Genomic DNA, 230,686 nt, shown 5'->3' on the forward strand with positions numbered 1-230,686 from the left:
TCGGCCGCGGTCAATCCAGCAGATTGTTCTTCATTGCATAGTAGGTCAGGTCACTATTGGACTGCAAGCCCATCTTCTCCATGATCCGGGTACGGTAGGTGCTGACTGTCTTGATGCTGAGCGACAGCGCGGTACCGATATCGGACACGGTGGCACCGCGCGCCAGCCGCAGGAAGACCTGGAATTCGCGGTCCGACAATTCCGTGTGCAGCGCGGTATTCGGGTCGCGGTCGAAGCTTTGCGCCAGCAATTCGCCGACTTGCGAACTGACATAGCGGCGCCCCTGGAACACGGTGCGCACGGCAGTAATCAGTTCATCCGCCTCGCATTCCTTGTTCAGGTAACCGTTGGCCCCCATCTTGAACAGGTTCAGCGCATATTGCTGTGCCGGGTAGCCGGACAGGATCAGCACGGGAAGATCCGGCTGGCCCTGGCGAATGGTACGCAAGGTGTCGATACCGCTCTGGTCGGGCATGGCGATATCGAGCAGCAGGACGTCGCAAATCTCGCGGCGCGCAATGTCCAGTGCTTCGCGCCCGGTACTGCCTTCCGCAACCACGGAAAATTCTTCGGATTGCGAAAAGATCTGTTTGAAGCCTGCTCGTACTATCTGGTGATCGTCACAAATGGCAACGCGTATCATTGTTTCCCTCGTATATCCCTGGCTTGGGAAATTGGCCGTGGATCGCTCGCCGAGCGTCTGTATTTTTCACTAACAGAATTATAACGTTGATATTGTAACACCAATCATTTAACGTTCTGGCCCGTTGTCGCGCCTACAAATGGGGACGAAGGTGGTAAAAAAAAGATGCAGGGCGCGCCGTGCGGCGCAGCCCTTATTTCAACAGGCCAAGAATCGCCAGCAACTCGTTGCGGATCATTTCCCGGTCGAGCGGCGGTGGCGGTGGTGGCATATCGTTATCATACGCTTCCTGGGCGGCGACGCCACGGCTGTCCAGCTTATTGCGCGCACCGCTGATCGTGAAGCCCTGCTCGTAGAGCAGCTCACGGATCCGGCGGATCAGCAGCACTTCATGGTGCTGGTAATAGCGGCGGTTGCCACGGCGCTTGACCGGCTTGAGCTGGGTAAATTCCTGTTCCCAGTAGCGCAGCACATGCGGCTTCACACCGCACAGCTCGCTGACCTCGCCGATCGTGAAGTAACGCTTGGCCGGAATCGGTGGCAAGCTGACCAGTTCGGTCTTGCTGAGGCGATCGTTCATGCCTACCCTTTATCAGGCTGCTCGTGCCAGCGCGGCACTTTCTTCCACCATGCCCTTGAGCTTCTGGCTGGCGTGGAAGGTCACGACGCGGCGCGCCGTGATCGGAATTTCTTCGCCCGTCTTCGGGTTGCGGCCCGGGCGCTGCGGCTTGTCGCGCAGCTGGAAATTGCCGAAACCGGACAATTTGACCGCTTCGCCGCGCTCGAGCGCGTTGCGAATCTCGTCGAAGAAGGTTTCGACCATATCCTTTGCCTCGCGCTTGTTCAAGCCGACTTGTTCGAACAGCAATTCGGCAAGTTCTGCTTTGGTGAGCGTAGGCAAGCTCTTCTCAGCTTCCTTGCGGACCTTTGCAACCTGCATGGCGCTGTGCAACTCGGCATCCAGCGCTGATTGCAAAACCGCGGTGTCGTTGTTGTTAATTTTGCTGCCCTGCCTTTACAAAGTACGTGGGTCCGGCAATGCCGGACCCGCTTATGTGAACCGAATGTTGACTATTCTGAATGAATGCTGCGGTGCGCGAAAGAGCCACACCGCACTTACTGCCCATTTACCGCGCATTTACTGCTGAGCTTAAGTCCACCCTAAGATAGGGGCGCCCGACAGCAAAACAAGTTATCACAACAATCTTGTCATAACAAACTGCCGGCCAGCCCGGCGCCGGCGGAACCGGGCCGGATCGGACCGATGCATCTGATCCGATCGAGTCAAGCGGAGCTGGAACGAGCCGAAGTTGAACTTGAACTCGAACTTGAACTTGAACCGAGCCGAGCCGAGCCTGAACCGAGCCGAACTTGAACCGGGCCGAGCTTGAACCGAGACTTGAACCGCGACTTGAACCGCGACTTGAACCGAGCCAAATTTGAGCCGAGCCGAGGCGGCTTCGACCTCAGCTTGGATCGGCTCGCCTCAGCGACCGTTATTTTCGGGCTTTCGCACCCAGTTTCTGCGCCGCCGCATCGACCAGCGAACCCATCAAGGCATCGACGATTTCGTCCTGCAGGGTTGTTTGAGTATCTTGCAAGCTAAAGCGGAAAGCAAGTGATTTCTCGTCCGACGCGAGGCCGGCGCCACGGTATTCATCAAACAAAACAATGGCTTGCACGATGCGCGCGTGTTCGCTGGCGGCCACCGCGGCGGCGAACACGTCCAGCAATTCCTGGGTTGCCACCGTTTGCGGAACGACCAGCGCCAGGTCGCGGCTGGTGCCCGGGAACTTGGAGATTTCCGTGTAGGCCGGTACCGCACGTTGTTGCAACGCAACAGCATCGACTTCGAAGACCACCGGGGCCTTCGGCAAGTCGTACTTTTGCAGCCAGCGCGGATGCAGTTCGCCGATGAAGCCGATCACCTTGCCCTCGACCGCCACGGATGCGGCACGGCCCGGGTGCAGCGCCGGGTGCTCCAGCTTGGCGAAGCGCAGCGGGACGGGGGCGAACAGCGCTTCCAGGTCGGCCTTGACGTCGAAGAAATCGGCGTCGCGGGTCGGCAGGCCCCACTGCTCATCGGCCTGCGGGCCATAGGCAATGGCGCCGACGCGTTGCGGCTGGTCGTAGCCGGCCACCGTCAGCGGGCCATCCTGCACGCCGGCGTCGCGCTTGTACACGGCGCCCACTTCGAACGCCCGCACGCGCGGCGCCTTGCGGTTGACGTTGTAGCGCACATTGGCGACCAGGCTGCCGATCAGCGACGAGCGCATCACCGACAGCTGGCTGGCGATCGGGTTCTGCAGCTTGATCGGGTCGTCATTGGCGTTGAAGTCCTGCTCCCACTGCGCTTCCACGAAGCTCATGTTGACCACTTCCTGGTAGCCCAGGTCGGCCAGCTGGTGGCGCACGGCGAAGATCGAACGCTCGTTTTCCGGCGCGATCCGCATCGTGTTCTCGGCCACCGGAGGCCTGGCCGGGATGTTCTCGAAGCCGTACACGCGCGCCACTTCCTCGATCAGGTCTTCCTCGATCTCGATGTCGAAGCGGTAGCTCGGCGCGGTCACGCTGAACACGCCGCCGCCCTGGGCATCCTGCTGCAGCGTGAACGGCAGCGCCAGGCGCGTGAAGATGTCGGCGATGACGTCGTCCGTCAGTGGCACGCCGATCACCTTCTGGGCACGCGCGGTACGCAGTTGCACCGGCTTGCGCTCGGGCAGGTTGACGACCTGGTCGTCGATCGGGCCCACTTTCGTCTCGGCCGTGCCGCAGATTTCCAGGATCAGCGCCGTGATGCGCTCGATGTGCTCGGGAATCGTCGCGTAATCGACGCCGCGCTCGAATCGGTGCGCCGCGTCGGTGGAGAAGTTGTACTTGCGGGCGCGGCCCTGGATCGCGTTCGGCCACCAGAACGCCGCTTCCAGGTACACATTGGTGGTGTCGAGCGACACGGCCGTGGCATCGCCGCCCATGATGCCGGCCAGCGATTCGACCTGCTCGGCGTCGGCGACCACGCCGACCCATTCGTCGACGGAAACGGTATTCCCGTTCAGCAGCTTCAGGGATTCGCCGGCCTTGCCCCAGCGCACCTCGAGGCCGCCATGGATCTTGTCCAGGTCGAACACGTGCGACGGACGGCCCAGCTCCAGCATCACGTAGTTCGAGATGTCGACCAGCGCCGACAGCGAACGCTGGCCGCTGCGCTCCAGGCGCTGCTTCATCCAGTCCGGCGTCGCCGCCTTTGCGTTCAGGTTGCGGATCACGCGGCCGCCAAAGCGGCCGCACAGGTCCGGCGCGCCGATCTTGACGGCCAGCTTCTCATCCAGCGTGACGGCGGCGGCGGCACCTGCCGGCGCGTTCAGCGGCGAACCGGTCAGTGCCGCCACTTCGCGGGCAACGCCCAGCACGGACAGGCAGTCGGCCTTGTTCGGCGTCAGCTTGATGGTGAACTTCAGGTCGTTGAGCGCGTAGTAATCGCGGAAATTCGTGCCGACCGGCGCATTGTCCGGCAGTTCCAGCAGGCCGCCGTGGTCCTCGGACAGCTTCAGTTCGCGTGCCGAGCACAGCATGCCCTGCGACTCGACGCCGCGCAGCTTGCCGACCTTGATTTCAAACGGCTTGCCGTCGGCGCCCGGCGGCAGCACGGCACCCGCCGTCGCGCATGCCACTTTCAGGCCTTCGCGCACGTTCGGCGCGCCGCACACGATGTTGAGCAGCGTGCCAGTGCCCACGTCGACCTGGCACACGTTCAGGCGATCGGCGTTCGGGTGTTTCTGCACTTCGCGCACGTGGCCGACGACGACGTTGGTGAACGGCGGCGCGACGGGTTCCACTTCTTCCACTTCGAGGCCGGACATCGTCAGCAGGTGGGACAGCTCATCCGAAGTCATCTTCGGATCGACCATGGTGCGGAGCCAGTTTTCGGAGAATTGCATTTTCAGCCTTCAGTATTCTTTTTTAATTGAACTGCCCTGTGGGGGCTTGCCTGAGCCGCTCAGTTGAACTGCTTCAGGAAGCGCAGGTCGCCTTCGTAGAACAGGCGCAGGTCGTTGACGCCGTAGCGCAGCATCGTCAGGCGCTCGAGGCCGGAGCCGAACGCGAAGCCGATGTATTTTTCCGGGTCCAGCCCGAAATTGCGCACGACGGACGGGTGCACCTGGCCCGAGCCGGACACTTCCAGCCAGCGGCCCTTCAGCGGACCCGAGCCGAACGCGATGTCGATCTCGGCCGACGGTTCCGTGAACGGGAAGTAGGACGGGCGGAACCTGACTTCCAGGTCGTCGGTCTCGAAGAATGCCTTCACGAAGTTCAGGTACACGCCCTTCAGGTCGGCGAAGCTGATGTTCTCGGCGATCCACAGGCCCTCGACCTGGTGGAACATCGGCGAGTGGGTGGCGTCGCTGTCGACGCGGTAGGTGCGGCCCGGCGCGATCACCTTGATCGGCGGCTGGTGGCTGCGCGCATAGCGCACCTGCATGGGGCTGGTGTGCGTGCGCAGCAGCAGCGGCTTGCCCGTGCTGTCGCTGCCTTCGATGTAGAAGGTATCCTGCATCGAACGGGCCGGGTGGTTTTCCGGGCTGTTCAGCGCGGTGAAGTTGGTCCAGTCGGTTTCGATCTCGGGGCCGGCAGCCACTTCGAAGCCGATCGAGCGGAAGATCGCCTCGACCCGTTCCCACGTGCGCATCACCGGGTGGAGTCCACCGGGAGCGCGGCCGCGGCCGGGCAAGGTCACGTCGATCGCTTCGGCATTCAGGCGCTGCTGCAGCTGCGCATCGGCCAGCGCATCGCGGCGCGCGGTCAGCGCGGCTTCGATCTGCTGCTTGGCGGCGTTGATCAGGGCGCCCTGGGCTTTCTTTTCCTCGGGCGCGAGCTTGCCGAGGCCCTTCATCAGTTCGGTAATCTGGCCAGTCTTGCCAAGGTACTTGGCTTTGGCGTTTTCAAGTGCGGCGGCGTCCGCGGCGGCGAGGAAGTCAGCCTGCGCGACGGAAACGATTTGTTCGAGGGAGTTCATCCGACTGATTTTCCTATGCTGGAAATGTAAAACGGGGCACCGGTCGTTATCCCGTGCCCCGCTCTTCGCGCCACCCTTCGGGCGGCACGCAACATCGATTGCCAATGCTTAATTAGGCAGCAGCGATCTTTGCTTTCACGGCGTTGACAATCGCGGCAAACGCCGGCTTGTCCATCACAGCCATATCGGCCAGGACTTTACGGTCCAGTTCGATAGCAGCTTTCTTCAGGCCATTCATGAAGACGCTGTAGGTCAGGCCGTGTTCGCGCGAAGCCGCGTTGATACGGGTGATCCACAGGGCGCGGAAGACGCGCTTCTTGTTACGACGGTCGCGGTAGGCGTACTGGCCAGCGCGCATGACTGCTTGCTTGGCAATACGGTAAACCTTGCTGCGACGACCGCGGTAACCCTTGGCCTGGTTTAGTACTTTTTTATGACGGGCACGCGCGGTAACCCCACGTTTTACTCGAGGCATAGTAGCTCCTTAATGAGTGTGAGATTAAGCGGACGGCATCATGCGCAGGACGCTGGTGACGTCGGACGCATTGATGTTACGGGTGCCACGCAGCTGACGCTTGTTTTTGGTGGTCTTCTTGGTCAGGATGTGACGCTTGAACGCCATACCCGATTTGACGGTACCACCCGGACGCACGCGAAAACGCTTCTTCGCGGAGCTTTTGGTCTTCATTTTTGGCATAACACATCTGTCCTCGCGGACAGCTCCAAATAACAGGATCGCAGGTGGCAACAACACGTTGCGCTTGGGTGCCTGCTTTCACTTGTTGATGCAGCGGCGGCGGGGCCACTACATGTTGCGGATTTGATCCCGCAAATTCTTGTTGCCGGGCTCGAGGGCTCAACTGGCGCGCGACACCTAAAGGCGTCCAACACCAGCTTGTCGGCAAGCCGGCAATTATACCGAGTTTTTCAGCTACGCACCATCATTGGCGGATGCATAGTTGAAATCCGCCCCCGGTAACCTGCACAGCGGGATGCAGTTCGGGCCCAGCGCGCGGAATCGTACTTCAGTACGATGAGCACGGTGGACCCGAAATGCGCCCGCTTTGCAGGCTTACCGCGGCGGATTTTTTTTCTTGGGGGCTATGACCATGATCATTTGACGCCCTTCCATCTTGGGGAACTGCTCGACCTGGCCGAACTCTTCCAGATCGGACTTCAACCGCTCCAGCATGCGCATGCCGATGTCCTGGTGGGCCATTTCGCGGCCGCGGAAACGAAGGGTGATCTTCGTCTTGTCGCCCTCTTCCAGGAACTTGATCAGGTTGCGCAGCTTGATGTTGTAGTCGCCATCGTCAGTACCGGGACGGAATTTGACTTCCTTCACGGAGATGACTTTCTGCTTCAATTTGGCTTCGTGCGCTTTTTTCTGCTCGGAGTACTTGAACTTACCGTAATCCATCAGACGGCAAACCGGTGGCTGCGCGGTGGGCGCAATTTCCACGAGGTCCACGTTCGCTTCTTCCGCCAGGCGGAAGGCTTCGGCCAGGCTCACGATGCCCAGCGGCTCATTATTGACGCCGGAAAGACGCATTTCCGGTGCCGTGATTTCGCCATTGATGCGATGCTGCGACTTGTCAGTAGCTATTGCAGTTTCCTTTAAAAATTTTGTAAGTTGGCCGGTTACGAGGACTTTACGATCGAGGCTCGATGTTAATTACTTTACGTAAATTACTTTAACGATCAAGCCTCGGTGATCAATCCCCGTCAGGCTTTGCTGGCGACATCCTGCTGGAGTCGCTCAACCAGGGCATCGATGGACATTACACCCAGATCGACATTGCCCCGCGCACGCACGGCCACGGTATTGGCATCCCGCTCTTTATCCCCGATGACGAGGATGTAAGGCATTTTTTGGACGGAATGTTCGCGTATTTTATACGTGATCTTCTCGTTGCGCAAATCAGCAGTGACGCGGAAGCCCAGCTTGCGCAGCTTGGCGGCCAGTTCGGTGGCGTATGCCGCCTGCCCTTCCGAGATATTCAGGATCGATACCTGCACCGGCGCCAGCCACATCGGCAGCGCGCCCGCGTAGTTCTCGATCAGGATGCCGATGAAGCGCTCCATCGAGCCGACGATCGCCCGGTGCAGCATGACCGGCGTCTTCTTCGTGTTGTCTTCCGCGACATATTGCGCGCCGAGACGCTCCGGCATGAAGAAGTCGACCTGCATCGTGCCGACCTGCCATGGGCGGCCCAGCGAATCCTTCAGGTGGTATTCGATCTTCGGGCCGTAGAACGCGCCCTCGCCCGGCAATTCCGTCCACGTCACGCCGCAGGCGCGCAAGCCGTGGCGCAGCGCCTCTTCCGCGTCGTTCCAGACTTCATCGGTGCCGATGCGGTTGTCCGGGCGCAGCGCCAGCTTCACCTCGATATTGGTGAAATCGAAGTCCGCATACACTTCCATCGCCTGCTGGTGGAAGGCCACCACTTCCGGCTCGATCTGCTCGTGCGTGCAGAAGATGTGGCCATCGTCCTGCGTGAAACCGCGCACGCGCATGATGCCGTGCAGCGCGCCGGACGGTTCGTTGCGGTGGCATTGGCCGAATTCGCCGTAGCGCAGCGGCAGGTCGCGGTAGGAGCGCAGGTCGCTGTTGAAGATCTGCACGTGGCCCGGGCAGTTCATCGGCTTCAGCGCGTACTGGCGGTTTTCCGATTCCGTGACGAACATGTTTTCACGGTAGTTATCCCAGTGACCGGTCTTGCCCCACAGGCTCGCGTCGAGGATCTGCGGCGCCTTCACTTCCTGGTAGCCGTTGTCCTGGTACTTCTTGCGCATGTATTGTTCGACCTGCTGCCAGATCGTCCAGCCCTTCGGGTGCCAGAACACCAGGCCCGGCGCTTCGTCCTGGAAGTGGAAGAAGTCCAGTTGCTTTCCGAGTTTCCTGTGGTCGCGCTTTTCCGCTTCTTCCAGCATGTGCAGGTACTGCTCCTGCTCTTCCTTCTTGGCCCAGGCGGTGCCGTAGACGCGCTGCAGCATCTCGTTCTTCGAATCGCCGCGCCAGTAGGCGCCGGCCAGCTTCATCAGCTTGAACACTTTCAGCTTGCCGGTGGATGGCACGTGCGGGCCGCGGCACAGGTCGGTGAATTTGCCTTCGCTGTACAGCGACACGTCTTCGTTGGCCGGGATCGAGGCGATGATCTCGGCCTTGTACTCTTCGCCGATCGACTTGAAGTATGCCACGGCCTCGTCGCGCGGCAGCACCTTGCGGGTGACCGGCTCATCCTTCTTGGCCAGCTCGGCCATCTTCTTCTCGATCGCCACCAGGTCGTCCGGCGTGAACGGGCGCTTGTACGAGAAGTCGTAGTAGAAGCCGTTCTCGATGGTCGGGCCGATGGTCACCTGCGCATCCGGGAACAGTTCCTTGACGGCATAGGCCAGCAAGTGGGCCGTCGAGTGGCGGATCACGTCCAGGCCTTCGGGATCCTTGTCGGTGACGATGGCCACGTCGGCATCTTGCTCGATCAGGAACGAGGTATCGACGACCTTGCCGTCGACCTTGCCTGCCAGCGCGGCCTTGGCCAGGCTGTTGCTGATGTTGGAGGCCACCTGGGCCACTGTCACCGGCGCGTCGAACTGGCGCACGGAGCCATCGGGAAGTCGGACTGATACCATCATTGCTCTCCAATCGGCACGGGGCCGCGTATTAAATTAGCTGAAACTCGACTGACAATAGAGGAAAAACCGGGACGAAAAAAAACGCGGACTAGCCGCGTTATCTTTCAATTTGAAAAAGCCAAAGAAAGCCGATCGACTAGCGTCACTCACCAAACCTTAGCGGTTGTAGTTCGCGGTGTCATAACCGGATTGCCTTTCTCGCTCTTACACTGAATGTTGCTGATAATGTTACTGATGTATTCTGGTGGGCGGTGAGGAATTCGAATCCCCGACCCCTTGGATGTCGACCAAGTATTCTAACCAGCTGAACTAACCGCCCGCTTGTACTGCATATTTACTGCCTGTTGCGCTACTGCTTTTCTGCCTTACTTCTTTGAACTTGATGAAGTTGCATCACATCGTGATGCAACCCCTTCGCATTCTGGTGGGCGGTGAGGAATTCGAATCCCCGACCCCTTGGATGTCGACCAAGTATTCTAACCAGCTGAACTAACCGCCCAATGCCGAGCATTATAGAGAGGCAGCGCCGATAAGACAAGGGCCAGAGTGAAATTGCCCTTGAAGGCAACCCTAACGGCAAAGGCCAGGGTCAGACCCGCTGGGGTGCAGCAGGGGCTTCGAGGAGCATGCTCATCGCCTGCGGAACGGTACGGCCTTGCAAGGCTGTACTCCTTCCTGACCCTAGGGTTCGCCGTTGGGGTGCAATCATGCGCGAACAGCATGCATGCTATATTTTTACCGACTCCACCAACCGCAAACAATGAACGCCACCAGCCACCTGCACGCCCACCTGAAGGGCGACGCCAAATACAAGCACCAGCGCGCCGACCGCAGCCTGGCGATCCTGGCCTGGGCCGTGGGCCTGACGCTGACCTTTGCCGGCGTCGAAGTGGTGGCCGGCTTCATGGCCAACTCGCTCGCGCTGATCTCGGATGCAGGCCACATGGTCACCGATGCCGCATCGCTCGGCCTGGCACTGTTCGCGCAGCTGATCGCCAAGCGCCCGCCCTCGTCGCGCTACTCGTTCGGCTTCGGCCGCGCCGAGGCGCTGGCCGCCTTCATCAACGGCCTGGTCATGCTGCTGGTGATCGGCTGGATCGTGTTCGAGGCGGCGCACCGCTTCGCGCAGCCGCAAGCCGTGCAGGGTGGCACGGTGGCCGGCGTGGCGGCGATCGGCCTGGTGGTGAACGTGCTGGTGGCACTGGTGCTGTCGAAGGACCGCGAAAGCATGAACACGCGGGCGGCGCTGGTGCACGTGCTGGGCGACATGCTGGGTTCCGTGGCCGCGCTGCTGGCCGGCATCGTGATCTACTACACGGGCTGGATGCGGATCGACCCGCTGCTGTCGCTGCTGGTGTCGCTGCTGCTGCTGAAATCCACCGTGGGCATCCTGCGCGAATCGGGCCACCACCTGATGGAGGGCGTGCCGGACGATATCGACTATGAAGAGGTGGGCGACGACCTGGAAGGCGTCGAAGGCGTCAGCTCGGTGCACGACCTGCATGTCTGGGACATGGCGCCAGGCCAGCCGGCGCTGATCGGCCATGTCGAAGTGCCCGACCTGCAGCACTGGCCGGCCACGCTGAAGGCGATCCGCGCCATGCTGCTGGAAAAGCACGGCATCGACCACGTCACGCTGCAGGCCGAACTGGCCGGCAAGCAGGGCCGGCCGCAGTAGCGGCTACCCGCCACCGCGCGGCCTAGGCGCGCCGCGCCTCGAGCACGCCGGTCACTTCGGAGATGGCCGCCAGGGCCTTGTGCACTTGCGCCGTCGAGCCGATTTCCGCGGTGAAGGTCATGCGCGCCTGCCCTTTCGCGCTTTGCGTGTTCACGCCGATCACGTTGATCTTTTCGCGCGAAAACACTTCCGAGATATCGCGCAGCAGGCCCTGGCGGTCGCCCGCCAGCACGAACAGGTCCACCGGGTAGACGGTTTCCCGCTGGCCGTCGCCCCATTCGGTGACGATCACGCGCTCGGGCGCCTTGATCCGCATCTCGGCGAAGTTCTTGCACGACAAACGGTGGATCGATACCCCCTTGCCGCGCGTGACGAACCCCACGATCGGGTCGGGCGGTGCCGGCTTGCAGCACCTGGCCAGCTGTGTCATCAGGCCCTCGGTGCCGACCACCAGCACGCCCGACTTGGCGCCCTGCTCGGTCGACGAGGCACGGCTCTTGTTCAGCACCACCGCGTCTTCGGGCGGCGCCGGCTCGGCGTTGTCGTGCAGCGCGTGCTCCACGTGCCGCAGGCTGAATTCTTCCTTGCCCACGGCAAGGAAGAGCTCATCGACTTTGGCGAAACCGAGCTTTTGCGCCAGCGTCTCCAGGTTGACGGCGGTCTTGCCCTCGCGCTGCAGCGATTTTTCCACCAGCGAGCGGCCGTGCGACAGCGTTTCCTGCACGTCGATCGCATGGAACCAGGCGCGCACCTTGGCGCGCGTGCGGTTGCTGACGGCATAGCCGGGGCTGAGCCAGTCGCGCGACGGGCCGGCCGTGCCGGGAGCGCCCTTGGCGGTGATGATCTCGCACGTCTGCCCGCTCCTGAGCGGCGTGTTGAGCGGCACCATCACGCCATCGACGCGCGCGCCGCGGCAGCGGTGGCCCACGTCGCTGTGCAGGTGGTAGGCGAAATCGATCGGCGTGGCGCCAACCGGCAGTTCAAGCACGCGCGCCTGCGGGGTCAGCACGAAGATGCGGTCGTCCAGCGCCGCCTCCTTCAGCTTTTCCACCCATTCGCGCTGCAGCTCCTCCTGCCCGACGACCGCATCGGCCACGTCGGTCTTCCACGCCAGCAGCTGGCGCAGCCAGGCGATCTTTTCATCGTATTTCTGGCCCTGGAAGCTGGAATTGCCCTCTTCCTTGTAGCGCCAGTGCGCGGCCACGCCATATTCGGCGAAGCTGTGCATTTCCTGGGTGCGGATCTGCACCTCGAGCGGCCGGCCATCGTCCGCCGTCACCACCGTGTGCAGCGACTGGTAGCCGTTCGGCTTGGGCCGCGAGATGTAGTCGTCGAATTCCTTCGGGATCGGCGTCCAGATGTTATGGACCAGGCCGAGCACCGTGTAGCACGTCTTCACGTCGGGGACGATCACGCGGAACGCCCGCACGTCGTACAGTTCCGTGAAATCGAGCTCCTTGCCGCGCATCTTGTTCCAGATGCTGTAGATATGCTTCGGCCGGCCGAACACCTCGGCCTGGATGCCGGCGGCGGCCAGCTCCGATTGCAGCCGCGCGATCGACTGGGTCACGAAGCTTTCGCGCATCATGCGCTTTTCCTCGAGCATCTTGGCGATGCGCTTGTAGTTCTCCGGCTCGATGAAGCGGAACGACAGGTCTTCCAGTTCCCACTTGATCTGCCAGATGCCGAGGCGGTTCGCCAGCGGCGCATACAGGTCGAGCGTCTCGCGGCCGTAGGCGCGCGTCATCTCGTTGAAGATCTTCTGGTCGGCGAACCAGCGCAGCGTGCTGCAGCACGAGGCCAGCCGCACCAGCACCACGCGCATGTCGCTGGCCATCGCCAGCAGCATCTTGCGCAGCGTTTCCATCTGCGCCACCGCCTGCTGGGCGGCGTTCTTGCCGCGCGTGGCGGCGGGCGACCCCTGGGTCAGCTCGCGCAGCCGGATCAGCTGGTGCACGCCGATGACGAGGTCGGCCACTTCCTTGCCGAACTTCGGTTCGATCGCGATGCCCTGCGCCGGCTCGAGCAGGCACAGTTCGAACAGCAGCGCGGCGATGCGGGTGGCCGCGTCGGTATTGAGCAGCGCCAGCGTGGAAGCAGCGCCGACGGCGAAATCGAACGCCGGCTGGCCGCTGGCGCACTGCTTGCCGGCATAGGCCGCGCTGGCGAAATCGAGGGCGGCGAGCACGCGCGCGCCATCGTCGCTGGACAAGCCAAGCACCAGCTGTTCGGACGTTGCGCTGTTCAGCGCCGCAATGGAGACCATGACAAAAACCTTTGCTGCTTGCTGCGGGAATTGCTGCCTGAAAAACGGGAACCCGGCGAACCGGTTTCCCGCTTGCTACCTGTGCCGGGCGATCAGCGCTGGGCGGCGACGACGACGATCTCGATCAGCCAGGCCGGGTTGGCCAGGTTGGCCTGGACGGTGGCGCGCGGCGGCGTATGGCCTTGCGCGACCCACTCTTCCCACACTTCATTCATGGCCGCGAAATCGGCGAGGTCCTTGATGAAGATCTGGGTAGACAGGATGCAGCTCTTGTCGCTGCCGGCTTCGGCCAGCAGCTTGTCGATGGCGGCCAGCACTTCGCGGGTCTGGCCCTTGATGTCGGCGTCCGGCTCGGTGGCGGCGACCTGGCCTGCCAGGTACACGGTGTTGTTGTGGATCGCCACTTCGGACATGCGCTTGCCCACGTACAGTCGTTTGATTTCCATTTCTTCTCTTTTCTACAGGTTCAACAAAAAAAGGGGACCGATTAAAGACCCGGTACAGGTTCCAGAACCAGGGTACGCGCCCCAAGGTATAAGCCCTATTGCTCCAGCAGGAACTCGCGCGCCACCGCGATCTGGTCGGCCTGCACGAAGGTGGGCGCATGGCCCACCCCGGCAAACTCCACCAGCCGGGCGCGCGGCCCGCGCTGCGTCATCATCTGCGCCGTCGCATGCGACAGCAGGTCCGATGCGGCGCCGCGCACCACCAGCGTGGGGCAACGGATCGCATCGTAGGCGGCCCACAGCACGTGCTCGTCGGCGGACACCGATTCCGGCGTCGCCGCGCGGAACGGCTGCGCCAGCGCGAGGTCGTAATGCCGCACCCAGCTGCCGTCGGCATCCTGGCGCAGCACGTCGCGCGCCATTTTCTCCCACTGCGCTTCCGTGTGCGGGCCGAACGATGCCGACACGTCGCGCACGAAGCGCGCGCCTTCCTCGAACGTGGCGAAGCGCACGTCCTGGCCGATGTAGTCGCCGATGCGGCGCAGCGCCGCCGGATCCAGCACCGGGCCGATGTCGTTCAATACCAGGCGCCCGATCGGGCTGTCCGGCAGTGCCGCCAGGCCCATGCCGATCAGCCCGCCCATCGACGTGCCGAACCATGCGACCTTGCCTGGCTCCCGCTGCGAGTCGACATTGGCCAGCACGCGCGCCAGCAGCGTGACCATGTCGCTCACGTATTGCGGCACGCGGTACAGGTCCGGGTTGCGCAGCCGGCCGGAACGGCCGCGGCCCACCACATCCGGGCACACCACGCGGTACTCGCCGGCCAGCGCGCGCGCCAGGTCGTCGAAGTCGTCCGACACGCGCGTCACGCCATGCACGCAGACCAGCACTCTCGGGTTGGATGGATCTCCCCATTCCTGGTAGGCCATCCGGTGCAAGCCCGCCGGGGAAAGGCACTGCACCGACTTCAACGCTGGTTCGATCATCCTGGCCTCCTGCCGGGTCTTGGTTTTTGGGCTACATTCTACCGTGCGTTGCCGCTAAAATCCCTGGCAAGTTTAGCGCAGCGTAGTGGACGACAGGTAACAGCAACCCGGAATCGGCGGAACGGCCGCCACCAACTATGGAGCAGACCATGAGCAGCACACCTTCGAACGGCACTATCCTTTCCGGCAAAACGGCCCTCGTGACCGGATCCACCTCCGGCATCGGCCTGGGCATCGCCCGCGCACTGGCCGCGCAAGGCGCCAACATCGTGTTCAACGGCTTCGGCAATGCCGACGACATCGCCACCCTGCTGGCATCGACGGCGCAGGAATTCGGCGTGCAGACCGTACACCACAACGCCGACATGAGCAAGCCGGCGGAAATCGAGGCGCTGTTCGCGTTCGCCACCGAAAAATTCGGCGGCGTCGACGTGCTCGTCAACAATGCCGGCATCCAGTTCGTCGCCAACGTCGAAGACTTCCCGGTCGAGAAATGGGATGCGATCATCGCCATCAACCTGACTTCCGCCTTCCACACCAGCCGCCTGGCCCTGCCGCGGATGAGGCAGCAGAACTGGGGCCGCATCATCAACCTCGCTTCGGCTCACGGCCTGGTCGGCTCGGCGGGCAAGTCCGCCTACGTGGCCGCCAAGCACGGCCTGGTGGGCCTGACCAAGGTGACCGCGCTGGAAACGGCGCAGACCGGCGTGACGGTCAATGCGATCTGCCCCGGCTTCGTGCTCACCCCGCTGGTGCAGAAACAGGTCGACGACCGTGCCGCCCGTGATGGCCTGACGAACGACCAGGCCAAGCGCGCGCTGCTGGCCGACAAGCAGCCGTCCGGCGACTTCGTGACACCCGAGCAGCTGGGCGGCCTCGCCGTGTTCCTGTGCAGCGACGTGGCCAGCCAGGTACGTGGCGCGGCATGGAACGTCGACGGTGGCTGGGTGGCCCAGTAAGGCCTCGAAGAGCGCCTGGCGGGCACGCGACAGGCGCCCTTCTTCCTGCCAGACACTTCAATCCACGCAAGGCAACTCCAGCTGATTCAAGCTGATTCAAGCTGATTCAAGCTGATCCAAGCCGATTCCAGCACCGCTCGCGGGCCGCGCTCGACGGCCCGCAATCTCCCCTTCGCGCAAGCCATTTGCTAGCGCTATCGTAGATATTTTACAACACAAGTCGCGTTCTGGCGGCTCGTGTCTCAGCAGCGAATGCGCTACTTTCACTCTGCACGGCTGGACCCGGCCGAATTTTACGTTAAAAAAATTGCATGGCGCGATGACGAAGTTGCGATAGCATCGACTCACCGCTGATAGCGCTATCAGTCCGGTCTTTGTGACGTTTTCCGGTGGCGCGGCGGTCGTTCCTCCTCCACTTACAGGGATAACCATGACCAAGCTATCGAGTTCCCGCACTGCCGCGCCACCCGGCCGGCGCATCCGTTCCGGTATCGGCCTGCTGGCCTGCGCCGCCGTGCTGGCCAGCGCCGCCACGCCGTCCGCCCAGGCGGCCACGATCGGTTTCGACAATGTCAGCAATATCGTCACCCCGGCACTGCCGGCGGATAGTCCGCTGTACAACGGCGGCGACCGCTTCACGACCGACGGCTTCCTGGCGGTGGTGGCGGACAGCGCGTTCGCCCAGTCGTTTCCCGACTACGAGCCCGGCCTCGCCGGCGCCGTCGTCGGTGCCCAGCAGTGGTCGGCGTGCACCTTCCTGGCCTGCCCCTTCGGCGAAACTTCGTACTATGCGGGCGTGAACGACGGCTCGCTGACGCTCTCCCGCGAGGATGGCAGCGCCTTCCGGCTGTCGGCGCTGACCTATGCCGGCATCGGCCCGGAAAGCGAGGAAGGCGCGGCGCACAGCATGGGACAGCTGCGCCTGTGGGGGAGCACGGCGGCGGGATCGGTGATCACCGCAACGGCCGACCTGCCCGACTTGCATGCCTGGGCCGACTGGACACTGGACAATGCCTTTGCCGGCACGAGCCTGACCAGCCTGCGGATCGACGCGTGCGCGTATACGGCGGCCGGTGCCTGCCTGAACGACGGCACCCTGCTGAACGCCTCGCAGTTCGCGGTCGGCACCCTGAGCGTGAGCGCCGTGCCGGAACCGTCGGCACTGGCCATGCTGGCCGGCGGCCTCGCACTGCTGGGCGCGGCAAGCCGCACGCGCCGCCTTCGCAACGGAGGCCGCGCATGAAACCCCCTTACCAGAAGCTCCCTTTCCTGATCCCTGCCCTGCTGTTGTGCGCAACCGGGCCCGCGCTGGCCGCCGACACGGCGCGCCGGACCTATATCGTGCAGCTCGCCGACAAGCCGGCCGCCAGCTACGAGGGCGGCATTGCCGGCCTGGGCGCCACCCGCCCCGCGCCCGGCACGCAACTGAACGCAAACACCGCGGCCGTAGCCAGCTATACCGGCTTCCTGCGCCAGAAGCAGCAGGCGCTGCTGGCCCGTTACCGGAGTGCCCGGGTGCTGCACAGTTACCAGCTGGTCTATAACGGCTTGTCGGTCCTGCTGACGCCGGCCGAAGCGCGCGCGCTGCAGCGGCAGCCGGGCGTGCGTGCCGTGATCGCCGAGAAGCCGCTCCAGCTCGACACCAACCACACCCCCGCCTACCTCGGCCTCGACCAGCCGGGTGGCCTGTGGAGCCAGCTGGGCGGCAGCACGAAGGCGGGCGAGGATGTCGTCATCGGCGTGATCGACACCGGCATCTGGCCCGAACATACGGCCTTCGCCGACCGCATCGATGCCGACGGCAAGCCGACCCATGCCGCCAGCGGCACCCTCGCCTATGGCGCGCCGCCGGCGACATGGCAAGGCACCTGCGAAACCGGCGAAGGATTCACGGTGGCCGCCTGCAACAACAAGCTGGTCGGCGCCCGCTCGTTCAGCGCCGCGCGGATGGCGGAAGGCGCGCGCCTGCACTGGAACGAGTTCCGCTCGCCCCGCGACGGCATCCATACGGCCGGTTCGGGCCGGGGGCATGGCACGCACACGGCATCCACCGCCGGGGGCAACCATGGCGTGGCGGTGGCGCTCGACGGCGTACCGGCAGGCGCTGCGTCGGGCATGGCGCCGCGCGCCCGGATCGCCGCCTACAAGGTATGCTGGACCCACACGCTGCCGGCTACTCCGGACGACGTGAAGACCAACTGCATGCAGAGCGATTCGGTGGCGGCGATCGAGCAGGCCGTGGCCGATGGCGTCGACGTGCTGAACTTCTCGATCGGCGGCACCTGGTCGATCGACGACCCGGTCGACCAGGCGTTCCTGGGGGCGGCGGCCGCCGGCGTATTCGTGGCCACCTCGGCGGGCAACGACGGGCCGATGTACCCGGTCGCGCACGCCGTGCCCTGGCTGGCCACCGTTGCGGCCACGAACCACGACAAGGTGACCGGGGCCGTGCTGGCCGTCCCCGGCGGTCCGACGCTGATCGGGGGCTCGCTCAATCGCGCCCCATTGCCGCCGACCCCGTTCATCTTCGCGCACAACGCGGGCCGCAAGCCGTTCGACCAGTTGTCCGACGCGGACCGCCATGCCCGCGCGCTGTGCTTCGGCGCGGCCGACGCGAACGCCGCCGGTGCCGGGCCCGATGGCCTGGTCGACCCCGAGCTGGTGGCCGGCAAGGTGCTGATCTGCGAAGCCGGCGGCATCGCGCCCAAGGCCAAGAGCGTGGTGGCGCAGGCGGCCGGCGCGGCCGGCATGGTCCTGCTGGAGTTCAACGAAGCGCCGCACCACGTCGACTACGCGGTGCCCACGGTCGATCTGCTGCCGGTCGATGGCGAAGCGCTGGTGCGCCACCTGGCCGGGCATCCCGATGCGAAGCTGGAAATGTCGGCCTTCGGCATCCATGACAACCTGCATCCATCGCCTTCGGTCACGTCGTTCTCGTCGCGCGGCCCGAACATCGTGGTGCCCGGCGTCATGAAGCCCGACCTGGCGGCGCCCGGCCTCGAGATCCTGGCCGGCATCACGCCGGCCGGGGACCAGGAGTATCGCAACAGCATCGTCCAGGCCGGCACGGCGCCTGGCTCGGCGCGGTTCGGCTTCCATACCGGTACGTCGATGGCCAGCCCGCACGTGGCGGGCCTGGCGGCGCTGCTGCGCCAGCAGCATCCCGGCTGGTCGCCCGCCGCGATCAAGTCGGCGCTGATGACGACCGCGGCGCAGACACGCGAAGGCGACTTCACCGGTGAACTGTCCGGCACGCTGCCGTGGGGCCAGGGCGCCGGCTTCGTGCAGCCCAACGCCGCCGGCGATCCGGGCCTCGTACTACGACGCCGGCACGCTCGACTGGCAGCGCTTCCTGTGCGGTGCCGAGTCCATCGGCGTGGCGCCCGAAACCTGCCGGTCGGTCGGCACGACGACGGATACCAACCTGAACCAGGCAGCGCTGACGGCGCCTTCGGTCGCGGTGAGCGAAGTCCTGTCGCGCACCGTGAAGAACGTGGGTGCCACCGCCGCAACCTATCGGGCCCAAGCGCAGCTGGATGGCTTCGACGTCGCCGTCAGCCCCGCCGAACTGACCCTGGCGCCGGGCGAAACGGGCAGCTTCACGGCCACGCTGACGCGTACCACGGCGGAGAACCTGGCCTGGTCCTACGGTTACCTGGAGTGGAGCGACGGCGCGCACCGCGTGCGCAGCCCGCTGCAGGCGCGTGCCATGGTCATCGACGCGCCGGAGTACCTGATCGGCGACCAGCGCATCGGGCGCAAGCTGATCCCGATCATCGCCGGTTCGTCCGCCAGGCTGAAGGTCGGCGTCAGCGGGCTGGTGCCGCCGCACAAGGACGTGATGACGGTCCAGGGCGGGATCGGCGTGGACGCCGCGCTGGCGGCGTGCCTGGCGGGCGGCAGCGCGCAAGTGGCGACGAAAACGGTGTCAATCCCGGGTGGCACGCTGGCCGCGCGGTTCGCGGTGTTCGATTCGGACTCGCTGGCCGGCAGCCAGGGCTGGAGCGATTACCTGAACCTGTTCGTCATCGACCCGCATGGCCAGCTGGCCGGCTTCGTGCCCTACGGCGGGAACGGCTCGGCGGCCACCACCAACCCGGAACCGGGCGACTACACCATCTGCGTCGCCAGCGAGGGACCGCACAACGGTGTCAGCGCCACCTTCGCGCTGTCCACCTGGGTCATCGCGCCGGGGCAGGATGCCGGCAACCTGCGCGTCTCGGCGCCGGCCATGCTCGGCAAGGGCAGCACCGGTACGGTGGGCCTGGCGTGGAGCGGGCTCGACGAGGGCAAGTATTACTACGGCGTGCTCGCATACCAGCTCAACGGCCAGACCGAATTGCTGACGCAGCTGGCGATGGATCCGATCCTGCCGGAAGGCTTGCCGCAGCGGGCGGTACCGATGCGGAAATCCGCGCCGGCCGCCCCATTGATGGGCGGCGCGGCCTTGCGCGAGGCGATCTCGACGGTGCACTGAACGAGGCGCGCCAACTGCCGGGGCTGAGCAGGAAGCAGCAAGTGGCAAGTGGCAAGCAACGATTGGCAAGCAACGATTGACAAGCGGCAAGCGGCAAGCGGCAAGCGGCAAGCGGCAAGTAGTAAGTAGTAAGTTGCAATCTGCAAGTACGTAGTAACCGCATTGTGGTTACCCCTGATAGGGGAATCCACAATGCGGATAATCACAATGGTGATATCTGAGATGGTTTGCCATGATGGGAGCACTGGGAAGCCAATGGAGACTCCAATCATGAAAAAACCGTTCTATAAAATCCTGTACGTCCAGGTGCTGTTCGCCATCTTCATCGGCGTGCTGCTCGGCATCTACCTGCCGACCGACGCCGTGGCGATGAAGCCGCTGGGCGATGGCTTCATCAAGCTGATCAAGATGATCATCGCGCCGGTGATCTTCTGCACTATCGTGTCCGGCATCGCCGGCATGCAGGACGTCAAGAAAATCGGTCGCGTCGGCGGCAAGGCGCTGCTCTACTTCGAGGTCGTCTCCACCTTTGCCCTCGTGATCGGCCTGTTCGTCGCCAACATCGTCCGCCCTGGCGACGGCTTCAATGCCGATCCGGCCACGCTGGACACCAAGGCCATCGCGCAGTACACCGAAAAGGCGTCGCACCAGACCACCACGGACTTCCTGCTGCACATCATCCCGAACACCGTCGTCGACGCGTTCGCCAAGGGTGACATCCTGCAGGTGCTGCTGATCTCGGTGCTGTTCGGTTTCGCGCTGTCGCTGCTGGGCGAACGCGGCAAGCCGCTGCTGCACATCATCGACGAAGCCGGCGCCGTGGTCTTCGGCATGGTCAACATCATCATGAAGGTCGCCCCGATCGGTGCCTTCGGCGCCATGGCGTTCACCATCGGCAAGTACGGCCTCGATTCGCTGGTGCCGCTGGCCAAGCTGATGGGTTCGTTCTACCTGACCTGCTTCCTGTTCGTGTTCATCGTGCTGGGCGCCATCGCCAAGTTCACCGGCTTCTCGATCGGCCGCTTCATCGCCTACATCAAGGAAGAGCTGCTGATCGTGCTGGGCACCAGCTCGTCGGAAAGCGCGCTGCCGTCGCTGATGAAGAAGCTGGAAAAGCTGGGCGCCTCGAAGCCCGTCGTCGGCCTGGTGGTCCCGACCGGCTACTCGTTCAACCTGGACGGCACCAACATCTACATGACGATGGCGGCCCTGTTCGTGGCCCAGGCCACCAACACCGAGCTGACGCTGATGCAGGAACTGACCATCCTCGGTGTGGCGATGCTGACCTCGAAAGGCGCATCGGGCATCACCGGTGCCGGCTTCATCACGCTGGCCGCGACCTTGGCGGTGGTACCGACCATCCCGGTGGCCGGCATGGCGCTGATCCTGGGCATCGACCGCTTCATGAGCGAAGCCCGCGCCCTGACGAACTTCGTCGGCAACGGTGTCGCTGCCCTGGTGGTGGCGAAATGGGAAGGCGAGCTGAACATGGATACCCTGAAGCGCGAACTGGCCAACCCGTCCACCCCGCACGAGCCGCTGGAAGAGACCAAGCACGGCGAGGACATGCCGGTGGCGAAGTCGGCCTGATGAACGCGGTGTGAACCAGCATGGCGGCCACCCTCGGGTGGCCGCCTGCTTTCAGCCCCGCTTCATCGGCACCACGAGGCGGTAACATGAAAAAGGCACGCCGCGGCGTGCCTTTTTCGTTTGCGGCGCGGCGTTTACAAGGAGGAGAAGTCCAGCTCCACGCCGGTGGCGGCGGCGATCTGCTCCTTCGTCACCTCCGGCGCCAGTTCGATCACCTTCAGGCCGGTGTCCGTGACTTCCATCACGCCCAGGTCGGTGATGACGACGTCGACCACGCCCACGCCGGTCAGCGGCAGGTCGCACTGTTTCAGCAGCTTGTGCGACGTGGTGCCATCCTTCGCGGTGGCCACGTGCTCCATCAGCACCACCACCTTCTTCACGCCGGCCACCAGGTCCATCGCGCCGCCCATGCCCTTCACCATCTTCCCGGGGATCATCCAGTTGGCCAGGTCGCCCTTCTCCGACACCTGCATGGCGCCCAGGATGGCCAGGTTGATCTTGCCGCCGCGGATCATGCCGAACGAATCGGCCGAGCTGAAGTACGCCGAGCCGGGCAAGGCCGTCACGGTCTGCTTGCCGGCGTTGATCAGGTCCGCGTCGACTTCAGCATCAAGCGGGAACGGGCCGATGCCGAGCAGGCCGTTCTCCGATTGCAGGAACACTTCGATATCGGAAGGTACGTAGTTCGCCACCAGGGTGGGCAGGCCGATGCCCAGGTTGACATAGAAGCCGTCCTGCAGCTCCTTCGCCGCGCGCGCGGCCATTTGATCACGAGTCCATGCCATGTTCTTCTCCTCAGGCGGCGCGCACGGTGCGCTGTTCGATGCGTTTTTCCGGATTCGGGTTGTGCACGATGCGGTGCACGAAGATGCCGGGCGTATGCACGGCGTCCGGATCGATCTCGCCCACTTCCACCAGCTCTTCCACTTCGACGATGGTGACCTTGCCGGAAGCCGCCACGTTCGGGTTGAAGTTGCGGGCCGTCTTGCGGAACACGAGGTTGCCCGCCTTGTCGGCCTTCCAAGCCTTGACCAGCGCCACGTCCGCCACCAGGCTGCGTTCCATCACGTACTGTTCGCCGTCGAATTCGCGGATTTCCTTGCCCTCGGCGACGATCGTGCCGACACCGGTCCTGGTGAAGAAGGCCGGAATGCCGGCGCCGCCGGCGCGCAGCTTTTCGGCCAGCGTGCCCTGCGGCGTGAATTCCAGTTCCAGTTCGCCGGCCAGGTACTGGCGCGCGAACTCCTTGTTCTCACCCACATAGGAAGCGATCATCTTCTTGATCTGGCGCGTTTCGAGCAGCTGGCCAAGACCGAAGCCGTCGACGCCGGCATTGTTCGAGATGGCCGTCAGCCCCTTGACGCCGGAATCGCGCAAGGCGAGGATCAGCGCTTCGGGAATGCCGCACAGGCCGAAGCCGCCGACGGCGATGGTCTGCCCATCCTGCACGACGCCGGCCAGGGCGGACGGCGCGTCCGGATATACTTTATTCATTGTGCCCCCTTCCATTTTTGTTAAGCTAGGCGGAATGGGTCCGCCTACGTGGCGTTACAGAATAGGTTACCCGTATGGAAAGTACAATACAGTAGAAATACGGCCGTATCGTTAGCGGCTTCACACAAGAAAATCATCCGGATAGCAAGCCGAGAAAGCCAGTCGAGACAGCGCGATGAATGCACCCTACGAGATCGATTATGAAACCATCTTCCGGTTCGCGCCGGTGGGCATGTGCATCTCCGTCAACCGCGTGATCCAGTCCAGCAACGACGCGCTGACCCAGATGTTCGGCTACCCGCACGGCACGCTGGACGGCCAGTCGTTCTGCGTGCTGTATCCCACGATGGATGAATTCCTGCGCACCGGGCACCGCATCATCCCGATCATGAATGCGCGCGGGCGCTATTCGGATGAACGCATCATGCGGCGCGCCAACGGCGAGCTGTTCTGGTGCCACGTGACGGGCCGCGCGCTGAACTGCGCCGACCCGCTCGGCGCCGGCGTGTGGACCTTCGAAGATGTTTCCGAGAAGCGCCCGGTATCGGCCGAGCTGACGCCGCGCGAACGGGAGATCGCCGCCTTCCTCGTCGAAGGCAAGACCAGCAAGATGATCGCGCGCGAAACCGACCTGTCGCCGCGCACCGTGGAAATGCACCGCGCGAAACTGATGCGCAAGTTCGGCGCCGCCACCTCGTCGGAGCTGGTGCATAAACTGGTGGGCATGACGCGTTGACGCGTCTCCACATTCCTGCGCTGACGCGTCTCCATATTCCTGCGCTGACGCGTCTTCCTCCTGCGCTGCCGCGCGTCAGTCCGGCAAGCGTGCAATCACCTTGATCTCGAAGTCGAAGCCGTACAGCCACGTGACGCCGACCGCCGTCACCGTCGGATACGGCGCCTGCCCCCAGAACTCGCGCGCCACGTCCCATATCCGCTCGAAACGCTCTTGCGGATCGACGATGAACAGGGTCACGTCCGCCACGTCGTCGAACGAGCAGCCGGCGGCGGCCAGCACCGCGTTCAGGTTGGCGAAGGCGCGCCGCACCTGCGCATCGAGTTCGGGCTCCGGCGAGCCGTCTTCCCGGCTGCCGACCTGGCCGGACACGAACAGGAAGCCACCCGACCGCACGGCCGGCGAATAGCGGTTCTTCTCATACAGGGCCTGGCGGCCGGCCGGGAACACCACGTCGCGCTTGGTCATCGTACTCGTCATCGTCATCTCCTTTGAGCATCCCGGATCGGGACAAGGCGCCACTGTAGCGGCGCGCGCGGTGCCGATAAACAGCGCAGTGCGTCCATCACTGTTTGTATAATCCAAACAATACAGGGAGGACCATGGACCGTTTCGATGCAATGAAGGCCTTCGTGCGCGTCGTCGAGGCAGGCAGCTTCACGCGCGCCGCGGAAACCCTGCACATGAGCCGCGCGACGGTCACGCAACTGGTGCAGCAACTGGAAGCGCGGCTGCGCGTGCGCCTGCTGAACCGCACCACCCGGCGCGTCAACACCACGCCGGACGGCGCGGCATTCTATGAGCGGGCAGTCGGCATCCTTGCCGAGCTGGACGATCTGGAAACCGGCCTGCCCGGCGCCGCGACCGCACCCAGCGGCCAGCTGCGCGTCGACATGCCCAGCCCGCTGGCGGCGCTGGTGGTGGTGCCGGCCCTGCCCGGCTTTCATGCACGCTACCCGGACATCGTGCTCGACCTGGGCGCCAGCGACCGCAAGGTGGACATCCTCGGCGAGAACGTCGATTGCGTGATCCGCGGCGGTGAACTGGCCGATGGCTCGCTGGCGGCGCGGCGCGTGGCCGACCTGAGGCTGGGTGTGTATGCGGCGCCCGCGTATCTGGCGCGTGCCGGCACGCCGGCGCATCCCGCGGAGCTGGGCGAGGACCCGCACCGTATCGTGGCCTTCCGCTGGTCCGGCAACGGGCTGCCGTATGCGATGCGGCGCGGCGGCGAAAGCGCCAGCGTGCACGGCCGCTACGTGCTGCGCACCGATGACGGCAACGCCTATCTCGCCGCTGGGCTGGCCGGCCTGGGCATCCTGTGGCTACCGGATTACATGGCGCGGCCGCACCTGGCGGCCGGCACCTTGCTGCCGCTGTTCCCGGACTGGCACATCGATCCGATGCCGCTGTGGATCGCCTGGCCGCCGAACCGGCACCTGGGCAGGAAGGTGCGCGTGTTCATCGACTGGGTCGTGGAATTGATGGCCGGGGTCTGACCCCGGATTTTGCACCTGGGGTGGGGTTGTCCAGGCGGCATCAGGGTATGGCGCCCTTTACTGCGCGGTCATCCCGTCGTCGGCGGAAATCACCGCGCCGTTGATGAAGTGGGCGTCCTCGCCGGCCAGCAGCAACAGCAGGCCATCGAGGTCTTCCGGCTTGCCCGGCCGCTTGCGGGGCAGCATTTCGATCAGTCGCCGCCCCTGCTCGCTGGCGAAATAATCCTCGTTGATCTCGGTGGAGATGTAGCCGGGGCAGATGGCGTTGGTGTTGATGCCGTGGCGGCCCCACTCCACCGCCATCGCCTTGGTCATGTGGATCACGCCGGCCTTGCTCATGCAATACACGCCGATCTGCGGCAGCACGCGCTGGCCGGCCACCGAGGCGATGTTGATGATGCGGTGCTGTTTCTTCGGGTCGCCCTTGGCGCGCGCGATCATCCGCTTGGCCGCTTCCTGCGCCACGAAGAAGGCGCCGCGCAGGTTGGTGTCCATCACGAAGTTGTAGTCTTCCGGCGTGACGTCGACCAGCCGCTGGGTGGTCGACACACCGGAATTGTTGACGAGGATGTCGATCGGCCCGGCTTCCGTTTCCGCATGGGCGATGGCCGACTTGATGCTGGCGTAATCCGTCACGTCCAGCGCCACCACGTGGGCCGCGCCGCCATCGGCCTCGATCTCGGCACGCAATTCCTTCAGGCGCTCGACCCGCCGCGAGGCCAGCACCACCTGCGCGCCGGCATTGGCCAGCACCTTCGCGAAGCGTGCCCCCAGGCCGCTGGACGCTCCCGTCACGAGCGCGATCTTGCCTTCAAAATTGACTTCGATACCCACGGCTTGCTCCTTGTTTTGATACGCCCGCGATGCGGCTTGGTCATCGCAGCCCTGTGCCACGCCGGTAGCCGCACGGGTCGCGGCTTCGTTCCGGCTGGTGCTCCGTTTGTGCTCCCGCTAATGCTCCGCTTGTGTTCCCGCTTGTGTTCCCGCTTGTGTTCCCGCTTGTGTTCCATATCTTACACAATTAGCCAAATTAGACGGGAACATCTACTACAATGCCGTTGCATTTACGGTGGAAAAAGAGCACACTCGTGCTAATTTTTCCCGTTTTTCATATACCTTATAAAACCTATGACGAATCTCGTTGAACAGTACGGCCCGCGCGAAGCAATGGAATACGACGTGGTGATCGTTGGCGGCGGCCCGGCCGGCCTGTCCGCGGCGATCCGCATCAAGCAGCTGGGCCAGGAGAAGGGCCAGGAAATCTCGGTGGTCGTGCTGGAAAAAGGCGGCGAACTGGGCGCGCATATCCTGTCCGGCGCCGTGATGGATCCGCGCGCGCTGACCGAGCTGATTCCCGACTGGAAGGACAAGGGCGCACCGCTGAACACCCCCGTGACCGAGGACCGGGTGCTGTTCCTGACCGAAACAAAAGCCTACAAGACGCCGAATTTCATGATCCCGAAATGCCTGGAAAACCACGGCAACTACGTGATCTCGCTCGGCAACGTGGTGCGCTGGCTGGGCCAGCAGGCCGAAAGGCTGGGCGTGGAAATCTTCCCCGGCTTCCCTGCCGCCGAAGTGCTGTACAACGAAGACGGTTCCGTCAAGGGTGTCGCCACCGGCAACATGGGCGTCAAGCGCGACGGCGAACCCGGCCCCGATTTCCAGCTCGGCATGGAACTGCATGGCAAGTACACGCTGTTCGCCGAAGGCTCGCGCGGCCACCTGGGCAAGACGCTGATGGCCAAGTACGACCTGAACAAGGGCAAGGATCCGCAGGCCTACGGCATCGGCATCAAGGAGCTGTGGGAAATCGATCCGGCGAAACACCAGCCGGGCCTCGTCATCCACACGTCCGGCTGGCCGCTGGCGCACGACGTGTATGGCGGCTCGTTCCTGTACCACGCGGAGAACAACCAGGTCGTGGTCGGCTACGTGGTCGGCCTGAACTATACCAATCCGTACATCTCGCCGTACGAGGAATTCCAGCGTTATAAAACGCACCCGGCGATCCGCGGCTACTTCGAAGGCGGCAAGCGCATATCGTATGGTGCGCGTGCCATCACGTCCGGCGGCCTGCAGTCGCTGCCGAAGCTGGTATTCCCGGGAGGCTGCCTGCTCGGTTGCGATGCCGGCTTCCTGAACATGAGCCGCATCAAGGGCAGCCATGCGGCGATCAAGTCCGGCATGCTGGCCGCGGAGGCACTGGTCGACGCGCTGGCGGCAAACCGCCAGCACGACGAGCTGTCGGCCTACCCGGCCGCGTTCGAGCAGTCATGGCTGCACGAGGAATTGCATGTGGCGCGCAACGTCAAGCAATACCTGAACAAGGGGCTGGTGTTCGGTACCATCATGACCGGCATCGACCAGATCGTGTTCCGCGGCAAGGCGCCCTGGACGCTGCGCCACAGCGAACCGGACCACGCCTGCCTGAAGCCGGCGGCAAACTACCGGCCGATCGTGTATCCGAAGCCGGACGGCAAGCTGACGTTCGACAAGCTGTCGTCCGTGTTCATCTCGAACACCAACCACGCCGAAGACCAGCCGATCCACCTGACGCTGAAGAACCCGTCGGTGCCGGTCGACGTGAACCTGGCCAAGTATGCCGGCCCGGAACAGCGCTACTGCCCTGCCGGCGTGTACGAGTACGTGAAGACCGACGAGGGCACCGACCGCCTGCAGATCAACGCGCAGAACTGCGTGCACTGCAAGACCTGCGACATCAAGGATCCCACGCAGAACATCGTGTGGGTCACGCCGGAAGGCGGCGGCGGGCCGAACTACCCGAACATGTAAATGCGCAGGGCAATAACGCCCGGCGCATTTCATTATCTTTGTGATCACGACGCCGGGCGATCCCCGGCGTTGGCGTTTTCACATCGCGAAAAGAATTTCAGTTTATTTCCATACGGCACTTAATGCCGGGGCGGGAACGGTCGTCTTGTACTCATGAGAGCGCAGAGAAGTGCTCTGACAAACCAACCCAACCGGAGTTACTGAAATGCTGAGCCTTCACACCAACAACGCTGCGCTGTCCGCACAAAATTCGCTGTCCCGTACCCAGTCGACCCTGTCGACGTCGATGACGCGCCTGTCGACCGGCTACCGCATCAACTCGGCAATGGACGACGCTGCCGGCCTGCAGATCGCCACCCGCCTGAAGACGCAGACCAGCGGCATGCAAGTCGCCATGCGCAACACGCAGAACTCGATCTCCATGCTGCAGACCGCCGACGGCGCGCTGGACCAGACGACCAACATCCTGAACCGCATGAAGGACCTGGCAACCCAGGCCGCCGATGCTTCGTCGACCACCGCCGACAAGACCGCGATGCAGGGTGAGTATGACTCGCTGGCCGATGAGCTGACGAACATCTTCAGCAACACCAAGTTCGGCGGCACGGAACTGTTCAAGACCACCGGCGGCAAGCTCAATGCAGCGATCTCGTTCCAGATCGGTGCCGATTCCGCCGAGAAGCTGGACGCCGACTTCACCGCTGAGCTGGCCACCGCGACGGACGGCACCACGGGTATTACCAGCGTCTCCGCCCGTTTCAGCGCTGACAACGCCGTGCCTGGCTCCGCTGGCGCGGAACTGACCGGCGCAGCCAACGCCACGATCGCCAAGCTGGCCACCGCGATCGACTCCGTTTCCGCCCTGCGCTCGAAGATCGGTGCCGTGTCGAACCGCCTGGACCACGTGAACACCAACCTGTCGAACATCTCGACCAACACCAAGGCCGCCGCCGGCCGCATCATGGACGTCGACTTCGCCACCGAATCGGCTTCGATGACGTCGAACCAGATGCTGCTGCAAGCCGGCACCGCGATGCTGAAGCAGTCGAACAGCCAGTCGTCGCTGGTCATGTCCCTGCTGCAGTAATTCACCGCAGTCAGTCTCACCTCTGCTGGTCCGCCACCGAATGGCGGACCAGGCAGCAAAAGCCAACCGGAAACGGTTGGCTTTTGCATTTCCGGCATTGTCCGGCGCAGCCTGCGAGGCGCTCGCGCACTGCCATGGCGGGCCGCACTAAAAAAGTCTCAAGAATTTCCATACGGAATTTAATGTACAGGGCAAACCGGTCGTCTTGTATTCATGAGTACGCAGGAAACCTGCCCCAGACAACACACCGCACGGAGTAATCATCATGCTGAGCCTTCACACCAACAACGCCGCCCTGTCCGCACAGAACTCGCTGTCCCGTACCCAGTCGACGCTGTCGACGTCGATGACCCGCCTGTCGACCGGCTACCGCATCAACTCTGCCATGGACGACGCTGCCGGCCTGCAGATCGCTACCCGCCTGAAGACGCAAACCAGCGGCATGCAAGTCGCCATGCGCAACACGCAGAATTCGATCTCCATGCTGCAGACCGCCGACGGTGCACTGGACCAGACGACCAACATCCTGAACCGCATGAAGGACCTGGCAACCCAGGCCGCCGACGGTTCCTCGACCGCCGCCGACAAGACCGCGATGCAGGGTGAATACGACTCGCTGGCCGATGAGCTGACGAACATCTTCGGCAACACCAAGTTCGGCGGTACGGAACTGTTCAAGACCACCGGCGGCAAGCTCAATGCAGCGATCTCGTTCCAGATCGGTGCCGATTCCGCCGAGAAGCTGGACGCCGACTTCATCACCGAACTGGGTACCGCCACGGATGGCACCTCGGGTATCGCCAGCGTCTCCGCCCGCTTCAGCGCCGACAACGCCGTGCCTGGCGGCGTGGGCACCGAACTGACCGCCACGGCCAACGCCACCATCTCGAAGCTGGCCACCGCGATCGACTCCGTTTCCGCCCTGCGCTCGAAGATCGGTGCCGTGTCGAACCGCCTGGACCACGTGAACAGCAACCTGTCGAACATCTCGACCAACACCAAGGCCGCCGCTGGCCGCATCATGGACGTCGACTTCGCCACCGAATCGGCTTCGATGACGTCGAACCAGATGCTGCTGCAAGCCGGCACCGCCATGCTGAAGCAGTCGAACAGCCAATCGTCGCTGGTCATGTCCCTGCTGCAATAATCGCCCGTGACACGCTGGCCGGCCATCAAGGTCGGCCAGTGCATGCAAAAAAGCCAACCGGTCCGGTTGGCTTTTTTGCATTGTGCCTCCCTTGATTTGCCGCCTCGCAGGTTCGCATCCCGTCGTTTTCCATTGCCGCGAAAAAAATCTTAAAAATTTCCATGTGGAATTTAATGTGCGGGGCAAAACGGTCGTCTTGTATTCATGAGTACGCAGGAAACTGCCCCAGACAACACACCGCACGGAGTAATCATCATGCTGAGCCTTCACACCAACAACGCCGCCCTGTCCGCACAGAACTCGCTGTCCCGTACCCAGTCGACGCTGTCGACGTCGATGACCCGCCTGTCGACCGGCTACCGCATCAACTCTGCCATGGACGACGCTGCCGGCCTGCAGATCGCTACCCGCCTGAAGACGCAAACCAGCGGCATGCAAGTCGCCATGCGCAACACGCAAAATTCGATCTCCATGCTGCAGACCGCCGACGGTGCACTGGACCAGACGACCAACATCCTGAACCGCATGAAGGACCTGGCAACCCAGGCCGCCGACGGTTCCTCGACCGCCGCCGACAAGACCGCGATGCAGGGTGAATACGACTCGCTGGCCGACGAACTGACGAACATCTTCAGCAACACCAAGTTCGGCGGTACGGAACTGTTCAAGACCACCGGCGGCAAGCTCAATGCAGCGATCTCGTTCCAGATCGGTGCCGATTCCGCCGAGAAGCTGGACGCCGACTTCATCACCGAACTGGGTACCGCCACGGATGGCACCTCGGGTATCGCCAGCGTCTCCGCCCGCTTCAGCGCCGACAACGCCGTGCCTGGCGGCGTGGGCACCGAACTGACCGCCACGGCCAACGCCACCATCTCGAAGCTGGCCACCGCGATCGACTCCGTTTCCGCCCTGCGCTCGAAGATCGGTGCCGTGTCGAACCGCCTGGACCACGTGAACAGCAACCTGTCGAACATCTCGACCAACACCAAGGCCGCCGCTGGCCGCATCATGGACGTCGACTTCGCCACCGAATCGGCTTCGATGACGTCGAACCAGATGCTGCTGCAAGCCGGTACCGCCATGCTGAAGCAGTCGAACAGCCAATCGTCGCTGGTCATGTCCCTGCTGCAATAATCGTCCGTGACACGCTGGCCGGCCATCAAGGTCGGCCAGTGCATGCAAAAAAGCCAACCGGTCCGGTTGGCTTTTTTGCATTGTGCCTCCCTTGATTTGCCGCCTCGCAGGTTCGCATCCCGTCGTTTTCCATTGCCGCGAAAAAAATCTCAAAAAATTTCCATGTGGAATTTAATGTGCGGGGCAAAACGGTCGTCTTGTATTCATGAGTACGCAGGAAACTGCCCCAGACAACACACCGCACGGAGTAATCATCATGCTGAGCCTTCACACCAACAACGCCGCCCTGTCCGCACAGAACTCGCTGTCCCGTACCCAGTCGACGCTGTCGACGTCGATGACCCGCCTGTCGACCGGCTACCGCATCAACTCTGCCATGGACGACGCTGCCGGCCTGCAGATCGCTACCCGCCTGAAGACGCAAACCAGCGGCATGCAAGTCGCCATGCGCAACACGCAGAATTCGATTTCCATGCTGCAGACCGCCGACGGCGCGCTGGACCAGACGACCAACATCCTGAACCGCATGAAGGACCTGGCAACCCAGGCCGCCGACGGTTCCTCGACCGCCGCCGACAAGACCGCGATGCAGGGTGAATACGACTCGCTGGCCGATGAGCTGACGAACATCTTCGGCAACACCAAGTTCGGCGGTACGGAACTGTTCAAGACCACCGGCGGCAAGCTCAATGCAGCGATCTCGTTCCAGATCGGTGCCGATTCCGCCGAAAAGCTGGACGCCGACTTCATCACCGAACTGGGTGCCGCCACGGATGGCACCTCGGGTATCGCCAGCGTCTCCGCCCGCTTCAGCGCCGACAACGTCCCGCCTGGCGGCGTGGGCACCGAGCTGACCGCCTCGGCCAACGCCACCATCTCGAAGCTGGCCACCGCGATCGACTCCGTTTCCGCCCTGCGCTCGAAGATCGGTGCCGTGTCGAACCGCCTGGACCACGTGAACAGCAACCTGTCGAACATCTCGACCAACACCAAGGCCGCCGCTGGCCGGATCATGGACGTCGACTTCGCCACCGAATCGGCTTCGATGACGTCGAACCAGATGCTGCTGCAAGCCGGTACCGCCATGCTGAAGCAGTCGAACAGCCAGTCCTCGCTGGTCATGTCCCTGCTGCAGTAATCACGAAGACTGCGCCGGCCCCGGCCAAGGGGGCGGCGCCGCACAGGGCCAACCGGACACGGTTGGCTTTTTTTTTATCCACCCATGATAAGCTGCTGCAATGGCCATCGACCGAGTAATCCCCGCCGGCGCGGCGCTGACGATTCCAGACCGGAATGCCCGCGAACGACCGGGCCAGCCGATGCCGGCGCCGCGGCCCGCATCCGCGCCCGCATCTTCCCCCTCACCTGCGCACCCATCCACGCAAACGCCTTCCGCGCCGCCGTTCGCCAATCCCCACGCCGTCCACGACGAGCCGGCCCATGCGCCAGCCGGGTCCGCGCCGGGCGGGTTCGACGTGGACTTGCCGGGTGCCGTCGGCGCCCTGCTCGAAGCAATGGAAGGCAAAGGGTCTACGGTTCCGGCGGCGCTGGCGCGCACGCTGGCGGCCCAGGCGGTGCTTGCCGAGGCCGCGTCGATGCAGCCCAACCAGTTGTTCATGTCGCGCCAGATGGTCTGGCATGCGCCGGACCCGTCGGCCCTGGCCGCCTCGTGGATGGCGATGATCCAGACCTATGGCCAGCAGCGTGCCGCGCTGGCCGCACAGTCGCGGGGCCGCAACGTACCGGCCGGCCTGTTCCAGTCGGACGGGGTGCCGCAGGTGCTGCGCGATGGTGGCATGCCGCGGCAGCTGGTCTCGGAACTCGATGCCTGGCGCTTCGCCGTGTATGCCTGGGGCGCCGAGAAACTCGTCCTGCGCGTCGTGACCCGCGATCCGGATGAAGAAGACGGGCAGGCGCAGCGGCACCGCCGCATCGCGCTCCGGCTGGAAGTGCACCTGCCCGAGCTGGGCAAGGTCGTGTTGCAGATGGAACCGGCGGAAGGCGGTGGCGTCGTGCTGGAGATCGGCGCGGCCCAGGCAGGCGCGATGCAGCACATGCGCGCCCAGTTGCCGGAGATCGGCAACATCGCCAGCCGGTGCGGCGTGCGCATCCTGCGCGTGCGGCTGATGCGGGCGCTGCCCCCGCCCGGCCTGGCGCAGCCGGAACGCCACCAGCTGGCCGCGCTGACGGCGCCGGTGTTCCGGGCCATGGCCGAAGTGGCGGTGCTGCTGTCGCAACCGCAGCGCTCGGACGATCAGTTCATCGCCGCTTCAGGCGCCGGCGCACCACGCTGACCACGGCACTTCCTGTCCCGGCACGCCTTGTCGAAGGAGCCATCACCCGACGGTGCCGATGATCGACACCTCGCGGTTTTCCGGGATTTCGTTGTAGGACAGCACGTGCAGGCCGGGGGCAAACAGCCGGGCGTAGCGGGCCAGCAATGGCCGGATCTGCGGCAGCACCAGCAGCAGCGGCGGCGTGCCCTGCTGCTTCATCTGCTCGCGCGCGACCGGCATGTTCACCTGGAGCTGGCCCAGCAGGTGCGGGTCGATCGGATAATTGTCGAGCACCACCTTGCCGGACTGGCGCGCCTGGTTCAGCGAACCCAGCAGCATGTTCTCCAGTTCGCCGCCCAGGTTAAAGGCCAGCAATTCCTTGCGCTGGCCGAACAGCGCGGCGACGATCTGGCGCCGCAGCGCGCAGCGCACCTCGGCCGCCAGCAGGATCGGATCTTTCGTGGTTTCCGCACTGTCCAGCAAGGTGGTGGCGATCGGCACGATATCCTTCAGCGACACGTTCTCGGCCAGCAGCACGCGGAACACGCGCAGCAGCTGCGTGTGCGTCATCGCCTTGTCCAGCGCGGAGCCCAGCTTCGGCGCCAGCGCCGTGAGGCGTTCGAGCACGGCGGCCACGTCGTCGTGCCGGAACAGCTCGGGCAGGTATTCGCGGACCAGTTTCGACAGGTGCGTGGCGATCGCGCTGGGCGCTTCCACCACCTGGTAGCCCAGCCCCAGCGCCTGCGCCTTGTCGCCCGGCTCGATCCAGACGACGGGCATGCCGTAGGCCGGTTCCACGCCGGGGATGCCATCGATCTGGCCATACAGGTTCGGCGACGGAATCGCCATCAGCCGGTCGGGGAACACCTCGGCCTGGGCGATCACGGCGCCGCCCAGCACCACCGAATACTGCGACGGCTTCAGGCCCAGGTCGTCGCGCACCCCGATCGGCGGCAGCACCAGGCCCATCGCCTCCGACAGGCTTTGCCGCACACCGCGCACGCGCTTGGTCAGCACCTCGCCGTGCGCCTTGTCGACCAGGCCGACGAGTTTATAGCCCAGCATGACCTGCAGCGGATGCACCACCGGCAGGCTTTGCCACTCCAGTTCCGGGGTCTTTTCCTCGCGCAGCACCGCCTCGATGGCTTCCAGCTGCCGGGTGTCCGGCGGCGCCACGGCGCGCTGCTGCATGCGCCAGCCCACATAGGCCAGCGCACCGGCGAACGACAGGAACGGCAGCCATGGCATGCCGGGCACGACGCCCATGATGACCATCAGGCCGGCGGCCGAGTACAGCACGCTCGGATTGGCCAGCAGCTGGATGCTGACTTCCTCCTCGAAGTCGCCCGCGTCCGACACGCGGGTAACGATGATCGCCGCCGCGGCCGACAGCAGCAGGGCCGGGATCTGCGCCACCAGACCATCGCCGATCGTCAGCAGCGCATACTGGCGGAACGCGTCGCCGAAGCCCATGCCCTGCATGATCGAACCGATCGCCACGCCGCCGACGAGGTTGATGATGAGGATCAGGATCGAGGCGATCGCATCGCCGCGCACGAACTTCGAGGCGCCGTCCATGGCGCCGTAGAAGTCCGCTTCCATCGCCACTTCCTTGCGGCGCAGCTGGGCCTTGTCCTGGTTGATCAGGCCCGCGTTCAGGTCGGCGTCGATGGCCATCTGCTTGCCGGGCAGCGCATCGAGGGTGAAGCGCGCCGACACTTCCGAGATCCGCTCGGCGCCTTTCGTGACGACGGCGAAGTTGATGATCATCAGGATCACGAACACCACCAGGCCGACCACGAAATTGCCGCCGATGACGACGTTGCCGAATGCTTCGACCACCGCGCCGGCGGCATGCGTGCCCTCGTGGCCATGCAGCAGCACCACGCGGGTGGACGCCACGTTCAGCGTCAGCCGCAGCATCGTGGTCAGCAGGATCACGGTGGGGAACACCGAGAAGTCCAGCGGGCGCTTGGCCTGCACCGAGACCAGGATCACGATCAGCGACAGCACGATGTTGAAGGTGAACAGCACGTCGAGCAGGATCGGCGGCAGCGGCAGGATGATCATCGCAAGGATGGACATCACGAACAGCGGCGTGGCGAACTTGTGGCGGCGCAGTTCGGCCACCAGGGAGTTCAGGAAATTCATGTCTGCGAAGCCTCACTCATCGATGTTGGTACCACGATCTGGTCGGGGAAGTCGGGGCGGGCCTGGCGGCCGCCGGTACGGAAAGCCTTCATCTGGAACACGTAGTGCAGCACCTGCGATACCGCCTGGTACAGCGGCACGGGAATCTGCTGGTTGACCTGGGCCGTATTGTAGATGGCGCGCGCCAGCGGGGCCAGGCGCAGCACCTCGATATCGTGCTCCTCGGCGATCAGGCGGATGTACTGCGCCAGTTCGTCGACGCCCTTGGCCACCACGAACGGCGCCTCGGCGCGCTTGTCGTCGTACTTCAGGGCGACCGCATAGTGTTCCGGGTTGACGATCACCACGTCGGCGGTCGGTACCGTCTTGCGCGCGGCGCGCTGCGACATGGCCCGCTGCAGCTGGCGGATGCGCCCCTTCACTTCTGGGCGCCCTTCGCTGCTCTTGTGCTCTTCCTTCAGGTCCTGCTTGCTCATGCGCTGGTTCTTGGCGAAGAAGAAGGCCTGCGCCGGCACGTCGATCACGGCGAACAGGATGAAGATCACCACCATCGACATCACGCCATCGAGCATCAGCGCGGCGCCTTCGGTCATCGCCCGCTGCATCGGCAACGCCTGCAGCTGCGTGTACTGGTTCAGCGTGGAGCGCGCCATGTGCACCAGCACGGCGATCAGGATGCCGACCTTGACGATCGACACGCCCAGCTCGAACATGGCCTTGCCGCCGAACAGCCGGCCCAGGTTCGACACGGGATTCATCTTGGAGAACTTCGGCATCAGGTTCTTCGTGCTGAACATCCAGCCGCCCGGCAGCATCGACGACAGCACGATGAACAGGGGCACCACGAACAGCGGCGCCACCATCTTGACGAGCAGGATGCTCGATTCGTAGAACACGTCCGACATCGCGTTCATCAGCACGTCGCCGCCGTCGTCCATGCGGATGAAGCTGGCCGCGAAGATGGTGCGGAAGTGCTCCAGGTAATCGGGCAGCAGGTACACGAACAGGCGCAGGCTGACCAGGATGCCGATCGCCGTCGCCAGGTCCTTCGAGCGGGTGACCTGCCCTTCCTCGCGCGCCTTCTTCAGCTTCTGCTGTGACGCCTTCTCGGTCTTGTCGCCGCTATCGGCCATTGCGCCTGGCCTCCTCCGCCGTCATCTGCTGCTGGATCATGGCCAGCACCTGGCTCGTCATGCGCGTGTAATGGTCGGGAATGAAGCGCACCAGCTGGCCCAGCATCAGCAGGCCGAACAGCGTGATCACGGAAAAACCCAGCGAGAACAGGTTCAGCGACGGCGCCACGCGGTTCAGGAAGCCGAAACCGATCTGCACCACCACCGTCGAGAACACCACCGGGATGGCCAGCAGCATCGCCGCCGAGAACACCCAGGCCACGTTCCAGGCCACGGTCTGCAGCAGCAGCGGGCCATAGCCGGCACCCGGCGGCCAGGCCTTGAAGCTGGCCCCGATCACGCCGATGATGACAAGGTGGCCGTCGATGGCGAAGAACACGATGATCGACAGCATCGACAGCAGCGTCGAGATCACGTCCGACGACGAGCCGTTCAGCGGGTCGTTCATCACCGCCATCGAGAAACCCACCTGCGACGACACCACGAAGCCCAGCACGCCGATCGCGGCCATGGCGAAATAGAACGCCAGCCCCAGCACGAAGCCGATGATGGCCTGTTCGATGGTGGCCACCACCATCGCCAGCGTAAACGGATCCTCGATGACCTGCGCCTTGCCCGTCACCGGCAGCATCATCACGGCGAGCGCCACCGAGACGAGCACCCGGATCATCACCGGCACCATCGCCTCGCCCAGCACCGGGGCGGCCGACAGCAGCGCCATCGACCGCACGAACGGCCACCACAGCGCGTTCATCAGGGGCAGCAGGTTGGCGAGGACCTGTTCCATCCTGGCGGGTCAGCCGACCAGCGTGGCCGCGCGGGTGAAGATCGACACGCAGTAGTCCATCAGGTAGCCGGCCATCCAGCGCCCGGTGATGATGATGGCCAGCAGCGTGATCAGCAGCTTCGGCAGGAACGACAGCGTCTGTTCATTGATCTGCGTGGCGGCCTGGAACAGCGCCACGACGAGACCCGCGGCCAGGCCCGGCACCACCAGCACCAGCACCAGCACCATCGTGATATGCAGGGCCTCGGCCACCAGGTCGACGGCCACGTCGGGAGTCAGCATAGTTGTACTTTTCGGTTAGCTAATACGCCTGGATACTGGTGACGAGGGTGTTCACCGTCAGCGTCCAGCCATCCACCAGCACGAACAGCAGCAGCTTGAACGGCAACGAGATCACCAGCGGCGACAGCATCATCATGCCCATCGCCATCAGCACCGACGACACCACCAGGTCGATGATCAGGAATGGAATGAACAGCATGCAGCCGATCTGGAACGCCGTCTTCAGCTCGGACAGCACGAAGGCCGCCAGCTTCACGGGAAAGCCGTGCTGCATCGGGTTCGCCACGTTCTGTTCGCCGGCCAGCGTGGCGATCTGCCGCAGCGCGGCCTTGCTGGTCTGGGCCAGCATGAAGCGGGACACCGGCTGCTCGGCGATGCGCAGCGCATCCTGCAGGCCGATGCGGTCCTGGTCGTAGGGCACGAACGCATCGCGCCACACCTGGTCCCCGATCGGCTTCATCACCAGCAGGGTCAGGATCAGCGCGATGCCGGTGATGATCCGGTTCGGCAAGCCCTGCTGCAGGCCCAGCGCCGAACGCAGCAGCGACAGCACGATGACGAAGCGGGTAAAGCTCGTCATCATCATGACCAGCACGGGCAGCAAGCCCAGCAGGGTCATGACGACCAGGATCTGCATCTTCACCGACAGGTCGGTGCGCGCGCCGGGCACCACGCCGGCCAGCAGGTCGGGCGTGTTCGCTTCCTGGGCGAAGGCCAGCGCGGGCAGCAGGAACGCCAGCATGAGCGCAAGGCCCAGCGCAGGAACCAGCACCTGCGCAGTCTTCATGACAGGCGCCAGGGCGGCCCGCGTCGCGAACGCCCGGCGCGGCGTTACCGGTGCGGCGCCGGCAGCGCGGGTTTCCAGCGCGCCGGCGCGCATCATGAGGTCATCATGTCGAGATTGAGCCCGTCCAGGTCGATCACCTTCAGGCCGTAGTTCTCGCCCGCCACCACCACTTCGGCACGCCCGATCGCGGTGCCGTTCACCTTGATGACCAGCGGCTCGCCGGCCAGCGCGTCCAGTTCCACCACGCTGTCCGGGCCGATGTTCATCAGGTCCTGCAGGGAAATGCGCGCCGATCCCACTTCCAGGGTCAGCGTCACGGGGATCTTGCGCATCATTTGCGGCAGGTCGCGGCGCGGCGCGAGCGGCGCCTGGGTGAAGTCACCGGCCATCGGGCTGGGCACCGGTTCGATGATCATCTCTTCGGTGTCGTCGAGCAGCGCGTCGTTGTTTCCGTTTTCGTTCATCATGGTCATTCGATGTCTTCAAAAGAGGTCAGGCACAGTTTTCCCTTGTGCTCGGTCACCGCGGCCGTGTACAGCCGCGAATCCTCGAGCATCACGTCTGCCCTGTCCAGGCTGACCGGAATCACGTCGCCGATCCGCAGGTCGAACAGCGCGCCCAGCGTGACTTCCTTGCTGACCAGCTGCCCGGCCAGCGTCACCTGCAGCCGCTGCGCCAGCGGCACCGCCGGCTTCGGAGCTTGTCCGCCGGCGCCCCGGCCTGTTTCACGCTGCGGCGCCAGGCCATGCAGCACGTCCGATATCAAATGCTTATCCAGTGCAAACCATACCCTGCCTGACAGTTCCCCGGCGCGCACATTCATCGTGATGAGCCACGTGCCCTTGCCCGGCTGGCCGCCGGCGGCGGGCGCGGCGGGCGGCAGCGGCGCGGCCAGCGGCTGGCCGCCGGGCAGGCTGGCGGCGATGCGCGAACCCACCACATGCGCTAGCTGTTGCCCCAACGCAACGCCCAGCCGTTCTTCGGTGGCCGTCACGCGCACTTGGCCCGGGTCGGCGGCCGGCGCCGGCGCGCCGGCCTTGGCCGAGCCGTAGCGCTGGTCCAGCACGGCCAGCAGGAGCACCCGTTCGATCGCGAAGGCGATCACGCCACTGCCCGCGGCGAAGTACTGCCAGCGGGTGCGCGGCTCGCTGCCTGTCAATTGCGAAAAGCCCACCTGCTCGACCTCGGCCGCGCCCCAGTAGCGGCGGCTCGCGGGCTGGCGCAGGGCGGCGGCGAGGTCGTCGCGCAACTGGGCAGCGAAGTGCGGCAGGCGGTGAACCGGGCGGCCCAGCAGGCTCGGATCCAGTACCTGGTGCGGTGCGGTGGTGGTCAGCGTGGTCATGGTCTTGTTTTCCCTCTGCACGCCACATCGTAGCGCAAATGCGCGCGAACACCACGAAGGGTCCGTGCAGGGCACGTAGCATAACCGAATTCGTTGCGTATTGCCACGCATCAATACCGCGCACGATTGAAATGGGCCTTTACAGCGTTGTTGCCACGCGGTAAGCTTCTTTCTGTCGGGCGTCAATTAATGCTGCTACTCAGCAATTAGCGGCAGTTAATCAGGTTGATGCTTAGTGCATGATTTTTAACGAGTTTTGCCACGATTTCAAGTTTCTTACATGAGAAACAACGCAGCGCAACTAAACGTTCCTGGCCAATAACGACCGAGTGACCCATTTAAAACGGCCATGCTTTTTAATTCCGCCAACGCGGAGCGAGAAAATCGGAAGTTTTTCTTTGTGAGTATCAAGTTGCAGCGCTGGCGACCGATACCCACAAGCAAGTCGGCAGCAAGAATTGATGATGTGTAGCAATTCTTGCTGTCCCCCCGGCCCCCCCGGCGGTAGGACGAAGTTCAACGTTGTATTCAAGTGGAGATGGCAGATGGCAAATGATATCGGCGGCATGATCAAGGCGGACCTGGCGGCACTCACCAATGCCGCTTCCGACCTCGCCAGCCAGGCGGGCGCGATTGCGCCGGCCATGCAGTTCGACGCACAGTCCGGCGCCCATGCCGGGCAATCCGGCGGTTTCGCCGACGCAATGATGAGCGCTGTCTCCAGCGTGAACGCGGCCGACAAGGCTGCGGGTGAAAAAATGGCCGATGTCGACGCCGGCCGCAGCGACGACCTGGTAGGCGCCATGATGGCCAGCCAGGAAGCCAGCCTCTCGTTCTCGATGCTGATGCAAGTTCGCAACAAAGTGATGGGCGCCGTCGACGAGCTCATCAAGCTGCCGCTGTAAGCAGTCGCCGCCAGCCACACCTTTCTCCGCAGTACCCTTCACCGCGAAAGACCCGACGTGATCAACACCCTTAAGTCCGCTTATGGGCGCTGGCGCGGCAATGGCGCCACCGCCATGCCCCCTGCCCTCGTCAAGAACCTGTACCCGATGCTGATGCTGGCTGTCGGCGTGACCGCCATCGTGCTGATGTTCCTCTGGAAGGACCAGTCCGGCTACAAGGCCGTCTTCGGCGCCCGCGAAAAAGTCGTCGCGGCCGACATGATGACCGTGCTCGATGCCGAGCAGATCGCCTACCGCATCCACCCGGACAGCGGCCAGGTGCTGGTGCCGGAATCGGAACTGGGCAAGGTGCGCATGCTGCTGGCGTCGAAAGGCGTGACCGCGCAGCTGCCGGCAGGCCTGGAGCTGATGGACAAGAACGATCCGCTGGGCGTGTCGCAGTTCGTGCAGGACGTGCGCTTCCGCCGCGGCCTGGAAGGCGAACTGTCGCAAAGCATCATGACGCTCGATGCGATCGCCTCGGCCCGGGTCCACCTGTCGATCGCCAAGTCGACCTCGTTCGTGTCGTCGGACGGTGAAAAGTCGTCCGCCGCCGTCGTGATCGGCCTGAAGCCGGGCCGCACGCTGTCGCCGGAACACATCGCCGCCGTGGTCAACATGGTGGCCGGTTCGGTCGCCAGCCTGGACCCGACCCGCGTCAGCCTGGTGGACCAGGCCGGCAACCTGCTGAGCTCGCATGTCGACCTGTCCGACGGATTCGACGCGAACGCCGCCGGCAACGAAGGCCAGAAGAACATCCAGGACGGTATCAAGAACAACATCCGCGGCCTGCTGGGCCCGATCGTCGGCGACGACAACTTCAAGGTCAGCGTCACCGCCACGGTGGACAACGACAAGGTCGAGGAAACGGTCGAGAAGTTCGGCGAAGCGCCGAAGGTCACCAGCGAAGCGATGCGCGAAGAGCAGGACCGCAACCGCATGGTGATGGGTGTGCCGGGCACGCTGTCGAACCGCCCGCCGGCTGAAGCCGCTCCGGCAGCGCCAGGCGCCGACGGTGCCCCGGCCCAGCAGCCGGATGGCTCGGCCCGCAAGAATGCAACCACGCGCCAGTACGCCTACGATCGCAGTATCGTGCAGACGAAACGTGCCCGTGGCCGCCTGGAACGCCAGAACGTGGCGATCGTGCTGGCCCAGTCCGCCGCCGCCGACCCGAAAACGGGCTGGAGCGCCGCCGAGCTGAGCAATATCGACAAGGTGCTGCGCAACGGCCTGGGCATCAATGACGAGCGTGGCGATACGCTGGTGGTGTCGGCGATGCGCTTCCCGGCCAAGGCGGCGCCGGTGCAGTGGTGGGAAGAACGCGACAACATCGTCGACATCGGTGGCTGGATCAGCTACGCGCTGGCCGCGCTGCTGGGTTACTTCCTGATCCTGCGTCCGCTGCTGAAACTGCTGACGAACAGCCTGGCACCGGCCGCCCCGGTACCGACCGCGATCGGCACCCGCACCGGCGGCGAACGCCGGGCCGGCGAAGCGAATGTGCTGCCGGGCACGGTGGAAGCACTGCCGGCAGGCAGCACCGCCCCGGCCGCCCTGGCCGCGGACCTGGCTGGCGGCGCCGTGATCCCGGCAGGCGAAGCCGGCGCGATCGCCGTCCAGCCGCTGCTGGAGAACTACGACCTGCCGCCCGCCGGTTCGCCGGTCGACGTGATGGTCGATCACCTGAAGGTTCTGGCCGAGAAAGAGCCGGAGCGTGTTGCGGAAGTCGTCAAACAGTGGATGCAGAAAAATGGCCGAGCTCAATAACATGAACGCGAATCTGAACGATCTGGCACCTGCCGAAGGTGCGACCCTTTCCCCCGTCGAGCAGGCTGCCATCGTGCTGCTGTCGATCGGCGAGGAACAGGCGGCGGCCGTGCTGCGCTGCCTGTCCCGCGAGGAGCTGCTGGAAGTCACGCAAGTCATGTCGCGCATGAGCGGCATCAAGGTCGAATCCGTCAAGGGCGCGATCCAGACCTTCTTCGACGACTACCGCCAGCAGTCCGGCGTGCACGGCGCCTCGCGCCAGTACCTGAAGCGCTCGCTGGACCTGGCGCTGGGCGGCGACATCGCCAACACCGTGCTGAACAATATCTACGGCGACGAACTGCGCCCGAAGATGGCGCGCCTGCAGTGGGCCTCGCCGAAGTGGCTGGCCGACTACATCGCCAACGAGCACGTGCGCATCCAGGCCGTGTTCCTGGCCTTCCTGCCGCCGGCGCTGGCCGGCCAGATCATCGACGGCCTGCCTGTCGAAGGCCGCGACCTGGTGCTGCTGAGCCTGGCACGCCTGGACGAGATCGACCGCGACCTGCTGGCCGAGCTGGATGAACTGGTGGACCGCTGCCTGGCCTCGTTCGACATGCAGAGCACCAGCATCGAAGGCGTCAAGCAGGTGGCCGAGATCCTGAACCGCCTGCCGGGCAACCGCGCGCAGGTCGTGGAACTGCTGCGTGCGCACGATCCGTCGATCGTCGAGCAGATCGAACTGTCGATGTACGACTTCCTGATCCTGGCGACGCAGACCGAAGCGGTGCTGACCCGCCTCATCGAGGAAGTGCCGCTGGAACAATGGTCGATCGCCCTGAAGGGCGCCGAGCCGTCGATCCGCGACGCCGTGCTGAAGACCATGCCGAAGCGCCAGGCACAGGCATTCGAGGACATGATGCGCCGCGCCGGCCCGGTGCCGATGTCGCGCATCGAGGCGGCCCGCTCGGAAATCATGGCCACCGTCAAGGCCCTGGCCGATGCCGGCGAAGTCGAGGTACAGCTGTTCGCCGAGACGGTGGTCGAATGAAGCAATTCCGCCCTTATCGCTTCCCGCCGCTGTCGCACCACACGCCGCCCGCGGCGCGTGGTGACGGCACGGCAACGCCCGATCCTGCCGCATGGCAGGCATCGATCAGCGAGGGATTCGAACAGGGCCAGCGCGACGGCTACGAGATCGGGCTGCAGCGCGGCCAGGAAGAAGGTTTCGAAGCCGGCCGCGTGCAGGGCATCGCCCAGGGCCGCGAGGAAGGCCGCGCCGAGACCGCGGTGGCGATGGACGACCTGGCCCGCCCCATCGATGCGATGCTGAAAAGCCTGAAGAAACTGCGCAGCGACTATCGCGCCGCGCAGCGCAAGGAAGTGGTGGACCTGGTGGCCAAGGTGGCCCGTTCGGTGATCCGCGCCGAGCTGGCGCTGCAGCCGGTGCAGATCATGGCGCTGGTCGACGAGACGCTGGCATCGATGCCCCCGACCCGCGAAGACATCGACGTCTACCTGAACCCGGAAGAACTGAAGCGGGTATCGGAACTGGACCCGAAGCGCGCCAAGAAGTGGAACCTGATCGCCGATGCCAGCCTGGACCCGGGCGAATGCCGCATCCGCGCCGGCGACAACGAAGTCGATGCCGGCTGCACCCAGCGCCTGGCCGCCGTGATGGACCAGGTGGACAAACAGTTGCAGGCCGCCGATGGCGGCGATGAAGAAGAGAACGACGAATGATTGCAGACGCGCTGCGCAAGCTGGAACTGGATGCTGTACCGATGGCCACGCCCACCGGGCGGCTGGTCGGTGCCTCCGGCCTGTTGCTGGAGGCGGTCGGCTGCCCCCTGCACACGGGGCAGCGCGCCCGCATCGAAACGGTGGACGGCCAGTGGCTGGATGCCCAGGTGGTGGGCTTCCGCGACAAGGTGTCGTACCTGATGCCGTTCAAGAAGGCCACCGGCCTGCAGACGGGCGCCCGCGTGCTGCCCCAGCAGGAGAAGGCCACGCTGAAGATCGGCCAGGCCTGGCTGGGCCGCATGGTCAACGGCCTGGGCGAGCCGATCGACGGCATGGGCAAGCTGACCGGCGAGCACGAGCTGGACATGCATCCGCCACGCGTCAACCCGCTGCGCAAGAAGCCCGTGCACGAACCGCTCGACGTGGGCGTGCGGGCCATCAATTCCATGCTCACGCTGGGCAAGGGCCAGCGCGTGGGCCTGATGGCCGGCTCCGGCGTGGGCAAGTCGGTGCTGCTGGGGATCATGACGCGCCAGACCGTGGCCGATGTGGTGGTGGTGGGCCTGATCGGCGAGCGCTCGCGCGAAGTGCGCGAATTCATCGACCTGTCGCTGGGCGCCGAAGGCCTCAAGAAAGCCGTTCTGGTGATCGCGCCGGCCGATGAATCGCCGATGATGCGCGTGATGGCGACCGAGCTGTGCCATACGATCGCGGCGCATTACCGCGACCAGGGCAAGAACGTGCTGCTGCTGGTCGATTCGCTGACCCGCTATGCGATGGCGCTGCGCGAAGTCGCGCTGGCGCTGGGCGAACCGCCGGCCACCAAGGGTTATCCGCCATCGGTGTTCTCGAACCTGCCGCAGCTGGTGGAATCGGCCGGCAACGGCGAGCACGAGCACGGCTCGATGAGCGCCATCTACACGGTGCTGGCGGAAGGCGACGACCAGCAGGACCCGATCGTCGACACGGCGCGGGCCATCCTGGACGGCCACATCGTGCTGACGCGCTCGCTGGCCGAGCGTGGCCACTACCCGGCGATCGACGTGGGCCAGTCGATCAGCCGCTGCATGAACGGCATCATCAGCAAGGAACACATGCTGGCCGCGCGGTCACTGAAGGCGGCCATGGCCAAGCACGACCGCGTGCGCGACCTGATCCCGCTGGGCGCCTACGTACCGGGCGCCGATCCGGTGACGGACCGCGCGGTGCAGCTGAATCCCCACATCGAAAACTTCCTGTGCCAGGGCACCAAGGAAGACGCGCCGTACACCGGCTGCGTCGAAGGACTTGAAAGACTGATGAAATGAGCGACCGCCTGCTGATCCAGAACCTGACCTCGCTGGTCGCGCTGCGTAATACCCAGCTGGAAAAGCTGCAGGCGGCGCAAGCCGAGAAGGTCGCCACCGCCGAGCGCTACAAGAAAAACCTGGAGCGCCTGCACAGCCTGGCCACCAACAGCGGCGCCTCCGGCAGCCTGCCGCTGGCGCTGGCCGCCAACTGCGGCAACTACAAGCAGGCCGTGCTGGCGATGGCGGACAGCCACCGGCTCGACCTCACGATGCACGAGGCCGACATGGCGGTGTCGCAGCGCGCGCTGAACCAGGCCTATGTGAAATGCGAAGTGCTGGGCCAGGTGCTGGAAAAAAATGAAAAGGCGCTGGCCAGCAAGGGCGCCGTGCAGGAACGTAAAGTGCATGACGACCTGGCAACGCAAGTGTGGCTTCGTTCCCAAAAATAAGGCAAATAGATCCGTACGGAAATAAATTTCATGAGGAAAGGCTTTCTGTCGCCTTTCCCCAAGGTACACTCTCAATAATTTCCTCGGAGCACTAAAATGGCAACGACCGCACCTACCTACGATCCGAAGAGCACCGCCACCCAGCTGGCGACGCTGTCCATCCAGGCCCGCCAGTCCATCCTGACGACCCAGAACGACGTGGCCACGGCCACCGACAAGGCGCTGACGTCGCTGAAGTCGGCCATGTCGACGTTCGAAGGCGCGATGTCGACCCTGTCGATGAAGAAGACGGTGCTGGCCACGTCCGCCACGTTCAGCTCGCCCGTCGGTACGGCCACGGCCGGCATTTCGGCCACCGCCGGCACCTACTCGTTCTATGTCGAGCAGCTGGCCACGGCAAACCAGGCGCAGTACAGCAACCTCTCCGACACCACGCCGATGAGCGAGACCGGCACCATCAACATCAGCGTGGGCGGCACGACCTTCCCGGTCGACCTGACCCAGGCGGACACGAGCGGTGACGGCGTCCTGTCGATCAAGGAACTGGCCACGGCCATCAATGGCGCCGCCGGCAATACCTCGAAGGTGACCGCCTCGACGATGACGATCGGCGGCGTGCAGCAGCTGGTGCTGGCCTCGACCGAGACGGGCGCCGCCAACACGGTATCGATCGATGGCAGCGGCCTGCCCGCGGGCGCGCTGCAGGACGCGCTGGCCGATCCCGCCAACCGCGCCGACCTGACGGTGGCCCGGGATGCCGTGATCTACCTGGGCGAACAGGGTACCGGCACGCGCATCGAGCAAGCGTCGAACACCTTCACCGTGGTCGACGGCGTGTCGATGACGTTCACCAAGGCGCAGGCGCCGGGTGAAAGTCCGGTCAGCCTCACGGTGGCCACCGACACGGCCGCCACGACGGCCAACCTGCAGGGCTTCGTGGATGGCTGGAACAAGCTCGTCACCACGCTGAAATCGCTGACCGACGCCGGCAGCGTGAAGGATGGCACGTCGGCTGGCGTGTTCCACGCCGATGCCGGCCTGCAGGCATTGCAGACACGCATGCAGTCGGTGCTGCGCCAGCAGTCCGGCGGCCTGTCGATGGTCAATTTCGGCATCACCGGCAACCGCGACGGCACGCTGTCGCTGGACTCCGGCCGCCTGACCAAGGCGCTGGCCGCCAATCCGGGCGCGCTCGACCAGATCATGGGCAACAACGGCATCGGTACGCAGAGCGGCGTGATGGGCGAACTGGACAAGCTGCTGGGCGGCTGGACCGATATCACCTCAGGCCAGATCTCGAAACGCAGCGACGTCAATTCGCAGCTGCAGGAATCGCTGCTCGAACGCCAGTCCCGGCTCGACACGCAATACGAATCCGCTTACATCCGCTACCTGAACCAGTTTACGACGCTGCAGACACTGCAGGCGCAGATGGATAGCAATACCTCTATGTTCGACGCGATGTTCTCGAACGACGATTGACGCCGCGTCAAATCTCAATGGTGACTACATGATGAATCTCGATGCCTACGGCGAATACCACGCGACCAACCTCGACGCGCAGACCGCGCGCGCTTCACCGGTCGAACTGGTGCTCGTGCTGACCGATGGCCTGCTGGAAGAGCTGGCGCGCGCGCGCGGCCATATCGCCGGCCGGCGCTACGAGCAGAAGGCGGTCAGTCTCGACAAGTGCACGCAAATCATCAACGGCCTGTCCAGCTCGCTGGACTTCGACAATGGCGGCGAAGTCGTCGCCAACCTGGGCCGTCTTTATGACTATTGCGCGGCGCGTCTGTACCGTGCCGGCATCGATCTCGATCCCGCCATCATCGATGAAGTGGTCGGCCTGCTGTCGACCATCAAGCAGGGCTGGCTCGGCGTGCAGGCCAAGCATGGCTAGGCTACAGCAACTGCAGCGCCTGGCGCAGGATGTCGCCGCGGCGGCCGCCGCCGCCGAATGGAAGGCGCTGGCTGCACTGAACATCCAGCTGTCGGCGGCCCTGCCGGCGATGGCGGCCCAGGGCCCGTGGTCGCCCGCCGAGCGTGCCGCGCTGGCCGCGTTGCGCGAGCAGCATCGGCAGGCGGTACAAAAGGTCGGCGCGGCCAGCGCGGACCTGGGCAAGCAACTGCAACAGATGAATACCCATAAAGAGGGCTGGCTGGCCTATGCCCTCGACAATGACTTTGCCGGAAACCAAGCATGATGATGACGATCCCTTCCGCGCCGGGTGGCGCGGCCGCGGCGCCTGGCGCGCAGTCTGCCATTATTTCGGGCGACGCCGCTTTTGCTGCAACGCCTGCCACGGTGGAAGGCGTGCCGACCGGCACGCCCGAGGATGCCGGCCTGCCGATGATGTTCGCCCAGCTGTTCGACGCGGCCGCACTGGCGATGCCCGCCGGCACGGCCGCGACCGCTGACGGCGCTGGCGAGCCCGCCTCGGAGGCCAGCGCCGCCGAAGCCCCTGCCGAGCAGGCCACCGCGGAAGTACCGCTGGCGGCGATGATGCCGGCACTGCCGTTCGCCCTCCCCGCACAGGCCGCCGCGGCCATGGCGGTCAATCTCGCCCAGGTGGCCAATGGCGCCGATGCCCCGGCCGGCCGGGAGCGCAACATTGCGCCCGCCGGGTCGGCCACCGCGCCGGCCGCGGGCACGGCCTCGCCCGACAGCGCACTGGTGCAGGCACGCGGTATCGCCCTGACCGGCGCGATCCCTGGCCAGGCCGCCGGCGTCACGCTGCCGGCAGCCGGCGCGGACAGTGCGCGCCAGGCTGCCGCCGATGCGATCACTGCCGCCGCTGCCGCCGTCACGGCGCCCCAGGCGGCGCAGGCGCGGCTGGCGACCGGCGACGCGATGGCGTTGCGCATGAATGCCATGCCGTTCCGCTTCGCGGCCGATCGCGACAGCGCTGCCGCACGTACCGTGGCTGCGATGCCCACCGTGGCGCCCGCGCAAGGCAATGCGGCACAGGCGGCCAGCGTCGCGCCGGCCGCCGTGCTGGCCGGCCAGGACGGCATGGCCCAGCCTGGCGCTGAAGGCCAGTCCGGCCAGCCCCAGGGTGACAGCCAGGCAAGCTTCCGCGGCGTAATGGCTGCGGCGGCACCCGCTGCCGGCGCCGCCGCGCCCGCCGATACGGTCCGGCTGGCGGGCACGCCGGAGCAGTGGCAGCAGCCGCTGCGCGCCGCGCTCGGCGATCGTTTACAAGTTACCCTTCAGAAAGGGAACGATCAAGCCGTTATACGCCTTGAGCCGCCCAATCTGGGCAGCATCGAGATCTCGATCCGCCAGACCGCCGGCGCGCTGCATGTCAGCATGTCGGCCACCAACAGCGAAGTCGTGCGCCAGCTGAACGCGGTGGGCGATTCGATGCGCCAGGATTTGTCGCAACGCCAGCAAGGCGATGTGGCCGTGACGGTCTCGCAAGCTTCATCGCGCTCGCTGGCAGACAGCGAAGGCCGCGGCCGCCAGCCCGAGCGGGAAGCAGAACAGCAGCGTGAACAGCGCGGTCCAGGCCGCGCGCTGAACGAGGGCAACGATACCAACACCACCTTCGCGATGCTGCGGGAGTAAGCGTTAAATGAACAAGAAACTCATCATGATCATCCTTGGCGTCGCACTGGTCTGCGGCGGCGGTGCCGGCGCGGCCGTGTGGTTCCTGGCGCCCAAGGCCGATGCCGCCGAGGCTGCCCACGGCGAGGACAAGACCGCCAAGAAGAAGAAAAAGAAGGAAGACGAGGAAGAAGTCGGTCCGCTCAAGTACCTGACCGTCGACAAGGTCATCGTCATGCTGCGCCGCTCGCCGAACGAAGCCGTGCCGCACTACCTGTCGGCCGACCTCGTGGTTGCCACCCCGGTCAAGCTGGAAAAGGAAGCCAAGGAACATCTGCCGCTGCTGCGCAGCGTGGCGGTGCGCACGCTGTCGGGGCTGCCGATGGACAAGGCGCAGGCAATGACGATCGACGAATACGCCGAAGCGCTGAACAAGGCGTTCGAGGCCGAGTACGAGAAAGACGAGCGCGAGCAGCCGTTCAAGGAAGTCATGATCGGCAAGCTGATCCTGGAGTAAGGGGCCGATATGGTATATGCAGCAACCGAATCCTCCGCCGGGAATTACGGCGGCGGCTATGCCGATGGCTATGGCGAAAGCTATGGCGAAACCTACGAAGTGCGCGCGGCCGCGCAGGCCCTGTCGCCCGCGGCCGAGCAGAAACACCTGATGTCGTATGCACCGCTGGTGAAGAAGATCGTGCGCCAGCTGAACTCGCAGGTGGGCGGCGCGATCGACCGCGAAGACATGGAGCAGATCGGCCTGATGGGCCTGCTCGAAGCACTGCGCCGCTATGGCGAACCGGATGCCGCCTTCGGCAGCTTCGCCAGCCTGCGCATCCGCGGCGCGATCCTCGACGAGCTGCGCCGCCAGGACTGGCGTCCCCGCGCGGTGCGCCAGCAAAGCCACAAACTGCGCGACGGCGTGCGCGCCCTCACCCGCAAGCTGGGCCGCGAACCCAGCGAGCAGGAAGCCATTGCCGGCCTGGGCATCACGGCCGACGAGTACATGGCGTACCAGCTCGATGAAAATGCCGAGGTGATGGCCAGCTTCGACGACCTGCTGCAGGAAGGCGCCGCCGAAGGCAGTGCCGGCAGCGCGCCCAGCCCGGAAGAGCAGCTGATGGTCCGGCGCAGCCTGGAACAGGCCCTGAACGGCTTGAATGAACGCGAGCAGCGCGTGGTGCAGATGTACTACGAGTTCGAGCTCAGCTACAAGGAAATCGCCGCCGTGCTGGAATTGACGGATGCGCGCGTGTGCCAGCTGAACAAGGCGGCCCTGAACAAGATGAAAGCCGTGCTGCAGGGTTGACCCGCCGGCACAGATAAAGGAATTCACCATGCAGCAAATTGTCGGCCTTATCATTATTTTCGGCAGCGTCTTCGGCGGCTACATCCTGATGGGCGGCACCTTCGCCGCCATCTGGCACCCGATCGAGATCCTGGTGATCGCCGGTGCCGGCGCCGGCGCGCTGGTGCTGGGCAATCCCGGCCACATCCTGCACGAGCTGGCGCACCAGCTGAAGAAGATCATCGTGCGCAAGAAATACGACTCCGAATTCCAGCGCCAGCTGCTGCTGCTGATGTACGAACTGCTGCAACTGGCCGCCGGCGGCCTGAAGGCGCTGGACGCGCACGTCGAGGCACCGAAGGACAGCGCGATCTTCCAGCGCTACCCTTCCGTGCTGGAAGAGCCGAAGCTGCTGGCGTTCATCGTCGACAACTTCCGCCTGATGGCCATGGGCAAGATCAACGCGCACGAGCTGGAAGGCGTGCTGGAGCAGGAACTGGAACTGATCCACGAAGAGTTGACGCAGCCGGCCAAGTCGCTGGGCAAGATCGGTGAAGCCATGCCGGGCTTCGGCATTCTGGCCGCCGTGCTGGGCATCGTGATCACCATGGGTACCGTGGGCGGCGGCGCCTCGTCAGGCGAGATCGCCGAAAAGGTCGGCGCGGCGATGGTCGGTACCTTCATCGGCATTTTCCTGTGCTATGGCTTGATCGACCCGATCTGCAACATGCTCAAGCAGCTGGTCAGCGAGGAAGCCGGCGCGCTGGAATCGGTGAAGGTGGTGCTGGTCACGCACGTATCCGGCAAACCGCCGCTGCTGGCGATCGACGCCGGCCGGCGCCTGGTGCAGTTGAATACCAAGCCGAGCTTTGCCCAGCTGGAAAGCTGGATCAACGCGATGGAAAGTGGCGAAAGTGGAGGCGGCCGTGCAAAAGCCGCATGAGAAACACCATGAAACCACCATCGTCAAGCGCAGCGGCGGCAAGCATGCGCACGACGATCACGGCGGCGCATGGAAGGTGGCCTTCGCGGACTTCTGCCTGGCCCTGATGTGCCTGTTCCTGGTGCTGTGGCTGATGGCGGCGCGCAATACCGAGAGCCTGGAGCAGATCCTTACACAGTCCGATGGCAACCGGACCGACCAGGGCAAGGGCGTGATGCCGGAAGCGGTGGGCGGCCCGCGCGGCAGCCTGATCGAGCGTTTCCCGATGCCGCGTACCGGCAACTCGGACGTGGAAGGCCGCGAAGAACAGAGTACCCAGCAAAACCCGCAGCAGGCGCCGGAAAAGGTGGCTTACGAAACGCGCGATGACCTGGCCCTGCTGGCCAAGGCGCTGCAGCAGATGAGCCACGACGCTGGCCTGAAAAGCAACCTGGAATCGGTGATTACGCCGTATGGTCTTCGTGTCATGTTGCACGATACCGACAAGCAAGGCATGTTTGTGCGCGGTAGTGCAGTGCCCACCGGCAAGTTCCAGTCGCTTTTGCGTAAAATGGGACCCTTGTTTGCACGCATGAAGAACCAGATGCTGATCGTCGGCCACACGGATTCGTTACAATACGAAGATACCAGCCACGCCGCGTTCTCCAACTGGAACCTGTCGTCGAACCGCGCCATGTCCGCGCGGGCTCAACTGCTTGCCGGCAGCATGCCGGCCGACAGCGTGCTGCAGGTGGTCGGCATGGCCGACCGTGCTCCCCTCAATACGAAACATGCCAGGGCCGGGGTCAACCGCCGCATCGAGTTGCTGATCCTGACGAGCAGCCAGGCCAATGCGATTGCCGGCATGTTCGGCATGCCGGGCAACACCGAAGCGGTCGCTCCGGGCGTCGAGACGGAACTGCCCGATGCCGCCGAGTTGAAGCAGCTGCGCAGCAAGATGCAGCCGGCGGGAGGTTAACGGACATGGCGATCGAAACCAAGTCAAGAGGTCAACGTATGCGAATTTCCAGTGGAACCCCAGGCGTGATGCCGGTACAGACCGTTACCGACACGGCCCCGGCGGAGGCGCCCAAGGCAGCCGCCCCGGCGGCCAGCGCGCCGCTGCAGTCTTCCGTGCTCCAGCCCGCCATGCAGGCGATGAAGGAGATGCCCGACTTCGACCATGCCAAGGTGGCGATGTTGCGCGACGCGCTCGCCAAGGGCGAGCTGCCATTCAACGCCGGCAAGCTGGCCGGCATGATCCAACGTTTCCACGGGGGCCAGTGACGTGACCGCGGCAGTGAATGGCTCGGCGGGCAGCACAGGCGCCACGCGCCAGGCGGCGATGACGCAATTGCTGCAGGGCGTGGCCGACGACATGGCGGCTTACCGCACCCTGCTCGACCTGCTGGAGCAGCAGTTCGATGCGGCCATCCGCCACCAGCAGGAACGGCTGGGCCAGCTCGCGGCCGAGATCGGCGCGCTGGTCGACACGCTGGAAAGCCGGCGCGTGGAACGCGTCGCGTTCGCCACGCGGCTGACGGGGGCAAGCCCGTCGATGGCGCAGGTATTTACCCTGCTGCGCCCGGAACCGCGCGCCCGGCTGGAAGCCGACTGGAGCGCGCTGGAACAGATGGTGCTGGCGGCCAAGGCGGCCAGCAAGCGCAATGGCGACCTGCTCGCCGAACAGTTCACGATCATGCAGCGCGTGCTGCATGGCGATAACCAGACGTACGAACCCGCCTGATGACGTTCCCGACCATGCCCACCCAGGCCACCGCGGCCACCGTGTCGAACATGACCTCGGCACGCCCTGCCCTGCCGTCCGCGTTTGCCGGCGGCGGCGGCAGTACCGGCTTTTCGCCGGCGTTCCAGGCCGTGCAGGCCGACGTGGCGACCTTCATCGCGCAGGGCGGCGGGATGTCCTTCGACAGCCCGGACACCCCGCTGTCGGCCGACGGCGCGGCGCTGCGCGCCAGGCTGGCGGCCCAGGCGATCGGCGGCACGGACTTGGCCAACGGCGCAGTCAACGGTGCTGTCGATGGCAACGGCATCGATGGCGACGCCCAGCAGCAATTCCTGGCAACCATCCGGCCGCATGCGGAAGTCGCCGCGGCCAGGCTCGGTGTGTCGCCGGACATCGTGGCGGCCCACGCTGCGCTCGAGTCCGGCTGGGGCCAGCGCCCGCTGCGCAACGGTACCGCCGACAGCAACAACCTGTTCGGCATCAAGGCCGGCAGCGGATGGCAGGGCGACGTGGCCGCCAATGTCACCACCGAATACGAACACGGAACGCCCGTAAAGAAAGTGGAAAAGTTCCGCAGCTACCCGGACCAGGCCAGCGCGTTCCGCGACTATGCCGACCTGCTGGCTTCCAACCCGCGCTACCAGAAAGCCCTCAATGCCGGCGATGACGCGCATGCGTTCGCCAGCGGCCTGGCGCGCGGCGGCTACGCCACCGATCCGGCCTATGTGCAGAAACTGTCGAAACTGGCGTCGCGGATCGCGCGCACGGAGTATTGATGGCCTTTTTGATGGCCTGATCGATGGCCTGATCGATGGCTTGAGCAATTCTGGCGCGCGACTGTGGCGCGGCCATGAGAAAGGGGGCGGTTCCATGATGGGACCGCCCCCTTTTCACATCCGTCGACCGGTCAGCTCTTGCGGCGGCGGCGCACCACGGCCGTGACCGCCAGGCCGGCCAGCAGCATCGCATAGGTGCCCGGCTCCGGTACCGGCGTCGTGACCACGTCGCGCGAGAACAGGGTCAGGTTGGAGAAGTCGGGCGAATTGCCCTGGCCCTGGCCAACGGTCCAGAGGATTTCCCAGTCGCCCTGCAAGCTCTGGCCGGCCAGCACGGTCTGGTTATCGAACAGCCAGGCGCCACCCTGGTTGCCGGCGTGGATCGCAAACACGAGGTCGAGCGTGATGTTGGTGGTGGTGCTCGTGTTGGTGATCGTCCACAGTCCCTGCGTGCCGGTGGCATCGACGAACGTGAATGTCAACGGGCCGAGATTGGCGAACTCGCTGCTATGGTCGTATTTGTCGAGCAGCGAGAAGCTTCCCGTGCCGGTGCCGTCGAACGCCGTGCCGAAGCCGCTGGTATCGCCGTTCGGGCCCGCATGCGGATTCCAGCCCGCCTCATAGGCGAACGCATCGGCGGCCTGGCCGTCGAGCGTCACGTCCGCGGCGCTGGCGCTGCCGATCGCGGCGTGCGCGTTGAACGCAAAGGCCAGGATGGCCGATGCGGCTGCCAGTTTTTGTACTAGAAGTTTCATTTTTATTCCCCACTCGTTGGTGCCGGAGCGCCGGCCACGGAATGCCACGGTAGGCAGACCTGGGAAGTCTAGCAGAGGAACATTGAGATAAAGTAAATTAATTCGGGTCGATGTTCTCGCAAGTCGTTGTTTTATAGGGAAAAATCTTCTTGCTACTCAACTTCCATGGAAGCTCAGGCACAGTGCATGCCATATTGAAATCTTCTCACCATTTTTACTATTGGTCTTCCCATCACCCGTGCCATCGCAGCTCGGAGAAGCCAACCGTGCTGGCCATGTCGGTGACGGCGTAGCCCGGCGGAGCGCTACGCCGTCAGCCGCTCAGGTCAGTGCCGTTGGCTCTTCCGGCGCAGCGCAACGCCCGTCACCATCAGGCCCGCCAGCAGCATCGCGTACGTGCCGGGTTCCGGCACGGGCGTCGTCACCCTGTCGCGCTCGAACAGGGTCAGGTTCGAGAACTCGGGATGTGCGCCGTTATTTCCAACCGTCCACATGATCTGCCACGTGCCGGGCAGCGTTTCGGTGGCGCCCGGGTTGATGACCTGGTCGTCGAACAGCCAGGCACCGCCCTGGTTGCCGGCATGGATCGCGAACACCAGGTCGAGCGTGATGATGTCGCTGCCGGTATTGGTGACGGACCAGGTGCCGCTGGTCCCGCCGGGCGCCTGGGCGAAGGTGAACGTCAGCGGGCTCGTATCCGGAAAACCGGAGTCCTCGTATTTGGCGAGCAAGGTGAAATCGCCCATCCCGAAACCGTTGAAGGCGGAGCCGAAACCGCTGGTGTCGCCCATCGGACCGGCATGGGGGTTCCAGCCTTCCTCGTAAGCGAACGCGTCGGCGGGAGCGCCGTCGAGCGTGACGTCGGCGGCGCTCGCGCTGCCGATGGCGGCGTGGGCATTCAGTGCAAAGGCAGCGATGGCTGCGGCGGCAAGGCATCGCTGTCGCAGCGTTTTCATCAGGTCGTTCATGGCATGGTCCCCGTTGGTGTGCATGCCGGAACCGCGGCTGCGATCGCTACGGCATACGCATTCAACTTAGCAGGCCATGCGGCAGGGTCGACCGCAACCGGCGCGGCACTTGATGCCGGCCCAAGTGACTGGTTTTCAAGAGGAACTAAAGCTGTACTTCGCAGTCACTCGGCGGGCTCGACCTGGCCGATGTCCGTCACCCGGGCGCGGATCGTGACGCCGCTGGCATTCTTGACACGAATCGAGGTGCCGCGCCCGCCGCCGTCCAGTGCCTCGCCGGCCATGCTGACCTCGATGCCTTCGCGTTTCGCCACGATGCGCACCGCGTCGCCGCGCTTGACCAGCGTGGGCGCGACCAGCATGTTTTGCCGCAGCACGTCGCCGGCGCGGATGGTGCGGCGCGTGGCCAGGTCCTGCACCATCGTCAGATCGGAGAAACTGTCGGGCATGCCGCTGATATCGTGGCGCTCGAGCAACACATCCTCTGGCGACAGGGTTTTCCCTGTTGGCAAGTCCGTTGCCGCAACGGCCACTTTCGCCGAAATCTTCGCCCGGGTGACGAATTCATAACGCCAGCCACCCTGGTCTGGACAGATTGCCACAAAGCGCATGCGCGCCGGGGTCCGCACATCGGCCGGCTCCACTCTGGGCGGCTGCGCGCAGGCGCCGATCGGCCGGGTATTGCGCACTACCTCGACAGTGAACTGGGCGTCCACCCAATTTGCCAGGCTGGCATGTCTTTTCAACTGTTCCTGCGCGACTTGTTGCACCTGGACGACAAGTTGCTCGCTCGTGACCGGTGCTGCCACTGAAAACTTGATGGTGCCGATGAGCAACAGAGGGAAAAACCGGAGTACAATTCGTTTGTTGAACATGGGCAACACCTTCTGCAGGGCCTGATTTGGATCAAAACGGCCGGCAATGTTTCATGCCAGCCGGCGGCCATTTTACATGGGCTGTCACGCCATGTAGGGCGGCTCGTCTCACAGGGAGAAATAATGGGAATCAACTTCAAGGAAGCCACCGGGATCCACGCCGATGCGCTTCACCTGCGGGCGGAACGGACCCGCGTCCTGGCCTCGAACATCGCCAACGAAAATACGCCGGGCTTCCAGGCCCAGGATATCGACTTCGCCGCATCGATGGCGCAGCTGCGCTCGCAGGACGCGGGCGGTCTGGCGCTGATGGGTGACAGCGATCCGCTGTACCGCGTGCCGTTCCACCCCAGCACCGACGGCAACACCGTCGAGATCGGCGTCGAACAGGCAGCGTTCTCGCAGAATGCCACCGACTTCCAGACCAGCCTCACCTTCGTCAACATGAAGCTGCGCGGCTTGGCCAAGGCGATCAACGGACAGTAAGCCGGGCGGGAAAATATTTCCGCACATCATGGCGAGTTTGTCATTCAGAAAGCCCGGGGCGCGTCGATAACCGCCCTGTCAGCCCAGCAGGAGAACTAATGAGTTTCAAGGATATTTCCCAGATCGCCGGTTCCGCCATGGCGGCGCAAACGGTGCGCCTGAATACGGTGGCATCGAACCTGGCCAATGCCGATTCGGTGTCCGGCAATGAAAACGACACGTACCGGGCCCGCAAGCCCGTGTTTGCCGCTGTCATGAACGAAGGCCCGAACGCCGACAGCGGCGGGCGCGTGCAGGTGCTCGACGTGGTCGAAAGCGCCGAGCCGCTGCGCAAGGTGTATGAACCCGACAATCCGATGGCCAATGCCGACGGCATCGTGTTCTACCCCAACGTCAACCAGGTCGCCGAAATGACGGACATGATGTCCGCCTCGCGCGCCTTTGAAACGAACGTCGAAGTGCTGGGCCGCCTGCGCGGCATGCAGCAATCCCTCCTGAAACTGGGCGAAAGCTGATCATGGAAACCAATCTCTTTACCAATTCCGCCGGCGCGGCAGCGGCCACCGGCGCGGGCACCCCGCCGGTTACCAATGGCGCCAGCGCGGCTGGCAAGACCAGCGAAACCCAGGAAATGTTCACCAAGCTGCTGGTGGCGCAGATCCAGAACCAGGATCCGCTGGCCCCGTCGGACCCGGCGCAGTTCGTCCAACAGCTGACCCAGCTGTCGCAGACCGAAGCGCTGCAGAGCCTGGCCTCGCTGACCAGCAACAACGCCAGCGTGCTGCAAAGCATGCAGGTGCTGGGCCTGGGCGCCCAGGTGGGCTCCGAAGTGATGGCCAGCGCCACCAGCGTGCAGCTGGACGGCGCCAAGGTCGGCGGCGCGGTCACGCTGGGCTCGAACAGCAGCAAGACGACCCTGGTGCTGACCGGCGCCGACGGCGTCCCCCACGAACTGGCCCTGGGCCCGCTGACCGCGGGCACCTCGCCGGTGTCGATCGACCCGACGGCGATGGGCTTGCCGCCGGGGAATTACAAGATGCAGGTCGTCACTTCCTCGGGCGAAACCCCGGCGCTCGATATCGCCGGCCGCCTGAACAGTGTGCGCCTCGGCTCGAACGGCAGCATTGTGCTCAACATCGCCAACGTCGGCGAAGTGGCACCGAGCGCAATTACCGCCTTCAACGGTAAATCCAACTCCACCGCTGTCGCCGCTGCCGGCGCCACCACCACCTCTCTGTAACAAGGACCCGCCATGAGCTTCAATATCGCACTGTCCGGCATCCAGGCCGTCAACGAGCAGCTGAACAGCATTTCCAACAACATCGCCAACGCCAGCACTTACGGCTACAAGGCGCAGCGCGCCAACTTCTCCTCGATGTACGCGGGCAGCCAGCCGACCGGCGTGCAGGTGGGTTCGACCACGCAGAACATCGGCCTGTCCGGCGGCGTGCTGTCCACCGGCCGTTCGCTGGACGCCTCGATCAATGGCCGCGGCTTCTTCGTCAGCAAGACCGGCTCCGGCGAGACCGTGTACAGCCGCGTCGGCATCTTCACCAAGGACGGTTCCGACTTCCTAGTCGACAGCGCCGGCCGCCGCGTGCAGGGCAACCAGCTGACGCCGGGCGTGGAATCGGACGGTGTGCCGGGCGATATCAAGGTGCCGACGCAGACGCTGAAGGCCAAGCCGACCACCGAGATCGACTTCGCCGCCAACCTGTCGGCCGACTGGAAGAAGCCGGCCATCGCCTTCGACCCGGCAGCCCCGGATCCCGCCAGCTACAACATGACCAAGGTCACGCTGGCCTATGACAGCCAGGGCAAGAGCCACACGGTGAGCCAGTACTTCGCCCGTACCGACGACGCCACCAACAGCGTTGCCGTGTACACGCTGATCGACGGCCAGGAGCCTTCGGCCGGCACCGGCATCACCCTCACCTTCGACCAGGACGGCAAGCTGACCAACGATCCGACCACGCTGGCGATGACCTACGACCCGGCGCCGGCCGCCGAGATGAACATCACCCTGGACTACGTGGGCACCACGTTCCAGGCGGGCGAAGCGACCACCTCGGTCAACATCGCCGATGGCTACACGACCGGCCAGTATGTCGGCGTGGAACTGGCATCGGACGGCAAGGTGGTCGCCAAGTACTCGAACGGCGAACAGCAGGCCGTCGGCCAGATCAAGCTGGCCACCTTCTCGAACGAAGATGCGCTGATCCCGGTGAGCGACACCAGCTGGACCGCGAACGGCGCCGACGTCGGCACCGTCAGCCTGGACAACCCGGGCAAGAGCGTGGCCGGCAGCCTGTCGACCGCCACGCTGGAAGGCTCGAACGTGGACATCACGTCCGAACTGGTCGGCCTGATGGGTTCGCAGCGTAACTACCAGGCCAACTCGAAGGTGATCACCACCGAGAACCAGATGCTGCAGTCCCTGATGCAGGCAATGTAAGGCTGAGCTGACATGGATGCGCTGATCTATACCGCGATGAGCGGTGCCGAGCGGGCCCTGCGGGGCCAGCAGGTACACGCCAACAACCTCGCGAACATGGACACGGGTGGCTTCCGGGCCAACCTGGAACTGGCCACCGCCCAGAAGGCGTCCGGCTATGGCTACGACGACCGCCACATGGCCACCATGCAGGCCAATGCGATCTCGACCAAGCAGGGCACGCTGCGCCCCACCGGCCGCGAGATGGACGTGGCCCTTTCCGGCCCCGGCTACTTCGCCGTCGAAGGTCCGACCGGCGAAGCCTACACCCGCGCCGGCGCGATCACGCTGGACCAGGATGGCACCATGACCGTGAACGGCATGCCGATCCTGGGCGAAGGCGGCCCGATCACGCTGCCGATCCACAGCAAGGTCGAGATCGGCCAGGACGGCACCGTGTCGATCCAGAGCCCGGGCGGCCGCGGCGAGATGCAGGTCATCGACAAGCTGAAGCTGGTGCGCGCCGAAGGCAGCGAGCTGACCAAGAACGAAGCGGGCCTGATCGTGTCCCGCGATGGCCAGCCGCTGATGACGGACAACACCGTCACCGTGCGCTCGGGCCACCTGGAAGGCTCGAACGTGTCCGCCGTCGAAGAGATGGTGGCGACGATGAGCCTGAACCGGACGTTCGAAGTGCAGATGAAACTGTTCAAGGCCGCGGACGACATGACCCAGGCCGGCAACCGCCTGGTCAGCGGCAACTGATTTTTCATCACTTGCCGACGTTGCATCGCAGCCCTAGGTAACGCAAGAAAAACAGTATCTGTCGCTAGTGCTGCTTGGCCAAGCCACCCCAAGTGCAAACTCCGGGGTCAGACCCGGCGGGTCTGACCCCTGCCCTTCGCCGTTGGGGTGAATGCATGCGCTTCGACGTGTGCTAACCAAACGGCATTGTTGGCTGTCACCGCTTTGACGTCCCCATACAACACCGTCGCCTGCCGTGCGACAGGTTTTTCCACGCAGCACTAAAGTTGCCGTACGGATTGTCGTAACCGGGTAAAGTTTCCCGGCACACAGAACACACTCAGGAGCATCGTATGAATCCAGCAATGTGGATCAGCAAGACCGGCGTGCAAGCGCAGGACGCCAAGCTGCAGGCCATCGCCAACAACCTGGCCAACGCCAACACCGTCGGCTTCAAGAAGGACCGCGTGGTCTTCGAAGACCTGTTCTACTCGGTCGAAGGCCAGCCGGGCGCGCAGCGTGCCGACAACAACACGCTGGCGCCGACCGGCGTGCAGCTGGGTAACGGTACCAACATCGTCGGCACCCAGAAGGTGTTCACCACCGGCAGCACCCAGATCACCAGCAACCAGTACGACGTGGCCGTGATGGGCAATGGCTTCCTGCAGGTGCGCCGCCCGAACGGCGAAGCGGCGTTCACCCGCGCCGGCCAGCTGGGCCTGGACGCCAACGGCGTGCTGATCAACGCACAGGGCCTGCCCCTGGTGCCGCAGATCACCGTGCCGAACAACGCCACGTCGATCACGATCGGCGAGAACGGCACCGTCACCGCGACGATCCCCGGCAATACCCAACCGACCGAACTGGGCCAGCTGACGCTGACCACCTTCATCAATCCGGCCGGCCTGCAGGCGCTGGGTGAAAACCTGTTCTCGGAAACCGCCTCGTCCGGCGCGGCGACGGAAGGCCGTCCGGGCGATGCCCAGTTCGGCAAGATCAAGCAAGGCGCGCTGGAAGCGTCGAACGTGCAGGTGGTCGAGGAAATGGTCGACATGATCGCCGCGCAGCGTACCTATGAAATGAACACGAAGGTGCTGTCGGCCGCCGACAACATGCTGCAGTACCTGGCGCAAGCCGCCCGCTGATTTCTTTCACCGACACGAAAGTACCGTTTGATGATCAAAGCGCCACTGTGCGCAATGGCCGCGATGCTGCTGGCCGGTTGCGCTTCCACTCTCGCCCCTCCCGCCGTGCGTCCCGGCCCGTTCGACGAACCGCCGCAGGTGGTCCGGTCCGCCGCGCCGCGCGGCACGTCGGGCGGCGTGTTCTCCGCCGATGCCGGGCTGTCGCTGACCTCGGACAGCCGCGCCTTCCGCGTCGGCGACGTGGTCACCGTGATCCTGCAGGAAACCACGCAAGCCTCGAAGAGCGCCGGTACCAAGCTGGGCAAGGATTCCGGCATTTCCGTCACGCCGCCCGCACTGCTCGGCAAGACGTTCCCGAAGGCGGGCATCGACCTGTCGGCGGGCCACTCGTTCCAGGGCGACGCCACCGCCACCCAGCAAAATGCGCTGACCGGCGCGATCACCGTGATCGTGCAGGAAGTGATGCCGAACGGCTTGCTGAAAGTGGCCGGTGAAAAGGGTGTCACGCTGAACCAGGGCGAGGAATTCCTGCGCCTGCGCGGCTACCTGCGCGCCGCCGACATCGACGCCAACAACCAGGTGTCGTCGCAGCGCATCGCCAACGCGCGCATCGCCTACTCGGCGCAGGGCACGCTGGCCGACACCAACCAGCCGGGCTGGCTGCAGCGCTTCTTCCTCGGCCCCCTGATGCCGTTCTGAGGACACCGATGAAAAAATTCCTTGCTTCGCTGATGGCCGTGGGCGCGCTCGCGCTGGCCGCCGTACCCGCGCAGGCCGCCCAGGCGCTGCGCAACCTGGTCTCGATCGAGGGCGTGCGTGACAACCCGCTGGTCGGCTACGGCCTGGTGGTGGGCCTGAACGGCAGCGGCGACTCCACCCAGGTGAAGTTCGCCAGCCAGTCGGTGGTCAACATGCTCAAGCAGTTCGGCGTGAAGATGCCCGATGGCGCCGATGCCAAGAGCAAGAACGTGGCCGCCGTGATGGTGTCGGCGGTGTTCCCGCCCGGCTACCGCCGCGGCCAGGCAATCGACATCACCGTGTCGTCGCTGGGCGATGCGAAATCGCTGCGCGGCGGCGCCCTGCTGCTGACGCCGCTCCGCGCGGCCGACAACGAAGTCTATGCGCTGGCGCAGGGCAACGTGGTGGTCGGCGGGCTGTCGGCGGCCGGCAAGAGCGGCTCGTCGGTGACCGTCAACACCCCGACCGCGGGCCGCATTCCCAACGGCGCGATGATCGAACGGGAAATCCCCACCGATTTCTCGACCGCCGGCTCGGTGCGCCTGTCGCTCAAGCGCCCAAGCTTCGAGACGGCCACCAACATCGTCGAATCGATCAACCGGAAATTCGGCGGCATCGCCACCACCGAGGATGCCACCAGCGTGTCCGTGGTGGCACCGGAAAACCCGACCCAGCGCGTCGCCTTCATGGCCAAGCTGGAAGCGCTGGCGATCGAGGCCGGACAGGAAAATCCGCGCGTGGTGTTCAACTCGCGCACCGGCACCGTCGTCATCGCCGAGGGCTTGCGCGTGAAGGCGGCCGCAGTCACGCACGGCTCGCTGAAGGTGGTGATCTCGGAAAGCTCGAAGGTCAGCCAGCCGGGCCCGCTGTCCGGAGGTCAAACCGCCGTCACGCCGCAATCGAACGTGTCGGTGGACCAGGGCGGCCGCCCGATGTTCCAGTGGCCGCCGGGCGCCAAGCTGCAGACCATCGTCGACACGGTGAACAGCCTGGGCGCCACGCCGGACGACATCATGGCGATCCTGCAGGCACTCGACCAGGCCGGCGCCATCGAAGGCGAACTGGTGGTGATCTGATGGATTCGCGCCTCGTGACAGGGAACTCCGCCATGAACGCCGCGGCCGGCCCGGCCGGCGGCGCGCTCGGCCTGAACGAAGCCAGTTCGGTGCTGCCGCAGGCCGTGGCGCCCGCCGAGACCGATCCGGCGGCGGCCGCGTACAAGAAAAAGGCCAGCGAAGCGGCGGTGAAGTTCGAAAGCTTCTTCATCGGCCACATGCTGAAACAGATGCGCAGCTCCACCAAGGAGCTGGCCGGCGACGACAGCATCTACAAGGATTCGATCAACAGCGACATGCTGGACATGGCCGACAACATGGTGGCCGACCAGATGGCGAACCAGCGGGCCTTCGGCATCGCCGACGCGATCCTGCGCCAGCTGCTCCCCAAGGCGCCGGCCGCGCCCGCGGCACCGATGCCGGCCACGGCGATCGAACCGGCGGCGCAGCCGGCCGCACAAAAAATTTCCACAAAGACTTAATCTCCCGGGGCGCGCAGTCGCCTTGACTAGTTAAGAGAAAGTCGCAGTCCGCCAGGCCCTGTCCTGGCGGGCCCACTTCAACGGATCAGTCATGACCATCATCAATAACGCATTGTCGGGCGCCATCGCCGCGCAAGCCGCGCTGAACGCGGCCAGCCAGAACGTGGCCAACCTGCAGACCCCGGGCTACACGCGCCAGGGCGTGCTGCTGGCCGCCATCGCCCCGGGCAGCGGCACCAGGCAGGCCGGCAATGGCGTGGAAGTCAGCTCGCTGCTGCGCATCTCGGATGCCTACAAGACGCAGCAGATGTGGCGCGCCAACGCCGAGCAGGGCCGCTATGCGACCACGCAGCCTTACCTGACACAGCTGGAACAGGTGATGGGCGACGACAAGTCGAGCCTGTCGTATGGCGTCGACAACTTCTTCAAGGCGCTCAACGCGGTCGGCGAGGAACCCACGTCGGCACCGCTGCGCGGCCAGGTGGTGGCGCAGGCCGGCGCGCTGGCGGAAAGCTTCAACAGCATCTACCAGGTCACCCGCAACCAGCAATTGTCGGTGCAGCAGCAGCGCGACGCGATCGTGCCGAAGTTCAATACGCTGACGCAGAACATCGCCGCGCTCAATACGCGCATCGTCGCCGCGAGCGCCACCGGCACCAACGTTTCCTCGCTGATCGACGAGCGCGACATGGCCATCGACAGCCTGTCGCAGCTGGCCGCCCTCGAAGTGCTGGAACAGCCGGACGGCAGCCGCGCGGTCTCGCTGAAATCGGGCCAGCCGCTGGTGGTGGGCAACCAGGCCGCTTCGCTGGGCATCGACACCAGCGGCGGCACGCCGCAGATGCAGGTGACCTTCGCGCGCTCCGTGTACGGGGTGGACGACACCGCGGTCGGCGGCCAGATCGGCGGCCTGGGCACCTTCGAGAAGAATGTGCTGCAGCCGCTGCAGGATTCGATCGTGTCGATGGCCTCGCAACTGGCCACCAGGATCAACGACCAGCTGGGCGCCGGCACGGACAGCGCCGGCAATCCGGGCAAGCCGATGTTCGCCATCAATGGCGGCGGCGGGGGCGGCATCCTGTCCGTCTCGGCCGGCTACAGCGCCGACGACCTGGCCCTGTCCGCGGACGGCACGCCGGGCGATTCGGCCAACCTGCAGATGCTGGTGGACATCAAGAACCAGACCATCACGCTGGGCTCCGTCGGCACCGTGATCCTGGGCGACGCCGATACCCAGCTGGTGGGCAAGCTGGCCATCGACAGCCAGCAGAACAAGTCGCTGCTCAACACCGCGACGACGATCCGCCAGCAGTCGGAGGATGACTGGGCGGCGACGTCCGGCGTCAACCGCGACGAGGAAGCCATGAACCTCGTCGAGTTCCAGAACATGTACCAGGCCAACATGAAGGTCATCGCCGTGGCGAACTCGCTGTTCGACGCCACGCTGGCGATGTTCGGCTAAAGGATTCCACCATGCGTATCGCAACCACCCAGTACCAGGCCACCCTCGCCCGCTCCCTCGAGCTGAACCAGACGATGGCGTCGCGCCTGACCCAGCAGATGGCGTCCGGCAAGGCTGTCATGCTGCCGTCGGACGACCCGATCAGCCATGTGCGGATCTCGCGCCTGACGCGCGAAGAAGCCATCATCGACCAGTACCGCGAGAATATCGGCGCGGTCAAGATCCGCTTGTCGAAGAACGAGAGCTACCTGTCCGGCATGGTCGGCGACCTGACCAAGGCGAACGACCTGCTGGTGTGGGCGGCCGATGGCGGCAACACGCCGGACGATCTGAAGTCGATGGTGGACAGCCTCGTCGCGATACGCGACAGCGTGCTGTACACGGCCAATACCCGCGACCAGGAAGGCAAGTACCTGTTTTCCGGTACCATGACCGACACCCCGCCCATCGCGTTCGACGGCGCCAGCTACAGCTATGCCGGCAATGCCGGCGAACAGAAAGTCGTGGTCGGCAACGGCATCACGCAGACCGTCAATGTCAATGCCGGCGGCGTGGATGCGCTGCTGAACAAGCTCACCGAAGCGATCGGCGCGTTGCGCAACACCACCACCGACTCGTCGGCCGAACCGCTGAAGGGCTTGATCTCCGAGACGATGACGATGGTGCAGTCGACCCAGGACGACCTGGCCGGCAAGGTCGCCAGGCTGGGCGGCGCGCAGAACGTGCTGGCCACGCTCGACAGCAACCACGCCAACGTGAGCCTGTCGAACAAGTCCGCGATGACGGAACTGGGACAGCTCGATTACGGTGTCGCCGCCAGCGAACTGTCAGGCTACAATATGGCTCTGCAAGCCACTTACCAGTCTTATTCGAAGATCAGCAATCTGTCGCTGTTCAATGTTCTTTAAGTCAGTGTTCTTTAAGTCAGTGTTCTTTAAGTCAGTGTTCTTTAAGTCAATGTTCTTTAAGTAAGTGACGTCTGGTAAATGATGCTCGGCAAATGATGTTTAGCAAATAATGCTCGGCAAATATTCTTAAGCAGTAATGTTCTTCAAGCTTCACGTTTTTCAGTCAGTACCGGTTGATCGAACCCGATCGATGCAGTCCGGTCGATCCATCCGATTGATGTAATCACTTTGATTTAACACTCGCCATGCAAATCGTACAGCGCTCCAGCACTGCCGGCGTCAGCAAGGACTCGTCGGCGTCGACGACGACCGGGCTCGACCAGGCCGGCCTGGCAGGCGCTGCCCAGGGAAAAACGTCGGCCCACGGGCCGGCGCCGGGGGCCTCGGCCGCGCCCCCCACCCAGGCCGCGCCGCTTCGGCGCGGGCTGAGCAACTGGGACCAGCCCCTGCAGAACGATATTTCCAGCGCCCAGCAGGCGGTGGATTTCCTCGAACAAAGCGCCGCGCAACTGCGCGCGCTGAAGACCGACCTCGCCACCAAGCTGGCGGCGCGCCAGATGCGCGACGGGCAGCTCGAACAGCAGGTGCGGCAATTCGCCGATACCTGGCGCAACCGCCGCGAGGCGACCGGCGGCTCGCTCGATGCGCGCCTCAAGTTCAGCGGCGCGGAACCGTCCAGCCAGCGCTTCACGGTGCGCGGCATGTCGCTGGCGAACCTGCGCAATGGCGCCCGCGAGACGCTCGCCGTCGCCGTCGGCGGTGGCGCGCAGGGGCTGCGTTCGGTGCACCTGTCGCCCGGCCTGTCGGACGAGGAAATCGTCGCGCGCTTCGACCAGGCCCTGGGCCCGGCGGGCGTGCGGGTTTCGTCGAACGACGATGGCGAACTGGTGTTTTCCACCAGCGAGAACAGCTGGCCAGGCGTGCGCGATTCGATCGCCGTCCAGGGCAGCGGCATCCGCTTCCCCACTGGCCAGCTGAGCCGCCTGAAGGCGGAGCCGGAAGCGCCCGTGGTGGCACCCGAGGGCTGGGGCACCGACGACATCGAATCGATGCGCGACACGCTGCAGCAGGTGATGCAGGCGCTGTCGCACGTGGAAGCGGCGCTGGCCAAGGTCCATGGCGAATTGAACATGGCGACCCAGCGTGCCCAGAGCGCCATGCCCGACATCGAAGTGGCCGGCGTGGATGACCTGGCAACGCGCTTTTCCACCATCGCCAACGAGCCGGGCTACCAGTCGCTGCTGGCCCTGACCTCGGCCCTGGTGGGCATCAACCGGGACCGGGTGGTTTCGCTGCTGAGCTTGCGATAGCTGTCGTAGTACCAGCACCGGAATCAGCAACGCTGCCGGACCAGTCCAGCCGCACCTGCCGCGCCAGCGCCAGCAACTCGTTCGCTGGCGCCGGCCGCGCAAACACATATCCCTGCGCCAGGTCGCAGCCGGCGGCGGTCAGCAGCGCCAGCTGCGCTTCCGTTTCCACTCCTTCCGCCACGACTTCCAGGCCCAGCTTGTGGGCCAGCAGGATGATGGCTTCGCACAGCGCCAGGTCGCCGGAATCGCCGGTCAGCCCGGCCACGAAGCTGCGGTCGATCTTCAGGTAGTCGATGTCGAACTTCTTCAACTGGGCCAGCGCGGAATGGCCGGTGCCGAAGTCGTCCAGCGCCACCTGCATGCCCAGCGCATGCAGGCGCCCGAGCCGCTCGAACACGTGTCCGGCCGGTTCGTTCAGGATATCTTCCGACACATCGGCGACCAGGCTGCGCGGCGGCAGCCGCAGGCTTTCCACATACCCCAGCCAGCCGTGCGCCTCGTCGCGCAACTGGGCCGACGTCACGTTGATGGTGACCTGGAACGGCCGGCCCAGCTCGCGCTGCCACGCCAGCACCTGGTCGGCCGCCTGGCGGAAGGCCCGGTCGCCGATATCGAGCAGCACGCCGGACGATTCCGCGCCGGCGATGAAATCGGCAGGGTTCAGCAGGCCGCGCTCCGGGTGGCGCCAGCGCAGCAGCGCTTCGGCGCGTTCCACCATGCCTGTCTTCAGGTTGACGATGGGCTGGTAGTGCAATTCGAATTCCTGCTGCACGGCGGCGCGGCGCAGGTCCACTGCCAGCCGGGCGCGCTGCTGGGCGGCCGACTGCATGTCGTCGGTGAAATAGGTATAGCGGTTGCGGCCGCTGTTCTTGGCCGCGTACATGGCCTGGTCGGCGTGCCGCAGCAACTCTTCGGCGTCGGCCGCGTCGGAAGGGTACAGCGCGATGCCCACGCTGCCCGAAATCGTGCCCTGCGCGCCGCCGGCCAGTTCGAATGGCCTTTGCAATACCGACACGATATCCTCCGCCACCCGCTCGGCATCCTGCACGTGGCCGAGCCCTGGCAGGATGGCCACGAACTCGTCGCCGCCGATGCGGGCCAGCGTATCCGTCGCGCGCATGCACGCCCCCAGCCGGGCCGCCGCCTGCACCAGCAGCGCATCGCCCTGCTGGTGGCCGAAGCGGTCGTTGATCTGCTTGAACTGGTCGAGGTCGATGAACAGCAGCGCCAGGAAACTGCGCTCGCGGCGCGCCTTCTTCATTTCGTGGCGCAGCCGTTCCTGGAACATGTTGCGGTTCGGCAGGCCGGTCAGCGCATCGAAATTGGCCTGCTGGTAAGCCAGCTCGGCCGACTCGCGGTGTTCGGTGATGTCGGCAGCCAGCGCCAGCGCGCCGAGGAAGCCGCCGTCGGCATCGAACAGCGGATTGGCGGTCAGGTGCACCCACAGCGGCGTGCCGTCGCTGCGCATGAACTTCAGCTCGTGCCGCCCGGGCATGCCTTCCTGCTGCCGCGCGACATTGCGCTCCAGCAGCGAGCGCCCTTCCGCGTCGAGGAAGGAGACCAGCGGCCGGCCGGCCATCGCCTCGACCGGGTAGCCCAGCATCTCGGCCATGCGCGGGTTGGCGAAACTGGTGCGCGCGGCGGCGTCGAATTCCCAGATGCCTTCGCGCGCGGTCTGCACGATGCGGCGGAAGCGCTCCTCGCTTTTCTCCAGGGCGGCAAGGCGCCCTTCCGCCGGTTCCACGGTGAGGCGCAGCGCGCCGGCCGTGCCGCAACCGAGCAGCGTGACGGGCACGCCCCGGTCGCCCCGGTCGCGCTCCAGCTGGACGCCGCAGCGCACCGGCTCGTGGCTGGCCAGCGCGCGCGCGGCGAAAGCATCGAAATCCGGCAGGAAGCGCTGTGCCACATAGGCGCGGAAACTTTTTCGCCCCGCGCCGGAGCGGTAGATGCCCAGCAGGGCGGCGCCGGCCAGGTTGGCCTGGAGGATCGTCGCATCCTGCGCCAGCAGGAATACGCCGACCGGTGCCAGCAGGTACAGGTCGTCGAACCGCTCGTGCTCCGGCCTGGCGCCGCGCGGCGCCAGGTCGCTGCCGCCGAGGGCCGCCAGCAATCCTTCCTGCGACAACCCGGCGGGCAAGCCCGGCAGCAGTGATGGCACCGGCTCGGTGACAGGGCTGTCGAGCGGGCTGTCGGGCGGGCCGTTGCGCGGACTGTCGGGCGGATTTTCGCTGGGATGGTCCATGAGGTTATCCATATCGTGATGAAACCCTCGTAAACTGACTGACGGCTGTCGAGAATGCCGGATCAGCCTAGCATGCACGCCTCGCCAAGTCGAGCGCACGCCGCACGCGGGCGCCCCTGCGCGGGCCGGGGCGCGATGATGGTGCGGGAATGGTTCAGTGACGGTGCGGCGGTGTGCGGCGACCGTGCGACGATGGTGCTGTGATCGCGCGGTGATGGTGCGGTGATGCTGCAACCACGGTGCATCGGTCGCGCGGCGCGGGTGCCACGCGACGGGATTGCGGTGCCGGATTGCGGTGCGGGATGGCGCTGCCGGACGAGGCGGCCGTGCCCGTCCCTTCAGTAGTGGCGGCGGCGTCCGAAGTTGTGGCCGACCACCAGCGTGGTAGTGGCCACCAGCGTGGACAGGCCGAGGATCAGCTGCACCAGCTTGTCCGCGGGCAGGATCCACATCGACCCTTTCGGCGGCTCCGCCTCAGCGACCGCGGCGATCAGTGGCGCCACCCACTCGGCGTCCGGCGTAATATCGAGAACGACGGCGTCATCCGAGGTCTGCATGAAGATGTCGCCTCCGGCGGCCAGCGTGAAGCACACCCCATAGCCGGTCTCGTTCTTGCCGACATGCTCCTGCAACGCCAGGTCATGCTCGGCAATCCACAGTTCGGCATCGGCGGGGGTTTCCAGTGCCGTCCACGGCACGGGGCGGAACCGTGGTTGCGCCCCATCGTCTTTTTCGTGCTGCATGGGTCTTTCGTGTTCGTGTTCGCGCTGCGTGTTCAACGTACCGCGACCGGTCATCGATGCGGCCCGGCAGTGTAACCGAAGAAAGGAGAAATCATGAAATATACGCGCTATGTATCGGAATTCGAGCAGTTCCTGAATCGTTACAAGGAAGAGCACCCCAATGTGGAAGCGGACCAGCGCCGCGGCTGGAAGATCTGGTGGGACCACCGGCAGGACCTCGATGCGCTGGACCGGCAGCGGCGGGATTCGGTGGAGACCAAGCCGTATTATTACGGGTGATGCGGCGTGTGATGGGTGGCCTGGGCCTGTGGGGCTGGGCTGCTCGAAGTTCGGGGGGCGCCTGCGTCCAGGGTCTGCCGGAGCGGCGTATCGACACATTGAAAGCGCATGCTCTCCCCCCCAACGGCGAAGGGCTGGGGTCAGACCCGCCGGGTCTGACCCCGGAATTTGCACTTGGGTTGGGCTTGTCCAAGCGGCATCAGGGAATGACTACGCTGGCCCAGGCCGAGCCTTGCAAGGCCAGGCCGTTCGACTGACTTCGGTTAGTGCCACGGTACGCTGCCCAGGCCTGGCCTTGCAAGGCCAGGCCGTTCGACTGACTTCGGTTAGTGCCACGGTACGCTGCCCCAGTCCTGGCCTTGCAAGGCCAGGCCGTTCGACTGACTTCGGTTCGTGCCACGGTACGCTGCCCCAGGCCGAGCCTTGCAAGGCTCGGCCGTTCAGCGCGCGCGGAGCTGTGCTCCGCGAAACCCGCGCTTCACCCCTTCCATGTGCGTTTCAGGCCGGTGTCGGCGTGAATCCATCCGCCCCGCGGTCCACCACGGAAGTAAAAGCCCACCCCGCCCTGCCGGAAGCTCTTGATGAGTCCGCCGACGACTTCCTCGTTCAGGTTGGCGATGCGGATGTCGGCGGCCTTCCCCTCCAGGTGCAGCGACTGGCGCGCGGCCGGGATGCCCTGCTCGCGCAGCCGCTGGTTCGACGCGGGCGTGCGGTAGCCGGACAGGATCTCGATCGGGCTGTTGATGCCGTAGCGTGCCACGAAGGCCTGTGCGCCCCACAGCGTTTCCAGCAGCTTCGGATCCATCGGCGCGGTCGACTTGCCGTTGACGTCGCGCAGCAGGTGGCACAGCTGCTGGTAGCCGGAGTCGATCAGTTCGCCATCCTTCCAGTACAGGACCGAGGCCTTTTCGCCGCTCTGCGGCCGGGTCACGGTCAGCGTACGGGGCTTGAGCCAGAATTCCAGGTCCAGCGCCTGGGCGTCGAAAATATCGGGCGGCGGCTCCAGCGCCTGCGCGCGCGCCGGCGCCAGGCCGACCAGCGGTGCCCCGATGAAGCTGGCGGCGGCTGCCCCCAGTGTCTTGTGTAGAAAATCTCTGCGCGTTGCCATAGCTATCCCATTGGTGCGGTAAAACGGATGCGAGCGTCACTATAGCCGATGGCGCGGGAACTTGAGAAAGCTCTTTAACTGTGTGGCGTAAAATGTATCATTCATGGCTCGACATTTAAGGCCGGCCTAAGCAATGCCGGCTTGTCGATGCCCCTGGCGTCTGGTCTTCCCTCAGGCGGCCTCTCGCACCGATTGGGCCGGCAGCGCGGCGCGCGGCAGGTCCAGCGCATGGCCCTGGGCCAGCGGCTGCACCCCGGCCAGTTCCGCGATGGCATGCAGGCCGCCCAGCGCGGCGGCACCCTCGGCATGGTGGAACACGATCCTGGTGTCCCGCCCGGCCGCGGCCGACAGCAGGCGCGCCAGGCCTTGCCAGTCGCGCGCGGTGCGCGCATCGCAGCGGATCACGTCCGGCCGCACGCGCTCGAGCAGCGCCAGCCCTTCCTGCACGCTGCCGGCATGCACGGCGAACCGGAAACCGTTGCGCCGGTAATTGTCGGCCACGTAGCCCAGCAGCCAGTTCTGCTGCGGCGTGGTCGGCGGCAGTTGCAGCACGATGCGCGCCACCGGCAGTTCGAGCGCGTCGAGGATGCGCCGGAACGCATGGCCATGGTTGCTGCTGACGGCGGACAGCAGCCGGCCGTGCACGTTCAGGTGGAGGTCCAGCCGTTCGCAATCGGGCTGGCGGAAGAAATTGATCGCGTGGAGCATGCGGCACAGGCGGTCGAGTTCCACCGACTCGTCGTCGCTGGCCGCGTTTTCCAGCAGGCGCCACAGCGACAATCCCTCATCCTCGGCCGACAGCCCGCGCGCCAGCCCTTCGCAGGCAACGGCGCTGCCGCTGTCGAGTTCGCGGATCGGGTGGAACACGCTCGTCATCGTGCAATTGAAGAAGCGGCCATGGGCGCGGCCGGCGGCGTCGAGCCACAGCGATGACGGCGACCTGGCTTCGGCGGGATCGGCCAGCCGGGCCAGGTACTGTTGCAGGATGGGGAAACTCATTGCAGCCTTTCTGAAGCGGATACGGTGCGACAAGGCTACGGCGCGGCGGGCAATTTCAGAACGAATCGTTTTGCCGATGGATATTCGCACCGTGCATATCGCCGCCGCATTCGCATGTCGGAAGACATGAAAGCGTACGGAAACGACGGCTTTGATGCGCCAGTACTCCCCGCGATCCCCTGCCGACCACGCGGCAGTCAACCGAGGCGCGGATGGCTGGATTTCTCGAAAGCATCGCGGTGGCACATAAGCATATTGAAAAAGATTCGTTCCTGGCCGAGGCGTGCACGGGTATCTTGGACTCAACTTCAATGATTTTCGATGCCACCATGTGCCAGCTCCTCGGATTGAACAGCAGCGTACCCGCCGGACTCGGGCCATTCTTCGACGTATTCGCCGAACGGGGTGGCCGCACCGACGAGCACAAGGACGGCTGGGGCATCGCCTTCCATAGCGGCAAGCGTTGCAGGCTGTACACGGACCACCGTGCCGCGATCGATTCGCCGCTGGCGGTGCGTGTCCGCCGCGGCGCGCTGCGCGCCCGCAACATCCTCGCGCATATCCGCAAGGCCACGCAGGGCCGCATCGCCATCGAAAACGTGCACCCGTTCGCCCGCCAGCTGTGGGGCCGCACCTGGTGCTTCGCGCACAATGGCGACCTGAAGGAATTCGCGCCGGCGCCGGGCCGCTTCGTGCCGCAGGGCGACACCGACAGCGAGGCGGCGTTCTGCCTGCTGCTGTCGCGCCTGGCCGCCCGCTTCCCGCACGGCGAACCAGCCACCTCCGTGCTGCGCGACGCGCTGGCCGAGGTGGCCGTCGAGATCGCCGCGCACGGCACCTTCAACTTCATCCTGTCGAATGGCGAAACACTGTTCGCGCACTGCTCCACGCACCTGCACTACCGCCTGGACGACGGCCGCGCAATGATCGCCACCCAGCCGGTCGACACGCGCGACGGCTGGGTCGCCTTCGCCGCCGGCGAATTGAAAGCGTTCGGCAGCGGCGCGCTGCATCCCTGATCCTGCAGCGGCGCCGCACCCTTCCTTCTGCCGCGTAGCTCCCCCTGTAACCGCCGAGTCCGGCGCCCGCTATAATCGGGCGCCATGAACGCCAACCACCACACCGCCCAGGCCCGCATCGACTGGATCTCCAGCGGCGCCACCGCCGGGCACAACGAAGACCACGTCGCCGTCTTCGAGGCCCGCGGGCTCACCGACCTTGTCGTGCTGGACGGTGCGACCTCCGTTGCGGAGCGAAATTATCTCGATGACGGCGGCGACGTCGCCTGGTTCGTGCACCGTTTCACCGCCGCCCTCGAACCGGCGGTCCGCGACGGCCTCGACCAGCACGCCGCCGTGCACAGGGCCATCGGCACGGTGCATGCCGACTTCGTGGCCCGGGCCGGTGGCGCGGCCATTCCGGTCCATGCCTGGCCGATTGCCGCGCTGACGTGGATCCGCGCGACCTCCGATGGCATGCTCCACCTCTACTGCCTGGGCGACTGCATTACGCTGATGCGCCTGCCGGACGGCGGCGTCGCCGATCTCGACCCGTACACCAATCCCCAGGAAGCCGTGCTGCAGGCGGAAATCGCCCGGCTGCGCGCGGCCGGCATCGACGACCCGGCGGTCCGCCACGCCCGCCTGCTGCCGATGCTGCGTGCGCGGCGTGAATACCAGAACAGTTGCGCAAATCCGGCCATCCTGTGCCTGCGGCCGGACGGGGCTTTCGCCGCGCGGCGCCGCGTGCTGCCGATGCCGGCGGGCGCCACGCTGCTCGGCATGACGGACGGGTATTACCGGCTGGTCGACCCGTACCGGCTCCATACCCCGGCATCGCTGCTGGAACTGTGCATGGAACAGGGCGTGGAGGCGGGGCTGCGGGCGTTGCGCAGCCACGAGGAAGAAATGAAAGCGGTCATGGCGGTCAAGCGCGCCGACGATGCGTCGGCCGTGCTGTGGCGGCCGGCCTGACGCTAGGGACCGCTACGCGGAATTGCAGTTGCAAAAACGCTTGCGCGCATCGGGCTGGGCGCCCTGCACCAGCGGTTTCCAGAACAGGATCGTTTCCACGCCGTATGGCGAGCGCACATTGCCGTCGCGCCGGTAGCCGGCCGCCGCGAAGAAGCCTTCGGCGGTGGCGGTGCTGTGCAGGTACAGCGCCTTCATGCCGAGGGCCAGCGCACGCTCTTCCATCCGCCGCAGCAGCACACTGCCGGCGCCCTGGCGCTGCGCTTCCGGCAGCAGGTAGCACAGCGCCAGCTTGCCGGCACCGGTCAGCAGCGAGACGCCGACGATGCCGCCATCCTGTACCGCCACCAGCGAATAATTGGTCGGCGATTCGAACCAGGAAGCGACCGTGCCCGGATGCTTGTTGCCCAGCCACGCCGCGAGGATGTCCGGGTCGTCGCGATGGTCGAGCACGCAGCACTCGGCGATCGAGCGGCGCAGGACCTGGCAGGCGGCAACGGCATCGGGAGGTGTGGCGGGACGGATCTCGAAACTCATGGAAACTTGTGAAGACAGCGCAATGCGGGTCACTGGTTGGTCAGCTGATTAGGCGGACTATACACCAGTCAGCCGGAAGCCGCCGGCACCGTGCGCAGCCATCCCATCTAAGCAAATTACAAAAATATAGTATCTTTCCGAACGGGATTTGACGACCATTGCTTATCTGTTTTCTACACGAGCACACCATGCCAAATAAAAAAATCGCATTTAGCGCAGTATTCAGCCCGGCCCGCAGGCTCCTGCTGGCGGGCGTCGCGGCCTCCGCCATGGCCATCGCCCCGGCCCATGCGGCCGACGTCACGCTGCTGAACGTGTCGTACGACGTGGCGCGCGAACTGTACAAGGACATCAACCCCGTCTTTGAGGCCCAGTACCAGAAACAGTCGGGCAAGAGCATCGAAGTCAAGCAGTCGCATGGCGGCTCCTCGAAGCAGGCGCGCTCGGTGGCCGACGGCCTGGAAGCGTCGGTCGTCACGATGAACCAGGCCAACGACATCGACATGCTGTCCGACCGCGGCCTGGTGGCGAAGGACTGGGCAAAACGGTTCCCGAACAATGCCGCGCCGATGTATTCGACGATGGTGTACCTGGTCCGCAAGGGCAATCCGAAAGGCATCAAGGACTGGGCCGACCTGGCCAAGCCGGGCGTGCAGGTGGTGATCCCGAATCCGAAGACCGCCGGCAACGGCCGCTATACGTACCTGGCCGCCTGGGGTTCGGTGCTGCAGAACGGCGGCAACGACGCGCAGGCCCGCGAGCTGGTGACGAAGATCTTCCGCAACGTGCCGGTGCTGGACGGCGGCGGCCGCGCGGCCACCACCACGTTCACGCAGCGCCAGATCGGCGACGTGCTGGTGACGTTCGAGAACGAGGTCAGCCTGGTGCGCGCCGAGATGGGCAGCAACTTCGACATCGTCTACCCGTCCGTGTCGATCCTGGCCGAATCGCCTGTCGCCGTGGTGGACAAGGTGGTCGACAAGCGCGGCATCCGCAAGGAAGCCACCGCCTACCTGAACTTCCTGTACTCGGAAGCGGGCCAGGAAATCATCGCCAAACATTACCTGCGCCCCCGTTCCGCGGCGGTCGCCAAGAAGTACGCGGCGCAGTTCAAGCCCATCAAGCTGTTCACGGTCGATGACGTGTTCGGTGGCTGGCGCGCGGCTCAGAAGCGCCACTTCGACGATGGCGGCGAGTTCGACAAGATCTACGGCGGCAAGTAAGCAAGTGGCCGATTAGCGGGAAAGCAAGCAGTCAGCCGGGCGAGATGGCATCTACCGGCGTGAGCGTCCCAGGCGCGCCCGTCCCTCACCAGGGACGGGCGCGCCGTCATTTTGATGGCGCTGTTCGCGTTGTGTAGCCTTGCCGGTGGTCACGGAACTTTCTTGCATGCCGAGCGGGACAAAAAGCCGATGCCCCTAGGCTGGCGCCACGGCAATGTGCAGCCATTGCCGCGGTGCCGTCAGCTCGGCGGCATCTAGGACACGTAGCCAGCCGGTGTAATTGGCCAGGTAGCGGCTGGCAACGCCGTTGAATCGGCGCAGCCAGGTCTTGAAGCGGCCATGCCATCCGTTGACACCCTGGATATGGAGCGCGCCGCGCGCCCGAATGCCAGCATGCACATTGATTGCTTCGTGCGTGATGCCGGCCTGCTTCGCAAATGTCTGGTACGCCTTGGCGGCATCGGTTAACAGCAGCACATCGGGCGCCAGCACGGGCTTCAGGTGCTTCATCAACTGGCCGGCGCTGACCGGGCCGCGGCCCGTCACGAAGTCACACGTTTGCCGGTTGCGGTCACGGGCAACGAGGATGCAGTCCAACTCTTTACTGATGCCACACCGGGTGGCCTTGCCGCCGCGTTTGCGGGGCGGGCGGTCCAGGTGCCTGGAACCCTTTTGTGATTCGAGATAATAGGGCGTAGTAGGGGTTTCGGCGAGCACCGCTCGTCGCCTACGCAGCGGTGCTCGCTTGCAAGCGAGCACTCCTCCTTCGTCAATCGACGATGCCGGAAAGCTGCGGACGCGGTGCCCGGAGCACGGCGGCGATGAACCGGTGGCGCCATCGAAAGCTGGTCGACTTGGCCACCGCGACGCGCCTGGCTGCCGAACGCACAGGGGTCGACTCGATCAGGCATTGCAGGTATTGCAGCCACTTGTCGCGCAGGCGCAGACGGGCAAGCGGCGTGCCGGTCAAGGCGTTGAAGCTGCGCCGGCACGCCACGCAGCGATAGCGCTGCAAGCCACTGGCCTGCCCGCAACGGTGGGACCGCTGACACTCGCAATGTGGACAGGGCGGCTTTCCGGTGGCTTCCTCGATCAGGCGAAGACACTGCCCTGGTTGCTCGACGCCGGCCAGAAAGCGCTGCAACAACGTGACCTGATCTTTTGAAAGCGGTTGCCGCATTAACGCTTCGATCAGTACTCCAACATCCGCCGTGCCCATGTCGCCTCCTGATATACATGAAGTATCTCAACAGGAACTCAGACTGTGATTCCGGCGGGAAGTTCCCCCAATTAGCGCGCACAGCGCCATTTTGATAGCACATAAACATGACTTGATCACATATTTGTAATGTTTCGTCCCGCACGGCTGGGATAGTCTGGACTGGGCCGCCGCGCGCATGCTATCTTTCGGCCTCCTGGACATTGCTCTACAGCATTGCTCCATCCGCTCGTCCATCCCACGAACAATAATGATCAAGAAACTTGCAGCCGCCCTGCTGCTATCCGCCTCCGCAGCCGCGCTCGCCGTGCCGCTCGGTTCGCAATCCGTGCTGGTCGTCGACGACGCCGGCAAAGTCATCGTTGAAAAGAATGCCGGCGCCATCGTGCCGATCGCCTCGCTGACCAAGCTGATGACGGCGATGGTCGTGCTCGATTCCAGGCTGGACATGCAGGAACAGATCAGCATCGACCGCGAAGACGTCGATACGCTGAAGCACAGTACGTCGCGCGTGCCGGTCGGCGCCACGCTGTCCCGCGCCGATGTCCTGCACCTGGCCCTGATGTCGTCGGATAACCGCGCCGCCGCGTCGCTGGCCCGCACCTTCCCCGGTGGCCCCGCCGCCTTCAAGGCCGCCGTCAACGCCAAGATCCGCGCGCTGGGCATGACGCGCACGCGCATCGACGAACCCACCGGCCTGTCGCCGCACAACACGTCGACCGCCGAAGACCTGGTCAAGATGGCCGCCGCCGCGGCGCGCTATCCCACCATCGCCAGCATGACGACCGACAAGAGCGACATCATGCAGATCAAGGGCCGCCAGGTCGAATACCACAACACCAACCGCCTGGTCGGCGCCAAGGGCTGGGACATCGGCCTGTCGAAGACCGGCTACACCGAAGAAGCGGGCCGCTGCCTGATCATGCGCATCAAGGCCGCCGGCAAGAACGCCACGATGGTGCTGCTGAACGCCAGCGGCTCCTCCGCGCGCATCGCCGACGCGCTCAATATCCGCCGCCTGATCACCGGCAACGACGAACCCCGCGCGATCACGGCTGCGACGAAGGTGCGCGGCAATCCGGTCTCAGCGAAGATGCGCATGCTCCCGGCCTCGACGAAGGTGCGCAAGGCCACCGCGAAGAGCAGCGTCCGCAAGGCCGCCGCCAAGTCCAGCGCGCGCAAGAAGGCGGTCCCCCGCACCGACAAGAAGAAGCCGGTGCGCCGCCGCGCCTCGTAAGCGGCACGCGACCGCAATGAAACAGCCGGCCAGGAGCCGGCTTTTTTACGCCCGCGTGCGGCGCCAATGCACCCTGCGCTGTCCATGCGCGCCTGGCCCGGTCATCAAGCGGTCACGGGAGCCCCCTAGAATTCCCCGCTCTCATCAACCCTTGCATTACCTACATCAGAGCGCATGAGCAAAATCTCCCGTCCTCCCGAACCCGAAGACTTCGGCACCAACCAGTCCGGCAACCCGTATTTCGGCGACATCGTCCACGCCAGGCTGTCGCGCCGCGCCATCCTGACCGGCGGCCTCAGCACGGTAGCGCTGGCATTGTTCGGCTGCGGCGGCAGCGACGATGCCGCCCCCGTCACCACCGCGCCGGCCACGCCCGCACCGGCCGAGCCGGCACTGCCCGCCAACACGCTGAACTTCGAGAGCGTGAAGCGCACGCCGATGCTGGCCGGCGACGACCTGGTCGTGCCGCCCGGCTACCGCTGGACCGCCGTGACGAAACAGGGCGACCCGATCGGCAGCAAGCTGGGCGCCCCCGCCTTCCGCACCAGCGCCGCGCGCCGTTTCGACACCACCGGCGCCGAGGCGGAACTCCAGTTCGGCGACAACCACGACGGCATGGCGTACTTCCCCCTGCCCTACGGCTCGAAGAGCAGCGACCGCGGCCTGCTGGCCATCAACCACGAGGCGGCGCGAGCCGGCGTGATCAGCGGTTTCCGCTTCACCGGCGTGACCGCCACGACCGATCCGGCCACGCTGGACCCGGCCGGCGAAACGGCGATGAACCCGGACGTGGTGCGCAAGCAGAAGGCTTACCACGGCGTGTCGGTGGCCGAGGTGTACCGCGATGCCGCCGGCCAGTGGCAGGTGCAGCGCGATTCGGCCTACGCCCGCAAGGTGCATGCCGATACGTGGATCGCCATCGGCGGCCCGGCGCGGGGCCACGCGGCGATGCGCACCGGCGGCGATCCGGCCGGCGAACAGGTGCGCGGCACGCTGGGCAATTGCGGCAGCGGCGCCACGCCATGGGGGACCTACCTCACCTGCGAAGAGGATTGCCACAAGAACTACTTCGCCACGCGCGAACTGCCGGCCAGCGATGCGCGCTTCCAGGACCCGAAATGGGCGCGCTACAACATCGTCAGCGGCTACGTGCGCGACTACACCTGGCACTTCGTCGACAAGCGCTTCGACCTGGCGGCCGAACCCAATGAAACCAACCGCTTCGGCTGGGTCGTCGAGATCGATCCGTACGACCCTTCCTGGCAGCCGGTGAAGCGCACGGCGCTGGGCCGCTTCGCGCACGAGAACGTGGCGCACCTGGTGAATGCCGACAAGCGCGTGGCCTTCTACATGGGCGACGACCAGGGCTTCGACTACATCTACAAGTTCGTGACCGCGAAGGCGATGGACCCGGACAACCGCACCGCCAACCGCGGCCTGCTCGACGAGGGCACGCTGTACGTGGCGAAGTTCGCCGAGGATGGCGGCGGCGAATGGCTGCCGCTGGTGCACGGCCAGAATGGCCTGACGGCGGAAAACGGCTTCCCCGACCAGGCGTCGGTGCTGATCTGGGCACGCCTGGCGGCCGACAAGGTGGGCGCCACGCAGATGGACCGGCCCGAGTGGCTGGCATCGGACGCGGCCAGCGGCTGGGTCTACGCCACGCTGTCGAACAACACCAGCCGCGGCAACGCCACCGCGCCCGGCAACAGCACGGCCACGCCGCGCGCCGCGCAGGCGAAGAACGCCATGAACCCGCGCGACAAGAACCTGCATGGCCACATCATCCGCATGCGCGATGCCGGCGGCAACGTGGCCGGCACGCGCTTCGACTGGGAGATGGTGGTGCTGGCCGGCACCGACACGGCCGACACGCCCGATCCCGCCAACCGCGGCACCATCAAGGGCGACGCCTTCAGCTCGCCGGACAGCGTGATGTTCGATGGCTGGCAGCGCCTGTGGATCGGCACCGATGCCGGCGATGCGCTGAAAGCGTCCGACTGGAGCGGCGCCGGCACCGACTGGTCGGGCCTGGGCAACGACATGCTGCTGGCGATGGATACCCGCAGCGGCCAGGTGAAACGCTTCCTGATCGCGCCGGACGGGGCCGAGGTGTGCGGCACGCAGATGACGGCCGATGGCCGCACGCTGTTCGTCAACATCCAGCACCCGGGCACCGAGCAGCCGCGCGACATCCCGATCGACGCGATGACGTGGCCCGACAAGGTGCCGGTGAGCCAGGGCGGCATCGTGCGCTCCGCCACGGTCGCCATCACGCGCATCGATGGCGGCGTGATCGGCATCTGAGGTTCCGTCCACTGGTGCCGGACACCCGGGCCCTGCCCAGGATGTCGGATACCGGTTTTTGCAGCGGCCCCAGGTTGTTCGCATGAAAACCGGTGTCCGACACCAGCCCGCGACTTTCGTTGGACTGGTGTCGGACACCTACCTCATCAGCGCATCGCCTCCCCCACCAGCGTCACCGGCCCCAGCAACCCGGCCGGCTGCGGCGCGATCTTCGCCGTGTCCTGCAATTCGAAGCGGTTGCCGTAGCGCAGGCGCAGCAGCTTGAAGTCGGGCAGTTCGCGCCCGGCCAGCGCGTTCACGCCCAGGTTGGCCACCTTCACCTCGACCTGGTTGGCGCCCGCCTTCAGGAACGGCGTCAAGTCGAGCCGGTACGGCGGATGCCACAGCGTGCCGGCGCGCTGGCCGTTGACGGTCACGATCGCGGCGTCGCGCAGCGCCGGTTCGTACATCGCCCGCATGCCCGAATGGTGCGCATGCACGCCGCTGTCCGGCAACGGCGTGCCGGTGCCGAAATCGAGCGACAGGCGCTTGCCGTCCAGCTGCTCCCGCGTCACCGTGAGCGTCTTGCCATACACCGCCTGGCCGGAGAAATAGCGCGTCGTTTCGCTGTCGGTCCAGGACACCAGCTTGTCCATCGCCACCGGTGCCCGGCCGGGGAAACGCACCTGCCAGCCGGTCGACAGGTCGGCGACCACGGCGGCATCCCCGGTCTTCGTTTCCGGCGCGGCGCCCGGCAGCGGCGCATCGCTCATCACGTACACCACCGACTCGTATGGCGCCAGCGTGAGCGCCGGCGCCAGGGCCGATTGCGCCAGCTTGCCGCTGTCCGGGTCGAGCCGGGTGGCGTGGCGGCGCGGCTCGCGGAAGACCAGGCTGGCCGCTACCGGCTCGTTGCTGGTGTTGGCGATGAAGTAGATGTCGGCATCGGCCAGCTTGCGGCGCACGAAGCTGATGCGCTTCTGCGCGTCGTCCACACTGCTGCGCTTTTGCGCCTCGCCCACGCGCACGTCGCCTGCGCGAATGTCCGCTACCCGCACGTCGCCGGGCAGCACGGCCTGCAGCGCGCGGCCCAGTTCAAGGTCCGTGGCGATCTTCGTCACGTTCTTCGCCACGCTCTTTGTCACTTCCTGGCCGCGCCCGAACAGCGCGGCCGAGGCGCGCTTCACCTCGGCGGTAATGCGTTGTGCATCCCTGAAGCCCGGCGCCAGCGATGGCGTGGCGCCGATCGCGATGATCTTGCCGCCCTTCTTCACATACGCATCCAGCCTGGCCAGGACCTCGGGAGCGAGGCGCGTCACGTTCGGCATCACCAGCACCGGGTAGCGGTCCAGGCCCACCCGCAGCACGGCTTCCGGATCGACGTAGTCGAGATTGTGCCCGCTGTCCATGATCTGCTGGACCAGCTCCGGCTGGATGAACTTCGGCAGCTCGCCCGACAGCGACGTCTTGCCGGGCCGGTTGATTGCGTACACGTCGTCGTTCGGCAGCAGCACGGCCACCTGGTTGGCCGGCGCGCCCTGGCGCAGCAGGTAGCTGACGCGGGCGAGGTAGCCGGACACCTCCGGCATCACCATGTACCACGGCTGGTGATGGTTGAACACGGCGGCGGCGTATAGCTGGTAGCCGGGTTCCGGCGCGCTGGGCGGCGTGTACGGCCAGCCGTGGCCGATGATCTGCGTGACCCCCTGCACGAACATGCGGTCCGCCTCGGCCTTCATGTCCAGCGGGCTGGCAGTGTGCGCGGGCGAACGCAGCCATGTCCACGTTTCAGCCGATACCACCGGCTTGCCGTACAGGTGCGCCGCCGACGAGGCCAGGCGCGTGAACGAGAATTGCCGGTATTGCGCGCCCTCGCCCTCGAACAGGTCCTGGTGGCGGAAGCTCGACAGCGAAGCCGGCGGTTCGCCGTAGGTCTGCGAGCGGAACCGGGTGCCGTGGCGGTGCGCCCAGTCGGTCACCGGTTTCAGGTAATTGTCTTCCACCAGCTCCGTCTGCGTGAGGGCCCAGTCGTGCCGCAGCGCGGGCGCGTCTGCGCCCTGCCCGGAAAACACCAGCGGCAGGTAGGGCCGCAGGTCATAGCCGCGCCGGCGCTGGAATTGTTCCAGGAAGTCGCCGGTCCAGTCGGTGCCGTAGCTTTCCAGGCTGTCCGAGAAGATCGCGTACGGCGGCTGGTCGCCGAAGGCCTTCAGAAGCGGCTCCCCCACGTTCTCCAGGTGGTTGTCGATGGCGCGGCGGCTCATGTGGTCGAGCACGAAGCCTTCGCCGCCCACCGCCGGGCGTTTCACCTGCATGCCGGAGCGGCTGGCGATGTAGTACACGGCCACGCGCGGCCCGGCCGCCGGCGCCACGGTGCCGCGGCCATCCGGCGCCGCCACGGCCGGCATCGCCTTCAGGCGCGTGGCGTCGTATTCCTTTGCCGTGCCGGCGCCGATGAACGCGGCTTCGATCTTCTCGCCTTCCGACACCACCGGCAACGGGTAGCTGCCCGCGCCGGCCGGCACTTCCACCGCCACCACGCGCATCTTGCCGATCGCGTCTCCGATGCCGATGTGCGGGCCGCCGAACGGCCAGCCGCTGCCCAGCGTGAGGTCGACGCGCAGGCCGGCCGCGCGGCCCTTTTCGTTGGCGAAGCGCACCGCGTCGAGGTGTTCCGGCGACAGGAAAGGCAGGTTCTTCACCCCGCGCGACGGATCGTCCAGCGCCATCGGATACACGGCCTGGATTTCCACGCCGCCGATCCCGCCTTCCTTCATCCGGCCGATCTCGAGGGCCAGCTGGCTTTTCTCGACGGCGGGGCCGAACCACCACCAGCGCATCATCGGCCGCGCGTCGGCAGGCGGCGTGGCCAGGTGCCGGGCGACGTCGCCGATGCGCTGGTAGACGGTCGGGTCGTGCGCGGAGCGCTTGTGCGGCGATGGATCTTGGGGCGCAGGTTCGTGCGGCGATGGATCGTGCGGCGAAGCATGCGCCAGGCAGGCTACGGCGGCCGCGGCCAGCACGCCCCGCCGCAACAGGACCGCCGCGGCGGCCGGAGTGGTCGGGGCGCTTGCCGGTGCGGCGCGGAACGGGCGTGGGGGGCGCTGGGACATGCGCGGTCTCCTCTTCAATGCTTGGGTGGACACGGCAGCGGCGCGGCGCCCGTTGCCGGGCCGACCTGCGCTGCCGCCCGTAGTATTGATGAGGCGACGCGGTTTTTCCTATGGCCGCGCGGGCCCGCGGCGGAAATAGTCAGGACATTGATCGTTCGGCAGGTGTCTCCGGCACCAGCGACAGCACGTGCGCCGGGTGGGGACGGCCGTGCAGCTGCACGCGGTTGCGCGCGAGGCATTCGTGCACGGCGCCCGCCTTGCGCGCCAGGCCGAGGCTCGCCGCGTTGCCCTCGGCGACGATGATCTCCACGCGATGCTGGCCCAGCTGTTCGAAGGCATGGCGCGCCAGCAGGTGCACGGCGGCCAGGCCGGCGCCCTGCCGCTGGGCCGACTGCCGCAGCCAGTAACCCAGGTTGCAGAAGGCATTGATCCTGTTGAACTGGTTCAGGCCGGCCGCGCCGAGGAGGACTTCGCCTTCGGCCCGGAAGATGCCGAATTCGTGCGACACGCCATCGCGGCGCGCGGCCGCGCAGTGGGCGATCCACTCTTCCGCATCGCTCGAGCCGTAGGCCGCATGCGCCCAGCCCATCCATTTGCCGACGGTGTCCGCGGACTCGCGCACGGCGGCAACGAGCGCCGGCGCGTCGGCCGGCACGAGGGGGCGCAACAGGAAATCGGCGGTGCGAAGCTGGGTCATCGGGCATCCCTGGTCATGGTGCCGCATCGCCGGGCTGGCGCTGCGGGCTGGCGTTGGCAAAAAGTCATGATGAGCCCCCATCTTAGCGAAGCCCGGAAATCCCGGCAATGCCCGGCCGGCGGTGGCCCCGGCCGCCAGTCTTGTGCGACTTCCGGTGGCAAAACCTGCGATACTGTACGGCCCACCAACTCTGTCGGGGAGCACAGCATGGAAGCACAAGAGGTTCACCGTGGCCGCCTGATCGACCACATCCAGCTGGTCGTGAAAGACCTGCCCGCGTCGCAGAAGTTCTATACCGCCGTCTTCGGCGCGCTGGACATTCCGATCGGCGGCACGGCCGAGGATTATTTCTGGGTCGACGAGCTGTTCGTCTCCGCGCAGGACAGCGAGACCGCGCAGGGCCACCTGACGGGCCGCCATCACCTGGCGTTCCAGGCCCGCGACCGCGCCATGGTCGATGCCTTCCACCGGGCCGCGCTCGATGCCGGCGGCCAGGACAACGGCGCGCCGGGCGAGCGGCCCTACCACCCCGGCTACTATGCGGCGTTTGTCATCGACCCGGACGGCAACAACATCGAAGCCGTGTTCCACGGCGAATCGAAGCGCAGCGCGCCATCCGTGCATATCACGTGGTAAGCGGCCTCGCGCCGGTCCGGTAATCCCGGGGCCGCCCGCATCACTGCCGGGATACCGAAACCGGTATCCCGGCCGCCTGCCGCTTACTCGAACCAGCTGAAGCCGTCGCGCGCCAGCAGGGCGAACGATTCGGACGGGCCCCACGTGCCGGCCGCGTAGCCGCGCGGCTTCTCGTTCAGCGTGCCCCAGCCTTCGATGATCGGGTCGGCCCATTCCCACGCCGCTTCCAGTTCGTCGCGCCGCATGAAGTGCGTGAGGCGGCCGCGCACCACGTCGATCAGCAGGCGCTCGTACGCTTCGGCACGGCGCTGCGTGAACGCCGAATGCAGGTCGAGGTTCAGTTCCACCTGCTGCATATGCATGCCGCTGCCGGGCTGCTTGGCCATCACCTGCAGCTTGATCGCTTCTTCCGGCTGCAGCTCGATCACCAGCCGGTTGGCGACGCCCGCAGAACTCTCCGGGAACAAGGGGAACGGCGGGTTGGCGAATTCCACCACGATCTTCGACGAACGGCGCTCCATGCGCTTGCCGGTGCGCAGGTAGAACGGCACCTTGGACCAGCGCCACGTGTCGACGTACGTGCGCAGCGCCACGAAGGTTTCCGTGCCGCTGTCCGGCGGCACGTTCTTCTCTTCCAGGTAACCCGGCACGGCCTGGTTGCCGCTGGCGCCCCGCACGTACTGGCCGCGCACCGTGTCGCGCGCGATGGTGGCCAGGTTGAAGCGGCGCAGCGAGCGCAGCACCTTCAGTTTTTCATCGCGCACCGCGTCGGGCGCCAGCGATGCCGGCGGTTCCATGGCGACGATGCACAGCAGCTGCAGCAGGTGGTTCTGCACCATGTCGCGCATGGCGCCGGTGCCGTCGTAGAAGCCGGCACGGCTGCCCACGCCCACTTCCTCGGCCACCGTGATCTGCACGCTGGAGATGTTCGGCGCGCGCCACAGCGGTTCCAGGATCGAGTTCCCGAAGCGCAGCACCATCAGGTTCTGCACGGTTTCCTTGCCCAGGTAATGGTCGATGCGGTAGATCTGCGACTCGGCGAAATGCTTGCCGACCGCTTCGTTGATTTCCACCGCCGAGGCCAGGTCGCTGCCCAGCGGTTTTTCCAGCACCACCCGCGCATTGCCGTCGACCAGGCCAGCCGCGGACAGCTTTTCGCAGATGGTGGTGAACAGCGATGGCGCGGTGGAGAGATAGAACACCCGCACCGCGCCTTCGCGCGAGACTTTGGCCAGCGCGGTCAGGTCGTCCTGCTGCACGTCCACGCGCACGAATTCCAGGCGCTGCAGGAAGCTGCGCCATGCGTCGTCGGTGAAATTGCCGTCCGAGATGAACGAACGCGAATGTTCCTCGACGAATGCCAGGTACGCCTCGCGGTTGAAATCCTGGCGCCCCGTGGAAATGATGCGGGTGCCGGACGGCAGGTTGCCGTGCAGGTGGGCCATGTACAGCGCCGGCAGCAGTTTGCGCATGGCGAGGTCGCCCATGCCCCCGAAGATGATCATGTCGAGTGGCAGGCTGTTATCTGGTTGTGCGGACGAGGTCATATCGATCGATGTGGTTGAAGAGGGAGATGATATCGAGACAGCATTGAAAACCTTGCAATGGTATCCGATGCGGCCGGACTTTGCCGATCGGGATTCGCCGGCCGCCTCCCGCGCCCGGCCGGAAGCGCCTATCCAGCCGTGCCGGCGCCCCGCACCCGCGCGGCGAACCGCTCGCGTCCGCGCATCAGGTCCCGAGTGCCTGCCGCAGTCCGCTGGCCCGCTGCGTGCGCCCGGCGATGGCCTGGTCGAACACGGCGGCGTTCGGCGAAACCAGCGTGAAGAATTCGCGGGCACGCGTGATCCCCGTATAGACCAGTTCGCGCGCCAGCACGGCGTTCGCCTGCGGCGGCAGCACCATCGCCGTATGGAGGAATTCCGAGCCCTGCGACTTGTGGACCGTCATCGCGAACGCCGTCTCCACGTTGCGCAGGCGCGTGGCCAGCACGCTGCGCACCGCTTCGCCGTCCGAGAACCAGACCCGCAGCGAATCGGGGCGCAGCGGATCGGGCAGGGTCAGGCCGATGTCGCCGTTATAGACACCCGTGGCGTAGTCGTTGCGCGTCACCATCACGGGGCGGCCCACGTACCATTCGCCGCGCCGGCGGATCAGCTTTGCCGCTTCCAGCTTGGTTTCGATCGCCTCGTTCAGCCCCGCGACGCCCCACTCGCCCTCGCGCACGGCGAACAGCAGCCGGAATTGCTCGAAGCGCTTGAGCACGTCGCGCACCCAGCCGTCGTAGTCGCCGCCCGGCCCTTCTTGCACGCGCTCGAGGTAATCGCGGTAGCCGGCACCGGCGCCGGGCCGACCGGCCACTGCGAGCGCCAGCACGTCGCCGGGCCGCGCCCCTCGATCCAGCGCAGCCGCCCATCGCTTTCCGCCCTGAGCACCTCGCGGGCGGCCTCGGCGTCGCCCTGGTTGACGGCGCTCGCCAGCTTGCCGATCGGGCCGCCGAAGCGCCGGCTCTGGCGCAGCATCACGATGCGCTGGGCCAGCGGCCCGCCATCGCGCTCGCGGAACGCCGGAGGGATCGTCTCGCCGGCGGCGGCCAGCACATAGTCGCAGGTCGCCGCATCGTAGTTGCCGCTTTCGGCCTGCGCGCACAGGTCGCCCAGCACAGCCCCCGCTTCCACCGACGCCAGCTGGTCCTTGTCGCCCAGCAGGACCAGGCGCGCATGCGACGGCAGTGCCGCCAGCAGGGCCGCCATCATCTCCAGGTGCACCATCGACGCTTCGTCGACGATCAGAACATCCACCTCCAGCGGATTGCCGGCGTGGTGGGCGAAGCTGCGCGTGTCCGGCCGCGCCCCCAGCAGGCTGTGCAGGGTGCGCGCGCCGCCCATGCGCGCCGCCAGGTCGCGCAGGGCCAGGTCGCTGCCCAGCTTGCCGGCCAGTTCATCGAGCGCCATGTCGATCGACTGTTTCAGGCGGGCCGCCGCCTTGCCGGTCGGCGCGGCCAGGGCGATCCGCAATGCCGGCGCGGCCTCGCCGGCGGTGGCGAACAGCAGCGCCAGCAGCCGCGCCACCGTGTACGTCTTGCCGGTGCCCGGGCCACCGGTGATGACGGCCAGCTGCCCGCGCAGCGCGGCGGCGCAGGCGATCTTCTGCCAGTCCGGGCCGCCCTCGCGCGCCGCGTGGGGGAACAGCCTGTCGAGCCACGCACGTATGACCCCGGTATTGACCCCGGCATCGGGGCCGGCGGGCGCCAGCGCGCGCGAACGCACCGAGGCCGCCACCGTCGACTCGTCGCGCCAGTAGCGGCGCAGGTACAGCCGTTCGCCGTCGAGCACCAGCGGCTGGTTGAAGTCCAGGTCGCCCACCGGCCAGACCTGTTCGCAGCCCTGCAGCGCGTTGCGCCAGCCGTTGACGTTCCTCGGCAGCGAGCCGCCGCCCTGGGCGGCCGCCGCGCGCAATGCCGCCCACTCGCCGTCCAGCCAGCCCACCTGCGGCGACGGGTCGCCGGCCAGGTCGGCCAGCACCAGGCAGCTGTGGCCGCGGCCCTCCAGCTCGGACAGCAGCAGGCAGGCCAGCAGCAGCGGCGGCGGGGTATGGCCCAGCGTGGCCACGAAGCGGGAAAACGCCCCGGCCAGCCGGCGCAGCTTGCCGTTTTCGGTCAGCGTGTCGATGGCCTCGAACAGCGCGGCGTGCGTACTAAGTTGAACATTCATCGGATCAGTCATCGGTGTTTCCTTCGCGCCGCAGCAGCTCGTCCAGTTCGGCCAGCAGTTCCGGATCGGGTTCCAGCACATGGCAGCCGCGCGTGGCCCCGTTGCCGATGCCGCGCAGGAAGAAGAACACGGCGCCACCCAGCTGTTCGGCCGGATCGTAGGCATCGCCCAGCCGGCTCGCCAGCAGGCGGTGCAGCGCCAGCAGGTAGATCGCACCCTGCACGTCGTAGCGGTGTTCGGCCATGCCCTGCGCCAGCGCCCTGGCGTGGTACGCTGCGTCGTTGCCGCCCAGTGCATTCGACTTGTAGTCCAGCACCCAGTAGCGCCCCGCATGCTCGAACACCAGGTCCGAGAAGCCTTTCAGCATGCCGTGCAGCGCGCGCTGCGGCAGTGCCGGGCGGGCGATGCCGTCGAGGAGATGGCGCCGGCACAGCGCATCGAGCGCGCCGGTGGCCAGGTGCTCGCTGGGGAACCAGAATTCCATCTCGGGCATCAGCGTGCCGATGTCGCGCAGCGCGGCGCCCAGCGGCGGCAGTTCGGTCGTCACGCCCGCGCGCAGCCAGGCCAGCGCATCGTCCAGCCGGTGGCCCCAGCCGGCGCGCTCGATGCGGCGCGCCATGCGCACTTCGCAGGCGGCATCGGTCACGCAATCGAAGCCTTCCTGCGCCAGCCATTCCAGCTGTTCGTGCAGGAAGTTGCCGGGCACGGAGCCGCGCGGGAAACGGTGCCACGGGGCGTCGTCGATCCGGCCGGCGGCGACATCGGCGCCCTCGCCCTCCAGCAGCGTTTCCTCCAGCGCGCGGCGCGGCGCGGCCTGGGTGCCCCGCGCCAGCGAGGTGAAGCTGCCGACCGACCAGTCGCGCTCGAAGCGGGCATCGTAGGGCCGCGGGTCGAGCAGCGGCTCGCGCCGTTCTTCCCGGTCGAGCAGCGTGGGCCGCTCGGGGTGGCACAGCGAGGCGATGCCGATCGCGCCGCAGTCGCCGGCCAGCTCACGCCAGCGTTCCTGCAGGCTTTCCGCCGGCAGCGGTGCGCCGCCGGTCAGCAGGTAGCCCAGCGCCGACTCGTGCAGCACGTTGCTGCCTTCCTTGCGGGCCGGCAGCGCCGCCACGCCCAGCCACAGGAAATGCCGGGCGCGGGTCAGCGCCACGTAGAGCAGCCGCAAGTCTTCCTCGATGCGGGCCGCCTCCACGGCCGCCTGCGCCTCCTCGGACAGCGACATGTCGATGCGGCGCGTGCCCTGCGCATCGGTGTACTCGAAGAAGCTGCGGTTGCGCTTGTCGACCTTGCGCGCCGTGACGGCGAACGGCAGGTACACCAGCGGATACTCCAGGCCCTTGGACTTGTGCACCGTGACGACCTTCACCAGCTCGGCATCCGATTCCAGCCGCAGTACCTGTTCGTCGCCCGTGGCGCCCTCGCCTTCGACCTGTTCGGCCATCCAGCGGATCAGCGCCTGCTCGCCATCGAGCTGGCGGCTGGCCCCCTGCAGCAGCTCGGCCAGGTGCAGCAGGTTGGTCAGGCTGCGTTCGCCGCCCACGTTGCCGGGCGCCAGCAGCGCGGCCGGCAAGCCCAGCTCGTGGATGAAGCGCCGCAGCATCGCCAGCACTCCCTGGCGCTGCCACACCGTGTGCAGGTTCTTCAGCTGCTCCACGCGGGCTTCCCACGCCAGTTCGTCCGACGACATGCGCGCCAGCTCGGCCAGCGGGATATTGGCGGTGCGGGTGGCGAAGGCGGCCCTGGCCAGCGCGCCATCGAGCGGGTTGGCCAGCGCGGCGAGCCAGCGCAGCACGTCCTTCGCCTCGTCGCTCTCCAGCACGGAATCCTTGTCGGACAGGTAGACGCTGGGCACGCGCCGCTGCTGCAGCGCGCGCCGGATGGCGCTGGCTTCCTTCCGGTCGCGCACGAGGATCGCGATATCGGCCGGCTGCAGCCGCTCGAAGCCCCGCGGCCCCTCGAAACCGGTGCGCGGATCGTTCAGCAGCCGCACGATGTGCTCGGCGCAATGGTGCGCGAAGAATTCGCGGTAGCCGTCCGCCTTCAGGTCGGGCACGTCGCTGCACGACACGGTAAGGGCCTGCAACTGCCCGTCCACGCCCACCAGCCGTTCGCCGCGCCCCTTGGCATCGACCGCGTCGAACGGCAGCGGATTGACGGTGCCGCGCCGGAAGCGGAAGGCGCCCTGCGCGAAGCCGCCACCGCCGGCCGCGCCTTCGGCGTGCAGGAAAATGCGGTTCACCGCTTCCACCACTTCGCGCGTGGACCGGTAGTTCGTGCCGAGCTGGTAGTGCCGCCCTTCGGTGGCGCGCCGCGCCGCCAGGTAGCTGTGGATGTCGGCGCCGCGGAAGCCGTAGATCGACTGCTTCGGATCGCCGATCAGGAACAGGCCCGATGCCGGATCGTTGTCGGCCACGCGGTACAGCAGGTCGAAGATACGGTATTGCAAGGGCGCGGTATCCTGGAATTCATCGACCAGCGCCACCGGGTATTGCTCGGTGATGCGCTGGCGCAGTGCCGCGCCGTTGTCGCCCTCCAGCGCCTTCTGCAGCCGCACCAGCATGTCGGCGAAGCCGAACTGCCGGTCGCGCGCTTTCAGTTCGGCCATGCGCGCGGCGATGATGCCGGCGGCATGGCGGTACAGGCGGTGCGCCAGCGGTTCGAGGGCGGACAGCGCTTCCCGTAAACTCTCCAGCGCGGCGAAGTCGTCCGGGATATCGCTGCCGCTGTAGGCCTCGGCGATCCCGGCCGGCACCAGCCGGTTCCAGCCGCCCTTCAGGTCCAGGCCGACCATGGCCGGATCGGCGGCCCATGCGCGCAGCGTCGCGAACCAGCCATCCAGCCAGCGCGCCTGGATCAGCTTGCCGTTCAGCTGCTTGGCCGCCTTGGCCCGCTCCAGCCACAGCGCCATGCGCTCGACCCGTTCCAGCCAGCCTTCCTTCAGCGCAGCCAGGTGCTGCGCGCGCTCGCGCAGCGAGCGGCCGATCAGCGCGCCCAGCGGCTCGTCCACGCGCCAGCCGTCGTCGGCGCGCTTGACCAGTTCGCGCAAGCCGCGCTTGAGCCGTTCCACGTCCGGCCAGCATTCCAGCAGCGCGCCCAGGGCCGGCTCGCGCAGCGGATACACCTGCTGGCGCCAGTAATCGTGGGCGGCATCCTCGAACAGCGCCGCTTCGTCGCTGATCAGTTCCTCGTCGAACAGGCTGCCGCTGTCGAACGCGTGCTCGCGCAGCATGCGCTGGCACCACGCATCGATCGTGAAGATCGCCGCCTCGTCCATCGTTTCAGCGGCCAGCATCAGCCGGTGCGCGGCCTGCTGGCGCCCGGTCTCGTCGGGGTAGGCTTCCAGCAGGCCGGCCAGGAACGGATCGCAATCCTCGACCTGGCCGCGGAAACAGCCGGCCGCCTCGACCAGCCGTTCGCGGATGCGGTTCGACAGCTCGCGCGTGGCCGCGCGGGTAAACGTCATCACGAGGATGTCGGCCGGCAGCAGCGGGCGCCCGAACGCGTCGCCGTCGCCGTGGCCCAGTACCAGGCGCAGGTACAGCGCGGCGATGGTCCATGTCTTGCCGGTACCGGCACTGGCCTCGATCAGCCGGGTGCCGTGCAGCGGGAAGGTCATCGGATCGAGCAGGCGGCTCATGGCTGGCCTCCTTCGATCGGCTGCACCTCGACGGTGGCCAGCCAGTCGACCAGCGGTCCATACAGGGCGCGCGCGGTCGCGGCGAATCCCGGTTCGGCCGCCAGGTCGCCGTACTCCGGCCACAGCCGGTACAGGCACATGTCGTCCTTCTCGCCGCGGCGGTCGAAGCCATGCTCGTAGGTCTCGCGCGGGTCGCCGCCGGACAGCAGCGCCAGCGCCGTCTTGCTGGCCACCGGCAGCGGCCCGTCCATGCCGCGCCGCCACAGGGCGACCAGGCCGGCCAGCGCGGCGCGCGCCGCTTCGCCGTCGAGCGGCGGCATCGACAGCACCGCGTCGCGCGCCACCAGCAGGCCCGTCACGGGCACGCCCTGCGCCGCGGCGGCCAGCTGGCGCAGCCAGGCGGCGGCCAGCTTGTCGCCCCGCGGCTGGCCGGACTTGTCCAGCGCCTTCGACGACATCTGCGCCAGCCATACCTTGGCGTTGCCGTCGGCGCGCAGGCCGTCGATCCAGTCTTCCAGCACCACGCCGTCCAGTTCCAGGCCGACCGGCAGCTTGGGCGCCGCCTCCGGGAACGCGCCGCGCAGTTGCAGCCACGCGCGCCGCACCGGCAGCAGCGCTTCGATCAGGTTGTCGCGCACGCGGTCGCCGATCACGCCGATAGGCAGCACGCCTTCGCGCTGCAGCCGGGCCGCCCGTTCCACCAGGCTGGCGCGCACGTCCTCCTCGTCCACGGCGCCATCGTCTTCCAGCATCTCGTCTTCCAGGAAGTAGCGGTCCAGCGCATCGAGCACGAACGGTTCCTCGTCTTCGCCGACCAGCGCCGAGTCGGCGAACCGCACGCCGAAGCGCTGGGCGAAGAAGTATTTCACGGGCTGGCGCAGGAAGGCCACCAGGCCGGCCAGCTTCAGGCGGAAGCGCTCGTCGAGTTCATACGGCGGCAGCGCGGGAGATTGCCCATCCTGTAATTCGGCGTCCGGCGACAGTGCCGGCGCCTCGCCCGGCGCGTGGGCCGAGCGCCATTCGGCCGCGTAGGTGAGCAGGCCGCCCCGCTCGAAATAGCGGCGCGAGAATGGCTGCAGCGCGTGCTCGGTGGTGCGTTCGTGCAGGTCGAGATGCCAGCCGGCCTTCAGGTAGTCGAGCAGCTGCGCCACCAGCACCGACGGCGGCTGCTCGCTGTTGTCGCGGGCGTTGCGGCCGCACCAGCTCACGTACAGCACGTCGCGCGCAGCCAGCACCGCTTCCAGCATCAGGTAGCGGTCGTCGTCGCGGCGCGAACGGTCGCCGGGGCGCGCCATGCCGGGCAGCGCCAGCAGGTCGAAGTCGGCGCGGCTGGCGCGGCGCGGGAAGTCGCCATCGTTCATGCCCAGCAGGCAGACCACCCGGAACGGCACGGCGCGCATCGGCATCAGCGTGCAGAACGTCACCCCGCCGGACACGAACTGGTGTTCCAGCGACGGTTCGTCCAGCGCGCCCAGCCACGCTTCGCGCAGCACCGACAGCGGCACCGGCTCGTCGAACCCGGCGCCGTCGCACGTCTCCAGCCACGCGTTGAGCGTCGCGCCCAGCTCGTTCATGGTGAGCTTGTCGGCTTCGTCGCGGGCATCGAAGAAGGTGGCCAGCAGCGCGCGCGCCTGTTCGCCCCATTCGGCCGGCGTGCGGGACCGGGCCAGCCGGTCGCGCCAGTCCAGCAGGGCTTCGACCAGCTGGGCCAGCGAGCCGGCCAGCGCGGCATCCAGGCCGCCCACCTCACCGTATGGTTCGATGTCGCCGAAGGCGCCGCCCGTGCCGCTGGCATAGCCGAGCAGCATGCGGCGGATGCCGAAGATCCACGCGTTCTGTTCGCCGGTGGGCTCCAGGCCCAGGCCGGCGCGGTGGGCGCGGTCCAGGCCCCAGCGCACGCCCGCCCCTTCGATCCAGCGGCCGAGGATCGGCAGGTCGTCGTCGGCCAGGCCGAAGCGGGCCGCCAGCGCCGGCACGTCCAGCAGGTCGCGCACCTCGCTTTGCCGGCAGCGCTGCTGCGGCAGGCGCAGCAGCCATTCCAGCGCCACCAGCAGCGGGTTCACGCTGCGGTCGTTGACGTCGCCGATCTCGAACGGGATGTGGCGCGCATCTCCGCGCCTGCCCCCCTTGCTGCCGCCCTTGTACTGGCCGAACACGGCGTGGATGGCCGCCGTGAACACGCCGATGTCCGGGACCATGACGACGATATCGCGCGGGCGCAGCGTGGGGTCGGCGGCGAAACGGGCCAGCAGCTGGTCGTGCAGCACTTCGACCTCGCGCTGCACGCTGTGGGCGATATGGAACACGATCGAGCGGTCCTCCCCGTCCGGCACGGGGAAATGGTGTTCGGACAGCGGCAGCATGTCGCGCACGGCGCCCTGCAATTGCTGCAGCAGCGTGTCGCCGTCGCCATCGCTGAACAGGTCCACGCGCAGGTGCCCGGCCTCGTCGCCGGACGCTTCGTCGAACTCGTCCAGCATGCGGATATAGTCGCGCCCCTGCCGGCCCCAGCTCGCCAGCAACGGGTGGCTGTGCGCGTGCAGCGCCTCGATCGGCACGCTGGCCAGGTCGATGCCGTTGCGCTGCGGCTGGCGGCGCCGCGCGGCGCGCAGCAGGTCGCGGCCATCGATGATGTCGCCCCAGTAGAAGCGGCACGGGTTGGGCACGGCCACGATCACCTGGGTGAACCGGGCCAGCGCCGCCAGCGCCTGCAGGGTCTGGTACGGCAGCGCGGAAACGCCGAACAGGACGACGCGGCGCGGCAGCGCGGCCGCCGGCATGGCGCCCAACGCCACGGCGCGGAGGAATTCCGTGTGCACGCCGGCGCGGCCCAGCGTGCGCTCTTCCTCCGGCACGCTGGCGATGATGGCGCGCCACAGCGCGGCCTGCCAGCGCTGGCCTTCCGGCAGCGGGTAATGCACGCCGCGCGGGCAGCACATCCGGTCGCGCCCGGCCGCCCAGTCTTCCAGCCAGTCGGCGCGGTAGACCTGGTACTGGTCGAACAGGTCGGACAGCCGCTCGGCCAGCTGCAGCCGGCGTTCCTGGCAGCCCCCCTTGAGGAAATGGCGCAGCGGCTCGAAGGCATCCTCGCGGAGCAGCGCCGGCAGCAGGCGCATCAGCCGCCAGGTGAGCGGGCCCTTGTCGAAGGCGGACGTGCGCGGCACGCGGTCGCGGCCCAGCATGGCGCGGTAGGCTTCCCACAGGAACCGGGCCGGCAGCGCCACGCGGGTGGCGGCGCACACGCCCGCCTGTTCCGCCAGGGCGATCTTGAGCCATTCGGCCACGCCGTTCGACTGCACCAGCAGCACGTCCGATTCCAGCGGCGCCAGGGGGTTGGCCTGCAGCCATTGGAACACGGCGGCACGCAGCTGTTCGAGCTGGTTGCCGTGCAGAATCAGTAAGCCGGGTGCGATGCCTGTTGCCATGGGGTGTACTTGGTGGTGAAACGCGGGACAGGTGGCTATTATCGCCGATCCCTGCAGGCCGGTGCCTTGCAGCAATGGAGATTGCCGGCTCAGGGACGGACTCAGCGAGGGACTGAGCGACGGACTAATCGACGGACTTAAGCGGCAAACCCAGCGACTGGCTCAGCCGGGCTGGCTGCCCAGTTCGCGCAGCAGCGGTTCCAGGTCCACGTCGATATAGCGCTCCAGCCGGTCCAGCATGGGGCCCATGTGGGCGACGATACGCTCGGCGGCGGCCACGTCGTCCTGCGGCTTGAGCCGTTCCAGCGCCACGCACAGTTCGGCAAAGGCCAGCGCCCCGACCGCGCGCGCCGACGACTTGATCCGGTGCCCCAGCTCGCGCAGTCGCTTCATGTCCCGCGCGGCCAGCGCCGCCTCAATCTCGGCCATGCCGTCGCGCCCGGATGCCAGGAGCATCAGCGCATAGCGGCGCATCTTGTCGGGCCGGTTGCCGAAGGTCTGGCCCAGCACGTCCGGGTCGAACAGCGGCGGCTCGGCCGGCGCGAACGGGGCCATCACATCCGTGGCGCGCCGCGCCGGGATGCCGGCCGCAGCAGCCGGCCCTGCCCCCTGTCCTGCACCCTGTCCTGTCCCCTGTCCTGCCCCCTGTCCTGCACCCTGTCCTGCACCTTCGTGCTTTGCCGCCCCATCCGTCGCCTCGCCGGCTGGCCCCGGACTGGCGCCACCCTGGCTTGCCGTTCCCTTCTTCACCGCCGGGTTTGCCGCGACCGTGCCTGGCTGCGCAGTGCGGCCGTCCACCACGCGCTGGCTCAGCCACTTCGACAACGTGGCCAGCAGCTGGTTCGGCACCACCGGCTTGGTCAGGAAATCGTCCATTCCCGCTTCCTGGCAGCGCAGCTGGTCTTCGCGCCCGGCATTGGCCGTCATGGCGATCACCGTCAGGCCGGACAGCGCCGCGTGGCCGCGGATCCGGCGCGTGGCTTCGAAGCCATCCATCACCGGCATCTGCACGTCCATCAGCACGCAGTCGAACTGGCCCTTCTGCAGCAGGTCGATGGCTTCCTGCCCGTTATTGGCGATCACCACGGTGGCGCCGGCTTCCTCGATCAATTCCTGGCCGACCTGCTGGCTGAACACATTGTCTTCGACCAGCAGGATGGCGGCCCCGCGCAGCGGCGCCAGCAGCTCTTCCTCCAATACCGTGTCGCTGGCCGCCGGCGGCAGCGCCACGCCCTTCTCCAGCTGCGCCGTGAACCAGAACGTGCTGCCCCGCCCCGGCGTGCTTTCCACGCCCACGGTACCGCCCATCAGCTCGGCCAGCTGCTTGCTGATCACCAGGCCCAGGCCGGTGCCGCCATACTTGCGCGTGGTGGACGTGTCGGCCTGGTGGAACGACTGGAACAGGCCGGCCACCTGGGCCGGCGTCATGCCGATGCCCTGGTCCTGCACCTCGAAGCGCACGGTCAGCCGGTTGTCGCGCTCCTCGATCACGCGGGCGCGCACGAACACCGTGCCGCGCTCGGAGAACTTGATCGCATTGCTGGTGAAATTGAGCAGCACCTGTTCAAGCCGCAGGGGATCGCCGCGCAACTGCGCCGGCACGTTGGGCCAGGCCTCGAACACCAGCTCCAGGCCGCGCCGCGACGCCCCGTCGGCCAGCTGGGTAGCCACGTTGTTGAACAGCGCATCGAGCGGGAAATCGAGCATCTCCAGGTCGAGCTTGCCGGCCTCGATCTTGGAAAAGTCGAGGATGTTGTTGATGATGCCCAGCAGGTGCTGGCCCGAGTGGTAGATCTTCTGCAGGTAGTCGCGCTGCCGCGGATCGGCCACCGATTTCAGCGCCAGGTGCGCCATGCCGATCACGCTGTTCATCGGCGTGCGGATTTCATGGCTCATGTTGGACAGGAAATCGCTCTTGGCCCGGCTGGCGGCCTGCGCCGCTTCCTTCAGTTCGTGCAGCTCGGTCACGTCGGTGGACAGCGCGATCACGGCCGGCCCGCGCTCCAGCGCCACGGCCGCCTTCACCGTCCACAGGTGGCGCGTATTGCCCTGCGCATCGACGAAGGTTCCCTCGCTGGTGCGCTTGATGCCATCCGCCAGCACCTCCCGGTCTTCCAGCCAGTCGCGGGTGGCGGCGCGCTTGGGCAGCAGTTCGCTGTCCATCCGGCCGACGATCTGCTCGGCCGGGCGGCCCATCACCTGCGCCATGCGCGCGTTGACATAGATGAAGCGGCGCTCGCCATCCTTCATGTACACGTGCGCGTCGACGTTGTCCAGCACGCTGTCGAGCAGGCGCCGCTGTTCCTGCGCGTTGCGGCGCTGCGATGTCAGCATGAACACATAGCTGTACAGCAGCATCGTGCCGGCGAAGCCGGTCGCCAGCGCGATCCACGGCAACTGGCGGTCGAAGCGGCTGATCATGTCCGCCTTGGGCGTGTAGAAGCGCGCCTTCCACAGCGCGCCGTTGAAGTCGATCGGCAGCACGGCCACGAAGTAGTCGTCGACGATGTCCGGCAGCGTGGCCGGCGCATCCAGCGAGCCGGTATCGTTGTAGAGCAGGCGGTCGTCGCTTTCGATCTGCAGGCGGCGCTGTTCCACCGGGGTGGCGCCGTCGGAATACAGGATCAGGCGTACCTTGCGGTCGGCCGTCTCGTCGATCGCGCCCTGCACCAGCGCCGACACGGAAAAGCCGATGCCCACCGAGCCCAGGTAGGCGGCGCGGCGGCCAGGCACGTCGCCGATCGGCATGCCGCGCCGGTACACCGGCAGGCGCATGCCCAGGCCGATGTGCGGTACCGGGCCCTGCACCTTCACGGGCTGGCCGGAGGCGCTGATCTGGCCGGTATCGCGCGACAGGTCCATGGCCCGCGCGATGGCCGGATTGGCGGTGATGTCGACGCCCATCTTTTCCCGCAGCGGCGGTTCCAGCCAGACCAGCGGCGCATAGCGCTCGCGCTGCCCCGGCGGGCGGATCTCGAACCCCGGGTAGCCGGCCGGGTCCACGCTGCGGTCGGCGCGCACGGCGGCCACGAACGCGGCGCGCTCCTCGGCCCGCACGTCGGGCGCGAAATTGATCGTTTCGATGGCCGGGAAATGGCGCGACACGTCGAGGCTGGCCACGTATTGCCGGAATTGCAGGCGCGACAGGCTGTCGGACGTCTGGAACAGCGCCACCAGCCCGCGCAGCACGTCCGAATACGCCTTGACGCTGGCGCCGATGCTGTACTGGGTGGCGCGCGCCGCGTTATCGAAGCGCACGCGCGCATCGTCTTCCACCGACTTGACCGTTGCCGCATACAGCGTGAGCCCCACCACGGTGGCCAGCAACCATCCGACGCCCCACTGCAGGAGGCGGGGCGCCACGGTTGCCTTCCTGAATTCACCGGTTTTGCGCATTGAATATCATCGAGTACTTCTTGCAATACAGCAGCATACATTGAAAGGCCGTTGCGGTCATCGCGGCGCTGGCCGGGCTGAATCCGCATTGCCCATGGTAGCGGCCATGGTAACGGCATGGGCGGGCCGGAGGCCGTCCCGCTGCCCGCGGAGGCCGGCGGGCCATGCGGCAAACGGCACTGGCGGCGTGGTTCCCGAACGTTGCTGGACAAAATCGCAAGACGGGAGAAGGCGTGGCGGCCGCGCCACATCGGGCCCCGCACCTGCCGGTAGTGGCCGGCAGCCACGTGCCGGCACGCGGCGCTGCTACAATTGCCGATTCGCCATCTCTCCCTTTCATCCTCTTGCCCGCCCCGCCTCCTTCGCCTCAGCTGGTTTGCCCGCCCGACCTGGCCGATGGCGGCGTTGCCCTCGGCCGCGTGCAAGCCCTGATGGTGCGGCCGGGGTTGCGCGATGCGCCGTGCGCCGTGTCGTCGGTGGACGCCATCGCCGGGCTGGGCCTGGCCGGCGATGCGCACGCCGACCTGCTGTCGCCGCGCCAGGTGCTGCTTGCCGGCGCTCCGGCGTATGCCCGGCATGGCATGCCGGCGCACACGCTGCGTGAAAACCTGCTGCTCGATATCGATACCGCGGCGCTGCTTTCCGGCTCGCTGCTGCGCGTGGGCCCGCAGGCGGTGCTGCGGCTGACGTTTGCCTGCGAAGCATGCGGTTACCTGGACAAACGCCATCCCGGCGTGGGGGCGGCGATTGGCCGCGCCCGCGGCATGCTGGCCAGCGTGGCGCGCGGCGGCACGATCGGCGCCGGCGATCCCGTGGTCCTGCTGCCGGCGCGGTTTCTTGCCTGGGACGACGACTGGCGCGCCCGCGTCGCGGCGGTACTTGCCCGGGTGCCGCAAGGCATGGTGGTTGAATACCGGCAGCTGGCGCGCCTGGCCGGCGTGCAGCCGGTGTATTGCCGCGCCTTTCCCCGGCTGGTGCGCAAGCTGGGCCTCGGCCACGTGGCGGTGCCGATGGCCGGCCAGCCGGAGAAGCCGTGCTGGCACGGCAACGGCTTGTTCGACGCGCCCGCGCCGTGACGGCACGCTGCCCCGTTACGCCTGGTGTCCGGCGATGCCGCGGGCGAGCAGGCCGATGATCGTTTCGATCCTGTAGGGCTTGGGGGCGAACCGGTAGAGCCGGTCCCGGCCGGCCAGCATGCCCGGCGGCGCGTGGCCCGACGTCAGCACCACGTGCAGATCGGGGAACCGCCTGCGGATTTCGCCGGCCAGCTCGATGCCGCTCATGTCCGGCATGGTGATGTCGGAAAACACGGCGGTGATGGCCGGATCGGTGGCCAGCACCGCCAGCGCCGCGGCGGCCGAGTAGACCACCGTATTGTCGACGGCATGGAACGCCAGCAGCGCTCCGGCAAGCTCGGCAAGGTCCCGTTCGTCATCGATGACCAGCACCTTGAGCGGGCGGGTGCCGGCCCCGCGCGGCAACGGTTGCCGATCGTCGTCGTCCGGCGGCATCACGCGGCCCGGGGCGTGGACTTGCTCTTGCCGCCCGCCCCGGCGCCGGCGCCCCCGAATCCGGCCGGCAGGCGCGGCATGGTCACGATGAAGGTCGTTCCACTGGACGGGTCGGACGTGAGGGTGATCGTGCCACCGTGCGCATGAACGATCTCGCGGGAAATGTACAGGCCGATACCCAGGCTGGTACGTTCCATGTAGTCGCCCTCTTTCCAGTCCGCATTCGCGGCAATGCGGACCATCGGGTCGAAAATGGTCGGCAGCTTTTCCGGCGGAATGGTCTTGCCCTGGTTGTTCACGAAAATCTGGACGTCGTCGTCATTCGTCGCGACGCGGACGGACACGGGAATCTCCGGGTCGCCGTACTGGATCGCATTGCCGATCAGGTTCGACAATACCTGGGCAATACGGCCTTCATCGAAAATGGCGTCGAGTTTCGATGGAGCGTGAAGTTCGACAAGCACCAATACAGCGGCGCGTTAACCCGTATTGCCGGCATCGGGTCGCCTGAAAAGCCGATGCGGAACGATAATGCCGGCTTTTCCCGACAGCGGTTAATTCTCAACCGCGAAATTAACATCGTGAAACCCGTGGATTTCACGACGGGCGAATATGCCGGCACGCCTGGCAAATATGGGGCAACGCCAAAATTGGAGGCCGCAGCGGGCGGCCTGCTCGATCGGGCACTTCCCTGGCAGCATCTCGGGGACCCATCCTGGCAGTGCTCGGCGAACTCGTCCGCCTGCTTCCCTGGCAGGATCCTGAACCGGCCCGGCGGGCGCGTCTTTTCTGAAGTCCGGCGAGTTCCGGCCGCTGCGGTAAAATCGGCCATGGTGCCGATCGCGCCATGTCACCGATCACGCAATGGAAGAGGTAATGGTATGGCCAAGAAAGAAGAACTGGATGAAGAAACGCTGGCGTTCATCCAATGGTGCATCGAAGTAGAGGGTTTCCTGGTGGCCGGTGGCGCCACCGTCGAGCAGGCGCAGGATCATATCGAGGAACAGGTGGAGTGGTTCACCGACCAGTTCTATGACGGGCTGACGCCCGAGGAGGCCGCCAAGGAGGCGCTGGCCTGAAGGAAATCCATGTTGGTATCGAAGTAAGAAGTGCGCACTGATGCCGACTCCGGCAAGAAAAGGACTGCATGTCGGTTGAACTGCGCAGGGAAAATGGTGATGAGTTCGTGCTTTCGACAAGCGCTTGGGGATTTCATCTTTATCTCGCTGCCGAGGCATATGGCTGGGAAATGCCAGGCACCAGCGCGCCGGCGGACTGGAGTTTGGATAACGGCCCGTGGCCAGGCGCTTACGACTGGAATGCCGGGCAAACCGTCGAGAGCGCGGATGCACTCGCGCTCGCAGGTGCGCTGGAGCGCCATCTTGCCGCGGCTGATCGAGACCAGATAGCGAAGGATCTCGCGCGGGAAATGCAGATGGCAATGGAACAGGCGTTGGGCAGCAAATTGCCCGGCGAATGGCTTCCGGGCACCGACGATGAGTTTGTCGCGTCGTTCATTCGCTTCGCGAAGCAGGGCGGCTTCCAGATATATTGACAAGCCGGCGTGATGCGCCGCGCATGCCGATAGCGCCTTCTGTTACGAACCGGACGGCGCTTCGGCGAGCGTGGAACGTCTATTCATGGCACGTCCTTCACCTTCGACACCTTCGGGATCTTCTTCGGATCCAGCTCGATCCACGTGGGCGCATGGTCGCTGGGCTTTTCCCGGCCGCGCACGTCGCGGTCGACCCCGGCCGCCTTCAGGGCCGGCGCCAGCGATGGGCTCAGCAGCAGGTGGTCGATGCGGATGCCGGCATCGCGCCCGAACGCGTTGCGGAAGTAATCCCAGAACGTGTAGATCTTCTCGCCCGGGTACAGGGTGCGCAGCGAGTCGGTCCAGCCCTGCGCCAGCAGGCGCTCGAACGCTTCGCGCGTTTCGGGGCGGAACAGCGCATCGTCGAGCCAGCGCTCCGGCTTGTACACGTCCAGGTCGGTGGGAATCACGTTGAAGTCGCCGGCCATCACCACCGGCGCGCCGGTCGCCAGCAACTGTTCGCCGCTCAGGATCAGCCGCTCCATCCAGCTCAGCTTGTAGTCGAACTTGGGGCCCGGCGCCGGGTTGCCGTTCGGCAGATACAGGCCGGCGATCACGACATCGTTGACCACCGCCTCGATATAGCGGCTTTGCTCGTCCGACGGATCGCCCGCCAGGCCCCGCCCCACCTCCACGGGCTGGGTGCCGCGCGCCAGGATGGCCACGCCGTTCCAGCTTTTCTGGCCATGCCAGATGACGCCGTAGCCGGCCGCCTCGATGGCCGCGGCGGGAAACTTTTCCTGCGGCGCCTTCAACTCCTGCAGGCAGGCCACGTCCGGCTGCGCTTCTTCCAGCCATTGCAGCAGGGCCGGCAGGCGGGCGCCGATGCCGTTGATGTTGAAGGTGGCGATGCGCATGGGAACTCCGTAAGGCAACAATGAGGAGTTGCGATTGTGACAGCATGGCGCGACATTTGCCACACCCCTGCCGCCCGCCGGGCGTTCGTGTAGAGTACGCCTTCCCGCCATATCAGGAGCAAGCATGAGTTCGTCCCACCCCGAGATTTCCGAAGACCCGCACCAGTGGCTGGAAGAGGTCGGCGGCGAGGCGCCGCTGGCATGGGTCCGGCAGCAGAACGACGTGGCGCTGGGCGAACTGGAAGCGCGCTCCCACTACCCGGCCCTGCACGACCGGCTGAAAACCATCTTCAATTCGCACGAGCGGATCCCCTTCGTGCGCCAGCATGGCGAGTACCTGTACAACTTCTGGCGCGATGCCGGCCATGTGCGCGGCATCTGGCGCCGTACCACGCTGGACCGGTACCGCCAGCCGGACCCGCAATGGGAAACCGTGCTGGACCTGGACCGGCTGGCCGCCGAGGAAAACGAGAACTGGGTATGGAGCGGCGTGTCGTCGCTGTACCCGAAGGGCGAACGCTTCCTGCTGTCGCTGTCGCGCGGCGGCGGCGATGCGGTCGTGGTGCGCGAGTGGGACATGCCATCGCGCAGCTTCGTGGCCGATGGCTTCCACTTGCCCGAAGCCAAGACCGATCTCGCGTGGATCGACGCCGATACGCTGTTCGTGGCCACCGATTTCGGGCCGGGCTCGATGACGACGTCCGGCTACGCCCGCATCGTCAAGGAATGGCGGCGCGGCACGCCCTTGTCCGCCGCGCGCACCGTGTACGAGGCGCTGCCGGACGACCTGGGCGTGGGCGCCTGGCGCGACTTCACGCCCGGCCACGAGTTCCAGTTCGTGATGCGGCAGATCGGCTTCTACAGCAGCGAACTGTTCCTGCGCGAGGGCGACCGGCTGACCAAGGTCGCCAAGCCGGACGATGCCAGTGCCTACACGGTGCGCGACCAGCTGGTCATCGAACTGCGCTCGGCATGGAACGTGGCCGGCCGGGAATATCCGCAAGGCGCGCTGCTGGCCACCGACTTCCGCCGCTTCATGGCGGGCGAGCGCCAGTTCGACGTGCTGTTCACGCCGACGCCGAGCACCTCTCTCGATGGCGTGGCGTCGACCCGTTCGGCCCTGCTGCTGAACGTGCTCGACAACGTGAAGAACCGCCTCGTCGAGCTGCGCCACGTGGATGGCCAGTGGCAGCGGCGCGATGTCGATGCGCCCGCCTATGGCACACTGGAAGTGGCGCCGCTGGACGCGATCGCCTCGGATGATTATTTCCTGACCGTCACCGATTTCCTGACGCCGACCACCATGTACCTGGCCCACGCCGGCAGCGACGAACGCACCCCGCTGAAATCGCTGCCCGGATTCTTCGACGCATCGCCTTACGAAGTCCGGCAATTCCAGGCGCCGTCGAAGGATGGCACGCTGGTACCCTACTTCGTCGTGCAGCGCAAGGATGTGAAGGCGGATGGCAGCAATCCCACGGTCCTGTATGGCTACGGCGGCTTCGAGGTATCGCTGAAGCCGTTCTACAGCGGCGTCACCGGTGAAGCGTGGCTCCGGCATGGCGGCGTATACGTGCTGGCCAACATCCGCGGCGGCGGCGAGTTCGGCCCCCGCTGGCACCAGGCGGCGCTGAAGGAACACCGGCAGCGCGCGTTCGACGATTTCATCGCCGTCGCCCAGGACCTCATCCGGCGTGACGTCACCAGCCCGCGCCACCTGGGCATCATGGGCGGCAGCAATGGCGGCCTGCTGGTGGGCGCCGCGCTGACGCAGCGGCCGGACCTGTTCAACGCCGTGGTCTGCCAGGTGCCGCTGCTCGACATGCGCCGCTACAGCAAGCTGCTGGCGGGCGCCTCGTGGATGGGCGAATACGGCGACCCCGACGATCCCGAACAGTGGAAGTTCATCGCCGATTACTCGCCGTACCACAACGTGTTCCCCGACAAGCACTACCCGCGCGTGCTGTTCACCACCTCCACCCGCGACGATCGCGTCCATCCCGGCCATGCCCGCAAGATGGTCGCCAAGATGCGCGAACAGGGGCACGACGTGCTGTACTGGGAAAACACCGAGGGCGGCCATGCCGGCGCCGCCAACAACGACCAGCAGGCGAAGATGTGGGCGCTGACGTATGCGTTCCTGCTGGCGCAGTTGAAGTAGGCGCTGTTCGCAGCGGTCCGGCCCCCCTCTCCTGCCTGCCGGACCACTGCCCCCCTCTCCCGACAACCGTCGCGCTTTTCCTCCGGATCTCGCATCGTCGGCGCGGCCCCTCGCCTTCGCTGCCTGGTCCCGAGGTGCCGTTCCGAACGGAAATCATTGACGCGCCTCAACTGGCGAATTGCGCGAATCGACTTTGCGCTGTCAGCACATAGTTGACCATAAGCATCTTTTCTCGACAAACCGCACATCGGCAAGAACCCGTGGCGTGGGTGCCTGCCTGGAGGATGCGTTATGGAAGCATTGATCGTCATTGGTGACAGGACCAGCCACGGCGGCACGGTCATCAGCTGTTCCAGGACCTGCGACACCCATGGCAAAGGCTGGGGCCGTGTCGGCGACAAGGTAGCCTGCCCGCGCTGCAAGGGCGTCTTTCCGATTTCGGAAGGTGACCGGGCCCTTACCGATCACGGCCGCGCGGTGGCGTATCACGGCTGCCGGGTGGCATGCGGCGCAAGACTGATCGCCAGCCAGAGATCCACATTCACGGACCCGGCCAGGAACGGTGCCGCGTCCGGCGCCAATCCGGCCGCCAGCCTGCGGCCAGGGTTTGGCGAAGTCGATGCCGGTGTGGCGGCCGGATACGAGGATGAGACGGCAGCCGGACCGGCACCGCGCTTCCGTGGCCGCTTCCAGTTGCTCGACGCAGCCACCGGCAAGCCGCTCCCCGGAAAGATGACCCGCGTGCGCACCGCCGATGGCCGGCACGTCACCGCAGCCACGGACGCCGACGGCTGCACCCCGTGGATCGAGCGCCATGCCGCCGAAGAGCTGACGCTGGAACTGGTCGAAGATGGACACCGGGACCAAATGAATGAATATACGAAAATCTCCGGCAACCGGAGCAGAGTCGTACTACTCACACCGACGGAATGCGAGTGTGGCGAATCCGATAGCAGAAAGGCTGGCGCGCCCGCTACAAAACTCGGTGCAGGGGCGGCAATTGCAGCAGCAGCTCGCCTGTTCTATTTATTGCTGGCCAAACGGCCGCCGCCAAGCATTCCCGTACCAGCGCCATAAGCCAGGATCGATAATGAATGAACTACCGTTTGACCCGATTCAATTGATGCGCGAGCATCCCGAAAAAATGCGCGTACCCGGCAATTTGTTCTCATCCGGGGGCGCGGACGACTACGTTGGCGCAGTGCCTGCGATCAGCGGCGTACTTTTTTTCGAAGGCGCCCACGAACCGCTGGTGCGCGAGGCAATCTGCGCATGCTTTGACGAGTATGCCGCACTCGCCGGTGAACACCTGACTTGGCTTTGGCGTGAAGATGCTCCGGCAGGTCCCGCGAGAATTGCCTATCCCAAAGCCAGGCCTCTGCAGGTCCTGATGAAGCAACTCAGTGCGGACCAATTGGTGAGCTTTACATACACAAGCGGCACGAAGGCCGATGATGCCGGTGAGTGGGAATTCCAGGTCCATGGCATACGTGGCTGGAAAGTAAAGATGGGGGGCTGGGGTTTGAGTACGCTGCGCTTCACAATACCGCTGCTCCATGTCGAAGACCACCCTACTGCGTTCCAGGCAATGTTTGTCCAGTTCGCGCGACGGCTGAATGCTGTACATGGATACGGCGGACATGCGCTGGTACTGTCAGCCTCGCAAGCCTACGAGAATCACCCGTTCGAAGCCTATCTGGCGAAGCTTCTTAACGGACTGGACGCTGGAGACCTGATCGCCGCGGGTTCCGATGCCGACAAGGGCATCAAGACTGTTTCCTGGCTGACAGCGGTAGATTACGCTATGGTTGAAAGGGTGGGCGGGATCGATGTGCTGAGGTCCGAACTGCCGATGGACTGGTTCGCGCTGTACGACTATGGCAACGGCATCGTTGTCCAAGCCGGTCCGGCTCCAGAAGCTGCGCCAGTCGATGCAGATGCCAAGCCGGCACGCCTTGCCCTGCCCAATCACCTGTTCAAAAAAGTGCGTGCACCGGAAGTTGGAATGCACACTGGATCAGTCAATGGCGAACCTCGCCTGGTCGGCCGGGCCGCCGAACAATGGCTGGAACGCTTCGATATCGACAGCAGCGAGCTGATGACCTACAAGGCAAAGCTGCTGGACGAACCGAAGCTGACGCCGGACAGCACCCTGCCGGACCGGCTTTGATGCCGCGGGCCCCATCCGGCCCCGCAGCGCGGCTGCATGAAAGCCGCGCCCGCCCCCTATCCTGCAAGCGCCGATAATGCGATAGTGATACAGGTCAGACGCTGCCTGGACCGGTTTCGTGCCGTCCCGGCACACCTGGCCTGGCCTCGATAACCACACCCGTTACACCCACGCCGCCTCGCTGCATGCCGGTCATGGCGACGGCTCGATGCGCAAGGGCGCGTACCACCTGCCATTGCAGGCTGACGAATATGGCCGCCCCACCGTTGACCGGCCCCAAGCAGGCGAGACTCCGATGAACGAGCCATCGCACACCAGCTTCAACCTCGCGGCCGCCGTGTACCGCCATGCCCTCGCAAGTCCCGGCAGCCCGGCCGTGGTATCGGGCGGTCGTGCGCTGAGCTACAGTGAACTGGCGGCGTGTGCGGCGCGCCTGGCGGCCTGCCTGGCCGGCAGCCGCACGTGGCAGCGGTGCGACGGCCAGCCGCCACGGGTGGGGATTCTTGCCTCCCGTGGCGTCGATTCCTGCGTCGCCATCCTCGGCGCGTGCTGGGCGGGCGCCACCTATGTGCCGATCGGCCTGAAACAGCCGGCAGAGCGGATCGCGGCGCTGCTGCGCGACAGCGCATTGGCCGCCCTCGTCACCGATGACGATGGCGCGAAACTGCTCGGCGAGCGCGTGCTGGCGGCCGGCCCGGCGCTGGTGGTCCACGCCGGCCAGGCCCCGCCTGCCGTCCGCGCGGAGGGCGTCGACGTGGTGGCGCTGGCCGCCCTGCCGCCGGAGTTTGAGGGGGAACCGGCGCCGATGTCACCAGCCGACACGGCCTATATCATCTACACCTCGGGAACGACCGGGGTGCCGAAAGGCGTCATGATCAGCGCCGGCGCCGCGCGCCATTACCTCGCCATGATCACGGCGGAACTGGGCCTGCTGGCCGGCGACCGCGCGCTGGAGACCTGCGAGCCAAGTTTCGATTTCTCGGTGCACAACATGTTCTCGACGTGGGAAGCCGGTGCCGCGCTGCATATCCTGCCGGCCAGCACGGTGATGAATGCCGTGAAGTTCATCCGCGACGGCAAGCTGACCGTGTGGAATTCCGTGCCTTCGCTGGCCGGCATGCTGCGCCAGGTGAAGGCGCTGGCACCGGGCAGCCTGGCCACGCTGCGCATCACGGTGTTCGGCGGCGAACAACTGCCCGCCGCTACAGTCACCGCCTGGCGCGAAGCCGCGCCGCACAGCGCCATCGTCAACCTGTACGGTCCCACCGAGGCGACGGTGTTCTGCCTGGCGCAACGGCTCGGCGCGCCATTGCCGGTGACGCCCGGGCGCGACGTGATCGCCATCGGCACGCCGCTGCCCGGCAACGTGGCGGCCATCGTCGACGAAGACGGCCAGCCGCTGCGGGACGATGTTCCCGGTGAGCTGCTGATCGCCGGCCGGCAGCTGGCCGACGGCTATCTCGGCGCGCAGGAACTGACCGCCGCCCGCTTCCCCTTGCTGGATGGCCAGCGCTGGTACCGCACCGGCGACCTGGCGCTGCGCGACGGCATGGGCCGCTTCCACTGCCTGGGCCGCATCGACAACCAGGTCAAGGTGCTGGGCTACCGTGTCGAACTGGAAGAGATCGAAGCCCACCTGCGCAGCGTTTCCGGCGCCGATATCGTCGCGGCGGTGGCCTGGCCGCTGGCCGATGGCATGGCGCGCGGCATCGTCGGGTTTGTCGGCGCGGCGGCCGTCGATGCCGCGGCGATCATCGATGCGCTGCGCACGCGCCTGCCGGCGTACATGCTGCCCGGCCGGGTCATCGCGCTGGCACACATGCCGCTCGGTTCCAGCGGCAAGGTGGACCGGCGCGCGCTGCGCCAATTGCTGGACAGCGCTGGCCCATGACCACGCCCGATGCCCCTGCGGTCGCCGGCGGCAGGACACCCGCCCCATCGCGCTTGCGCAGTTTCCTAGCCATCGATGCACGCGAGCCGCTGATCGCGCGCGCCCAGGCCCCTGCCGGGCAGTTGCTGATCCTGGTGGTGGCCCTGCTGGCGGTCGCGCCGCACCTCGGCACCTGGCCCGCCGCCCTGGCCGTCGGCGCGGCGATGGCCGCTACCGCGCGGCCCGGCTGGCGCACGCCGATCCTGTTCGGCGCCACCTGGACCACGGCCTTCCTGGGCACGGCGCTGGGCGAGAACGATACGCTGGACAGCATCGTGGCCGTGCTGGAAACGGAACGCGGGAGCGGATTGTCGCCGCTGGCGCTGGCCATGGGTTTCCTGGCGCTGCTCTTCCTTGGCGCGATCGGCATCCTGCGCCATGTGGCCCGTGCCCCGCGCTCGCTGATCGCGCGGCGCCCGCTGGCGACGCTGCTGGCGCTGGAGGCGCTGCTGTGCGGCCTGGCCAGCCTCGATGCCGTGCGCGGCACGCCGCGGGTACTGCTGTGGTCCGCGATCGTGGTGCTGACGCCCTACCTGTGGTTCCTGCCGTATGCCATCGTGGACCAGCGCACGCGCGCCCAGGACACCTGGCAGCAGATGGCGTTCCTGCGCCCGTTCTGGAGTCCCGCCTACCTGCCCTTCGGCAAGGGCGCCGCCTTCCTGCGCAAGCACCTGGCCCAGACGCCGCGCGAACTGGCGGTCACCCGGCTGAAGGCGGTCAAGCTGCTGCTGTGGGCCAACCTGCTGATATTCCTGCGCGCGGCGCTGGCCTGGATCTTCGAAGGGCAACTGGGCATTCCCCGCGTGGCCGAAGCAGTCGACGCCCACCTTGCCGGCCAGCCGTTTCCCGTGCTGGCCGGCTGGGCCGCGCTGGTACTCTCGACCGCCAGGTTCTCGCTGCAGATCGCCATCTGGGCCCACCTGTTCATCGGCATCGCGCGGCTGGCCGGCTACCGGCTGCCGCGGGGCTGCTGGCGGCCGCTGGAATCGCGCACGCTGATGGATTATTTCAACCGCTTTCATTACTACTTCAAGGAGCTGCTGGTCGACTTCTTCTTTTTCCCCACCTTTTTCAAGGTATTCCGCGCCCATCCGCGCCTGCGCCTGTTCTTCGCCACTTTCATGGCGGCCGGTGTCGGCAATGCGATCTGGCACTTCACCCGCGACATCGTGCTGGTCGCCACCGACGGTGCGCCGGCCGCCCTGCGGTCCTACGCCAGCTATGCGTTCTACTGCCTGGTGCTGGCGGTCGCCGTCGGCCTGTCGCAGGTGCGCGTCAGCCTGGGCATCCGGCCGTCACCGACGGCCTTCGGGCGGCTATACTCGTTCCTGTTCGTCTGGTCGTTCGTGGTGTGCATGCACCTGTTCAGCGACGGATCGCGCCAGCACACCCTGGGGGAACGCATGGCGTTCCTCGCCAGCCTTTCGGGAGTCCACTGATGGATGCAAGCGCCAAGCAGGACCTGCGTGACATGTTGGGCAAGATGCTCCAGGGGCACGGCGATGCCGGCCCGTTCGCCGATGGCGAATCCCTGTTCGCCAGCGGCCGGCTGGACTCGTTTTCGATGGTGACGCTGGCCATGCACCTGGAAGAGACCTTCGGCCTCGATTTTTCCGATGTCGAGTTCGATGTCAGCCTGGTCGATTCGGTCGACGACATCGAGGCGCTGGTCGACCGGCAGGCGCCCGGCTGAACGGCGTTTCCGGCCCGGCAGGCGATGGCGACGCGCCGTGGTTCCAGGCCGCGCCGGCCAGCCACGTTCCGAATCGTGTGCCACGGCCACACCCTCTACAGTAATCTGCTAGATTGTTTCCTGTTGTTATTGCTTTTTTGCTATATTCCGACACGGGCAGTCGGTGATTCTGCTTGACTCGCGCCCGCACAAGCGTATCTTTTACGGCAACAAAATTACAACCAAGACCTAGATCGGGCGGCGTGCTTGTGCATATTCCCAAAGTCCTCCTCGTAAACGACGAGCCCGCCAGCCCGCTTGCGCTGGAGGGGCTCCTGGCACCGGACGCCGATGCGTGCGGCTATGAACTCGTCACCGCGCGCTCCGGCAACGCGGCGCTGCGCGAAGTGCTGCGCCACGATTTCGCCGTGATCCTGCTCGACGTCGCCATACCGGACATGGACGGCTTCGATACCGCCGCCGCGATCCGCTCGCATCCCCGCTCGGCTGCGGTGCCGGTCATCTTCGTCACCGCCGATGCCGGCGAGGCGCACCGGCTGGACGCCTACGAACGGGGCGCCGCCGATTACCTGTGCGCGCCGCTGGAGCCGCAGGTGGTGCAGGCAAAGGTGCGCACCTTCGTCGAACTGACCCGCAAGCACCTGCAATTGCAGGCGCAGGCCGAGGAATCGCGCCGCATCACCGCCGAGCTGCGCTCGCAGCGGCTGCAGGACCTGGAACTGGCCAACCGGGAGCTGGAACTCGAAGTGGCGGAACGCAAGCAGGCCGAGCAGCGGGCGCACGAACTGTCCACCAGGGATCCGCTGACCGGCCTGGTCAACCGCCGCTCGCTGATCCAGCACCTGGAACACGCGGTGGCATCGTGCGACCGCCGGCGCAGCCAGTTCGCGCTGCTGTTCCTCGATCTCGACCAGTTCAAGCAGGTCAACGACGGTTTCGGCCATGACGTGGGCGACGAACTGCTGCGGCAGGTGGCGGCCCGGCTGTCCGCCGCGGTGCGTGCGTCGGACGTGGTGGCGCGGCTGGGCGGCGACGAATTCGTCGTGCTCATCGAAGGCAAGGCGCCCGGCGAGAACGCGGCGCGGGTGGCGCGCAAGATCGCCAACGCGCATGCGCGGCCGTTCTCGATCGGCGGGCACCGCGTGCACACGTCCACCAGCATCGGCATCGCCGTCTACCCGCAGGATGGCGCCAGCGCGCGGGCACTGATGAAGAACGCCGACCTGGCCATGTACCGCGCCAAGGAAGAACGCGAGCACCCTGGCGGCAGGGCTGGCGGCCAGGGCGGCAAAGGTGACGGCCAGGGCGGCAAAGGTGATAGCCAGGGCGGCAACATCCGCTTCTTCCACGAGGAGATGAACCGGCGCGAGGACGAGCGCGAACAATGGACGGGCGAGCTGCGCCATGCGCTGTCGCACGACCAGCTCGCGCTGGTGTACCAGCCGCAGGTGGACCTGGCCAGCGGCCGCGTGCGCGGCGTGGAAGCGCAATTGGTGTGGCATCATCCGCGCCTGGGCCAGATCGACGCGGCCGCCTTCGTGCCCGCCGTGCAGGACCGCGGCCTGCTGGAGCGCGTGGATTCGTGGGTGATGGGCGCGGTCTGCGCCCAGGCGGCCGCCTGGCGCGGCGGCGCGGAACCACTCTCCACCGCCCGGGTTGCGCTGAATCTCGTCGCGCCGGCGCTGGGGCCGGACCTGCCGGCGCGCCTGCTGGCCGAATTCCGGCGCCACCAGCTGCCGGCCGGCGCCATCGTGCTGGAAATCTCCGAAGCACTGCTGGCCGCGCACCATGCCGCGATCTAACCGCTGTTGCGCCAGCTCCAGGCCGGCGGCGTGCTGCTGGCGCTGGACGACTTCGGCCACGCCGGTACCAGCCTGGCAGCGTGCAAGAAACTGGGGCTGGACATCCTGAAGATCGATCCCGCCTTCGTGCGCAATATCGGCGACGCTTCCGGCGGCACCGACCTGGTGGCCGCCATCGTGCACCTGGCGCGGGCGCTGGCGATGGAAGTGGCCGCCGGCGGCGTCGACCATGCCCACCAGCTGGCCGTGCTGAAGACACTGGGTTGCGACAGCTGGCAGGGCGCGCTATTCTGCGCCCCGCGCAGCCCCGCCGAACTGGCGCAGGCCCTGCCCGGCCTGGTATTGACCGACCTGCCTGAACAACATCTTACTTGAACAACATTCCTGAATACTGAGGACTGGTCCATGAACGACATGACCGAATTGCCGGAAGAACTGGATCTGAAGCTGATCCTGCAAACCTTGATGGCATTGAAAAAAGGCGATTTCTCGGCGCGCATGCCGTCCGACTGGACCGGCGTATCCGGCAAGATCGCCGATACGCTGAACGACATCATCGAAACCAACGAGCGGATCGTCAAGTCGGTCACCGAAGTGTCGCGCGTGGTGGGCCGCGAGGGCCGGCTGACGCAGCGCGCGCCGGTCACCAACGTGTCCGGCGGCTGGGCCACCATCATCAGCGCGGTCAACACGCTGATCGACGACCTGGTGCGCCCTACCACCGAGATGGCGCGCGTGATCGGCGCCGTGGCCAAGGGCGACCTGTCGCAGACCATGGCGCTGGAAGTGGACGGGCACCCGCTGAAGGGCCAGTACCTGCGCGCCGCCACCACCGCCAACACGATGGTGGAACAGCTGCTGTCGTTCTCCTCCGAGGTGACGCGCGTGGCGCGCGAAGTCGGCACGGAAGGCAAGCTGGGTGGCCAGGCGCAGGTGAAAGGCGTGGCCGGTACCTGGAAGGACCTGACCGATTCGGTGAACTCGATGGCGGGCAACCTGACTTCCCAGGTGCGCAACATTGCCGAAGTGACCACCGCGGTGGCGAACGGCGACCTGTCCAAGAAGATCACGGTGGACGTGCGCGGCGAGATCCTGCAGCTGAAGGACACCATCAACGTGATGGTGGACCAGCTGCGTTCCTTCGCCTCCGAAGTGACCCGGGTGGCGCGCGAGGTGGGGACGGAAGGAAAACTGGGCGGACAGGCCTACGTGCCCGGCGTGGGCGGCACGTGGAAGGACTTGACCGACAACGTGAACTTCATGGCCTCGAACCTGACGGGCCAGGTGCGCAACATCGCGGCGGTGACCACCGCCGTGGCGAACGGCGACCTGTCCAAGAAGATCACGGTGGACGTGAAGGGCGAGATCCTGGAACTGAAGAACACCATCAACGTGATGGTGGACCAGTTGTCCTCGTTCGCTTCCGAAGTGACGCGCGTGGCGCGCGAAGTCGGCACGGAAGGCAAGCTGGGTGGCCAGGCGCAAGTGAAAGGCGTGGCCGGCACGTGGAAGGACTTGACCGACTCGGTGAACTCGATGGCGGGCAACCTGACCGGCCAGGTGAGGAACATCGCCGACGTGACCACCGCCGTGGCGAACGGCGACCTGTCGAAGAAGATCACGGTGGACGTGAAGGGCGAGATCCTGGAACTGAAGAACACCATCAACGTGATGGTCGACCAGCTGAACTCCTTTGCATCGGAAGTAACGCGGGTGGCCCGCGAAGTGGGCACCGAAGGCAAGCTCGGTGGACAGGCCAACGTGCCCGGCGTGGCCGGCACGTGGAAGGACCTGACCGAAAACGTCAACCAGCTGGCCGGCAACCTGACGGGCCAGGTGAGGAACATCGCCGAGGTGACCACCGCCGTGGCTAACGGCGACCTGTCGAAGAAGATCACGGTGGACGTGAAGGGCGAGATCCTGGAACTGAAGAACACCATCAACGTGATGGTGGACCAGCTGTCCTCGTTCGCTTCCGAAGTGACGCGCGTGGCCCGCGAGGTGGGGACGGAAGGAAAACTCGGCGGACAGGCCTACGTGCCCGGCGTGGGCGGCACGTGGAAAGACCTGACCGACAACGTGAACTTCATGGCGTCGAACCTGACCGGCCAGGTGCGCAACATCGCCGCGGTGACCACGGCCGTGGCACGGGGCGACCTGTCGAAGAAGATCACGGTGGACGTGAAGGGCGAGATCCTGGAACTGAAGGACACCATCAACGTGATGGTCGACCAGCTGTCCTCGTTCGCCTCGGAAGTGACGCGGGTGGCCCGCGAGGTCGGTACCGAAGGCAAGCTGGGCGGACAGGCCAACGTGCCCGGCGTGGCGGGCACGTGGAAGGACTTGACGGAAAACGTCAACCAGCTGGCGGCCAACCTGACCAACCAGATGCGCGCGATCGGCGAAGTGGCGACGGCGGTGACGCGCGGCGACCTGTCGCGCTCGATCCAGGTGGAAGCGCGCGGCGAAGTCTCGTACCTGAAGGACAACATCAACGAGATGATCCGCAACCTGAAGGAAACCACGCAGAAGAATGCACAGCAGGACTGGCTGAAGACCAACCTGGCGCGCTTCACCCGGCTCCTGCAGGGCCAGCGCGACCTGCAGGCGGTGACGAAACTGATCCTGTCAGAGCTGGCGCCGCTGGTATCGGCCCACCACGGCGTGTTCTACATGATGGATTCGCAGATGGACGATGCGCGCCTGCGCATGATCGCCAGCTACGGCTACCGTTCCAGCCGCAAGCTGCCCACCTCGTTCCTGCCGGGCGAAGGCCTGGTGGGCCAGTGCGCCCTGGAGAAGGTGCGCATCTGGCTGACCGACGTGCCGCGCGACTACATCGTGGTGTCCTCGGGCCTGGGTTCGGCGCCGCCGACCAATATCGTGGTGCTGCCGATCCTGTTCGAGCAGCAGGTCAAGGCCGTCATCGAGATCGCCTCGCTGGACCGCTTCACGGAAACCCACCTGTCCTTCCTCGACCAGCTGATGGAATCGATCGGCGTGGTGCTGAACACCATCGAGGCGAACAGCCGTACCGAATCGCTGCTGACGCAGTCGCAGTCGCTGGCGCAGGAACTGCAGCAGACCAACCAGGAACTGGCCGAGAAGGCCCGCCTGCTGTCGGAACAGAACATCGAGGTGGAGCGCAAGAACCGCGAAGTGGAACAGGCCAAGCTGGCGCTGGAGGAAAAGGCCACGCAGCTGGCGCTGTCGTCGAAATACAAGTCCGAGTTCCTGGCCAATATGTCGCACGAGCTGCGCACGCCGCTCAACTCGCTGCTGATCCTGGCCCAGCAGCTGGGCGACAATTCGGAAGGCAACCTGTCGTCGAAGCAGGTGGAATTCGCCAAGACCATCCACGGCTCGGGCTCCGACCTGCTCACGCTGATCAACGACATCCTCGACCTTTCAAAGATCGAATCGGGCACCGTCACGCTGGACGTCTCGGAATACCGCTTCGGCAACCTGCGCAACTACGTGGACCGCACCTTCCGCCACATGGCCGAAGCCAAGCACCTGGGCTTCACGGTGGCGCTGCGCGACAACCTGCCCGCCTCGCTGATGACGGACACCACGCGCCTGCAGCAGGTGCTGAAGAACCTGCTGTCGAACGCCTTCAAGTTCACCTCGCACGGCCAGGTCTCGCTCGACATCGGCCTGGTCGACCATGGCTGGAGCCCGGACAATCCGAACCTGGCCAACGCCGACGCGGTGCTGGCCTTCTCGGTGCGCGACACGGGCGTGGGCATCGCCTCGGACAAGCTGCAGCTGATCTTCGAGGCGTTCCAGCAGGCCGACGGTTCCACCGCCCGGAAATATGGCGGCACGGGCCTGGGCCTGTCGATCTCGCGCGAGCTGGCGCGCCTGCTGGGCGGCGAGATCCGCGTCGAATCGACGGTGGGCAGCGGCTCCACCTTCACGCTGTACCTGCCGTACAACCGCGCCGGCTTCGTCACCATCGACCAGCCCCGCCCCGCCACCCAGCGCACCCTGCCGCTGCCGCCGAAAGTGATCTACACGCTGCCGGCCGCCGAATCGGCCGGGGAAGCGGCCAACCCGGCGGCATTGGCGGACAGCGATGCGGACAGCGAGGTCTATGGCACCACGCTGGATGACCGCGGCCTGACGGCGCCGGGCGATCCGTCGGTGCTGATCATCGAGGACGACGAGCGCTTCGCCAAGATCGTGCTGGATTTCGCCCGCGAAAAGAATTTCAAGGGCATCGTCACCGCGCGCGGCGACTCGGCCCTGTCGCTGGCGCGCGATTACGCGCCCTCGGCGATCCTGCTCGACCTGGACCTGCCGGACATCGATGGCTTCACCGTGCTGGACCGGCTCAAGCGCGATCCCGGAACCCGGCACATCCCGGTGCACGTGATGTCGGCGTCGCGCGAGCGGGAACGGGCGCTGCGCTCCGGCGCGATCTCGTTCATGAACAAGCCGGTCAGCAAGGAAGCGCTGACCGAGCAGTTCGCGCGCATCCAGAAGTTCCTGCTGGGCGGCAAGCGCAGCCTGCTGGTCGTCGATGACGAAGCAGGCCAGCGCGATGCCATCGTCACCCTGATCGGCGCCACCGATGTCGACATCGCCGCCGTCGGCACCGGCGAGGAAGCGCTGGCGGCGCTGCGCACCAGCCACTTCGACTGCATGGTGCTGGACCTGACCCTGCCCGACATTTCCGGCTTCGACCTGCTCGACATCATCGGCAAGGACCTCACCTTGCGCGACCTGCCGGTGGTGATCAATACGGCGAAGGACCTGAATCGCCGCGAGGTCGCCAAGCTGAAGCGCTATGCCAAGACCATCGTGATCAAGGACGCCCGCTCGCCCGAACGGCTGCTGGACGAGACGGCCCTGTTCCTGCACCGGTCGCAGGCAAGCCTGCCGGAACCGCAGCGCCGCATGCTCGAACAGGTGCACGCGCTCGACTCCGGACTGGCCGGGCGCAAGGTGCTGATCGTCGACGATGACCTGCGCAATATCTTCGCGCTGTCCTCGCTGCTGGAACGCGAGCAGATGCAGGTGTCGTTCGCCGAGAACGGCCGCGACGGCATCGAAGTGCTGGAACGCGACCCCACCATCGAGATCGTGCTGATGGATATCATGATGCCGGAGATGGATGGCTACGACACGATGCGGGCCATCCGCCGCATCCCGAAATTCAAGTCGCTGCCGATCATCACGCTGACCGCGAAGGCCATGAAGGGCGACCGCGACAAGTGCATCGCCGCCGGCGCTTCCGACTACATCACCAAGCCGGTGGACGTGGCCCAGCTGCTGTCGCTGATGCGCGTCTGGCTGCATTGATGGTGACGTCGATGGCCCGGCCGGCGGGTGGGCCGGCGGACGTGCCGCCCGATGCGTCGATCGGTGCACCGATGGGTACGCAAACGGCTACGCAACCGGGAACGCGGGAGAGTACGCCAGATCCGCGGTTCGAGGAACGCCGCCACGTCCCGGACCCGGAAGTGGAAACACTCGAACTGTCGCTGCTGCTGGAAGCGGTGGCGCAGCGCTACGGCTTCGACTTTCGCAGCCACGAGCGGAGCGCGGTCAAGCGCAAGCTGCACGGCCTGATGGCGCGCCGCGGCCTGCGCACGATCTCGCAGCTGCAGGACCGCGTGCTGCACGATGCGGCGGCGGCGAGCGCGCTGCTGCGCGCGCTCGGCGTGGCGCCCGCATCGATGTTCGACGATCCGGACGAGGCGGCCCAGCTGCTTGCCGTGGCCGAACAATGCCTGCCCGGCGCGCCGCTGCCCAAGGTGTGGCTGGCCGATTGCGCCGGCGCCGAGCAGGCCTGGACGGCGGCGGTGCTGCTGGCCGAGCGCCAGCTGCTGTGGCGCACCGAGATCTACGCGACGGTGCCCAGCGACGACTTGCTGGAAGAAGCGCTGGGCGCATCGATCCCGCTGGACAGGATGGGCGACTACCAGCGCAGCTACGAGCGGGCTGGCGGCAGCGGCCGGCTGTCGGAGTATTTTCACCTCGAGGCGGGGCGGATGGTCCCGGTACCGCAGCTGAAAAGCCGCATCACGTGGGCCCAGTACAACCTCGTCACCGATGCCTCGTTCAACGAATTCCAGCTGATCGTGTGCCGCCGTGCCCTGCCCGACTTCGGTCCCCTGCTGCGGCGGCGCGTACTGCACCTGTTCCACGACAGCCTGGCCGTGCTGGGCGTGCTGGGCATCGACCGCGAACTCGACGACGGGGACCGGGCGGCCGGCAATTATTGCCAGGTGATTGCCGGGCAATCCTGGTATAAGCGACTTGCCTGAGGCGACTTGCCTGAGGCGGCTTGCCTGAGGCGGCAGTGCCGACGCAGTGTCCGATGCAGTGCCCCGTCGCGCGCGGGAATGCATCCAGCGTGAATATGCGGCGTTGAAGCTAAAGCCGCCAAGTTAAGCGTAACCCTACACGTTGGAAGCGCATGCATTCACCCCAACGGCGAAGGGCTGGGGTCAGGAGGTAGTGTTGGCATGCATGCCAACACCGTTGCGCAGGCGCGAAGCATGCTTCGCGAAACCCCTGCTTCACCCCGCCGGGGCGTAGTCGGGGTTTCAAGGAGCATCGCTCCTTGCCGACGTAGCGATACTGGCCTGCAAGCCAGTATTCCTCCCTGACCCCGGTATTTGCACTTGGGGTGGCTTATCTTGGCGGCATTGGCACCCGAGGCATTGTAACGGCCCGCACAGGCAAAAAAAAACCGGCCGCAATCTGAGGAGGGGACCGGTTAAAACGCTTTCTATCGAGAGCGCGGGGATTGACTGGTGCTTGCCGGTTGAATATCCAGTGTTAAAAAAACAATCATGGATAAATATCTGCGGCCGCGAAAATCGTGCCGGATTGAGGAATCCGGCAACCTGCCGCGCAACAGCAATTGCGCGGTATGGGTACACTTTGCCATCGAACCCGGGTATCAGGCTTAGGAGTTGATTAAGGTTATTCTGTCAACCCCGGTACCATGCCAGTTGCCGATTTAGTACGGGTTTCTACGTAAATGTCGGCGTTACGCAACAATAAAAACCTCAAGTGAAGGATGTTTATTTAAGTTTCCTTACAGCATGCCGATAATGTGAAATCACCGGATTTACCGCGGTCGCCGATTTTCACTCAACAGCCTTTTACATGAAAAACACCACTTTCAATATTCGCAACTGGAGCGTCGGCTCGCGCATCACGGCGATGACGTTCGCCCTGCTGGCATTCACGCTGGCGACCCTGATCCTCCTCATCAGCGTCAGCAACAGCCGGATGCTCGAGGCGCGCTCCATCGCCAGCGTGCAGCAGGAACTGGCCGGGGTGAAGAATATGGTGGAACTGTTCAATACCGCGGTCACCAGTGAAGTCAACGCGTTCGCCAGGGTGCTGGCCACGGAGTTCGACGGCGAGTTCTCGCTCGATCCGGCCACCACGATCGACGTCGGCGGCCGCGCCACGCCGGCGCTGAAGATCGGCGACACCGTACTGAACAACGACTTCACGATTCCGGACCGCTTCACCGCCTCCACCGGTGGCGGCGCGACGATCTTCGTGGCGAGCGGCGACGATTTCGTGCGGGTCTCGACCACCACGAAAAAGGAAGACGGCAGCCGCGCGGTCGGCACGATCCTCGATCACAAGCATCCCGGCTACGCGGTGCTGCGCAGCGGCCAGAGCTACGTCGGCCAGGCCACGCTGTTCGGCAAGCAGTTCATCACCCGCTACGATCCGGTGCGCGACGCCGGCGGCAAGGTGGTGGGCGTGCTGTACGTCGGCGTCGACGTCTCGAAGGAAATGACCACGCTGAAGGAGCGCATCAAATCGATCAAGGTGGGCACCACCGGTTACTTCTACGTGCTCGATTCCACGCCGGGCCCCAACCTCGGCAAGCTGATCGTCCATCCGAAACGGGAAGGCGACGTGATCCTCGATTCGAAGGATTCCGATGGCCGGACGTTCATCCGCGAAATCATGGAAAAGAAGGAAGGCGTGATCACCTATCCGTGGCTGAATCCGGACGAGACGTCGCCGCGCGACAAGATCGTCGCCTATGCGCCGTTCAAGGAGTGGAACTGGGTCATCGCCGGCGGCGCCTATCGCGAGGAAATCACCGCCGAGGCGACGCGCCTGCGCAACTGGTATATCGCCGCCGGCCTGGTCGCACTGTCCGGCTTCTCCCTGATCATGTTTTTTGGCGTGCGCAGCTACATCACGCGCCCGCTGCGCGAAGTCGAACAGGCCGCCGCGCAGATCGCGGCCGGCGACCTGACCGTGCAGCTGACCGTCGATGGCAAGGATGAAATCGCCGGCCTGACGCGGGCGATGAACAGCATCAGCGCCAACCTGTCGGCGGTGGTGGGCCAGGTGCGCAGCGGCGCCGACCAGATCGCGCTGGCATCCGGCGAGATCTCCAGCGGCAACCAGGACCTGTCGTCGCGCACCGAGCAGCAGGCCGGCAACCTGGAAGAAACCGCCAGCTCGATGGAAGAACTGACGGCGACCGTGAAGCAGAACGCGGAAAACGCGCGCCAGGCCAACCAGCTGGCGCAAAGCGCGTCGGACGTGGCCGCGCGCGGCGGCGCGGTGGTGTCGCAGGTGGTCACCACCATGGGCTCGATCGACGCTTCGGCGCGCAAGATCGTCGACATCATCGGCGTGATCGACGGCATCGCCTTCCAGACCAATATCCTGGCGCTGAACGCCGCGGTGGAAGCGGCGCGGGCCGGTGAACAGGGCCGCGGCTTCGCCGTCGTGGCGGGCGAAGTGCGTACGCTGGCCCAGCGCAGCGCGGCGGCAGCGCATGAAATCAAGGGCCTGATCGGCAATTCGGTAGGCCAGGTGGAAGCCGGCAGCAAGCTGGTCGAACAGGCCGGCGCCACCATGCAGGAAGTGGTCGACAGCGTACGCCGCGTCACCGACATCATGGCCGAGATCCGCACCGCCAGCGATGAACAGTCGGCCGGCATCGAGCAGGTCAACACCGCGATCACGCACATGGACCAGGTGACGCAGCAGAATGCGGCGCTGGTCGAGGAAGCCGCCGCGGCCGCCGCGGCGATGCAGGAAGAAGCCGCCGGCCTGGCGCAAGTGGTGCGCCAGTTCAAGCTCGATGAATCGCAGGCCCGCGGGCAGGCAAAAAAAACCCGCGCCGGTAGCGCGGGTGAAGGAATTCAAATCGGGAGAGATTTGAAAGAGCGCGGTTATCTTCTCACGTCGAAATGACATGGCAATGACATGGCGATGCCCGGCAGGCCAGCGATAGCCATCGGCACCCCCGGTGCCCGTGCCCGCCGGCGGCATGCCGGCGGCGCCGCCGTGCTGGCGGCGTGCCTGCTGCTGGCCGCCTGCGCCGTTCCCGAGGCGCCGCCTGTCCCTCCCGCTCCCTCCCCTTCCCCAGCAAGCTCGCTTGCCACCCCCGCGGCCACGCAACCGGCCGATCCGTTCGCCGCACTGCTGGCCGGCCACGCCGCCGGTCCGGTGCTGCGCATCGCCGACGACGCGCTGATCGCGGTCACCGTGCGCCGCGGCGGTGCGCTGGCCCGGCTGGGCCACGACCACGTGGTGGCGGCGCGGCGCATCGATGGCCGCGTCGCCCCGGCGGCCGGCCTGGCCGTGCTGCGCTTCCGGCTCGACGAGATGACGGTGGACGAAGCGGCGCTGCGCCAGGAAGCGGGGCTGGCCACGCAGCCTTCGGCCGATGCGATCGCCGGCACCCGCGTCAACATGCTGGCCAGGGTGCTCGATGCCGAACGCCATCCCTACGTGGAAGTGCGTGCGCAACGGTCCGGCGAGGCGGCTCCCCTGCAGGCCGACGTCACGCTGCACGGCGTGACCCGCCGCTACCCCGTGGCCGCGTCGATCGAGGCCACGCCGCAAGGCTTGACGGCACGCGGCACGCTGGTGCTCAGGCAGACCGATTTCGGCATCACGCCGTTTTCCGTGATGGGCGGCGCGCTGGCCGTGCAGGATGCGCTGGAAATCCGTTTCGTACTGCCCGCTCGCTCCGCGGCGCCGGACGCGGTACGATAGCGTCATGAAATTCAACCAGAACGGCGGCAACCGAGGCAGTGCCGAAGAGCACGAGACGGCGCGCCCCGGCAGCCCCGGCGCCCCGGGGCAAGGCTACTTCGGCAACAATGGTCATGCCGCCACCGCGAACTTCCTGCCCGGTGCCAAACCGGGCACGCGCGCCTGGGTTCGCATGCCGTCGGGCAAGCGCCTCGACCTGCTCGACCCGACCCCGTTCGACTGGGACGACGCCGACCTGGCGCTGGGCCTGGCACGCACCTACCGCTGGGGTGGCCATTCGGCCTGGCCGCTGCCCCTGTCGGTGGCCCAGCATTCGCTCACGGTGCTGCAGCTGCGGCGCAATGGCGCCGGCGCCCCGCTCGACCCGCTGACCGAACTGCGCGAACTGCTGCACGATGCGGAAGAAGGCTTGCTGGGCTTCGACTGCATCTCCGTCCTGAAACCCTTCCTTGGCGAAGCATTCCGCGAATTGACACGGCGGCTGGAACGGGCCGTCTTCCTGCGCTACGGCCTGCCCGCCTGGACGCCGGCGCGCTACCTGGCGCACAAGCGCGCGGACCGCCTGGCTGCCGCAAGCGAGGCCGTGCACGCCGTTGGCTGGTCGCCGGACGAAGTGCGCCGCACGCTGAAGATCCGCGTGCGGCCGCTGGCCGACGATCCGCTGCAGCCGTTGTACGGTGGCACGCCCTGGGAACCCTGGCCGCCCGGGTTGGCAGCGGATCGCTTCCTGCAGGAATTGCAGAGGTTGAAAGAATGCACCGGTTGAGAAAAGTCTGCTAACAGGCAGTTTTTAAAGCCAATTTTTTACTTATCCACTTCAGTTGTGGATAACGATGTGGAAAACAGGGGCTTGACAAGCCGGAGAGCCAGTATTGGCGCGGGTTTCAACAAAATGCCCGTTCTTCAGGCAATTTTTTCGTCTTGTGAAATCAAGCACTTACAGATGGGCTTGGCAGCTGGGCGGCACGCCCGGCGCGACACGAAAAAAAAACCGCTGGCACCGCATTCGGCCTGGAACGCGCAGGCGCGGGCAGAACCTTTGACAAAAGTGCCGTCGAGGAATAGTGTCACCGACAGTATCTTAATGAATGCCGCAGCGAGAACATCATGCAAGTCAACGTGGACGATGCCAGCGAAGGCTGGATGATAGAAGACGACATGCCCGAGCCGCAACCGCAGGTTACCGCCGGGCCGCCGCCATGGAAAGTTTTGATCGTCGACGACGATGTCGACGTGCACGTGGTCACCAAGTTCTCCCTCAGTAATGCCCACTTCATGGGCCGCCGGCTGTCGTTCCTGCATGCGTACAGCGGCGAAGAAGCCCTGGCGGTGCTGCGCAACCATGAGGACGTGGCGCTGGTGCTGCTCGACGTGATCATGGAAACGGCCGACGCGGGCCTGAAGGTGGCGCGGCGCATTCGCGACGAGCTGGGCAATTCGCTGGTGCGCGTGGTGCTGCGCACCGGGCAGCCGGGCCAGGCGCTTGAGCACAGCATCATCCTCGACTACGACATCAACGATTTCTGGTGCAAGACCGATCTCACCACGCGCAAGCTGTTCACCACCGTGATCGCTTCCCTGCGCGGCTATCACAGCCTGCATGAAGCCCAGCTGCGCATCGCCCGCGCCGAGGCCGCCCTGCGCGCCGTGCAGGAACCCGCGCTGGCGGCGCTGGCCGCCGTGCAGGCCGGGCAAGGCTGGAGCGGCGAACTGCATTTGGGCGAACCCGCGCTGCCGTTGCGGGTCCAGGTCGCTGCCGGTCCGGAACCGGGACAGTTCACGGTAACCGGCCGCATCCCGGTCGACGAGTAAACGTCTCGACGCAGCGTTGGACCGGCATGGAAAAAGCCGCGGAAAAGTCACACGCCAGCGGGGTGGACTGTATAGGCATACAGTAGCGATCTTGCCGGCTTCATCGGGCAACACGCGTGCAAGTCATGGATTCCAGCGCCGTGCTTTGTGCTAAGTCACGGATTATGCAGCGATTTTTCATCTATCCACACAGGTTGGGGATAACTTTGTTGATAAGCCGCCCTTGACAACGCAAACAGCCCGTAATGACGCCATTTTCCTTAAACTGCCCGTTCAAAAGGCAAACGCGGCGCTCAATAAAATCAAGCACTTACGAGCCCATCGGTGAAACCGCTTCAGCCGGTGCAAAAAAGTCTCCACTTATTCTTTCGACCAATTTTTGTGCATAACCCGGCGAGCGGCGGGGCCGTTGGCGGCCGGCCTGGCGCGATGCCGTGGCAGGCACCCGGTCCTCGCGAAGCGCCAGTGTTAGGTGCCTCGCAGTACGCACGGCCGGGCCGCGCTATGCTGCGGCTTCTTTCAAGGAGACCATCATGAGCGAACCCCTGAATCCCGGCGACGAAGCAGCACCTGGCACTCCCGGCAGCGGCGAGGACGTGTGCCCCGCCTGCCACGGCACCGGCAAGCTGGAGGATGGCAAGTCATGCCAGAACTGCGGCGGCAGCGGCGTGATCCAGGAAGGCATCGGCGGCGGCTGAAGCTCGCCTCTGGCGGACCGGCACGGCACCGGCCCGGATGTAACACGCCCGGATGTAACAGGCCCGGGCGCACCACACCGCGTGGACACACGGCAACGGTGCGCGGATAATAGCGCCCCATGACCGATGCCCCGCCCCGCCCCCGCTCCCTGGCCGACCTGTTCATTGCCTTCACCCTGCTGGCCCTGCAGGGCTTTGGCGGCGTGCTGCCCGTGGTGCAGCGCGAGATCGTCGAGCGGCGCCGCTGGATGACGCAGGAAGAATTCATCGAGGAGTGGGCGGTCGCGCAAACGATGCCCGGGCCAAACGTGTGCAACCTGGCGCTCGTCATCGGCAGCCGCTTCTTCGGCCTGCGTGGCGCCGCCGTTGCACTGCTGGGCCTGCTGCTGGTGCCGGCCCTCGTGGTATTGACGCTGGGCTCGGTCTATTCGCACTATGCCGACCAGCCGCGCGTGGCCGGTGCGCTGCGCGGCATGGCCGCGGTGGCGGCCGGCATGGTGGTTGCCATGGGCATCAAGCTGGGCGCCACGCTGCGCAAGCATCCGCTCCCGCTGGCCGTCACGCTGCCGCTGGCGGCGCTGGGCATCATCGGCCTCGCGGTCCTGCGCCTGCCGATGCTGGGCGCCCTGCTGGTACTGGGCGGCACCGGCTGCGTGCTGACCTGGTACAGGCTCAAGCCATGACGCCCGACCTCCCGGCCACGCAACTCCAGATCGTGCTGGCCTGGCACGACTGGCTCGACCTGTTCGCCCACTACCTGGTGATTTCGCTGATGTCGGTGGGCGGCACGATCGCCACCACGGCGGAAATGCACCGCTACCTCGTCGAGCAGCATGGCTGGCTGACGCAGACGCAATTCAACGATTCGATCGCGATCGCCCAGGCGGCGCCCGGGCCGAACGTGCTGTTCGTGGCGCTGATGGGGTGGAACGTGGGCATGAACGCGGGCAGTTACGCCGCTGCGGCATTCGGCGTGATCGTCACCATGGTGGGCGCCCTGCTGCCCTCCAGCGTGCTGATGCTGCTGGCGGCGAACTGGGGCCACCGCAACCGCGAACTGCGCCTGGTGCGCGCCTTCAAGCAGGGCATGGCGCCGCTGGTGATCGCGATGCTGGTATCGACCGGCCTCATCCTGGGTAGCGCCAACGGCAACTTCGCCACCGACTGGCCGCTGTACACGGTGTCGGCGGTGGCCACGCTGCTGATCTGGCGCACCCGCATCCATTTGCTGTGGCTGCTGGCGGCGGGCGCCCTGCTCGGCGCCCTCGGCTTCCTGTAGAGCAGCTTCAGGCGGCGGCCAGCCGGCGGTCGAGCGACCAGCGCCCCGCGCCGGCCAGCGCGATGGTGCCGAACACGATCAGCAGCAGCCAGCCGAACTGGCCCTGTTCGATGCTCCAGTCGGGGTGCACCAGCACCATCGACACGCCGAGCAGGAACAGCACCGGCAGGCAGGCCAGCCGCGTGAACAGCCCGGCGGCGATCAGGAACGGGCACAGCACCTCGGCAAACAGCGCGCACGCCAGCGTGACGCCGCGCCCCAGGTGCAGGGGGTCGTCGATATGCGCCAGTTCCTGCTGCCAGTGCAGCAGCTTCGGCAAGCCATGCACCCACAGCAGCAGCGCGGCACCGGCCAGCCGGGCGAACAGCAGGCCCGCATCCGGCGTGGCGGAACCGATGAAGCGTTTCAGCATCTTCCCCTCCCTGTTCCGTTACCGGTTCTGGTAGCCGCCGTAGAATTTCACGGGGCTCCACTCTGGCAATACGGCCGGCGCGGCCGGCGCGTACTGGCCGAAGGCATCGCCGGCGTAGACCACCTTGCCGTTGACGATCGTCAGCGCCGCTTCCAGGTTGCGGATGCCGTCGACCGGCATGGTGAAGTAATCCTGCGGCAGGATCACCAGGTCGGCATACTGCCCGACCGCCAGCGTGCCCTTGACCTTTTCCTCGCCGCTCATCCACGCGCTGCCGCGCGTCATCAGCCGCAGTGCCTCATGGCGCGACAGGCGGTCCTTGTCTTGCCAGACCTGCAGGCCGCCGGCGGTCTTGCCGGACACGGCCCAGTAGATCGACGGCCACGGGCCATAGCTCGATACCCGCGTGCCGTCCGTGCCCAGGCCCACCGGGATGCCCATCTTCAGCATGGTGCGGATCGGCGGCATCTGGCGGGTTTGCGCGCCGTAGCGCTTCCAGTACGCCTCGCCCTGGAAGTACATGCGGTTCTGCACGGCGATCCCGCCACCGAGCTTCTTCACGCGCGCCAGCTGGGCGTCCGAGATCGTCTCGGCATGGTCGAAGAACCAGCGCAAGCCCTTCAGCCCCAGTTCCCTGTCGACCTTTTCGATGACGGCCAGGTCGCGCTCGATCGATTCGCCGTAGGTGGCATGGATGCGGAATGGCCAGCGGTTCTTCACCAGCAGTTTCAGCACCGCTTCCAGCTCGCCTTCCATGTGCTCCGGCATGTCCGGCCGCGGTTCCAGGAAGTTCTCGAAATCGGCCGCGCTCCACACCAGGTTCTCGCCGCCGCCCTCGGTGTTGTAGCCGTTGGCGTAGAACAGGTGGTCGTTCTTGTCCGGCCGGGTCTGCGTGAGCCAGCGCTGGTAGTCTTCCAGCTCCTTGCCGGGCTTCTGGGCGAACAGGTAGTAGGAGGTGCGCACCGTCAGCTTGCCATCCTTGGCCAGCTCCAGGCTGACGGCATAGTCGTCCGGGTAGGCCTGGCCGCCGCCGCCCGCGTCGATCGCGCTGGTGACGCCGAGGCGGTTCAGTTCGCGGTAGTACTGCAGCGTGGAATTGACCTGCTGGTCGCGCGGCAGCATGCCCGTCTTCGCCAGCGTGGAATACAGGATCAGCGCATTCGGCTTGGCGACCAGCAGGCCGGTCGGCTTGCCGTCCGCGCCCAGTTCGACGACGCCTTCCTTGTACTGCGTTTTCTCGTCGTAGCCGAGGACCTGGATGCCCTTCTGGTTCAGGAAGCCCAGGCCGTACAGGTACAGCAGGAAGACCGGCTTGTCCGGCACCGCCTCGTTGATTTCGGCCAGCGTGGGCAGGCGCTTTTCCTCGAACTGGTATTCGTTCCAGCCGCCGACCACCTTGATCCACTGGCCATCGGGCGTGCGCGCAGCCTGCTCCTTGAGCATCTCCAGCGCGCGCCTGAGCGACGTGACGCCATCCCAGCGCAGCTCGGCGTTGTAGTTCAGGCCTTCGCGGATGATGTGCAGGTGGGAGTCGTTCAGGCCGGGAATCACGGTCCGGCCGCCCGCGTCGATCACGCGCGTGGCGGCGGTCTTCTTCTTCAGCACCTGGGCATTGCTGCCCACCGCCGAGATCTTGCCATTGTCGATCGCCACGGCCTGGACGAACTGGCCTTCCTTGACCATCGTCGCCACCTTGGCGTTGGTGACGATCAGGTCGGTTGCCATGGATGTGTTGGTCCCTGCCGCCGCGATGGCGGCAGCGAGCATCAGTCGCTTCATGCTTTTTTCCTCGTTGAGACTGCAAAAATCTGCCGGGCGACCGCTGCCCGCTTTGCCCTGCGTGGCGGTTATTCCTTGATGGCTTCCACGGCCAGGGTCAGCGTGACTTCATCGCTGACGTTCGGTGCGTACTTGCCGGCGTTGAACTCGGAACGCTTGATGGTGGCGGTGGCATTCGCGCCGCACGCATCCTTCTTCGCCATCGGGTGCGGCTGGCACTTGAACGACGTGACCTTCAGGTTCACCGGCTTGGTGATGCCCTTGATCGTCAGGTTGCCATCCACCGAGGCCAGCGCATCGCCGCTGAAGTTGAACCTGGTCGACTTGAACGTGATGGTGGGGAATTTCTCCACGTCGAAGAAATCGGCGCCCTTGATATGGCCGTTGAAGGTCTCGTTACCCGTGTTCACCGACTTCGTGTCGATGGTGATTTCCGTCGAACCGGTCTTGGCGGCGCGGTCGATGGTGATCTTGCCCTTGGTCTTGTCGAAGCGGCTTTCCTGCGTCGAGAAACCCAGGTGCGAATACGAGAAGCGCGCAAAGGTGTGGGAATCGTCGATCACATAGGTTTCGGGCGCGGCCAGGGCGGCGGTCGAAAAACCGGCGGCAAGTGCGAGGGCGATCAGTTTTTTCATGGTGGTACTCTCCGGTGGTGAGTCATACAGGTTGTCGATGCGGCATTATGTCCGCGCCCGGGGAGTAGTGTAAAACGGAAAATTTACCGTTGTGCTATCGAAATTATCGATAGTGCGGCGCCCGCCGGAATAAGCAGCATCATAGGCGGCGCGCGCCCGGCTGCACATCTGCCAAAAGGGAAAGCCCGTCGTTACCTGCCTTGGGGGGACAAGCCTGGCCTGTTCGGGAAGTGGCCGAGCTCGTGTCATGGTGTCAGGCACCGTGACACGAGCGCAACCGTGGCATGTCAATCATCCATGTCAGGGGGGCATTGCAGGGGTTTCGCAGAGCACTGCTCTGCGCCTGCAATGCGGTGATCCCTTACAAGAGTTCACTCCTTCCAGGCACCATGACACGAACTCGACTGTAATACCGCTGCTTCAGCGCGCCAGCAGCCGGTCCAGCAGCTTTTCTTCCAGGGCGGCGAAGGCGGGGTTGCCGCGGGTGCGGGGGCGTGGCAGGTCGACAGCGAGATCGAGGGTGATGCGGCCTTCTTCGATCAGCAGCACGCGGTCGGCCAGCGCCACCGCTTCCTGCACGTCGTGGGTGACGAGAACCGCGGTGAAGCCGCGCTGGCGCCACAGCGATTCGATCAGCTGCTGCATCTCGATCCGGGTCAGCGCGTCGAGGGCGCCGAGCGGTTCGTCGAGCAGCAGCAGCGACGGTTCGTGCACCAGCGCCCGCGCCAGCGCCACGCGCTGCCGCTGCCCGCCGGACAACTGGGCCGGCCAGGCATCGGCCCGGTCCGCGAGGCCGACCGCGGCCAGCGCGCCGGCCGCCGCGTGCAAGCCGGGTTGCTGGCCGCTGCGCAAGCCCAGCGCGACGTTTTCCAGCACGGTCTTCCACGGCAGCAGCCGGGCTTCCTGGAACATCATGCGCAGCGGGGAATCCTGGCCGGTGGCGCCCTGCCGGACGCCCTGGCCGACGGCCACGCGCCCGCTGTCGACCGCATCGAGCCCGGCGATCGTGCGCAGCAGCGTGCTCTTGCCGCAACCGCTGCGGCCGACAATGGCGACGAACTCGCCCGCCTTCAGTTCCAGGCCGATGCCATCGAGCACGCGGCGCGCGCCGAACGATTTCGTCAGTCCTTCCAGGTGGACGCCGACGCCCTGCCGCCGCAGCGGCCGGCGCGACGGTGCCGCTTCCACGGGCTCGGGAGTAAAGGCGAACGGTTCAGTATCGAGGGGTAAGGTCGCATGCAGCATCGTGCTCTTTCAATAGTCTTTCAAAGGTAAGCGGGATTCCAGCGAAGCAGCCGGCGCTCCAGCGCGCGGGCCACCAGGTCGGCCAGCTTGCCGAGGATCGCGTACAGCAGGATCCCCACCAGCACCACGTCGGTCTGCAGGAATTCGCGGGCGTTCATCGTCATGTAGCCGATGCCGGCCTGGGCGGAAATCGTCTCGGCCACGATCAGCAGCACCCACACGAGGCCCAGCGAGAAGCGCACGCCGACCAGGATCGACGGCAGCGCGCCGGGCAGGATCACGTCGCGGTAGAGCGGCCAGCCCTTCAGGCCATAGCTCTTGGCCATCTCGACCAGCCCCGCGTCGGTGGCGCGGATGCCGTGGAACGTGTTCAGGTAGACCGGGAAGAACACGCCCACCGCCAGCAAAAACAGCTTGGCCGTTTCATCGATGCCGAACCACAGGATCACCAGCGGAATCAGGGCCAGCGCGGGAATGTTCCGCACCATCTGCAGCGTGGTGTCCAGCAGCGTTTCGGCGCGGCGGAAGCTGCCCGTCAACAGGCCCAGGGCCAGCCCGAGGCCGGCGCCGACCGCGAAGCCGGAAGCCGCCCGCCACAGGCTCGTGCTGAGGTGCTCCCACAGCTCGCCCGAGGCGGCCAGCGTCCAGAACGCGGCGGCGACGGCCAGCGGCTCGGGCAGGATGCGGCTCGACAGCCAGCCGGTGCGGGCCGACACTTCCCACGCCAGCAGCAGGAAGATCGGCAGCAGCCACGGGGCCAGCGCCACGTTCAGGCGCGCCCAGGGGCTCGGCCGCGCCACCGCCTGCGGTGCGTGTGCTTGGGCGCCGCTCATCTCAGGCCGCCTTCTTCGGCACGATGTCGGTGGCCATCACTTCGCCGAACGGCCCGGTGATCGACACCTCGCCCTGTTCCTTGCCTTTGCCCAAGAGCGGGAATACCAGTTCGGCGAAGCGGTACGATTCTTCCAGGTGCGGATAGCCGGAGAAGATGAAGGTCTCGATGCCCAGGTCGGCATACTCGCGGATGCGCGCGGCCACCGTTTCGGCATCGCCCACCAGCGCCGTGCCGGCGCCGCCGCGCACCAGGCCCACGCCGGCCCACAGGTTCGGCGACTCTTCCAGCTTGTCGCGCCGCCCGCCGTGCAGCGCGGCCATGCGGCGCTGCCCTTCCGAATCCATGCGGGCGAACGATGCCTGCGCCTTGGCGATCACATCGTCGTCCAGGTGCGAGATCAGCTTCTCGGCCGCCTGCCACGCTTCCTCGTTGGTTTCGCGCACGATCACGTGCAGGCGGATGCCGAACTTCACCGTGCGGCCATGCTCGGCGGCGCGCCGGCGGATATCGGCGATCTTCTCGGCCACGGCGGCCGGCGGTTCGCCCCAGGTCAGGTACACATCCATCTGTTCCGCCGCCAGTTCATGCGCCGCTTCCGACGAACCGCCGAAGTACAGCGGCGGATACGGTTTCTGCACGGGCGGGTACAGCGTTTTCGCGCCTTTCACGCGCAGGTGCTTGCCCTCGAAATCGAAGCCGGCATCGCCGCCCTCGCCGGACAGCGCGCCGCGCCAGATGCGGATGAATTCATCCGAGATCTCGTAGCGCTCGGCATGGTTGGCCGTCAGGCCGTCCGCCGCCAGCTCGGTGGGGTCGCCGCCCGTGACCACGTTGATCAGCAGCCGTCCGTTCGACAGCCGGTCGAACGTGGCAGCCATGCGCACCGCCAGGCCGGGCGTGGACAGGCCCGGCCTGACCGCGACGAGGAACTTCAGTTTCTTCGTCGCATGGATGAGCGAGGATGCGACTACCCAGGCATCCTCGCACGAGCGCCCGGTGGGCAGCAGCACGCCGTCGTAGCCCAGCGTGTCGGCCGCCACGGCCACCTGCCGGAGGTAGTCGGCATCGACGGCGCGCGCGCCTTTCGACGTGCCCAGGTAACGGCTGTCGCCGTGGGTGGGAATGAACCAGAACAAATTCAACGACATGAAAACTCCACTATGAAATGACTGAGATGGCGCTTACTTCGCCGATGCCAGCACGGCATCCTTGATGGCGATCGGTTTCGGGATCAGCTTCAGGCTGGCGAAGGCATCGGCGATCTTCTGCTGTTCGCGCAGCACCTGGTCCGACACGGGCTTGACGCCGTAGCTGTAGCGCGATGCGGCCAGCGCCACCACGGCAGGTTCGAGTCCCGTCTGGGCTGCCAGGATGGCAGTGACTTCTTTCGCGTTATCGCGCCCCCAGTCGTCGACCTTGCCGATTTCCTCGAGCAGCACCTGCTGCAAGGCCGGGTTGGCGCGCGCCCAGTCGCGCGACGCCAGGTAGAACTGGTGGTTGGCGACCAGGCCCTTGCCATCGGCCAGCACGCGGGCACCGAGCTGTTTTTGCGCCGCGGCGAAGAACGGATCCCAGATCACCCACGCATCGACGGCACCGCGCTCGAACGCCGCCCGGGCGTCGGCCGGCGGCAGGTAGACCGGCTGGATATCCTTGTACGCCACGCCGGCCTGCTCCAGTGCCCGCAGCAGCAGGTAATGCACGTTGGAGCCCTTGTTCAGCGCCACGCGCTTGCCCTTCAGCTGGGCCACGCTCTTGATCTGCGAATCCTTCGGCACGACGATCGCCTCGCTGTGCGGCGACGGCGGCTCGTTGCCCACGTAGACCAGGGCCGCGCCGGCGGCCTGCGCAAAGATCGGCGGTGCTTCGCCGACGGTGCCGAAATCGATGCTGCCGACGTTCAGGCCTTCCAGCAGTTGCGGGCCGGCCGGGAACTCGGTCCACTGCACCGTCACGCCCTGCGGCGCCAGCCGCTTCTCCAGCGTGCCGCGCCCTTTCAGCAAGGTCAGCGTGCCGTATTTCTGGTAGCCGATGCGCACGACCTTTTTGTCCTGGGCCTGGGCCAGCGGGGCGATCACGGATGCGCCGGCAATGGCGCTGGCGACCAGCAATCCCAGCGTGCGGCGGCGCAGCGTGCGTTTGGAATGGGTCGTCATCATGCCGCCTGCGAAACGAAAGGGTGATCCTGCAGCGAACGCGCCGCGGCGTGCGCCAGTTGCTCGGCGGCGCTGCGGTAGCCGAGCGCGCGGTCCAGCGTGGCCACGCCGGCGGCCACGCGCACGGCGATCTCCGGCGCCAGCAGCACGCCTTCCTGCTCGCTCCACTGCACCTGCTGCGAGGTGGCGTAGATGCTGGTCAGTACCTGGTCCGCTTCCAGCGCATGCAGCACGGGGCGCAGCGCGTAATCGAGCGCCAGCAGGTGGGACTGGCTGCCGCCCGTCGCCACCGGCAGCACGATCTTGCCGGCCAGGCCGTTCTGCGGCAGCAGGTCCAGGAAGGCTTTCAGCACGCCGGCGTAGGCCGCCTTGTAGACCGGGGTGGCGACGATCACGGCATCGGCGTCGGCCACTTCGGCCAATGCGGCGCGCACCACGGCGTCCGTGGGGTCGGCCGCCAGCAGCGCCTGTGCGGGCAGGTCGCGCACGTTCAGGCGGGTGGTGCGGTGGCCGTGCGCCGCCAGCTTGTCGCCGATGTGGTGAAGGAGCCGGCTGGAGGAGGATGGCACTGCGGGACTGCCGGAAATCAGGAGGATGCTCATGTCTGTTCGCCTTGTTATGACAATTCAATGGTTGCAAGACTAAGGCAGCGCCACGGGTTGCAGAACGAATGCTTTCGCACTTCGATATGTGTTTTTTTCACCATGATTTCTCCGCATATCAAAGCGTGCTTTTCTTCGTGGACGGGCGTTTGACGGTGACGCGATACTCGTGCCCTGTCCGCGCAGTCATCCATCCAGGCATCCATGAACGCACCCGAATCCGTCCTGCCAAATATTCTTCCGCTTGCGGCTCCGCCTGCGGGCCCGCAAGCGACACCGCATGCCGATCCGCTTGCCGTCGCCGCCGCGCTGGCCGCCGAACTGGCCACCACGGCCATCGAACGCGATGCGGCCGGCGGCCACGCGCGCCACGAGCGCCAGCTGATCCGCGCATCCGGCCTGCTGGCAATGTCGATCCCCACCGACTTCGGTGGCCACGGCGCGGGCTGGGATACCACGCTGCAGGCGGTGCGCATCCTGGCGCGCGCCGACAGCGCGCTTGCCCACGTGTTCGGCTTCCACCACCTGCAGCTGGCCGGCATCCAGCTATATGGCACCCAGCAGCAGCAGCGCCACCTGCTGCATGCCAGCGTCGACGATGGCCTGTTCTGGGGGAATGCGCTCAATCCGCTGGACCGGCGCCTCGTCGCGACCGATGCGAAAGGCGGCTTCCTGCTCGATGGCACCAAGAGCTTCGCGTCCGGCTCGGTGGGCTCGGACTGGCTGACGATCTCCGCCTGGCACGAGCCCACGCAGGCGCCCCTGATCGGCGTGCTGCCGACCGGCGCCGACGGCGTCGACGTGCGCGCCGACTGGGATGCGTTCGGCCAGAAGCAGACCGACAGCGGCACCGTGCAATTCCACAATACGCTGCTGCCGATCGGCCTCGTGCTGCAGCAGCCGGGCCAGCCGGCCACGCCGCTGTCCACCGTGCGCTCGCAGGTGGCGCAACTGATCATGACGAACCTGTACCTGGGCATCGCCGAAGGGGCGTTCGCCGCCGCGCGCGACTATACGGTCGGCGAGGCGCGGCCCTGGTCCGCCGCCGGCGTCGCGACCGCGGCGGACGATCCGTTCATCCAGCACCGCTACGGCGAGCTGTGGACCCTGCTGCGGCCGGCCGTGGTGCTGGCCGATCACGCCGGCCGCGAACTGGAACGCGTGTTCCGCCGGGGGCCCGACGTGACGGCGCGCGAACGGGGCGAGCTGGCCATCGCCGGCGCCGAGGCGAAAGTGCTGGCGCACCGCGCCGCCATCGAGATCGGCAGCCAGCTGTTCGAGTTGACGGGTGCCCGCTCCACGTCGGCCCGCTTCGGCTTCGACCGCTACTGGCGCAACGCCCGCGTGCACACGCTGCACGACCCGGTCGACTACAAGTACCGCGACCTGGGGCGCTACGCGCTGAATGGCACGCTGCCCGAGCCGGGCCCCTATTCGTGAGCGGGGACCTGGCCTTGAATGCGCTTCATCATCTGCCGCCCGCGGCGCCGCTGATCCGCCTGCGCGGCGTGTCACGTTCGTTCGGCACGGACCGGGGCACCGGCGTGGCCGCCGTGCGCGACGTATCGCTCGACATCGGCGCCGGCGAGATCTTCGGCATCGCCGGCCGCAGCGGCGCCGGCAAGTCCACGCTGCTGCGCCTGTTCAACCTGCTGGAGCGGCCCGATGCCGGCACCGTGACGGTCGATGGCGAGGAGCTGACGCGCCTGGGCAAGCGCGCGCTGCGTGGGGCGCGCCACAACATCGGCATGATCTTCCAGGGCTTCAACCTGCTGCAGAACGCCACCGTGGCCGACAACGTGGCCTTCCCCCTGAAGATCCATGGCGGCCATGACCGCGCGGCGATGGCGCGGCGCGTGGCCGATTGCCTGGCGCTGGTGCACCTGGAGGACAAGGCGCAGGCCTGGCCCGCCCAGCTCTCCGGCGGCCAGCGCCAGCGCGTGGCGATCGCCCGGGCGCTGGCCAGCGGGCCGGCCGTGCTGCTGTGCGATGAACCCACCTCAGCGCTCGATGCCGAGACCACGCGCAGCATCCTCGCCACGCTCGCCGACGTGAACACGCGCCTCGGCGTGACCATCGTGATCGTCAGCCACGAGCTCGACGTGCTGGCTTCGCTGTGCCACCGCGTGGCCGTGATCGAGGCGGGCGAAGTGGCCGAGATCGTGCGGCCCGGCACGCCGCACGCGGTCACCGCGCTGGGCCGCGAGCTGCTGCCGCTGTTCGCCAGCGCCACGCGGGAGGCGCTGCATGCGTGACTGGCCGGCTTCGCTGATCAAGTTGCAGGAGCTCCTGCCCGAGCTGTGGACGGCGCTGGGCCAGACGCTGGCGATGCTGTCGATCGGCCTGTCCGCGACGGTGCTGCTGGGTGGCCCGCTGGGCGTGCTGCTGTTCCTCGTCTCGCGCGGCCAGCCGCTGCAGAACCGCTACGCGGCGGCCGTGCTGGGCTGGTGCGTGAATACGGTGCGTTCGTTCCCGTTCATCATCCTGCTGGTGGCGCTGGTGCCCTTTACACGCATCGTTGCCGGCACCTCGATCGGGCCGCTGGCGGCCAGCGTGCCGTTGTCCTGTGCGGCGATCCCCTACTTCGCCCGCCTGGTCGAACAGAGCCTGCGCGAAGTGCCGCGCGGCGTGATCGAGGCGGCCCATGCGATGGGCGCCAGCGAACTGCAGATCGTCTGGCGCGTGCTGCTGGTGGAAGCCCGCTCCGGCCTGGTGCTGGCCCTGACGGTGCTGGCGATCAGCTTCCTGTCCTATTCGGCGGTGGCCGGCGTGGTGGGCGGCGGCGGCATCGGCGACCTGGCCATCCGCTACGGCTACTACCGCTTTGAAACCGAAATGATGATCGCCACCGTGCTGCTGCTGGTGCTGATCGTGCAAGTGATCCAGTTCACCGGCGCCCGCCTCGCGCGCCGGCTCGACAAACGCCAGGAGTGATGATGACCGACCAACGCCGCGCCGTACTGTTTGCCTTGCTGCTGTGCTCTTTGACGACCCAGCTTGCCGTGCACGCGAAAGATCCCAAGGAAGTAGTAATCGGCACCAGTGCCGGCCCCTATGCCGACCAGGTAAGGCTCGGCATCAAGCCGATCCTGGAACGCCAGGGCTACAAGGTGAAGCTGGTGGAGTTCAACGACTATATCCAGCCGAACTTCGCGCTGGCCGAGGGCTCGCTCGATGCCAACGTGTTCCAGCATGTGATCTACCTGAACCGCTTCGCCGGCGAGCACAAGCTGCCGATCGTGCCGCTGGTGACGGTGCCCACGGCGCCGATTGCCATCTACAGCAAGAAGCACAAGCGCCTCGACGAAGTGAAGGAAGGCAGTACCGTGGCGCTGCCGAACGATCCGACCAACCAGGCGCGCGCGCTGGTCCTGCTCGAGCAGCTCGGCTGGATCAAGCTGCGCCCGGGCGTCGATCCGGTGCGCGCCTCGGAGCGGGACGTGGCGCAGAACCTGAAGAAGATCCGGCTGGTACCGCTGGAGGCGGCGCAACTGCCCCGCTCCCTGCAGGATACCGATTACTCCTTCGTCAACGGCAATTACGCGCTGGCTTCCGGCCTGAAGCTGCGCGATGCGCTGAAGACCGAGAAGATCTCGCCGAACTACGTGAACCTGGTGGCCGTGAAGACCGCGGACAAGGACAAGCAGTTCGCGAAGGACATCGCCGCTGCCTACCGCTCACGCGAATTCCTCGCGGTCACCAACAAGCATTTCGCCGATTACGCCAAGACCGATTACCAGCTCGCCCTCGAAGCGGGCAAGTGACTCCGCACTACATGAACTTCCAGGAAAACCAACCATGAAACGCCGTACCCTGTTGAAATCCGTCGCCGGTGCCGCCGCCGCGCTTGCCGTACCATCGCTGGCGCGCGCCGCCGAACCGCTGAAGGAATTGCGCCTCGATTATGCGTACTACTCGCCGTCCAGCCTCGTGCTGAAACGCTTCGGCTGGCTCGAGGAAGCCTTCAGGCCGGCCGGCACCGACATCAAGTGGGTGCTCTCGGCCGGCAGCAACCGGGCACTCGAATACCTGAACGGCAACAGCATCGACATCGGCTCCTCGGCCGGCCTGGCCGCCCTGCTGGCGCGCGCCAACGGCAACCCGATCCGCACGCCCTACATCTATTCGCGCCCCGAATGGACGGCGCTGGTGGTGCGCAAGGATTCGCCGATCCGGTCGGTGGCGGACCTGAAGGGTAAAAAGGTGGCCGCCACCAAGGGCACCGACCCCTACCTGTTCCTGCTGCGCTCCCTGCAGCAGGCGGGCCTGAAACGCGGCGACATCGAACACGTGGCGCTGCAGCATGCGGATGGCCGCACGGCGCTGGAACAGGGCCGCGTGGACGCGTGGGCCGGCCTCGATCCGCACATGGCTGCCAGCGAACTGGAAGGCGGCGCGCGGCTCATCTACCGCAACGTGGCCTTCAACACCTACGGCTTCCTGAACGTGCGCGAGCAATTCCTGGCCCAGCGGCCGGAAGAAGTCACGCGCGTGCTGGCCGCGTACGAACGGGCGCGCAAGTGGATCGTCGCCCATCCGTCGGAAGCCGCGCGTATCCTGGCCGAGGAAGCCAGGGTGTCGCTGCCGGTCGCGCTGCTGCAGGTGAAGCTGAGGACCGACTTTTCGCAGCCACAGCCGGGCAGCGAGCACGTGGCCGCGCTGCGGCAGGCCGCGCCGATCCTGCGGCAGGAAGCACTGGTGAAGCCGGGCGTCGACCTGGAGCGCACCATCGCCGAGCTGGTCGATACCCGCTTCGCCCGCGCGCTGATCACGAAGGCGTGACGATGACGCCACCCGCGCTGCATTCGAGCATCGACCTGGTGGGCAGGCAGCCTGCCGCCGACCACGCCCCATCCGCGCCGGTGCCGGCGCCGGCGGCGCGGCGTGGGCGGCCCCACCCGGCGTGGGGCCTGCTGCTGCCAGTCCTTGCGCTGCTGGGTGTGGAGCTGCTGGTGCGTGGTGGCGCGGTGCCGGCCCACCTGCTGCCGCCGCCATCGGAGATCGCGGCAACGCTCGCGCAACTGGCGCATGCCGACCTGCTGTGGCATGTGCTGGCCAGTTCCCTGCGCGTGGCCGCCGGGTATGCCGCCGGCGCGCTGCTGGGCATCGCCATCGGCGCCGCGGTCGGGCTGAATGCGCGCATCGCCACCCTGCTCGACCCCACTTTCCAGGCCTTGCGCGCGGTACCGTCGCTGGCCTGGGTCCCCCTGCTGCTGCTGTGGCTGGGCATCGACGAAGCACCCAAGCTGGTGCTGATCGCGATCGGCGCCTTCTTCCCGGTCTACCTGGGCGCCGCCTCGGGCATCGCCGGCGTCGACCGCAAGCTGGTCGAGGTGGGCCGCATGTACCGCCTGGGCAGCGTGGCGCTGGCGCGGCGCGTGCTGCTGCCGGCCGCCCTGCCGTCGCTGATGACGGGCTTGCGCAACGGCCTGTCGCTGGCCTGGATGTTCATGGTCGCGGCGGAACTGATCGCGGCCAGCCGGGGCCTGGGCTACCTGCTCAGCGACGGCCGCGAAACGGGCCGCGCCGACATCGTGCTGGCGGCGATCCTGCTGCTGGCACTGCTGGGCAAGGCCAGCGACACGCTGATGCGGCGCCTGGAATCCCGGCTGCTGGCATGGCGCGACGACCTGGCGAGGGCCGCATGAGCCATCCCGCTCCCGCACTGCTCGACGTCCACGTGATCCGCAAGGCGTTCGGCGCGCGCACGGTGTTGCGCGACTTGCGGCTGCGGCTCGCCGAAGGAGAATTCGTGTCGCTGATCGGCGCCAGCGGCAGCGGCAAGAGCAGCCTGCTGTCCATCGTCGCCGGGCTCGATCGCGACTGGCACGGCAGCGTCGCGCTGGCCGGCGCGCCACTGGACGGCGTGTCGGCCGACATCGGCCTGATCTTCCAGGAGCCGCGCCTGTTCCCGTGGCTGACGGTGGCGCAGAACGTGGCATTCGGCGGCACGGCCGATCCGGCGCCCCTGCTGGCCGACGTGGGCCTGGCGGGCCTGGGCGACTACCTGCCGCGCCAGCTCTCCGGCGGCCAGGCGCAGCGCGCCGCCATCGCCCGCGGCTTGTACAACCGGCCGCGCGTGCTGCTGCTGGACGAACCGTTTTCCGCCGTCGACGCCTTTACGCGCATCCGCCTGCAGGACTTGCTGAAGCGGCTGGCGCGCGAACATGCGCTGACGGTGCTGATGGTGACCCATGACCTGGACGAGGCGCTGTTCCTCAGCGACCGCAGCGTGCTGCTCGACGGCACCGCGGGCGGCCGCTGCGACGAATACCTGCCGCCGCCCGGCCCGCGCCGCCGCGGCGACCCGGCCCAGGCGGCGCTGAAGGGCAAGATCCTCGACGCGCTGTACGCCAGCCACGCTCTGTAGCGCCCTGTTCCGCCGGCGTCGTCCATAATCGCTGGAAACACGAGACGACGATGGCCAACCTCTTCAGCGATGCGTTCGGCGGGAACGACCGGGTGGGCGATACCGGGATCAAGGACCAGATCAAGGATGACTACGGGATCGCGGCGCGCTGCCTCGATCCCACCCAGGCGCACGTGCTGCGCGGCTGCCTGAACGCGGCCGGCATCGCCGCCGCCGTGGCGGACGACCACCACTCCCAGGTCGACCAGCTGATCTCGCCCGCGCTGGGCGGCGCCCGCGTGCTGGTGCACGAGCGCGACCTGGCCGCCGCCAAGGAAGTGCTGGCCGCGTACGAACGGGGCGACCTGGCGTTGAAGGACTGGGAAGTGCCGGAGTAGCTGGCTGGACCTCGGCCGGATCTTTGCGCATAGCGGCGGCAGCGCGTCTTGGGAAATGTTTCTTCAAAAACGGTGACAGGCACCGGTGCCGCTTGATTGGTGACCTTGGATGCGTCGGTAGTTGTTGCGGTCTGGTGTCGGACACCGGCTTTTTCGGTATCCGACCGCTGCGGCAGACCGGCCGGTTTTCGCATGATGTTGCCGATTTCCTGAGGAAGAAACCGGTGTCCGACACATTTTCCGGATGAAGCGCTCGGAAAAAATGTCCGACACCACTCCCCCCAACGCCAACTCTGATAGTCACGTCGCCTTCACTTCACGGCAAGCCTGTCACCGGTTTTCCGGCAACGGTTCCGGCGACCGGCTGTTCAATCGCTGCGCATCTGCGCCTGGGAGACGTTGCTGTTCGGCGGTACGCTCTGGGTCAGCCACACATTGCCGCCGATGGTGGAGCCGGCGCCGATGGTGATCCGGCCGAGCACGGTGGCGCCGGCGTAGATCACCACGTCGTCCTCGACGATCGGGTGGCGCGGCGTGCCCTTGATCAGCATGCCCGAAGCATCCGTCGGGAAGCGCTTGGCGCCCAGCGTGACGTGCTGGTACAGCCGCACGCGCTCGCCCAGGATCGCCGTTTCGCCGATCACGACGCCGGTGCCATGGTCGATGAAGAAGCTGGCGCCGATCTGCGCCCCGGGGTGGATGTCCACGCCGGTGAGCGAATGGCTGATATCGCAGATCATGCGCGCCAGGAAGGGCGAACCGAGCCGGTGCAACTGGTGCGCCAGCCGGTAGTACAGGATCGCGATGGTGCCTGGATAGCACAGCATGATCTCGGCGATCGAGGTGGCCGCCGGGTCGCCCGCATAGGCGGCCTGCACGTCCGACACCAGCAGCGCGCGGATCTGCGGCAGGCTGGCCGCGAAGGCTCGGGTGATGTCGTGGGCCTTCTGGGTCAGCGCTTCCTCGCCCATGTCGGCATCGTCGGCGAACTGCAGGCCGCGCCGCACCTGTTCGGTCAGGCGGTTCAGCGTGGTGTTCAGGGTGTCGCCGACAAAATAGTCGATGCTTTCGTCGGTCAGGTTCGGCCGGCCGTAGTGCGTGGGGAACAGCACGGCGGACAGGCCGTTGACGATGGTGGTCAGCGCCTCGCGCGACGGCAGCTCGCGGACGCGGCGCTGGTGGCGGATGTTGTGCGTGGCCTCGCGCGATACGCGCAATGCCGCGACCACGGCATCCAGGTCCCAATGGGCAGGCTTGACGCCGGTGCCGTCGAAGGTATCGATAGTCATGTTCTTCACTTACTCAAATGTCACGCAGGCTGCGCGCAGGCGCATTCTACGAAAATCCGCGCCACCCCGGTTATGCGATAACCTCATATCGATATGGCCGTTCTGCGGCGGGCCGGCCAGACGCGGGAAACGGCTGAACACGGCTGGCGACGGCTGGCCACGAATCGACGGCATATCGGCTTGTCTTCGCGCCCATCGGCTCATATCGGCTCCTATCGGCCCCTATCGCCAACGCATCAGCGACGAATCCGCGACAAATCGACGACAAATCCCCGACGAATCGGCAACTGCCGGGCCCGGCAGGCACGGCGCGGCTGGCGTACAATACGCGCCCGAAAAACAATAACGATACTCTCTCCATGAATATCCTGCTGACGGTGCTTCTGGCCGGCCTGACGATGGTGGGGCCGCTGGCCATCGATACGTACCTGCCCTCGTTCCCGGCAATCGCCGGCGAGTTCGGCGCCACGCCGATCGCGATCCAGCAGACGCTGTCGCTGTTCCTGTTCTGCTTTGCCTTCATGATGCTGTTCTACGGCACGCTGTCCGACACGCTGGGCCGCCGCCCCGTGATCCTGTGGTCGCTGGTGCTGTACATCATCGCCTCGGTCGGCGGCGCGGTGGCCGGTTCGCTGGGCTTCCTGCTGGCCTGCCGCGTGCTGCAGGGGCTGTCGTCCGGCGCCGGCTCGGTGGTCGGCAGGGCCATCGTGCAAGACCGCTTCGAGGGCGCCGATGCGCAGAAGATCCTCGGCCACATAATGATGGTGTTCGGCCTGGCGCCCGCGCTGGCGCCGATCCTCGGCGGCTGGCTGCAGGTGTCGCTGGGCTGGCGCTCGATCTTCTGGTTCCTGGCCCTGTTCGGCGTGGTGATGCTGTTCGCCGTCTGGCGCTGGCTGCCGGAAAGCCTGCCGCAGGCGAAGCGCCATCCATTCGAAGTGAAGCTGATCGCGGCGAATTACCTGAAGGTGCTGCGCCATCGCCGCTTCCTGCTCCTGTCGGCCGCGCTCGGCGTGGCGTTCGGCGGCTTCGCGCTGTACATCGGCTCGGCCGCCTACTTCATCATGAACATCCTGCACCTGCCGGAAACGGCGTTCGGCTGGCTGTTCATCCCGCTGGTCGCGGGCATGGTGGTGGGCTCGGGATTGTCCGGCAAGCTGGCCCGTTCGCGCACGCAGGCGCAGCTGATCTGGATGAGCTATGCCGGCATGGCCGCGGCGGCGCTGGCCAACGTGGCGTACACGTATTTCTTCGTGGCCGAAGTGCCGTGGGCCGTGCTGCCGCTGTTCTTCTATTCACTGGCGCTGGCGCTGGCGATGCCGCCGCTGTCCCTGCTGGCGATGAACCTGTTCCCGGACAACAGCGGCCTGGCGGCTTCCCTGCAATCGTTCATCCAGATGACGCTGTTCGCGCTGGTGTCGGGGCTGGTCGCGCCGCTGCTGTTCGATAGTGCGTTCAAGCTTGCCTGCGGGGTGCTGGGCTGCCTGGTGGTGAGCCTGCTGTGCTGGATTCCCGCACGGCGCGACTGATCGGGCCCAGCGCCCCGCGGGCGGAACGAGGGAGAAGTGCGGGGCTGCCTGGTGGTGAGCCTGCTGTGCTGGATTCCCGCGCGGCGCGGCTGATCGGGCCCAGCGCCCCGCGGGCGGAACGAGGGAGAAGTGCGGGGCTGCCTGGTGGTAAGCCTGCTGTGCTGGATTCCCGCACGGCGCGGGTGACGTTCAAGGCCAGGGCGCGGGCGTCACATCCAGGTACTGGGGGCCGCCCTGCTCGGGCTCCGGCGCCGCCTGCGGTTCCTGCTTGAGCTTCTGCTCGGGCGGCAAGCCCAGGCCGAGGATCTCCTTGCGGCCCTCGACGAAATCGCTGGTCGACAGCCGGTGCTCGGCATCGGGCCAGTTGGCGATCGCCCAGTTCTGCACTTCCTCGTAGCGTTTCCAGACTTCCGCCACGAACTTGCGGCGTTCCTCTTCTTCCAGTGGCATGGTGATCCTCCGTTGTGTTTTTGCTACTGTACACGACAGCCGCGAAACCCGGCGCCTGAACCGCAAACCGGTGCGAAACCGGTGACAGGCTCCGATTATTCTTGACCTTCGAATGGGCCGTTTCCGAAGCCTGCTGCCGGTTTTCGACAATACTGGGGCCGGTTCCGGCTTATTTTCCGCGCCTTCCAGGTTTCGAAAAAAATCGGAGCCTGTCACCGGTTTCGTTTACAGCTTTCGAATGTAACCGCAGCCTGCCCCCGGTTTCGATAATAATCGGAGCCTGTCCCCGGTTTTGGGTGCTACCGGGCTGAGCAGCGCCTCATGCCACGGGAACGATGCGGTAGGCGCAGCGCCGCGAGCCGGACAGCTGGTGCTCGGTGCGCTCGACGGCGCAGCCGGGGCCCAGCACGCGCTGGAAGACGTCGAGTTCGGAACGGCAGAATTGCTGGCAGGCGCGGGCGGCAGCGCAGATGGGGCAGTGGTTCTCGACCAGCAGCAGGCTGCCGTCCGGCTGCGTTTCCACTTCGGCCATGTAGCCTTCCACGTCGCGCGCGTGGGCCAGCGCCGCCACCCGTTCCGGCAACGCGGCGGCATCGCCGATGGTGTCGCGGTAGAACGCTTCGCTGGCGGCTTCGCGGGAGACGATCAGCTTGTCGATGGCGCCGTCGCCGAACAGGGTCTTCACCTGGTCGATCAGGGCGACGGTGAGGTCGGCATGGCGGTCGGGGAAGCGCGCGTGGCCGGCGTCGGTCAACAGCCAGCGGCGCGATGGCCGCCCTACTTTCTCGGCCACGTCCTGGAACGCCACCAGGCCTTTTTCCTCGGCGGCCTCGAGGTGGCGCCGCGCGCCCATCGATGTGAGCTCCAGCATGTCGGCCAGCTGCTGCGCCGTCTTCGGGCCGCGCGTCTTCAGCAGGAACAGGATACGGTCGGAGGTGTTCATCAGTGAATTCCTTTCAATGCCGGCGCCAGTTCGCGGCGCCAGCCATGCAGCCGCCAGCCGGCCCACAGGCTCGCCGCGGCGCCCACCGCCAGCACGAGCCGCGTATCGATCAGGACCAGCACCGAGCCGACCAGCGCCATCAGGATGGTGGCCAGGCAGAACGTGGTCGACATCAGGCCCATCACGGCGCCCTGCCCGTGCTCGGCGAAACGCTCGGCCGCCCACGGCTGCACGGTCGCGTTGAAGAACGCGTTGGGGATGCCGAACAGCGTGATCGCGACGAGCCCCATCCACAGGTTGCCCACCGCCACGCAAGCGACCGCCAGCGCGATGCCCCAGGCGAACCAGCCGGCCCGGCGCAGCGAATCGCCGCCGGCGTAATGCCCGGCCACCACGGAGGCGGCCGTCATGATGCCGCACATCGCCATGTTGATCAGCGCGATCCGGGCGGCATCATACTGCCCTTCTTCCACCAGCCACAACGGGTAGAACTCGTAGAACGCCGTCACGCCGCAGAAACCGGCCAGCTGGATGAAGAACAGCGTGCGCGGTTCGGCGTGGCGCAGCAGGTTCAACGCATGGCGGTGCCTGGCCACCTGCCATAGCGACGTGGTTTCCCTGGACGCCGGCTCGCGGGGCAGCGCGATCGCCGCCAGCACGCCGGCCAGCACCAGCGCGGCGATCGCGGCGGCGAACGGCACCACGATGCCGAAGCCGAGCGTCAAGCCGGCCAGCATCGGCCCCACCAGCCAGCCCATGTGGAACGCCCCATTCACCAGCGACAGGCCGCGCGCCCGCTCGGCGCCCGTGAATTTTTCCGCGATGAGCGCGCGGCAGATCGACCCGTTGCCCTCCAGCAGACCGGTGGCGAAGCGCGCCAGCACGAACAGCGGATAGGATTCCATCACCAGCGCGACGGCGGTCAGCGCATGGCCGGCCGCGGCGCCGTAGGCGGTGCCCAGCAACAGGGGCCGGCGGCCATAGCGGTCGGACAGTGGCCCCAGCAGCGTGGCGCCGATCAGCAAGCCCAGCGGGTTGATGGCCAGCGCGATGCCGAACAGCAGCTTGGGTGGCAAGCCGAGGAAGGCGTTCAGGCCATTGGCGGTACCGGAAGCGAATAGCGGCGGCAGGATCGGATACGGCAGCGACGCGCCGACGGTGGACAGAAGCGCCAGCAGGCAAGCCGCCGTGAGCAGGAGTGATTTGTTCATGCGCCGACTATACGGCGAACCCGACAATAAGTAAACGACTACATTTACTTATGAGGCATTCACTGCATTACCTTGACTTCGGCGCCTTCACCGCGAACCCTGCAGGTTGCGCTGCACCCAGGCCAGGATATTGCCCGTGTCCATGGCCCCGGGCTGGCGCGCCACTTCCCGGCCGTTGCTGAACAGCGCCAGGGTGGGAATGCTGCGGATACCATGGCGCGCGCCCAGTTCCTGGTTGGCTTCGGTATCGACCTTCACCACGCGCAGGCGTGGCTCCAGCTGCCGGGCAGCCTGCGCATAGAACGGCGCCATCGTGCGGCACGGCCCGCACCACGGTGCCCAGAAGTCGACCAGCACGGGGATATCGCTGCGTTCGACGTGTTTCAGGAAACGCGCGCCGGACAAGTCGACCGGCTGGCCGGTAAACAGCGAAGCCTGGCATTTGCCGCAGGTGGGCGCCTCGCCGAGCCGCTCCTGCGGCACGCGGTTGACGGCGTCGCAATGGGGGCAAACGATGTGCAACGGTGTGGTCATGAATCTTCCTGGGCTTTGCGGTTCTTGGCGATGCCGCGGATATTGGTGACGGCAAGGCAGCAGTTTAACGCGATCAATGCCCAGGCGTCGTCGTGCACGCCCCAGGCAATCCACATCGCATTGCTGACCAGGAACACGATGAAACCGGACAGGCGCCGGCGAGCCCGTTGCGAGGCCACCAGCCACGCCGCCAGCAGCGAGGCGGCCATGGCCGGCCATTGCAGCAAATCGATCCAGTCTCCCATGCAAGCACTCCATGCTCATCCATCGAATGGCGAGTGTAGCGCCCGGCCGCCTTGCGTGGCGCATGGCAGCGGCACAGGGGAAGACGATGCGGGAAAGCGATGGCGCGGGCCATGGCACGGTCCCGTCCCGGGCGGATGCCGGGAAAGCACCCAGCGGGAAGCCCGGCGCGAGAAACGCGCGGGGATGAGCCCGGGCCGAGGCGCCCGACGTGGGAACCGCTCGATGCGGCGGCTTGAAGTGGGCAGCCTGAAGTGAGCAGTTTGAGGCTGGCGGATTGATGCTGGCGGATTGATGCTGGCGAATTGATGCTGGCGGACTGAAGCTGGCGGATTGATGCTGGCGGATTGAAGCTGGCCGATTGAAGCCGGCAGATTCGAGCTCTCGGATGGAAGCCGGCAAACTGAAGCAGGCGGACTGAAGCGGCGGTGCGGCATGCCGCACCGCCGGGCACACGGGCGCTCAGCGATTGCGCCAAGCCACTACGATGGCTGCCCTTCCTTGCGCGACTGCCCTGAAGCTGCGCGCGCGGCGGCCTGGGCCGCCTGGGCAGCCTGGCTGGCCATGTCCAGGCCGTTCCCCATCGCGGCACGGGCCTGGCGGGTGGCGCTGTCGACCATGCTGTCCAGCGGGTTGGCCAGCTGGCGCATCGTGTCGTGCTGCTGGCGCAGCGTGCGTTCGGTTTCCTCGGACGTCACGCGCGTGACTTCATCGGTAAACTCGCGGGCCGCGCGCGCCGTCTCGTCGGCATGGTCGCCAGCCACGCGGATCAGCGTGGTCTGGCCATCCGCCGCGATCTTCGACAGTTGCTGCTGGTAAGCCCGGAACCGGTCGGCGACCGGCTGGGCGCGCGAAGCCGTGACGGTGAACACTTCGGTGGGCTTGCCTGCCGTGATCACCGCCTGGCTGGTGGTGGCCAGGTCCTCCAGCCAGGTCTGTGCCAGCCGGAGATGCACTTCATTGACTTGCTGTGCCATCTGGAACAGCGAACGGGACATGTCGTTGAAGAACGCCACCTGGGCCTGCACGTGGCTCTTCGCCGCGGGTGTGATGCTTTGAGAAAAAGGGAACATGGTTGCCTCTTGTCGGATGAATGCAGTGTCAAACCACTGCATGAAATGGATGACGTGAATGACGCTGCGCCTCACGATACGATTCACGATGCGGTCGGCGATGTGATTCACGATGCGATCGACGACGCAACGCGCGATGTGACTCGCGGTGTCATTCACGATGCGATTGGCCAGGCGGTTGCCGATGCGACTGTCGATGTGACTACCGATGTGACTACCGACGTGCCTGGCCAGCGTGTTGCCGATACTATTGGCGATGCTATTGCCGATACAATTGCCGATACTATTGACGATGCTATTGACGATACTATTGCCGATACTATTGACGATACAACGGACGTTTCACTCCACCAGTGGCGGCGCGAATGACAAGGCTACGTGTGCCTCGCGCTCGCGGCATGATCTCGATCAAACGTGCTCACCCTGGTAACGCAATGGCCCGCTATCGTGCGCCGATCCTCTCCGAACGCCGCTATGTTCGAGAAGCGCGTGCCGCGCTGCCGTACGGCGACGAGCGAGCGGGAAGCGTCGGCTGAACCAGCGAGCGGAGCGGAATAAAAGCACGGGCAACGAGCGGGGCGACGAGCATAGACAAGAAGTACAGCAACAAGCACAGCAGCAAACACAGCAACAAACACAGCAGCAAGCACAGCAACAAGCACAAAGCAACGAGCACAAAGCAACGAGCACAAAGCAACGAGCATGGTCAGCAAGCAGGAGCAGCAAGGTCAGTCCGCCGGCACAGTCCGCCAGCGCAGCCAGCCGGCACACTCCGGGGTAACGGGAGTACCACGATGAATGTCACGCTGCTTACCCAGCTCGCGGGAGCGCTGCGCTTTGGCGTGGTCCTGGCGATCGCGCTGCATGCGCTGGCACTGGTGCCGCAATGCCGCGCCCATTACTTCCTGCCGCGTTTCGTGAACGTCAGCCTGTATGGCCTCGTGCTGGGCGTGGCCCATGGCGCCGTGCTGGCGCTGGCCGGCGGCGAACTGGCGCTGGGCGACGGTCATCGCCGCGCCGACACGGTGGCCTGGTGCCTGGCGGCGGCCGTGCTGCTGAATTTGGTCGTGGCGGCGCAGAACCTGCTGGCGGTGGTGGCGCTGCTGTGGCTCCATCGGCCCAGCGCGGTGGTGGCGCACAGCCTGCGCAGCGCCGTGCAGCCCATGGTGTGGAGCAGCGCGGCACTGGCCGTGGCCGCCTACGCCACGGTTCACGGCTGGCTGTGACGCCCCGCCAGGAAACGTTTCAGGTAGGGTGCCGTGCGGCTGTCGGCGATCGTCGCCACGGCTGACGGCGGGCCCGCGGCGACGATGCGCCCCCCTTCCTCGCCGGCCCCGGGGCCGATGTCGATCACCCAGTCGCTGGCCGCCACCACGCGCATGTCGTGTTCCACGGCGATGACGGTATTGCCCGCTTCGACCAGTTTCTGCAGCTGAGCCACAAGCCGTTCCACGTCCGCCGGGTGCAGGCCTGTCGTCGGTTCGTCGAGGATGTACAGCATGCTGCCGCGCGCCGCGCGCTGCAGCTCGGTGGCCAGCTTGATGCGCTGCGCCTCGCCGCCGGACAGTTCGGTGGCGGGCTGGCCCAGCCGCAGGTAGCCGAGGCCGACATCGCGCAGCACTTCCAGCGCACGGCGCAGCGGCGGTTCATCGGCAAAGAATTCCCACGCCGTGTCGACCGTCATCGCCAGCACCTCGGCCACGTTGCGCTCGCGGTACGTCACTTCCAGCGTTTTCGCGTTGTAGCGCGCGCCGCCACAGACCGGGCAAGGCGCGTACACGCTGGGCAGGAACAGCAGCTCGACCATCACGAAGCCCTCGCCCTCGCAATTGGCGCAGCGCCCCTTGGCCACGTTGAACGAGAAGCGGCCGGCATCGTAGCGGCGCGATTTCGCCGTCTTCGTCGCGGCGAACAGCTTGCGCACGTGATCGAACAGGCCGGTGTAGGTGGCCAGGTTCGAGCGGGGCGTGCGCCCGATCGGCTTCTGGTCGACCCGCACCAGCCGGCGTATGCCTTCCAGGCCGGCGGTGATGTGCCCTTCCAGCGTTTCCGGGGCCTGCTGTTCCAGCTCGTCGCCCTCCTCCGGCGCGGCCTCCGGCTCGTGGCCCAGCGCGCGCGCCACCAGTTCGACCAGCACCTGGCTGACGAGGCTCGACTTGCCGGAGCCGGACACCCCCGTCACGGTCGTCAGCACGCCGAGCGGGAATTCGCACGACAGCCGGTGCAGGTTGTTGCGCGTGACCCCGGCCAGTTTCAGCCAGCCCTGGGGCGGACGCGGCGCGCGGGCGGGCGGCGCTTCCTCCGGGAACAGGTAGCGCCGGGTCTGCGATGCTGTCACGGCCTTCAATCCCGCCGGCGCGCCGCTGTACAGTACTTCCCCGCCGCCCTCGCCCGCCGCGGGGCCGACGTCGACCAGCCAGTCGGCATGCCGGATCACGTCCAGCGCATGCTCGACGACGAACAGCGAATTGCCGCCCGCCTTCAGCCGGTCGAGCGCGCGCAGCAGCGCCACCGTATCGGCCGGGTGCAGGCCGGCGGACGGCTCGTCCAGCACGTAGACCACGCCGAACAGGTTCGAGCGCACCTGCGTGGCCAGCCGCAGCCGCTGCAGCTCGCCGGGCGACAGCGTGGGCGTGCCGCGGTCCAGCGCGAGGTAGCCCAGGCCCAGGTCCAGCAGCACGTCCAGGCGCGCCATCACGTCCTGGGCGATGCGCTGCGTGACGATCAGTTTTTCCGGATGCTCGGCGCGCTGCTTCGCGCTGACCTTCGCGGTGCCCGCGGCATAGGGCGCCATGGTGCGGGCCAGCCGCTGCAGCGGCAGCCGCGCCAGTTCCATGATGTCGTGGCCGGCGAACGTGACGGACAGCGCCTCCGGCCGCAGCCGCCGCCCGCGGCATGCGGGGCACTCGGTACTGACCATGTAGCGCGCCACGCGCTTCTTCATCGACGCGCTTTCCGTGGTGGCGAAGGTTTGCAGTACGTACTTGCGCGCGCCGGTAAACGTGCCCTGGTAGCTCGGCGTTTCCTTGCGCTTCAGTGCGCGCTTCGTCTCTTCCGGCGTCAGGCCGGCATACACGGGCACGGTGGGCTGCTCGTCGGTGAAGAGGATCCAGTCGCGGGTTTTCTTCGGCAGCTCGCGCCACGGCGTGTCGACGTCGTAGCCCAGCGTGACGAGGATGTCGCGCAGGTTCTGGCCATGCCAGGCGGTGGGCCAGGCGGCCACGGCGCGCTCGCGGATCGTCAGCGTATCGTCCGGCACCATCGACGCTTCGGTGGCTTCGTACACGCGGCCCAGGCCATGGCATTGCGGGCAGGCGCCTTCCGGGGTATTGGGCGAGAACGATTCGGCGTACAGCAATTCCTGGCCGGGCGGATAGTCGCCGGCGCGCGAGTACAGCATGCGCAGCGAATTGGACAGCGTGGTCACGCTGCCGACCGACGAGCGGGTGGTCGGCGTGCCGCGCTGCTGCTGCAGGGCCACCGCGGGCGGCAGGCCGTCGATCTCGTCCACCTGCGGCACCGGCATCTGGTGGAACAGCCGGCGCGCATACGGCGATACCGATTCCAGGTAGCGGCGCTGCGCCTCGGCATACAGGGTGCCGAAGGCCAGCGACGATTTGCCGGACCCGGAGACGCCGGTGAACACGACGAGGGCGTCGCGCGGGACGTCCAGGTCCACGTTCTTGAGATTGTGTTCGCGCGCGCCGCGCACCGTGACATACCCCGGCCGGGCCTTGCCGCTCATGCCTTGTCCTCGTCGGTTTCGTCGTCGTCCGGCAGCGGCACCACCAGGTGTTCGCCGTCGCGCCCCGCGTAATTGACCTCGGTGCTGACCCGGTGCCACTCGAATGCTTCCGGCCCCAGCGCCATCTGCCGCGCCAGCATTTCGGCCTGCTCGCGCGGCAGTTCCGGATCGAGCCAGGTGGCCGCGTCCGCCGCGTTCAGCACCACCGGGCGGCGATCGTGCACGTCGACCATGCCGCCTTCGGCATCGGCCGTCACCAGCACGAAGCCGGATTCGGCCTTGTTTTCCGGGTTGTCGTCGCGAAGCGGGCGGAAGTCGGCCAGCGCCAGCATGAACAGCGGTTCGCGGTCCTTGCGGTGGATGTGCCAGGGCTGGCGCTTGCCCTTCGCGCCGGTCCACTCATACCAGCCACTCGCGGGCACCACCGCGCGGCCGTTCTTCAGCAGCCGGCTCCAGTAGTTGTTGGTGAGTTTCTCGAGGCGCGCGTTGACGCTGACGGGCAGCTTGTCCGCCGCCCACGAGGCCCGGTAGCCCCAGTGGAGATCGTCGACATGCAGCTTGCCGTCGACCAGGTGCAGCACCGGGCGATAGGTGCCGGGCGCCGCATTGAAGGTCGGCCGGGCCGCGCTGTCATAGACCGCGTCGGCCCAGCCAAAGGCGGCCACGTAGCGCCGCGCGATATCGTTTTGATCGAAACGTCCACACATGTTGCCATGGTAGCAGCATGATCCGTGCCCTTCGCGCACGGCTGCCCGCAATGGCTCGGTTCGTGTCAGGGGGGCATCGCAGGGGTTTCGAGGAGCACCGCTCCTTGCCTGCGATGCGGTGCTGCCTTGCAAGGCAGCACTCCTCCCAGGCACCCTGACACGGACTCAGCCGCTGGTTCAGACCCTCAGCCGTTCAGCCGCTGTATCAGTCGGTCTGGCCCGTCATCGTATCCTTCGGCTGCTCGGTGACATCGCCCCACACCACATAGTCGTCCACCGAGTACAGCTTGCACGGTTCGCGGCTGGCGGCCTGGCAGGCGGCCAGGGCGCGTTCGTTGGGCATTTCGCCTTCCTCGGCCCAGCCCCAGGCGCCGGATGGCGACACGGCGAAGGCGCGCGGCGTCTGCTTGGTGAGGAAGGCCTTGTACTGGCGGCGGCCGTTCTCGGGGAGGAACGGCACGGCGGCCACGTCGTCGAGCGCGGCGAAGTTGGTGCGCGGCTGCGGCGCCGGTTCGGCCACCGCGTACACCTGGTCGGTCGGCATGCCCACCTGGCGCAGGAAGCGCTCCACTTCCGGCAGCCACACCTGCTGGCCGTCGCGGCTGCCCAGCATCGTGTGCGCATCGTGCTTGAACGGGCCGTACGATACCAGCTGCACCTTGCCGCCGTTGGCCGAAAACGCGTCGTACATCCGATTCACCAGCGCCGGGTTGAAGTAACTGTCGTTGGCGCCATACATCCACAGCGTTTCGATGCGGTTCTTGCGGCCGAATTCGGCGAAGGCGCCCACCAGCGACTGCTGCCAGTCGCAGCTGCCGCCGTGTACCTTCAGGCCGCCGGCGAAGTTCATGATGCCGCGCACGCCCGGCAAGTTCTGCGTGGACAGCGCGATGCTGGCCAGCCCGCCGTACGACTGGCCGGCGATCACGATGCGGTCCGGGTCGACATAGCCCTGCTCGCGCGCATAGGCGACGACATCGGCGATATCGCCGGCCTGCTGGTAGCCGTTCGCCTTCATGTTGCAGCCGAAGTCCGAATAGGTGCCGCCGGAGTGCGCGAAGCCGGTGCGCATCGGCACCATCACCGCATAGCCGCGGCGCACGAACTGGGTGGCCATGTAGACGAAGCGGTCGCGCGGCTGGGCGCGCGGGTCGCCCGGCGACTTGCCATGGTTGATGATCAGCAGGGGAAACGGACCGGGGCCGGATGGCTTGTACAGCGTGGTCTCGAGCTTGACGTTCATCCGCGGGCCGGCGGGCACCATCACGATCTGCTCGTTCAGCCGGGCATCGAGCGGCAGCGCCTGCGCGCCGGCGGCGGGCGCAATGGCGGCACAGGACAGCATGGCGGTCGACAGGACAGCGGCAAACTGGCGAAGGCGGGACAGGGCAGACACGGCGAACTCTCGGGAAAATTGGCGTTAGGCAATAACTCGATTCTGGTGTCAATCGTCATGTATTGCAATCCAAAAAGATTAATCTCAGCAATTTTTAAGCATCCAGCAGGCTTCAAGTGTTGCTTTCCAGAACGCCCACGGACGTCGGCCAGCGCCGTTGCGATGGACCGCCATGGCCGATTCGCCAACTCGTTGCCGCGCTGTTCACAGCCGTTCCGCTTTTACGACACCGGCAGGCCGCCGCGCCGCATTGTGCGGGCGGATCGGGAACGATTTCAGTAGACTGGCAGTTCTTCAGAGGGAATACCGCGTGACTATTTCGGCACTGGGCATCGGCTTGACGGGACTGCAAGCCAATGGCAAGGCACTGGGTGTGGCGGCGCATAACACCGCCAACATGAACACCGACCACTTCGTCCCGCAGGGAGCCACCTTCAACGAGGCGCGCCCGGCCGGTACCGGCGTCACGCTGTCGATCGCGGCGCGCGACCTGTCGGCCGTCGAAAACGTCGGCGGCGCGCCGTCCGGCACGGACCCGGCCGCGTCGATCGTCAATTCGCTGGTCTACAAGGCCGGCTTCGAGCTGTCCGCCAAGCTGATCCAGGCAGCCGACGAACGCCTCGGCACGCTGATCGACATCCGCGCCTGAACTTCCCTGTCCCTCCCGTCCGGGAGAGTCCGTTACGCCTGTTCAATTCGTGCCGTTGTGGCATGATCGCCCGATCTCTTTCGACGCGAACCGGGCATGACGTCTACCGAATCTTTCACCCACCTGATTTCCGATTGCGACGGCGTGCTGATCGACAGCGAAGCCGTGGCCCTGCAGGCGCTGGTCGACTACCTGGCACCGCTGCATGCCGACCGCGCCGCGCTGGCGGCGCTGATCCGCCCCCGCCTCGGCCTGAAGCTGGAAGCGCTGGTGCTCGGCGTGTGCGCCGAACTGCGCCTGCCGGAACCCACCGTGCCGGACCTGGCCGTGATGCGCTCGACGGTGGAAGGCGAATGCGACCGCAAGGCGCAGCCGATCCCCGGCGTGCGCGAAGCCTATGCGGCGATCCCGCTGGCGAAGGCGGTGGCCAGCAACAGCCGCCACGTGCGCGTGCAGGGCTTGTTGGCGCGCACCGGCCTGGCGGAGCTGTTCACGGGGGGAATTTATACGGCCGATATCGCCGGGCGCCCGAAGCCGGACCCGGCCGTGTACCTGGCCGCGGCAGGCGGCATGGGCGTATCGCCCGCGCGCTGCATCGTCATCGAGGATAGCGTGACCGGCGTGCACGCGGCGGTGGCCGCCGGCGCGACCGTGCTGGGCTTCGGCGGCGGCGAGCACAGCCCGCCGGACCAGGCACAGCGGCTGCGCGAAGCGGGTGCCGCGCACGTGTTCGCGTCGATGGCGCAACTGCCCGAGCTGGTGGCGCAACTGCGCGCCGGCGCTTCCCTTCAGGCACCCGTCTAGCCGCCCATCGAGCCGCCCATCGACGGCTCGTCGACACCCTTCAGCAAGCCCTCGATCGCATGTTCCTGCACGATCGGCTCGAGCCGGTCGACGACGCGGCACGACAGGTGGCGCCGCACTTCTTCCGGCAGGCTGTCCCAGTAGCCGCGCGTGACTTGCAGGTCGTGCTTGTCGGCGTTGGTACCGTCCGGCGCATCCACGCCGAGCACGAACACGGGGCGCGACTTGTCGGAATGGTTGGCGGTACCGCGGTGTATCGTCAGCGCCGAACGGGCCGAGATGTCGCCCATCTGCGCCAGCTTGCGCTGGGCGCGCGCCTGGTAGCGGGGCCACAGATCCTGCGCCGGGAACATCGGGTGGCCGCCGGCCAGGTCGTCCCACTGCGTGCCGGGGGCGATCTCGAACGGGCCCATGTCTTCGGTCACATCGACCGTGGTGATGTTGAAGGCCAGCGAATTCAGCCGGCGCCCCACCAGCGTTGCCTCGGGCGTGGGGAAATCGCGGTGCCACGGCTGGTGCAGCGCGCCCGGCCCGGGCACGTCGAAGCCGGCCTCCACCACCTTGTAGTCCGGCCCCAGGATCGCCTCGCAGACCGCCACCACCCACGGATGCGTGACGATGTCGACAAAGCCGCGCAGGCGCTCGGGGTGGATCTCGACGTAGAAGCGGTTCGGCCCGCGCGGCAGCGCGCCGCCGGGCTGCCGCTGCGCCTCGGCGAACAGCATGTCGATGTCTTCGCGCAGGCGCTGCACCCACTCGCGTGAAAACGCTCCCTTCAGCGCCGTGAAGCCGTCGCCGTACAGCGCGCCCATGATCGTGGCCACCTCGTAGCCGCCATGCTCGCCCGTGCCATTGCCAGCCGGGCCGGCAGCCTTGTTTCCGGCCGCGTTGCCGATGTCGTTGCGGGTTTCGTTCATCGTGTCCTCCGTTGCCGACATTGTAGGCAAAAGCGCTGGCGGGCGCGGCACGGCTGGCGGTGCGCGCTATGTGCGCGCACGAACAGCAAACGGGCCGCGCGCCCCTTAGCATGGGCCGCACACTGGATCAATTTGGCAACAACGCCGACAACAGCGCCGGCAACCACGGCTCGGGGAGGAGCAACCATGACGATCGGACGGCAAAAGGATGACGCCAGCGTACCGACCGAACAGCAGGCCGATGGACAGGTCATCGGGAAACTCGCTTGCGGCGAACTGGAAGGCAATGCGGTATCGACGCTCGGCAACCCGGGCGTGCGGCACTGGCAGGCCACCTACCTGGAAAACGCGGACCTGGACAACCGCGGCAACATCTTCTTCGCCGCTGTCGAGATGACGCGGATGCCGATGCTGATCACCGATCCCAACCAGCCGGATGATCCCATCGTGTTCGTCAACGGCGCCTTCCTCGACCTGACCCAGTACCAGGAAAGCCAGGTACTGGGCCGCAATTGCCGCCTGCTGCAGGGTCCCGACACGGATCCCCGCACGGTGGCCGAGGTGCGCGAGGCGCTGGCCGAGCAGCGCGCCGTGGCCGTCGACATCCTGAACTACAAGGCCGATGGCACGCCGTTCTGGAACGCCCTGTTCATCGGCCCGATCTTCGACAAGGCCGGCAAGCTGCTGTACTTCTTCGCGTCGCAGATGGATATCACGCAGCGGCGCATCCATGAACAGTCCTACCTGCAGGCGCAGAAGATGGAAGCGATCGGCCAGCTGACGGCCGGCCTGGCGCACGACTTCAACAATCTGCTGCAGGTCGTCAACGGCAATCTCGAACTGGCGCAGCGCATGATCGACGCCAAGCCGCAGGCGCTGCAGGCGATCGGCCGCGCGCAGCGCGCCGCGATGAAGGGCGGCGCGCTGACGCAGCAGCTGCTGACCTTCGCCCGCAAGCAGCGGCTCGAGCCGCGCCGCATCAACCTGAATGCGCTGGTGCTGGAGTTTTCCGAGATGCTGGTGCGCACGCTGGGCCAGGAAGTGCAGCTCCAGCTGGACCTGCGCCCCGGCCTGCCCCATGCGTGCTCGACCCCACTCACCTGGAGATGGCGCTGCTCAATGTGCTGATCAACGCGCGCGATGCGATGCGCGGCGGTGGCAGCGTGACGGTGGGTACATCGGTGCTGGCCGACGCCCGGCGGCTGGCCGTGCACCACCTGGCCCCGGGCCAGTACGTGGTGATCTGCGTGGTCGACCAGGGCACCGGCATGACGCCGGACGTGCTGCGCCGCGCCACCGAACCCTTCTTCACCACCAAGGGGCCGGGCACCGGGCTCGGCCTGGCAATGGTGCACGGCTTCGTGCAGCAGTCGCACGGCCGCCTGGATATCGAGAGCAAGCCCGGCGTGGGCACCACGGTGCGCATGATCTTCCCCGTGGCCGACCAGCCCCAGGTGGCCCCCGCCGCCGCCCCGGACCGCCATACCGGCAATGCCGGCGGCAAGGCCAGGATCCTGCTGGTGGAAGACAACGACGACGTGCGCGAGCTGGGCCGGACCATGCTGGAAGCGCACGGCTATGCGGTGGTGACCGCCGCCAGCGGCGAAGAGGCGCTCCGGCTGCTGGCCGGACAGGATGGGAACGAACACGGCGAGCACGACGACTTCGGCCTGCTGTTTTCCGACGTGATCATGCCCGGCGGGATGACGGGGCTGCAGCTGGCCGAGGAAGTGCGCCGGCGCCGGCCCGGCCTGCCGATCCTGCTGGCCACCGGCTACATGGAACAGTTGCCGGATGCGCGCAGCCCGGCCTTCCCGGTGCTGCCGAAACCCTACAAGGAAAGCGAATTGCTGAGCCGGATCGCCGATGCGCTGGCCGGCCATGGCACGCGGCCGCATCCCGCCAGCGTGTGATCCGGCGCCCGGCGCTGCGTCAGGATCGCCCGGGTCTCGCCCCGGCCCGGGTCACGTGAACAGCGTGGGCCGGATGCCGAGGCTGTCGGTATCGACCACCCACATGGGCCGCCCGCCATGCGCCATGCGCGGGGTGCGCAGTACGTAATCGAAACAGTGGTGCCGGTCCAGCAATGCGATCGACGGGGGCAGCATCGCCAGCACGCGCATCCGCGCGCAGCCGGGGATCGTGCGCAATGCCCGCGCCAGCTGGAAGCCGTCCAGGTAGCGCAAGTCCAGGCCCAGCACCGCCGCGGTGGGAAAGAAGGCGCGCGCCTTGTCGAGCGCGGCCACGCCATCGAAGGCGATGCGCACGGAGAACCCGGCGGTGCCGAAGGTGCGCGCCAGGGCCTCTGCCATCGCATGGTCGGCGCTGGCCACCAGCACCCGGTCGCCCGGCTTGAACGGTGTGATCAGTGATGCAGTCGTCATGCTTTCCTCCCCCTCATGAAGGCAGATTCTGGCACGGGCCGGTCGACGCGTTGTAGGTATTTGACTCGTAGCGGCGTGGGATCAGGCCGAAGCGCCTGCGTGGCGCGCGCCCGCGCCGGATAGCGCTATGCTGCAATGCACGCCGCAACCAGCCCTGACCTCCGCGAGGCCGCGCCATGGACGATACGGATGACCCGGTAAGACTGCCCTTCCGCGATCGCGCCCAGGCCGCCCAGCTGCTGGCCGAGCGCGTGCTGCGCTGGCGCGGCTGCAAGCCGCTGGTCCTGGCCATTCCCCGTGGCGCCGTGCCGATGGGCCGCATCGTCGCGGACCGCATCGAAGGCGAACTCGACGTGGTCATGGTGCGCAAGATCGCCTCGGCGTTCGATTCCGAGCTGGCTGTCGGTGCCGTGGACGAACATGGCACCGTGGAACTGGCCCCCTATTTCCACCGCACCCGTACCGGCATGGACTGGGTCGACGCCCAGGTGCGCGACCAGGTGGCGCTGATGCAGCGCCGCCGCGCCGCCTATGGTCCGTCGGCGGACGTGCGCGACCGCGTCGTGCTCGTCATCGACGATGGCCTGGCCACCGGGTCGACCATGGCGGCCGCGCTGCGCGTGCTGCGCGAGCGCGGGCCGCGCCGGCTGCACGCCTGCGTGCCGGTGGCGTCCGCCGAAGCGGTGGCATTGATCGCGCCGCTGTGCGACGACGTCACCGTGCTGGCCACGCCCTTCAATTTCGTGTCGGTGAGCCGGCACTACGAGGTGTTCCCCCAGATCGAGGAAGCCGAAGTGATCCGGCTGCTCGACCGAGTGGCCTGAACTACCGCCCCGGCCTGCCGCACTGAACAACCGCCCTGGCCTGCCGTCGTGGTCTGACCTTCTGTCTTTTCCTACACGCGCCGGCGTTCCGTTCCTATACCGATCGGGCTCGCCTGCCGCCATCATGCGCTGGCCGGCGCACGTGCGCCGCTTCAAACCACCGATCAACCCAACCACCGATCAACCCACCACCGGGAGAACGACATGGCAACCAAGGAACCCCGCGAGCACCTGCTCGACTGGCTGCGCGATGCGCATGCGATGGAACAGCAGGCCGAAACGATGTTGAAGGCGCAGGCCGACAGGCTGGTGCACTATGGCACGCTGAAGGCGCGCGTGCTGCAGCACCTGGAAGAAACCGAATGGCAGAAGGCGCAACTGGAACAATGCATTGCGCGGCTGGGCGGCAGCCCGTCGGCGCTGAAGGACCTGTCGATGAAGATGATGGCATTCGGCCAGGCCGCGATGGGCATGGCGGTCGACGATGAAGTGGTGAAGAACTCCCTGCAGAGCTATGTCTTCGAGAACATGGAAATCGCCAGCTACACGGTGCTGATCGCCGCCGCCGAGCAGGCCGGCGACATCGAAACGCGCGACGTGTGCCAGCAGATCCTGGCGCAGGAAGTGGCGATGGCCAAGTGGGTGCTCGACCACCTGCCGGGCACGACCAACGCGTTCCTCACCCGTTCGGCGATGCCGGGGATGGAAGCCAAGGTGTGATCGGCGCGCTCAGAATGAGTTCGCTGTGCTGGACGGTAGTGCAGGCAGGCTTCATCCGGCACATTGACAGCGCATGCATTCACCCCAACGGCGAAGGGCCGGGGTCAGGAGGGAGTGCTGGCCTGCAGGCCAGCACTGTTCCGCAGGCGCGAAGCATGCTTCGCGAAACCCCTGCTTCACCCCGGCGGGGCGTAGCCGGGGTTTCAAGGAGCATCGCTCCTTGCCGGCGTAGCGGTACTGGCCTGCATGCCAGTACTCCTCCCTGACCCCGGCATTTGCACTTGGGGTGGAATTGACTCAACGGCAGTACGCGCTGATGCGTATAGTTTTCGGCGCGGCGATGCGCCTAGGCCAGCGCCGTATCCAGCACCATCATCAGGATGAACCCGGCCACCACCGAACACGAGGCACTCTTCGCATGGCCATGCCGGTGCGCCTCGGGAATCACGTCGTGGCTGATCACGAACAGCATCGCGCCCGCGGCCAGCGCCAGGCCCCACGGCAACATCCATTGCGCATATTCGATCAGCACGGCACCGCCCACGGCGGCCACCGGTTCGATGAGCCCGGAAGCGATGCCCAGCGCGCAGGAGAACAGCCGGCCGTAGCCGACCGTGCGCAGCGCCAGCGCCACCACCAGGCCTTCCGGGACATCCTGGATCGAGATGCCGGTGGCGAGGCTGTGCGCCTTCGCCACGTCGGCCCCGGCATAGGCCACGCCGATGGCGAGCCCTTCCGGCAAATTGTGGATCGCCACCGCGGCCACGAACAGCCAGGCGCGCTTGAGCGAATCGCTGCGCGCCGCATCCACCCCTTCGAGGATGGTTTGTTCGCGCACCAGGCTATCGAGCAGCAGCACCAGGCCCATGCCCAGCAGGATGCCGCCGCCCGCGATCGCGCTGGCTTCGAAGGCGCCCGCACCCTGCCCCTTGGCTGCCGCGATCGCCGGGATCACCAGCGAGAACGCGGTGGCGGCCAGCATCACGCCGGCGCCGAAGCCCAGGAAGCCATCGTAGGTGCGTTGCGAGAAATTCTGCGACAGCAGCACGGGCAAGGTACCCAGTGCCGTCGCCAGGGCGGCGGTGGCGCCGCCCATGAGTGCACCGTGCACGCTGGCGTCGAACGCCTGCACGCCGCTGACGATTTCATGCAGCAGCGCCAGCGCTCCGCCGAGGCAGATCGCGGCACCGAGCGCATAGCGCCAGACGGGGAAGACGCGCGCCAGCGGCATGTCAGTGCCTCGTCAGGCCGTCAGGCTTCGCGTGCGGCACGGAACCATCCGGCGTCGACGGGATCTTGCCGCCCGCGGCGGAAGCCGAGTCGATCGAGCCCGGGTCGGCCGTCATGCCGAGCTCGGCGCCGGTCAGCGGATCGGCGCTCGGGTCGGACATCGTGCGCATCGCCATCTGGTTCAGCAGCGCGGCATCGTCGGAGTCCAGCGTGACGCTGGCTTCGCCGCCGCCACCGTCCACGCCCATCTGCTGGTCGCGGTCGGACACCACCTGCCACTTCTCGCCGCTGTTCCATGGGCCGTTGAGTTCCGGGCCGCCTTGCGACATGTTGTAGTAGACCGAGGCGAATTCCGGCCGGCCGGCCGTTTTCCCCGGCGGGAAATTCGGCTGGATGGCGTACAGGGCCTTCTCGAACGACTTCTGGTGGGCGATCTCGCGCGTCATCAGGAAGCCCAGCGCTTCACGCACGCCCGGGTCGGGCGTCAGCGCGATCAGGCGCTCGTAGACGATCTTGGCGCGCGCCTCGGCGGCGATGTTCGAGCGCAGGTCGGCGGTCGGTTCGCTGATCGAGTCGATATACGCCGCCGTCCAGGGCACGCCGGCCGAGTTGGTCAGCGGAGCACCCGCGCCATACAGCACCTGGGTGATGTGGCTGTCGTTGCCGGCACCGGTGATGCGGCGGTACATCTCGCCTTCCTCGTCGACCGCTTCCGACAGGCGGCCCTTGGCGCCCTTGTTCAGCATGCAGACGATATTGCCGATCACTTCGAGGTGGCTGAGCTCTTCGGTGGCGATGTCGAACAGCATGTCCTTGCGGCCTGGATCGTCCTCGGCGACGGCTTGCGTGAAGTAGCGCATGGCCGCGGCCAGCTCGCCCTGCGGGCCGCCGAATTGTTCGAGCATCAGGTTCGCCAAACCGGGATTCGGTTCGCTGACCCGTACGGTGTATTGCAAACGCTTGTTATGTGCAAACATTACTCGCTCCTATCGGTTATGGGTGCAGTGCCTTGACGGCCGAGACCGCGCGACACCGGCATGCACATCATGAACGTTTAGAAAATCAGCAACTATAGGAACGCAACGGCCGCCCTTGTAGGACAATTACCGAGCAATTTGAAACATCGCGCACAAGCGCACCCAGGGCCGGCGCACGGCACCGCCCCCGGGCTCGCCGCCCTATGCTGGCTGCTCAGTCGCTTCGGTGGACACCAGCAGCCGCCGCAGCACTTCGCCGTCGCGCTGCACCGCGGCGGCTTGTGCCAGGTAATCGCCCGCCGTTTCCGCGTAGCCCGCGCTGATCGCGCTGTCGGCCATCTGGCGCAGCAGCTTTTCCTTTTCGGACAGCGCACGCACGGCCGACCACAGCGATGCCTCCACGGCTTCGCCCTGCTCCGCGCACAGGTGGCGTTCGGTGAACGCGTGGCCTGTATGGCAGCGGAACCGCGTGGGCGTGGTACCGCGAATTTCCCACAGCGTACCATGACATTCCGGGCAGGTGAATGTCGACGGCGCGCCAATCTGTGACAGGGTTTCCACGTCGGCAGTCTCCGTCATCAAGCGGTTTTCCAGGTTGACCCAGTCGGGCACTTCACGCCGCTGGCCGCGCGCCGCGGCCAGGTTGTCATCGAGCATGCGCTCCAGCGCGGGGCCGATGTCGGCCACCGGCAGCACGCGGTCCACCGCCACGTTGCGGATCGCGCTTTCCGGCATGTCCGGCGCCTGGGCTTCCTCGGGCACCTGCACGATGGCCTTGCCGCCGCATGCCTTGATGGCCTGCAGGCCGGCGGTGCCGTCGTCCAGCATGCCGGTCAGGATCACGCCGATCGCCCTCGGTCCGTAGGCCGCGGCGGCCGAGCGGAACAGCGGGTCGATGGCCGGCCGCGCGTGGTTCTCGCGGGCACCACGCGACAGCACCACGCGCCGCTGGCCACCGTCGCCCGGATCGCGCCTGACGACCAGGTGGAAGTCCGGCGGCGCGACCAGGATACGGCCGGGCTCGAGCACGTCGCCGTCGCGCGCGTGGCGTACCGGCAGGCGCGAGTTGCGCGCCATCAGCGACGGCAGGATGCTGTCGTGGTTTCCGATGTGCATGACGATCAGCACGGCCGCCGGCAAGTTCGGCGGCAGGCCGGCCACGAAGGACTGTAATGCGGCAACGCCTCCCGTGGAGGCGCCGACGACGACCGCGTCGTCCGCGGCAAAAATTGGGCGCAGGTTCATTGGCCAAGGTTGCCCCAGCACTCCTGCGCGGTCAGTGCGTTGGGCCACATTGACCGCCATGGGATGGCCCCGGCTACCCGCGCGGCAACAGCCGGACCAGGCGCTCGTTCAGCAGTTCGAGCGTGACGGGCTTGGTCATGAAATCGGAGAAGCCGGCCGCGCGGGCCCGCTGGATGTCCTGCTCGCGGGCCAGGCCGCTCAGCGCGATGGCCGGCAGGTCTTGCAGCGCCGGCTGGGCGCGCACCGCCTGGATGAACTGGAAGCCATCCATGTCCGGCATCGACAGGTCGGAAATCACCACGTCCACGCGCTGCTCGCGCAACAGTTCCAGTGCGCGCTGCGCGCTGGTGGTGACGAATACCTCGGCGCCCTCCAGTTCGAGCAGCGCCTGGAAGGTTTCCGCCGTGTCCTCGGTATCGTCGAGGACCAGCACGCGCCGGCCCGCCAGCGCGCTGGCCTGGCCCTGCGCACTGTCGCCATCGTCGGCGGCGTGCTGGCCGGCCAGCGGCAGCCAGACGGTGAAACGGCTGCCCTTGCCGGGGCCGTCCGAAGCGGCCGCCACCTGCCCGCCATGCAGCTCGACGAGCTGGCGCACCAGCGCCAGGCCGATGCCCAGTCCCGCCTTGCTGCGCACCGCCTGCGCGCTGCCCTGGCGGTACATGCGGAACACGTCCGGCAGGTGGTCGGCCTGGATGCCGGCGCCGGTATCGGTCACGTCCAGCCGCGCCATGCCATCCTCGCGCACCAGCCGCAGCGTGACGGTGCCGCCGGCCGGCGTGAATTTCACCGCGTTGCTGAGCAGGTTCAGCATGACCTGCTCGACGCGCACCGGATCGGCCGACACCACCAGCGGATCTTCGGGCAGCATCACGCGCAGGGTCAGGCCTTCCACCACCGGATCGGCGCGCATCACCTCGACCAGCCGCGTGGCGGTATGGGCCAGGTCGATCTCGCGGCAGGCCAGCGCCAGCTTGCCGGTGTTGACGCGCGACATGTCCATCAAGTCTTCGATGATCTTGGCCTGGCTGGCCACGGAATTGCGGATGATCGAGGCGGCCCGCAGCGCCGGCGGCGATTGCCGCACGGCCGGCAGGCGCGCCAGCAGTTCCACGTTGATGTAGATGAGGTTCAGCGGATGGCGCAGCTCGTGCGACATCACGGCCAGGAACTCGTCCTTCAGCGCGCTGTCGGTCTCGGCCTGGGTGCGGCTGGCCTGCTCGGACCACAGGGCGGCCTCGCGGCGCCGCTCCTGCTGGGCACGCGAAGTCTGGTCGCGGGCGATCTTGGCAAAGCCGCGGAACTGGGCGTTGTGCAGCGGCGTGGTGACGCCGGCGCAAAAGAAGCGCGTGCCTTCCTTGCGCACATGCCAGCGCTCGTCCTCGGCGCGGCCTTCCTCGGTGGCGCGGCGCCGCTCGTCATCGGGCGCGCCGCCGGCCAGGTCTTCCGGCGTGAAAATCATGTCCAGGCTGGCGCCCACCGCTTCTTGCTCGCTCCAGCCGAAGGTGCGCTCGGCGCCCTTGTTCCAGCTGGTGACGATGCCCTCGGCATCGGTGGTGACGATGGCGTAGTCGTCGGTGCTTTCCGCCACCAGCCGCATCCACATCTCGCCGGTGCGCACCTGCTCCTCCGCCTCGCGGCGGCGGGTGATGTCGAAGAACGTCATCACGGCGCCTTCGATCTTGTCCTCGGTGGTGCGGTAGGGCAGCAGGCGCACGATGTAGTAGCGGCCGTCGCTGCTGCGCACTTCGCGCTCTACCGGGCGCAGCGTTTCAAAGGTGGACAGCACGTCGCCGGCCAGCTGGTCGTAGTCGAGCCGGTGGGTGATGTCGAGCAGCGAGCGGCCGATGTCGGTGGGGATGATCGAGAAGATGTCCGCCGCGCGCGGCGTGAAGCGCTTGATGCGCATGGCCCGGTCGACGAAGACGGTGGCGATGTCGGTCGAGGCGATCAGGTTGTTCAGGTCGTCGTTGGCCTTGCCGGTTTCCTCGACCTTCACCTTCAGCTCGTAGTTGACGGTGATGAGTTCCTCGTTGACCGACTGCAGCTCTTCCTTCGAGGTTTCCAGTTCTTCGGTGGCCGAGCGCAATTCCTCGTTGATCGCCTGCAGCTCCTCGTTCGACGCGCGCAGTTCCTCGTTGGAGACTTCGGCGTGCTCGATGGTTTCCTGCAGCTTTTCCTTGCTGCGCTGCAGTTCCGCTTCCAGCTGTTCCAGCACCAGGTCCTTGTGCGGCGCCTGCGGCTTGGCCGCGTCGCCGGCACTGGCCAGCCGCGTCTCGTCGAACACCACCAGCGCGAAGTCCATGCTGGCCAGCTCGTCGTTGAACGGCCGCACCGCGATGCTGACGTAATAGTCCTGGTCGTCGCGCCGGACCAGCACGCGCTGGCCCTCGACGCTCTGGCCGCTCTGCTGGGCCTGGTACAGCGCCGTGCGCAATTCCAGCCGCAGTTCCGGCAAAACCAGCGCCAGCGCATTGCGCGACGGCTCGCCGCCGACATGGCGCAGGAAGCGTCCTGCCGTATCGGACATGTGGACGATATTGGTTTCGCGATCCACTACCAGGCTGGGCGATGCGAACTTCGCCAGTGCCCGCTGGTGCACGTCGGCATAGGAGAACTGGCGCCGTACGCCGCCCGCCGCATGCACCAGTTCGGGCACGCGGCTGATCGGCGCGTGCGACAGCACCGGCACGTAGCGCGCCGCGCGGGATAGCGGACGGGCCCGGTAAATGCGGTTCTTCTTGTCGTACGGCACGAAAAATTCCGCCGCCGCGTCGGCCGATTCGGACGAGCCGAGGAACAGGAAACCATCCGGCCGCAGCGCGGAATGGAACATCTGCATCACGCGCAACTGCACGTCGCGGTTCAGGTAGATCAGCAGGTTGCGGCAGGAAATCATGTCCAGCTTCGAAAACGGCGGATCGCGCAGCAGGTTGTGCGAGGCAAACAGGATGCGGTCGCGCAGCGTCTTGCGGATGCGGTAGCGGTCGTCTTCCTTCGTGAAGAACTGGCGCATGCGCGAGGGCGGCACGTCCATCACGATCGACGCCGGGTAGACGCCGGCGCGGGCGGTGGCGATCGCATGCTCGTCGATGTCCGAGGCGAACACCTGGACTTCCGGCGGGCGCTCCTTTTGCAGCGCGTGGTCGGCCAGCAGCATCGCCACCGAATAGGCTTCCTGGCCGGAGGCGCAGGCGGCCACCCACACCCGCACCTGCTCGCCGCGCACCTTGCCGAGGAACAGTTCCGGGATGACCTCGCGCTCGAGCGCCTCGAAGGCTTCGCGGTCGCGGAAGAAATTGGTCACGCCGATCAGCATGTCGTTGAGCAGGGCCTTGAATTCGCCCGGCTCGTTGTCGAGCAGCTGGGCATACTCGGGCAGCGTGGCCACGCCCTTCACCTGCAGCCGCCGTTCGATGCGGCGCAGCACCGTGGCGCGCTTGTAGTTGCGGAAATCGTGGCCGGTGTGCGCGCACAGCATGGCGATCACGTTCTGCAGCGCGGCTTCGTCGTCGACCTTGTCTTCTTCCGGCACGGTGCCGATCGGCTCGTCGCCGTCGCCGAGCGGCGGCAGCTGGATATGGCGGGCGTTTTCCCACAGCTCCACCAGCTTGGCCGGCAGCTCGGCGGCCGGCAGCACGAAGTCGATCATGCCGGTGCCGATCGCCGCGCTCGGCATGCCGTCGTGTTCCGCATCGGTGGGCTCCTGCGCCAGCGTCACACCGCCCTCCTCCTTGATCCGCTCGATGCCCACGGCGCCATCGGAACCGGTGCCGGACAGTACGACGGCAAAGGCGCGCTCCCGGTGGGCCATCGCCAGCGTGCGGAAGAACACATCGATCGCCACGTGGTGGCCGGGCGTTCGCGCCAGTTCCGACACGCCGAGGTGGCCGTCATCCATCGACAGTTGCTGGTTCGGGGCGATCACGTAGACATGTTCGGGCTCGATGCGCACCCGCTCGGTGACCTGGATCACGGGCATGTAGGTGGCCCGCTGCAGCACGTTGTCCGCCGAGCTCTCGTGCTTGGGTGACAGGTGCAGGATCACGACAAAGGCCATGCCGTTTCCTGGCTTCACGTTCTCGAACAGGCGCAGCAGGGCCTGCAGGCCGCCGGCCGACGCCCCCAGCCCGACGACCGGGAAGCGGAGGTGGCTGCGGCTGACGACGGGATCGGTGTCACTGCCCTGCGGCGTGGGGGTGTGCGGCATGGAGAATTGTCGTTGTATGGAAGGCACTGAAGTCTACTCCAATCATGCTGGAAGGTTAAGCACAACCGTCCTATGCAGGGGGCTCACAGGCTTTTGACCACAAGATCACCAAAAGGTTCGTTTGCGAAGGGCATCATGGTTGACACCGGCAGGCCCGGACGGCACACTGCCGCCCCTCCGGCCACCTGCCCCTGCCCGCCTGTTCAGGACAATGACTTTCGCGTCACCCACTTCCACGTTGCAAGCCACGCTGCCCGCAGCCCGGCCGGAGCGGCTTGCCGGCATGCTGGCGGCGCAAGCGCTGCGGCAACCCCACGCTCCGGCGCTGCACGAAGCCGGCCGCGACATCGGCTACGGCGAGCTGTGGCAGGCGGTGCGGGACACGGCCGCGCAGCTGGCCGCGCTCGGCGTGCGCCCCGGCGACCGCGTGGCGGTGGTCGGCGAGAACTCGCTGGCGCAGGTCTGCCTGGTGTTCGCCGCGGGGCTGTGCGATGCGTGGGTCGTCTGCCTCAACGCGCGGCTGGCGGCACGCGAGGTCGGCCAGGTCCTCGACCATTGCGGCGCGCGCCGGGCCTTCTACACGGATGGCGTGTCGCCCGGCGCGGCGGCGCATGGCGCGCGGCATGGCGCGGCGCGGGTGGCGGCACCGGCGCCCGTCGGCCACTGGCTGGCCGGGCCGCTGAACCACGCGGCGCGCCCGGAACCCGTGCATGCCGATGGCGGCCGGCAGTGCGCCGCGCTCCTCTACACCAGCGGCACCACGGGCCGGCCGAAGGGCGTGATGCTGTCGCACCGCAGCCTGCTGTACGTGGCGGAGATGTCGGCCACGCTGCGCCGGCTGGTGCCGGACGACCGCGCCTGCGGCGTGCTGCCGCTGTCGCACGTCTACGGCCTGGCTTCGGTACTGCTGGGCACGTTGCACGCGGGCGCCTGCCTGCACCTGCTGCCCCGCTTCACGCCGGACAGCCTGCTCGGCGCGCTGCGCAACGACGGCATCACCATCTTGCAGGGTGTGCCCGCGCTGTATGCCCGCCTGCTCGACGCGGCCGGCACGCCGGTGGCGCCGGCACTGCGCTTCCTCTACGCCGGCGGCTCGCCGCTCACCCCGGCGCTGAAGGCGCGCGTGGAAGCGGCGTTCGGGCTGCCGCTGCACAACGGCTACGGCATGACGGAAACCGCGCCGACGATCAGCCAGACCAGCCCGGACGCGCCGCGCGCCGATACCTCGGTGGGGCAGCCGATCCCCGGCGTGGAGACGCGCATTGGCGATGACGGGAAAGACGAAGGCGAACTGTGGGTGCGCGGACCGAACGTCATGCTGGGCTACTACCGCGACGCCGCGCAGACGGCTGCCGTGCTGCGGCCCGATGGCTGGCTGAACACGGGCGACGTGGTCCGCCGCGGCGCCGATGGCGCGCTGTTCATCGTCGGCCGCACGAAAGAGGTCATCGTGCGCTCGGGCTTCAACGTCTATCCGCTGGAAGTGGAAACGCTGCTGAACGAACACCCGTGCGTGGCGCAGGCTGCGGTGGTGGGCCGCCCTGCCGCCGATGGCGACGAACAGGTGATCGCGTTCGTGGAAGCACGCGGCGCGGCCGATGGCGCGTTGGCCGGCACGCTGCACGGCTGGCTGGCCGGGCTACTGGCGCCCTACAAGCTGCCGGCGCACATCGTGGTGCTGGCCGCCTTGCCCGCGGGAACCAACGGCAAGGTGCTGAAGGCGGCGTTGCGCGACATGGCATGCGCGCCGGGCTTTCCTGGTGATACCCTGACGTAATCGTGGCGGACCGGCGCCTGGCTACCCGTGCACGAGCCTGGTGATTTCGATCAGGCGCTGCTGGTACTCGCGGCACAGTTCGGCGATCAGTGCGTGCAGCGCCTCGTCGGCGGGCTGGTAGATCAGCTGCCCGTCCGGCGTGCAGGCACAGAAGCCGCGCGCCGCCAGTTCCCTCACGATGGCGTCGGCCCGGGCGACCGAGGGCAGGTACAGCCGTTGCGCGATGGCTTCGGCGGTCCAGATCTGGCCGGGCGCGCCGTGCAGCAGCAACAGCGCTTCCAGGAACGGGACGGATGGCAGCGTCAACACGAAGCTGCGCAGTGCGGGACTGATCTCCTTCATCGGCTCTTTACTTTGTAACGGACTACGTTGTAACGGCGGCGCGCCGGGCACGCCCTGCCTGCTTGCGGACATCGGCCGGCCAGCACGATGCCGCCGGAGATCCGGGCGGCGGCGTGCGGTCGACACCGTGCGGTCGACGCTGTCTGGCCGACGCTTCTGGTCGACGCTTCTGGTCGAGTAAACCATTCGGGCCTCCCGCGCGTTGCTTGCCAACGCCCTGTACAGCCGCTGACGCGCTGTCATGCGCAGCCGCCTACCAGTTGTCACATGTTTGGAATACGGCCCGCGGGGCGGAAGTCCGATGGACGAACCCGAAATTATATTCCTAAAAATATATTTATGCCATGCAGCAAGGGAGAAGCGCAAGCCATGAGGAGTACCGAGAAAGCCGACCGCCAGCCAGCCGGGCCGTCGCCGCACCTGGAGGCGCTGCAGAAGCTGCGCATCGTGATCCGCGCGGCGCAGCGCCACTCGCTGTGGGTCGAAAAGCAGTGCGGCGTGAATGGCGCGCAGCTGTGGATCATGCAGGAGCTGGCCGAGACGCCGGGCCTGCGCGTGGGCCAGGTCACGGCGCGGCTGGCGATCGCGCAAACCACCACCAGCAACCTGCTCGAAGGGCTGGTACGGAAGGGCTACGTCGTCAAGACGCGCGACTCCGATGATGCGCGTGTGGTAAAACTGGCACTGTCCGAACCGGGGCTGGCCTTGCTGGACGCCGCCCCGAAGCCGGCGCGCGGCCTGTTGCCGGAAGCGCTGGCCAAGCTGGACATGGCCGGACTGGCCAACCTGAACGCGGGCCTGCAGGGCCTGCTCGAATCGATCGAAGACCTCGACGAAGAGTTCGGCCTGCAGCCGCTGCCCTTCACGATGTAAAGGAACCGTATGGAAGACGAGCGCCGGCAGGATCGGCGCGGGGCAGACCGGGAGTTCAGCCGCCGCAAGGAAGATTCGCCACGTTACCTGGACCCCGGCGATTCGGTGTTCACCCTGTGGGGCCGTGTGATCCGAGCCCGCTACCAGCGGCTGGCCGCGGCGCTGACGCGGCGCGTGATGCAGCGGCCGCTGCGCATCGGCATCTCGGCGCGCATCTTCCACCCCGAGGCGGGCGCCACGGGGCTGCGCAGCAAGAACCTGCAATACCTGGAAGAGTCGATCGCGCACTGGGTGATGTCGCGCGACGTGCTGGTGTTCATGATCCCCACCGTGAACACCAGCGGCCTGCTGCACCCCTCCAATATCCGGCTGCGCGACTATGCGCGGCACCTCGACGGCCTGGTGCTGCAGGGCGGCGCCGACGTGTCGCCGCACACCTATTCGGAAGCGCCGACGCGCCCGGAATGGAGCGGCGACCGCGCGCGCGACATGTACGAGCTCGAACTGCTGCATGAATTCGTCGAGGCCGGCAAGCCCGTGCTGGGCATCTGCCGCGGCTGCCAGCTGATCAACGTGGCCTTCGGCGGCACGCTGTACCAGGACATCGCCACCGACGTGCCGACCGCCATGCCCCACGTGCACGACGACTACGACCGGCACCGGCACGAGATCAGCTTCCCGCCCGGCTCCTCGCTGGCCAAGCTGTTCCGGGAAACCGCGGGCGGCGTGGTGAACTCGATCCACCACCAGGCCGTCAAGACGCTGGGGCGCGACATGGACGTGGAAGCGGTGTCGGTGCCGGACGGGATGATCGAGGCGATCCGCTACCGCAAGGCGCCCTTCGTGATGGGCCTGCAGTGGCACCCCGAGTTCCACCGCGCCGGCGGGCAGGAGCTGCTGGATTGCACCGGCATTCTCGATACTTTCCTGCGCGTGGCGCGGGAGACGCGGTTCTGATGCGGCGGGCCTGGCTCAGCGTTTCACCCTACGGCAAATGCCGGGGTCAGACCCGGCGGGTCTGACCCCAGCCCTTCGCTGTTGGGGTGAATGCATGCGCTTTCAACGTATCGCTAACGCTTACCCTGACGGCATTTGCACGTACCCCATTTTGAGGCAACTTCAGCGCCGGCCGCGGAAGCGCTGCACGGCCGCGTCCACGATGCCTTCCACGCTGCCGCTGGCGGCGAACTGGTCGCGCAGGTACTGCGCATCGCTGCCCATGTGCGTCACCTGCATCAGGTGGTTCAGCGCGGCGCCGCCGCCCAGCTTCTCGGCATACGGGTCCATGCGCCGCAAGGTGGTAAGGATATCCTCGCGCAGCGACAGGCTCTCGTAGGTCTTCGGGTGCACGATGGTGCCGTCGAGCCCGAAGCGGCAGGCCTGGAAGCGGTTGTAGTTGTAGACCAGGTAATCGTCTTCGGCCGGCGCTTCTTCCTTGCGATCCAGCAGGTAGGCGCACAGCGCCTGCAGGTACGAGGCCAGCGCCGCGGCCCGCTCCACCGTCAGCGGCGTGTCGCACACGCGCAGTTCGATGGTGCCGTATTCGGGCTTGGGCCGCAGGTCCCAGTAGAAGTCCTTCATGCTCTTGATGACGCCGGTGTGCTCCATCTTGGCGAAGTAGCCGTTGGCGAAATCGTCCCACGACAGCGTGAACGGCGCGCGGCCGCTCATCGGGAAGGCGAACACGGAGTTCAGCCGCGCCGAGTTGAACAGCGTATCGCCGCCCTGCACGAACGGCGACGAGGCCGACAGCGCGATGAAGTGCGGCAGGTAGCGCGACAGCGAATGCAGCAGGAACAGCGCATTGTCGCCGTTGCCGGTGCCGATGTGCACGTGCTGGCCGAACACGGTGAACTGCTTGGCCAGGTAGCCGTACAGCGACGACACTTCCTTGAAGCGGGGCTTTTCGAAGATGCGGCGGTCCACCCACTTCTGGAACGGGTGCGTGCCGCCGCCGCAGATGCCGATGTTCAGGCGTTCGGCCGCATCCACCAGCGTATCGCGCACCTCGTGCAATTGAGCCAGCAGCTCGCTGTGGCGGGTGTGCACGTCGCTGTTAATCTCGATCATGCTTTCCGTGATCTCCGGCGTCACATGGCCGGGGAACGGCTTTTGCGCCAGCAGGTGCAGCAGGTCGGGGCTCGACGCGGTGAGATCGTAATCCGAGAAACTGACCAGCTGCAGCTCCAGTTCCACGCCCATCGTCAGCGGCGTCGATTCCTTGAACGGTTCCAGTGCCATCGCTTATACCTCCTTCGACGTTTCGCGGGCCCAGATCAGGGCGCGCTGGGTGATGATGGGACCGAGCACTTCCATGAACACGGTCATCGCCGCCACGGCCGCCAGCTCGTCGACCAGCACGACCCCCGAATTTTTCGTTTGCTCGAGCAGCAGCACCACGAACACGGACATCGGCGCCAGCGCCATGCCGGTGGCCAGGCCCTTGCGCCACGGGATGCCGGACAGCTGCGAGAACGCGGCCACGCCGGCCGTCTTCACGGCGAAGCGGGCCAGCAGCAGCACGAAGGCGAGCATGCCGCCATTGACCACGTTATCCCACGACAGCGTGGACACGGCGAACACGAACAGCAGGATCGCCAGCAGTTCGCCGATGGCGCCGAAATTGCGCTGCGTGCGCGTGAACGCCACGCGGCGGTGGCGCGCCGTCAGGCCGAAGGCCAGCGTGGCCAGCACGGGCGACAGGTCGGTGGCATGCGTGATCGCGACGAGGATCACGACCACCAGCGCGAACGCCAGCGTGCCTTCGCGCGCCAGGTTGCCCAGGTGGCGCAGCACGGCCGGCACCAGCATGCCGCACACCGCGCCCAGCAGCGCCGAGGAGACCAGTTCGATCGCGCTCAGCGAAATCGCCTGGGTCAGGCTGCCGGAGGTCTCGAACACCCAGAAGCCGACGATGACCTTGAACGTGAGCACGGCCAGCACGCAGTTCAGCGCCACCAGGTGCAGCACGCGCTCGGTGACCTGCCCGGAGCTGCGCGCCTCGTTGACGACGCGCAGCACGCCGGCCGGCGATGTCGACATCGCCAGCGAAGCGAGCAGCAGCGCCGTCATCGACGGCACGCCCCACGCGCTGGCGATCAGGTAGACCACGGCGAAGGTGGCGAAGGTCTCGGCCAGGCCGCTGATCGCCACCCAGGGGTTGACGCGCAGCCAGTTCAGGTTGACCCGGTAACCCAGCTCGAACAGGATGAGGCCGAACGCGACGTTGGCCATGACGATGACGGGATTGCCCGATTCCGTGGCGAACTGCTCCGGGAATGCCTGGGCACACAGGAAGCCGACCAGGCCATACACACTGATGCGGGGAAGGCGGGTCCAGCGGTGAATGAATTCGCCGGCAAGCCAGGCGAGCAGTACAGCGAGCGGCCACGCGAGATCGGCCGAGATTACCAGGAAATCTGGCATAGGGTTCCTCCTGTTGTTGAATACTTGGGCCGGGCAGGATCGGCAGAAACTACATTTGCGCAAATGTAGTTCATGATGACCGGTGATGCAAGGAAAACTCATCCGTTAGATGACTATATAGCAAGATCGGCCGCGGCGTCGCACCCCTCGAAGCGCGCTGCGCGGTGTGCAGTACAATGCGGACACTTATCGATATGCCAAGGGGATCACCATGCTCGAACTGGTCAGCGAACACGCCTGCCACGGCGGCGTGCAGCGTTTCTACAAGCACGATGCGCAGGCGACCGGGCTGCCGATGCGCTTTTCCGTCTTCCTCCCGCCGCACGCCGGCGACGCGAAACTGCCGGCGCTGTTCTACCTGGCGGGGCTGACGTGCACCGAGGAGACCTTCGCCATCAAGGCCGGCGCCCAGCGCGTGGCGGCGGAACTGGGCCTGGTGCTGGTGGCGCCGGACACCAGCCCGCGCGGCGCCAACGTGCCCGGCGAAGCGGATGCATGGGATTTCGGCGCGGGCGCCGGCTTCTATCTCGACGCCACGCAGCAGCCCTGGGCCACGCACTACCGGATGGAGAGCTACATCCACGAGCTGCGCGAACTGGTGGTACGCGAGTTGCCGGTCGATGGCGGCCGGATCGGCATCTTCGGCCATTCGATGGGCGGCCACGGCGCGCTGACGCTGGCGCTGCGCCGGCCGGACCTGTTCAAGTCGGTGTCGGCATTCGCGCCGATCGCCGCGCCGAGCCAGTGCCCGTGGGGCCGCAAGGCGTTCACGGGCTACCTGGGCACCGACGAATTCACGTGGGCCGAACACGATGCCACGGTGCTGATGGCGCACCGCTGCACACCGTTTCCGAACGGGATCCTCATCGACCAGGGGCTGGGCGACAAGTTCCTGCACGAGCAGCTGAAACCCGAACTGTTTGAAACGGCCTGCGCGGCGGCGAGCCAGCCGCTGACGCTGCGCCGGCATGCCGGCTACGACCACGGGTACTACTTCATCGCCACGTTCATCGAAGACCACCTGCGCTGGCACGCGCCGCAGCTGTAGCGCCGGCATTGACGCCCGCTGCCGTGCGCCGCGGGCGGGCCAGGGCGAGGGCGGCTCAGAGCTTGATTTCCGTACCCAGCTTGCGCAGGAATTGCGCGATCCATTGCGGATGCGCGGGCCAGGCCGGCGCGGTGATGAACTGCCCGTCGGTGACGGCGGCGTCGACGGCGATGTCGGCGAATTCCGCGCCGGCCAGCTTCACTTCCGGCGCGCAGGCGGGATAGCAGCTGATCTTGTGGCCGCGGATGACATCCGCCGCCGCCAGCAATTGCGCGCCATGGCACACCGCGGCGATGGGCTTGCCGCTCTCCGCGAACTGCCTGACGATCTCGATCACACGGGGATTCAGGCGCAGGTATTCCGGCGCACGGCCACCGGCGATCGCCAGCGCATCGTAGTTCGCCACGTCCACCTCGTCGAACGCCGCGTTCAGCGCGAACTGGTGGCCCGGCTTTTCCGTGTAGGTCTGGTCGCCCTCGAAATCATGGATCGCCGTCTTGATCTTGTCGCCGGCCTTCTTGCCGGGGCACACCGCGTGCACGGTATGCCCCACCGCCTGCAGCGCCTGGAACGGCACCATGGTTTCGTAGTCTTCGGCGAAATCGCCGGTCAGGAACAGAATGGATTTTGCTGCCATGCTTGCCTCCTACTGGACACCAGTTAATGGAAAGGCAATCATAGCACCGAAAAAACAGTGGCCAGGGAACGGTGACGGTCACCAATTCATTCGACCAGTTCAAGCCGATTCGCCAGCGGCTGCGCACGCGGCCAGCGTGTCGCGGTGGCGCTGCGCCCGCGTCGTTCGCCGGATCCTCAAGCGAACAGGCGCGGACGGCGCGAGACGAAAAACCTTATTTCATCCAGACGGCGTAATTATTCCCCGACGCCTGCAAGGTCCAACCGCTGCCCGGGCTCCAGCTGTTCGGCCCGATCTTCATGGCCAGCTGGCGTGAACTCCCGGTAACGATCGCCGCATACAGCCCCTGTGTGGCCTGCTGGATCGCCACGGCGGAGGTGGAGTGCACACCGGCCGCCTTGCGCGCGTTGATCAGCGCGGCGATCGGCGTCCGCAAATTCCAGTCGTAGACGTGCGGGTAATACACGGTCGGAATGCCCGGATGGGAAAGGATGTAGGCATAGCCTTCCATCACGCTGCCGCAGGGGACCGGCCAATGGTTCTGGCCCGTGCCGCAGCTTTCGGACGGACCGGTGTCGTGGTTGTCGACGAAGGTGACCGACATGGCCGGCCACCAGCCCAGCGCGCCCTGCGGCTTGCCGCTGCTGTCCTTCAGGCGCCAGTAATTGCCGTTGGCCAGGGCGTCGTTCAGGATCGCCTTGGTGGTGAAGTCGAATGCGCCGCACGACTGGCCCGTGCCGTCGATCCAGTTCATGATGGCTTGGCGGTGCGCGTTCATGTCGTTCGGATTGAAATCGCCCCACAGCTCGCCCACGCAGAAGTCCGGCGCGAACGCGTTCGAATACTTGCCGGCGTACGCGGCGCTGAAACCCTTGACGTAGTCGAAGCGCAGGCCGGTGAAGCCGGCCGGCTTGATCGTGCCGTTCAGCCAGGTGATGATGCCGTTCTGGACTTCTCCCGCGTTCGCGTGGTCGAGATCGCGCCCGGCCGAAAATCCGTCGCCGGTATCGCCGCCACCCTGGCCGCAATTGCATTCGTCGCCATTGACCACGGCGGCCTTGCTCCATGTCGGATTGGTGAAGTCGGCCCAGCTCGTGGTGCCCACCCGGTGGTTGACGACGATGTCGGCGATCGACTTGACGCCGCGGGCCTTGAAGGCCGCCACGACATTCGTCAATTCGGCCTGGCTGCCGTAGGCGGACGTGAGCGAGTTCAGCTGGCGCGGCAAATAACCCTCGCGGGCGGCCGAATCGGAAGACGGCGGGAACCATACATGGGTAATGCCCAGCGCGGCCACGTCGTCGACACGGTCGAACAGCGTGTTGTACCAGTCCGGCCGGGTATGGCCGGACGAATTCCAGTGGAAGCCCTGCAGCATGATGGCCTTGCTGCCACCGGCCTGCTGGGCTGGCGTGGCAGCCTGGGCGTGCGGCAGGGCCGCAAACATGCCGGCCGCGAGCGCGGCCGTGACGATGCGTTTCTTCATTGGTATCTCCTCCAAGGTTTGATCAGACCTGCCCGCACCCGTCGTGCCGGGGCACGATGCAGATAAGTAGTCTGACTACATACCCCGTGTAGTCCGTGTTGTGGATCTTGTATCTGGGGTAAACGGATTCTTGTGTAAACCAGGAGTAGAGTCAATCGAATTCGTCTATCGTGATGTAGTTTGAATACATCAATGGTGACGAAATTGCTGCAAATCTGCCAGCAGCTGGTAGCTCGGCAGGCAGCAGGAGCCCTGGGGCGTCGAGCGTACGCCGCCGGCGCCGCGCGGGGTGTTCCGGGATCTGGCCCGGACGCTGGCGCGCCTGGCGGCACAGCGCCCTGTTGGCCGTCGTCCTGGCTGGCATGCTTGCAGCGGTCCAGGCTGTCGTTCCCGGCACAATATGCGTGGCTGCATTCCAGCAGCGCGAGCGCTCGGGATCGCAGCAGGCAATAAAAAACCGGGCCTCGGCCCGGTTTCGTGCGCCGCGCCGGATCGGCGCGCGGCATGCCGTCTTACGCGTCCTTCTTGTGCAGTACGCTCTTGATGGTGGTCGCCAGGTCCTCGGCCACGAACTTGGCCACGTAGGCATCGGCGCCCACGCCCTTGACGTGGTCTTCGTTGGTCTTGCCGGACAGCGAAGAGTGGATCACCACCGGGATCTTCGAGAAGCGCGGGTCCTGCTTGATCTTGCGGGTCAGCGTGAAGCCATCCATCTCCGGCATTTCCAGGTCGGTCAGCACCAGGGCCACGCGATCGGCGACGTCGATGCCTTCGGCCTTGCAGCCCACGGCGATGCTGTTCAGCTTGTCCCAGGCTTCCTTGCCGGACTTCGTCATCACGAACGGCGCGTGCATGGCCTGCAAGCCCTGCTCGATCAGGTTGCGGGCCACGACGGAATCGTCGGCGGCCAGGATGAAGGCGCCCTGCTTCAGCGCGATGGTGGGAATCGATTCCGGGTCCACTTCCTTGCCTTCGGCGGGCACCATGCGGCGCAGGATGGTTTCCACGTCCAGCACCTGGGCCAGGCGCGTGCCGCTGGTGTCGCCATCGAGGCGGGCGATCGACGTCACCATGCCGGTCGCGTTGCTGCCTTCCGCGGTCAGCACCTGGCTCCAGTCCAGGCGCACGATTTCATCCACCGATTCGACGGCGAAGGCCTGCGTGGTGCGGGCGAACTCCGTCACCAGCATGATGTTCAGGCCCGTCTTCGGCTTGACACCGACGATCGCCGGCAAGTCCATCACGGGAATGATCTGGCCGCGCAGGTTCACCACGCCGAGCATGTGCGGCTGCGCGCCGGCCACCGCCGTCACGGGCGGCATCGCGACGATTTCGCGGATCTTGAACACGTTGATGCCATACAGCTCGGAACGGTCGCCATTTTCATCGCCACCGAGGCGGAACAGCAGCAGTTCGAATTTGTTCGTGTTGGTGAGGTTGGTGCGTTCGTCGATTTCCTGCTGTACGCTTTTCATCTGTAAATCCCCGGTGTCAAGGCTGGCCGCAAAGCGGCGTCGATGGGAGGCAGTATAGGCGAGAAAATTGGGCGCACCAGCGTTCCTGTACATTAAGACAATGCGGAATAGTGCCGAGAAACAACAGTATTGCAACCGGCCGCGCGATGGGGCATTCCGCACGCTGAACCACGGCGGGGATTGGGAAACAGCGGGGAAAGGAAAATAGAAAAAACAACGAAAACGGCAGCCCGAAGGCTGCCGTTTGAATCCTGGAGCGGGAGAAGAGTCTCGAACTCTCGACCTCAACCTTGGCAAGGTTGCGCTCTACCAACTGAGCTACTCCCGCAGAAGAGGCATGATTATGCCAGAACGTTTTGATCATTACCAGAGTCAATTGCACCGTCGCAGCCGTGTCCCGCAGCCATCGCCGGCTCGCCACCCCCGGGCCGATCGCCCGCAACCAGGCCAGCCACCGTCGGCATTCTTTGCACTTTCGCCAGAGAAGCGGCCGCGACATCGCCAACCCATTGAAGTTGCAACACAAATTTCTCTGGCACCAATAATGCTCCGTGGATAGCCAACCCGGTCTGTACCGGGTCACGCAACCAACCCTAGGGGCAAAAAAATGACTCGACCCAACACGATCCGACGCAACATGACCCTTCTCGTGGCAGCCGCGGCCGCCACGTTCGGCATGACACCGGCCAGCGCCGGCACATTCGCCTCGGCCATCCTGGACATCAACAACTTCAGGATCCTGAAGAGCGGCGGCGCCCAGTACCAGAACGCGGATTTCATCAAACTGGTCGGCGTCAACGATGCGCACGCCACGGCTTCGCTGAACGATACCTTGGTCAGCAAGTCGGCCATCGGCCCCCGGCCCGACGTGGCGCACCAGTGCGTGGGCACGCCCTGCCCGGCCTTCGGCGAGAACAATTTCACGCCATTCCATGCGGTCAAGCCGATGCTGGGCAACTTCGGCTACGCGGACCAGAATTTCATCGGCTCTGCCATCCTGGTGAATGGCGCGGCCACCGGCGCCCGCTCGCAGACGCGGGCCGACGTGGCCACCTCCCAGAACATGCAGTTCGCCAACAGCAACTCGTCGGTCGGCAGTTCGAACACGATGCTGTTCCGGCTCAACAGCAACGATACGATGACCTTCTCGTTCGACGCCACCGCGTTCGCGATGGCGTATGCGTCGCCCGAAGGACGGCCCGTCACCACCGCCAACGCCCGCATTTCCTGGAGCGTGAACATCGTCGACCTGAAGACCAATGCGCTGGTGTTCCACTACGCGCCCCAGGAGATCAACGGCATGGCGACGGTCAGCCGCACCCATGGCAACAACGGCACGTCGCTGTACACCCTCCCCGAAGGCACGAAGCACCTGCAGGAGACCTCGCAGAAACTGCTGGCGGACCGCGACTACCAGATCACGGTGCAGCACAACACGCTGGTCAGCGCGCTGCAGCAGGAAGTGCCGGAACCGGCCTCGCTGGCCCTGCTCGGCAGCGGCATGATCGCGATGGCGATCGGCCGCCGCCTGCCCCGCCGTCCCCGGCCACGCACCTGAGCCACAAGCCACGCGCCTGAGCACCCCTCCCTCCTGTTGCCCGCGGACCCTGCCGCGGGTTTTTTTTGGGGCCGCGATCCGGCGCCCCCACCGCGGGATCCTCCTTTGCCCCGCCCGCCGCGCCTCATCCTCCTATAATTGCACTGGTTCACTAATTAACAACCTTGCAGTCAAGGGCAACGGGGAGCAAGTCGCAACAATGGATTCGATCGAAATCGTACTGGCCATGCTGCTGGCCGTGGTGGCCAGCGCCTACCTGGTCCGGGTATTGCCGGTGGCGCTGCCCCTGCCGCTCGTGCAGATCGGCCTGGGCGCCGCCATCGCCGGCTATACGGGCCATGGCGTGCAACTCGATCCCGGCCTGTTCTTCCTGCTGTTCCTGCCGCCGCTGCTGTTCCTGGATGGCTGGCGCATTCCCAAGAGCGGCCTGTTCCGCGACAAGGGCATCATCCTCGAACTGGCCTTCGGCCTCGTCATCTTCACCGTGCTGGGCGCCGGGTTCCTCATCCACTGGCTGATCCCGGCGATGCCGCTGCCGGTCGCCTTCGCGCTGGCCGCCATCGTGTCGCCCACCGATCCGGTGGCCGTCGGCTCGATCGCCTCGCGCGCGCCGATCCCGAAGCGGCTGATGCACATCCTCGAAGGCGAATCGCTGCTCAACGATGCCAGCGGCCTGGTGTGCTTCCGCTTCGCCGTGGCCGCCGCGATGACGGGCACGTTCTCGCTGGCGCAGGCATCGATGACCTTCGTCTGGCTGGTGGCGGGCGGCATCGCGGCCGGTGTCGGCGTCACGCTGCTCGTCACGTGGGCGCAGCGCTGGCTGTTCCGGCAATTCGGCGAGCCGGCGGGATCGCCCATCCTGGTCAACCTGCTGATCCCGTTCGGTGCCTACCTGGCCGCCGAACATGCCCATGCCTCCGGCATCCTGGCCGCCGTCTCGGCCGGCGTCACGATGAGCTATGTGGAACTGTCCGGCCAGGTGATGGCGGCCACCCGCATCCAGCGCTCGGCCGTCTGGGACACCGTGCAGTTCGCGCTGAACGGCGTGATGTTCGTGCTGCTGGGCGAACAGCTGCCGGACATCCTGCACGGCGCCCGCGTATCGCTGGACCAGAGCGGCCACCTGAACCCGTGGTGGCTGGTGCTGTATGCGTTCGCGATCTCGTTCGGCCTGCTCGCGCTGCGCTTTATCTGGGTCTGGACCACGCTGCGCGTCACGCTGTACCGCAAGAGCCTGCGCGGCGAGGAACCGGCGCGGCCGCCGCTGCGGCTGCTGCTGGCCACCTCGCTGGCCGGCGTGCGGGGCGCGATCACGCTGGCCGGCGTGATGACGCTGCCGCTGGCACTGCCCTCGGGCGCGCCCTTCCCCGCCCGCGACCTGACGATCTTCCTGGCCTCCACCGTGATCCTCATCTCGCTGGTGCTGGCCAGCGTGGCGCTGCCCCGGCTGCTGGCCGGCATGGAATTCCCCGAGGAGCCGGCCGAGCGGCAGGAAGAAGACCTGGCGCGGCGCGAAGCCGCCAGCGCCGCCATCGCCGCCGTCGAGCGGGCCCAGATGGAACAGCTGCAGGGTGGCCTCGACGCCGACATGTATCCGGAAGCGGCGGCGCGCGTGATCGCGCTGTACCAGCACCGCCTCGACAGCACTGCCGCGATCGACGACGAGGACGTGGCGCGCTACCGCAAGCTGGCCGGCGCCGAACGCGTGCTGCGCCTGGCCGCGCTGCAGGCCGAGCGCCGCACCATCTTCAGCCTGGCGCGCCACGAGCACATTTCCGACGAGATCTCGCGCAAGCTGGTGCGCGAGATCGACCTCGTCGAAGCGCGGCACAAGCAATGATGGGCGCCGCATGATGGACGACGGCGCACTGATGGACGACGCCCGCCTGCGCCGCCGCCTGCGCCTCGTCATCGGTGCGGCCTGGCTCCTGTTCTGGATCCTGATGATGGTCACGGCGGTGCAGGATTTCCTGCGCAACGACGATGGCCCGCTCTGGCGCCCGCTGCTGTGGGAAGGCTCGTCGGCCGCCACCGCCACCGTGCTGCTGCTGGTGCAGCGCCATTTCACGCGCAGGGACGATGGCCTGGTGGTGCGTCCGCGCGCCTGGTTTTCCCGCCAGGCGCCCTGGCTTCTGCTGTTCTGGGCGGCGTTCGTCCCTATCGCGTTCGGTATCCGCCATGCCGTCTACGGGATGATGGGCGACGTCTACCCGCATGCCTCGTGGCCGCGCGTGTTCCTGTATGAGAACGTGAAAATCACGATCTTTTTCGCCATTTTCGTGGTCGTCATCTTCGGCGTGCTGTCGTGGCAGGTGATGCAGGGCGAGCGGCTGCGCGCGGAACGCATCGCCGCGCAGCTGCGCGAGGCCCGGCTGCACCAGCTGACGCAGCAGATGCAGCCGCACTTCCTGTTCAACGCGCTGAACACCATCGCCGCCGTGATGCACGAGGACGTCGAGCGCGCCGATGCGCTGCTGGTGCGGCTGTCGGAACTGCTGCGCGCCGCGCTGTCGACCGAGGCGCGGCAGGTGCCGCTGGCCGCCGAGCTGCGCCTGCTGCGCGGCTACGCCGAGCTGATGGCCGAACGCTTCGCCGACCGGGTGACGATCGCCTGGCAGGTCGGCGACGGCATCGGCCACCTGGCGATTCCCTCCATGAGCCTGCAGCCGCTGCTGGAGAACGTGTTCCGCCATACCGTCGAGCGCAGTGCACTCCCCGTGCACGTTACCATCAGCGGCCGGCGCGACGGCGACCGCCTGCTGCTCGCCATCGAGGACGACGCCGGCACGCTGGACGCGACACCCGCCGCCGGCGGCACCGGCAGCGCGCTGGCCAACCTGCGCGCCCGGCTGGCCGCCCTGCATGGCGACGCCGCCACGCTCATCCTGGTGCCGCTGGCGCCGGCCGGCGTGCGCGCCGAACTCGTGCTTCCTTGCGTGGAGGCGCCATGCGTATCCTGATCGTCGACGACGAACGCCCTGCCCGCGACCGGCTGCGCCGCCTGCTGGCCGGCCAGGACGGCATCGAAGCGGTCGACGAGGCCCGCGACGGCCTGGAAGCGCTGGCGAAGGTGGCGACATTCCAGCCCGATGCGCTGCTGCTCGACATCCAGATGCCCGGCATCGGCGGCCTGGACGTCGCCGCCTCGCTGCCCGCCCCGGCGCCGCTGGTGGTCTTCGTGACGGCCTACGACGACTACGCGCTGCGCGCCTTCGACGCGAGCGCGGTCGACTACCTGCTCAAGCCCTGCGACCCGGCCCGGCTGGCACGCGCGCTGGCGCGGCTGAGGGAGCGGCTGGGGGAGAGGCTGAGGGAGCGGCTCGACGCACGCCCGGCCGGCAGCCGCCACGCGCCGCTGGCAGGCCTGCCGCCACGCCAGCTGCTGGTCACCGAGCGGGGCGTCACGCGGATCGTGCGCGTTGCCGACATCCGCTGGCTGGAGACGGCCGACAACTACGTGGCGCTGCACGATGGCACCGACGCGCCGCTGCTGCGGCAGACGCTGGCCGGCCTGCTCGATACGCTGGGCCCCGCCTTCATCCGCTGCCACCGCCGCGCCGCCGTCCACCTGCCATGGATCGACCGCCTCGTCGCCAACGACAAGGGCGACGGCCAGGTCATGCTCAAGGATGGCGGCACCGTGCCACTGAGCCGGCAATACCGCCCCGCCCTGCTCGCCGCGCTTGCTGCACTGCCCTAGGCTGCCGAGCCCCCCGCCTCACCACGGCCGCCTCCATGTCGCCCCATTTCGCTGGCCCGCGCGGAGCCGGCGGCCTAAGCTGTCGTCATCCCATCGCCACTGGACCGCACCATGCACAACAGCACCGCGCACGACGACAGCCGCCTGTACTTCCTCGACTGGCTGCGCATCCTCGCCTTCTTCCTGCTGATCCTGTACCACACCGGCATGTACTACGTGAGCTGGGACTGGCACGTGAAGAGTCCCCACGCGGGTGGCGCGATCGAGCCGCTGATGCTGCTGTCGTCGCCGTGGCGGATGTCGCTGCTGTTCCTGGTCTCCGGCGTGGCCTCCGGCTTCCTGCTGAAGAAACGCGTGGGCCGACAAGAGCCGGCGGCCGGGGCGGCAAGCGGCCCGCTGGCCACCTTCGTGCGCGAGCGCAGCGCGCGGCTGCTGGTGCCGCTGCTGTTCGGCATGCTGGTGATCGTGCCGCCGCAGCCGTATTTCGAGGTGGTCGAAAAGGTGCGGTATGCCGGCAGCTACGGCGACTTCATGGCGCTGTACCTGCAAGCCTACGGCGGCTTCTGCAAGGATGGCGACTGTCTCACGCTGCCGACCTGGAACCACCTGTGGTACCTGCCCTACGTGTGGGCCTATACGCTGGTGCTGGCGGCGCTGGCCGCCCTGGCCGGCCACGGCGCGCTCGACCGCGCGGGCAGGCGGCTGGCCGCGATGCTGTCCGGCTGGAAGGCGCTGGCCTTGCCGGTGGCGCTGCTGGCGCTGGTGCGCATCCTGCTCAAGCCCCATTTCGAGGAAACCCACGCGCTGGTCGACGACTGGTTCAACCACGCGACCTACCTGCCGCTGTTCCTGGCCGGGGCGGTACTCTCGGGCCAGGCGGCGTTCTGGCGCGAGCTGGAACGGCTGCGCTTCGCGGCGCTCGGTATCGCGCTGGCTTGCTGGGCGGCCCTGGTGGCCTATCTCTGGCAGCCCGAAACGGTGCAGGTATGGCCGGCCGCCGCGCGCACGGTGTGGGCGGCGTGCCAATGGTGCGCGATCGTGGCCGCGTGCGGCTTCGCGCGCCGCCACCTGTCGGGCAACGGCCAGGCGCTGCAATACCTGGCGCAGGCCGTGTTCCCCGTCTATATCCTGCACCAGACGCTGATCGTCTGCTTCGCCCGGCTGCTGCGCGGCGCGGCGCTGCCGCCGGCCACCGAAGGCCTGGTGCTGGTGGTGCTGACCGTCACGGCCAGTTTCGGGATCTTCGAGATCGTGCGCCGCGTGCCGCTGCTGCGGCCCCTGTTCGGCTTGAAGGGGAGCGAACGGCAAGCCACTGGCGCAGTCCCGCGGCGCGCCGGCTGAGGATGGGTCGACGCCGCAGTCGAAAATCAGGTCGAAAAGCAGGTCGAAAAGCGCGTCGACCCCGGGTCGGACGCCGGGTTCGGGGCGCAGGTACCGCTACAGTTGAGCCAGGCGGTCCAGCCAGAGTCGGAGCCGTCACTCGAACCCGGCCGCCGGCCGCCCAATGCTCAGTTCAGCACCTTCCGGCTGCGCTTGGCACGACTCATTTCCGCATCGGCCATCGCGAACGTTTCTTCCAGGTCGTAGCCCGGCTTGCGCAAGGCCATGCCCAGCGCGGCCCGCACGTCGGCCGCGGCCAGCGCTTCCTGCACCCGCAGCAGCAGCGCCTGCGCATCGAAGTAATCGCATTCGACCATCAGCATGGCGAATTCGTCGCCGCCCAGCCGGGCCACCGTGTCGGTGCCGCGCGTCACGCTTTCCAGCGCCTGCGCGGTACGGACCAGCAGGGCATCGCCGGCGGCCCTGCCCTGCGTATCGTTGATGAACCGTACGTCGTCGAGGTCGAGCGAGACCACGCAGGCCGAGTGGCCATAGCGGCTGCAGCGTTCTTCCTCGCGCTGCACCAGCAAGTCCCAGCCGCGGCGGTTGATCAGGCCCGTCAGCGGATCGCGCGTGGCATCCGCATCGGCGCGGTCGGCGTGGCGCTCAGCGGTGCCGGCCTCGAGCTCGCTGGCGAGGATCTTGCTCAGCAACTCGCCCATCAAGGTCACCGTGTCGATCTCCTTGCCGATCGTGTCCGGCTGCGGCTGCGGATCGAATCCGCACAGGGTGCCGAACAGCGAGCCGTCGGCCCGCCGGAGCGGCACGCCGACGTACGCGCCGGCCGGCATCTGCGCCGCCAGCGGTGCGTGCGCATAGGCCGGCACGTCGCGCGTCGATGGCGCGATGCCCGGGCCGTGGCCCAGCACCATGCGCGAACAGAAAGTATCGGTCCAGGGGAACGTGCGGCCCGGCTCGATGCCGTAGCGGGCACCGGCGGTGCCGGCCTCCTCCGCAGCCTCGTCGGTATATAGAACGATCCAGTCGTCTCCCTCGGTCCGTGTCACCATCCACAACTGCAAGCCAAGCCGGCGGCGCAGGTAGGCCATCGTGGCCTGCGCCGCCGCAGCGAAATCGTTGATCATGCACGCCCTCTTCGGTGTTAATTGCGCTGCCACATTATGCACCGAATAAACCGCCGTATCACGGCGAGAAAGCTAACGTGTGCTCGACCGGCCCCGGCAGCAGCGGCGTGGCGCGGCCCTGCACCCAGTCGGCGTGGCCGGCCAGGAAATACGGCGACAGCGGATGGCCGCTCTGCCCGCCCGGCATGTTGAAGATGCCGCCCTCCTCCTTGCCCGGCGAAACGGTGAAGCGCTCGGACTGGCCGAACGTGGGCCCGGCCACGCGCGGCATGTTGGCATCGCCCGCCTGCTGGTCGGCCGGCACGCTCAGCCATTTGCGCAGCGCCGGCACGGCGCCGGCGATGGGGTGCGCGATCGCGGCCGTGTTGAAGGCGCCCCACGTGGCGGCGGCCAGCGGCTTGCCGTCCGCCGCCAGGTCACCGATGGTGCGGTCCAGCGCCGCCAGCTGCAGGTCGCGCCAGCTGGCGTACTGCCGCGGCAGCCATGCGGCCGGCTGCTCGTCGAGCAGGCGTGCGATGACGTCGGGCCAGCGCTTGCCGGCCAGCGCGGCATTGCCGCCCCAACCGGCCATCTGCCTGTTGGCGCCGCCGTACAGCAATTCATACAGGTTCCACATGAAGCCGCGCGCGATCCGGTAGCCGCTGGCATCCACGCTGGCGCGCCCCGTCCAGCCCGAGCGCAGCAGGCGCGCCGCCTCGGCCCGTTTCGGGTCGGCCTTGATGGCGGCATCGTCCAGCAGCGCCAGCGCGCGCTCGCGCCAGGGCGCCTGGAACAGCGCCCGGTCGTCCAGCATCACGCCATATACGGCCTTCTCGTCCACCTTCGGTCCCAATGCCGCCAGCGCATCGCGCGCCTGGCGCGTGCGGGCGCCCAGGTCGAAACCGCCGTCGCCCAGCAGCCCGGCGCCGGGACCGGCCAGCTGGCGGCTGTTCGCGGTCACCAGTTGCGCCGACACGGGATTGACGATGCGCGGGTACTCGCCGGGCTGCAGCCAGCCCTGCCAGCCCGCGCCGCCATCGGCCAGCGGGAAGGTGGTATCGGCAGCGGGTTGCGCGCGGCGCGGCAGCGGCCCGGCGATGGTCCAGCCGATATTGCCGGCCGCATCGCCGGCCACGAAATTCTGCGCCGGCATGCCCGATGTATTGGCCACCGCCAGCGCCTCGTCCAGCGTGGTCGCGGTCTCCATGCGCCGCAGGCCGACATTGAGCAGCGTGCTCTCGTGGGCGATCCAGTGCAGCGCGTAGGTGCGGCCGGCGGCGTCGAACAGCGGCCCGCGCGACGTGTCGCGCACCGCCAGCGTTTCGGCCGGCGCGCCTTTCACGAGGATCGTTTCCTGGTGCACCACGGGCTTCTCCCACGTGCCGCCCAGCCGCACCTGGCCGGGCCGCGCCGGATCGGCGGTGACCGGTACCAGGTCCAGGAAGTCGCCATAGGCGTTGGTGAAGCCCCAGGCCACGTGGCCGTTGCTGCCGGCCACCACGAACGGCGTGCCGGGCAGCGTGACGCCGACGATGCGGCGCGTGGTGCCGTTGCTGTCGGGGACTTGCAGCAGCGCGCGGTACCAGGTGTTGGGCAGCTTGATCCCCAGGTGCATGTCGTCGGCGACGATGGCGCCGCCGGTCACGCTGCGGCTGCCGGCCACGGCCCAGTTGTTACTGCCGATATTGCCGCCGACATTGCTGTCCGGCGCATCGAGCGTTTCGGCGGACGTGAGCAGCAGCGCATCGCGCGGCCCGGTCTGGCCCCACCACGAAGGCGGCGTGGCCGGTAGCGGCGCCGGCGCGAACGCGATGTCGCCGGCGTCGAGCGGCGCATCCCAGCGCGAGGCCGGCGGCAGCAGGAATGCCAGCTGTTCGGGCGTGCCGTGCTCGCGCATCCAGCCGCGCGACAGCTCGCGCCGCGCCGTGGCGCCCTGCAGGTCGAGGTACATGGCCCAGATCACCAGCAGCGTGTCGTGGGCGGACCAGGCGCGCGGCGCCTGCCCCAGCAGGCCGTACTCGAACGGCCGCGTGCCCAGCGCCTGCAGGCCGTCGTTGACGCCGGCCGCGTAGCGCTCGATCAGCTGCTGGTCGGCGGGCGTGAGATGGGCATAGGCCTGCGCGGCGCGGGTACGGAACCGGTGCAGCCGGTGCTCGCGGTCGGTGGGCAGTGCCTTGGGGCCGAACAGTTCGGCCAGCTCGCCGGCCGCCACGCGGCGCAGCAGGTCCATCTGGAAGAAGCGGTCCTGCGCATGCACGAAGCCGGTGGCATAGGATACGTCGAGCCGGTCGGCGCCGGCGATCGACGGGATGCCCAGCCTGTCGCGGTGCACGGTCACGTTGCCGTGCAGCCCGGGCGCGGTGCGCTTGCCGTCGAGCTGGGCGAGGCTGCCGCGCAGGAAGAACCATGCTGTCATCACCACGACGAACACCAGGGCGAGGACACCCCACCCGATGCGCCGGACCCAGCGGCCCCTGCGTCCTCCAGCCATGCATCGCCTCCGCAAAGTTTCTCTGCGGCGCATCTTGCCAGAAATCCAATGCGAACGGGAGCAAAAAAGTGTAAGCGCCGATGGCGGCATGGTAGAGTGGAAACGCCCGTTTCACAGCGAATTTTTTTTGCCCATCATGCTCGCGCTACCCAAACCCGCCAACGAAGCGGCCCGCATCGCCGCCCTGTATGCCCTGCTGATGCTCGACACGCCGCCCGAGCAGCGCTTCGACCGCATCGTCGAATTCGCCGCACAGGAATTCGACGTGCCAATCGCCCTGATCACGCTGCTCGACGACGACCGCCAGTGGTTCAAGGCGGCGATCGGCATGGGCACCACCTGCCAGACCAGCCGCGACATCTCGTTTTGCGGGCATACCATTTTGAAGAGCGAGATCATGGTGATCGAGGATGCGCTGGAAGACCCGCGCTTCGCCGACAATCCATTGGTAACCGGCCCGCCGCACATCCGCTTCTATGCCGGCGCGCCGCTGGTGCTGCCGTCCGGCTATGCGATGGGCAGCCTGTGCGTGATCGATACCCGGCCGCGCCGGCTCGACGGCATGGAGCTGGCCATCCTGTCCACGCTGCGCCACCTGGTGGTGCAGCAGCTGATCGGCGAGGATGGTGGCGGGGACGAGGGCAATGACGAGGACAATGACGAGGACAATGACGAGGACAAGGGACGCGAGGCCGCCGATGCCTGAACGCCGCATGCTGCTGGTGGAACCGGCGGACATGCTGCGCCGCACCGTCTCGCTGACCGCGCGCTCGCTGGGCATGGAGGCGATCGACGAGGCGGCCAGCCTGCCGCAGGCGCAGCGCCTGCTGCGTGAGCGGCGCTATTCCGGCGCGGTGATCGCCATCGACAGCGGCGGCACGCTCGACCTCACGCTGCTCGACGACGTGCGCGAGGGGCGCACCGCCAGCGACGCTGCGATGCCGATCGCTGTCCTGGCCGTGGAGGCGGACGCACGGTTCGTCGAAGCGCTGCGTGGCCGGGACGTGCGCCGCGTGATCCTCAAGCCGTTCCGTGCCAAGGTGCTGCTGGAAACCTTCGCGGCGATGGGCGCCGGCGACGCGGCCGGGCCGGCGTCCTGACGGTACCGGCGGTCAGCCCGCCACCGGCAGGCACTGCTCCACCGCGTACGGCAGCCGCAGCGAGAACACGCTGCCCTGCCCGAATTCGCTGCGCACGGTGATGCGCGCGCCGATCAGCGCCGCCAGCCGTTCGGAAAGATGCAGGCCCAGCCCGGTGCCTTCGAACTGCCGCGTGTTGCCCTGGTCGATCTGTGTAAAGGGCTTGAACAGCAGCCCAAGCTTGTCCGGCGCGATGCCGATGCCCGTGTCGATGACGTCGATGCGCACCATCGCCCCGGCCGCGCCGTTCTCGCTGGCCGGTCCGGTATTCCTCTCTATATCCGGCTCGACCCGCACCTCGACGCGCACCTCGCCGTGCTCCGTGAACTTGATCGCATTGTTCATCAGGTTGATGACGATCTGCTGCACGGCGCGCCGGTCGGTGCAGACCGTGGCGTCGCGGCCGGCCTGGCGCACGTGCAGCACCAGGCCCTTGGCATGGGCCAGCGGGGCGAACATTGCCGATACATCGCGCACCAGTGCGCTGCAGTCGAACGGCTCGCGGTTCAGTTCCACCTTGCCCGAGGCGATCTTGGTAATGTCCAGGATGTCGTTGATCAGCGAGAGCAGGTGCCGCGCGCTGGACTGGATCGTGCGCAGCTGGCGGTCCTGCTCCACGTTGACGGGGCCGGGCAACTGCATCAGCAGCGTTCCCGTGAAGCCGATGATCGCGTTGAGCGGCGTGCGCAGCTCGTGCGACATCGACGACAGGAAGCGGTCCTTGGCTAGGCTGGCATCGGCCAGTTCGGCATTCTTCTCCTGCAGCGCGCGCTCGATGCGCTTGCGTTCGCTGATATCGCGGATCGCGCTCATCACCAGCGTGCCTTCCTCGGTGGGCAGCGGCGACAGGCTGATCTCGACGGGGAATTCGTCGCCGCCGCGGCGCAGCCCGTACAGTTCGCGGCCGATGCCCATCGGCCGCTGCGACGGCGCCAGCGTGTAGGCGACGCGCTGCCACACGTGCGCGCCACGGTAGCGTTGCGGGATCAGCACTTCCAGCGACTGGCCGCGCAATTCGCCTTCCGGGTAACCGAACAGTTCGTCGGCCTGGCGGTTCGCCAGCACGATGCGGCCGGCGGCGTTGGCCATGATGATCGCATCGGGCATCGACGCCAGCAGCGTGCCGAAACGGGCGTCGAGCAGCGCCGCATCGCGCATCACGCGCAGCGGCGTGACATCCTTCTTGGTCCACAGGATGCAGTCGGGCCGGCCGTCGGCGCCGCGCACCATCTTGCTCGAGCTGTCGATATAGACCAGCGAGCCATTCTTGGCGCGGCGCAGCGATTCGTAGTTGGCCGAGCCGTTGGCCAGCGTATCGAACAGGATGGCGCGCTCGGTGTCGCGCAGCTCGGGCGGCACGATCAACTCGGCAAGCGTGCGGCCGCGCGCCTCGTCGGCCGTGTAGCCGAATACGGACTGGGCACCCCTGGTCCAGTACAGCACCACGCCTTCCATCGTCGTGACGATGACCGCATCGGGCGTTTCCTCCAGAATCAGCTTGCCGAAATCGATGTCGTTCATGTTGGTGCTTGCAGGCGCCGCCCGCGGCTGAGGCTCGTCACGAAGCTTACCCAACTTCACGAAAGTACCGAGCACGGCTCGCGGTTAGTGCATCACGGATCATTGCCCCGGCCGCACGGGCAGGACTTCGAACAGCAGCAGCTGGGTCACCTGGCTCTTGCTGAAATTGTCGTCGCTGACGAAGAGCAGCGTGGCGTGGCCGTTCGGCAGGCGCGGGCCGAACGCGAACCCTTCCAGGTTGTCGAGCACGGGCAGGCCCAGCGTGTTGAAGTCCAGTACCAGGCGCTTGGCCGCCGGCGCGATGGCCGCTGCGCCCGTTGCCGCGCCGCGGGGTGCCTCCTTGGCTGCATCGGCGTTTGCGTTGTTGGCTGCCAGGGCGACCCGGGCCAGCGCGGGAACGGCGGCGATGTCGCTGGCACCGCGCAGGTCGGCCTCGTACAGGCGGATATGGTTGCGATAGCGGCCGTCCGCCCCCTGCACGGCCGAGCGTTCCAGGACCAGCAGCGTGCCCGGCCCCGTGGCGACGATTTCGGAGATGCCGTTGTCGGCGAACTTGCCTTCGCCCGGCCGGGCGGGAATCGCGTCGAGCGGATAGGCATACTGGCCCAGCACGCGCCCGCCGCGGTCGAGCTGCGTGATGCGCGCCAGCGCGCCGTGTTCCGGCGTCGGCGGCTCGCCATCCTCCTCCAGCGGCGCTTCCAGCGCCAGCCACAGGCTGGCGCCGTCCGGCGCGAACGACAGCCCCTCCAGGTTGGCGTTGTTGCGCACACCGCGCTCCTTGCCGGGCCACTCGCGCAGCATGGCCGGCAGGGGCAGTTCGCCGCGCAGCGCGCCGTCGGCGCCGGCCTGGCGCACGAACGGATCGAGGCCGATGCGGACATCGCCCTCGCTGGTGTACCAGATGGTGCCGTCGCGCGGGTCGACGCGGGCCGATTCGATATCGGGTACCACGCCGCCCGCCTGCACGCCCTGCCGCGCGCCCGGGTAGGTGGTGCCATCGCCCTGGCGGAACAGGCGCACCCCGGCCAGCGTGACGGCATCGAACGAGGTGGCCGTGAAGCGCAAGGCGGCACGGTAGTAGCGGGCCGGATCCGCACCCGAGCGGTCATCGCTGGCCAGGATCCAGTCGCCGGCCGCGGCATCGTAGTCCACGCCGGACAAGCCACCCACGGTGGTCCCCTGGAACGCCATCTTCCACGGCATGCGCTGCTCGCCGATGAAGCGCAGCGCCGCCACCTCTCCGGCAGGCGGCCCCGCCACCGCCGCGCATCCCGCCAGCACCCCGGCCAGGCCCAGCACCGCCACCCGCATCGTCCAACGCTCCATGGCACCCCGAATGTTCAATCGACGCAACATTATGGCAGAGCCCCTCGATTGTCGCTTTCTGACAACGGAGACAGTCCCGGCCGGGTGGACTGTCCCCAATGTTGGGCCGGGGGGACTGGGAGGAGCAATGGCATGCATGCCATTGCCGCTTGGCAGGCGCGGAGCAGGTGTTGTAAAAAACATGGGGACTGTCCCCCTCAGAGGGACTGTCCCCATGTGGTATGCATGCCATTGCCGCTTGGCAGGCGCGGAGCAGGTGTTGTAAAAAACATGGGGACTGTCCCCCTCAGAGGGACTGTCCCCATGTGGTATGCATGCCATTGCCGCTTGGCAGGCGTGGAGCATGCTCCACGAAACCCCTGCCGCGCCCCCAGTGTGGTAAAACGACCAGCGAGCTCGTGAGGATTGATTGACGAATCAGGCGTGATGCTGCCCGCGATGCAGCCGCTTGTGCATGTTGCGCAGCGTGAGCCAGACGCCGCCGGCGACCAGCGGCACGGCGATGCCGATCAGCGCATCGGCATTCGGCACCAGGCCGAACACCTTGGCGCCCTTGATCGAATAGCCCAGCAGGCCGACCACGTAGTACGAGATCGCCGCCACCGACAGCCCCTCCACCGCCTGCTGCAGCCGCAGCTGCTGGGCGGCGCGGGCGTTCAGCGATTGCAGGATCGCCCGGTTCTGCGTTTCCTGCACGATGCCCACGCGGGTGCGCAGCAGGTCGTTGCTGTTGGCGATACGGCGTGCCAGCGCTTCCTGCCGCGCGGCGACGGCTTCGCAGGTGCTCATCGCGGGCGCCAGCCGCCGTTCCATGAACTCGGCGACGGTGGGCACGCCTTCGATGCGCGTTTCGCGCAGCTCGTCGATGCGCGTGTTCACCAGCTTGAAGTAAGCCTTCGAGGCCGCGAAGCGGTAGCTGTTATCGAGCGACAGTTTTTCGAGGCGCGCGGCCAGGTGCGTGATCTTCTGCAGCAGCGCCTGCTCGGTCGTGCCGTCGGAGGCCAGCAGCGACTCGGTCGCCTCGGCCAGTTCCTTTTCGACGGCATTGAGTTCCGGCACCGCGCGCTGCGCCGCCGGCAGGCCATACAGCGCCATCATCCGGTAGGTCTCGATTTCCAGCACCCGCTGCACCAGGCGCCCGGCCTGCTGCTCGCGCATGCGCACGTCGTTGACGACGAAGCGCGAGAAGCCGTCGGCCTGGATGGCGAAGTCCGAGCATACTTCCCCTCCCTGCATCACGTTGCTGGCGGCCAGCGTCACGTGCTCGAACAGTTCCTGCACCGGAGCGTGCTCCGACGCGCCGCCCTTGCGCAGGATGACGTGGGCGGCGACCAGGATGCGCCCCTTCAGCGACAGCAGCCATTCCTGCGGCACGTGCCCGATCGGCATGCGCTCGAAATCCTCGGCCTCGTCGGTGCGCTCGGCGAAGGTATAGGTGGCGAACTCGGAATGCAGTTCCCACTTGAGCCGGAAGCGGCCGAAGTCGTGGTAGAAGAAGCCGCCGTCGCGCGCCGGCGCCGTCACGCCGAAGTGCGCGCACAGCGCGGCCAGCAGCTCGTGCTGGGCCTGCGCATTGTTGTTGCGGCCATGGCCGAACACGGCGATGTGCGACACCCGCTCCGGCGCGCGCAGCTTCAGGAACGGCCGCGAGTGCAGTTCCGCGGCAAGCGGCACCCGTTGCGGATGGTTCAGGCTGGAGAACACGAACGACATCAGTACACCTCTTTCGCGGCGCTGCGCACGGCGGTGAGCAGCAGGTTGGCGCCCGGCGACAGCAGGTGGTCCTGCTGCCGGATGATGCCGAACGCATCCATCTTGAACGGCAGCTCGATCGGCAGGATCGTCAGCACGTTCAGCGACTGGTAGTAGCGCGCCACGTCGACCGGCATCACGTGCAGCGAGTCGGTTTGCTGGAGCAGCGCGGTGATCAGCAGCAGCGCGGTGGTGTCCACGGTGTTGGCGGGCGGCTCCAGGCCGGCGCGGCGGAACATCATGTCCACGCGGTGGCGCAGGATGCTGCCCTGCGGCGGCAGCACCCACGGGTGGCCGGCCATGTCCTTCAGCGTCAGGTTGGTCGCGCTGGCCAGCGGATGTCCGTTGCGCGCCACGGCGCATGCCGGCTCCTCGGTCAGCTCCTCGTACGACAGCCGCGAGTTGGTATCGTGCTCCAGGATGCGGCCGATCATGAAGTCCAGCGTGCCCCGCTCCAGCATGGCGACCAGCGTGTTGGACGGTTCCATGTGCACGCCGATGCGCAGCAGCGGCGCCTGCTGCTTGACCTTGGCGATCGCCTGCGGCAGCAGCGACATGGCCGGCGTCATGATGACGCCGATCTCCACCTGGCCGACCAGGCCCGATTTCAGCGCCAGCACGTCGTCATGCGCCAGCGACAGGCTGGTCAGGGCCATGCGCGCATGGCGGATCATGGTTTCACCGAACAGCGTGGGCTCCATGCCGCGCGGCAGGCGCTCGAACAGCTTCACGTCGAGCATCTCTTCCAGATCCTTGATCTGCTTCGAGGCCGCCGGCTGCGTCATGTGCAGCGTTTCCGCTGCACGGTGGATGTTGCGTTGCTCGTCGAGCGCGATCAGCAGCAGCAATTGGCGCGTTTTCAGGCGCGCGCGCAAAAACCAGTTGGGATTGAGTGTATCCATCGGCGCATCATATCATTGCCGAGTTTCAATCCGGCATCGGAGAACCGCCGGGCACCCGCCCAGCCGCCATTTTGCAACGCACGGCTGTCGGTACCGGGCCGGGCGTTTACTTGCAGCTGGCGGTGGGGTTGGCGGCCGGCCCCTCGGCGGTCTGCGGGATGAACGGGATGGTGCCGTCGGCGTTGTAGCGGAACTCTTCCACGGCCACCGAGCGCCGGTGCTCGCCGCCGTTCGGCAGGTCGGCGTTGTGGTACACCACGTACGACTTGCCGTTGAATTCCGCGAAGGCGTGGTGCACCGTCTTGGTCTTCTTGTTGGCGTCCATGATCTTGCCGCGGTAGCGCCATGGGCCGGTGGCCTTGTCGCTGGTCGCGTACACGGTGTACTCCGGCCAGTCGCGCGAGTACGACAGGTAATAGATGCCCTGGCGCTTGTGCAGGTACGGTGCCTCGGTGAACTGCGGCAGCCCCTCGGTAACGATGGGGCCATCGAGCTCGATCATGTTCTTCTTCAGTTTCGCGTACTTCAGCACCTGGTTGCCCCAGTAGAGATACGGCGTGCCGTCGTCGTCGACGAAGACGGTCGGATCGATGTCGTCCCAGCCGATATCGGTCTGCAGGGTTTGCGCGTTGGTGACCAGCGGCTTGCCGATGGCGTCGCGGAACGGGCCGGTCGGGCTGTCGGACACCGCCACGCCGATCGCCTTCGCATTCGCGGCCCGCTCGGTGACCGTGGCGAAGAACCAGTACTTGCCGCCGTGCTTGACGATGTCGCTGGCCCAGGCGGAATCCTTGGCCCAGGCGAAGGTGTCGTAGCGCAGCGCGGTGCCATGCTCCTTCCAGGTCTTCATGTCGCAGCTCGACAGCACCAGCCATTCGTTCATCACGTAGCCCTTGTCGTCCGGCGATTCGTCGCGCCCGGCGTACACGTAGGCGCGCCCGCCGTCGACCAGCACAGCCGGGTCGGCGGTGAATTTATCCTTGACGAGGGGGTTGCCGGCCAGCGCCGATGCGGCGCACAGGGTAGCGGCGGCGGTAAAGATGGCACACTTGAGAATGCGGGGCTTGAACATGGTGTCTCCGGTCCGGGAACATCGTTACGGATGTAAAAACGCCCCCGCGAACGGGGGCGCGGTGCTCCAACTGTTACTTCTTGCAGGCCGCCGTCGGGTTTGCCGCCGGGCCTTCGGTGGTCTGCGGGATGAACGGAATCGTGCCATCCGCGTTGTACTTGAACTCTTCCACGGCCACCGAGCGGCGGAACTCGCCGCCGTTCGGCAGTTCGGCGTTGTGGTAGATGATGTACGACTTGCCGTTGAACTCGGCGAACGCCTGGTGGATCGTCGGCGTGTTCTTGTTCTGGTCCATGATCTTGCCGCGGTAGTGCCACGGGCCGGTGACCTTCTTCGCCGTCGCATACACCGTGTGCTCGGGGAATTCGCGCGAGTACGACAGGTAGTAGGTGCCGTTGCGCTTGTGGACGTACGGCGCTTCCGTGTAGTGCGGCAGGCTGGTGGTCTGGATCGGGCCGGCCATCTCGATCATGTTCTTCTTCAGCTTCACGAACTTCAGCGTCTGGTTGCCCCAGAACAGCCAAGGCGTGCCGTCGTCGTCGACGAAGATGCCCGGATCGATGTCATCCCAGGCGATATCGGTTTCCTTGGTCATGTCGTTGGTGACCAGGGCCTTGCCGATGGCGTCGCGGAACGGACCCGTAGGGCTGTCCGCCACGGCCACGCCGATGCCCTTCGCGTTGGTGCCTTTGTCGTGCACGGTCGCATAGAAGTAGTACTTGTTGCCCACCTTCGTGATGTCGCTGGCCCAGGCCGAGCCGCCGGCCCACTTGAACACGTCGTAGCGCAGCGCGGTGCCGTGCGCGGTCCAGTTCTTCATGTCGCAGGTCGAGTACACCAGCCACTCGTTCATCACGAAATCCTTGCCTTCCGGCTTGGGCGGCGCTTCGTCGTGGCCGGCGTACAGGTAGACGCGGCCCTGGTCCACCAGCACCGCCGGATCGGCCGTGAACTTGTCGGAAAACAGGGGGTTGCCGGCGTTGGCGGAACTGGCCCAAACGGACACGCAGGCGCCCGCCACCGCGAGCGCCAGGGCGCCGAGGCTTTGCTTCTTCATCTAAAACTCCTCAGGATTGTTGCGAGCGGGCGGACAGCAGTCGTTGCACCACGCAGAACAGGAACAGCAGGCCGCCGATGACGATCTTGGTCCACCAGGAACTCAGGGTACCGTCGAAGGCGATCAGGGTCTGGATCGTGCCGAGCACCAGCACGCCGGACAGGGCACCGGCCACATAGCCGTAGCCGCCGGTCAGCAGGGTGCCGCCGATGACGACCGCGGCGATCGCATCGAGCTCGGTGCCCTGCGCATGCTGGCCATAGCCGGACAGCATGTAGAACGCGAACAGCACGCCGCCCAGCGCGGCGCAGAAGCCGGAAAACGCGTACACGCCGATCTTGGTGCGCGCCACGTCCAGGCCCATCATCAATGCCGACTGCTCGTTGCCGCCGATGGCGTACACGCCGCGGCCGAAGGCGGTGCGGCGCGAGGCCCAGATGGCGACGGCCAGCACGACCAGCGCAATGGCGGCCGACGGCGAGATGAAGCCGCCTATGAAGGGGATCTGCGTCTGCGAGGCAGCCACGAACAGCGGATCCTCGATGGTGATCGATTCAATGCTGATCAGGTAGCACAGGCCGCGCGCCAGGAACATGCCCGCCAGCGTAACGATGAACGGCTGCAGCTGGAAATAGTGGATCAGCGCGCCCTGGAAGGCGCCGAACAAGGCGCCGAAGGCCAGCACGATGGCGATCACCGCCAGAGGGTTCCAGCCGGCGTTCAGCAGCCAGGCGGCGATCATCGTCGTCAGCGCCAGCACGGAACCCACCGACAGGTCGATGCCGCCGGCCAGGATCACGTAGCCCATGCCCACCGCGATCACCAGCAGGTGCGCATTGTCGATCAGCAGGTTCAGCATCACCTGCCCGGACAGGAAGCCTTCGTAGGCGCCGCCGCCGGCGGCCAGCAGCACCACCAGCAGGATCACGGTGACGAGCGACGTGAACCATGGCGCGCTCATGATGTTCGGGCGCGCCGCGCCGGCGGCGCCGCTGCCCATGGTTGCGGTGTTCATTTCCGGCCCTTCCACAGCTTCTGGAAACCCGTCGACTGCGACAGGCACACGATGAATACGACGATCGCCTTGACGACCATGTTCACTTCCGGCGGCACGCCCAGCGAGTAGATGGTCCACGTCAGCGTCTGGATGATCAGCGCGCCGATCATGCTGCCCACCAGGCTGAACTTGCCGCCGGCCAGCGACGTGCCGCCCAGCGTCACGGCCAGGATGGCGTCCAGTTCCAGCAGCAGGCCGGCGTTGTTCGCATCGGCGCTCTTGATGTTCGAGCTGATCATCAGGCCGGCCATGCCGGCGCAGGTGGAGCAGAACACGTAGGTGAAGAAGATCAGCGTGGCGGTGCGGATGCCGGCCAGCCGCGCGGCCACCGGGTTGATGCCGACCGACTGGATGAACAGGCCCAGCGCGGTTTTCTTCAGCAGCAGTCCCACCACCAGCAGCACGGCCGCCACCACCCACAGCGAGAACGGCAGGCCAAGCAAATAGCCGCTGCCCAGGAAGAAGAACGGCTCGTAGTACACGGTAACGATCTGGCCATCCGTGAACAGCTGCGCCAGGCCGCGGCCGGCCACCATCAGGATCAGCGTGGCCACGATCGGCTGCAGTTTCAGGCCGGCCACCAGCACGCCGTTCCAGGCCCCGCACAGGATCGCGATGCCCAGCGCGGCGGCCAGCGCCACCGGCATCGGCGTGTTCGCCACGTATTCGGGCTGGCCGTTGTTGATGACCATCGTGCCGCCGATCAGCATCGCGGCCACGGTGCCGGAGAGCGCTACCACCGCCCCCACCGAGATATCGATGCCGCGCGTGGCGATCACCAGCGTCATGCCCAGCGCCGCCAGCATCAGCGGCGCGGCGCGGTTCAGGATGTCGATCAGCGGACCATACAGGTGGCCATCCTTGATCTCCAGGCTCAGGAAGCCGGGGATGAAGATGATGTCCAGCACCAGCAGGGCCGACAGCGCCAGGATCGGCTTGGCCAGCGAATGCGACAGCAGCGAAGCCCTGGCCGGTGCGGCCTTCGTGGCTGCAGGGGGGCTCGATGGGCCGGATGCGCCGGACGGTCCCGGCGCGGGCGCCGGCGGCGCCATGTTTGCTTGCGTCATGCGCGAATTCCTTCCACTTCCTCTCCCGCGATCACCTGCAGCACGGTCTGGTCGTCCAGGTCGCCGCGCACGTATTCGCCGCACTTCTCGCGGTCGCGCAGCACCACCATGCGGTCGCTGCAGCGCAGCACCTCGGGCAGTTCGGACGAGATGAACAGCACCGACATGCCTGTCTTGCACAGCGTGGTCACGTAATCCATGATCTCGCCCTTGGCGCGCACGTCGATGCCGCGCGTGGGTTCGTCGAGGATCATCAGCTTCGGATCGGTGGCCAGCCAGCGCGCCAGCAAGACTTTCTGCTGGTTGCCGCCGGACAGCGTGCCGATCGGGGTTTCGATGCTGGCCGTCTTGATGCCCAGCCATTTCACGTAGTTCTCGGCGATCTCCTGCTGCAGCTTCATCGGGATCGCGCGCATCACGCCGGCCCGGGCCTGCATCGCCAGGATCAGGTTTTCCCGCACCGACAGCGACAGGATCGCGCCTTCGTGCTTGCGGTCTTCCGAGCAGAAGCCGATGCCGGCGGCGATGGCGTCGCGCGGCGTGTCGAAGCGGCCGGACTTGCCGCCGATCGTGATGCTGCCCGTATCGGCCTTGTCGGCGCCGAACAGCAGCCGCGCCAGTTCGGTGCGGCCGGAACCCAGCAGGCCCACCAGGCCCAGCACCTCGCCCTGCTTCACTTCCGCGTCGACCGGCTTCAGGGCGCCGCGGCGGCCCAGGCCATTCATGGTCAACAGCGTCGTCATCGGCGCGCCGCCTTGAGCCTGCTGCGCGGCCGGCGCCGCTTCCTCGGCCTGCTGAGCCGGCGCGCCGATCATCTTGTTCACCAGCGCCAGGCGGGACAGCTCGCTGGCCGGATATTCGCCTTCCCGTTCGCCGTTGCGCATCACGGTGATGCGGTCGGAAATCGCGTAGGTCTGGTCCAGGAAGTGCGTGACGAACAGGATCGCCATGCCTTCCCCGCGCAGGCGGCGCAGCACGCGGAACAGCAGCTGCACTTCGGCCTCGTCGAGACTGGAGGTCGGCTCGTCGAGGATCAGCACTTTCGCCGACGTGTTCAGTGCCCGCGAGATCGCCACCATCTGCTGGATCGCCAGCGAATAGCGCGCCAGCGGCTGCGTCACGTCGATATCCACTTCCAGCTGGCGCAGCATGGTGGCCGCCTGGTCGCGCATGGCTTTCCAGTCGACGCCGAACCAGCTGCGCGGATAGCGGCCGATGAAGATGTTTTCCGCGACCGACAGGTTCGGGCACAGGTTGACTTCCTGGTACACGGTGGAGATGCCCAGCTCCTGGGCCTCCAGCGTGGAGTCGGGCCGGATCGGCTGGCCGTCGAGCACCATCGTGCCCTCGTCCGGCGTGTACACACCCGTCAGCACCTTGATCAGCGTGGACTTGCCGGCGCCGTTCTGGCCCATCAGCGTGTGCACCTCGCCCGGATACAGGCGCAGGCCGGCGTTGGACAGCGCCTTCACGCCGGGGAACGATTTGTGGATGCCGGTCAGTTCCAGTACCGGCGCGCGGTCAGCCGCCATGCCTGCCGCCGACATCAGTATTTACGGTTCGGGAATTCTTTCAGCGCGACTTCGGCGGGGAACACGCGCTCCTCGACGACCAGGCGCTTCGGCACCTGCTTGCCGGCCTTGACATCCTTGGCGGTCTGCATCAGCAGCGGGCCAAGCAGCGGGTTGCATTCCACCGTCACGTTCAGCTTGCCCTGGATCATGGCTTCGAACGCGCCGCGCACGCCGTCGACGGAAACGATGACGATGTCCTTGCCCGGCTTCAGGCCCGCTTCCTCGATGGCCTGGATCGCGCCGATCGCCATGTCGTCGTTATGCGCGTACAGCACGTTGATGTTCTTGCCGTGCGCCTTCAGGAACGCTTCCATCACTTCCTTGCCCTTGGCACGGGTGAATTCGGCGGTCTGCGTGCGCAGCATCTTCAGTTGCGCATTGCCCTTGGTGACTTCCTCGAAACCGGTCTTGCGGTCGATCGCCGGCGCCGAACCCACGGTGCCCTGCAGTTCCACCACGTTGAACGTCTTCCCCGGCTGCTTCTTGGCGTACTCGTTCAGCCAGCGGCCGGCGCGGCGGCCTTCCTCGACGAAGTCCGAACCGATCAGCGTCACGTACAGCGACTTGTCGGCCACGTTCACGTCGCGGTCGGTCAGGATCACGGGAATGTTGGCGGCCTTGGCTTCGCGCAGCACGGTATCCCAGCCCGATTCCACCACCGGCGAGAACGCGATCACGTCCACTTTCTGGGCGATGAAGGAGCGGATCGCCTTGACCTGGTTTTCCTGGCGCTGCTGCGCATCGGCGAACTTCAGGTTGATGCCGGCCTTCCTGGCCGCATCCTTGACGGAAACGGTATTCGCGGTGCGCCACTCGGATTCGGCGCCGACCTGCGAGAAGCCCATCACGAGGGGTTTGGCCGCCATGGCGGGGAAGGCGGCGCCGGCCAGGGCGAATGCCGCTGCGGCGATGAAAGTCCTGCGCTGTACAGTCATGCGTGTCTCCGTGCTGTGATGTTGCTGATTCAATTTGCGGGTGCAACAAATGAATTGGTTGCAATTATTCTTTTGCGGCTATGGTAGAAGAATTTGCCATGCCGAACCAATATATTTTTAACAGACTGCCATATCTTTTTTGTTATCGCAGCAGCCGTAATCCATACAGGCCGCCGGCGATCGAACCGCGCTGCGCGACGAACTTCACCTCGACCTTCTTGCCCAGGCCTTCCGGCAGCGCGAAATCGCGGTGATAGAACTCGCTGTCCTCTCTTTTCAGTTCCAGCGCCGCCAGCGGCTTGCCGCCGACGACGATGTCGAACCTGCGGCCCGCATCGGCGGAGGCGAACGTCAGGCGCAGGATCTTCGCCTCCCCTTTCGGGTTGTTCAACACGTAGCTGAACCAGCCGGTGGCGTGGCGCCAGTGGCGGCCGCCGTGGATGCCGGCATCCGCGCCCTCCCCCATGAAGCCATGGTCCGACTCGGGCTGCTGCTCGCCCGGCGCCACCTGGTCGATGGTGCGGGCATTCAGCGCCAGGCGTTCCTTTTCCTCCTGCGCGGTCTGTTCCTGCAGCGCCGCATAGCCGGACGGCGTGGAGCGCTGCCAGTACATCGTGTAGCGCGCGTCGTGCAGCCGGAAGAACGGCACCAGCTTGAGCTGGGCGGCGTTACCTTGCCCGCGGATCAGGTCCGGCGCCGTGAATGTCAGCGGCTGCCCCTTGACGGGCTTGATCTTGCTGGTGAAATCCTTCGCATCGGAGACGAGCATCGGCGCGGCGCCCAGCGGGCAGATCTCGCCCTTGGCGATGTGGCCCATGCGCGAATCGTCGGCCAGCACGTTCAGCTTCTCGTCCCTGAATTTTTCGTCCAGGATCGGCGCGGTCTTCGCGGCCAGCACGATCGGCCCGTGCAGCACCGCGTACCAGTTCGACTTGTCCGGCATCTGCTCCAGGCGGGTCGTCATCGGCAGCTTCAGTTCCACCGTGTCGCCGTCGCGCCATTCGCGGTCGATGCTCACGTAGCCGTCCGTGCCGGCCACGGCCTTCACGGGCCTGCCGTTCACCTTCACCTTCAGTGCACCGCTTGCCACCCAGGCGGGATGGCGCAGTTTCATGGCGAACTTGCCGGTGCCGTGGACGGTGATGCGGGTGCTTTCCTCATCCGGGAAGCTGGTGGCCTGCGTGATGCGCACGTTCTTCTCGGCCCACGCCAGCTCGGACGGGATGAACAGGTTGACGAACAGCGCATCCGCCTCTTTCGCGTAGATGAACTGCCCGTACTTGGCATGGCTTTCGATGCCGGAACCGACGCAGCACCACATGCCCTTGTCCACCTGCGAATACACGCGGTAATGGTTCGGCCGCATCGGCGTGAAGTATACGAAGCCGCCCGTCTGCGGGTGCTGCGACGACAGGATGTGGTTGTACAGTGCGCGCTCGTAGTAGTCGCCGTAGCGCGATTGCGGCTTGTCGGCGAACAGGAGCTCGGTGAGCTTGAGCATGTTGTACGTGTTGCAGGTTTCCGGACCTTCCACGTCGTCGATCATCGGACCGAAGTCCTTGTGGTCGTGGAAGTGCTCGCGCACGCTGTTGCCGCCGATCGCCACGCTGCGGTTCTCGACCACGGTCTGCCAGAAGAACCGTGCCGCGTCGCGCATGCTCCGGTCGTTGGCCAGCGTGCCGACGCGCTCGAAGCCGATCACTTTCGGGATCTGCGTGTTGGCGTGCAGGCCGGTCAGCTGGTCCTTCCCCTGCGCCAGGGGATCGAGCACGGCGCGGTGCGAGAAGCGTTTCGCCAGCTCCAGGTATTTGCTGTCGCCGGTGATCTCGGCCACGTCGGCCAGCACTTCGTTCATGCCGCCGTGCTCCGCGCGCAGCATGGCCTGCATCTGCGTGTCGGACAGCTTCGCCGTCAGGGCCAGCGCCCAGTCCGCGTAGGCGACCAGCATCGTTTTCGCCTGCTGGTTGCCGCCGATCCGGTACGCATCGCGCAGGCCGGCGAAGGTCTTGTGCAGGTTGTACCAGGGCACCCACTTGCCGTTGACGGAGAAATTATCCGCGTGCAGCTCGCCCCGGGCGATCTTGTCCAGCGCCTCCTTCCCGCCCGGCACGCCGCCCAGGTAGCCATCGCCGCCGGCATCCTGGCAGCGTTTCAGCTCGCGCACGAAGTAGTCCAGGCGCTCCTTGACCTGCCGGTCGCCGGTCGACGCATGCATCAGCGCCAGCGCCGTCAGGTAGTGCCCGCCCATGTGGCCATCCAGGCCGCTGGACTCCCAGTTGCCGTACGACTGCTTCACCGCCGGCAAGCCCGCCTCGCGGCGGAACGGCGCCAGCAGGCGATCCGGATCGAGCGCCATCAGGTAGCGCAGGTCGGTCTGCTGGGCTTCCAGGAACGGCCCCGGCGCCAGGCGCACGTCGCGCAACGGGAAGAGATCGGCGGCCTGGGTGGCGCCTGAAGCGCAGAGGGCGGCGGCGAGGGCAAGGTGGCGGAGTGTAAGCATGGGATCTTCCTGTCATTCGTCAGCGGTTCGGAGCGCATGCATCTACCCCAACCGCGAAGGCTGGGGTCAGACCCGCCGGGTCTGACCCCGGGTTTTGCACCTGGGTTTACTTACTACCCGGCAGCAGCACACTCTGGTAGCTGTTCAACTGCGCGGCATCGACCACCGGCCAGCCGGCGGCGTCCCACTTCATGTCCAGCACCTTCAGCTTCTGCCGGTAGTCGTCGCCCGTTTCATAGGCGTGCAGCACGAGCACGTCGCGGCCGTCGAAGGTGTAGGCGCTGTTGTGGCCCAGGCCGACCCAGTCGCGGTTGCCCTGGATGACGATCGATCCGCCGCCCTTGGCCATGTCCTTGCCGTCCTTGTCCAGGTACGGCCCGGTAACGGTCTTCGAGCGGCCGACCACGACGTGGTACGTGCTCTTGGCCTTCTGGCAGCACAGGCCCCACGACGCGAACAGGTAGTAATAGCCGTTCTTGCGGAAGATGAACGGCGCCTCGATCTCGGCCGGCGCGGCCGATTCGTCGGGCTCGAAGGCGGGGCGCTCGCGCCGCGCGATGGTGTGCCATTCCTGCGGCTCGGCCGGTTTGGTCCAGTCGGCGTTCAGCTTGAACAGCTTCAGGCCGGTCCAGAACGAGCCGAACGACATCCAGCCATTGCCCTGCTCGTCGGCGATGACGGCCGGGTCGATCGCATTCCACAGGTCGCGGCCCGGCACGGACTGGATCACCATGCCCTGGTCTTCCCACTTGTAGTCGGGCGAGCGCGGGTCCAGCGTCTTGTTGACGGTCACGCCCATGCCCGAGGTGTTCTTGCCGAAGCCGGACACCGAGTAGTACAGGTAGAACTTGCCGTTGCGCTGCACGATGTCCGGCGCCCAGATATGCCCGTCGAACGATGGTGCGGCCTTCTTCGCCCACACCGGGTCCTTGGCGAACACGCGGCCTTCCGGACGCCAGTTCTTCATGTCCTTCGAGCTGTAGAACGTGATGCCCGGGCCGGTGGAGAACACGTAGTACGTGGTGCCGTCCTTGGCCATCACCGGGTCGTGCACGCCCACCTGCGCGGCCTGGGCACCGGCGGTGCCCGCCAGCAGCGCGGCCGCCAGTACAAAACTGCGAAACTTCATTGCATTTCTCCTTCGGTTACTCTTGCCGCACTTGCTCGCGCGCTGGTAACGCATGCACGACACCCAGCCGCGAACTGCTGGGGTCAGACCCGGCGGGTCTGACCCCGGAATCTGCCTCGGGGTCTGGGCACGCCAGACTGCATCGGCAGTTGCTTGCTTAATTGCCCGCCCTGGCGCCCCACAGCGACACGCCATCGGCATTCTGCGCCGTGAACGTGACCGTGAACGCATTCGCGTTGGCATTGTATTGCCGCGACAGCACGCCGTTGTACACGGCCGCCGTACCGTCGACGGCCAGCGCGATGCGGTTGTTGCCCTTGTGCGTCCAGGTTCCCGCCAGCGCGCCACCCAGCTTGCCGTCGGCCGACAAGGTGACGGACTGCGACGGCTTGATGGCTGCCGAAATATCCTTGCCATGGTTGACCAGCTTGTACGACCCGGCCACATCGGCCGCCGCCACCGTGGCCGATGGCGCGCCTGCCGCCCTGGCCAGCGGAACGTAGCGGAACGGCGCGATCACCGGCCAGCCATCCTCGTTGACGAACATCTCGTGCGTACGCACTTCATGCACCGGGCTGGTGCCCGGGAAGCGGGTATGGAAGATGATGAAGTACTGCTTCGTGGCCGGGTCGTAGTACGTGCTGTTGTGGCCTGGCGAGACGTAGCCGGGCGCCGCGCCGGTCTCGCCGGCGGCCAGCGCGAACTGGTGGTTGCCCATCAGTTTCTGGCCGTGCGGCGCGATGCTGGCATCGTCGAACAGCGGCTTGGCCGGATCAGCCTTCACGGTCGCCATGTCGGTGCCCTTCGCATCGACATACGGGCCGTCGGCATGGCGCGAGCGCGCCACGCGCACGTTGTAGGCGCCGTTCGCATCCAGCCCGCCGAAGGACGTGAACAGGTAGTAGTAGCCGGTATCAACGCTGTACTGCACGTAGGCGCCTTCGATGCGCGCATGGTTCCCGCCCAGCAGGTGCTTGCCGTAGCCCTGGCCCGGCAGCGGTTTGCCGGTGGCCGGGTCCATCGCCAGGATGAAGATGCCGCCCGAATACGAGCCGTAGATCATCCACAGCTTGTTGTCCTTGTCGCGGAAGACCTGCGGATCGACCACGTTCGGGTGTTTCACCGGATCGTAGAGCGTGCCGTCGGCACCCGCCTCGCCCCACATGCCGGACTTGAGGAAGATGCCCTTGTCCACATACGGGCCTTCGATCTTGTCGGCCACCGCCACGCCCAGCGCGGAACGGGGCGAGTCGCCCTTGCAGGCGTTGTAGTAGAAATAGTACTTGCCGTCGTCGAGCCGGATCACGTCCGGCGCCCACAGCGTATCGGACTGCGCCCAGGCGAAGGTTTCCGCCAGCTGCTTCGTCACGTCCGCGAACAGCGGATTGGCGGCGTTGGCGCCGTCGGCGATCTTCGTCCAGTTCATCAGGTCGGTGGACTTGGCCGCCGCCAGGTGCGAGCCGAAGATGTAGAACGTGCCGTCCACGCGCACCACGGAAGGATCGTGCACGCTCGCGTTGGCGAACGTGATCGCAGCCTGCTCCGGGGGCAAGGTCGTGGTCGGGACTGTCGGGGTGGTCTGGGTCGGCGCCGGAGCAGCCGTCACGGAGGGCGAGCCGCTGCCGCCCCCGCCGCCACAGGCGGCGAGGGACAGCAGGCCCGCCGCGGCCAGCGAGGCCGCGAGCGTTCCTGTCTTCATGCGCTTACTCGACGGCGCCGACGATCACCGACTTGGCCGGCAGCTGGACGGTCAGCTTGCCGCCGGCGGCCTGCGCGCTGTAGCTGGCGGGCTTCACGGCGTTCGGCGCATCGAAGGTGTTATGGGCGTCCATCTTCGCGGCGGTCAGCACCTGGCCCGAGAATTTGGCTGCCGCGGCGGCACCCACGTTGACCGTGACTTCGGTGGCCTTGTTCGGATCCGTGTTCACCAGCGCCAGGTACACCTTGCCATCCTTGGCGCGCGCAGCCGAGGCGCTCACCTGCGGCACCGACTGGCTGCCGGCGCTGTACGTGGTGTTGTTCTCCAGCGCCACCGGCAGCGACGTCGCATCCTGGAACGGCACGTACATCTTGTAGGCATGGTAGGTCGGCGTCAGCACCATGCGCGTCTTGTCGGTCAGGATCATCGCCTGCAGCACGTTGACCATCTGCGCGATGTTGGTCATGCGCACGCGGTCGGCATGCTCGTGGAAGATGTTGAAGTTCAGCGCGGCGACGACCGCGTCGCGCAGGCTGTTCTGCTGATACAGGAAGCCGGCGTTGGTGCCCGGTTCCACGTCATACCAGGTGCCCCACTCGTCGACGAACAGGCCGACCTTCTTCTCCGGATCGTTCTTGTCCATCACGGCCTTGTTGTCGCGGATGAACTTGTCCATCCGCAGCGTGTTCTGCATCGTGCTGAACCACTGGGATTCCGGGAAGCCGGTAGCGGCGCCCTTCACTTCCCACTTGCCGGTCGGGATCGTGTAGTAATGGAAGCTCACGCCGGCCATGTCGTTCTTGACTTCGCGCGTCAGCACGTCGGCCCACTTCACGTCGTCCGTATGGCCGCCGCTGGCGATGATCTTCGGCTTGTATTCCTGCGGCGCGCGGATGAAGGTCGTGGTGTTCTTGTACAGGTTGGCGTAGTGCTCGGGGTTCATGTTGCCGCCGCAGCCCCACATCTCGTTACCGACGGCGAAGAAGTCCACCTTCCAAGGCTTGTCGCGGCCGTTCTTGCGGCGCATCTCGGCCAGGGTCGACTTGCTCGGCGACGTCATGTACTCGATCCACTCGCTCATTTCCTGCACGGAGCCGGTGCCCAGGTTGCCGTTGATGTACACCTGGGAACCCAGCAGCTCGGCCAGGTCGAAGAATTCGTGGGTGCCGACCGCGTTGTCCTCGGTGACGTTGCCCCAGTTGGTGTTGACCTTCACCGGGCGCTTGTTGCGCGGGCCGATGCCGTCCTTCCAGTGGTACTCGTCGGCGAAGCAGCCGCCCGGCCAGCGCACCAGCGGCACGCGCAGTTCCTTCAGCGCGCCGACCACGTCGTTGCGCCAGCCCTTGGTGTTGGGGATCTTCGAATTCGGGCCCACCCACATGCCTTCGTAGATGCCGGTGCCCAGGTGTTCGGCGAACTGGCCGTACACGTTCTTGTCGATGACGGGGCCCGGCTTGGCCGTGTCGATGGTGACGGCAACTTGCGCGAAGGCGCTGCCGCAAACGGCCAGCGCGGTCGTCACGCTGATGGCGAGGATGGTGCGTTTGATCATGAACGATCTCCTGATATGGTTTTTATTCGAAGACGGCAACGAAGCCGCCCCGTGCTTTCAGCCTGATGCTGGTTTTTCTCGATGCCTTGAGGTCCGACTGCGCGAAGGCGCGTTCGGTGGCGCCGTCGGTAATGAGCTTGCCGAGGATGGACTTGCTGATGACGGGCTTGCCGGCATCGGGCTTGGCCATGGTGGGCTTCCCGGCATTGCCGATGAAGGACAGGTCCAGCGTCACGGTGCGCTCCTGCGCCGCGCCGTTGAAACCGGCCACGTACCACTTGCCGCCGGCCTGGCGGGCGATCACGGCGAACTTGCCCGGTTCGCCGGCGATGAAGCGGCTGTCGTCCCACCGGTCGGGAAGCGCGCGCAGGAAGTCCTTGACGTAGTCCGGTACGGAGGCCATGCCCTGCGGGACTTCGGCGAAGTGCTGGATGCCGGACACGAACAGCACCGATTCGGCCAGCTCGAAGCCGTTGCGGGTGGCGCGGCGGATCTTCGGGATGTCGCCGAACACCATCGGCGTGAAGTCCATCGGGTCGAACAGGTTGCGTGTGAACGGCAGCATGGCCGCGTGGCCGGCGACCGGGTCCTGGTCCTTCTGGTCGAAGGTACCGAACTCGAAGCCGCGCACCGCTTCCGCCGTGACCAGGTTCGGCCAGGTGCGCGACCAGCCGCGCGGCAAGGTGGCGCCATGGAAGTTCACCAGCAGCTGCGCGTCGTAGGCGTCGCGCAGGATCCCCACGTAGTAGTCGATCATCGACTGGCCGTCGCCGCCGAAGAAGTCGACCTTGATGCCCTTCACGCCCATGGTGCGCAGTTTCGCGAATTCGGCGCGGCGGTCGGCAGAGGTCAGCAGCTTGCCGCGCGGCGTCATGTCGGTATCGTTCCAGGCGCCGGCCGAGTTGTACCAGACCAGGATGCCGACATTCTTCGGCCTGGCGTACTCCACCAGCTCTTTCACTTTGTCGTAGCCGATCTTCTGGTCCCAGTAGGCATCGATCAGCGTGTATTCCCAGCCCATGTCGGCGGCATAGTCGATGAACTGCTTTTGCGTGCCGAAGGTGGTGAAGTCATCCTTCAGGATGGCCCAGCTCCACGACGACTGGCCGGGCTTCACCCAGTCGGGAATGCCTTCCCGGGAGGGCATGGCCAGGTCGGTGCCCAGCGTCGAATCGACCACGGTGGCCAGGCTGCCGATCGCCAGCACGCGCCACGGCGTGGTCAGCTGGCCCTGCGCGGTGGGCAGCAGCGCGCCGTCGGTGAAGGTTTCCTGCGCTGCCGGACCGGCGATGCGGTACACGCCGCCCGGCGATTGCGCGGCCAGGCGGGAAGCGTGGAACGTGCCATCCAGGTTCGCCTCGGTCAGCGCGACGTACGTGTCGCCCGTGCGGAAAAGCGCCGGGAAGACCCAGCCGGCCCCCATCGGCGCCGCCGTGCCCACCGGGATATCCACCCGGCAGTGCTCTTCGTACGAAGGATTGGTGCGCGCGAAGCCCGTCTTGGCGCCGGACATCGGCTGCAGCCAGGCGCGCGCGCCGGCCGGGAAGGCGAACGTGGTCGCCTCGCCGGCGAACTTCAGCTCCGGCGCGCGCGCCGTGTAGCGGAACGCCACGCCGTCGTTCGAGACGCGGAACGTGATCTCCAGCGGCTGCTTTTCGTTGTTCAGGTAGCGCCAGGTGCGCTCGTTGGCGGCATAGGTGACGTGGCGGCGCTTGCCGGACACCAGCTCGTACTGCTCGCTGATGGGGCGCTCGGCCGACACCTCCTGGGCACTGAGCCGCTTCGTGAAATCGGCGCCGTCGAACGACAGGCCCAGCGCCGAATGCCGCAACACGGGCTTGCCGGCGCGGGCGATGCGGTAGGTGACGCCGCCATCCTTCGCCTGCGCGACGGTGACGGCCAGCTTGCCGTCCGGGCTCGTGACGGTTTGCTGGGAAGGCTGGGCAAATGCCAATGCAAAGGACGGCGCGGCAACAAATGCCGACGCCGCCAGTATCCGGTACAGGGCAGGTTTCATGGTCATGAACAATGAAAAGCGCCGCTACGTGCGGCGTGCTGCGATCGGAACTACAAGGTGCGGCCGAGTCCGTGTCAGGGGGGTGAAGCCGGGAATTCGTGGAGCATCGCTCCGCGCCGGCTGAACGGTACTGCCTTGCAAGGCAGTACTCCTCCCAGGCACCCTGGCAATGACATGGTTGAGTCCGTGTCAGGGTGTCAGGCACCGTGACACAGGCTCAGCCGCAGAGACTCAAACCCAGCCGGCGTCGACGATGAATTCCTGGCCCGTGCACATGGCGCTGTCGTCGGCGCCGAGGTACAGGATCATCGAGGCCACGTGTTCCGGCATCAGCTTGCCCGGCAGGCACTGGGCGCGCTTGATCTCCGCTTCGCCGGCCTCGTCGACCCACAGGTCGATCTGGCGCTGGGTCATCACCCAGCCCGGCGTCACGGTGTTCACGCGGATGTTGTACGGGCCGAAGTCGCGCGCCAGGCAGCGCGTCAGGCCGATCACGGCGGCCTTGGTGGTGCCGTAGACCGGGTAGCCGGCGTTCTTGGCATGCCACGACATCGAGCTGATGTTGATGATCGAGCCGCCGCCCTTTTTCTTCATGCCTGCCAGGACCGACTGGCAGGTGAAGAACATCGGCCGCTGGTTGATGGCGATGCGCTCGTTCCAGTATTCCAGCGTCACTTCTTCCGGCTTGTGGCGCTGGTCGTTGGCGGCGTTGTTGACCAGCACGTCGAAGTCGCCGATCTCGGCGGCCAGTTCGGCGATCGTGTTCTGCAGCGCGGGGATATCCGTGATGTCGCAATAGCGGTACAGCGGCGCCGGGTGGCCGGCGGCCTTGATGCGTTCGACCAGCGCCAGGCTGGCTTCCCTGGCGATGTCGACGAACGCCACGATCGCGCCCTGCTCCGCATACGATGCAACGATCGCTTCACCGATGCCGGTGCCGCCACCGGTGACGAAAACGCGCTTGCCGCGCAGGCTGCCGAACTTGGCAAAATCAGTCATGCTCTGTCTCCCGTTTTTTATGCAACAACGACCGTCATGCCGACGGCCGCTTGTTCAACCACATTGTTCCAGTCGTCGCGTCGACCGGCGCTCATTCCTTGCCCAGCACACCATCGCGGCGGCGCCAGATGCCCAGCGGGTTACCGTCGCGCAGCGCTGCCGGCAGCAGGCGCTGCGGCAGGTTCTGGTAGCACACCGGGCGCAGGAAGCGCAGGATGGCACCGGTACCCACCGACGTGCTGCGGCCATCGGAGGTGGCCGGGAACGGGCCACCGTGCACCATCGCCGTCGATACTTCCACGCCGGTTGGGAAACCGTTCGCGAGGATGCGGCCGACCTTGCGCTCCAGTGCCGGCAGCAGCGTTTCCGCGGCATCGAGGTCGCTTTCCTCCAGCTGCAGCGTGGCGGTCAGCTGGCCTTCCAGGTGATCCGTCACGCGGCGCATTTCTTCCACGTCGCGGCAAGCCACCAGCAGCGACGCCGGGCCGAACACTTCGCCGTGCAGCGCCTTCTCGGCCAGGAACGCGTCGGCCGACGTGACGAACAGCGCCGCGCCGCCCTTGCCCACTTCCGGCGCGGTCAGGGCCAGCGTCTTCACGCTTTGCTGGCCCGCCAGCGCGGCCACGCCCTGCTGGTAGGCACTGGCGATACCGGCCGTCAGCATCGGGCCCGCCGCGATGCCACCCAGCGCGGCGGCCGCGGCATGGGCGAAGGCATCGAAGTCCGGGCCGGCGATGCCGAGCACCAGGCCGGGGTTGGTGCAGAACTGGCCCACGCCCAGGGTCAGGGAGCCGGCGAACTGCTGCGCGATCTCGGCGCCGCGCGCCTTCAGCGCGCCCGGCAGCAGGAATAGCGGATTGATGCTGCTCATCTCGGCGTAGACAGGGATCGGCTGCGGACGCGCCGCCGCCACCGCCATCAGGGCCAGGCCACCGAAGCGCGAACCGGTGAAGCCCACGGCCCGGATTTCCGGATGCGCCACCAGCTGCTGGCCGATGTCATTGCCCACGCCCGTCAGCAGCGCGAACGTGCCGGCCGGCAGGCCGCACAGTTCGACGGCTTTCATCACCGCGCGGCCCACCAGCTCGGAGGTGCCAGGGTGCGCCGGGTGCGCCTTCAGCACCACCGGGCAGCCGGCGGCGAATGCGGAGGCGGTATCGCCACCGGCCACCGAAAACGCCAGCGGGAAATTGGAGGCGCCGAACACGGCCACCGGGCCCACGCCGATCAGGCGATAGCGCAGGTCCGGCCGGGGCGGCGTGCGTTCCGGCAGCGGCGTATCGATGCGCACGTCGCGCCAGGATCCTTCGCGCAGCAGGTCGGCGAACAGTTTCAGCTGGTTGACCGTGCGGCCACGCTCGCCTTCCAGGCGCGCGCGCGGCAGGCCCGTTTCCGCCATCGCGCGCACGATCAGATCGTCGCCGATGGCCACGATCTGCTCCGCCACCGTCTCGAGGAAGGTGGCGCGCTGCGCGTCGGTGGTGGCGCGGAACGTGTCGAACGCCGCGCCGGCCAGGCGGCACGCCTGGTCGATCTGGTCCGCGTCGGCCGTGCGGAACGACGGCTCGATGTGGCTGTTCAGGCCCGGATTCCAGGCCTTGAAGTCGCTGCCGTTGCCTTGCACGGCAACGCCACCGATCAGCGATTCGCCGGTGACGATGGATGCGTCAATCATAGCGCCTTGACCTGTGCCACCTGGGTTTCGACGACGGTCAGCTTGTTGCGCAGCGCCGGGCCGAAGGCCGGTGCTTCCACTTCGAACGTCTCGCCTCGCTGCACCGAGATGTTGTCCGCGAAGCTCAGCGTGGCGGTGCCGAAGAAGTGCACGTGCACGTCGCCCGGGCGCTTGAACAGCTGGTACTTGAAGTGGTGGTGTTCCAGGTTGGCGATGGTGTGCGACATATTGTTTTCGCCGGACACGAAGGCCTTTTCCCAGCGCACCTTGCCGTCGGTATCGAGCACGCGCGACACGCCGTCGATGTGCGCCGGCAGCTCGCCCACCAGCAGCGCCGGGCCCACGCCGCAGACGCGCAGCTTCGAGTGGGCCAGGTACAGGTAGTTCTGGCGTTCCGTCACGTGGTCGGAGAATTCGTTGCCGATCGCGTAGCCCAGGCGGTAAGGCTGGCCATCGTCGCCGATCACGTACAGGCCGGCGATTTCCGGTTCTTCGCCGCCGTCCAGCGCGAAATCGGGCATCGCCAGCGCTTCGTTGGTGGCGGCCACGATCGAACCGTCGCCCTTGTAGAACCATTCCGGCTGCACGCCCGCTTCGCCCGCCGCGGGCTTGCCCCCTTCGACGCCCATGCGGAACATCTTCATCGAGTCCGACAGCGTTTCGACGTCGCCGCCGATCTTCTTGTGCATCGCGTCGCGCGCATCGGCCGAACCCAGGTGCGTCAGGCCGGTGCCGGTCACGTAGGTGTGGGCCGCGTCTTCATGGTCCAGCGGCGCCAGCGGGGTCACGTCGGCATAGGCGACCTTGGTCGAACCGGCCGAGGCTTCGGCCAGCGCGGCCAGGCCCTGCTTGCTGCGGATGGCGGCTTGCGCCAGCGCGTAGGTGGTGGTGAAGCCGTCGATCACGCGCAGCGTGTCGTTTTCCAGGATGCCCACGTGGCGGGCGCCTTCTTTGTTCTTGAATTGTACGAGCAGCATGTCGGAGTCTCCTGGAGCCGTCCGCAACCCGCATGGCCTGCCGGCGCGGACGTCTCGATTGAATTGGGTGCCGGCGCCGCCACGAGGGGGTGGGAGTGGGCAGCGGCGCCGGCGAAAAGTGTCGCCTTAAATTAGAACAGTGCTAGTGCGGATCAGTGCGAGTGCTTCGGCACTTTGGAGCCGCGCATGCCGACCAGGAAGTCGAAGTCGCAGCCTTCGTCGGCCTGCAGCACATGGTCCACGTACAGGCCGGCGTAGCCGGTCTTCGGCAGGTCGTTCTTCAGCTCGGCGCGGGCGGCCAGGCGGGCAGCCATCTCTTCATCGGAGATCTCCAGGTCGAGGCGGCCACCGGCGCAGTCCAGCGACACGATGTCGCCATCCTTGACGATGCCCAGCGGGCCGCCGGCCATCGCTTCCGGCGCCACGTGCAGCACCACGGTACCGTAGGCGGTGCCGCTCATGCGCGCGTCGGAAATGCGCACCATGTCCTTGATGCCCTTGGCCAGGATCTTCGGCGGCAGGCCCATGTTGCCCACTTCGGCCATGCCCGGGTAGCCTTTCGGGCCGCAGTTCTTCATCACCAGCACGCAGTTTTCATCGACATCCAGGTCCGGATCCATGATGCGCGTCTTGTAGTGGTCGAAGTCCTCGAACACGATGGCGCGGCCGCGGTGCTGCATCAGGTGCGGCGAGGCGGCGGACGGCTTCAGCACGGCGCCGCGCGGCGCCAGGTTGCCGCGCAGGATGCAGATGCCGCCATCCTTGATCAGCGGGTTGTCCAGCGGGCGGATGACTTCCTCGTCGTAGATCGGCGCATCCTTGTTGTTTTCCCAGATCGTCTTGCCGTTGGCGGTCAGCGCTTCCGGGTTCGGCAGCAGGCCGTTCTCGCCCAGGCGGCGCAGCACGCCCGGCAGGCCGCCGGCGTAGTAGAACTCTTCCATCAGGAAGCGGCCCGACGGCAGCAGGTCGACGACCGTCGGCGTGCCGCGGCCCACGCGGGTCCAGTCTTCCAGCTCCAGCTCCACGCCCATGCGGCCGGCGATGGCCTTCAGGTGGATCACGGCATTGGTGGAACCGCCGATCGCGGCGTTCACGCGGATCGCGTTCTCGAATGCTTCCTTGGTCAGGATCTTGGACAGGCGCAGGTCTTCCCACACCATGTCGACGATGCGCATGCCCGACATGTGCGCCAGCACGTAGCGGCGCGCGTCGACGGCGGGAATCGCGGCGTTGTGCGGCAGCGACGTGCCCAGCGCCTCGGCCATGCAGGCCATGGTGGAAGCGGTGCCCATCGTGTTGCAGGTACCGGCCGAGCGGGAGTGGCCCGCTTCGGCGGCCAGGAAGTCGTGCATCGAGATCTCGCCCGCCTTGACCTGCTCGTGCAGCTGCCACACGGCGGTACCGGAGCCGATGCTCTTGCCGTTCAGTTTGCCGTTCAGCATCGGGCCGCCGGTGACGACGATCGCCGGGATGTCGCACGATGCGGCGCCCATCAGCAGGGCCGGGGTGGTCTTGTCGCAGCCGACCAGCAGCACCACGGCGTCCATCGGATTGCCGCGGATCGATTCCTCGACATCCATCGATGCCAGGTTACGGGTCAGCATGGCGGTCGGGCGCAGGTTCGATTCGCCGCTGGAGAACACGGGGAATTCCACCGGCCAGCCACCGGCCTCGATGATGCCTTTCTTGACGTGCTCGGCGATCTTGCGGAAGTGGGCGTTGCAGGGGGTCAGTTCGGACCAGGTGTTGCAGATGCCGATGATGGGCTTGCCCTGGAATTCATGATCGGGAATGCCCTGGTTCTTCATCCAGCTGCGGTACATGAAGCCATTCTTGTCCTGGGTGCCGAACCATTCGGCGGACCGCAGTTTTACGTTCTTTTTCGTCTCAGACATTCGATTCTCCGGGTTGTTCTGCGCCCGGCGAATGGCAATCCTCGTCGAGCTGGTGATGTCCAGAATGTTAAAGAACGGAACGATTCTATTCCAATGAATAAAAAATGGTCAGCGATATGAAAAAAGATATCAACGCGCGAAAAAGTTGCAAAAAAATGGGGACGTACCCCATTTTCCGGGAAATCTTTCCCGAGAAATGGGGTACGTCCCCTTTTTTCAAGCAACTAATTCAGGAGTGAACTAAGAATGGAGGCTAGCCGGAAAGCCGGAACGCCTGTTTTTCAAGAACTTTCCTGTGGAGCAGGATCCGCCCCTGAAGCCTTTAAGCCAAACCCACCCCAGGTGCAAATTCCGGGGTCAGGGAGGAATGCTGGCATGCACGCCAGCATCGTTCCGCAGGCGCGAAGCAGGCTTCGCGAAACCCCTGCTACACCCCGGCGGGTCTGACCCCAGCCCTTGCTGTTGGGGTGAATTCATGCGCTTCCGATGTGTCAGTAACGCTTAACCTGACGGCACCAGGGTCCGTCCCCAATTCTTGGGTGCCTGATTTTTACGCCTGGACCGTAAACCGGTACAGCGACCGCGTCGAATACGTCTGGCCCGGACGCAGGATGGTGCTCGGATAGTCCGGGCGGTTCGGCGAGTCCGGGAAGTGCTGCGGTTCAAGGCACAGCGCTTCGCGGTGGCCGAATTGCCAGCCCTTGCCGGTCAGCGAGCCATCCAGGAAGTTGCCGCTGTAGAACTGCACGCCCGGTTCCTGGGTGTACAGCTCCAGCACGCGGCCCGAGACCGGGTCGCGCAGCGTGGCGGCCAGGCCCAGCACGTTGGAGTCGGGCTTGTTCAGCACGAAGTTGTGGTCGTAGCCGAGGCCATTCTTCAACTGTTCGTCGGCAACATCGATCCGCGAGCCGACGGTACGCGGCGTGCGGAAGTCGAACGGCGTGCCCTCCACGGGCGCCAGCGGCCCCAGCGGGATCGAATCGGCATCGATCGGCGTGTAGCGGTCGGCATGGATGGTCAGCTCGTGGTCGAGGATCGACCCGCGGCCGGCCAGGTTGAAATAGGCATGCTGCGTGAGGTTGACGGGCGTGGCCTTGTCGGTCGTGGCGTGGTACTTCACCAGCAGCTCGTTCGCGTCGTTCAGCTCGTAGGTGACCGTGACTTCCAGGTTGCCCGGGTAGCCATGGTCGCCGTCCGGGCTGGTGTACGTGAGCTTCAGGCCGATCGTCAGGTCCGTCACCAGGGGCACGGCGTGCCATACCTGCCGGTGGAAGCCCAGCGTGCCGCCATGCAGGTGATTCTTGCCATTGTTCACGTCCAGCTGCACCGGCTGGCCATCCAGCACGAAGCGGCCGCCGGCGATGCGGTTGCCGTAGCGGCCGATCAGCGCGCCGAAATACGGCACCGCGTCGGTGAAGTATGGCGCCGCCTCGTCGAAGCCGAAGGTCACGTCCGCCAGGTTGCCCTGCCTGTCCGGCACATGCAGCTCGGTGATGATACCGCCGAAGTTGGTGATCTTGACGACCATGCCGCTGCGGTTGCGCAGCGTGTAGAGGCTCAGCGACTGGCCATCCGGCGCGGTGCCGAACGGTTCCTGCTCAATGCTCAATTCCATCCGTAGGTTTTCCTGGAGGCGCCGGCGGGATCGGGCAATCGCTCATCGGCGGCATCAAGCCACCGCGGGCCGGGCAAAGTCCGGCATGCCGTCATCGCACCAACGCAAGGGTTTGACGAAGGTATGGCGATCCGGATTCCACAGGGGATCGCCGTCGATTTCAGTATAAGTCCGCGCATGGTACACCAGGAGCACGGTTGACCCATCCTCGGCCACCGTGAAGCCTGTGTGGCCCGGACCATGGGTGGCGTGCCCGTCACCGGCCTGCAGTACCGGCTCGCGCGACTTGGTCCAGGACGCGGGGTCCAGCAGGTCGGCATCCTCGCCGGCCCACAGCAGGCCCATCGCCTGGTCGTGGCCGGTGGCGCCGGCCGAGTAGCCGATGAAGATCCTGCCGTGCTTCTTCAGCACCGACGGGGCTTCGTTGACGGGCAAGCCCCGGCATTCCCAGTCGAATTCCGGCCTGCTCAGCATGACCGGCGCGCCGCCGACCTGCCACGGCGTCGCCATCGGCGCGATGTACAGGTTCGCGCTGCCGTCGGCGCCGCCGTGCTGCTGCGCCCACAGGCCGTACAGCTGGCCCTTGTGCGTGAACGTGGCGGCGTCCAGGCAGGACGTGTCGTTGCCCGTGTCCACCTGCCCCATGAATTCCCACTCGCCGGCGAGCGGATTGGCGCTGGCATTGCGGATCGCGTAGATGCGGTGCCGGGACAGCCTGCCGCGCGGCTCGCGCGACGGCGCCGCGGCGAAGTACACGTACCAGGCTCCGCCGCTGAAGTGGATTTCCGGCGCCCTGATCAGTTCGGGGCATGGCCCGCCGGCGCCCTTGCGCCACACGCTGCGGGTCTGCGCCGAGGCCAGCCCTTCGATGGTCTTGGCGCGGCGCAGCTCGACGCGGTCGTACTGCGGCACCGAGGCGGTGAAGTAGTAATAGCCGTCCGTATGGCGGTAGATGCAGGGATCGGCGCGCTGCTCGATCAGCGGTTCGGGGATGTCGCCCACGTCATTCTCCATTTCCAGAAATCCAGCCTGCCACATGGTCGTGCCTCCGCATGCCGTTCGTTACAGTGGAAAACGCCGATGCGTGCCGGAACGGGAAGCCCATCAGCCAGTGGAAGAAGTCCGGGATTGCGGTCGAGGAATCGCTGCCTCGGGATGCCGCCGCGGATTGCCGCCGGTCTGCGCCGGCGGCGTGGCGCATCAGGCGATCGACGGCCGGCCGAACACCGGCATGCCCTGCTCGTCCCAGCGCAGCGGCTTCACGAACGTGTGGCGGTCCGGATTCCACAGCGGGTCGCCGATGATCTCGGTGTAGGTGCGCGCGTGGTAGACCAGCATCACGCCTTCGCCATCCTCGGACACCGTGAACGAATTGTGGCCAGGGCCGTAGATGCCGTGTTCCAGGCAGCTTTGCAGCACCGGTTCCTTCGACTTCGTCCACGAGGCCGGATCGAGCAGGTCGGCGTTTTCATCGGCCCACAGCAGGCCCATGGCGTATTCGATGCCGGTGCCGCTGGCCGAATACGTGATGAAGATCCTGCCGTTGCGCTTGACCACCGACGGGCCTTCGTTGACCCAGAAACGCTCGATTTCCCAGTCGTACTCGGGCTTGCTCAGCATGACCGGCTTGCCCGCGATGGTCCACGGATTGCTCATCGGCGCGATGTACAGGTTCGAATTGCCGCGGATTTCCTTGTCCTTCTGCGCCCACAGGTAGTACAGCTGGCCCTTGTGGGTGAAGGTGGTGGCATCCAGGCAGAACGAATCGATGCCGGTGTCGATCTGGCCCATGAATTCCCACTCCCCTTCCAGCGGATTGGCATTCTGGTTGCGCACGCAGTACATGCGGTGCTGGAACAGGTCGTCCTTGATGTCGCGGCTGGGCGCGGCGGCGAAGTACACGTACCACGCGCCTTCGTTGTAGTGCAGTTCCGGGGCCCACAGCAGTTCGCTGTACGGGCCGCTGTCCGGCTTGCTCCAGACATCCTTCGGCGCGGCGTCGGCCAGGCCGGCGATCGTGGTGGCGCGGCGGATCTCGATGCGGTCGTATTGCGGCACCGAGGCCGTGAAGTAATAGTAGCCGTCGCTGTGGCGGTAGATGTGCGGGTCGGCGCGCTGCAGGATCAGCGGGGACAGTTTTTCAACGGCGGTTTTTTCAGTGGTCATATCTATTGCCTTGGATTTCAATGGTCAGCCGGCTGCGTAGCCGCGCCTGTTCATGTCGGCCTTCAATTCGACATAGTAGGAATCGCTGATGCGGTACTTCAGCATCAGCAGGCCCATCAGCAGGTGGAAGAAGCCCGGGATCACCGTCAGCATCATGGCGATGCCCGTCATGGCATATGCCGTCTGCGGCTGGTTCGGGTGGTAGCCGAAATGGGCCAGCAGCATGCCCACCATCAGGCCGCCGACGCCCATGCCGATCTTCTGGCCGACGGAAATGCCGCCGTAGGCGAAGCCGGAGACGCGCTTGCCGCTCTTGATGTGGCCATAATCGATCGTTTCGGCGATGGCGGACCAGAATACTGGCGCATGCAGGTCGACCACCAGCGACAGCAGGAAGTACAGCAGGAAGGCCATCGCCGTGTCGCCCGGCTGCACGCCCACGTACAGCAGCACGCTGATGATCGCCACGGCGATCTGGGAAAACGCGAACAGCTTGACCTTGCAGTAGATCTTGGTGATCCACGTGGACACCACCATCGCGCAGATGGCGGCCGAAACGCCGGTGGCCATGAAGGCCTTCAGGGTGGTCGGATCGAAGCCCATGTAGTACTGGCCATAATGCAGCGCCACGGCGTTGCGCACCACGTAGCCCACCGTGCCCACGACGCACGCACCGGCCAGCAGCAGCCACTGGTCGTTCTGGAACAGCAGCTTCGTCTGACTCAACAGCGACTGGCGCACGATCACATGGTGCACGCGCTCCCTGGTAGTGAAGTAGCAGAACAGGAACATCGTCACGCCCAGCGCTGCCATCACGGCCATGGCCGACTGGTAGCCGCCCGCCACGTTGCCGTTTACCGTCCACCGTTCGGCCAGCAGCGGCACGCCCACGACCACCAGGAAGCCGGCGATCTTGGCGAAGAACAGCCGGTAGCCGTTCGCGGACAGGCGCTCCTTCGGGTCGGCTGTGATCGCGCTGGGCAGCGAGATGTAGGGAATGCCCACGCCGGACGTGATCAGCGTCATCAGAATGTAAGCGCAGTAAGCCCAGACCAGCTTGGCCGTGTAGCTCCACTCCGGCGTGCTGAACACGAGGTAGACGGTGATGCCGAACGGTATCGACAGCCAGGCCAGCCATGGGCGGTAGCGGCCGAACCGGGTGGTGACGCGGTCGGTGATCTGGCCCATCGCCAGGTCGCTGAATGCGCCCACGATCTTCACCACGAAGAACAGGATACCCATGTCGACCGGGTCGAGCCCATAGATGTCGGTGTAGAAGAACGTAATGAACAACAGCATCGACGAGATCACGACGTTCAGCGCCATGTCGCCGGCGCCGAAGCCGACCTTCTCCAGCGTGGTGAGTTTTTGAGTCTCCATATCTTCCTCTTCAATAGCCTGGCGATGACCGGGCTGGCACTGCGGTATTACTTTCGCGCCACGCACGGGGCGTGGGCGCGGACCAATGGGCGAACCGGGCCGGCTAGAGCCGTCGACAGTTCGCACGAAACGTTCGGGATGGAAGAAGTGGAGCCGGGCATGGCGATGCCTGGGGAGATGGGCTTCATGGTCTCCGACGTTTCTTTTCTTGTATATTGCATAATCTTTGCTTTTGTTTTTGCTTGGTTTTGCTTTGTTATTGCTTGTTTTGTGTGCGGCAAGCAACCAGGCAGCGTGAACTGCTGGCCTGGACCGATCTTAGGCGGGCAGCCGAAAACGATCCAATCAAATTTTACCAATTTGCAATATCATTTTTGGTATCGGATGCTCACTGGATGAGCAAAACGATCAGCTGCCTGATCATTTTACGGCGTGCCGATGCGTTCTGGCGCGAAACGGTCAGTTATTGCCGAGAGACAAGGCGTAAGCCCGTGTTGTAGAGAGGAGACGGAAGCGGGCGCCATGGCCGTGCTCGACTGCCAGCAGCGAATGGGCCGCCAGCACGCCGAGACTGTCGATCGCTTCGTAGGCCGATTGCGACGGGCGCAGCACCGCGGCCGCTTCATCGAGCGTGAACCAGGCCGGCAATCGCGCCAGGCGGCGCAGCGCCTCCTGCGCCGCCGGCGGCAGCAGCACATGGCTCCAGTCCAGCGCGGCACGCAGCGTGCGGTGGCGGGTGGTGGCGCCTGGCGGGCCTTGCAGCAGGCGCAGCATGTCGTCCAGCCCCGCCGCGATCCGGCGCAGGCCCAGCGCCGGCACCTGCGCGGCGGCCAGCTCGATCGCCAGCGGCAGGCCGTCGAGCCGGTGGCAGATCGCCGCGATCGACATCAGGTCGGCCGCATCGGGCAGGAAGGCGGTCGAGGCGACATCGGCTGAGGAGACATGCGGCGACGTGGCATGCGTGGAGGCGGCATGCGTGAAGGCGGCATGCGAGGCGGTGGAATGAGGCGAGGCTTTGCTGGCCGCGGCGGCGCGCGCCACGAACAGCGCGACGGCGCCGCTGCCGGCCAGCCGGGCCGGATCCGTTTCCCCGGGTGGAGGCAGGTCCAGCGCGGGCACGCGCAGCACCGTTTCGCCACTAGCCAGCAGTGGCTGCCGGCTGGTCGCCAGCACGCGCAGTTCCGGGCACTGCGCCAGCAGCGTTTCCACCAGTCGGCTGCAGGCGTCGGCCAGGTGTTCGCAGTTGTCAAGTACCAGCAGCGCGGGGGCCGAGTGCAGCGCGGCCGGCAGCCGCGCCGCCAGTCCGGCGGCCGGGCTCCAGCGCTGGCCCGGCTGGCGCCCCAGCGCCGCGGCGACGATGGCCAGCATGCCCTCTTCCGTGCCTGCCGCGTCGAGCCCGGCCCAGGCCACGGTGCCGCCATGGCGGTGCGCGGCCGCCAGCGCCAGCGCCGTCTTGCCGATGCCCGGTGCCCCCGCCAGGGTGACGAAACGGCTCGCGGCGACGCGCGCCAGCACATCGTCGACCAAGCCAGGACCGGCCGGCGCACAGCCGGCCAGGTGCGGGGCCGGCCCTGGCAGCCGTGGCCGCGCAGCGGCGCGGCGCTCGGCACGGCCGGCGAACAGGTAGCCGCGCCCGGCCACGGTGCCGATCAGCGCGCGGTCGTCGGCCAGCGCGCGGCGCAGCGCGGCGATCTGCACGCGCAGGTTGCCGTCGTCGATGTCCTGGCCCGGCCAGGCGCGCCGCAGCAGGTCGTCGCGGCTCAGCACGCGCCCGCCCGCTTCGATCAATGCCTGCAGCAGGCGGGCGGCGCGCTGCCCCAGCGGCACCGGCGCGCCCCCTGCCGTGCGCAATTCGCAGCGCGCCGGATCGAAGGTGTGCCGGCCGAACGCCAGTGCGCCCATAGTGTCTGTTTCCATGGCCGAAGGGTACGTGGCCAGGGCGCCGCGGCCCATCCCATAACGGGGCGGCATCGGGTGCCCCGATATGCGGGTGCCGCGATCCCCCGTTAGGGGAGGCCCGGCCACGCGGGGCTGCCAGCCCCGTTTGCCGGGTGTAAGATGCGCTTTTTTGGCGGGAGCGGCAGCATGCGGGAAACCTTGGGCAGCGCGCCGGTGCGCGTGATGGTGGTGGACGATCATCCGTTGATGCGCGAAGGGATTGCCGCCGTGCTGCCTGTCAGCGGCCGCTTCGAACTGGTGGCCGAGGCGGGCGATGGCCGCGAAGCGCTGGAACAGTTCGTGCGCCACCAGCCGGACGTCGTGCTGATGGACTTGCAGATGCCGGTGATGAACGGGCTCGATGCCATCGTGGCGATCCGCGAGATCGCGCCGCAGGCGCGCATCATCGTGCTGACCACCTACAAGGGCGATGTGCAGGTGTTGCGCGCGCTGAAGGCCGGCGCGATGGGCTACCTGTTGAAAAGCATGCTGCGCACCGAGCTGGCCGATGCCATCAACCGCGTGGTCGCCGGGCAGCGCCACATTCCGCCCGAGGTCGCCATCGAACTGGCGGCGCATATCGATGCGGATGCCCTGTCTGCCCGCGAGACCGAGGTACTCGGCCTGGTCGCCGACGGCAATTCCAACAAGCGCGTGGCCCAGGCGCTCGGCATTGCCGAGGAAACCGTCAAGGCCCACATGAGCACCGTGCTCGGCAAGCTGGGCGCACGCGACCGCACGCATGCCGTCACGATCGCGATCCGCCGCGGCATCCTCGAACCCTGAGTTTCAGTTCTTCAGTTGCAATCCAGTATGCCCCCGTCGATTTCGTGGCGGTTCCGCCGAGCGTCGTGCGGTTCGTGGCCGTTCAGTCAATAAGCGCGCGCTGACGAGCCGGTCCAGGGAGTACGATGGCGGCATGCCGATGTCCGCCAATCTTCCTCCGGAGCCCGACAGTGCCGCGCGCCTGCTGCGACGCGCGCTGGCGCTGGGCACGCTGTGCGCGGGGCTGGCCGCCACGGCGCTGGTGTGGAACGGCCTGCGCGAAGGGCACGACCGCGAGGTACGCGCCGAGTTCGACTACCGGGTGCGCGAACTGCAAGCACGCATTGCGCGGCGCATGGCCACCTACCAGCAGGTGCTGCGCGGCGCCCAGGCCTATGCGCTGGCCACCCCGCCGCTGCCCGGCGCCGCCGCGTTCCGCACCTATGTCGGCACCTTGCAGCTGCGCCAGGACTATCCCGGCATCCAGGGCATCGGCATCGCCCTGGTCGAGCGCGGCGCTGGCCCGCGGCGCAGCAGCGTGGTGATGATCGAGCCGCTGGACGTGATGAACCGCCGCGCGCTGGGCTATGACATGTTCGCCGAACCGGTACGCCGCGCGGCGATGGAACGCGCCCGCGACACCGGCGATGCGGCGCTGTCGGGCCAGGTGCGCCTGGTGCAGGAAGGCAGTGGCACGGGACAGCCGGGCTTCCTGATGTACCTGCCGCTGTACACGCAAGCCGCGCAGGGCATGGCGATGGATGCGGCGAACAACGTGACGAACAACGTGTCGAACAACGCGGACAACAACGCGCAACAGCGTGGGCGGGCCTTCCAGGGCTGGGTCTACGGTGCCTTCCGCATGCACGATTTCATGACGGGACTGAATGGCGAGCGCGAAGCCGACCTGCACGTGGCCGTGTACGACGCCACGCCCGAACCGCCGAACTGCATGTATGGCTGCGCCTACCCGGACGGCACGGCGCGCCTGGACGAGCTGCGCACCATCGCCGTCGCCGGCCGTCCGTGGATCCTGCGGGTGCGCAGCAATCCCGTGTTCGAGGAGCGCATGGCATCGCAGCAGGCGGCCTGGGCCGGCGTGGCGGGCATCATCGTCAGCATCCTGTCGGCCCTGCTGGTGTGGCTGCTCGCGCAAGGCCGCGATCGTGCCCGCCAGCTGGCCCGCCGCATCACGGAAGACCTGCAGCGCTCGTACGGCAAGCTGCGCCATGAACGCAGCCGGCTGATCAGCATCCTCGATAACGCCAACGATGCGTTCGTGGCCATGGATGCGGCCGGGGCGATCACATACTGGAACGCGCAGGCCGAGCGCATCTTCGGCTGGAATGTCGCCGAGGCGCTGGGCCGCCCGCTGCGCCACCTGTTCCCCGGCGAACAGCCGGAACTGGACCGCCTGCTGGCATTCGACGACAGCGCGTTCGAGAACGGCCGTGGCCAGCGCCTGGAACTGGTCGCGGCCACCCGGGAAGGCTTGCCGGTACCGGTCGAGCTGTCCTGCTCGCGCGTGGACAGCGACGGTGCGCCGGCCCTGCACGGTTTCATCCGCGACCTGTCGGCAAGCAAGGCCGCGGCCACGCGCGAGGCGCAGCGCCAGCAAGACCTGCAACAGGCGCGGCAGGCGCTGAGCCGGGCACAGAAACTGGAAGCGGTCGGCAAGCTGACGGGTGGCGTGGCCCACGACTTCAACAATGTCCTGCAAGTCATCTACGGCAATGTGCAGGCGGTGGCGATGGCGCCGCGCGCCCCGGATACGCCGCGCCGGCTCGCCGGTGCGCTGGCCGCCGTGGAGCGGGGCGCCAACCTGTCGCGCCAGCTGCTGGCGTTCGCCCGGCGCCAGCCGCTGGCCCCGGTGGTCATCAACCTGGCACGCCTGCTGCGCAACATCGACGACCTGCTGCACCGCGCGCTCGGCGAAGGCATCGAACTGGCGACGCGCGTGGAAGCGGGGCTGTGGAACACGCTGGCCGATCTGAACCAGCTGGAAAACGTGGTGCTGAACCTGGCGATCAACGCGCGCGATGCGATGGCGGGCCAGGGCCAACTGACGATCGAGCTGTCGAACGCCGTGCTGGACGAGCACTACGCCGCCGTGGTGCCGGACGCTGTGCCCGGCGACTATGTGCTGCTGGCGGTTTCCGATACCGGCAGCGGCATGCCGCCGGAAGTGCAGGAGCGCGTGTTCGAGCCCTTCTTCACCACCAAGCCGGAAGGCGAAGGGACCGGCCTCGGCCTCTCGATGGCCTATGGTTTCGTGCGCCAGACCGGCGGCCACATCCGCCTCTACAGCGAAGTGGGCGTGGGCACCACGATGCGCCTGTACTTCCCCCGTTCCGGCGCGCCGGAAGCCGCGCCGCCGGACGTGCCGCCGCCGGCCACCGGCGGCACGGAAACCATCCTGCTGGTGGACGACGACGCGGACGTGCGCGAGACCGTGACGGCGATGCTGCGCGGGCTGCGCTACACGGTGCTGGAAGCGGCCGACGCGGACGAGGCGATCCGCGTGCTGCGCACCGGTGCGCCGGTGGACCTGCTGTTCACCGATGTCGTCATGCCCGGCACCCTGCCGGTGTCCGAGCTGGCGCGGGTGGCGCGGCACCTGCGGCCCGGCCTGGCCGTGCTGTTCACCTCCGGCTACACGCAGGATGCGGCCCAGCATGGCGGCCAGCTGGAACCTGGCACGCACCTGCTGTCCAAGCCCTACCGCCGCGACGAACTGGCCACCAAGGTGCGCGCCGTGCTCGATGAGCGGTCCGACCCGCCGCCTCAGGACTCGCCGCTGGCCCCGCAGCGCGTGCTGGTGGTGGAAGACAACGACGACCTGCGCGACCTGACGTGCGAGATGATCATGGCACTGGGCTGGCAGGCCACGGGGGTGGGCAGCGCCGAGGCGGCGCTCGAATCGCTGGAAGCGGGCGGCATCGGCGCCGTCTTCACCGACGTGGAACTGCCCGGCATGAGCGGGCTGGCGCTGGCGCAGCGCCTGGCCGACAATCCGGAACTGCCGGTGGTGATCGTCAGCGGCCGCGCCCTCGGCGACGACGTGCCGCCCGGCGTGCGCTTCCTCTTCAAGCCTTACCGCATCGATGCCGTGGAAGAGATCCTCGCGCAATTGCGCCTGCAGCGGCAGGAGACCGGCGAGCAGGGAATGGATTGAGCGGAAAACAGTTTATTATTCCGCCAGGTCAACACGATAAGGATCGCCCATGTCCCTGCGTTGTCGTAACCTAATAGGTCGTCTCGGCGACCGAGTGCTGTTTTCCGGGGTCGCGCTCGAATTATTCCCGCACGACGTGCTGCGCGTGACCGGCAGCAACGGCAGTGGCAAGACGACCTTGTTGCGGATGCTGGCCGGGCTGCGGCGCCCGGATGCCGGCGACGTGTCATGGCACGGTGCCGATATCGCCGCCAACGCGGCGTGCTACCGCGACGCCCTGCTGTACATCGGCCATGCGCCGGGCATCAAGGATTGCCTGACCGCGTGGGAAAACCTGGCGTACGCGGGCTCGCTCGACGGTCCGGATGCGCGGCGCACCGCGCTCGCGGCGCTGGACCGGGTCGGGCTCGGGCCGCAGGCCGACCTGCGCGTGCAGGCACTGTCGCAAGGGCAGCGCCGCCGCGTTGCATTGGCCCGGCTGCACCTGCCGCTGCCCCGTCCCGTATGGATACTGGATGAACCGTTCGTGGGCCTCGACTGCGCCGCCACGGACACCCTGTGCGCGGCGATGCAGGCGCATCGTGACGGCGGCGGCATCGTTGTCTACACCACGCATCAGGATGCCGGCCCGCCGGACGTGCGCCACCTTGGCATGGAAACCACGGGCCAATGCTGACGGTCTTCCTCCGCGCCGTTCGCCATGGGCTGCTCTGCTCGATGCGCCAGCCGGCCGAGCTGGCCGCGCCGCTGGCGTTCTTCGTGATGGTGGCCAGCCTGTTCCCGCTGGGGATCGGCGCGGACGGAGCCCTGCTGCTGCGCATCGCACCCGGAGCTGTCTGGATCTGTGCCCTGCTGGCGGCCCTGCTCGGGCTGCACCGGCTGTTCGAGCCCGACCGCGCCGATGGAACCCTCGAGCAATTGCTGCTGGC

Annotated in this window: 199 protein-coding genes, 3 tRNA genes and 5 pseudogenes (1 of these 207 only partly in view); 103 read left to right on the top strand and 104 right to left on the bottom strand. The window is 66.5% G+C overall.

Going from position 1 to position 230,686, the window contains the following annotated elements; all coding sequences use genetic code 11:
• Positions 1-10: 10 nt before the first annotated feature.
• From OU994_RS21035 to OU994_RS21085, 11 genes are all read right to left on the bottom strand, one after another.
• Positions 11-643, bottom strand: a complete 633-nt coding sequence (locus OU994_RS21035; protein ID WP_131145232.1) for a response regulator transcription factor — start codon at positions 641-643, stop codon at positions 11-13.
• A gap of 193 nt (positions 644-836) precedes the next feature.
• Positions 837-1,223 carry a MerR family transcriptional regulator gene (locus tag OU994_RS21040; protein WP_131145231.1) on the bottom strand — a complete coding sequence of 129 codons (387 nt, stop codon included), beginning with the start codon at positions 1,221-1,223 and terminating at the stop codon, positions 837-839.
• 12 nt (positions 1,224-1,235) lie between these two features.
• The gene (locus OU994_RS21045; RefSeq protein ID WP_131149008.1) at positions 1,236-1,583 is read right to left on the bottom strand and encodes an integration host factor subunit alpha; all 348 of its coding nucleotides are present in this window, start codon (positions 1,581-1,583) and stop codon (positions 1,236-1,238) included.
• 556 nt (positions 1,584-2,139) lie between these two features.
• Positions 2,140-4,581: a phenylalanine--tRNA ligase subunit beta gene (gene pheT / locus OU994_RS21050; protein ID WP_281607519.1), complete on the bottom strand. Its 2,442-nt coding sequence runs from the start codon at positions 4,579-4,581 to the stop codon at positions 2,140-2,142.
• 59 nt (positions 4,582-4,640) lie between these two features.
• Positions 4,641-5,657, bottom strand: a complete 1,017-nt coding sequence (pheS, locus tag OU994_RS21055) for a phenylalanine--tRNA ligase subunit alpha (protein WP_281607520.1) — start codon at positions 5,655-5,657, stop codon at positions 4,641-4,643.
• A 112-nt stretch (positions 5,658-5,769) separates the two neighbouring features.
• The gene (gene rplT, locus OU994_RS21060) at positions 5,770-6,132 is read right to left on the bottom strand and encodes a 50S ribosomal protein L20 (protein ID WP_130188793.1); all 363 of its coding nucleotides are present in this window, start codon (positions 6,130-6,132) and stop codon (positions 5,770-5,772) included.
• Positions 6,133-6,156: 24 nt separating this feature from the next.
• Positions 6,157-6,354 (bottom strand): 50S ribosomal protein L35, encoded by a 198-nt coding sequence (gene rpmI / locus OU994_RS21065; protein WP_057262756.1) that lies wholly within the window; start codon positions 6,352-6,354, stop codon positions 6,157-6,159.
• 375 nt (positions 6,355-6,729) lie between these two features.
• On the bottom strand, positions 6,730-7,263 hold the full coding sequence (gene infC / locus OU994_RS21070; RefSeq protein WP_131149007.1) for a translation initiation factor IF-3: 534 nt from the start codon (positions 7,261-7,263) through the stop codon (positions 6,730-6,732).
• A gap of 119 nt (positions 7,264-7,382) precedes the next feature.
• Positions 7,383-9,290, bottom strand: a complete 1,908-nt coding sequence (gene thrS / locus OU994_RS21075; RefSeq protein WP_281611680.1) for a threonine--tRNA ligase — start codon at positions 9,288-9,290, stop codon at positions 7,383-7,385.
• Between the two features lie 245 nt (positions 9,291-9,535).
• A tRNA-Val gene (locus OU994_RS21080) sits at positions 9,536-9,612 on the bottom strand.
• 103 nt (positions 9,613-9,715) lie between these two features.
• A tRNA-Val gene (locus OU994_RS21085) sits at positions 9,716-9,792 on the bottom strand.
• Positions 9,793-10,053: 261 nt separating this feature from the next.
• On the opposite strand from OU994_RS21085, the gene OU994_RS21090 reads away from it, so the two are divergent.
• Positions 10,054-10,971, top strand: a complete 918-nt coding sequence (locus tag OU994_RS21090; RefSeq protein ID WP_281607521.1) for a cation diffusion facilitator family transporter — start codon at positions 10,054-10,056, stop codon at positions 10,969-10,971.
• A 22-nt stretch (positions 10,972-10,993) separates the two neighbouring features.
• Here OU994_RS21090 and OU994_RS21095 read toward each other — a convergent pair whose 3' ends face one another.
• The 3 genes from OU994_RS21095 to OU994_RS21105 form a co-directional block, all read right to left on the bottom strand.
• Positions 10,994-13,237, bottom strand: coding sequence for a bifunctional (p)ppGpp synthetase/guanosine-3',5'-bis(diphosphate) 3'-pyrophosphohydrolase (locus OU994_RS21095; protein ID WP_281607522.1), 2,244 nt, complete (start codon positions 13,235-13,237; stop codon positions 10,994-10,996).
• Positions 13,238-13,329: 92 nt separating this feature from the next.
• On the bottom strand, positions 13,330-13,683 hold the full coding sequence (locus tag OU994_RS21100) for a RidA family protein (RefSeq protein ID WP_131145226.1): 354 nt from the start codon (positions 13,681-13,683) through the stop codon (positions 13,330-13,332).
• Between the two features lie 95 nt (positions 13,684-13,778).
• The gene (locus tag OU994_RS21105) at positions 13,779-14,672 is read right to left on the bottom strand and encodes an alpha/beta fold hydrolase (protein WP_281607523.1); all 894 of its coding nucleotides are present in this window, start codon (positions 14,670-14,672) and stop codon (positions 13,779-13,781) included.
• Positions 14,673-14,848: 176 nt separating this feature from the next.
• On the opposite strand from OU994_RS21105, the gene OU994_RS21110 reads away from it, so the two are divergent.
• The 5 genes and pseudogenes from OU994_RS21110 (at position 14,849) to OU994_RS21140 (ending at position 21,698) form a co-directional block, all read left to right on the top strand.
• Entirely contained in the window at positions 14,849-15,631 is a 783-nt protein-coding gene (locus OU994_RS21110) for a 3-hydroxybutyrate dehydrogenase (protein ID WP_131149005.1), read from the top strand.
• A 430-nt stretch (positions 15,632-16,061) separates the two neighbouring features.
• Positions 16,062-16,874, top strand: coding sequence for an NF038120 family PEP-CTERM protein (locus OU994_RS21115; RefSeq protein WP_281607524.1), 813 nt, complete (start codon positions 16,062-16,064; stop codon positions 16,872-16,874).
• Positions 16,871-18,787, top strand: a pseudogene (locus OU994_RS31775) (S8 family serine peptidase); the annotation flags it as partial. The gene OU994_RS21115 and the pseudogene OU994_RS31775, both read left to right, overlap by 4 nt.
• 82 nt (positions 18,788-18,869) lie before the next feature.
• A complete protein-coding gene (locus tag OU994_RS21135; RefSeq protein WP_281607528.1) occupies positions 18,870-20,108 on the top strand; it encodes a hypothetical protein in 1,239 nt (412 codons plus the stop codon).
• A 267-nt stretch (positions 20,109-20,375) separates the two neighbouring features.
• On the top strand, positions 20,376-21,698 hold the full coding sequence (locus OU994_RS21140; protein WP_281611681.1) for a dicarboxylate/amino acid:cation symporter: 1,323 nt from the start codon (positions 20,376-20,378) through the stop codon (positions 21,696-21,698).
• Positions 21,699-21,832: 134 nt separating this feature from the next.
• Here the strand turns inward: OU994_RS21140 and OU994_RS21145 are convergent, their stop codons facing one another.
• Positions 21,833-22,483: a 3-oxoacid CoA-transferase subunit B gene (locus OU994_RS21145; RefSeq protein ID WP_281607529.1), complete on the bottom strand. Its 651-nt coding sequence runs from the start codon at positions 22,481-22,483 to the stop codon at positions 21,833-21,835.
• 10 nt (positions 22,484-22,493) lie between these two features.
• A complete protein-coding gene (locus tag OU994_RS21150; protein ID WP_281607530.1) occupies positions 22,494-23,192 on the bottom strand; it encodes a CoA transferase subunit A in 699 nt (232 codons plus the stop codon).
• A 175-nt stretch (positions 23,193-23,367) separates the two neighbouring features.
• On the opposite strand from OU994_RS21150, the gene OU994_RS21155 reads away from it, so the two are divergent.
• Positions 23,368-23,928: a PAS and helix-turn-helix domain-containing protein gene (locus tag OU994_RS21155; protein ID WP_131145220.1), complete on the top strand. Its 561-nt coding sequence runs from the start codon at positions 23,368-23,370 to the stop codon at positions 23,926-23,928.
• 75 nt (positions 23,929-24,003) lie between these two features.
• Here OU994_RS21155 and OU994_RS21160 read toward each other — a convergent pair whose 3' ends face one another.
• Positions 24,004-24,396, bottom strand: a complete 393-nt coding sequence (locus OU994_RS21160) for a RidA family protein (protein ID WP_281611682.1) — start codon at positions 24,394-24,396, stop codon at positions 24,004-24,006.
• 134 nt (positions 24,397-24,530) lie between these two features.
• On the opposite strand from OU994_RS21160, the gene OU994_RS21165 reads away from it, so the two are divergent.
• Positions 24,531-25,424, top strand: a complete 894-nt coding sequence (locus tag OU994_RS21165) for a LysR family transcriptional regulator (protein ID WP_281607531.1) — start codon at positions 24,531-24,533, stop codon at positions 25,422-25,424.
• 57 nt (positions 25,425-25,481) lie between these two features.
• Here the strand turns inward: OU994_RS21165 and OU994_RS21170 are convergent, their stop codons facing one another.
• Entirely contained in the window at positions 25,482-26,258 is a 777-nt protein-coding gene (locus OU994_RS21170; RefSeq protein ID WP_131145218.1) for an SDR family oxidoreductase, read from the bottom strand.
• 333 nt (positions 26,259-26,591) lie between these two features.
• On the opposite strand from OU994_RS21170, the gene OU994_RS21175 reads away from it, so the two are divergent.
• The 6 genes from OU994_RS21175 (at position 26,592) to OU994_RS21200 (ending at position 33,885) form a co-directional block, all read left to right on the top strand.
• Positions 26,592-28,220, top strand: a complete 1,629-nt coding sequence (locus OU994_RS21175) for an electron transfer flavoprotein-ubiquinone oxidoreductase (protein WP_281611683.1) — start codon at positions 26,592-26,594, stop codon at positions 28,218-28,220.
• Positions 28,221-28,425: 205 nt separating this feature from the next.
• On the top strand, positions 28,426-29,307 hold the full coding sequence (locus OU994_RS21180; protein WP_281607532.1) for a flagellin: 882 nt from the start codon (positions 28,426-28,428) through the stop codon (positions 29,305-29,307).
• 265 nt (positions 29,308-29,572) lie between these two features.
• On the top strand, positions 29,573-30,454 hold the full coding sequence (locus tag OU994_RS21185; protein WP_281607533.1) for a flagellin: 882 nt from the start codon (positions 29,573-29,575) through the stop codon (positions 30,452-30,454).
• A gap of 255 nt (positions 30,455-30,709) precedes the next feature.
• Positions 30,710-31,591 carry a flagellin gene (locus OU994_RS21190; RefSeq protein WP_281607534.1) on the top strand — a complete coding sequence of 294 codons (882 nt, stop codon included), beginning with the start codon at positions 30,710-30,712 and terminating at the stop codon, positions 31,589-31,591.
• A 256-nt stretch (positions 31,592-31,847) separates the two neighbouring features.
• Complete coding sequence (locus tag OU994_RS21195; RefSeq protein ID WP_281607535.1) at positions 31,848-32,729, top strand: flagellin; 882 nt, start codon at positions 31,848-31,850, stop codon at positions 32,727-32,729.
• A gap of 100 nt (positions 32,730-32,829) precedes the next feature.
• Positions 32,830-33,885 (top strand): hypothetical protein, encoded by a 1,056-nt coding sequence (locus tag OU994_RS21200; protein WP_281607536.1) that lies wholly within the window; start codon positions 32,830-32,832, stop codon positions 33,883-33,885.
• 42 nt (positions 33,886-33,927) lie between these two features.
• Here the strand turns inward: OU994_RS21200 and OU994_RS21205 are convergent, their stop codons facing one another.
• From OU994_RS21205 to OU994_RS21235, 7 genes are all read right to left on the bottom strand, one after another.
• The gene (locus OU994_RS21205) at positions 33,928-36,018 is read right to left on the bottom strand and encodes a flagellar biosynthesis protein FlhA (protein ID WP_281607537.1); all 2,091 of its coding nucleotides are present in this window, start codon (positions 36,016-36,018) and stop codon (positions 33,928-33,930) included.
• The gene (locus OU994_RS21210; RefSeq protein WP_281607538.1) at positions 36,015-37,151 is read right to left on the bottom strand and encodes a flagellar biosynthesis protein FlhB; all 1,137 of its coding nucleotides are present in this window, start codon (positions 37,149-37,151) and stop codon (positions 36,015-36,017) included. Before OU994_RS21210 ends, OU994_RS21205 begins: the two co-directional genes overlap by 4 nt.
• Positions 37,141-37,938: a flagellar biosynthetic protein FliR gene (locus OU994_RS21215; protein WP_281607539.1), complete on the bottom strand. Its 798-nt coding sequence runs from the start codon at positions 37,936-37,938 to the stop codon at positions 37,141-37,143. Before OU994_RS21215 ends, OU994_RS21210 begins: the two co-directional genes overlap by 11 nt.
• Positions 37,939-37,947: 9 nt before the next feature.
• Positions 37,948-38,220: a flagellar biosynthesis protein FliQ gene (gene fliQ / locus OU994_RS21220; protein WP_131145210.1), complete on the bottom strand. Its 273-nt coding sequence runs from the start codon at positions 38,218-38,220 to the stop codon at positions 37,948-37,950.
• Positions 38,221-38,239: 19 nt separating this feature from the next.
• Positions 38,240-38,962, bottom strand: a complete 723-nt coding sequence (fliP, locus tag OU994_RS21225; RefSeq protein WP_281611684.1) for a flagellar type III secretion system pore protein FliP — start codon at positions 38,960-38,962, stop codon at positions 38,240-38,242.
• Positions 38,963-39,099: 137 nt separating this feature from the next.
• Positions 39,100-39,474 (bottom strand): FliM/FliN family flagellar motor switch protein, encoded by a 375-nt coding sequence (locus OU994_RS21230; RefSeq protein WP_131149000.1) that lies wholly within the window; start codon positions 39,472-39,474, stop codon positions 39,100-39,102.
• A gap of 2 nt (positions 39,475-39,476) precedes the next feature.
• The gene (locus OU994_RS21235) at positions 39,477-40,349 is read right to left on the bottom strand and encodes a FliM/FliN family flagellar motor switch protein (protein ID WP_281607540.1); all 873 of its coding nucleotides are present in this window, start codon (positions 40,347-40,349) and stop codon (positions 39,477-39,479) included.
• A gap of 545 nt (positions 40,350-40,894) precedes the next feature.
• Between OU994_RS21235 and OU994_RS21240 the strand changes: the two genes are divergently transcribed.
• The 17 genes from OU994_RS21240 to OU994_RS21320 all read left to right on the top strand — a co-directional run bounded on the left by OU994_RS21240 (position 40,895) and on the right by OU994_RS21320 (position 54,800).
• Positions 40,895-41,254: a flagellar hook-basal body complex protein FliE gene (locus OU994_RS21240; protein ID WP_131145208.1), complete on the top strand. Its 360-nt coding sequence runs from the start codon at positions 40,895-40,897 to the stop codon at positions 41,252-41,254.
• A gap of 57 nt (positions 41,255-41,311) precedes the next feature.
• Complete coding sequence (gene fliF, locus OU994_RS21245; protein ID WP_281607541.1) at positions 41,312-43,060, top strand: flagellar basal-body MS-ring/collar protein FliF; 1,749 nt, start codon at positions 41,312-41,314, stop codon at positions 43,058-43,060.
• Positions 43,044-44,090 (top strand): flagellar motor switch protein FliG, encoded by a 1,047-nt coding sequence (locus OU994_RS21250; RefSeq protein WP_131145206.1) that lies wholly within the window; start codon positions 43,044-43,046, stop codon positions 44,088-44,090. The genes fliF and OU994_RS21250 overlap by 17 nt, the downstream gene beginning before the upstream one ends.
• Entirely contained in the window at positions 44,087-44,782 is a 696-nt protein-coding gene (gene fliH / locus OU994_RS21255) for a flagellar assembly protein FliH (RefSeq protein WP_131145205.1), read from the top strand. The genes OU994_RS21250 and fliH overlap by 4 nt, the downstream gene beginning before the upstream one ends.
• Complete coding sequence (gene fliI, locus OU994_RS21260) at positions 44,779-46,089, top strand: flagellar protein export ATPase FliI (RefSeq protein ID WP_131145204.1); 1,311 nt, start codon at positions 44,779-44,781, stop codon at positions 46,087-46,089. Before fliH ends, fliI begins: the two co-directional genes overlap by 4 nt.
• Positions 46,086-46,520 (top strand): flagellar FliJ family protein, encoded by a 435-nt coding sequence (locus tag OU994_RS21265; protein ID WP_131145203.1) that lies wholly within the window; start codon positions 46,086-46,088, stop codon positions 46,518-46,520. Before fliI ends, OU994_RS21265 begins: the two co-directional genes overlap by 4 nt.
• 96 nt (positions 46,521-46,616) lie before the next feature.
• Entirely contained in the window at positions 46,617-48,002 is a 1,386-nt protein-coding gene (fliD, locus tag OU994_RS21270; protein ID WP_281607542.1) for a flagellar filament capping protein FliD, read from the top strand.
• Positions 48,003-48,030: 28 nt separating this feature from the next.
• The gene (gene fliS / locus OU994_RS21275) at positions 48,031-48,420 is read left to right on the top strand and encodes a flagellar export chaperone FliS (RefSeq protein WP_131145201.1); all 390 of its coding nucleotides are present in this window, start codon (positions 48,031-48,033) and stop codon (positions 48,418-48,420) included.
• Positions 48,413-48,724: a hypothetical protein gene (locus tag OU994_RS21280; RefSeq protein ID WP_281607543.1), complete on the top strand. Its 312-nt coding sequence runs from the start codon at positions 48,413-48,415 to the stop codon at positions 48,722-48,724. The genes fliS and OU994_RS21280 overlap by 8 nt, the downstream gene beginning before the upstream one ends.
• Positions 48,721-50,088, top strand: coding sequence for a flagellar hook-length control protein FliK (locus tag OU994_RS21285; RefSeq protein WP_281607544.1), 1,368 nt, complete (start codon positions 48,721-48,723; stop codon positions 50,086-50,088). Before OU994_RS21280 ends, OU994_RS21285 begins: the two co-directional genes overlap by 4 nt.
• A 7-nt stretch (positions 50,089-50,095) precedes the next feature.
• Entirely contained in the window at positions 50,096-50,584 is a 489-nt protein-coding gene (gene fliL / locus OU994_RS21290; protein ID WP_281607545.1) for a flagellar basal body-associated protein FliL, read from the top strand.
• Positions 50,585-50,593: 9 nt separating this feature from the next.
• Positions 50,594-51,376, top strand: coding sequence for a FliA/WhiG family RNA polymerase sigma factor (locus OU994_RS21295; protein WP_131145197.1), 783 nt, complete (start codon positions 50,594-50,596; stop codon positions 51,374-51,376).
• A gap of 28 nt (positions 51,377-51,404) precedes the next feature.
• On the top strand, positions 51,405-52,298 hold the full coding sequence (motA, locus tag OU994_RS21300; RefSeq protein WP_281607546.1) for a flagellar motor stator protein MotA: 894 nt from the start codon (positions 51,405-51,407) through the stop codon (positions 52,296-52,298).
• Entirely contained in the window at positions 52,282-53,256 is a 975-nt protein-coding gene (locus OU994_RS21305) for a flagellar motor protein MotB (RefSeq protein ID WP_281607547.1), read from the top strand. The genes motA and OU994_RS21305 overlap by 17 nt, the downstream gene beginning before the upstream one ends.
• A gap of 5 nt (positions 53,257-53,261) precedes the next feature.
• Entirely contained in the window at positions 53,262-53,564 is a 303-nt protein-coding gene (gene flgM, locus OU994_RS21310) for a flagellar biosynthesis anti-sigma factor FlgM (RefSeq protein WP_131145194.1), read from the top strand.
• Between the two features lies 1 nt (position 53,565).
• A complete protein-coding gene (gene flgN / locus OU994_RS21315; RefSeq protein ID WP_281607548.1) occupies positions 53,566-54,024 on the top strand; it encodes a flagellar export chaperone FlgN in 459 nt (152 codons plus the stop codon).
• Positions 54,024-54,800: a glycoside hydrolase family 73 protein gene (locus OU994_RS21320; protein ID WP_281607549.1), complete on the top strand. Its 777-nt coding sequence runs from the start codon at positions 54,024-54,026 to the stop codon at positions 54,798-54,800. The genes flgN and OU994_RS21320 overlap by 1 nt, the downstream gene beginning before the upstream one ends.
• 131 nt (positions 54,801-54,931) lie before the next feature.
• Here OU994_RS21320 and OU994_RS21325 read toward each other — a convergent pair whose 3' ends face one another.
• From OU994_RS21325 to flgA, 3 genes are all read right to left on the bottom strand, one after another.
• The gene (locus OU994_RS21325) at positions 54,932-55,555 is read right to left on the bottom strand and encodes a PEP-CTERM sorting domain-containing protein (RefSeq protein WP_281607550.1); all 624 of its coding nucleotides are present in this window, start codon (positions 55,553-55,555) and stop codon (positions 54,932-54,934) included.
• A gap of 326 nt (positions 55,556-55,881) precedes the next feature.
• Positions 55,882-56,523, bottom strand: coding sequence for a PEP-CTERM sorting domain-containing protein (locus tag OU994_RS21330; protein WP_281607551.1), 642 nt, complete (start codon positions 56,521-56,523; stop codon positions 55,882-55,884).
• A 164-nt stretch (positions 56,524-56,687) separates the two neighbouring features.
• Positions 56,688-57,398, bottom strand: a complete 711-nt coding sequence (gene flgA, locus OU994_RS21335; protein WP_281607552.1) for a flagellar basal body P-ring formation chaperone FlgA — start codon at positions 57,396-57,398, stop codon at positions 56,688-56,690.
• A gap of 123 nt (positions 57,399-57,521) precedes the next feature.
• Here flgA and flgB point away from each other — a divergent pair, with 123 nt between their 5' ends.
• The 11 genes and pseudogenes from flgB to flgL form a co-directional block, all read left to right on the top strand.
• Positions 57,522-57,884, top strand: a complete 363-nt coding sequence (flgB, locus tag OU994_RS21340; protein ID WP_281607553.1) for a flagellar basal body rod protein FlgB — start codon at positions 57,522-57,524, stop codon at positions 57,882-57,884.
• A 98-nt stretch (positions 57,885-57,982) separates the two neighbouring features.
• Positions 57,983-58,399: a flagellar basal body rod protein FlgC gene (gene flgC / locus OU994_RS21345; protein ID WP_131145189.1), complete on the top strand. Its 417-nt coding sequence runs from the start codon at positions 57,983-57,985 to the stop codon at positions 58,397-58,399.
• Positions 58,400-58,401: 2 nt separating this feature from the next.
• The gene (locus OU994_RS21350) at positions 58,402-59,124 is read left to right on the top strand and encodes a flagellar hook capping FlgD N-terminal domain-containing protein (RefSeq protein ID WP_281607554.1); all 723 of its coding nucleotides are present in this window, start codon (positions 58,402-58,404) and stop codon (positions 59,122-59,124) included.
• Positions 59,125-59,136: 12 nt separating this feature from the next.
• Positions 59,137-60,339, top strand: coding sequence for a flagellar hook protein FlgE (locus tag OU994_RS21355; protein WP_281607555.1), 1,203 nt, complete (start codon positions 59,137-59,139; stop codon positions 60,337-60,339).
• 12 nt (positions 60,340-60,351) lie between these two features.
• Entirely contained in the window at positions 60,352-61,083 is a 732-nt protein-coding gene (locus OU994_RS21360) for a flagellar basal body rod protein FlgF (RefSeq protein ID WP_281607556.1), read from the top strand.
• A 332-nt stretch (positions 61,084-61,415) separates the two neighbouring features.
• Entirely contained in the window at positions 61,416-62,207 is a 792-nt protein-coding gene (gene flgG / locus OU994_RS21365; RefSeq protein ID WP_174800394.1) for a flagellar basal-body rod protein FlgG, read from the top strand.
• 30 nt (positions 62,208-62,237) lie between these two features.
• Positions 62,238-62,906: a flagellar basal body L-ring protein FlgH gene (flgH, locus tag OU994_RS21370; RefSeq protein ID WP_131145185.1), complete on the top strand. Its 669-nt coding sequence runs from the start codon at positions 62,238-62,240 to the stop codon at positions 62,904-62,906.
• An 8-nt stretch (positions 62,907-62,914) separates the two neighbouring features.
• Positions 62,915-64,021 carry a flagellar basal body P-ring protein FlgI gene (locus OU994_RS21375; protein WP_281607557.1) on the top strand — a complete coding sequence of 369 codons (1,107 nt, stop codon included), beginning with the start codon at positions 62,915-62,917 and terminating at the stop codon, positions 64,019-64,021.
• Positions 64,021-64,482, top strand: a complete 462-nt coding sequence (locus OU994_RS21380; RefSeq protein ID WP_281607558.1) for a rod-binding protein — start codon at positions 64,021-64,023, stop codon at positions 64,480-64,482. Before OU994_RS21375 ends, OU994_RS21380 begins: the two co-directional genes overlap by 1 nt.
• A 91-nt stretch (positions 64,483-64,573) precedes the next feature.
• Entirely contained in the window at positions 64,574-65,944 is a 1,371-nt protein-coding gene (flgK, locus tag OU994_RS21385; RefSeq protein ID WP_281607559.1) for a flagellar hook-associated protein FlgK, read from the top strand.
• A gap of 11 nt (positions 65,945-65,955) precedes the next feature.
• Positions 65,956-66,474: pseudogene (gene flgL, locus OU994_RS31780) on the top strand (flagellar hook-associated protein FlgL); the annotation flags it as partial.
• A 297-nt stretch (positions 66,475-66,771) separates the two neighbouring features.
• On the opposite strand, the pseudogene OU994_RS31785 reads toward flgL, so the two are convergent.
• Positions 66,772-66,882: pseudogene (locus OU994_RS31785) on the bottom strand (hypothetical protein); the annotation flags it as partial.
• Between OU994_RS31785 and OU994_RS31790 the strand changes: the two are divergent.
• Positions 66,876-66,920: pseudogene (locus tag OU994_RS31790) on the top strand (hypothetical protein); the annotation flags it as partial. The pseudogenes OU994_RS31785 and OU994_RS31790 overlap by 7 nt on opposite strands.
• A gap of 177 nt (positions 66,921-67,097) precedes the next feature.
• Positions 67,098-68,162 (top strand): hypothetical protein, encoded by a 1,065-nt coding sequence (locus OU994_RS21395; protein WP_281607561.1) that lies wholly within the window; start codon positions 67,098-67,100, stop codon positions 68,160-68,162.
• Here the strand turns inward: OU994_RS21395 and OU994_RS21400 are convergent.
• Together OU994_RS21400 and OU994_RS21405 are read right to left on the bottom strand one after the other, a co-directional pair.
• Entirely contained in the window at positions 68,122-70,404 is a 2,283-nt protein-coding gene (locus OU994_RS21400) for a bifunctional diguanylate cyclase/phosphodiesterase (RefSeq protein ID WP_281607562.1), read from the bottom strand. The genes OU994_RS21395 and OU994_RS21400 overlap by 41 nt on opposite strands.
• A 338-nt stretch (positions 70,405-70,742) precedes the next feature.
• Positions 70,743-71,147: a hypothetical protein gene (locus OU994_RS21405; RefSeq protein WP_281607563.1), complete on the bottom strand. Its 405-nt coding sequence runs from the start codon at positions 71,145-71,147 to the stop codon at positions 70,743-70,745.
• 93 nt (positions 71,148-71,240) lie between these two features.
• Between OU994_RS21405 and OU994_RS21410 the strand changes: the two genes are divergently transcribed.
• Entirely contained in the window at positions 71,241-71,426 is a 186-nt protein-coding gene (locus OU994_RS21410) for a DUF3460 family protein (protein ID WP_131145177.1), read from the top strand.
• 478 nt (positions 71,427-71,904) lie between these two features.
• Here the strand turns inward: OU994_RS21410 and OU994_RS21415 are convergent, their stop codons facing one another.
• Complete coding sequence (locus tag OU994_RS21415) at positions 71,905-72,534, bottom strand: DUF882 domain-containing protein (protein ID WP_131145176.1); 630 nt, start codon at positions 72,532-72,534, stop codon at positions 71,905-71,907.
• Between the two features lie 171 nt (positions 72,535-72,705).
• On the bottom strand, positions 72,706-73,533 hold the full coding sequence (locus OU994_RS21420; protein ID WP_281607564.1) for an EAL domain-containing protein: 828 nt from the start codon (positions 73,531-73,533) through the stop codon (positions 72,706-72,708).
• Between the two features lie 329 nt (positions 73,534-73,862).
• On the opposite strand from OU994_RS21420, the gene OU994_RS21425 reads away from it, so the two are divergent.
• Together OU994_RS21425 and OU994_RS21430 are read left to right on the top strand one after the other, a co-directional pair.
• Positions 73,863-74,552 (top strand): class II glutamine amidotransferase, encoded by a 690-nt coding sequence (locus OU994_RS21425; protein ID WP_281607565.1) that lies wholly within the window; start codon positions 73,863-73,865, stop codon positions 74,550-74,552.
• 84 nt (positions 74,553-74,636) lie between these two features.
• Positions 74,637-75,506 (top strand): protein phosphatase 2C domain-containing protein, encoded by an 870-nt coding sequence (locus tag OU994_RS21430; RefSeq protein WP_281607566.1) that lies wholly within the window; start codon positions 74,637-74,639, stop codon positions 75,504-75,506.
• A 12-nt stretch (positions 75,507-75,518) separates the two neighbouring features.
• Here the strand turns inward: OU994_RS21430 and OU994_RS21435 are convergent, their stop codons facing one another.
• Positions 75,519-76,040 (bottom strand): GNAT family N-acetyltransferase, encoded by a 522-nt coding sequence (locus OU994_RS21435; RefSeq protein WP_281607567.1) that lies wholly within the window; start codon positions 76,038-76,040, stop codon positions 75,519-75,521.
• 188 nt (positions 76,041-76,228) lie between these two features.
• Between OU994_RS21435 and OU994_RS21440 the strand changes: the two genes are divergently transcribed.
• Complete coding sequence (locus OU994_RS21440; protein ID WP_281607568.1) at positions 76,229-77,263, top strand: sulfate ABC transporter substrate-binding protein; 1,035 nt, start codon at positions 76,229-76,231, stop codon at positions 77,261-77,263.
• A 195-nt stretch (positions 77,264-77,458) separates the two neighbouring features.
• Here OU994_RS21440 and OU994_RS21445 read toward each other — a convergent pair whose 3' ends face one another.
• On the bottom strand, positions 77,459-77,980 hold the full coding sequence (locus tag OU994_RS21445) for an IS1595 family transposase (protein WP_281607569.1): 522 nt from the start codon (positions 77,978-77,980) through the stop codon (positions 77,459-77,461).
• 52 nt (positions 77,981-78,032) lie between these two features.
• A complete protein-coding gene (locus OU994_RS21450; protein ID WP_281607570.1) occupies positions 78,033-78,482 on the bottom strand; it encodes a hypothetical protein in 450 nt (149 codons plus the stop codon).
• A 250-nt stretch (positions 78,483-78,732) separates the two neighbouring features.
• On the opposite strand from OU994_RS21450, the gene OU994_RS21455 reads away from it, so the two are divergent.
• Positions 78,733-79,719, top strand: coding sequence for a serine hydrolase (locus OU994_RS21455; RefSeq protein WP_281607571.1), 987 nt, complete (start codon positions 78,733-78,735; stop codon positions 79,717-79,719).
• A gap of 174 nt (positions 79,720-79,893) precedes the next feature.
• A complete protein-coding gene (locus tag OU994_RS21460; protein WP_281607572.1) occupies positions 79,894-82,026 on the top strand; it encodes a PhoX family phosphatase in 2,133 nt (710 codons plus the stop codon).
• 146 nt (positions 82,027-82,172) lie between these two features.
• On the opposite strand, the gene OU994_RS21465 is transcribed toward OU994_RS21460, so the two are convergent.
• Entirely contained in the window at positions 82,173-85,115 is a 2,943-nt protein-coding gene (locus tag OU994_RS21465; protein WP_281607573.1) for a glycosyl hydrolase, read from the bottom strand.
• A 139-nt stretch (positions 85,116-85,254) separates the two neighbouring features.
• Positions 85,255-85,812 carry a GNAT family N-acetyltransferase gene (locus OU994_RS21470; protein ID WP_281607574.1) on the bottom strand — a complete coding sequence of 186 codons (558 nt, stop codon included), beginning with the start codon at positions 85,810-85,812 and terminating at the stop codon, positions 85,255-85,257.
• Positions 85,813-86,019: 207 nt separating this feature from the next.
• Here OU994_RS21470 and OU994_RS21475 point away from each other — a divergent pair, with 207 nt between their 5' ends.
• The gene (locus tag OU994_RS21475) at positions 86,020-86,448 is read left to right on the top strand and encodes a VOC family protein (protein WP_281607575.1); all 429 of its coding nucleotides are present in this window, start codon (positions 86,020-86,022) and stop codon (positions 86,446-86,448) included.
• 83 nt (positions 86,449-86,531) lie between these two features.
• On the opposite strand, the gene zwf is transcribed toward OU994_RS21475, so the two are convergent.
• From zwf to OU994_RS21505, 6 genes are all read right to left on the bottom strand, one after another.
• Positions 86,532-87,995 carry a glucose-6-phosphate dehydrogenase gene (zwf, locus tag OU994_RS21480; RefSeq protein ID WP_281607576.1) on the bottom strand — a complete coding sequence of 488 codons (1,464 nt, stop codon included), beginning with the start codon at positions 87,993-87,995 and terminating at the stop codon, positions 86,532-86,534.
• A 184-nt stretch (positions 87,996-88,179) separates the two neighbouring features.
• Positions 88,180-88,758, bottom strand: a complete 579-nt coding sequence (locus OU994_RS21485; RefSeq protein ID WP_281607577.1) for an ATP-binding domain-containing protein — start codon at positions 88,756-88,758, stop codon at positions 88,180-88,182.
• Positions 88,641-90,173, bottom strand: coding sequence for an AAA family ATPase (locus OU994_RS21490; protein WP_281607578.1), 1,533 nt, complete (start codon positions 90,171-90,173; stop codon positions 88,641-88,643). Before OU994_RS21490 ends, OU994_RS21485 begins: the two co-directional genes overlap by 118 nt.
• Entirely contained in the window at positions 90,166-93,795 is a 3,630-nt protein-coding gene (recB, locus tag OU994_RS21495) for an exodeoxyribonuclease V subunit beta (protein WP_281607579.1), read from the bottom strand. Before recB ends, OU994_RS21490 begins: the two co-directional genes overlap by 8 nt.
• The gene (gene recC / locus OU994_RS21500) at positions 93,792-97,220 is read right to left on the bottom strand and encodes an exodeoxyribonuclease V subunit gamma (protein WP_281607580.1); all 3,429 of its coding nucleotides are present in this window, start codon (positions 97,218-97,220) and stop codon (positions 93,792-93,794) included. Before recC ends, recB begins: the two co-directional genes overlap by 4 nt.
• 162 nt (positions 97,221-97,382) lie before the next feature.
• Positions 97,383-100,583 (bottom strand): CHASE domain-containing protein, encoded by a 3,201-nt coding sequence (locus OU994_RS21505; RefSeq protein WP_281607581.1) that lies wholly within the window; start codon positions 100,581-100,583, stop codon positions 97,383-97,385.
• Positions 100,584-100,780: 197 nt separating this feature from the next.
• Between OU994_RS21505 and OU994_RS21510 the strand changes: the two genes are divergently transcribed.
• Positions 100,781-101,692 (top strand): MOSC domain-containing protein, encoded by a 912-nt coding sequence (locus tag OU994_RS21510; RefSeq protein WP_281607582.1) that lies wholly within the window; start codon positions 100,781-100,783, stop codon positions 101,690-101,692.
• Between the two features lie 15 nt (positions 101,693-101,707).
• Here the strand turns inward: OU994_RS21510 and OU994_RS21515 are convergent, their stop codons facing one another.
• Positions 101,708-102,127: a response regulator gene (locus tag OU994_RS21515; RefSeq protein WP_281611685.1), complete on the bottom strand. Its 420-nt coding sequence runs from the start codon at positions 102,125-102,127 to the stop codon at positions 101,708-101,710.
• Positions 102,127-102,591, bottom strand: coding sequence for a sensor histidine kinase KdpD (locus OU994_RS21520; protein ID WP_281607583.1), 465 nt, complete (start codon positions 102,589-102,591; stop codon positions 102,127-102,129). Before OU994_RS21520 ends, OU994_RS21515 begins: the two co-directional genes overlap by 1 nt.
• A 417-nt stretch (positions 102,592-103,008) precedes the next feature.
• Between OU994_RS21520 and OU994_RS21525 the strand changes: the two genes are divergently transcribed.
• Together OU994_RS21525 and OU994_RS21530 are read left to right on the top strand one after the other, a co-directional pair.
• Positions 103,009-103,206: a hypothetical protein gene (locus tag OU994_RS21525; protein ID WP_131145155.1), complete on the top strand. Its 198-nt coding sequence runs from the start codon at positions 103,009-103,011 to the stop codon at positions 103,204-103,206.
• A 68-nt stretch (positions 103,207-103,274) separates the two neighbouring features.
• A complete protein-coding gene (locus OU994_RS21530) occupies positions 103,275-103,682 on the top strand; it encodes a hypothetical protein (RefSeq protein ID WP_281607584.1) in 408 nt (135 codons plus the stop codon).
• Between the two features lie 83 nt (positions 103,683-103,765).
• On the opposite strand, the gene xth is transcribed toward OU994_RS21530, so the two are convergent.
• Positions 103,766-104,578 (bottom strand): exodeoxyribonuclease III, encoded by an 813-nt coding sequence (gene xth, locus OU994_RS21535; protein WP_281607585.1) that lies wholly within the window; start codon positions 104,576-104,578, stop codon positions 103,766-103,768.
• A gap of 124 nt (positions 104,579-104,702) precedes the next feature.
• Between xth and OU994_RS21540 the strand changes: the two genes are divergently transcribed.
• The 16 genes and pseudogenes from OU994_RS21540 to OU994_RS21615 all read left to right on the top strand — a co-directional run bounded on the left by OU994_RS21540 (position 104,703) and on the right by OU994_RS21615 (position 128,131).
• Positions 104,703-106,739: a prolyl oligopeptidase family protein gene (locus OU994_RS21540; RefSeq protein ID WP_281607586.1), complete on the top strand. Its 2,037-nt coding sequence runs from the start codon at positions 104,703-104,705 to the stop codon at positions 106,737-106,739.
• Between the two features lie 291 nt (positions 106,740-107,030).
• Positions 107,031-107,816: a PAAR domain-containing protein gene (locus OU994_RS21545; protein ID WP_281607587.1), complete on the top strand. Its 786-nt coding sequence runs from the start codon at positions 107,031-107,033 to the stop codon at positions 107,814-107,816.
• Between the two features lie 13 nt (positions 107,817-107,829).
• Positions 107,830-108,909, top strand: a complete 1,080-nt coding sequence (locus OU994_RS21550; protein ID WP_281607588.1) for a type VI immunity family protein — start codon at positions 107,830-107,832, stop codon at positions 108,907-108,909.
• Positions 108,910-109,027: 118 nt separating this feature from the next.
• Positions 109,028-110,800: an amino acid adenylation domain-containing protein gene (locus OU994_RS21555; RefSeq protein ID WP_281607589.1), complete on the top strand. Its 1,773-nt coding sequence runs from the start codon at positions 109,028-109,030 to the stop codon at positions 110,798-110,800.
• Positions 110,797-112,278 carry a hypothetical protein gene (locus tag OU994_RS21560; RefSeq protein WP_281607590.1) on the top strand — a complete coding sequence of 494 codons (1,482 nt, stop codon included), beginning with the start codon at positions 110,797-110,799 and terminating at the stop codon, positions 112,276-112,278. The genes OU994_RS21555 and OU994_RS21560 overlap by 4 nt, the downstream gene beginning before the upstream one ends.
• Positions 112,278-112,532, top strand: coding sequence for a phosphopantetheine-binding protein (locus OU994_RS21565; protein WP_281607591.1), 255 nt, complete (start codon positions 112,278-112,280; stop codon positions 112,530-112,532). The genes OU994_RS21560 and OU994_RS21565 overlap by 1 nt, the downstream gene beginning before the upstream one ends.
• Positions 112,533-112,780: 248 nt before the next feature.
• Positions 112,781-114,709, top strand: a pseudogene (locus tag OU994_RS21570) (putative bifunctional diguanylate cyclase/phosphodiesterase).
• Positions 114,710-114,739: 30 nt separating this feature from the next.
• Positions 114,740-119,641 carry a HAMP domain-containing protein gene (locus tag OU994_RS21575; protein WP_281607592.1) on the top strand — a complete coding sequence of 1,634 codons (4,902 nt, stop codon included), beginning with the start codon at positions 114,740-114,742 and terminating at the stop codon, positions 119,639-119,641.
• Positions 119,641-120,609 carry a CheR family methyltransferase gene (locus OU994_RS21580; protein ID WP_281607593.1) on the top strand — a complete coding sequence of 323 codons (969 nt, stop codon included), beginning with the start codon at positions 119,641-119,643 and terminating at the stop codon, positions 120,607-120,609. The genes OU994_RS21575 and OU994_RS21580 overlap by 1 nt, the downstream gene beginning before the upstream one ends.
• Positions 120,610-121,459: 850 nt before the next feature.
• Entirely contained in the window at positions 121,460-123,535 is a 2,076-nt protein-coding gene (locus OU994_RS21585; RefSeq protein ID WP_281607594.1) for a methyl-accepting chemotaxis protein, read from the top strand.
• Positions 123,536-123,553: 18 nt separating this feature from the next.
• Positions 123,554-124,342, top strand: coding sequence for a YceI family protein (locus tag OU994_RS21590; protein WP_281607595.1), 789 nt, complete (start codon positions 123,554-123,556; stop codon positions 124,340-124,342).
• 172 nt (positions 124,343-124,514) lie between these two features.
• On the top strand, positions 124,515-125,108 hold the full coding sequence (locus tag OU994_RS21595) for a phosphohydrolase (RefSeq protein ID WP_281611686.1): 594 nt from the start codon (positions 124,515-124,517) through the stop codon (positions 125,106-125,108).
• A gap of 341 nt (positions 125,109-125,449) precedes the next feature.
• Complete coding sequence (locus OU994_RS21600; protein WP_281607596.1) at positions 125,450-126,154, top strand: response regulator; 705 nt, start codon at positions 125,450-125,452, stop codon at positions 126,152-126,154.
• Positions 126,155-126,687: 533 nt separating this feature from the next.
• The gene (locus OU994_RS21605; RefSeq protein WP_165497600.1) at positions 126,688-126,852 is read left to right on the top strand and encodes a hypothetical protein; all 165 of its coding nucleotides are present in this window, start codon (positions 126,688-126,690) and stop codon (positions 126,850-126,852) included.
• A gap of 119 nt (positions 126,853-126,971) precedes the next feature.
• Positions 126,972-127,535 (top strand): chromate transporter, encoded by a 564-nt coding sequence (locus OU994_RS21610; RefSeq protein ID WP_281607597.1) that lies wholly within the window; start codon positions 126,972-126,974, stop codon positions 127,533-127,535.
• Positions 127,532-128,131 (top strand): chromate transporter, encoded by a 600-nt coding sequence (locus OU994_RS21615; protein ID WP_281607598.1) that lies wholly within the window; start codon positions 127,532-127,534, stop codon positions 128,129-128,131. The genes OU994_RS21610 and OU994_RS21615 overlap by 4 nt, the downstream gene beginning before the upstream one ends.
• A gap of 7 nt (positions 128,132-128,138) precedes the next feature.
• On the opposite strand, the gene OU994_RS21620 is transcribed toward OU994_RS21615, so the two are convergent.
• The 8 genes from OU994_RS21620 to ssuE all read right to left on the bottom strand — a co-directional run bounded on the left by OU994_RS21620 (position 128,139) and on the right by ssuE (position 135,795).
• The gene (locus OU994_RS21620; RefSeq protein ID WP_281607599.1) at positions 128,139-128,543 is read right to left on the bottom strand and encodes a DoxX family protein; all 405 of its coding nucleotides are present in this window, start codon (positions 128,541-128,543) and stop codon (positions 128,139-128,141) included.
• 18 nt (positions 128,544-128,561) lie between these two features.
• Positions 128,562-130,322 (bottom strand): amidohydrolase, encoded by a 1,761-nt coding sequence (locus OU994_RS21625; protein WP_281607600.1) that lies wholly within the window; start codon positions 130,320-130,322, stop codon positions 128,562-128,564.
• Positions 130,323-130,390: 68 nt separating this feature from the next.
• A complete protein-coding gene (locus tag OU994_RS21630) occupies positions 130,391-130,957 on the bottom strand; it encodes a YceI family protein (protein ID WP_131145140.1) in 567 nt (188 codons plus the stop codon).
• 420 nt (positions 130,958-131,377) lie between these two features.
• Positions 131,378-132,202, bottom strand: coding sequence for an ATP-binding cassette domain-containing protein (locus OU994_RS21635; protein ID WP_281607601.1), 825 nt, complete (start codon positions 132,200-132,202; stop codon positions 131,378-131,380).
• Positions 132,203-132,222: 20 nt separating this feature from the next.
• Positions 132,223-133,035 (bottom strand): aliphatic sulfonate ABC transporter permease SsuC, encoded by an 813-nt coding sequence (gene ssuC / locus OU994_RS21640; protein ID WP_281607602.1) that lies wholly within the window; start codon positions 133,033-133,035, stop codon positions 132,223-132,225.
• 1 nt (position 133,036) lies between these two features.
• The gene (ssuD, locus tag OU994_RS21645; protein WP_281607603.1) at positions 133,037-134,185 is read right to left on the bottom strand and encodes an FMNH2-dependent alkanesulfonate monooxygenase; all 1,149 of its coding nucleotides are present in this window, start codon (positions 134,183-134,185) and stop codon (positions 133,037-133,039) included.
• 33 nt (positions 134,186-134,218) lie between these two features.
• Positions 134,219-135,196 carry a sulfonate ABC transporter substrate-binding protein gene (locus OU994_RS21650; RefSeq protein ID WP_281607604.1) on the bottom strand — a complete coding sequence of 326 codons (978 nt, stop codon included), beginning with the start codon at positions 135,194-135,196 and terminating at the stop codon, positions 134,219-134,221.
• The gene (gene ssuE, locus OU994_RS21655; protein ID WP_281607605.1) at positions 135,193-135,795 is read right to left on the bottom strand and encodes an NADPH-dependent FMN reductase; all 603 of its coding nucleotides are present in this window, start codon (positions 135,793-135,795) and stop codon (positions 135,193-135,195) included. The genes OU994_RS21650 and ssuE overlap by 4 nt, the downstream gene beginning before the upstream one ends.
• 204 nt (positions 135,796-135,999) lie before the next feature.
• Here ssuE and OU994_RS21660 point away from each other — a divergent pair, with 204 nt between their 5' ends.
• The 8 genes from OU994_RS21660 to OU994_RS21695 are packed head-to-tail and all read left to right on the top strand — an operon-like array spanning position 136,000 to position 142,542.
• On the top strand, positions 136,000-137,235 hold the full coding sequence (locus OU994_RS21660; protein ID WP_281607606.1) for an acyl-CoA dehydrogenase family protein: 1,236 nt from the start codon (positions 136,000-136,002) through the stop codon (positions 137,233-137,235).
• A 14-nt stretch (positions 137,236-137,249) separates the two neighbouring features.
• On the top strand, positions 137,250-138,050 hold the full coding sequence (locus tag OU994_RS21665; protein ID WP_281607607.1) for a methionine ABC transporter ATP-binding protein: 801 nt from the start codon (positions 137,250-137,252) through the stop codon (positions 138,048-138,050).
• Positions 138,043-138,729 (top strand): methionine ABC transporter permease, encoded by a 687-nt coding sequence (locus OU994_RS21670; RefSeq protein WP_281607608.1) that lies wholly within the window; start codon positions 138,043-138,045, stop codon positions 138,727-138,729. Before OU994_RS21665 ends, OU994_RS21670 begins: the two co-directional genes overlap by 8 nt.
• Before the next feature lie 2 nt (positions 138,730-138,731).
• On the top strand, positions 138,732-139,559 hold the full coding sequence (locus OU994_RS21675; RefSeq protein WP_131148992.1) for a MetQ/NlpA family ABC transporter substrate-binding protein: 828 nt from the start codon (positions 138,732-138,734) through the stop codon (positions 139,557-139,559).
• 34 nt (positions 139,560-139,593) lie between these two features.
• Entirely contained in the window at positions 139,594-140,577 is a 984-nt protein-coding gene (locus OU994_RS21680) for an aliphatic sulfonate ABC transporter substrate-binding protein (RefSeq protein WP_281607609.1), read from the top strand.
• Between the two features lie 2 nt (positions 140,578-140,579).
• Positions 140,580-141,443, top strand: coding sequence for an ABC transporter permease (locus OU994_RS21685; RefSeq protein WP_281607610.1), 864 nt, complete (start codon positions 140,580-140,582; stop codon positions 141,441-141,443).
• Positions 141,440-142,165, top strand: a complete 726-nt coding sequence (locus tag OU994_RS21690; protein WP_281607611.1) for an ABC transporter ATP-binding protein — start codon at positions 141,440-141,442, stop codon at positions 142,163-142,165. Before OU994_RS21685 ends, OU994_RS21690 begins: the two co-directional genes overlap by 4 nt.
• Positions 142,166-142,215: 50 nt before the next feature.
• Positions 142,216-142,542: a putative signal transducing protein gene (locus OU994_RS21695; protein ID WP_229420778.1), complete on the top strand. Its 327-nt coding sequence runs from the start codon at positions 142,216-142,218 to the stop codon at positions 142,540-142,542.
• Between the two features lie 368 nt (positions 142,543-142,910).
• On the opposite strand, the gene epsC is transcribed toward OU994_RS21695, so the two are convergent.
• Positions 142,911-143,831 (bottom strand): serine O-acetyltransferase EpsC, encoded by a 921-nt coding sequence (gene epsC / locus OU994_RS21700; RefSeq protein WP_281607612.1) that lies wholly within the window; start codon positions 143,829-143,831, stop codon positions 142,911-142,913.
• Positions 143,832-144,190: 359 nt separating this feature from the next.
• Here epsC and OU994_RS21705 point away from each other — a divergent pair, with 359 nt between their 5' ends.
• Entirely contained in the window at positions 144,191-145,357 is a 1,167-nt protein-coding gene (locus tag OU994_RS21705; RefSeq protein WP_281607613.1) for a multidrug effflux MFS transporter, read from the top strand.
• 189 nt (positions 145,358-145,546) lie between these two features.
• Here the strand turns inward: OU994_RS21705 and OU994_RS21710 are convergent, their stop codons facing one another.
• The 6 genes from OU994_RS21710 to OU994_RS21735 form a co-directional block, all read right to left on the bottom strand.
• The gene (locus OU994_RS21710; RefSeq protein WP_281607614.1) at positions 145,547-145,807 is read right to left on the bottom strand and encodes a hypothetical protein; all 261 of its coding nucleotides are present in this window, start codon (positions 145,805-145,807) and stop codon (positions 145,547-145,549) included.
• 319 nt (positions 145,808-146,126) lie between these two features.
• The gene (locus OU994_RS21715) at positions 146,127-146,750 is read right to left on the bottom strand and encodes a metalloregulator ArsR/SmtB family transcription factor (RefSeq protein ID WP_281607615.1); all 624 of its coding nucleotides are present in this window, start codon (positions 146,748-146,750) and stop codon (positions 146,127-146,129) included.
• Positions 146,750-147,961 carry an MFS transporter gene (locus tag OU994_RS21720; protein ID WP_281607616.1) on the bottom strand — a complete coding sequence of 404 codons (1,212 nt, stop codon included), beginning with the start codon at positions 147,959-147,961 and terminating at the stop codon, positions 146,750-146,752. The genes OU994_RS21715 and OU994_RS21720 overlap by 1 nt, the downstream gene beginning before the upstream one ends.
• Before the next feature lie 87 nt (positions 147,962-148,048).
• On the bottom strand, positions 148,049-148,495 hold the full coding sequence (trxC, locus tag OU994_RS21725) for a thioredoxin TrxC (RefSeq protein WP_281607617.1): 447 nt from the start codon (positions 148,493-148,495) through the stop codon (positions 148,049-148,051).
• Positions 148,492-148,740: a hypothetical protein gene (locus tag OU994_RS21730; RefSeq protein ID WP_281607618.1), complete on the bottom strand. Its 249-nt coding sequence runs from the start codon at positions 148,738-148,740 to the stop codon at positions 148,492-148,494. Before OU994_RS21730 ends, trxC begins: the two co-directional genes overlap by 4 nt.
• Before the next feature lie 480 nt (positions 148,741-149,220).
• A complete protein-coding gene (locus OU994_RS21735) occupies positions 149,221-149,811 on the bottom strand; it encodes a phasin family protein (RefSeq protein WP_131145121.1) in 591 nt (196 codons plus the stop codon).
• A 45-nt stretch (positions 149,812-149,856) separates the two neighbouring features.
• Between OU994_RS21735 and OU994_RS21740 the strand changes: the two genes are divergently transcribed.
• Complete coding sequence (locus OU994_RS21740; protein ID WP_281607619.1) at positions 149,857-150,180, top strand: hypothetical protein; 324 nt, start codon at positions 149,857-149,859, stop codon at positions 150,178-150,180.
• Between the two features lie 425 nt (positions 150,181-150,605).
• Positions 150,606-151,037: a hypothetical protein gene (locus OU994_RS21745; protein ID WP_281607620.1), complete on the top strand. Its 432-nt coding sequence runs from the start codon at positions 150,606-150,608 to the stop codon at positions 151,035-151,037.
• Here the strand turns inward: OU994_RS21745 and OU994_RS21750 are convergent.
• The 3 genes from OU994_RS21750 to OU994_RS21760 form a co-directional block, all read right to left on the bottom strand.
• Entirely contained in the window at positions 151,022-153,556 is a 2,535-nt protein-coding gene (locus tag OU994_RS21750) for an excinuclease ABC subunit UvrA (RefSeq protein WP_281607621.1), read from the bottom strand. The genes OU994_RS21745 and OU994_RS21750 overlap by 16 nt on opposite strands.
• A complete protein-coding gene (locus OU994_RS21755; protein WP_281607622.1) occupies positions 153,553-154,263 on the bottom strand; it encodes an SOS response-associated peptidase in 711 nt (236 codons plus the stop codon). Before OU994_RS21755 ends, OU994_RS21750 begins: the two co-directional genes overlap by 4 nt.
• A 205-nt stretch (positions 154,264-154,468) precedes the next feature.
• Complete coding sequence (locus OU994_RS21760) at positions 154,469-155,659, bottom strand: dienelactone hydrolase family protein (protein WP_281607623.1); 1,191 nt, start codon at positions 155,657-155,659, stop codon at positions 154,469-154,471.
• Positions 155,660-155,969: 310 nt separating this feature from the next.
• Between OU994_RS21760 and OU994_RS21765 the strand changes: the two genes are divergently transcribed.
• Positions 155,970-156,308 (top strand): flagellar basal body rod C-terminal domain-containing protein, encoded by a 339-nt coding sequence (locus OU994_RS21765; protein WP_229420776.1) that lies wholly within the window; start codon positions 155,970-155,972, stop codon positions 156,306-156,308.
• Positions 156,309-156,404: 96 nt separating this feature from the next.
• A complete protein-coding gene (locus tag OU994_RS21770; protein ID WP_281607624.1) occupies positions 156,405-157,112 on the top strand; it encodes an HAD-IA family hydrolase in 708 nt (235 codons plus the stop codon).
• Here OU994_RS21770 and OU994_RS21775 read toward each other — a convergent pair.
• Complete coding sequence (locus OU994_RS21775) at positions 157,109-158,029, bottom strand: phytanoyl-CoA dioxygenase family protein (protein WP_281607625.1); 921 nt, start codon at positions 158,027-158,029, stop codon at positions 157,109-157,111. The genes OU994_RS21770 and OU994_RS21775 overlap by 4 nt on opposite strands.
• A 186-nt stretch (positions 158,030-158,215) precedes the next feature.
• Between OU994_RS21775 and OU994_RS21780 the strand changes: the two genes are divergently transcribed.
• Together OU994_RS21780 and OU994_RS21785 are read left to right on the top strand one after the other, a co-directional pair.
• Positions 158,216-159,157, top strand: coding sequence for a PAS domain-containing protein (locus OU994_RS21780; RefSeq protein ID WP_281607626.1), 942 nt, complete (start codon positions 158,216-158,218; stop codon positions 159,155-159,157).
• Positions 159,112-159,942, top strand: a complete 831-nt coding sequence (locus OU994_RS21785; RefSeq protein WP_281607627.1) for an ATP-binding protein — start codon at positions 159,112-159,114, stop codon at positions 159,940-159,942. Before OU994_RS21780 ends, OU994_RS21785 begins: the two co-directional genes overlap by 46 nt.
• A gap of 51 nt (positions 159,943-159,993) precedes the next feature.
• Here OU994_RS21785 and OU994_RS21790 read toward each other — a convergent pair whose 3' ends face one another.
• Positions 159,994-160,413, bottom strand: a complete 420-nt coding sequence (locus OU994_RS21790) for a hypothetical protein (protein WP_281607628.1) — start codon at positions 160,411-160,413, stop codon at positions 159,994-159,996.
• A gap of 176 nt (positions 160,414-160,589) precedes the next feature.
• On the opposite strand from OU994_RS21790, the gene OU994_RS21795 reads away from it, so the two are divergent.
• Both OU994_RS21795 and OU994_RS21800 read left to right on the top strand, forming a co-directional pair.
• Positions 160,590-161,237 carry a phosphoribosyltransferase gene (locus OU994_RS21795; protein WP_281607629.1) on the top strand — a complete coding sequence of 216 codons (648 nt, stop codon included), beginning with the start codon at positions 160,590-160,592 and terminating at the stop codon, positions 161,235-161,237.
• Between the two features lie 204 nt (positions 161,238-161,441).
• Positions 161,442-161,957 carry a ferritin-like domain-containing protein gene (locus tag OU994_RS21800; RefSeq protein WP_281607630.1) on the top strand — a complete coding sequence of 172 codons (516 nt, stop codon included), beginning with the start codon at positions 161,442-161,444 and terminating at the stop codon, positions 161,955-161,957.
• 346 nt (positions 161,958-162,303) lie between these two features.
• On the opposite strand, the gene OU994_RS21805 is transcribed toward OU994_RS21800, so the two are convergent.
• From OU994_RS21805 to OU994_RS21820, 4 genes are all read right to left on the bottom strand, one after another.
• A complete protein-coding gene (locus tag OU994_RS21805; protein WP_281607631.1) occupies positions 162,304-163,188 on the bottom strand; it encodes a ZIP family metal transporter in 885 nt (294 codons plus the stop codon).
• 1 nt (position 163,189) lies between these two features.
• A complete protein-coding gene (locus tag OU994_RS21810) occupies positions 163,190-164,164 on the bottom strand; it encodes a manganese catalase family protein (RefSeq protein WP_281607632.1) in 975 nt (324 codons plus the stop codon).
• Positions 164,165-164,365: 201 nt separating this feature from the next.
• Complete coding sequence (locus OU994_RS21815; protein WP_281607633.1) at positions 164,366-165,409, bottom strand: chemotaxis protein CheB; 1,044 nt, start codon at positions 165,407-165,409, stop codon at positions 164,366-164,368.
• Positions 165,410-165,482: 73 nt separating this feature from the next.
• Positions 165,483-169,616, bottom strand: a complete 4,134-nt coding sequence (locus OU994_RS21820) for a CheR family methyltransferase (RefSeq protein ID WP_281607634.1) — start codon at positions 169,614-169,616, stop codon at positions 165,483-165,485.
• 211 nt (positions 169,617-169,827) lie between these two features.
• On the opposite strand from OU994_RS21820, the gene OU994_RS21825 reads away from it, so the two are divergent.
• Positions 169,828-171,393, top strand: a complete 1,566-nt coding sequence (locus OU994_RS21825) for a class I adenylate-forming enzyme family protein (RefSeq protein ID WP_281607635.1) — start codon at positions 169,828-169,830, stop codon at positions 171,391-171,393.
• A gap of 21 nt (positions 171,394-171,414) precedes the next feature.
• Here the strand turns inward: OU994_RS21825 and OU994_RS21830 are convergent, their stop codons facing one another.
• Positions 171,415-171,735 (bottom strand): hypothetical protein, encoded by a 321-nt coding sequence (locus OU994_RS21830; RefSeq protein WP_281607636.1) that lies wholly within the window; start codon positions 171,733-171,735, stop codon positions 171,415-171,417.
• Positions 171,736-172,104: 369 nt separating this feature from the next.
• Between OU994_RS21830 and OU994_RS21835 the strand changes: the two genes are divergently transcribed.
• Together OU994_RS21835 and OU994_RS21840 are read left to right on the top strand one after the other, a co-directional pair.
• Complete coding sequence (locus OU994_RS21835) at positions 172,105-172,608, top strand: MarR family winged helix-turn-helix transcriptional regulator (protein WP_281607637.1); 504 nt, start codon at positions 172,105-172,107, stop codon at positions 172,606-172,608.
• A gap of 9 nt (positions 172,609-172,617) precedes the next feature.
• Positions 172,618-173,565: a gamma-glutamyl-gamma-aminobutyrate hydrolase family protein gene (locus OU994_RS21840; RefSeq protein WP_281607638.1), complete on the top strand. Its 948-nt coding sequence runs from the start codon at positions 172,618-172,620 to the stop codon at positions 173,563-173,565.
• Positions 173,566-173,727: 162 nt separating this feature from the next.
• Here OU994_RS21840 and OU994_RS21845 read toward each other — a convergent pair whose 3' ends face one another.
• On the bottom strand, positions 173,728-174,849 hold the full coding sequence (locus OU994_RS21845; protein WP_131145103.1) for a YbdK family carboxylate-amine ligase: 1,122 nt from the start codon (positions 174,847-174,849) through the stop codon (positions 173,728-173,730).
• Between the two features lie 3 nt (positions 174,850-174,852).
• Positions 174,853-176,034, bottom strand: coding sequence for a cation:proton antiporter (locus OU994_RS21850; RefSeq protein ID WP_281607639.1), 1,182 nt, complete (start codon positions 176,032-176,034; stop codon positions 174,853-174,855).
• Positions 176,035-176,245: 211 nt separating this feature from the next.
• On the opposite strand from OU994_RS21850, the gene fghA reads away from it, so the two are divergent.
• Entirely contained in the window at positions 176,246-177,082 is an 837-nt protein-coding gene (fghA, locus tag OU994_RS21855; RefSeq protein WP_281607640.1) for an S-formylglutathione hydrolase, read from the top strand.
• A gap of 55 nt (positions 177,083-177,137) precedes the next feature.
• Here the strand turns inward: fghA and OU994_RS21860 are convergent, their stop codons facing one another.
• From OU994_RS21860 to OU994_RS21875, 4 genes are all read right to left on the bottom strand, one after another.
• Positions 177,138-177,719, bottom strand: a complete 582-nt coding sequence (locus OU994_RS21860; RefSeq protein ID WP_131145100.1) for a DJ-1/PfpI family protein — start codon at positions 177,717-177,719, stop codon at positions 177,138-177,140.
• A 214-nt stretch (positions 177,720-177,933) separates the two neighbouring features.
• Positions 177,934-179,205: a glucan 1,4-alpha-maltotetraohydrolase domain-containing protein gene (locus OU994_RS21865; protein ID WP_281607641.1), complete on the bottom strand. Its 1,272-nt coding sequence runs from the start codon at positions 179,203-179,205 to the stop codon at positions 177,934-177,936.
• A gap of 512 nt (positions 179,206-179,717) precedes the next feature.
• The gene (locus OU994_RS21870) at positions 179,718-180,680 is read right to left on the bottom strand and encodes a chemotaxis protein (RefSeq protein WP_131145097.1); all 963 of its coding nucleotides are present in this window, start codon (positions 180,678-180,680) and stop codon (positions 179,718-179,720) included.
• Positions 180,681-180,932: 252 nt separating this feature from the next.
• A tRNA-Gly gene (locus OU994_RS21875) sits at positions 180,933-181,008 on the bottom strand.
• A gap of 309 nt (positions 181,009-181,317) precedes the next feature.
• On the opposite strand from OU994_RS21875, the gene OU994_RS21880 reads away from it, so the two are divergent.
• The 5 genes from OU994_RS21880 (at position 181,318) to OU994_RS21900 (ending at position 187,279) form a co-directional block, all read left to right on the top strand.
• Entirely contained in the window at positions 181,318-182,238 is a 921-nt protein-coding gene (locus tag OU994_RS21880) for a PEP-CTERM sorting domain-containing protein (protein ID WP_281607642.1), read from the top strand.
• Positions 182,239-182,437: 199 nt separating this feature from the next.
• Positions 182,438-184,078, top strand: a complete 1,641-nt coding sequence (locus OU994_RS21885; protein ID WP_281607643.1) for a Na+/H+ antiporter — start codon at positions 182,438-182,440, stop codon at positions 184,076-184,078.
• A gap of 10 nt (positions 184,079-184,088) precedes the next feature.
• A complete protein-coding gene (locus OU994_RS21890) occupies positions 184,089-185,198 on the top strand; it encodes a sensor histidine kinase (RefSeq protein WP_281607644.1) in 1,110 nt (369 codons plus the stop codon).
• Entirely contained in the window at positions 185,186-185,938 is a 753-nt protein-coding gene (locus OU994_RS21895) for a LytTR family DNA-binding domain-containing protein (protein WP_281607645.1), read from the top strand. Before OU994_RS21890 ends, OU994_RS21895 begins: the two co-directional genes overlap by 13 nt.
• Before the next feature lie 111 nt (positions 185,939-186,049).
• Complete coding sequence (locus OU994_RS21900) at positions 186,050-187,279, top strand: acyltransferase family protein (RefSeq protein ID WP_281607646.1); 1,230 nt, start codon at positions 186,050-186,052, stop codon at positions 187,277-187,279.
• A 167-nt stretch (positions 187,280-187,446) separates the two neighbouring features.
• Here OU994_RS21900 and OU994_RS21905 read toward each other — a convergent pair whose 3' ends face one another.
• Complete coding sequence (locus tag OU994_RS21905; RefSeq protein WP_281607647.1) at positions 187,447-188,403, bottom strand: GGDEF domain-containing protein; 957 nt, start codon at positions 188,401-188,403, stop codon at positions 187,447-187,449.
• A 58-nt stretch (positions 188,404-188,461) separates the two neighbouring features.
• A complete protein-coding gene (locus tag OU994_RS21910; RefSeq protein ID WP_281607648.1) occupies positions 188,462-190,873 on the bottom strand; it encodes a penicillin acylase family protein in 2,412 nt (803 codons plus the stop codon).
• A gap of 136 nt (positions 190,874-191,009) precedes the next feature.
• Here OU994_RS21910 and OU994_RS21915 point away from each other — a divergent pair, with 136 nt between their 5' ends.
• Both OU994_RS21915 and OU994_RS21920 read left to right on the top strand, forming a co-directional pair.
• Positions 191,010-191,579, top strand: a complete 570-nt coding sequence (locus OU994_RS21915) for a GAF domain-containing protein (RefSeq protein ID WP_281607649.1) — start codon at positions 191,010-191,012, stop codon at positions 191,577-191,579.
• Positions 191,572-191,973, top strand: a complete 402-nt coding sequence (locus tag OU994_RS21920) for a response regulator (protein ID WP_281607650.1) — start codon at positions 191,572-191,574, stop codon at positions 191,971-191,973. The genes OU994_RS21915 and OU994_RS21920 overlap by 8 nt, the downstream gene beginning before the upstream one ends.
• Positions 191,974-191,985: 12 nt before the next feature.
• On the opposite strand, the gene OU994_RS21925 is transcribed toward OU994_RS21920, so the two are convergent.
• From OU994_RS21925 to OU994_RS22035, 23 genes are all read right to left on the bottom strand, one after another.
• Positions 191,986-193,533 carry a PAS domain-containing sensor histidine kinase gene (locus OU994_RS21925; RefSeq protein ID WP_281607651.1) on the bottom strand — a complete coding sequence of 516 codons (1,548 nt, stop codon included), beginning with the start codon at positions 193,531-193,533 and terminating at the stop codon, positions 191,986-191,988.
• A gap of 99 nt (positions 193,534-193,632) precedes the next feature.
• Positions 193,633-194,859 (bottom strand): esterase-like activity of phytase family protein, encoded by a 1,227-nt coding sequence (locus tag OU994_RS21930; protein ID WP_281607652.1) that lies wholly within the window; start codon positions 194,857-194,859, stop codon positions 193,633-193,635.
• Positions 194,860-195,276: 417 nt separating this feature from the next.
• The gene (locus tag OU994_RS21935) at positions 195,277-196,572 is read right to left on the bottom strand and encodes a DUF3422 family protein (RefSeq protein ID WP_281607653.1); all 1,296 of its coding nucleotides are present in this window, start codon (positions 196,570-196,572) and stop codon (positions 195,277-195,279) included.
• Positions 196,572-197,513 carry a LysR family transcriptional regulator gene (locus tag OU994_RS21940; RefSeq protein ID WP_131145086.1) on the bottom strand — a complete coding sequence of 314 codons (942 nt, stop codon included), beginning with the start codon at positions 197,511-197,513 and terminating at the stop codon, positions 196,572-196,574. Before OU994_RS21940 ends, OU994_RS21935 begins: the two co-directional genes overlap by 1 nt.
• Positions 197,514-197,619: 106 nt before the next feature.
• Positions 197,620-198,585 (bottom strand): glycoside hydrolase family 43 protein, encoded by a 966-nt coding sequence (locus OU994_RS21945; protein WP_281607654.1) that lies wholly within the window; start codon positions 198,583-198,585, stop codon positions 197,620-197,622.
• 73 nt (positions 198,586-198,658) lie between these two features.
• Positions 198,659-199,642: a glycoside hydrolase family 43 protein gene (locus tag OU994_RS21950; RefSeq protein ID WP_281607655.1), complete on the bottom strand. Its 984-nt coding sequence runs from the start codon at positions 199,640-199,642 to the stop codon at positions 198,659-198,661.
• Positions 199,643-199,652: 10 nt separating this feature from the next.
• Entirely contained in the window at positions 199,653-200,603 is a 951-nt protein-coding gene (gene yjfF, locus OU994_RS21955; protein ID WP_373922627.1) for a galactofuranose ABC transporter, permease protein YjfF, read from the bottom strand.
• Between the two features lie 50 nt (positions 200,604-200,653).
• Positions 200,654-201,751: an ABC transporter permease gene (locus tag OU994_RS21960; RefSeq protein ID WP_281611687.1), complete on the bottom strand. Its 1,098-nt coding sequence runs from the start codon at positions 201,749-201,751 to the stop codon at positions 200,654-200,656.
• 11 nt (positions 201,752-201,762) lie between these two features.
• Positions 201,763-203,298, bottom strand: coding sequence for a sugar ABC transporter ATP-binding protein (locus OU994_RS21965; RefSeq protein WP_281607657.1), 1,536 nt, complete (start codon positions 203,296-203,298; stop codon positions 201,763-201,765).
• 14 nt (positions 203,299-203,312) lie between these two features.
• Complete coding sequence (locus OU994_RS21970) at positions 203,313-204,275, bottom strand: ABC transporter substrate-binding protein (protein WP_281607658.1); 963 nt, start codon at positions 204,273-204,275, stop codon at positions 203,313-203,315.
• Between the two features lie 142 nt (positions 204,276-204,417).
• Entirely contained in the window at positions 204,418-206,775 is a 2,358-nt protein-coding gene (locus tag OU994_RS21975) for a glycoside hydrolase family 127 protein (protein WP_281607659.1), read from the bottom strand.
• A 106-nt stretch (positions 206,776-206,881) separates the two neighbouring features.
• A complete protein-coding gene (locus tag OU994_RS21980; protein ID WP_281607660.1) occupies positions 206,882-207,904 on the bottom strand; it encodes an arabinan endo-1,5-alpha-L-arabinosidase in 1,023 nt (340 codons plus the stop codon).
• A 157-nt stretch (positions 207,905-208,061) separates the two neighbouring features.
• Positions 208,062-209,603: a glycoside hydrolase family 43 protein gene (locus OU994_RS21985; protein WP_281607661.1), complete on the bottom strand. Its 1,542-nt coding sequence runs from the start codon at positions 209,601-209,603 to the stop codon at positions 208,062-208,064.
• Between the two features lie 4 nt (positions 209,604-209,607).
• Positions 209,608-211,155 carry an alpha-N-arabinofuranosidase gene (locus tag OU994_RS21990; RefSeq protein ID WP_281607662.1) on the bottom strand — a complete coding sequence of 516 codons (1,548 nt, stop codon included), beginning with the start codon at positions 211,153-211,155 and terminating at the stop codon, positions 209,608-209,610.
• Between the two features lie 22 nt (positions 211,156-211,177).
• Positions 211,178-213,178, bottom strand: a complete 2,001-nt coding sequence (locus OU994_RS21995; RefSeq protein ID WP_281607663.1) for a glycoside hydrolase family 97 protein — start codon at positions 213,176-213,178, stop codon at positions 211,178-211,180.
• Between the two features lie 225 nt (positions 213,179-213,403).
• The gene (locus OU994_RS22000) at positions 213,404-214,171 is read right to left on the bottom strand and encodes an SDR family NAD(P)-dependent oxidoreductase (RefSeq protein ID WP_131145076.1); all 768 of its coding nucleotides are present in this window, start codon (positions 214,169-214,171) and stop codon (positions 213,404-213,406) included.
• Positions 214,172-214,262: 91 nt separating this feature from the next.
• Entirely contained in the window at positions 214,263-215,846 is a 1,584-nt protein-coding gene (locus tag OU994_RS22005) for an aldehyde dehydrogenase (NADP(+)) (RefSeq protein ID WP_281607664.1), read from the bottom strand.
• Positions 215,843-216,823, bottom strand: a complete 981-nt coding sequence (araD1, locus tag OU994_RS22010; RefSeq protein WP_281607665.1) for an AraD1 family protein — start codon at positions 216,821-216,823, stop codon at positions 215,843-215,845. The genes OU994_RS22005 and araD1 overlap by 4 nt, the downstream gene beginning before the upstream one ends.
• Positions 216,824-216,975: 152 nt before the next feature.
• On the bottom strand, positions 216,976-218,718 hold the full coding sequence (locus OU994_RS22015; RefSeq protein WP_131145073.1) for an IlvD/Edd family dehydratase: 1,743 nt from the start codon (positions 218,716-218,718) through the stop codon (positions 216,976-216,978).
• A 550-nt stretch (positions 218,719-219,268) separates the two neighbouring features.
• Positions 219,269-220,333, bottom strand: coding sequence for an aldose epimerase family protein (locus OU994_RS22020; protein ID WP_281607666.1), 1,065 nt, complete (start codon positions 220,331-220,333; stop codon positions 219,269-219,271).
• Positions 220,334-220,387: 54 nt separating this feature from the next.
• Positions 220,388-221,335: a family 43 glycosylhydrolase gene (locus tag OU994_RS22025; protein WP_281607667.1), complete on the bottom strand. Its 948-nt coding sequence runs from the start codon at positions 221,333-221,335 to the stop codon at positions 220,388-220,390.
• Between the two features lie 198 nt (positions 221,336-221,533).
• Positions 221,534-222,499 (bottom strand): glycoside hydrolase family 43 protein, encoded by a 966-nt coding sequence (locus OU994_RS22030; protein WP_281607668.1) that lies wholly within the window; start codon positions 222,497-222,499, stop codon positions 221,534-221,536.
• A 24-nt stretch (positions 222,500-222,523) separates the two neighbouring features.
• The gene (locus OU994_RS22035; protein WP_281607669.1) at positions 222,524-223,879 is read right to left on the bottom strand and encodes an MFS transporter; all 1,356 of its coding nucleotides are present in this window, start codon (positions 223,877-223,879) and stop codon (positions 222,524-222,526) included.
• Here OU994_RS22035 and OU994_RS22040 point away from each other — a divergent pair.
• Complete coding sequence (locus OU994_RS22040) at positions 223,868-224,278, top strand: hypothetical protein (protein ID WP_281607670.1); 411 nt, start codon at positions 223,868-223,870, stop codon at positions 224,276-224,278. The two genes, OU994_RS22035 and OU994_RS22040, sit on opposite strands and share 12 nt — an antisense overlap.
• Before the next feature lie 60 nt (positions 224,279-224,338).
• Here OU994_RS22040 and OU994_RS22045 read toward each other — a convergent pair whose 3' ends face one another.
• Positions 224,339-225,796: a winged helix-turn-helix domain-containing protein gene (locus OU994_RS22045; RefSeq protein ID WP_281607671.1), complete on the bottom strand. Its 1,458-nt coding sequence runs from the start codon at positions 225,794-225,796 to the stop codon at positions 224,339-224,341.
• A 168-nt stretch (positions 225,797-225,964) separates the two neighbouring features.
• Here OU994_RS22045 and OU994_RS22050 point away from each other — a divergent pair, with 168 nt between their 5' ends.
• From OU994_RS22050 to ccmB, 4 genes are all read left to right on the top strand, one after another.
• Entirely contained in the window at positions 225,965-226,603 is a 639-nt protein-coding gene (locus OU994_RS22050) for a response regulator transcription factor (RefSeq protein ID WP_281607672.1), read from the top strand.
• 133 nt (positions 226,604-226,736) lie between these two features.
• Positions 226,737-229,757: a CHASE domain-containing protein gene (locus tag OU994_RS22055; RefSeq protein WP_281607673.1), complete on the top strand. Its 3,021-nt coding sequence runs from the start codon at positions 226,737-226,739 to the stop codon at positions 229,755-229,757.
• Between the two features lie 94 nt (positions 229,758-229,851).
• Entirely contained in the window at positions 229,852-230,433 is a 582-nt protein-coding gene (ccmA, locus tag OU994_RS22060) for a cytochrome c biogenesis heme-transporting ATPase CcmA (protein WP_373922477.1), read from the top strand.
• Positions 230,427-230,686 carry the 5' end (the start) of a heme exporter protein CcmB gene (gene ccmB / locus OU994_RS22065; protein ID WP_281607675.1) on the top strand. The gene runs 409 nt beyond the window's last position, so 260 of the gene's 669 nt are visible here — the first part of the coding sequence; it begins with the start codon at positions 230,427-230,429; the stop codon falls past the right edge of the window. Before ccmA ends, ccmB begins: the two co-directional genes overlap by 7 nt.

The organism is Pseudoduganella sp. SL102 (genome assembly GCF_027856995.1).
GTDB classification, from domain to species: domain Bacteria; phylum Pseudomonadota; class Gammaproteobacteria; order Burkholderiales; family Burkholderiaceae_D; genus Rugamonas; species Rugamonas albidiflava.

Excerpts from the sequence above, each read along its gene's own strand:
- OU994_RS21950 (WP_281607655.1), bottom strand. The coding sequence starts at position 199,642 with ATGAAGAAGCAAAGCCTCGGCGCCCTGGCGCTCGCGGTGGCGGGCGCC.
- fliH (WP_131145205.1), top strand. The coding sequence starts at position 44,087 with ATGAAGCAATTCCGCCCTTATCGCTTCCCGCCGCTGTCGCACCACACG.
- OU994_RS21590 (WP_281607595.1), top strand. The coding sequence starts at position 123,554 with ATGCCCGGCAGGCCAGCGATAGCCATCGGCACCCCCGGTGCCCGTGCC.
- OU994_RS21430 (WP_281607566.1), top strand. The coding sequence starts at position 74,637 with ATGAACGCCAACCACCACACCGCCCAGGCCCGCATCGACTGGATCTCC.
- OU994_RS21585 (WP_281607594.1), top strand. The coding sequence starts at position 121,460 with ATGAAAAACACCACTTTCAATATTCGCAACTGGAGCGTCGGCTCGCGC.
- OU994_RS21830 (WP_281607636.1), bottom strand. The coding sequence starts at position 171,735 with ATGAAGGAGATCAGTCCCGCACTGCGCAGCTTCGTGTTGACGCTGCCA.
- OU994_RS21920 (WP_281607650.1), top strand. The coding sequence starts at position 191,572 with ATGCCTGAACGCCGCATGCTGCTGGTGGAACCGGCGGACATGCTGCGC.
- xth (WP_281607585.1), bottom strand. The coding sequence starts at position 104,578 with ATGCGCATCGCCACCTTCAACATCAACGGCATCGGCGCCCGCCTGCCG.
- OU994_RS21095 (WP_281607522.1), bottom strand. The coding sequence starts at position 13,237 with ATGGTCTCCATTGCGGCGCTGAACAGCGCAACGTCCGAACAGCTGGTG.
- OU994_RS22045 (WP_281607671.1), bottom strand. The coding sequence starts at position 225,796 with ATGGAAACAGACACTATGGGCGCACTGGCGTTCGGCCGGCACACCTTC.
- OU994_RS21810 (WP_281607632.1), bottom strand. The coding sequence starts at position 164,164 with ATGTTTGCACATAACAAGCGTTTGCAATACACCGTACGGGTCAGCGAA.
- OU994_RS21775 (WP_281607625.1), bottom strand. The coding sequence starts at position 158,029 with ATGAACGAAACCCGCAACGACATCGGCAACGCGGCCGGAAACAAGGCT.
- flgG (WP_174800394.1), top strand. The coding sequence starts at position 61,416 with ATGAATCCAGCAATGTGGATCAGCAAGACCGGCGTGCAAGCGCAGGAC.
- OU994_RS21715 (WP_281607615.1), bottom strand. The coding sequence starts at position 146,750 with ATGAACACCTCCGACCGTATCCTGTTCCTGCTGAAGACGCGCGGCCCG.
- OU994_RS21635 (WP_281607601.1), bottom strand. The coding sequence starts at position 132,202 with ATGCTGCATGCGACCTTACCCCTCGATACTGAACCGTTCGCCTTTACT.
- OU994_RS21865 (WP_281607641.1), bottom strand. The coding sequence starts at position 179,205 with ATGAAGAAACGCATCGTCACGGCCGCGCTCGCGGCCGGCATGTTTGCG.
- OU994_RS21840 (WP_281607638.1), top strand. The coding sequence starts at position 172,618 with ATGGAAGACGAGCGCCGGCAGGATCGGCGCGGGGCAGACCGGGAGTTC.
- OU994_RS21475 (WP_281607575.1), top strand. The coding sequence starts at position 86,020 with ATGGAAGCACAAGAGGTTCACCGTGGCCGCCTGATCGACCACATCCAG.
- OU994_RS21195 (WP_281607535.1), top strand. The coding sequence starts at position 31,848 with ATGCTGAGCCTTCACACCAACAACGCCGCCCTGTCCGCACAGAACTCG.
- OU994_RS21190 (WP_281607534.1), top strand. The coding sequence starts at position 30,710 with ATGCTGAGCCTTCACACCAACAACGCCGCCCTGTCCGCACAGAACTCG.
- OU994_RS21090 (WP_281607521.1), top strand. The coding sequence starts at position 10,054 with ATGAACGCCACCAGCCACCTGCACGCCCACCTGAAGGGCGACGCCAAA.
- OU994_RS21770 (WP_281607624.1), top strand. The coding sequence starts at position 156,405 with ATGACGTCTACCGAATCTTTCACCCACCTGATTTCCGATTGCGACGGC.
- OU994_RS21215 (WP_281607539.1), bottom strand. The coding sequence starts at position 37,938 with ATGGAACAGGTCCTCGCCAACCTGCTGCCCCTGATGAACGCGCTGTGG.
- flgK (WP_281607559.1), top strand. The coding sequence starts at position 64,574 with ATGACCATCATCAATAACGCATTGTCGGGCGCCATCGCCGCGCAAGCC.
- OU994_RS22015 (WP_131145073.1), bottom strand. The coding sequence starts at position 218,718 with ATGTCTGAGACGAAAAAGAACGTAAAACTGCGGTCCGCCGAATGGTTC.
- fliL (WP_281607545.1), top strand. The coding sequence starts at position 50,096 with ATGAACAAGAAACTCATCATGATCATCCTTGGCGTCGCACTGGTCTGC.
- OU994_RS21420 (WP_281607564.1), bottom strand. The coding sequence starts at position 73,533 with ATGAGTTTCCCCATCCTGCAACAGTACCTGGCCCGGCTGGCCGATCCC.
- OU994_RS21680 (WP_281607609.1), top strand. The coding sequence starts at position 139,594 with ATGAAACGCCGTACCCTGTTGAAATCCGTCGCCGGTGCCGCCGCCGCG.
- OU994_RS21230 (WP_131149000.1), bottom strand. The coding sequence starts at position 39,474 with ATGATGAACGAAAACGGAAACAACGACGCGCTGCTCGACGACACCGAA.
- OU994_RS22050 (WP_281607672.1), top strand. The coding sequence starts at position 225,965 with ATGCGGGAAACCTTGGGCAGCGCGCCGGTGCGCGTGATGGTGGTGGAC.
- recB (WP_281607579.1), bottom strand. The coding sequence starts at position 93,795 with ATGAGCCGCCTGCTCGATCCGATGACCTTCCCGCTGCACGGCACCCGG.
- OU994_RS21660 (WP_281607606.1), top strand. The coding sequence starts at position 136,000 with ATGAACGCACCCGAATCCGTCCTGCCAAATATTCTTCCGCTTGCGGCT.
- OU994_RS21280 (WP_281607543.1), top strand. The coding sequence starts at position 48,413 with ATGGCTAGGCTACAGCAACTGCAGCGCCTGGCGCAGGATGTCGCCGCG.
- OU994_RS21605 (WP_165497600.1), top strand. The coding sequence starts at position 126,688 with ATGAGCGAACCCCTGAATCCCGGCGACGAAGCAGCACCTGGCACTCCC.
- OU994_RS21295 (WP_131145197.1), top strand. The coding sequence starts at position 50,594 with ATGGTATATGCAGCAACCGAATCCTCCGCCGGGAATTACGGCGGCGGC.
- flgC (WP_131145189.1), top strand. The coding sequence starts at position 57,983 with ATGAGTTTCAAGGATATTTCCCAGATCGCCGGTTCCGCCATGGCGGCG.
- rpmI (WP_057262756.1), bottom strand. The coding sequence starts at position 6,354 with ATGCCAAAAATGAAGACCAAAAGCTCCGCGAAGAAGCGTTTTCGCGTG.
- OU994_RS21150 (WP_281607530.1), bottom strand. The coding sequence starts at position 23,192 with ATGAATAAAGTATATCCGGACGCGCCGTCCGCCCTGGCCGGCGTCGTG.
- OU994_RS21735 (WP_131145121.1), bottom strand. The coding sequence starts at position 149,811 with ATGTTCCCTTTTTCTCAAAGCATCACACCCGCGGCGAAGAGCCACGTG.
- OU994_RS21740 (WP_281607619.1), top strand. The coding sequence starts at position 149,857 with ATGGATGACGTGAATGACGCTGCGCCTCACGATACGATTCACGATGCG.
- OU994_RS21045 (WP_131149008.1), bottom strand. The coding sequence starts at position 1,583 with ATGCAGGTTGCAAAGGTCCGCAAGGAAGCTGAGAAGAGCTTGCCTACG.
- OU994_RS21320 (WP_281607549.1), top strand. The coding sequence starts at position 54,024 with ATGACGTTCCCGACCATGCCCACCCAGGCCACCGCGGCCACCGTGTCG.
- OU994_RS21415 (WP_131145176.1), bottom strand. The coding sequence starts at position 72,534 with ATGGCAACGCGCAGAGATTTTCTACACAAGACACTGGGGGCAGCCGCC.
- OU994_RS21185 (WP_281607533.1), top strand. The coding sequence starts at position 29,573 with ATGCTGAGCCTTCACACCAACAACGCCGCCCTGTCCGCACAGAACTCG.
- OU994_RS21400 (WP_281607562.1), bottom strand. The coding sequence starts at position 70,404 with ATGGACCATCCCAGCGAAAATCCGCCCGACAGTCCGCGCAACGGCCCG.
- OU994_RS21410 (WP_131145177.1), top strand. The coding sequence starts at position 71,241 with ATGAAATATACGCGCTATGTATCGGAATTCGAGCAGTTCCTGAATCGT.
- OU994_RS21450 (WP_281607570.1), bottom strand. The coding sequence starts at position 78,482 with ATGGGCACGGCGGATGTTGGAGTACTGATCGAAGCGTTAATGCGGCAA.
- OU994_RS21460 (WP_281607572.1), top strand. The coding sequence starts at position 79,894 with ATGAGCAAAATCTCCCGTCCTCCCGAACCCGAAGACTTCGGCACCAAC.
- OU994_RS21145 (WP_281607529.1), bottom strand. The coding sequence starts at position 22,483 with ATGGCATGGACTCGTGATCAAATGGCCGCGCGCGCGGCGAAGGAGCTG.
- OU994_RS21615 (WP_281607598.1), top strand. The coding sequence starts at position 127,532 with ATGACGCCCGACCTCCCGGCCACGCAACTCCAGATCGTGCTGGCCTGG.
- fliP (WP_281611684.1), bottom strand. The coding sequence starts at position 38,962 with ATGCTGGCGTTCCTGCTGCCCGCGCTGGCCTTCGCCCAGGAAGCGAAC.
- OU994_RS21620 (WP_281607599.1), bottom strand. The coding sequence starts at position 128,543 with ATGCTGAAACGCTTCATCGGTTCCGCCACGCCGGATGCGGGCCTGCTG.
- OU994_RS21470 (WP_281607574.1), bottom strand. The coding sequence starts at position 85,812 with ATGACCCAGCTTCGCACCGCCGATTTCCTGTTGCGCCCCCTCGTGCCG.
- OU994_RS21630 (WP_131145140.1), bottom strand. The coding sequence starts at position 130,957 with ATGAAAAAACTGATCGCCCTCGCACTTGCCGCCGGTTTTTCGACCGCC.
- OU994_RS21985 (WP_281607661.1), bottom strand. The coding sequence starts at position 209,603 with ATGAAGACAGGAACGCTCGCGGCCTCGCTGGCCGCGGCGGGCCTGCTG.
- OU994_RS21690 (WP_281607611.1), top strand. The coding sequence starts at position 141,440 with ATGAGCCATCCCGCTCCCGCACTGCTCGACGTCCACGTGATCCGCAAG.
- fliQ (WP_131145210.1), bottom strand. The coding sequence starts at position 38,220 with ATGCTGACTCCCGACGTGGCCGTCGACCTGGTGGCCGAGGCCCTGCAT.
- OU994_RS21580 (WP_281607593.1), top strand. The coding sequence starts at position 119,641 with ATGGTGACGTCGATGGCCCGGCCGGCGGGTGGGCCGGCGGACGTGCCG.
- OU994_RS21720 (WP_281607616.1), bottom strand. The coding sequence starts at position 147,961 with ATGAACAAATCACTCCTGCTCACGGCGGCTTGCCTGCTGGCGCTTCTG.
- araD1 (WP_281607665.1), bottom strand. The coding sequence starts at position 216,823 with ATGCTGCTCGTACAATTCAAGAACAAAGAAGGCGCCCGCCACGTGGGC.
- flgA (WP_281607552.1), bottom strand. The coding sequence starts at position 57,398 with ATGTTCAACAAACGAATTGTACTCCGGTTTTTCCCTCTGTTGCTCATC.
- OU994_RS21805 (WP_281607631.1), bottom strand. The coding sequence starts at position 163,188 with ATGCCGCTGGCGCGCGTCTTCCCCGTCTGGCGCTATGCGCTCGGTGCC.
- OU994_RS21375 (WP_281607557.1), top strand. The coding sequence starts at position 62,915 with ATGAAAAAATTCCTTGCTTCGCTGATGGCCGTGGGCGCGCTCGCGCTG.
- OU994_RS21105 (WP_281607523.1), bottom strand. The coding sequence starts at position 14,672 with ATGATCGAACCAGCGTTGAAGTCGGTGCAGTGCCTTTCCCCGGCGGGC.
- OU994_RS21780 (WP_281607626.1), top strand. The coding sequence starts at position 158,216 with ATGACGATCGGACGGCAAAAGGATGACGCCAGCGTACCGACCGAACAG.
- OU994_RS22055 (WP_281607673.1), top strand. The coding sequence starts at position 226,737 with ATGCCGATGTCCGCCAATCTTCCTCCGGAGCCCGACAGTGCCGCGCGC.
- yjfF (WP_373922627.1), bottom strand. The coding sequence starts at position 200,603 with ATGAGCGCGCCATGGTTCACGTCGCTCGTCACCGTGATCCTGCTGGTG.
- epsC (WP_281607612.1), bottom strand. The coding sequence starts at position 143,831 with ATGACTATCGATACCTTCGACGGCACCGGCGTCAAGCCTGCCCATTGG.
- OU994_RS21600 (WP_281607596.1), top strand. The coding sequence starts at position 125,450 with ATGCAAGTCAACGTGGACGATGCCAGCGAAGGCTGGATGATAGAAGAC.
- OU994_RS21970 (WP_281607658.1), bottom strand. The coding sequence starts at position 204,275 with ATGACTGTACAGCGCAGGACTTTCATCGCCGCAGCGGCATTCGCCCTG.
- pheT (WP_281607519.1), bottom strand. The coding sequence starts at position 4,581 with ATGCAATTCTCCGAAAACTGGCTCCGCACCATGGTCGATCCGAAGATG.
- OU994_RS21965 (WP_281607657.1), bottom strand. The coding sequence starts at position 203,298 with ATGGCGGCTGACCGCGCGCCGGTACTGGAACTGACCGGCATCCACAAA.
- OU994_RS22035 (WP_281607669.1), bottom strand. The coding sequence starts at position 223,879 with ATGGAGACTCAAAAACTCACCACGCTGGAGAAGGTCGGCTTCGGCGCC.
- OU994_RS21115 (WP_281607524.1), top strand. The coding sequence starts at position 16,062 with ATGACCAAGCTATCGAGTTCCCGCACTGCCGCGCCACCCGGCCGGCGC.
- OU994_RS21940 (WP_131145086.1), bottom strand. The coding sequence starts at position 197,513 with ATGGATACACTCAATCCCAACTGGTTTTTGCGCGCGCGCCTGAAAACG.
- flgH (WP_131145185.1), top strand. The coding sequence starts at position 62,238 with ATGATCAAAGCGCCACTGTGCGCAATGGCCGCGATGCTGCTGGCCGGT.
- ssuE (WP_281607605.1), bottom strand. The coding sequence starts at position 135,795 with ATGAGCATCCTCCTGATTTCCGGCAGTCCCGCAGTGCCATCCTCCTCC.
- OU994_RS21515 (WP_281611685.1), bottom strand. The coding sequence starts at position 102,127 with ATGCCGCCGGACGACGACGATCGGCAACCGTTGCCGCGCGGGGCCGGC.
- thrS (WP_281611680.1), bottom strand. The coding sequence starts at position 9,290 with ATGGTATCAGTCCGACTTCCCGATGGCTCCGTGCGCCAGTTCGACGCG.
- recC (WP_281607580.1), bottom strand. The coding sequence starts at position 97,220 with ATGGCAACAGGCATCGCACCCGGCTTACTGATTCTGCACGGCAACCAG.
- OU994_RS21990 (WP_281607662.1), bottom strand. The coding sequence starts at position 211,155 with ATGATCAAACGCACCATCCTCGCCATCAGCGTGACGACCGCGCTGGCC.
- OU994_RS21850 (WP_281607639.1), bottom strand. The coding sequence starts at position 176,034 with ATGCCAGATTTCCTGGTAATCTCGGCCGATCTCGCGTGGCCGCTCGCT.
- OU994_RS21705 (WP_281607613.1), top strand. The coding sequence starts at position 144,191 with ATGAATATCCTGCTGACGGTGCTTCTGGCCGGCCTGACGATGGTGGGG.
- OU994_RS21235 (WP_281607540.1), bottom strand. The coding sequence starts at position 40,349 with ATGACCACGCTGACCACCACCGCACCGCACCAGGTACTGGATCCGAGC.
- OU994_RS21240 (WP_131145208.1), top strand. The coding sequence starts at position 40,895 with ATGGCAAATGATATCGGCGGCATGATCAAGGCGGACCTGGCGGCACTC.
- OU994_RS21710 (WP_281607614.1), bottom strand. The coding sequence starts at position 145,807 with ATGCCACTGGAAGAAGAGGAACGCCGCAAGTTCGTGGCGGAAGTCTGG.
- OU994_RS21540 (WP_281607586.1), top strand. The coding sequence starts at position 104,703 with ATGAGTTCGTCCCACCCCGAGATTTCCGAAGACCCGCACCAGTGGCTG.
- OU994_RS21210 (WP_281607538.1), bottom strand. The coding sequence starts at position 37,151 with ATGGCCGATAGCGGCGACAAGACCGAGAAGGCGTCACAGCAGAAGCTG.
- OU994_RS21355 (WP_281607555.1), top strand. The coding sequence starts at position 59,137 with ATGAGCTTCAATATCGCACTGTCCGGCATCCAGGCCGTCAACGAGCAG.
- OU994_RS21040 (WP_131145231.1), bottom strand. The coding sequence starts at position 1,223 with ATGAACGATCGCCTCAGCAAGACCGAACTGGTCAGCTTGCCACCGATT.
- fliD (WP_281607542.1), top strand. The coding sequence starts at position 46,617 with ATGGCAACGACCGCACCTACCTACGATCCGAAGAGCACCGCCACCCAG.
- OU994_RS21405 (WP_281607563.1), bottom strand. The coding sequence starts at position 71,147 with ATGCAGCACGAAAAAGACGATGGGGCGCAACCACGGTTCCGCCCCGTG.
- OU994_RS21330 (WP_281607551.1), bottom strand. The coding sequence starts at position 56,523 with ATGAACGACCTGATGAAAACGCTGCGACAGCGATGCCTTGCCGCCGCA.
- OU994_RS21205 (WP_281607537.1), bottom strand. The coding sequence starts at position 36,018 with ATGAATTTCCTGAACTCCCTGGTGGCCGAACTGCGCCGCCACAAGTTC.
- OU994_RS21325 (WP_281607550.1), bottom strand. The coding sequence starts at position 55,555 with ATGAAACTTCTAGTACAAAAACTGGCAGCCGCATCGGCCATCCTGGCC.
- OU994_RS21035 (WP_131145232.1), bottom strand. The coding sequence starts at position 643 with ATGATACGCGTTGCCATTTGTGACGATCACCAGATAGTACGAGCAGGC.
- OU994_RS21870 (WP_131145097.1), bottom strand. The coding sequence starts at position 180,680 with ATGAAAAGCGTACAGCAGGAAATCGACGAACGCACCAACCTCACCAAC.
- OU994_RS21530 (WP_281607584.1), top strand. The coding sequence starts at position 103,275 with ATGTCGGTTGAACTGCGCAGGGAAAATGGTGATGAGTTCGTGCTTTCG.
- OU994_RS21745 (WP_281607620.1), top strand. The coding sequence starts at position 150,606 with ATGAATGTCACGCTGCTTACCCAGCTCGCGGGAGCGCTGCGCTTTGGC.
- OU994_RS21975 (WP_281607659.1), bottom strand. The coding sequence starts at position 206,775 with ATGCTTACACTCCGCCACCTTGCCCTCGCCGCCGCCCTCTGCGCTTCA.
- OU994_RS21200 (WP_281607536.1), top strand. The coding sequence starts at position 32,830 with ATGGCCATCGACCGAGTAATCCCCGCCGGCGCGGCGCTGACGATTCCA.
- OU994_RS21670 (WP_281607608.1), top strand. The coding sequence starts at position 138,043 with ATGCGTGACTGGCCGGCTTCGCTGATCAAGTTGCAGGAGCTCCTGCCC.
- OU994_RS22020 (WP_281607666.1), bottom strand. The coding sequence starts at position 220,333 with ATGGAATTGAGCATTGAGCAGGAACCGTTCGGCACCGCGCCGGATGGC.
- OU994_RS21795 (WP_281607629.1), top strand. The coding sequence starts at position 160,590 with ATGGACGATACGGATGACCCGGTAAGACTGCCCTTCCGCGATCGCGCC.
- OU994_RS21695 (WP_229420778.1), top strand. The coding sequence starts at position 142,216 with ATGGCCAACCTCTTCAGCGATGCGTTCGGCGGGAACGACCGGGTGGGC.
- OU994_RS21935 (WP_281607653.1), bottom strand. The coding sequence starts at position 196,572 with ATGTCGTTCGTGTTCTCCAGCCTGAACCATCCGCAACGGGTGCCGCTT.
- ssuC (WP_281607602.1), bottom strand. The coding sequence starts at position 133,035 with ATGAGCGGCGCCCAAGCACACGCACCGCAGGCGGTGGCGCGGCCGAGC.
- OU994_RS21510 (WP_281607582.1), top strand. The coding sequence starts at position 100,781 with ATGCGGCAAACGGCACTGGCGGCGTGGTTCCCGAACGTTGCTGGACAA.
- OU994_RS21880 (WP_281607642.1), top strand. The coding sequence starts at position 181,318 with ATGACCCTTCTCGTGGCAGCCGCGGCCGCCACGTTCGGCATGACACCG.
- trxC (WP_281607617.1), bottom strand. The coding sequence starts at position 148,495 with ATGACCACACCGTTGCACATCGTTTGCCCCCATTGCGACGCCGTCAAC.
- OU994_RS21265 (WP_131145203.1), top strand. The coding sequence starts at position 46,086 with ATGAGCGACCGCCTGCTGATCCAGAACCTGACCTCGCTGGTCGCGCTG.
- OU994_RS21845 (WP_131145103.1), bottom strand. The coding sequence starts at position 174,849 with ATGGCACTGGAACCGTTCAAGGAATCGACGCCGCTGACGATGGGCGTG.
- flgM (WP_131145194.1), top strand. The coding sequence starts at position 53,262 with ATGGCGATCGAAACCAAGTCAAGAGGTCAACGTATGCGAATTTCCAGT.
- OU994_RS21100 (WP_131145226.1), bottom strand. The coding sequence starts at position 13,683 with ATGGAAATCAAACGACTGTACGTGGGCAAGCGCATGTCCGAAGTGGCG.
- OU994_RS21980 (WP_281607660.1), bottom strand. The coding sequence starts at position 207,904 with ATGAAGTTTCGCAGTTTTGTACTGGCGGCCGCGCTGCTGGCGGGCACC.
- OU994_RS21440 (WP_281607568.1), top strand. The coding sequence starts at position 76,229 with ATGCCAAATAAAAAAATCGCATTTAGCGCAGTATTCAGCCCGGCCCGC.
- OU994_RS21925 (WP_281607651.1), bottom strand. The coding sequence starts at position 193,533 with ATGAACGACATCGATTTCGGCAAGCTGATTCTGGAGGAAACGCCCGAT.
- OU994_RS21575 (WP_281607592.1), top strand. The coding sequence starts at position 114,740 with ATGAACGACATGACCGAATTGCCGGAAGAACTGGATCTGAAGCTGATC.
- OU994_RS21350 (WP_281607554.1), top strand. The coding sequence starts at position 58,402 with ATGGAAACCAATCTCTTTACCAATTCCGCCGGCGCGGCAGCGGCCACC.
- OU994_RS21910 (WP_281607648.1), bottom strand. The coding sequence starts at position 190,873 with ATGGCTGGAGGACGCAGGGGCCGCTGGGTCCGGCGCATCGGGTGGGGT.
- OU994_RS21835 (WP_281607637.1), top strand. The coding sequence starts at position 172,105 with ATGAGGAGTACCGAGAAAGCCGACCGCCAGCCAGCCGGGCCGTCGCCG.
- ssuD (WP_281607603.1), bottom strand. The coding sequence starts at position 134,185 with ATGTCGTTGAATTTGTTCTGGTTCATTCCCACCCACGGCGACAGCCGT.
- OU994_RS21360 (WP_281607556.1), top strand. The coding sequence starts at position 60,352 with ATGGATGCGCTGATCTATACCGCGATGAGCGGTGCCGAGCGGGCCCTG.
- OU994_RS21595 (WP_281611686.1), top strand. The coding sequence starts at position 124,515 with ATGCCGTCGGGCAAGCGCCTCGACCTGCTCGACCCGACCCCGTTCGAC.
- OU994_RS21730 (WP_281607618.1), bottom strand. The coding sequence starts at position 148,740 with ATGGGAGACTGGATCGATTTGCTGCAATGGCCGGCCATGGCCGCCTCG.
- OU994_RS21565 (WP_281607591.1), top strand. The coding sequence starts at position 112,278 with ATGGATGCAAGCGCCAAGCAGGACCTGCGTGACATGTTGGGCAAGATG.
- flgB (WP_281607553.1), top strand. The coding sequence starts at position 57,522 with ATGGGAATCAACTTCAAGGAAGCCACCGGGATCCACGCCGATGCGCTT.
- rplT (WP_130188793.1), bottom strand. The coding sequence starts at position 6,132 with ATGCCTCGAGTAAAACGTGGGGTTACCGCGCGTGCCCGTCATAAAAAA.
- OU994_RS21945 (WP_281607654.1), bottom strand. The coding sequence starts at position 198,585 with ATGTTCAAGCCCCGCATTCTCAAGTGTGCCATCTTTACCGCCGCCGCT.
- OU994_RS21800 (WP_281607630.1), top strand. The coding sequence starts at position 161,442 with ATGGCAACCAAGGAACCCCGCGAGCACCTGCTCGACTGGCTGCGCGAT.
- OU994_RS21465 (WP_281607573.1), bottom strand. The coding sequence starts at position 85,115 with ATGTCCCAGCGCCCCCCACGCCCGTTCCGCGCCGCACCGGCAAGCGCC.
- OU994_RS21380 (WP_281607558.1), top strand. The coding sequence starts at position 64,021 with ATGGATTCGCGCCTCGTGACAGGGAACTCCGCCATGAACGCCGCGGCC.
- pheS (WP_281607520.1), bottom strand. The coding sequence starts at position 5,657 with ATGAACTCCCTCGAACAAATCGTTTCCGTCGCGCAGGCTGACTTCCTC.
- fliS (WP_131145201.1), top strand. The coding sequence starts at position 48,031 with ATGATGAATCTCGATGCCTACGGCGAATACCACGCGACCAACCTCGAC.
- OU994_RS21435 (WP_281607567.1), bottom strand. The coding sequence starts at position 76,040 with ATGAGTTTCGAGATCCGTCCCGCCACACCTCCCGATGCCGTTGCCGCC.
- OU994_RS21675 (WP_131148992.1), top strand. The coding sequence starts at position 138,732 with ATGACCGACCAACGCCGCGCCGTACTGTTTGCCTTGCTGCTGTGCTCT.
- OU994_RS21755 (WP_281607622.1), bottom strand. The coding sequence starts at position 154,263 with ATGTGTGGACGTTTCGATCAAAACGATATCGCGCGGCGCTACGTGGCC.
- OU994_RS21820 (WP_281607634.1), bottom strand. The coding sequence starts at position 169,616 with ATGCCGCACACCCCCACGCCGCAGGGCAGTGACACCGATCCCGTCGTC.
- fghA (WP_281607640.1), top strand. The coding sequence starts at position 176,246 with ATGCTCGAACTGGTCAGCGAACACGCCTGCCACGGCGGCGTGCAGCGT.
- OU994_RS21930 (WP_281607652.1), bottom strand. The coding sequence starts at position 194,859 with ATGGAGCGTTGGACGATGCGGGTGGCGGTGCTGGGCCTGGCCGGGGTG.
- OU994_RS21455 (WP_281607571.1), top strand. The coding sequence starts at position 78,733 with ATGATCAAGAAACTTGCAGCCGCCCTGCTGCTATCCGCCTCCGCAGCC.
- OU994_RS21750 (WP_281607621.1), bottom strand. The coding sequence starts at position 153,556 with ATGAGCGGCAAGGCCCGGCCGGGGTATGTCACGGTGCGCGGCGCGCGC.
- motA (WP_281607546.1), top strand. The coding sequence starts at position 51,405 with ATGCAGCAAATTGTCGGCCTTATCATTATTTTCGGCAGCGTCTTCGGC.
- OU994_RS21425 (WP_281607565.1), top strand. The coding sequence starts at position 73,863 with ATGTGCCAGCTCCTCGGATTGAACAGCAGCGTACCCGCCGGACTCGGG.
- OU994_RS21180 (WP_281607532.1), top strand. The coding sequence starts at position 28,426 with ATGCTGAGCCTTCACACCAACAACGCTGCGCTGTCCGCACAAAATTCG.
- OU994_RS21550 (WP_281607588.1), top strand. The coding sequence starts at position 107,830 with ATGAATGAACTACCGTTTGACCCGATTCAATTGATGCGCGAGCATCCC.
- OU994_RS21160 (WP_281611682.1), bottom strand. The coding sequence starts at position 24,396 with ATGACCAAGCGCGACGTGGTGTTCCCGGCCGGCCGCCAGGCCCTGTAT.
- OU994_RS21860 (WP_131145100.1), bottom strand. The coding sequence starts at position 177,719 with ATGGCAGCAAAATCCATTCTGTTCCTGACCGGCGATTTCGCCGAAGAC.
- OU994_RS21895 (WP_281607645.1), top strand. The coding sequence starts at position 185,186 with ATGCGTATCCTGATCGTCGACGACGAACGCCCTGCCCGCGACCGGCTG.
- OU994_RS21175 (WP_281611683.1), top strand. The coding sequence starts at position 26,592 with ATGGAATACGACGTGGTGATCGTTGGCGGCGGCCCGGCCGGCCTGTCC.
- OU994_RS21885 (WP_281607643.1), top strand. The coding sequence starts at position 182,438 with ATGGATTCGATCGAAATCGTACTGGCCATGCTGCTGGCCGTGGTGGCC.
- OU994_RS21825 (WP_281607635.1), top strand. The coding sequence starts at position 169,828 with ATGACTTTCGCGTCACCCACTTCCACGTTGCAAGCCACGCTGCCCGCA.
- OU994_RS21545 (WP_281607587.1), top strand. The coding sequence starts at position 107,031 with ATGGAAGCATTGATCGTCATTGGTGACAGGACCAGCCACGGCGGCACG.
- zwf (WP_281607576.1), bottom strand. The coding sequence starts at position 87,995 with ATGACCTCGTCCGCACAACCAGATAACAGCCTGCCACTCGACATGATC.
- OU994_RS21995 (WP_281607663.1), bottom strand. The coding sequence starts at position 213,178 with ATGACCATGAAACCTGCCCTGTACCGGATACTGGCGGCGTCGGCATTT.
- OU994_RS21905 (WP_281607647.1), bottom strand. The coding sequence starts at position 188,403 with ATGATCAACGATTTCGCTGCGGCGGCGCAGGCCACGATGGCCTACCTG.
- OU994_RS21395 (WP_281607561.1), top strand. The coding sequence starts at position 67,098 with ATGCAAATCGTACAGCGCTCCAGCACTGCCGGCGTCAGCAAGGACTCG.
- OU994_RS21285 (WP_281607544.1), top strand. The coding sequence starts at position 48,721 with ATGATGATGACGATCCCTTCCGCGCCGGGTGGCGCGGCCGCGGCGCCT.
- OU994_RS21890 (WP_281607644.1), top strand. The coding sequence starts at position 184,089 with ATGATGGACGACGGCGCACTGATGGACGACGCCCGCCTGCGCCGCCGC.
- OU994_RS21790 (WP_281607628.1), bottom strand. The coding sequence starts at position 160,413 with ATGACGACTGCATCACTGATCACACCGTTCAAGCCGGGCGACCGGGTG.
- OU994_RS22005 (WP_281607664.1), bottom strand. The coding sequence starts at position 215,846 with ATGATTGACGCATCCATCGTCACCGGCGAATCGCTGATCGGTGGCGTT.
- OU994_RS21960 (WP_281611687.1), bottom strand. The coding sequence starts at position 201,751 with ATGGCGCCGCCGGCGCCCGCGCCGGGACCGTCCGGCGCATCCGGCCCA.
- OU994_RS21250 (WP_131145206.1), top strand. The coding sequence starts at position 43,044 with ATGGCCGAGCTCAATAACATGAACGCGAATCTGAACGATCTGGCACCT.
- OU994_RS22000 (WP_131145076.1), bottom strand. The coding sequence starts at position 214,171 with ATGACTGATTTTGCCAAGTTCGGCAGCCTGCGCGGCAAGCGCGTTTTC.
- OU994_RS21610 (WP_281607597.1), top strand. The coding sequence starts at position 126,972 with ATGACCGATGCCCCGCCCCGCCCCCGCTCCCTGGCCGACCTGTTCATT.
- OU994_RS21900 (WP_281607646.1), top strand. The coding sequence starts at position 186,050 with ATGCACAACAGCACCGCGCACGACGACAGCCGCCTGTACTTCCTCGAC.
- OU994_RS21685 (WP_281607610.1), top strand. The coding sequence starts at position 140,580 with ATGACGCCACCCGCGCTGCATTCGAGCATCGACCTGGTGGGCAGGCAG.
- OU994_RS21915 (WP_281607649.1), top strand. The coding sequence starts at position 191,010 with ATGCTCGCGCTACCCAAACCCGCCAACGAAGCGGCCCGCATCGCCGCC.
- OU994_RS21525 (WP_131145155.1), top strand. The coding sequence starts at position 103,009 with ATGGCCAAGAAAGAAGAACTGGATGAAGAAACGCTGGCGTTCATCCAA.
- OU994_RS21155 (WP_131145220.1), top strand. The coding sequence starts at position 23,368 with ATGAATGCACCCTACGAGATCGATTATGAAACCATCTTCCGGTTCGCG.
- OU994_RS21560 (WP_281607590.1), top strand. The coding sequence starts at position 110,797 with ATGACCACGCCCGATGCCCCTGCGGTCGCCGGCGGCAGGACACCCGCC.
- fliI (WP_131145204.1), top strand. The coding sequence starts at position 44,779 with ATGATTGCAGACGCGCTGCGCAAGCTGGAACTGGATGCTGTACCGATG.
- OU994_RS22030 (WP_281607668.1), bottom strand. The coding sequence starts at position 222,499 with ATGACCACTGAAAAAACCGCCGTTGAAAAACTGTCCCCGCTGATCCTG.
- OU994_RS21650 (WP_281607604.1), bottom strand. The coding sequence starts at position 135,196 with ATGATGACGACCCATTCCAAACGCACGCTGCGCCGCCGCACGCTGGGA.
- OU994_RS21625 (WP_281607600.1), bottom strand. The coding sequence starts at position 130,322 with ATGAAGCGACTGATGCTCGCTGCCGCCATCGCGGCGGCAGGGACCAAC.
- OU994_RS21815 (WP_281607633.1), bottom strand. The coding sequence starts at position 165,409 with ATGAACCTGCGCCCAATTTTTGCCGCGGACGACGCGGTCGTCGTCGGC.
- OU994_RS21490 (WP_281607578.1), bottom strand. The coding sequence starts at position 90,173 with ATGACTGATCCGATGAATGTTCAACTTAGTACGCACGCCGCGCTGTTC.
- OU994_RS21165 (WP_281607531.1), top strand. The coding sequence starts at position 24,531 with ATGGACCGTTTCGATGCAATGAAGGCCTTCGTGCGCGTCGTCGAGGCA.